This window comes from Paenibacillus sp. FSL H3-0329, from assembly GCF_037963285.1.
Taxonomy (GTDB): Bacteria; Bacillota; Bacilli; order Paenibacillales; family Paenibacillaceae; genus Paenibacillus_AQ; species Paenibacillus_AQ odorifer.
The window spans coordinates 4,902,078-5,132,763 of record NZ_CP150150.1 but is presented as its reverse complement, the minus strand read 5'-3'; the positions used below and the strand labels follow the sequence as shown (position 1 = coordinate 5,132,763).

Below are 230,686 nucleotides of genomic sequence, written 5' to 3'. Positions count from 1 at the left end.
GGATTATTAACGAAGCGTTATCCAAATCCCGTAAGGTTGCTATTGAGACTGAAGAATTGCGTAAGCAAGCTTCGATCTATCGCACTCGTTTCCGGACATTAGTGGAAGCTCAGCTGGAGCTGTTATCACAGGATGACTGGAATGCCTTAGAGAGTCGTGAGGCGAGCGAGAACGTAGCCTTCAAGGATGATGTTCTTCATCGCATCTAAAGGTTTCAGACGATAATTGGCTAAATAGAGGGAGCTATTCCCTCTATTTTTATTTTCCGATAAAATAGACCATAATAAAGTGAACTCCATGCGCAAGTACGTCCTTAATAGCTAGATTGGGCGAATGGCTGTTGACATTTAGATTCAAAAAGTCTATAAATAGAACATATCTGTATAATGTTTATATGTATTCGATGACGGGACAAGTACGACAAGGTAACGTTCTCCAGAGAGTCGGCGATTGCTGAGAGCCGATTGTTCGAGCCCTGCCGGAAGATCTTCCCCTAGAAGTTAAGCTGAAGCGTTGATCGTGCGTAAGCTTAACCGTCTGCCGGACGTTACACCGGACCTGTGCACAAGATTTACGCGCAGGACTGAGATTGTGCTGAATACACTCCCCTTAAGGATGTGCTCATGCGCAGAATTAGGGTGGTATCGCGAGCGTCGTCTCGCCCCTTTGGGGGTGGGATGACGCTTATTTTGTTGTTCCGGGGCGGCCATCCCCCTAAATCCCCCTTTCTAAGGGGGACCCCAAGGGCTGCCGCCCTCTGGACACCCGCAAAGTAAAGCCTCGTGCAAATAGGTACGGTGGTGGAAACAAACGGACTCATGTGGCTGAACGAGCGGCCCTTCTTAGGCTCCCCTGGCGGGTTCGCCTGCGGGGCCTTAACGGCAAGAGCGGTGCGCGACCAGCTGCGCAAGGTCGCGAAATGGCGCCCCGAGCGATTGCTGCCCTGCGGGATCGCGGCTCGGGAGCCAGGGCAAGAGCGGTGCGACCAGCTGCGCAAGGTCGCTCATTGGCACCCCGAGCGATTGCTGCCCTAACGGGATCACGGTTCGGGTGCCCGGAAAGAAGGGGCGGTTGCTGCGCAATGCCGCCGAAGCCCCCGAGCGATTGCTGCCCTACGGGATCGCGGCTCGGGAGCCAGGGCAAGAGCGGTGCGCGACCAGCTGCGCAAGGTCGCTCATTGGCGCCCCGAGCGATTGCTGCCCTAACGGGATCGCGGCTCGGGAGCCAGGGCAAGAGCGGTGCGCGACCAGCTGCGCAAGGTCGCGAAATGGCGCCCCGAGCGATTGCTGCCCTACGGGATCGCAGCTCGGGTGCCAGGGCAAAGAAGTGGCAGCTGCTGCCAGGATCGCCCAAGGATCGAAAAGAGCTTTATAGACTAATCCATGAAAGGATTGACCATCACATGCAAAAAGTAGATGTCAGAGAAAAGGCGCGGGCAAGAGATGTCCGCATATTGAAGAAATGGAACGAAGAGAATACGTTCCGCAAGTCCATGGAGAACCGTGAGGGACGTCCAAACTATGTATTCTATGAAGGTCCGCCAACAGCAAACGGTGCGCCGCATATCGGACACGTGCTGGGACGGGTAATCAAGGATTTCATCGGTCGTTACCAGACAATGAAAGGTTACCGCGTAGTACGTAAAGCAGGCTGGGATACACACGGTCTGCCAGTAGAACTAGGCGTACAAAAGAAGCTTGGCATCTCCGGTAAACAAGAGATTGAGGAATATGGCGTAGAAAAATTCATCCAGGAATGTAAAGACAGCGTCTTCGGTTATGAGAAGCAATGGCGTGAATTTACAGAAGCAATCGGATACTGGACGGATTTAGATAATCCTTACGTAACCTTGGATAACACCTATATCGAAAGTGTATGGAACATCTTGGCTACAGTGCATGAGAACGGGTTGCTTTACCGCGGACACCGTGTTAGCCCGTATTGCCCGAGCTGCCAGACTACATTAAGCTCGCATGAAGTTGCCCAAGGCTACAAAACCGTTAAGGATCTCAGTGCAACTGCGAAGTTCAAGCTGGATGACAGCGGAGACTACGTATTGGCTTGGACGACAACACCTTGGACCTTGCCAGCCCATATGGCGCTAGCTATGAACCCGGACATGGATTATGTACGTGTGCAACAAGAAGATGGTGTGTACATCGTTGCTAAAAACTTGGTCGAAGAAGTAATGAAAGGCGAGCACACAGTCCTTTCTACACATAAAGGTTCCGAGTTTATCGGTAAAACTTACGCACCTCCATTCGGATATATTAAGGCAGAGAAAAGTAATGTTATCGTAGGTGCTTCTTTCGTTACAGATTCCAGTGGTACAGGGATCGTACACATGGCACCAGCACATGGTGAAGATGACTACAAGACTTGCCGTGAGAATGGCATCAGCTTCGTAAATGTGGTTGATAATTCCGGTAAGTATACGGATGTAGTTTCTGATTTTGCGGGACGTTTTGTTAAGGATTGCGATCTGGATATCATTAAGGTTTTGTCTGAAAAAGGATTGCTTTACGGTAAAGAGAAATACGAGCATAGCTATCCGTTCTGCTGGCGTTGTGATACACCACTTTTGTATTACGCAACAGACAGCTGGTTCATCAACACTACAGCGATCAAAGATCAGCTGATTGCTAACAACAACAGTGTGGCTTGGTACCCTGAGCATGTACGTGAAGGTCGTTTCGGGAAGTTCTTGGATGAACTGGTTGACTGGAATATCAGCCGTAACCGTTATTGGGGTACACCCCTCAACGTCTGGGTATGTCAAGAAACGGGCAAAGAGTTTGCACCACACAGCATTGAAGAGCTAAGAGCGATGGCGATTGGTGATGTTCCGGAAGATATCGAGCTGCATAAACCTTTCGTGGATAAGATCAAGCTGCGCAGTCCGTTTAGCGAAGGTGCAGAGATGGTTCGCACATCGGAAGTGATCGACGTATGGTTCGACAGTGGCTCAATGCCTTTTGCACAAAGCCATTATCCATTTGAGAACGAGGATAAGCTGAATGATCAGTACCCGGCAGATATGATCTGTGAAGGGATCGACCAGACCCGCGGATGGTTCTACAGCTTGCTTGCAGTATCCACCTTGTTTAAGGGTAAAGCTCCATATAAAGCAGTTATTGCTCACGGTCATATCCTCGATGAGAATGGTCAAAAAATGTCCAAATCCAAAGGCAATGTTATTGATCCTTGGGAAATCATGAACGATTACGGCACGGATGCATTCCGTTGGGCTATTTTGTCCGACAGTGCACCGTGGAATAATAAACGTTTCTCGCGTGGTCTTGTAGGTGAGACAAAATCTAAAGTAGTGGATACGCTGGTGAACACACATGCCTTCTTAACGCTTTATGCGGGCATCGATGGATACGACCCAGCCGATCATCCTTTTAAGGTATCAAAACATAAGCTGGACCGCTGGATCCTGTCCCATCTGAACAGCTTGATTCTTTTGGTGGATAAAGGACTTGCGGTAAATGACTTCGTGAATACGTCTAGAGCGATTGAGAACTTTGTGGATGAGCTGAGCAACTGGTATATCCGTCGTTCCCGTGACCGCTTCTGGGGTAGTGGTCTAGGTGAAGATAAATTGGATGCTTACCGTACGTTGACTCATGTGCTTTTGGCGACAGCGACTTTGATGGCTCCATTTACACCGATGTTGTCCGAAGATATCTTCACGAACCTTGGCGGCGGAGAAAGTGTGCATTTGGCAGACTACCCGGTTGCTGACGAGAACTTGATCGATAAAGAGCTGGAAGAGGATATGGAAAGTGCAAGACAGATCGTTGAGCTGGCGCGTAACGTACGTAACGAAACAGGCATTAAGAATCGTCAACCGCTGTCCGAGCTGATCGTTTCGATGAACCGTGACTTCCATTTGTCTGAGTATGAAGAGATCATCAAAGACGAGATCAACATCAAGAACATCGTGCTGGAGAACAGTGACAGCGGATTTGTTGATTTCACACTCAAGCTGAATCTTAAGGTTGCCGGTAAAAAATACGGTAAAAACGTAGGCTTCCTGCAAGGCTTTCTGAAAGCTATGGATAGTGACTCTACCCGTAAAGCGGTGCAAGACGGCTCAATCGCGATTGCGACACCTGAAGGTGAAGAGCTTGTAATCACTTCTGAAGAGCTGCTTGTTGAAAAACAAGCCAAAGCAGGTTTCGCCGCAGCTTCCGGATATGGAGTTACGGTTGCGCTCAATACCGAAATCACGCCTGAGCTTGAACAAGAAGGCTGGGTTCGTGAGATCATTCGTGCGGTTCAAGATTACCGTAAACGTCTGGATCTGCCGATCGAGAAACGGATCGCACTCACTTTGAAGTTAGACGATGAGCTAAAAGCAGCTGTTACAGCATTTGACAATGTACTGCGAGACAATGTACTTGTGACTACGGTTGATTTTGATGGAGAACATGCTTTTGAGACGGTAGAAGTCGGTGATAAATCCATCGGTATCCATATCGAAGCATAATTCTGCATTACCTGTCCCAAAACAGCATATACTAGCGGCATAAGTGTAAACGGAGATCTTCCGTTTATGCGGGAAATATAGTCTTTATATTTCGGCGCAAAACTAACGAGTCCCGAGCTTAAGGAGATGAATTCTCTTTGGCCGGGCTCGTTTACTTTGTAGCGAAGGAAAGACATAGGAGAGGAGCCGTAGCTGTGGAGGGAAACAAGAGGAGAATCTCCATTAAGACATCCGGCAATAAGAATAACCCAGACAAGGAAAAGGAGAATAAGGCTTTTCCTGAAGTTAATCCTGAGTATCTAACAGCAGATCCGCGTAATCCCGAGGATATTCCGCTGGAAGAAAAAATGAATACGATGTACCGATTGACCTTTGAGTGGGCTCATATTTTGGAAAAATCCCGAATTTATCAATATACGGATCTGCTATATTCACCTTGGCGGTTGATTTGGAGAAATATTTTATTTGGAGCAGCTCGGGGAGTTGGGATCGCACTGGGTTTTACTTTTTTTGCGGCAACGATTATTTACATCCTTCAGGGACTAGGCGCGCTCAATCTACCGATCATTGGGGATTATATTGCGGATATTGTGCGGATCGTACAGCGTCAGCTAGAATTCAAATAGCCATCGAAACGTTAAGATTAAAAACAGCGAACCATTCCTTAAAACTGGAACAGTACGCCGTTTAAATGATTTTGTGTATGGGACATCTGTGTTTAGTCTTCCTCGAGAGGATCAAGACTATGGGTTGCCTCGTCACTGTCCAAATAACGCTGGTAGCTCCGTCCCGGCACTACAATCAGATTGTTGCCCGTGATATCAGTGGCGATAAAGTTCTCCCAAGGCTCTACGCAGCCTTCCAGCTCATCGGCTTCAATCTCCATATCATTATAAGAATCAATATTGTTGCCCTCCGCCATGGCGGGAGAATTCGAGGTACCCCAGCTTTCAACAATCTGCCAGGCATCCTCGCCGTCAAAACCGTTTTGATCGTCGCGCTCATCCAGACTGGTGCGTCCGAAAGGTGGAGATAACAGCTCCTCTTCCACTGGACGAGTGAAAGGTGCGTTTTGCCGCGGGTTGTGCTCTTTACAATAAAGTGTGGAAGGGATGGCAGATAAACGTTCAAAAGGGATCGGCTCACCACTAGCCTTGCATATCCCATAAGTGCCATTATCCATAGCGGATAAAGCAGCTTCAATATCGTCCAGCTCATGCTCGTCCCGTTCTAACAGTGAAATGTCCATGGAGCGATTATACAAATCGGTGGCTGCATCTCCTGGATGGTTGTCATTCTCGGAAAGTTCTCCGGAACCATCCCGCATGGATTCATCTAAGCCGTAATGCTCATTATTCTGAAGCCTGCGCTGAATCGTATCCCGATCTTTTTCCAATCGTGCACGTAGCTCTGAGAGCTGCTGTACTGTCAGGTGCGTCATAATGAGAAAGCTCCTTTCTGTACCTTTTATAAGAATCATTCCGACTTGCCGGATAACACCGGATGGTTCTTCTGTTAGGTTGACCGGAGAGCAGGGATTTTACCGCTGGAAAATAGTCCCCAAGATTGAACTTAGCGGATGTCCCGCAATAGACGATTCTTTAAGGGCTGTGCTACAATATACAAGTCTTTAAACAGTATTCGTACCGCATTTAGCGGGAAAAATAAGAACGGAGTGACAACTTCTGTGGTGTACTATTTGATTGCTCTTATTGTATTTTTGGTGGATCAAGGGACAAAGTATCTCATTGCTACACGTCTGGAGATCGGAGAACAGATTTCTGTGATCGGAGATTTTTTCCTGATTACCTCTCATCGCAATCGCGGGGCTGCTTTTGGGATTCTCGAAGGTCAGCAATGGTTCTTCTTTCTAGTTACGGTTGTAGTGGTTAGTGGTATCGTTTGGTATTTGAACAAGACTAGACACTCGCGGAAGCTGTTATCTGTTGCCCTAGGGCTTGTACTGGGTGGAGCTATCGGTAACTTCCTGGACCGGATAATCAATGGTGAGGTTGTTGATTTCCTTCTGTTCAATTTTGGGAGCTATAGCTTCCCGATTTTTAATGTGGCGGATTCTTGTATCGTCATTGGGGTTGGATTGATTCTTCTGGATTCTTTTCGTGACCTTAAAAACGGCGAAGAAATTACAGAAATAAAAGAAGTAAAAGAAGCAAAGGAAGTAAGAGAAGGGAATGAATGATTTGAATAAAGACGTCAATCACCAAGCGGCATCTACGAGCGAAGAAGAGAGGGACGTCACGGAATGGACCGTTTCGGCAGAGAACGCGCGGGAGCGAATCGATAAATATATTACGGAATCATGGGAAGATGAAATTTCCCGTTCTCAGGTGCAGCTGTGGATCAGCGGCGGTAACGTTACGGTTAATGGCAAGCCAGTGAAAGCCAATTATAAGCTATCGGAAGGCGACGTGGTTAGCGTTGTTGTCCCTGAAGCAGAAGTAACGGATTTGATCGCGGAGAACATTCCTCTTGAAGTTGTATATGAAGACAGCGATGTCATTGTGATTAATAAACCTCGGGGCATGGTTGTGCACCCAGCTGCGGGACATCCGGCAGGCACCTTGGTAAATGCGCTGATGTATCACTGTAAGGATCTGTCCGGCATTAACGGTGAGATTCGTCCAGGCATTGTACATCGGATCGATAAGGATACCTCTGGTCTTATCATGGTGGCTAAGAATGATGCCAGTCATGCCTCACTTGCCGCACAGCTTAAAGAGCATAGTGTTACGCGCCGATATATTGCAGTCGTACACGGCAACTTGTCGCATGATAAGGGCACTGTTGACGCACCGATTGGCAGAGATCCACATGATCGCAAGCTATACACAGTAACCGAAAAGAACAGCAAAAAATCCGTGACCCATTTTACAGTAATGGAACGCTTCGGAGATTGTACACTGCTGGAGCTGCAGCTGGAGACTGGCCGCACGCATCAGATCAGGGTACATATGAAGTTCATTGGCCATCCACTTGTAGGCGATCCGATATATGGACGCAGCAAGGGCACTACGATGAATGGACAAGCGTTGCATGCGGCGGTGCTCGGATTTATTCATCCTACCACAGGTGAATATAAAGAATTCAGCAGACCTATTCCGGAGGACATGGAAGAAGTCCTGTTCACACTACGCAGCAGATAAGTACAAATGAAGTGATAATTAGTCTATGGTATTGAACACTACTTTACGGCATATTTAAAAACATAAGGATAAAGAAAGGGTAATGCCTTATTCTTTATCCTTATTTTTATAATGAAACGGATATCCGGAAACATACGCCATCCAAGGGACGGCGAAGCCGTTTCTTTTAAAAGTAGAATAGATATTCAGGAGATGAGATGACAGTATGAGTATTGAACAATACCAAGATAGCTTCATTCAGACTAATTTTGCAGACCGCATCGGCGGTGCCGATTATGGCAAAGACACTTCGATTTATAAATTCGAGAAAATCAAACGTGCTAAAGCATCCGCAAAACAGGATTTTCCAAACATTGAACTAATTGATATGGGCGTAGGCGAGCCGGATGAGATGGCTGATGCGGGTATCGTAGCTAAGCTTGCTGAAGAAGCAGCGAAGGAAGAAAACCGCGGATATGCGGACAACGGAATTGCCGAATTCAAGACTGCTGCTGCTGAATATTTGCGGGAAGTTTTCCGGGTGGAAGGTATTGATCCAGATACGGAGGTAGTTCACTCCATCGGATCGAAGCCTGCGCTGGCTATGTTGCCATCTTGTTTCATCAATCCAGGTGATATCACGATTATGACCGTGCCGGGTTATCCAGTCTTGGGTACACATACTAAATATTTGGGTGGACAAGTATTTACGGTGGAGCTGAAGAAGGAGAACAAATTTCTTCCAGATCTGAATGAAATTCCGGAAGACATTGCTCGTAAAGCTAAGCTTCTTTATCTAAACTATCCAAACAATCCAACGGGTGCTAGTGCCACTCCTGAGTTTTTTGCTGAGGTCGTTGCATGGGCGAAAAAATACGATGTAGTGGTTATTCATGATGCTCCTTATGCTGCCTTGACCTATGACGGTTTGAAGCCACTTAGCTTCCTCTCCGTACCAGGTGCAAAGGATGTGGGTGTAGAGCTGCATTCTCTTTCTAAGTCTTACAATATGACGGGCTGGAGAATTGGTTTTGTGGCTGGCAATCCGCTAGTGGTTAAAGCTTTCAGCGATGTGAAGGATAATAACGATTCCGGCCAATTTATCGCGATTCAAAAAGCAGCGGCTTATGGTCTTGCTCATCCGGAGATTACTGAAGCGATTGCGGATAAATACTCCCGTCGTCACAACCTGCTGGTTGATGCACTGAACAGCCTCGGCTTTAAAGCTGAGAAGCCAAAAGGTTCCTTCTTCCTGTATGTCGCTGCACCTAAGGGAATCAAAGACGGCCGTCGCTTTGAATCCGGTGAAGATTTCTCCCAATTCCTGATTCGTGAGAAGCTGATCTCCACTGTGCCTTGGGATGATGCAGGTCCGTTTGTTCGTTTCTCCGTTACCTTTATTGCTAAAGGTGAAGAGGAAGAGAGACGTGTCATCTCTGAAATTCAAAGACGTCTTAGCGATGTGGAATTTGAGTTTTAAGCATTGTTATTGAAATTAATGAGGCTGTCCGAAAAGTAGTGAATTCTACTTTGGGGCAGCTTCTTTTTTATGGAATAGGAAATGTGGATGTTGCTGTGCCTTATGACTATAAGCCGCGTGTCGTGTTCTGTACTATTGGGGTGGGTGGTGGATGAATGGCTGTGTGTGATTTTCGTACAGCTTGCAGTAGATGATTTGTGGTAGCTGTGACGGTGGAATTTGTGCAGTGGACTTGTGTGGCGGACTTGTGTGGTGGACTTGTGTGGTGAGCTATATGCGTTCTGTGTTTGTGCGAAGTAAAGAGTGGGTTATAAACTAATTAGGGAAAAACTCCCTGAAATTAGCCGATATTCGCTCTGAATTTACGAAACCAGGGAAAAACTCCCTAATAATCAGGGGGTTTTCTATATTAATCACTGAATCGGCCAACAATTAGGGAAGTTTTCCCTAATTACAAGTCTGATGAACAGAAATCACTGACTTTCAGGGAGAAATTCCCTAATTACTATATAAGAACCTCACCAATTGCATCATTTTCAGCATTACTAGGTGCGCCTCTTGAACCATTTGGACATCAAGTAGTGTTAAGAACATAAACGAGGCTGTCCAAAAAGCGATGAAACGGCTATTTGGGTTCAGCCTCGTTTTTTATGCAGATATACTGAGTACCGCTTTCCCCTTGTTGTTAATAGAAGTAAGGAAGAGAAGTGCAAAAGTTTAGGCAGAGAAAGTTGACATGAGGGGGTTGTTCTGTCATAATTCTTGTTAAATGAATAGCGCCTTTAATTCAGTCCTGTGAGGCTGGCAAGGTAACGTGAATCGAGGTTCGCGACTCTTAGAAAGGTATCCGTGTGTAAATACGGAACTGTCTTTTTATGCGCGCGGCCGTCATCTTCCTCATCTGCGGATTTCACTCCTTGCCTGTTATAGGCAAGGAGTTTTTTGATTTCCGGGAACTTGAATAGGCGAACAAGCTGGAGGGTGACAAGATTATGGTTACTGAGAAAAATGTCATTATGGATGAAACGGCGATCCGCCGGGCCTTATCGCGTATTGCTCATGAGATTTTGGAGAAGAACAAAGGTATCGAAAATTGTCTGCTGGTCGGCATTCGGACACGAGGTGTGTATCTGGCACAGCGTATCGCTGAGCGCATCAAGGAGATTGAAGGCGTCGAGATTCCATACGGTGAGCTGGATATCACACATTACCGGGATGATCGTGAAGTGGAAGGCAGTGAAGCAGTAGTGAAGAGTAACGTCGTTATTACTTCAGGAAGTGCTGGCATCCATGATCAGAAAGTCATTTTGTTCGATGATGTACTTTACACCGGACGCACCATCCGCGCGGCGATGGACGCTTTGATGGATTGCGGACGCCCACGAATGATTCAACTGGCAGTACTGGCTGACCGCGGACACCGCGAGCTGCCGATCCGGCCGGACTACATCGGTAAGAATGTACCTACCTCAAAGCACGAGCAGATTGAAGTGGCGCTGAAGGAATACGACGGCAAAGATGAGGTCTACATTATTTCAAACCGGGAGGAACGATAACATCATGACACTTACCAAGGTAAAGGAACGTAGTCTGCTGGGAATCAAAGAGCTTGACCGGTCGGAAATTATCCAACTGCTTGACAGAACAGCATTTTGGGACAATCAAAGTGAAAAGCTGACGCCCATCTTGAACTCCCATTTTATTTCTAACATGTTTTTTGAGAACAGCACACGCACACGCTTCTCTTTCGAGATGGCAGAGAAACGACTAGGTGCGCAAGTACTTAATTTTACGGCTGCAGCTTCTAGTGTAGAAAAAGGGGAGTCGATCTACGATACAGTGCGCACACTGGAATCGATGGGGATCGATGCCGGAGTTGTGCGTTTGAAGCCTGCAGGTGTGCTGCAGCAGTTAGCTGAGAAGGTGTCCATACCGCTTATCAATGCGGGCGACGGTAACAATGAACATCCTACGCAGGCGCTGCTTGATTTATACACCATGACCAAAACCTTTGGGGAACTAAAAGGCCTGACAGTCTCCATCATTGGGGACATTATGCATAGCCGCGTAGCGCGTTCTAATCTCTGGGGGCTTACGAAAATGGGAGCCAAGGTGCAGTTCTGCGCACCGGATAATATGAAGGCTCCTGAGCTTATGGAGTATGCGCCTTACGTAACTATGGAAGAAGCTCTTAAAGCGGATGTAGTAATGATGCTTCGAGTACAGCTTGAGCGCCATACTTCCGGCATTAAGCTGTCTGCTGAAGATTACCGTAGCCACTATGGTCTAACAGAAGAGCGGGCAGCTAAGCTCGCCAAAGACACAATCATTATGCATCCAGCTCCGGTTAACCGGAATCTAGAGATTGATGATGCAGTAGTAGAGTGCAGTCAATCGCGGATTTTCCCGCAAATGTCTAATGGCGTACCGGTCCGGATGGCGGTTCTCGAAAGAGCTTTACTATAAGCTTACAGAATGCTAACGTATAGAGACTAATAAATATACACAAAGATGAATTTTTATTATATAATAACGAGAGGGCCCGCAGCTGTGATCTGAGGGTAAAGGTAGAATCATGACAGTGATTATTAGAAACGCCAGCGTATTGAATAAGGAAGGCTTGCTTGAGCGCAAACACATCGAACTACAGGATGGTGTGATCTCGGCTATAATCGACGGAAATGAAGCTATCGGAGAAGCCACGGAGATCATTGATGCTGAAGGTAAGCTGCTTATTCCGGGACTCATTGATATGCATGTGCACTTGCGTGAACCGGGATTTGAACACAAGGAAACAGTGGAAACCGGAAGTCGCTCAGCTGCTAAAGGCGGATTTACAACCATTGCATGTATGCCAAATACTCGTCCGGTGACAGATAGCCCGGAGATCGTGCAATTTGTGAAAGACAAGGCGCGTGAAGCAGGACTAGTTAAAGTGCTTCCTTATGCAGCCATTACGAAAAATGAGCTCGGACGTGAGTTGACGGATTTTGCGGCGCTCAAAGAAGCTGGAGCTATTGGTTATACAGACGACGGTGTGGGCGTACAAAGTGCTCAAATGATGAAAGATGCAATGAACATCGCAGCATCGCTCGATATGCCAGTCATTGCTCACTGCGAAGATAACTCGCTGGTTGAGGGCTGCTGTGTAGCTGAAGGTGAGTTCGCTAAGAAGCATGGCCTCAAAGGAATTCCGAATGAGTCAGAAGCGATCCATGTTGGACGCGATATTTTGCTGGCAGAAGCGACAGGCGTTCATTACCATGTATGCCATGTCAGTACTGAACAGTCGGTGCGGCTGATTCGCCAAGCAAAAGAGATCGGTATTAAAGTAACTGCTGAGGTATGTCCGCATCACTTGCTTCTTGCTGAAGACGATATTCCAGGCCTGGATGCCAATTGGAAAATGAACCCGCCGCTGCGCTCCCGCCGCGATGTTGAGGCGTGTATCGAAGGGTTGCTTGATGGCACACTAGATATGATTGTTACAGATCATGCGCCACATAGTGAGGAAGAGAAAGCAAAAGGAATGCAGCTGGCACCTTTTGGTATCGTTGGATTCGAGACAGCTTTCCCACTCTTATACACAGCGTTTGTAGAAACCGGAAAATGGGATTTATCCTTACTAGTACAAAGAATGACTGCCGATCCTGCACGGGTATTCAGATTGAACACCGGGGTTATGGAGATCGGAGCTCCTGCAGATTTGACACTGATCGATCTGGAGCAGGAAAAAGAAGTAGACCCAAGTTCCTTCGCAAGCAAAGGACGTAACACTCCTTTTGGCGGCTGGAAGCTTAAGGGTTGGCCGGTAAAAACTTGGGTGGACGGCAAAGCCGTATGGACTGAGAAAAACTAGCGGACTGGTGAGGCGAAATTGCTGATCTTTGCGGATCAGCAATTTGAGCGCGTACACTCCGGAAGGCATGCAAGGCATACGTATTAGACTACAGAACATGAAGGAGTGGAAGGGAATGCAGGCGAGATTGCTGCTTCAAGACGGAACTTTATTTACAGGTACCGCATTTGGCGCTGAAGGTGAAAAGACAGGCGAGGTTGTTTTTAACACAGGAATTACAGGATATCAAGAGGTGCTGTCTGACCCTTCATATTGCGGGCAAATCGTTACCATGACGTACCCATTGATCGGGAACTACGGGATTACGCGGGATGATTTCGAATCTGTTCGACCTTTCGTACACGGTTTTGTAGTGCGTCGTCATGAAGAAGTTCCAAGTAACTGGCGCGCAGAATACAGTGTGGACGACCTGCTGAAAGAATATGATATTCCTGGAATCAGCGAGATTGATACCCGGATGTTGACGCGGATTATTCGCCACTACGGAACAATGAAGGCGATTCTGACTACCTCTAATAAACGTGTAGAGGAATTGATGGAAATGATGGGCGACACTTCAATTGAAGAACTGCGCAATCAGGTAGCACGCACATCTACTCCAAGCATGTACAATAGCCCAGGAACTAAAGAACGCATCGTGCTGGTAGATTACGGAGCGAAGGCTGGTATCTTACGCGAGTTGAACAATCGCGGTTGTGATGTTGTAGTTGTACCTCATGACGTAACTGCTGATGAGATTCGTCGCCTCAATCCAGATGGTATCCAGCTGTCCAACGGCCCTGGGGACCCGAAAGACGTTCCACACGCAGTGAAGGCGATCTCAGAATTGCTTGGTGAATACCCAATCTTCGGTATCTGCTTAGGTCACCAGCTGTTTGCACTGGCTTGTGGCGCGGATACAGAGAAGCTGAAATTCGGACACCGTGGCGGTAACCATCCGGTTAAAGAATTGGAGAGCGGACGTTGCTTCATTACTTCTCAGAACCATGGCTACACAGTGAATGAAGACTCTGTGAAGAGCACGGATCTAGAGGTTACTCACATTAATAATAATGATAAGACCGTTGAAGGACTTAAACATACCCGTTATCCTGCGTTTTCAGTACAGTACCATCCAGAAGCAGCACCGGGACCTCATGACAGCAGCTACTTATTCGATCGTTTCTTACAGATGATCGCTGATCATAAAGCTAACACACCTGTAAGCTCGCGCCAGGCGCAGCTTGCGGCAAACGCCAGAATCACGGCGCCAAAACCTACAGTAAAACAGCTTGAAGCCGTGAAAGGAGCTCTATAACATGCCTAAGAATGAAAAGCTTAAAAAAATATTAGTAATCGGTTCTGGACCGATTGTTATCGGGCAAGCCGCAGAATTTGACTATGCCGGAACGCAGGCCTGTCAGGCCCTGAAAGAAGAAGGCGTCGAAGTTGTGCTGATCAACAGTAACCCAGCGACTATCATGACTGACACCAATATGGCTGATAAAGTTTATATCGAGCCGATTACCCTTGAATTCGTAACTGGCATCATCCGTCAGGAGCGCCCAGATGGCTTGTTGCCAACTTTGGGAGGACAGACAGGTCTTAATATGGCTGTAGAATTGGCTCGTGCAGGAGTACTAGAGCAAGAGAATGTTAAGCTTCTAGGTACCCAGCTTGAGTCCATCGAAAAAGCAGAGGATCGCGATTTGTTCCGTGATCTGATGCGCGAACTGGAACAGCCTGTACCAGAGAGCACTATTATTACCACAGTAGATGAAGCGATGAAATTCGCTGAGGAAATTGGTTTCCCTCTAATTGTACGCCCGGCCTATACGCTTGGCGGCACCGGCGGCGGGATCTGCGACAACGAAGAAGAGCTGCTTGAGACTGTCAAAGCAGGTATTCGTTATAGCCCGATCGGACAATGTTTGGTGGAGAAAAGTATTGCCGGCATGAAGGAAGTTGAATACGAGGTTATGCGTGATGCGAACGACAACTGTATCGTTGTCTGCAACATGGAGAACTTCGACCCGGTAGGTGTGCATACAGGTGACAGTATCGTTGTGGCACCTAGCCAAACGTTATCCGATCGTGAATATCAAATGCTGCGCAGCGCTTCACTCAAAATCATTCGTGCGCTGAATATCGAGGGTGGCTGCAACGTGCAGTTCGCACTGGATCCGCAAAGCTATCAATATTATGTAATCGAAGTAAATCCACGTGTCAGCCGCTCTTCGGCTTTGGCTTCGAAAGCAACCGGTTATCCGATTGCCAAAATGGCTGCCAAAATCGCGCTTGGTTACACACTTGATGAAATCGTCAATCCAGTTACTGGACAGACCTATGCTTGCTTCGAGCCTACACTTGACTATATCGTAAGCAAAATCCCACGCTGGCCGTTCGACAAGTTCATTCATGCGAACCGTAAGCTGGGCACACAAATGAAAGCAACTGGAGAAGTTATGGCCATCGGTCGTACCTTCGAAGAGTCCATTCATAAAGCAATTCGTTCCCTGGAAATCGGTGTACACCGTTTCCGCCTGCCGGGCGCTGAAGATTTGGAAGAAAGCGTCCTGCGTGAACGTCTGGCAAAACCTGATGATGAGCGGTTGTTCTTGATCGCGGAAGCCTTCCGCCGCGGATTTGGCTTGCAAGAGATTCAAGATATCACTAACGTGGACTGGTGGTTCCTGTCCAAGATCGAGGGATTGATCAACTTTGAAGAGGTTATCCGTGGGGATGAAAGCTTATCAGCAGAAACCCTGTATCAAGCTAAACGCAGAGGTTTTACAGACCGTGCGATTGCTGAGATTCGTGCAGAAGGACAAGCGAACGTTAAATTCATCAAAGAAGCTGATGTACGCGCGCTTCGTTTAGAGCGAGGATTAACGCCTGTATTCAAAATGGTAGATACCTGTGCGGCTGAGTTCGAAGCTTCTACACCTTACTACTACTCTACTTATGAGACTGAAAATGAAGTCATTCATTCCGATAAACAAAAGGTTATCGTACTTGGATCGGGTCCAATCCGGATCGGTCAAGGGATTGAGTTCGATTACTCCACTGTGCATGCAGTGTGGGCGATTCAGAAGGCAGGTTATGAAGCGGTTATTATCAATAATAACCCTGAGACTGTATCTACGGACTTTAATACTTCGGACCGGTTGTATTTTGAACCCTTATTCTTTGAAGATGTAATGAACGTAATTGCGCAAGAGAATCCGATTGGAGTTATCGTACAATTCGGAGGCCAAACAGCCATTAACCTTGCTGCACCATTAAGTGCGGCTGGCGTTAAGATTCTCGGAACTAGCCTAGACAGTATTGACGAAGCTGAAGACCGGAAGAAATTCGAAGCTTTGCTGGCTCGTCTGGATATTGCCCAACCAAAAGGTAAGACGGTTATCAACGTAGATCAAGCAGTAGAAACTGCACAATCGCTTGGATATCCGGTGCTGGTACGTCCTTCCTATGTACTTGGTGGACGCGCAATGGAAATTGTATATAATGATGCGGAATTGCTTAGCTACATGGTAGAAGCGGTTAAGGTGAATCCGGAGCATCCGGTATTGATTGACCGTTACATGTTAGGTAAAGAGGTTGAGGTAGACGCAATTTGTGACGGTGAGACGGTAGTTATTCCAGGGATCATGGAGCATGTTGAGCGTGCAGGCGTTCACTCCGGTGACTCCATCGCTGTATATCCTCCGCAGTATCTGGATGAAGGTCTGAAAGCAAAAATTGCTGAGATCACAATCAAGATTGCTAAGGAACTGAAAACGATTGGTCTGGTCAACATCCAGTTCGTCATCTATCAGAATGAAGTGTACGTAATTGAAGTAAATCCGCGTTCATCGCGTACGGTTCCATTCTTGAGTAAAGTAACTGGAATTCCAATGGCGCATCTGGCAACCAAAATCATTCTCGGCGGCAAGCTGAAAGATGATGGTTATACAGAAGGTCTATGGCCGGAAAGTGATTATGTATCGGTTAAAGTGCCGGTGTTCTCTTTTGCCAAGCTGCGTAGAGTGGAACCAACACTCGGACCTGAAATGAAATCGACGGGTGAGGTTATGGGCCGCGATAAATTATATGCAAAAGCTTTGTATAAAGGTCTAATCGGAGCAGGAATGAAAATTCCAGCAACTGGCGCTATCATCGTTACAGTGGCAGATAAAGATAAAGCAGAAGCTGTGGAGCTTATGAAAGGCTTCCACTCGCTGGGTTACAAGATCATTGCTACCGGAGGCACCGCTCAAGCGCTTGAAGAAGCAGGTCTCAACGTAATGAACGTGAACAAGCTGGATGAAGGTGCACCGAACATTCTCGACTTGATTCGTGGTGGGCAAGCCAACTTCGTCTTTAATACACTGACTAAAGGGAAAACACCAGAGCGTGATGGATTCCGTATCCGTCGTGAAGCGGTTGAGAATGGCGTCGTATGTATGACATCACTCGATACAGTAACGGCACTGCTCAGAATGCTGCAGACGATCAACTTCTCGTCACAGTCCATGCCTGCTTTTGTCGGACAATTAAACTAATCTCATAAAGATGCATAGGGCGGTTTGCGTTTACGCAGACCGTTCCGCTATGCCTAGGGGCTAATAAATGAAGAGTGTGGATTTAAGTCTGCACTGGATGGGAGAACGGTTATGGGACAGGGAGATGCAAAGTGGAATGAAATGGCGAATCGCTTGATGATCGCCTTGGATTACCCTGATGTTGCTGGGGCAAGAACCTTGATTGACAAGCTGGAAGGGATTCCTTGTTATATGAAAGTGGGAATGCAGCTCTTCTATGCAGCAGGACCGGAATTCATTAATGAACTGAAATCTCGGGGGTATTCTGTATTTGCAGATGTCAAAATGCATGATATTCCTAACACGGTAAAAGGCGGGGCAGAAAGCCTTACGAACCTCGGTGTAGATATGTTTAACGTACATGCCGCAGGAGGCTCGGCAATGATGGCTGCAGCCCGTGAAGGCGCTGCTTCAGTAGTTAATGGGAATGCTACGCTTAAAATGCCTTTGATTATCGCAGTTACACAGCTAACCAGCACGAGCCAAGAAGTGATGAATAACGAAATTGGAATCGCAGGAGACGTAGCAGATACTGTAGTCAGATACGCTAAGCTGGCAGCCGCTGCAGGTCTGGATGGGGTAGTGGCTTCACCGCAAGAGTCTTCAGCGATCGCAGAGGCTTGTGGGCCCGCATTCTGCACAGTTACACCTGGTATCCGCCCAGCAGGTGCATCCCTAGGTGACCAGTCCCGGGTGATGACGCCGGGCAAAGCCATTCAGCAAGGCAGCCACTTCCTGGTGGTGGGCCGTCCTGTTACAACTGCAGCTGATCCACGTCAAGCAGCACTAAATATTATTGAGGAGATGACCCTAGCATGAGTACATTAAATAGAAGTGAACAAGTAGCAAGTTATCTGCTTACGATAGGAGCGGTGGCACTGCGACCGCAGGAGCCTTTTACCTGGACCTCTGGTATTAAGTCCCCGATCTATTGCGATAACCGTCTGACTATGGCTTACCCAGAGGTACGTAACTATATTGCTGATGCCTTCGCTGAGCTTATTAAAAGCCAGTATCCAGATGCAGAGGTGATCGCAGGTACAGCAACCGCAGGCATTCCTCACGCAGCTTGGGTAGCTGATAAACTCAATCTGCCAATGGCTTATATCCGCGATAAAGCTAAAGGTCACGGCAAGCAGAATCAGATCGAAGGCCTAATTAAGCCAGGGCAAAAGGTAGTCGTTATCGAGGACTTGATCTCCACTGGTGGAAGCTCCATCAAAGCAGCACAAGCTGTGCAAGAAGCAGGCGCAGAAGCGTTGGCTGTATTGGCAATCTTCAGCTACGAGCTGGATCGTGCGGTCGATGCTTTTGCTGCCGCTGAAATGCCATTACAAAGCTTGTCCAACTACAGCACATTGATTGATGTGGCTCTTACACAAGGCGAGATCGCAGCTACGGATGTGGAACTGCTGAAATCTTGGAGAAAAGATCCTTCCGCATTTGGCGTTTAAACTAAATATTTGAGTATAGATTGGACGGGCCTCTCACATTTTGGTGGGAGGCTTTTCTTTTTAACTGCACCGAGTGCAATTAAAAGGAAAAGGTGCTCTGACACTCTGGAATACTATACTTTGCCCCGGTGATTCCATTGCGCTGTCGTCTCAAACGCAGAATAGTTGCAGTTCGTGCACTTAAACTAACCTTCCTTAGAAGATCTGGCGATATAGTTGCACTTTGTGCAATTATATCCGCCAGAAATCCGCCGAAAGCACCTAATAACGTTTTTTAACTGTACATAGTGCAATAAAAGGAAGAAGCATAATACATTCGGCTTTAATAGTTGCACAAAGTGCAATTATCCTGCGTAGAAGGGGCGATTTGTGCCGGTCATAGGAAAGGCAGCAGGTTAGTTAGTAGGTTAGTTAGTAGGGAAGGCAAATGCTGTATTGGTAAAAGGAAAAGTAGAGTGGAGTGGAGTGGAGAGTAGGGTTTTGGTGTTTGCATTCACATTCACATTCTGACATTTGGCTGACCTGCGCACTGTCGCTCTGGTATATTGTGCTCTGTCACTCTGGTTTATTGCGCTCTGTCACTCTGGTATATTACGCTCTGTCGCTCTGGTATATTGCGCTCTGTCACACTAGCACTGACACCCGGTGATTTCATCGCACTGTCGTCTCAAACGCAGAATAGTTGCAGTTCGTGCACTTAAACTAACCTTCCTTAGAAGATCTGGCGATATAGTTGCACTTTGTGCAATTATATCCGCCAGAAATCCGCCGAAAGCACCTAGTAACATTTTTTAACTGCACATAGTGCAATTAAAAGGAGAAGCGCAACACACACAGCTGTAATAGTTGCACAAAGTGCAATTATCTTACCGTAGAAAGGCATATCAGGATCCTCAGAAAACTCCCGGAATGTTTTTTATAGAAATAATATGAAGAAATCGTAGCATAACTTTAAACAGCCTGTAACTTCCCCTCCTGAATAAAGCTATATACTGTTACTAGAATTATGGGTAATTATTCATAAGGTGGATGGATTGAGTATTTTATGGGAGGGTTCAAGAATGAATCATATAAATAATAATAGAAGGCTATGGCGGCGCTGGTTAAGCTTTGGAGTATGTGCTGCACTGCTATTGCCTTTAATTTCTGAAAGCAGGCACACAGCTTGGGCGGAGGCTTCTAAGCCATCTACAGAACAGCGTGTACTACGTATTGGCAGCCTCTGGTCTGGAGAGGACGATTCTTCTTTTCGTCAGCAGTTTACAGATATGTATGAATTGCAGCATCCTGAAATCAAACTTGAGATTATTCCAGCCATCAATATGAATGAGCTTCGTTTTGACAGCACCTATCCAGAGGTTAACCCAGATAATCTGGAGAATATCCGAGCAATTATGGGCGGTGCACAGCCAGTTGATGTAATCGTCGGTGATAGTACATTGGTGAAGAGTTTGGTGAAGCATAATCTGGTGCAATCGCTGGAGCCGCTTATCGCACGAGATCAATATGATTTAAGCAATATGGCACCTACAATGTTAAATGGAGTACGTGAGCTGGGTGGAGGAAGTCTTTACGCGTTAGCGCCGACCTTTATGTCGAGTGCGTTATATTTTAACAAAGGTATTTTTGATGCTGCTGGTGTAGGTTATCCGACGGACGGAATGACTTGGGATGAAGTGTTCGCGCTGGCCGAAAAGGTGACCAAGAAATCGACAAATAAAGATAAGCGTATATATGGATTTTCGATGAACCGTTATATGAGCGATCCTTTCTGGGATATGCAGACCTATGTCTCACCGCTTGAGCTTGCTATGTATGACAACAAGGGACATAAGATGGAGGTAAACCAAACACAGTGGAGTCAAGCTTGGACGACCTACAGCCAATTGGTGAAAAAGCAAATTACACCTGGGTTAAACGGTATGGATTTTATAGAAACAGAACGGAGCACCTATAGTCCTGTCCAAGGGGATCTATTCCTTACCGGAAAAGCTGCAATGGTAATTGGAGAATACGATTATCTTAATGAGCTTGCAGGTGTGAGCCGCAATGCAGCAAAAATTAAAAATTACAGTCCCGTCGATTGGGGTTTCGTTACCGTACCTACTTTTAAGGAGAAACCAGGAGTGGCTGTAGGTACTTGGGTAGGTAATATGATGGCTATCAACACTATGGCTGCTAATAAGGAAGATGCTTGGGATTTGATCAAGTTCGTCAACAGTAATGAGGTAGCCAAAATTAAAGCTCATACCCGCGGGGAACTAACTTCCCGTAAGGATTACATTACCACGAAGGTACCTTCAGTAAATCTGGAATCCTTCTATACGCTCAAACCATTACCAGCCAATGATCCTTTGATGAACGTCCTACAAACACAGAAGCCTGGAATTAGCCGTATTAACGATGTTGGGCGCCAACTATTCACAGAAGTTTATCAGGGCAAAAGAACGGTGGAGAGTGCCCTCAAAGCTTGGGAGAAGCAAGGGAATACCATGCTGGGTACGCTCGAAAAAGATCCCACATATTATTTCGACTCTATAGGGGATTAAGTTTTGGAATATGTAGCGGCCACCGGATTTCCGGTGGCTTATTTTGTGGAACTTGGGCATGATAAGTTCAGAGCAGCGTGAGATTAATTTGCAAAAAGGAGAAGAGGGCATCATGAATTGGATATACTTCGCGAAACTGTTCAGAACGAGATTTCAAGCAGGTTGTTTAGCAAAAAGGTTGGAGCAAGATGGCTGGATTTATGGCTACCATGACCCAAGTTTTGTGGAAATTTATCGATCCCGCAAAGGAAGATATGGGGTTAGATTTTTGCCTTGAGAACTTTTACAAATTCATCCTTGACGTAGACCCATTTTGTACTGTATATTATTTATTGTCGCTGTTTGAATATTATTTCTGACGCGGGGTGGAGCAGCCCGGTAGCTCGTCGGGCTCATAACCCGAAGGTCGCAGGTTCAAATCCTGCCCCCGCAACCAATTTTATTACAACAGCAATTGTACATTCGGATATTTTTAGATCCGGGCCCTTAGCTCAGTTGGTTAGAGCGGTCGGCTCATAACCGATTGGTCGGGGGTTCGAGTCCCTCAGGGCCCACTTATCAAAAACCCTTACTTTGTAAGGGTTTTTTGCTGTCTATAAGCTTAGCAATATAAGAAAGTAGAATGGATAAAGAACAGAATTTTGAGTTTGCTAACGGATTTGCTAACGGGAATTATTTTTCTGCAGTTTCGAGCTGTTTTTCAGCGTATTTATTCAGTTCTGCTTCAATTTTATCAACGGCCTCTTCTTGCATGATTGGGAGTAGGTGTGAGTATTATTCGTTGAACATCGCTGGAGTCATACCCAGTCGTTCAGCAGCTACCTTTAGCTTTATATAGTTCCGACCAGAGTAGCAACATACTAAGTCAATTTCCTTGTATGAGTCCTCGTATTCTTTTTTTTAGCCCCGATTTGCGTATAGCGTTCCTTAAGACCATCAATAATATTCTGAAAAACCTTGCAAAGTACCACTGGTTATCATTGTAGCCAATCTAGAATATTTCTAGTGTCATTTGTAGAGTACGGCAGTTTACTTCTCTGCCACTGCCGCTCTTGTTAAGGCGCATGCAGGTAGCTGTTCTTTGTTAGTAGGGGGATTTAATAAATTTTAGTAGAAGTTCTGACATTCATTTTAAATAAATGTTATAATTATTAAATCAGTGTGTAGAGATATTGGTCTTTTTTGTTGGGCCAAAAATATATGTCTCATGATACGTCTGCCATCTGAAATATTATTCACGGAGATGACAAACATGCATGGAGACAAAAGACTGCCCAGAAACGGAAAAGAAGGTATACTATTTTTACTCATTATTTCAATCATTTCAGTAAACACTATTGCCCCTATTATTGTGGGGTTGGAACGTGGCTTCAGTAAGGAAGTGTATATAGATACACTAAAGGTTATTCCGTTTATGTGGATGATCGTAGTTTTATCTGTAAGATTAGTTGCAGGACCGATTGTCGGGAAAGTGATGCCGAAATTCATGGGACAAACAGATGGATTTAATGCAAGGATTCTGTTGAATACTTTATTGAATGTCACGGTGTTATCTATTTTACTATCAATTATTGGCACATGGGTTGGGACGAAACAAATAAGCCTGGATCCACTTAAAAACTTCCTTCACATCTGGCCAAGAAACTTTGGTATAGCATTTTGGATTGAACTGTTGGTTGCGCAGCCGATAGCAAGATTTGCGATGAAAACATTACACGCAAGACAGGATCGAAAAACGGAAAGTGTAAATGCGTAACTAGCTAGAATTTTGTAGACGAATAAGAAAAAAAGGAGCGTCCATGGTGGGCGTTCCTTTTTTATGTCGTAGTAGTCGGATTATAATGCTCAACAGGAGATGCTCGCGAATGACTGAACGCACAATGTAGAAGCATGCTCTAAATACTGCGTACTTTTGATTTGCCTTTGGGGCGAATTGCTTCCTAAAGAATTAATCCAGCAATAACTCTAGCCCCCGGTCACCGCGGTTGAGTTTACAAGTACCCACTAAGGAGAAGTAACCGATGAAAACGAAAATACTCTTTTACTATCTGTGATAATTGCATTTACATGCACCGCAGTCACACTGGAGCCAACCACAAGAATAATGAATAGGGTGTGTCTCAGTGCCTAAAGGAGCATGACATCTCCAGCATTTAGTGTGACGTATTCCATATTTCATAATTTGTTTTTCTTTGATATGCGTTTGGAAGTATTCTTTTTGTGATTTTTTTCGTTTTTCTTCCTCTTCTTTCCTAAGTTGTTCATTTTGTTGAATTATGAATTTTCTTTCAGCTTCATTCTTTTTAATAGCGAGCGCTTCTTGAACGTACCCTTGAATTAAGGAAATATCATTTTTCAAGCAACATACTATCTCTGTTACATTCTGTCGTTCATCGGAAATCATTCCATATAGGTTAACGCCATTGTTAAAGTCATCTTGCGATAAATTAAGCATATCAAGATTTCCTGACACTAATGAACGACTTATCATAACGTTTCCAATGGATAAAAATCCTGAACTCAATTTCATGCTCAATATGCTATCTTTATGCAGATAATTATTACCTTTAATTTCAATGATGGCGAATTGTCTGTTTACTGTTGGAGTATAAGTTAATTTATTATCGATTTTTATAGTATTTGATTCCGAAAGTTTCTGATATTCTCTATCTTCTATTATTGTAAGAAGACCCTGTAATACTCCTTTGAAAAATCCCATATTATGTACTCTCCTTTTATTTAAATCAGGTTTATTTTACCATGTGAAATAGTTTAATAGTGAGGAAATTTGAATTGTATTTGACTGAGGATTAGTAACATAAGGACTCTGGAGTATGAAAGATTTGTTATGGACAGAAAAAAAGAAAGAGTTATCCAGTATCCGATAAAATAGCTGTTGGGGCACTTTTTCTTGCTGCAAACTTACTTATACTAAACACCAAACTTCGTTTGATTAGGGAGCATTTTTGGTATGAGGCTCCTATCGGACCCAGCTGACCCTTAAAGAGGTTTTTCTCCACATTTGCAATTCTAACGGACTCCATAGTCGCTATTGGCATAAAAAGTACCGCATTTGAGTCTCTTTCTAGGCATTAGCGACCATGGGGTCCGAAACCATGCTCCAAAGGCTGAAAATCAGCAAATAGCGGCATCTGGGTCCGATAGCTCGAGGTGGAGGATGTTAGTTCGTTAGTTCGTTAGCTCGTTAGTGCCATGCTCCTCGCAGATGTAGTTGCAGAAATTACAATGAGAAGTAGCCTATAAAGGAACAGTCAGTAGTTTCACCTCTACAACCAGCATATCTAGTATGCGGGCTCATAAACCATACAGTAAAGCACAAAACGGCACTGCTCCAAACCATGAAATGGTTTGGAAGCAGCGCCGTTTTTGTTAGCAGTCAGCTAAATTCCTCCAATGGAGAGCAAGGCGATCGAAACGATGTACCCAATTGCTTCCGACCGCAGTCCCAATCTCAATCTCGATCGCAGTCCCGATCGCAGTCCCGATCGCAATCGCGATCCCAACCGCAGTTGCAGCCCCGATCGCAATCGCGATCCCAACCGCAGCCCTAGTCGCAATCCCGATCGCAGTCCCGATCACAGTCCTAATCTCAGTCGCAATCCCGATCCCAACCGCAGTCCCAACCACAGGCCCTGGGTATCCACCAACATCCCTAAAGTTTCATGCTGTCCCACAGCTGCTGGAATGCCCCGGATTCGACATCGAAGAATACCGGTGCTAGACCGTAGCGTACAAGGCCTTGACCGAACAGCGTCAACTCTACTCGGGCATTGTCTTCCAGCTGCAAATAGATGATCTTGCGGTCCTCGCTGTCGTAGATGCCTTGTTCGATCAGCGGCTCTGCTGCCAGTGGTTTAGCCGCTTGAAGTGTTGTAAGAAAACCTTCAAGCGCCTCGCCATTGGCGATTGGCGCCTGCTGCTGGAGGCCGTTGTTCCAGCTGTTGAAGCTTTCCCACTGAGCTGAAGTAACTCGGCCTTCAAGATTCAGCTTGCCGAATAGGTCGGCGCCGCTGTTTATGGTGATGCCGTTCGTGTGCTCATACAGTTCAGCGAATACCTCGCCGTTGATTTCCGAATAGGACATAATCAGGAAGCTGGAATCATAGCCCTTCACGGAATAGAGATCCGTTTCGCCGATGTTCGAGGCTAACTCAATATATTCGTCGTTACCGCTCCATTCGTTGATGCCGCCTGTAGTGCGTCCTAACTTGTCACCGCGCAGAGCGGCAGCATCGGCAGCGTCGATGCGAGTCGCTGACTGTGTGTAAATATTATTTTTATACACGACCAAGGCGATCATATCTGCCTTCACGCCAGATTCCTTATCTGGCAGTTTCAGCTTGGGAATGACAATGCTGCCCGATGTAGCTGTGCCCGAATTGCCAGCATTGCTTACACCCGGAGTTACCTGGGCAACCTGCCCCGGGGAGCTCTGACTGTTCAACTGCTGCCATATACTAGGCCCAGCCAGACCGATTCCTGCGGCGAGCACGACACTTGCCGCGATATAAACCGTCTTGCGCGGACGTTTCCGCTCCTGCCGCTGCTCCATTTTGTCGAACAATTCTTTTTTCATTTCTTCACCTGGTTTCATCGAATCCACCGCTTTCTTATATGTTGTTCGAAACTGATCTTCCTTCACTGTGGTTCCGCTCCTTCCAGCTCCAGTTTTAACAGTTGCCGTCCCCGCTGAAGTCTCATCTTCACGGCAGACTGGCTAATCTGCAGAATCTTGCTGATCTCCTGGATGGGATAGTCCTCGTAATAATAAAGATGGATTACGGTTTTATACTTCATGGGCATCGCCATAACTAACTGCAGCAGAGCCCAATCCTCGGGGCTGTCTGCCGCAATTGGCTCAGCGCTCTCCAGCTTAACCTCGCGCTTGCGCCAGCCTCTGCCCAGTAGTGTTTTACAATGATTGGTGATTACCCGGATCAGCCATGCCTTCTGATGTTCGGCATCTTTGAACTTTGGCGCTTTTTCTATTAGCTTGATGAAGGTATCCTGAGTGGCTTCTTCGGCATCTTGCCGGCTGCCTAGATGGACCAAAGCGATCCGGAACAGCATATCTGCGTAGATTTCGTAACTCTTCATCACATGATTTCCCGGCCGGGTCATGGATCGCTGCATGATACTGTGCCCCCCTTTACCTATAACACCATTTAGGACGGCATTAGGTCACATTTTGTTCCTGAGAAAATTTCTTTGTGTTTGAGAGTAGAGGATGCCTATTCATAAATTATCGCCAGAGGGTTATGGACTCAGAAGTCGTTATTTGCATATAAATAGACTTTTGAGCAAGTTCGCGGACCCCAGTGACGCTATTCCTTAAAAAGTGGGCCTTGTAAGGTGTTGCTCATGCCAATAAAGGCGATGGGGTCCGTTACACTTCGAAATGGAGGGTTATGCTACGCATAAGATCAACTGTGTCCGATAGCTGCTAAGCAGCACGCCAATATTGTCTACGCAAACGATGGTTACTTATTTAGAACAGAGGAGATCAAAAAAAACGCATTTGCCCAAGCACCAAGTGCTGACTGCTGGACAAACGCGTCTTTTTAATAGAGTGACTCCTTCACTGGAGATCCTCTTCGATATGTTTATATGTATAGCTAGGATCATTACCTTTAACAGGAGCCCTGCTGTATTGATAGATCCTTCCATTTTCTTTTCGATAAAAGTATCTTGCGTAGGGTTCGTCTGCAAAAATCACCGTGGTACTTACGAGGGGAGCTTTGGCAATCTGGGTGTATACTTTATAAAAATCTTCCTTCTTATAATTTCTTGTCTCTATTAGATAATGAATGACTTCTCTGTTCATATGATTTCGGAAGGAGTGGAGGGCTAAGGATGTTATTCCACAGATTAACAGGATTAGAACGATGAAGATTAATTTTGTATTTTTCTTCATTAATTCCCTCCATATAGATAATTTGTATATAGTATAAGATAATATACAGAGACTATTATGTCATTCATAGATATCTTGTAAATGTACAAATAAGAAAGGAGGTAAGAATATGACGCAGGAAGAAGAGAAAATACTGGAGCTGGAGCAGCGAATTAAGGTGCTGGAAAACCAGGCAAGTCCGAGGCTGCCGGGGATGAAAATCTTATGGTTTTTAATTTGGGGTTGTGTAATACAAAAAGGCAGCAAATACCGATAGTAATCCAGGCGTAGGCGAACGAAGAATTGCCGGGACATACTATATTTGCTGCCTTTTAACTTATGAAGAATAATGATTCTCTTTTAGTCTTCTTTGGGTTCTTGCAATAAAATGGAGAAGGTCCCCGTTTCGTGATCCACCTCAATCGTCTCAATGCCCACAAAATCCGGGATTTCGGGGTGTACTGCATCTACATTATAATCCGGATGAGTCAGTAATAATTCAATTACTTTAATGGCTTCCATGTCGTTCCCCCTCACGAGAAATTCCACCATAAATGAATATGCAGAGAACTACTGCAACTAAGCTTATTATCTCCGTGATCCGTTGCGAATATGTGTCTGTCGTTCTTCGTTTCTTCCCATCACGGCCAATAATTGCCCTTGGAACACACGTCTTTGGATCTGATCAATCCGCTGTAAGGCCAGCTCGGCAGGTACTTGGAATTCTGCTGCAAGATAGGAGATGGCATCTTCCCGTTGCTCAGGCAATGTCATGCGGGAGATCATGGAGTAAGGCATCGCCGCATACAAGATAAAACGCTCGGATTCGTCCTCCTGTGCCCGCGTGAAATGCTCTGGCATCAAGGTCTGATTATCGCTGCCATGGCGAAGTAGATGACACAGTTCATGAAGAAACTCTAGCCGTTGAAGATTGGCTGGAAGGCGGTTGTCGATAAACAGGCTGTACATCCCTGCAGACGCTTCAATGCTCTTGCTTCTCACATCCAAATAATGAACCCAGATATTAAGCCGCTCTGCAATATACGATATTGAAATTTGCGAAGGCTGATGAAGATTTAATCGCTTGTATAAATCCTCCGTCCATTTCTCAAGCACAGTCATTTGATAATATGATTTCATGTTCTCCAACTTATTCACCTCGTTTAAAATCACTAATAAATCACTAATGGGATCGTATGTTCGCATAAATGTGCAAAAGAAAAGCCCGAAGGGCTATGTAGAGTAAAAAAAAGTCTAAGGATACATAGGAACGTTCGTTCTCATGTATCCTTAGCATAAAGCAATTACACACTAATATCAAGTGTTTTTCCCAAATTCGGAGCAACGCTTTTGCCCAGCATTTCCACCATAGTTTGGCTCTGGGTTTCAGCCTGATTCTTGGCAATATTCATGACCTGTATCCCAACATTTTGAGCTAAGGATGCTTGGCTCATTGCCATTGATAATGCAGCTATATCCATATTGCACCTCCTTTGTGTATATCCTGTTTATCGACTGTCCGCCTTCAATTCATTAGGTGATTGGCATTTGTTTGCCAATTCGCCCAAACGGCTTATCTCCTTTTTACATATCTTGTGCTGTAGTCATTAATCATTAGGAGGAATTGAAAATGGGTATGGAACATGGTTGTGGTTGTAACGTAGGTCCGGTAGTAAGTCCAGCATCAGTAGGTCCGGTGTGTAGTCCTTGGACTTCTACAGGAGCAATCCTGGTACTTTTCATCTTGCTGGTTATCATCACTAAAGCTTGCTTATTCTAAGTTAGCTGATGTGAAGTATAGCCCCGTCTGGCGAATGCCAGGTGGGGCTATTCTGTTGCCTGGGGATGGTCAGACAGATCGTTATTTAAACATAAATTCTACCCGGGTTCCGTCTGCATAATCCTCCAGCTGATTGCCAACCCAGCTTCCTGCCCCGCGGTTATCGCTTGGCGTTATGTATTCAATGTCGGCACCAACGCCGCCTTCCTCACACATAGCCATTGGCCATTCATCCCGGTCATATCCCTTTTTAGTAGGGATCCCTTTTAAGGACTCTTTGCGGTTCTCTTCAGCCTGCTCTCGGTTAATCGTACATGTGGCGGATTCACCTTTCGCAATGGCATCCTGAATATGCTTGGCGGTCTCAGGATAGCGGTCTGATGGGAAGGTTAGCTGAACAACACTCGAATTGGATGGAGACGAGGGGTCTGTAGGCTCTCCGTTTTGTTCAAACCAGTAACTAGCCAAAGCAAGTAATGCAACAATGATGAGACTGGAGATCCATTTTTTCACTTTCAATTCTGCTCCTCCTTTTTTGGCACTTAAAATAGTATATCTTATATCATAATTCAGTGCGATTTAATATAATTAGGGAAAATAAAGGAGGACGGAACTGGATATGGAGTACATAATTACCATTGAGGATCAGACGCTTATTACGGCTGCCGAAGATATAATTACCAGACGTTATGAATGGGGGCGTCATCATGTGGGTGCAGCGCTTCGTACTAAAACAGGAGAGATTTTTACAGCGGTACATGTGGAAGCCAGCATGGGGAGGATTACAGTCTGTGCAGAAGCGATGGTGATTGGCAAAGCGATATCCGAAGGTTATAAGGAATTTGATACGATTGTTGCGGTAAGGCATTCTGATCCAGACAGCGAGGAAAAAGAGATTAAAGTAGTCTCTCCCTGCGGCATGTGCCGAGAGTTAATTGCGGATTACGGAATAGACTGCAAGATAATTGTATCGGAGGATGACCGATTAGCTAAATATGAAATCACTGAGCTATTGCCTTTAAGGTACACGAGATAAGAAAAAAAGTAATGAGGAGCCGCTGAGCTCCTTTTTTTGTTGAGCCGTGAAATTATTCAGCAGTTCCTTATATCGTCCCAACTTATTTTACAACTTCATGTCCATTCGCTGAGTTCATGTCACTATTGTCCCCATACTATAACTTAAAAAGATTTAAAAGGATGGTGAGAATAGATGGAGCAGCGGATTATTCGTCAGATGGTTGATTCAGCATCAAGGTTCGTGGGCGATGTGCAGTGGCAGATGGCTTTTCGCAGATTACAAATGGCTCCGGCGGATTCGGGACTGTCGTCCTCGGCTCAGCTATTGCTGAATACCCTCTATTACTTGCAGGGAAAGGGTGTGATAAGCGGCCAACATGATTATTTGGAAAGTGCAGACGAGCTTATGGAGAAGCTTAAAAATACCAGTGGGCAATATGCTGCGCTTCATGGCTACGAGCTGGGCGCAATCAATAATCAGTCCCAGGCTCTAATTGACAATCAGCGGAATTGGGTCGTCAACAGTGCGATACGCTGGTCTAGGTCCGGCGGGATCGTAACGATGTGTTATCACGCTGCATTACCGGGGACAGCGCCAACTTGGGGGAATGTAAATACGAGCCTAAGCAATGCTGATTTTGATAAATATATAACCCCAGGTACCACCCAGTATAATGCGCTGTTAGCTGATCTGGATAAGATAGCCTTGTCGCTGAAAAAGCTTAATGACGCAGGGATTCCTGTACTTTGGCGGCCGTATCATGAAATGAATGGTGGATGGTTTTGGTGGGGGCAAAAGAGCAATTACGTTGCATTGTGGAACCTTATGTTCGATCGTTTTACCAATTATCATAAGCTGCATAATTTATTGTGGGTTTGGAGTCCAAATGCAAAAAATCAGTGGTGTGATGAGCCGGCAGAATACTATCCGGGCAGTGATAAGGTAGATGTGCTGGCGCTCGACATTTATGACGCGGATTTCAAGATTAGCCATTATGATAATTTATGGGATCTGGGTCGTGGCAAGCTGATTGCGATTGGTGAGAATGGAGAGCTTCCGTCTGCTGAACTGTTGTCCAAAACGCAGCCCAAATGGTCTTATCAGCTGACCTGGGGGAAACTCCTCTATGAGAAGAATACCGATGCTGTGATAAAAGCTTTTATGAACGACAAAATGGTATTCACACGAGAGGAGTATGCTGCTGAGGCCGCCGCTTTCGCTGCTATCGGGGATAGTGTGCTGGAGAGTGGACTCTGTGGGCAATACTACAATAACATGACGCTTAGCGGCACACCTGCACTTTTGCGTACGGATGCCAATATTAACTTTTCATGGAGACAAGGTTCGCCTGATCCTGCCATTCGTGTAGATGCGTTTTCTGTGCGGTGGAGTGGGAAGCTGACGGCTGCTTTTAGCGAGATTTATACCATTTATTCCTACTCTGATGATGGGATACGGGTATGGATTGATGGCGGGCTAGTCATTGATAGTTGGGTAAATCAGAGCGGCCAGGAACGAAAAGGAAGCATAAGTCTGATAGCAGGTAAGCCGTATGAAATAAAGGTGGAGTATTATGAGAATGCGGGCGACGCCCGGGTTGTTTTGCAGTGGGAGAGTCCTAGCCAGATCAAGGGGGTTATCCCAGCGGGGGCATTTTATCTTCCTTAAAAAAGAGTACTTCAAGTGTACAAGCGCAAGCAAAAAGCCCCGGTTTTCCGGGGCCTTTTTACGTATGAGCGTCTTAAATTTGTTCGCGGTAGCTAATGTTGTTGGCGATCTTCTCGTCACGAACGGCTTTGCGCAGAACATCTTTGACGGTTTGGGCATCATGGATTTTTCGAAAAAGAAGCTGAGGCGCTGAGGCATCATCAGAAAATACAGTTAATGACCCGATGCCAAGCATCCGGTCCATTATTGACTGTTTCACGGATAAATCGCGTACGCGCAGCAATTCGATTTCTTCAACATTTTTACCGATAAGTCCGGTCTTTAACATAATGCGCTGACTTGTAATGGTATATGAAGTTGTGTTAAGAGCTATAATTCCTTTAAGTCGATCTGAGATGCCGGCAGGTTTGCCTTTCCAGAGCACAACTTCTTGATTGACATGATTATCTTCTGCTGGTCGATGGGCGGTCACTGGAGCGGTACCGTTAAGGCTGGTTCCACATTCTCCACAAAATTTAGCGCCCTGCTTGTATTCCGCTCCGCAGGTGGTGCAATAAGGCATAAATACCCTCCTTTTCTGATCACAATTAAAATAATTATAACATAACAGTCATTTTACATATATTTCATTTGCGCTTTACACAAACCGACATTATCCTGTTAAGTGGAGGGATAAATAATGAAAAAAGCTTTACTAATAGGAATGCTGATGATGACTGTCATCCTTAGCGCCTGCAGCAATAATTCAACTTCATCGGCACCTGCCACGGAAGAAGAAGTGCAGGAGACTGTGCAAAACTTCTACAATGAAATGTCTAAACTTGAAGAGTCGGGAAAATCTTCTTTAGCGGAGTTCAATGAAGCCATTGCGGGTTATTCAGCAGGAGAACTCACGGACAAGCAGTTGGAGAAGAAAATTAAGCAATTCCAGAGTACCGCAACTGATTTATCGAATCAAGCCGAGAAAGTAAAAATTTCCTCCAGCTTGCCTGAAGACATTCGTAAGTTGCTTGAAGAGTCTAAAATTTCCTTTGAAAGTGCTTATTCTTTAAAAAAAGAGGCTTCTCAGGGCGCAGATTCCGCAAATGTTACGGCTGAGCAATTTAATGAATTGAATCAAAAAGCTGATATAGCGATGTTGTTCGGTATCTCCAAGCTTAATGAGGCAAGAGAAGCAACTGGACTTATAGATTCCGAAGGTGAAGCTACCTCAGTATCTGGAGATGTTGTTCAAGAATAAATCAAATCAGGCGCTGCACAGTTTATCTGTCAGCGTCTTTTTGCTGCGAATTTTAGCTTGAATAGATATACATTAATATACATCTTTTGAATAAAGAGTGACCCTTAAAAAGGTATCTTTTTCCTGATTATTGATTAATATGCGAAGATGCGGATATAATACAAACATACGTTCGTGTTGAGAGGAATAGATATATAATTAAGGAGGGGTTACCATGGGCAAAAAGCTGGAGAAAAACGGGCTGTGGGAAAGCAGCCGCATGATGCTGCCGGAGCATAAGATACGAATTATAAGAGATGAACGGGAAACGCTGCGCCGCATCAAGCCTATTCTGGATGAGCAGAAGCTGGAGGAGATTGAATGTACACTGGCTTTGTCGTTGCGGAGTCATATACGAGTGACAGTTGTTCTTTTTGACCCTTTTGAAAATACGATGTTAAGTGGTTTTGTGACTTCCATTCACACCCACTCGCGTGAGTTTAAGCTGCAGTGGGCGGAGGAATGGAAGTGGATCGATGTGGATGATATTGTCGAGGTCTACATCGTTTAATGCTGAGAACCGTTGCCTTCGCTTTTCTCATAAGCGATTAAGGTAACGGTAGGATTACCGGTCAGATGTGCAATGGAAGCTTCAGCATTCCGAATAATTTCCAGTGCTTCTTCCTGTTCACTAAGGGCTGCAACTTTATAGCTATCGCTATGAATATCCATATGTCTCCCACCTTTCGTTAAATATTTTGTCCTTTTTTGTGGAAATCATCCTAAAGGGGACAGGGGTACAGGCAAATAGGGCAGCGGCATCATTGAATATACCAAAGGGGTGATTCTATGCTGACTTTGGAGCAATTGAGGGAAAAATCCGCGGCGCGTCTGGTCGGGCTTCATCCTGTCTTGGCGGCAGGTGCGAATGTTTTGATTCAGCAAAGCCATGCGAGAGGAGTCCCTATCGTTATTACTCAGGGTCTACGGACCATTGCTGAGCAAAATGCTTTGTATGCGCAGGGGAGAAGCAAACCAGGACCGATAGTTACCAACGCTAAAGGCGGTACCAGCTATCATAATTATGGTCTTGCGTTTGATTTTGCGCTTTTGCTGCCGAATGGCACTAGCCTTTCTTGGGATATCAATCGTGATGGTGATAAGGATAAGACAGCGGATTGGCAAGAGGTTGTACAGGAGGCTAAGCGGCTTGGTTTAGAATGGGGCGGGGACTGGACCTCTTTTAAAGATTATTCACATCTGCAAATGACTTTCGGTTTAACTATAGATCAACTTCGGGCAGGTAAACGTCCAACGACGGACCAAGCCAAAGAGGCTTTAAAAAAGATTACCGGAGGGGATGATCAGGTGAACAAAGACGTTACAGTGACCATTAACCTAAACGGCCGCAAGCTTACCGATGGCGTTCTTGATACCGGAATAACCTATGTGCCCATACGTGCGCTGGCTGAGGCGCTTGGAGCAAAGGTTACTTATGATGCTGTGACTAAGACAGTTAATGTAGTAAAAGAGTAAAACCACCATGCATAGACAGTGCCGTCCAAGGGGAAATTATCAGTGATAACTAACCTTAAAGGGAGGCATAACACTGTGAACAAGCTGATAACAAGCCTTGCATGCGGTACTGTATTATCAATGAGTCTAATGGGAGCTAGCTATGCATCAAATGCCGTGGGATCAGCAGCATTGGGCGGTATCCCAGCCGCGAATACCGGGATGGATGGGACTGCGGAACACACTCGGATGATGAATACGGAAGGCAATTTAATGAACGGCACCACGGGAACAATGAATCAGCATGAGAGCATTATGAAAGATAAGATCCGCATCGATGATAATTACAGACCTAACAACTACAGAACCAACAGCACTGTCAACCCGGCAACCAACACCACACAGACCGGCAAATACCGTGCAACTAGTACAACAACGAATGCTGCAACTAACAAAGGATCTAACTGGGGCTGGCTCGGTCTGCTTGGACTTTTGGGTCTTGCCGGAATGAGAAGCAGAAGTGACGAGCGTAGATAATCCGCGTCTATAATAACCCGTGTCGGTTCTGGCTGAACGGGTTATTTTTATTGTGAATAATTTTTTTTCGAAAAAGGATTGCGCGTTATCGATATTCATGATATTATATTTCTTGTCGCGTTATATGTGAACAACGTATGAAGCTTCAACACATAATATGCCGGGGTGGCGGAACAGGCAGACGCACAGGACTTAAAATCCTGCGGTACGTGAGTACCGTACGGGTTCGACCCCCGTCCTCGGCACTAGAAGAACAAGGGTTTCAGCTCATTAGAGCTGGAACCCTTGTTTGTTTTTAAAGTGATTTGCTAACATTTTGCTAACGGCGTCTCTTTTTTTGTGTAGATTCGAGGTTTCCGCTACGCTCAGAGTGGTGTTCGTACTGACTCCACGACGAGTCGTTTTTGTTCAAACTCTGCGTTCGAGAATTCGGTCACGCTCCATTCTCAGCCGCAGGATTTCTGCTCTAATAACTTCTTTACGACAAGGTAAAGTATTCTTGTTGCTATGCTCCAATGCAAGCTTTACGTGGAGTATGGCAATGCCCAGCAGCGCAGATTGGAGTGCCGCATCATCTAATACTCCCCAAGCGGTGTGCTTCATTGAGCGGCCCCCTTTGTTTTCTTAGAGAATATATCGTTGATCTTTTGCGCGGTATCCTTTTTCGTTTCCATATCAATGTGAGTATAAGTATTGGCTGTTATGCTGATAGTTGAATGTCCCAGCCATACTTGGATTTCTTTCAGGCTTACACCATTTTTAATCAAGTAGCTGGCTGTTGAGTGTCTGAGATCATGAAACCGGATATGCGGCAATTCGTTCTTTGCGAGAATGTCCTTGAATTTATGATTCAAGTATTCTGTCTTTATGGGATTGCCATCAGGCAAGCAGCACACAAGACCGCTATCGACGTATTCTTTCCTATACAGCAGCTTGTTTTTCTTTTGCTGTCTCTTTAGATGTAATAAGTAATCCGCGATATCATCCATTAAAGGCAGAATGCGCTGGCTGCTTTCACTCTTAGGTTTCTTTATGACTACTTCTTTACCGTACTTCACGCGAACTTCTCTAATTGATATAGTCTTTTCTTTGAAATTGATGCAATCCCACTTTAGCCCAAGTACCTCGGAACGCCGAAGCCCATAATGAGCCGCGAGATATACAGCCGATTCGATCAGTGTACCCAAACATACCTCAAATAGCTTTTCGAGCTGTTCGACAGTGTAGTAGTTGGCATAGAACTTCTCCTGCTTTGGAAGTACGATTCGATCAGCAGGATTAAATGGAATCAAGTTCATTCGTAATCCGAATTTCAATGCACTCCTGATATTGGCATGGTGTCTTCGTAGAGTTTGAGCGGATAAGCCTTTTACGCCTGTTGTTGGATCGTCTTGATGCTTTGTCTCGTAATATTTTTGCAGATGCATAGGCTGTAATTCTTGTAGCAGTATATCATTCCTACTCTTGAAGTAGGGGATGATATGCTTTGTTACAATCATCTCATAACCTTCCCAAGTAGTTCCCTCAACCTCACTTTTAATAACGTTGTTAAGCCAATCCAGCATAAAGTCAGTGAATTTGAGTTTTCGCTGTGGCTGAACGAAACTGTTGTTGTCCATCTTCGTAAGTGTTTCTCGCAGAATTTTTTCCGCATCTGATTTCTTCTCGCATTTGGTATTTATCCATTTCTGCTTCCGCTTCCCCGACTCGTCCTTTGTTTCGACAATGATATACCAGTATTTATTGCGTTTTTGTAAGCTGCCTTTCATGTGCTTCGACCCCCAGTGATTTTTTTTGGATATGAAAAAGACAGGAGCGTAATTGCCCCTGCCAGAAAACCATGTATAAATTTAGTGAACTGATATTTCCTAGATGATTAGAATTAAATAGTTGTTAGTAGAGGAATTAAAATATATAGGAAATAATATGAAAATGTGATACATTTCAAATTAATAATCACATTTTCGTATTATTTTGGAGGAGACTATGAATAATCCGTACCAAGAAACGGTTGAATCTCTTTTATCTTTCTTTAATGAAAGATATGCTGATGACTTATTCTGTGTTGATAATAACGGAGATTTTAAAGTAACCATGAAAGGTAAAGCGAAGCAAACCATCCAATTTGTTTTGATTCCGGTGGAAAGAATTAAAACGTTCGGTAAACAGGGAGATATGTACTACAAGTTTTATGCTTTAAGGGAAGGTGCGACAGTTTTTCTAGAAACTGTAACTGTTTCTAAAAAGGTCCTTCATAATATGACGTGGATAAAACATTGGAATCAATATGCTGGAATAGACTCTATAACTACTAAATCTTATCCGTTGATACTACGATTTTTAAGTCACATTGATCAGAAAATTCCAATAATCAACGAACTTGATCAAATTGGCTGGTATAAAGATGAGCAGGGGTGGTTTTTCTTACACTCTGAGGGGAAGATTGGTGTCTCAAAGCAGGATTATAGAACAACGTTTACAGAATTTAAGTTCCTGAAAGAAGACACTCTGAGCGAGGGACAGGCATTCAAAGAGACTATAGAAATGTTAAATATTTGTGATCACAGAGTTACGTATTCATTGTTAAGTCACGTACTTCTCTCACTAATTGTCACCCCTCTTGTAGAAACGAAAGATTTGTCACCTAATTTCGCCATGTGGATTTATGGAAAGTCAGGGCTAGGAAAAACAAGATTGTCAAGTTTGTTTACAAAAATCTACGATGCAGAAAACATAGTACGTGTTGACGCATATAAGAAAGATTTGAAATCAGCATACATCAAATATAAAGACAGCGTTGTTGTGGTTGATGACTACGGAACGTCAAAGACTTCGGAGAATGAATATCGTACAGACGACAAAGTTGAGAATATCATTCGGTGGTTGGGAGATAGACAGCTTTCGTCCGTCGATGATGCTTTACCAACAGGAATGGCGTTATTCACTGGAGAGAGGTTTCTTAATAATAATGAGAAAAACAGTTCAACAATTGCTCGTACAATTAGAGTTGCAATGGATAATATTTTTAATCGTGATGAGCCTGATTTTGATTTAGAGAAGATGAGGGAATTTGAGAAGTACGAACATTCAAATCCGTTGCCAACAAGTATTTTTTATTATCTGAATTGGTTATCTGACAAGTTAAACTCACAAATGATTGACCACTATAGAAGAGATTTCCAAAAACTAAGGATTAAATTTGGTTCCAAACTTCATTCCAGAATAATAGATAGTGTCAGTCACTTATTCAACGCCTTTAATTTTTATATCTTATACGCAACAGAAAAAGAGTTTTTGACACCACTGGAATCTAAAGTAATAAGCCAAAAAGCACTGCAAATATTTGAGAGTTTACTTGAAGATCAATCAAAACCAATCATAGATTCCCAAGTTGTTCTCTTTTTGAAGTTGCTCACTGAGGCAATAAATGAAGGGGATATCAGAATTGCGATGCATGATGAACTTACTCACTCAAAAGGACGTATCAATCCATCTACTGGTACGAGAGGAATCTATAATTTTGAGACAGAAGAATTAAAACTAATATGGGAAAGTTCTCATGAAGTTCTTTTTAGAAAATCTCGGCAACAGAATAAGCCTCTGCTAGGAGTTAAAAAACTGGGGAAATTATTAGAAGAAGCTGACTTGATAATTAAATCTTCAAACTCAATAACATCACCTATGCCGATTTGGGGAGAAGATTATAGGCCAGCAGCTTCTAGAGCCATCACGTTTGATGCTCGTAAAATAGGAAGTATAACTGAGTTAATAAAAGATATAAATGGAAAGTTTAAACAAAATGCATCACTGTCACTACCCCCTGAAGAGTATGGACCAGACAATGATGACTACGACAATGACTACGATGATGAAGAAAATGAGGGTAACGATCCTGATATTGATTTTATTGGGATGGATGATGACGATGAATAAATAGAAAGAAAGGATACTGTGTAGATACTGCACTGTATCCTTTTATTTCGTTCATTAATAGTGTCTTTATTGGAACGGTGTGAATTAAACTTTCAAAAAATAAATTTAGCTCATAGCATATACGTATATATTATCTTTTCTTTTACGACTACTATTATTCATGCATACATTAACGAATTTGTATTATATGAGTGCTTAAGTAAAAAACAAAAATGCGCATAACAAAGTTCTAACCAACATATATTGGAGGGCTTTGTTATGCATCATACAGTTCATATGTTCTATAAATTTGACTTTCACTATTTTTCGGCAATCTATGAAGTATTACGTGAACTCTCTAAAACGAATAAGTGCAGGTATTTTGAGAAACCAAAGGGCTATTACCAATTTCAGCTTCTTCAAAATCAAGGAATAAAAATAATTCTTAGACACTCTAAGCTTGATGGTGAAATTACTTACAGTGCAATTGAAATCATTTTGAACCCTATGCGATTATTGGATGGAAACGATTATTATCAATTAGCTGACGAAGCACATTTGAATCAAATTAAAGCTTCGTTTAAAAAAGCATTTAAAGAGATTGGAAAGAAATTTCAGAGCAATAAACGTAATAAAGGTCTGATTTTTAGATTTGATCAGTTAGATATTTACAGTTTCAAAAGAGTAGATTTTGCAATAAATATAAGCACTGAGCACGTGGACTTATATATGAAACTTATCAAACGTGCCAATATACCAAAAGGGTTCAGACTCTACACGATATACAATAGTATTAGCAAACGTTACGAACCGCCTAAGGATAGTTTTTATATTTATAAAAAACGACATTTGAATGGCAAAGCTTCTTTTGTGGATTTAACTGTTAATTGCTATATTAAAGGAATTCAGTTGCTGGAGAATGAGCTGCCTTACGATGAAAGAGCAATGACTACAATTAGATTTGAAATCCAATGCGGTTATAATAAGATATACCGCATTATCAGAAGTAAAAACCTTAATAAGCAAGGATATTCACAATTTTTACGTGAAGATATATCTGCTGAAGTGCTAGATACTTACTTTAAAAAGACTATTGGATACGGTGATTACTATACATTTTCGAAAGCAAAAGAACTTATCATGGATTCAAGAATGAAAAGTGACACCAAGTATGAACTGGTGAATACTTTAAAAATTGTAAATGATAAGAGGGGGATATGGAAAGCAAGGGAAACTGTAGATAACAAGAAAAGATTTGATAACCATATCAAAAAGCTTCATGAAATTGGGATCAACCCCGTTACGATTCCAATATCCGGAAAAATAGATTATCTACCTTGTCTTTTTGGCATTACCAATCAAATTTGAAGTATAGGGAAGACTCTTAAGGAGCCTTCCCTATTTTCTATTCTTCTTTATATTTATCGTACAAATCCTTAGTGGTTTCCACCACATCAAATTTGTTTTCAATTGTTTGGCTTATTGCATCTACAGCAGACTCTACTATACGTTCCCAAAAATCACTCATCGTTGTATTCCTCCAATAATTTATTTTGATTAATGTTTCCAAGCTTTAAGACCGCTGAGTGTTCCGTATCCAACACCAAATAAATAACCAACGGCTGTTCCAGCACCGGGGAATATTGCAGTGCCAAGTGCTGCTCCTGCTCCTCCTCCGATTAGTGCGCCCGCTGCGGTCAGCGCTGTCTTCCCGGCGGTTTCAATTACTTTATCCATGTTTCTCACCTCCCTTCAAAATAGAAAAGAGAAGCGAATCGACGCTCCTCTTTTCTATATTCATATTAAGTTTTAGCTTCAAGACTTAAGATTCTACAGTCAATGTACTGGCATTCACCCAACTACTTGACAGATATCTAACTCCAGAAAGCATTGCCCAGTAGTCGGTATCAGCATCGCTAATATAAAGATCGTTCTTGCTGTCCCAATAAACAAGAATTCTCCCTCCATCTACTTTTTGAACCTCACCGTAGAAGAAACCGTTTGATATACGGTCACCTACGCTAATTTGGACTCCATGTTGATCAATTGGCTTAGTGTTAGGAGTGCTGTCAGGCGTACTGTTGTTGTTATTGCTACTAGAGTCAGACATTGAAATGAAGTAATTACTGTAGTCATTTGGATAAGCGTCAAATGCACCACGATATAACGCAATGACTTGATTCTTGCTATCCCATATAAGTGTAATTCCGAGATTGTCACTTACAAATTTCAATGGAACCAATGTGCGTCCCTCACTAGAAGTAATAGGAGCTGAATCCAATGTCTTCAAAACTCCGTTCACATAGGCTTTGGTATTATTTAAGTAAAGAGCGACATTGTTATTACCTAGTGTCAGCGAGACTTTTTTCTCTTTTGCTGACCAGCTTGATGATCCACCAAATTCTTGAATAACACTAGCGATAGGAATCATAACTCGGTTATTTTTGATTTCAGGGGTTGCGTACAATTGTGGATCAAGAAGTGTAGAGGTGGTGGCTTCATCTACAAACATTCCGGTGTTATTGACTTTTAAGATAACCTTCTTGGGAGTTATGGCTGATTCCGCTGAAGCAACGTTTCCATAAGTCATAATTATAGAAGCGGCGGTTATTGCTAAGACCCATTTTCGCATTCATTTATCATCCTTTGTTCTGGAGTATACGGCTTTTATAAGCTATGTAACTGCTGGGTACTCTTGAAATCAATCTTCGAAGTGTCGATAGGACTTCAGAACGTTCATTGTCACCAAATCTGTGTGCTCAATTAGAACTTCCAGCAGGCATTGCTTGATTCTGGCGGGGGTAAGAATTTGTATGGATTGGTTACTTACTCCTTTCTTCGGATTTGAGTGTAAAAGTAAATCAAGTAAGGTTACTTCGAGAGCTACCGCTATTTTCTCCAAAGTTTTTATCGTTGGATTTTTCTCTCCACGTTCAATCTGGCCGATGTAGGAAGTATTTACTCCTGCATTCAGTGCTAGCTGTTCCTGGCTCAGCCCCTTACCCGTTCGCAGAATTCGGATGCTTTCTCCGATAAATTCAATGTTGTTCAATTCCCCTCACCCCTAACAAAACGATAGAATTTTTTGGAAGGATGCTCAACAGGATATAGTGAGGATTTAAGTGGTTATAACCACGAATTAATACAGGGTGTGGCAATTCAGATGCCAGAGGTATTTATGGAGAGGTTTTTAGTAAGAGGAACATACATTAACAAGGTTAAAGTAAGCTTATATCAAGCCGCGCTCCTTCAAACTGTAAAAGCGATTACCACCAATGATTACATGATCAAGGACTTCTATTCCTATGATTTCCCCAGCGGCTAAGAGTCGTTTTGTTAAATTGACGTCCTCAATGGATGGCTCCGGGTCTCCGCTCGGATGGTTGTGAGCGCAAATGAGCGAGGCGCTACAGCGTCTGATTGCTGCATGGAATACTTCCCTTGGATGGACGATAGCAGCGTTTAGAGAGCCGATAGAAATGACTTCCTTAAAGATTAGACGGTTCTTAGTATTCAGAAAAAGGCAGATGAAGTGTTCTTTCTGTTCAAAACGGAGTTCGGGTTCTAGTAGATTATAAACGTCTTTGGGACTTCGGATAGCATTGTTAGACTGCTCCGGGTATGTGAGTGCCTTAGCAAGCTTTAGCATAGCTGTAATTTGCCGGGCTTTTCCTTTGCCGATTCCTTTTATAGATACTAACTGTTGCTCGGATACATCCATTAGTTCTGAAGCCGTAGGGAAGCGCTCGAAAAGCTCTTGAATTGTGTAGCTGTCATTACTTTCCCTTAATGATTCTGATACTAATCTTCTTACTTCATCTGCCTGAGTTTGCTCCATAAATTATTCCCCTCTCTAATTTTACCTTTCATCAATTAAGCTAATTGAACTGATCATCTTTTTTATAATATAGATTTCAAACCTTCTAAATTACGACACAAAGATATGAATTTCTTGTAGTAGAACGCACGTTTGGAAGGGGATGTAAACATTATGGCGAAATATGTATTTTAGTTATTGAAGCACTTTAATAATTTGGTACTTAGTCAATCCACGAATGGTTCAACTAATTTTTATCGGACAGAAATTTCTGGAAATATATATTTGGACTCTGGGGGATTATATGATTAGAGATTGGCTTATACATACCACTAGGAATACTCATGGTTATCAATATAATGTTATTGACGTTTCAGAAACCGATATACGAGCAGAAGTTGCATTTCCGTCATGGCTAGCTGGGGAACTGCTTGTTGCATATAAAAACCCAGAACATTTAAAAAGACGTTATTCCAAAAGGGATAAAAAGGAGTTGCAAGATTATTTAGTCAATGAAGTATTTCCACCAGTTACTGAGACATTAGATAAAAATGTGCGCCGTGGCGATTGGGGTGAAATAGTAACCAGTTTGATTCTGAGAGATGTCAAACAATTAGAAACAGCACTAATTAAGCTGCGGTATAAACTTAATAGAAAGAAATCCACTTTTGGAATAGATGTGTTTGGTGTTCAACTTGATGCATTTGGAAAAGTAAGCAGCCTTTGTGTTTGTGAGACAAAAACGAAAATAACCTATGATAAAAAAATAGGCATAGAAGCATATAACTCACTATTTTCAAATGATACGTCAGCAATTGTCACTATAGCAGACTTTATGTCGACATTATATTATAGTGAAAAAAGATATGATCTTTCTGATCAGTTTGATGAAATTGTTTTAAAAAAAGCGAATTTCCCAACTAATCATCATATTTTTTTGGTGCATGAAAAGAAGCTTTGGAAAGAAGATATACTAATGGAATTAAACAACACTAAGGATCTTATGAAGGGTTTTAGCGTTAATATTTTACTTATAAATAATTTAGATGATTTGGCTAAGCAATCCTTTTCCCAAATCCCAAAAATTGGGGAGGGAATTGTTTATGGAACTTCATGAATACATTTTGAAAAAAGAGCAAGCAATAAACCAATTAATTAATTCTTCTTTATTTAAAAATCAATTTGGTCAGATATTTGCTCAAAAGATGGGAGCCGAATTCAACGCTACTTATGACGAAACAACTATTTGGGGACAAGCTCTTTTTCTAAGTTCGACTAGTGTTAGAGTTCTTAAGAATAAGACAAGTCAAGTGTGTGTTCAAGCTCTTAAAGTTGCAGCTGAGTTATTTGAAACAATGTCGATAATGTCTAAAGAATATGACAAAGACTATGCTAAGGTTTTGTCAGCTCTATGTTACGATTTATCAGGTTATCAGGCTAATTCCGTATGTATGTTAAGATCATTAAATTACGAAATTGAACAGATCGGATTACTAGATGGTAGTTTAAATCAATTATTTACATTTGTCACATTATTAATGAAAAGACAGCTTCAGGCTGTTGAGAAAATGATATCTCAAGATGTAGGGATTTCTGATAAAGAAGAAATTGAATTTCATTGGAAGGCTGCTATTGACGGATTCATTCAGTACCAGTTAACTGGAGAGAAAAATGATTTTGAGTATGAGATATCTGAAGCAAAGGATCAAGCAATACATCTAAGAGATGCCACTTTGACGACTATTTTATCACTACTAGATTTAAAATTCGCACTTTCTTATCAGCGCACAACTTGGACTATCCTATCAGATGAATTAAAATATAATCCAGATACATGGATCCCTTATCTAAGATTGTTAGCATCAAATCCATACTCTGATGAAAAGTTACTACCACAAGAAATAAGAGTTTCTAACTCCGAATTATGGCAATCACAAATTGAAGCAATTGATAAAGGTCTCCTTAAAGACAATAAAGGATTTATTATTCAAATGCCCACTAGCGCTGGGAAAACACTAATCGCTGAGATGGCAATATTACAACAGATTAGCCTAAATAAGAAATGCCTTTATATCGCTCCTTTTCGTTCTTTAGTCACCGAAGTTGAAAATACTCTGAGTAGTCACCTATCCAGACTCGGGTATTCAGTTTCAAGTTTAACTGGTGGTTTTGAGTTTGATGATCTCGATCAATTTTGGATAACAGAATCAGACGTATTAATCGCTACTCCGGAAAAGGTGGATTTCTTACTTAGAGTTAAGCCTGAGATGTTCAATGATTTTTCATTAATAGTTGTTGATGAAGGACATGTATTGGGTAATTTAGATAGTCGTTCAGCGCAATTCGAGCTGCTTTTAACAAGATTAAAAAGGTGGTTCATACCTAAAGGGTGCAGGTTTTTATTTATATCTGCAGTAATGCCAGATAAAGACAGTAATGATTTTGCAAAGTGGCTAATATCAGATGAAAGAGCAAAAATACAATCTCCATTACTATTTGACGGTAGTAATTGGCAACCTACTAGAAGATTATTAGGGTATTTTTCATGGGTTGGAGAAAATGGTCGAGTTGATTTTAAAAATTATGTACAAAATACAGAACGATCATTTGATAAATTCTTTATTCCTAATATCATTGGCAAGATTAATTGGAATACAATTCAAGGGAAAAAAGTAAAAAAGATAAAACAGAATTCATATCCTAACAATAAATCTGAAACAACTGCTCTACTGGCTCTTAAATATCTTGATGAAGGATCTGTTCTCATTTTTTGTGCTACAGTTGGGCGTAAAAGTGGGGGTGCCGGTGTTTTTAGTGTTTTAAAAGCATTCTTCAAACTAATTAAAATTCTTGATGAAAATTTCGATGATACTCATCAATTTCCCAGAATAGATGAAAGTGAAGCTTTAGAAGCTGCGATTCGTTGGTACGGTGAAGACCATATTATTACAGAATGTATAAAAAGAGGCGTAGCCCCCCATTTCGGTGATTTAGCGGATGAAGTACGTAAAGCAGTTGAGAGAGAATATGTACAAAAAAAAATAAGGGTTTTAATTGCAACTAGTACCCTTGGCCAAGGGGTTAACTTACCCGTAAAAACTCTACTTGTTTACTCCTTGGACATCAACCCAAATCCTCAAGAAAGAATATCGGTAAAAATTAGGGATTTTTGGAATATAGTAGGGCGAGCAGGGCGAGCTGGACGTGAAACAGAAGGCCAAATTATATTTATAATCAATTCTGCTAGAGATCGACAGTTATTTGACTTATATTCTGATCCAAACAATTCAGAACGTGTCCGTAGTATTTTTACTGTTGCAATGGAACTATTTAGGAATGGTAGATTATCTTATGAAACATTAGATGAAATCATTTCTGATGTAACTGAACCTTCACTAATGAATTTCTTAGTTGAAGAAGTTGTCAATACACCTGATCAGAGATTAATGGAATCATTTATTGGAGATACTTTATTTAAAATACAGTCTATTGAAGGCGACTCTGAATATGTAAATGATATTCTTTTGAAAAACGCTACACGTTTTTGGGATATTGAATCAAGAGAAAGAAAAGTGTTGTTTTCGAGAACAGGTCTGTCTATTGATTCTTGTCTAGAGATTGAAAAGACTTTAACTGAATCTCTTCTCGATCTTCAAGAAGCATTTATAAATAATAATCAAGAAGTATTTTTAAGACTTGCGCTAAAGTGTATATTGAAACTTGAGGAAATGCATCCAAAAGATACGTTTAAAAATGTTAATATATCAGGAAACCCTGAACTTGAACCATTTCTCTTATCATGGATTCAAGGTGCTAGTATTGATGATCTTAGACCTCTTTGGATTAATGCAGTAGGTGATGATTTTTCTGACCTAATCAATGTTTATATTGAAGATTGTCTTTCTTTTAAATATCCGTGGGGAATTACTGCAGTTATTTTTATCGCTTCTTTAGTTTTAAATAGGGACTGGAAAGATTTCGATTCAACAATAACTAGCTTCCCTTCAAAAATAAAATATGGATTAAATAATAAGTACTCGTTATGGTTACGTAGTATCGGCATAACATCAAGAGAATCGTGCTTAACTTTGTCAAGTGTATACAAAGGACCATCGGAAATACTAGCTTTTGCAAAGTGGTTATTAAACCTGAATATAGATGAGTTAACTAGTTTTGGAATAGTATCTAAGTATAGCTTAAGGAATATTTTTAGTGTTACAACAAAACTCACTTTGAAAACAGACGTTAAAAAGGCACAAGTACTTCAAACGTTTGTTGTTAAAGGTATTCCCTATGAGTCAGAAAGAGTAGAAACAGCAAAGCTGGTAAAGGTCGGTGACTTATTAACTTTAAAAAGACAACCTGATAATGAATTTGATCAATTCGCTATACAAGTTTGGTCTGGTGATAATCAATTAGGGTTCGTTCCAAGAGAACTAGCTAAATCTCTATCATTCCAAATGGATATTATGACAGTTAATATCGAGTGCAAAGTAGAAAGCAAAGTTGGAACTAGAATACTTGCAACTGCGCGAATATAAAATCGAGTCAATTCGAACTTTGGTCAAGATTCCCTCTGTTTCTGCTGCTTGAATTTCCGAACGATTAGCACATTTTATCGCTAAAACTCTTGCCCTACTTGACTTATAACAGTAGTTTCCTAAACCAACAAAGCCCCCCTTTCATCTTGACAGGTTAGGGGTCTAAGTGTATGCAAATGGACAAATCTCGAAAAGTAAAAGTGATAATTGGACGTAAAAAAGCAGAGGCGTAAGGCACCTGTTCAAATCCTATTGCTAACATTGCTGCATATATAAATTCCAGAACATAGAAAGTATAGTACACAAAAAAGTATCTTTAGCCCGCATGGTTAAAGGCTTTATGCTCGATCTTCCCGTAGTGTAGAAAAGGGTATACGAAGACTATTTCAAGACTTTAAATCCTACGGTACGTGAATACCGTACGGATTCGACCCCCGTCCTCGGTAGTATGCAGTGAACCACGGTTGCATCAACGCTAAATGAACGTCAGGTACACGCTAATCCTGTGTACTTGCGCGAACATGTTTAGTTGACGCACAGAATCGAACGCTTTCCGTTCATTACGAATGGGAGGCGTTTTTGTTTGGTGAGAATTAAGGCGGTTAGGACGGATCATTCGTGGGAGTCAGTGCTAGGACGGTTCCTCGAATATAAGCGCGCGGAGGGCTTAAGGAGCAGACACAGCGCGACTATACGCAGCATGTTACCCGGTTTATGCGGCGGTATCCTGGCGCGGGGGCTAAATCGGACAGGTTAGCGGAGGCGGCTTTTGAGTGCTTAGCGGAGGACGTTGCACCGTCTACGTATAACAACCGTTTGATCTATCTGAGGACGTTCTTTAGCTGGTGTGTGGAGCGCGGGATTATTGGATCAAATCCGATCACGAATATTAAGAAACGAAAGGCTGAGCCGCGCGTTGTAAGCATTGACTAAAAGATATTACGCGAGCTTTTGAAGCTGCCGGATCAAGACAAGTACACAGGACTGCGTGACTATTATCTCATCCTTATAATGCTAGGTAGCGGCATTAGACCGTCGGAAGCTTTCCGCTTATTGCCCGTTGATTTTATGGAGAAAGCAGCGGAAATATACATACCCGCGAAGATTGCGAAGGCCCGCAAGAGCCGGACGCTGCATCTTTCGGATATGACCGTGCGCGCTATACATAAGCTGCTGCTCGCAAGGACTGACGATTGGAGTCCGGATACGCCGATCTTTTGTTCGTATGAAGGACGACAGATGAATCGCCATACCGTGGGGCGACCGGATGGAATTGTACAGCGATCAGCTCGGCGTGCACATACGGCCGTATGATCTGAGGCACGCGTTCAGCCTCGAATACATCCTGAACGGTGCAAATGCCTTTGCGCTGCAGAAGACGCTAGGCCACGGAGGTATGGAGATGACGCGGCGGTATGTCGCGCTAGCTAACGAAGATTTGAAGTCTGAGGACGCAAAGTCGAGTCCGTTTAATAAGCTGACAGCAACGACGAAGAGAAATACGGTAATAAATAAACGCAAATAAACAGCGCTAGTCTTAGCGGAATCAATCCGTTAGGGCTGGCGTTTTTTTGCTTAATCCGAACGTTTTTCCTTGAATGAATGTTGACACATACGAGGAGGAGACCATGGATAAACGTATTGGAAGGCATTACAAATCGAGACGGACTAATGGAGATGATAAAAAATCAGAAGACTTATTTGAGAAATCTCACCTTGCTAAAAAGGCGGAAGGACGCTCAGAAAATACATTACTAAGTTATGAGAGCAGTTTGCGATTACATGGACAGCCAGGGATTTGAACGTGTTTTTAGTGCTGTTACGCCGGAGTTAGTGCGTTCTTACATGAGTTGGATGTTACATGAGAAAAAAGTGGGAGGGACATAGCCATAAAGGAGAGCATAACAAAACAATTGGGCTTTCGCCTGTAACTGTTAATACAATAATTAAAGGAATCAAAACCATGTTTAAATTCATGAACGAAGAGGGATATATTCCCACAAATCCTTTAGCCGATATAAAAAAAGTAGCCGAGCCAGTAAAAGAAATACAAATCCTTTCTGTGCAAGAAATGCATAAGCTTCTTTCCGTAATCGATAAAAGTACATACGCGGGGTTCCGAGATTATGTTCTTATAACAGTACTAATTGACAGTTCGGCAAGAATAGGAGAGGTTGTTTTTCTGATTGAACCGGATGTGGATTTTAAGAGAGGACTGCTGTTCTTTAATGATAATACGGTTAAGACACGCAGGGCACGGAGAGTTCCAATAACAAAAAGAACAGTTCGGTTACTAAAAGAGTTGATTTCCGAAAATGAGGAATTTGAAACCGATCATATTTTTCTTGCTAACTACGGGTTACCTCTTACTATCAATCGGTTTCGTCATCGTCTTAAAATACGCTAAAAATGCCGGCATAAAATTAAATGTTCATCCATACCTTTTTTGCCATACGTCTGCTACGCTATTCTTAAAGAACGGAGGAAACGTACACCATCTGGCGCATACATTGGGTTATGTCGATATTCGAATGACTTCTCGCTACTTACACCTCTCGGAAAAGTCCGTTAAAGAACAGCACGATAAATATTCGCCTATTAACGATGTTGTCGGAAAGCTCGGGAAAGATCGTAAAATTAAGCGTACGACATAGTGGAATCAAGCTGGGAAGCCTAAACAGGCCGACCGGCTTTTCTTCATTTATAAGCCCGTTCACCGGCGTTTGCACACGACCGGACGGCCGTTTGATGACGTGGTAATGACACGTTCATAGCGGAGTGCTTGCGGGTGGGCGCGCCGTTATCGATGGGCCGATGTGACGGCTTACCGGCTGTACCCGCACAGAAATGGATTATACGAGGTGGCAGCGTAATTGAACTGGTATTTATACGCGCAGGTGATTACGTGGGCCGTCGCGGTGATCTCTAGAATTACGGTACATTCTCGAAGCTGATAACACTAGGAGCGCGTTGGCCGTATTCGCTTTAAGCTTAATGACAGGCATATTGTCTGTGCCGACACGGGTATGTACTCGTGATCGAGCGGCCGTACTCTGACACGATTGGTGTGCGGAGTGTCGTCTGGAGATGAAATGAAAACGTAAGAACGGCGGAGTATGCGGGAGGAAATAGAGGATCGTTAGAAATTACGCCGTTTTACAGCGGTTAACACAGTTTATCATACTGTATCGTATACAATACTTTTTTACTGAAAAAGATAAAATGAGCTTTAATAGCTTATCATAACTTATCATTTTGTAACTTGAGCTTTTCACGACTGAAAAAGGTTAATCGCCGAATTTGACGTTTTACGAATCTACAGCGTTATTAATATAATCGGAGGTGACAGTCGGAGTGGAGATGACAAACGAAGAAATCCACGAGTTTAATCTGTAGCTGTACTATAACCCACGCTATCAGACGCTGAGCTGGCGCGAGCAGGTCGCGATGTTCTATATGGAGAAGTTCCGGAATAAGGCGGGTTAAAATGAAAACGTAAGAATGGAGGGGTATGAGAGAGATATGGGGAGTTCGCGTGTTCAACCTGCTGGAAAAAGCTCTGTACTACCGTGTACTATGGTTATCTACGATTACTTAGGATTACTTAGAATTCCTTATGTTACAACAGATAATTACCAATTTTTGCACATGAACAATCAAGCGAAATCGCTGAATTTGGCGGGTGCACTGCGCGATCATCAAATATATAATCGGAGGTGTCAAAGGATGACGACGAGTGAGACGGCGAAAACACAACGTGATTTCCGCGCAAGCTTAGCTATTTGGAGTAATCGTGTGTTTAATTGAGGTTTTAAGAGTTTGTCTATTTCAGATAGTTATTATCACATCTTATTCGACGTATACGTTAGTTAACAGAATTATGGAAAAATATGCTTATGACTGTGCTCAATATGAATTAGTGATGAAAATACAAAAAAGAGAGGAATCGTAATAGGCGTTTCTTATCCCTGAAAGTTTGAATTGTTAACAGGCATTCTTTAATGTATACAATTCATAGTCTAATCTTACTTGCTGTTAACAAGCTGTATACGGATGAGAAGGGATAGTTTTCGGTTGATAAATTTCGAAATCCGAATATTTAACGTTTTAGGAGATTTTACTAGTTGGATGCGGAGTAGCTATAATAAAAGAGCTAAGGATAAATTACTGCCATAAGGAGGTGCTCTTAATGATGACAGTGTACGAATCGTTAACGCTGATGCTGGCGTTTGGATCGTTAGTAATCGCGATTCTAGACAGAAAAAAGCGGATCTAAAATAACCGGCCATCCTCCAAGATAACGGTTATCACTCCGCTGAACTTATTCAACGCTATTGTACGCCTATTCCACGTAAGACACAACAGAGGCGCCAAGAAACGGATTAAAGCCGTGGACTGGCGCTTTTTCTTGATCTCCGCTAGTCTTGCGAGATTTCGGACACAACAGCGGAAGCACGTGGGATAGACGCTGTAACCCTCGACTAAAAGCAGGCAGTCTAAAATTTTATCCGGTTTCAGAGATTAATATAAGTTCGTATAGTAAAAGGCGAGAAAATGCATTATGGTAATTTTATCAAATGGTATATACAATAAAAGTATGAAGATTTTTACGGGGGTTGTATGTTGAATACATTTAACGATCTATTGACTACTCAAAAAATAATTAAAGCCTTAATTATTATGTTTATTTCACCAATTGTTGTAGCAGCAATCATTACTGGACTTATGAATTACTTCACTAAGCGGAAGACTGAAAAGAAAATTGAACAAGAAAAAGCAGAATTAGCAACTAAAATGCTGTCTCAAATAGAAAAGGAAAAAGCGAGCCTTCAAGAAGTGTTATTAAAGGAAGTTGAGAATACTAAGGGTGAAATACAAATGAAACTTGAACAAACGAAAGCTAATTATCAAAAAGAATTCGATATACATAGAGCAGAAATAGAGAAGCAAAAAGCCCATGCTTTTAGATATTCTGAACATCAATTTAAACTTTACAATACTTTATGGGGAACCTTGATCGATCTGAAAGTTAAAGCGGATGATCTCTGGAATAGTGCAGATGCAAGAAGGTTTAATCAATTTGTAAAACAACTTATTGTTACGAAAAAAGAAATCGAAAAAAGCAGGCTTATTATCGAAGAAGATCATTATATTCAATTACAAATATTGATCGAAGAGTTTGCTGAATTCAGGAATGGAAAGGAAAGTTTACTAACAGTTAGAAATAGCGAAGTTACTGATATTCAACTAAATGAAATATATGAAATTATAAACAGAAATGAGAGAATAAGATTCAAATACCTTGAATTTTTAGAACACATAGGACTTTATTTTAGAGGTCAAATCAAAGGGGAATAAAGATTCTCTTGCAATTCATTTAAGTGGTAAGGAGTCTCTATTTTACGCCCTAATTCAGTTGCGATCAATCAATTCAAGAGATCTTCTAAGATATCTGCAATTTGGTAGCTTCTGTCCACAAACGTAGACGAACAGCTAGATATCTTTCATATATACTAGTACTTTCCGCTTCTTCAGTTCATATATCATCTTGATCTGCGTCCCTTATGATTATTATCATTTCTCAACTGATTGTAATTTTTTTGATTCCAGTTCCGAATAGGAGTAATGGTTATGCATGCAAATACTGATATTAAAAGGCTTATTATAGATATAATCGCATGTTTAGTATACAAAAAGACTCAAATGTACGAACTTATACTTAGACCAGCTGGAATAAGTGAAAAGTTCTTTGCGGGTCTTATGAAAAAACGTAGTGTAGATGGGAAACCACTCACTAAACGAGATATGGGGAGCATAATAGTTCAGGAACTGGAAAAGAAACTAGAATATAAGAACAATATTAATTCGATTATAGAAATTGCAGCTAACTGGAATCAATTTCATTTAACTGATAATGAAATGCTTGCAAGAGCTACTGTTCAGAAAGCGAGAGAAGTTCTGAATATAATAGAGATAATGGAAGAAAAAGAGAAGCAAATTCTAAGAGAAGAGAAGGAAAAGGAACGAAAGAGATTGGAGGAAGAAAGACGGGGAGCAACTTTGGAAATGGAACATGAAATCAATAATCAATCAAAACTTCTGTTAATGATGTATGACGAACTTGTTATGATGAAAGATAATCCTCAAAAGCGAGGTTTAATGTTAGAACAATTAATGAATATGCTCTTTAATGTATATGACATTGCGCTAATGCAAAGCTTTCGACGTAATGAAGGGGGAGAACAAATCGACGGAGCATTTAAACTGGATGGATGGCATTACCTCGTGGAAATGAAATGGACAAGTCAGCTAACAGATATGAAACAATTAGATTCATTATACGGAAAGGTTGCTCGCTCAGGCAAACAAACTATGGGATTGTTTCTTTCAATTGGTGGATGGTCTCCACATGTAGTTCCTTTAATGAAGCAACACCCGGACAAATCAATTTTTCTTATGGATGGTTATGATTTGAGAATGGTTTTAACTCGGAATATTTCTCTAATTGACTTATTACAAAAGAAAATTGCTAAATTTAATATTGAGTCAGAGCCGTTTGTAAGCGTAAGTATGCTGTTAAATGGATAAATGGGTTGAGCTTTTTCAAAACTTGAATTGCTAATAACCAAATACATTTATTAAGGGGTGAATAAGATTCCTATAAATAAAGATGTTGATATAATTGCACAGTTTGCAGATCAAGCTTTTGATCAACATGATACTCAAACTTTAAAAAGCATAGCGGAAGATATTCTTGAGAAATTCAACTCCTCTGAATATTCTGAATTAGATAAAGCAATTTTTGGGTATCATGGTGCAACTTCTTATGCTAATTATATTTCATTAGTTCATAATGGTGTAATGCAATATTCTGAAGAAAGTAATAATGAATCTGACTTTGAGTTCTGTATATATTTATACAGAAAAAGCCTAGAGTTTTTTAGAACTTTTAGAGAAAATAATGATTCATGGAATAAGGCTGATGCTGTAGAAAAACAATATTATTCGAACTATTTGCAAATGCTATATGTTAATTATGCAAATGATCTAAATCAGTGTGGTAGATTATTACAATCTATTTCGCAATTACAGCATGGAGTTTCTAGTCACTTTTCGATGGCAGTAGGAAATATGGCAGCTAAATTGATTACTTATGGACAATATGACTATGACATTGGGCATAGTCATATCTTTTTTAACGAGGCGTACCAATTATTATTAGAGGCGTTAGAAGGGGATTTACATGAAGATGCGAGGCACAGTTTTTTAAGACAAAAAGAATGGCTAGAGAGGTACTTTTCTGAAGATTTATTAGAGGAACCATATAGTTTTGAAGACATGCCTATGGGGGAGACAAGTGAAGAGAAGAATTATAGAATGTGGTGTTTAGAGAACACATTGTTTCTAAACACGCTTAATGATGCTTTTTACTACCCATTGGTTGCGCATGATTGTATTCATCTTCCCGACATTGTTACAGATATTCATGTAGGCTTCAAATTTCATGGATTGGTCAATCAGTTGAAGCAAGAATATGTTTCCGCTAGGTTTATGATTTATGATGGGTTACATAACCGGGGTGAACATTACTCAGACAAAGAGGTTCTTATGTACAATACGCTTGACTATCCTATATACGGATTAAGTATTGAGATGGTTAAGTGTGCATTCAGGAGTTTATATTCCTTATTCGACCGTATAGCATTTTTCATTAACGACTATTTTGAACTTGGAATTAAGGAGCGAGATGTATCTTATAAAAGTATATGGGAAGGAAGAAAAGGTGGAAAAGGCGGATATGAGTATAATTTTGATTTGAAGAAAGCAATGACAGGGGCAGATACGTATAACCTTCCGCTCATAGGATTATATTGGCTGTTTAAAGATATAGGAAAGAAAGAGATTAAACACGATTACCTAGAACCTGCTATCAAGCAGATTGCAGATATAAGGCATTCACTCGAACATCGTTATTTTAAATTACATGATTCTCTATTTGTTCTTCATGAAGAACCAGCATTAAGTGATACATTGGCTAAATCTATAAAAATTGATGTTTTCAAAAGTACTTGTATGCAATTGTTACGGTACTCAAGGGAAGCAATTATACTTTTAGTCTTGGCAGTTCATCGAGAGGAACAGCTAAGAAATGAGCAAAGAGATGTAAACGGATTGGTAGCACCTATGTATTTAGATAAGTTTGAAGATACATGGAAGCAGATATTTTAGCAATAAAAAATAGCGGACATTAATGCTGCTGGGGCGCTTCTTTTAAAGGTGATCACATAATACCGTAATTGTATTTCTAAGGACTAGGGTGATAGCTATGAGCTTTTTAGTAATGGATGATGAAGAGTACAGTTTCATTTGGGAAACGTTATGCGAATTACAACTAATATTTCATCCGAAGTATTCTCGTGAAGGGAAAATAGATCACAAGGAGTTATTAGGTTTAAAAAATACAAAAAAAGTCTCTGTTATGCTTGACAGAAACCTCTTAAGTAGTTTACTAAAGCTTACTCGTGATGGTTATCTAAAAGATAAACAAGAGATGCGAAGAATTGCATTGTTAATGACATGGATGATTATGAATAATTACCCTGCAAGCGCAGGGCTAGCATTGAAGGAGTATGCTACTAAAATAAATGACATAATGGAACCCAAAAGGGAACTTCGAGAATTTAACAATATTTTTGATTATTACCCTAGTATGATGTGGCTGCGTTTGGCCGAAGCGGCTATAGATAGTATTCCTGTGTGTCCACTGTCAACGGAACCTTTTATTACAGAAATTGAATATAATGAAGATGATGATCACCTACTAATGCACATTGCAGAAATGCTTCATGTAGTATATTTATGTAGAAGACGAGAACTATCGCCAGTTGAAAAGATGTTGGATTTTTTGATATGGAACTATAAATATTTGTTAATTTGTGAGAGCACTTTGGTTTATACAGCAATGCTATTTACAAGTCAATCTGGAATCAAAGCACCTAAAAATTCAGGGAGTAATGACATAGAAAAAATACTGGTCGGTTGCAGAAATCAAGCGTGGGATCTGAATTATTTATCGAATTGGAGCAGCCTTCATTATTACGAAAAAACTATGGATGAGATTTTTATGTTCGCAACTAATGATATTCTACTGAAGAGAATATTTATAAATACGTATACTAGTGGTGGCGTAGGTGCGCTGATTGAAGCCGTATTTTCCAAGAGTGATTCCCAGAAAATATTCGAAGTAGTAAATTTCAATCAAAGAAACAGGATAATACCGGACTTCGGCGCAGACCCAAAAATATACTTGCGCCAACTAATTGAACAAGAAAAACATAGGTTATTGGAAATTATAGCTGATAAAGGGCATTTAAATTATCAAGATAACCAATAATAAGGTTCTGCATAGAGTTCATTGTCTTTTTCCTTGATTATGTCAAACCTAAGGATTTGTAGGAGGAATACATGGGATTACTATATTCCATTAGCTTTTTAATAGGTAATTTTTCGGGAATCGGTCGTCTAGTTCATTTTTTAATTGGAATTAATAATAGGAAAAAACAAGATAAGATAATTGATTGGTTAGGAATTGTTCCATTAGTTTGGCTTCAGTTATCACCTGCTGTCATACTATTCTTTATTTTTCAGTCTCAATATGGCTGGGTTCAGCATGCACTGATAATAATCGCTTCCTTCGCCGTGGGCTTTAAATGGTCTGATTCTTGGGTCCAGACAACAGATGAGTTTGAAAAAGTGGCTTTAAGGGAACAGGAGATAAAAACAATTGAAAAAACAAGTGTAGAACAGTTTTGGAGAAAATCTTTAGTAAGCTTCTTAAAGTATCTTCAACAAGTTTATGAAAAAATGTTTCTTTATAAAGCGTGGTTAAAGAATTTTAAGCGTTTTCTTCCGAGCGAACAAGATGATAGAGCTGTGCAGATATTAAATGAACTAAGGCAAGAAATTGGTGTTTCAAATGTAATTCTTTGCGTATATCCCAGTGATAATACAGGAGGATACGCTATACTAAAACCACGATTTAGAAAAGGGTTGTCCTTTGTACTCATCTCATCATATTCGTCTGAAAAATTATCATTTGATGAGCTTCGTGCATTGATAGCTCATGAACTAATGCATATTCGTAATAAGGACTATCGTTCTAACAATTCTCTATTTTCTTTAGGAACAATCTATGGATTCTTATTTGGAACTATGCTTTATGCTTATTTAATTGATCTTTTCCGCAAGCTTATTCCGTTATTTGCATTAGTTTTAATAATTGCTCTCCCTCTTTTACTAATCACGATTATCATTATTTTTTTGTATTTTCTTTGCAGCAAACATGGATATTGGTTTCAGATCAGAGAATTACGTGCAGATAGAAAAAGTTGTAAGCTATCAGGCAACATGAGAGAGGGTATGCTTAAGTTGTTAGAGAGGTTAAAGGTTGAAGAAGCGGCTGAAAACTCAAATATGTTGTGGTTTCAAAAATATTATTCAAGATATAATAGTTGGCACTCCCACCCAAGTATTGAATACCGAATAAAAATGATACAAGATTATACAGAATGGTCTTACAGAGATTATTTTAAACATTTCTTTCAAACAATTAAGTGGGCTATAATAGGTAAGGGATGGAGCGGTTCTTAATTGAGTTAGTTAAGTATGCTGCTCACCTTCATTTTGCTAACAGATTTGCTAACATGGCTCCATATCCAAATCTCTGAACGCAGAGAGTATAGAACATAAAAAAGTGCCTTTAACCCGCATGGCTAAAGGCTTTATGCTCGATCTTCCCGTAGTGTAGAAAAGGTACTAAGAAGACCATTTCAGGACTTAAAATCCTGCGGTACGTGAGTACCGTACGGGTTCGACCCCCGTCCTCGGCATCACAGTGAAAACCTTGAGAAATCAAGGTTTTTTTTTGTTTTTCTTGAGTAAAACTTCCGTCAAAAACTAAAGGTTCTGTGTGTCTTGGAATCACATCCGAGCTCACAGAATCAGGTTGATAACACTCCTTTTCAGTGCTTGTTTAATCACAAGCTCTGGAGGGAGTTTTTTAATATGTAAGATTTCATGAACCGCCGTATATCAAACGGTAAGCAGAGTGGTATGAGAGATCCGAGCCTTTTGATTACTGTCGAATAACATCTTAATTTGTTGTATTATTAATTAATCTAGTTTTCAAGAACCAAGGAGGGTTAAGGTTTGCTTACACTGAGAAGAGCTGAGCCGTGTCAAAGTAAAAAGCTCAGTCTCACATCGCTGCTTACGGGCTTGGTTACGCTGGTGGTTCTACTAACCTCAAGCATTCTTCTGATTGGCTCTTACGAGTCCAAAAAACAGTCCTTGATGGAGACTACACTCCATCTGAATTACTACAACGCTGACCGAATGACCAAAACAATGGATTCCTTATTTCAGTCCATGCGCAGCAGTTTGGAATACAGTGCTGACACACTCTCCGATGACGAAACCTCAACGCCGAAGCAAGTGGATGATAATTTGGAACTGATGCGCAATAGTAGCAATTACTTCAATTCTATCGCCGTGCTCGATGCCGACGGGCTGATCCGCAATGTAGTACCGGCTAGTTTGGGGTCAGTAGGAAACCATATTACTTCTAAGGTCGGTTTGGAAGCTCTGGCGTTAAAAAAACCTTACATATCCTCCCCCTACATGACCCAAACCACCAATAGACTAATCGTTTTTATGAGTCAGCCGATTTTTAGCAAGAATGGTACATATCGCGGTATTTTGAGCGGCACATTTTATCTGCAGGAGAACAATATTTTGTCTATGATTTTTGGCGACAATAACGTGGACGATTCTGGCTCCTATTATTATATTGTGGATTCCAGCGGGCATCTGTTGTACCACCCGGATAAGCAGCTCATTGGGGAGGATGTCAGCAATAACAAGGTTGTGCAGAAACTCATGAATGGGGAGAGTGGGGAACAGCAAGTGCGTAACACCCGTGACGTTGAAATGCTTGCCGGATACTCCAGCGTTCCAGCCAACGGATGGGGAATTGTGGTCGTTTCGCCGATTAGTGTCATCCATCATCAACTGATGGGGCACCTTCGGACCATTCTCTGGTATTCGTTGTTTCCGTTCATTATCCTCCTGATGGGCGTCATTCTCGTAGCACGCAAGCTGGCCCGGCCTTTTGTGTACCTGGCAAATCTGGTGAGCAGGATGGGCAAGGAGAAGATTGAATTGCCAGAAGCGAAGCCGCAATGGAGCCGAGAGGCAGATCTGCTGACCAAGGCTGTGTTGCTTGCCGTGACGGATATTCAGAAGCAGACGGATCAACTGACCCAAGAGGCTACGACGGATGCTCTGACCGGTTTAATGAACCGGAGATCGTTAGAGTATACGATGAGTCAGTGGATTGACTCAGGACAACCGTTTTCGCTCATTGTACTGGATGTAGACAAATTCAAACTCGTGAACGACACTTACGGTCATCTCATCGGCGACGAAGTGCTGAAACATGTAGCCAAAGTTATAGTTACCTCGGTTCGTCCAGACGATGTTTGCTACCGCTACGGCGGTGAAGAGTTCATCATCTTGCTAGCCCACACAAGACCTGAGGAAGCTTTCATCATAGCTGAAAGAGTCCGGCGGGCAATGGAACAAAGCAGGGGGCCAATCGAGACACAGGTTACAATCTCTCTAGGAATCGCCCATTATCCTTTTCATACATTGGAGCGGGAGGGGCTGCTGGAGAAGGCGGATCAGGCGTTATACTTGGCCAAGAGCAGGGGAAGAAACCAGACTATGGTCGCTGATGTTTGAAACAATGGCTCGAAATATAGAAGCATATAAACCTCCTTTGCTATATCTGACTAAATCAGATGAAGTAGAAGGAGGTTTTGTCAATGGCTATACGTTTAACAAAAGTTAAAAAGGCAGCAATAGCAATAATGGAAGAAGCATTAAACAGTCTATCAATTAGAAGAAAGCGAATAACCTCAATGAACAAGCAGTCCTTGATTACCCATACATATCAATCTACGTTTCAAACATCTACCCGACACTACAGAATCAGATGATGAGTTTAGCCGTCAACTACGCTCATTTGCGCATATCCTGTTGTGCTGTACGTGCTAGCCCGAGCCCCATATGCAGTGTTTGAATTCAGTTTAGTGAGATATAGTTTTCCACCTTGCGGTAAGTTATTTGCATAACCTACATCCGAACCAGTGTTAAGATTTGTGAAACCGGCATTATAGCTTGTCCCTGGTAAAGAATCACCTATCATTGTGACTCTATTAGCGCTGGAATAAAAGGTGTAAAACGGTAGTGACGCTCCAGAATTTGAGGGTTCAAATAAGTAGACAAACCCAACATAATTCGCGGCTAGGGTATGAAAATCATAAGTTTGAGGCTTAGTTAACTGTTCTTTTCGTACATCTTCTTTCAATTTAGGAACATCCCAACCTGGAAAAAGGTCCGAAAATTCTGGAAGTTCTACTAACATTCCATCGGGCAACTCATAGCCAACCTGACCATCAACAGTCCAAGAAGTACTGTATATTATAGAATTCCTTGCATTCAAGATGTCGTCTTTCCATTCCGTAGGAGCTGCGTCAACATCCTGATAAGCGAGCTTCTCTTCCGACAGGGAAGCGAAGTAGTTCTGCTGATTACTTGCAAGCGCAAAGCTTGGAGTGAGGAGGAGGAGGAGAGCCAGGGCCGAGAAAACAAAGAGAGATTTCTTTTTCATTAATTAGTAGCCTCCATTCTAAAATTGGGAATTTGGTTTTTCGTTCAACGTGAAAGTATTCGTTAATTGTTCATCGGAATTGCCTCCGTTTCATTAGTGTTAAACTATGAAAATGCTTCTTCATAATATATATGTCTTAATGTATCGAATTGGGGACAAAGATTTTCAAAAATATCCCAATATTGTTTTTGTGTGTGATAAATAGGATAAAATATTTCTATTTTATAGATTTGACATGAATTCAAGACAAATGTAGAATATCATTGTAGACAGTTGTCTTAAAGGAGTTGATTAATAGAAATAATGAGAAAATTGCCAGATGCAGAGTTTGATATCATGAAAGTTGTGTGGGCCAATGATTCATCTATAACGACTAATGTTATTATGCAACAGCTTGGAAATGATAGGAAATGGAAAGCGCAAACGGTCATTTCTCTTATGTTACGGTTGGTTGAGCGTGGCTTTATTCGAACTGAAAAAAAGGGAAAAGAGCGCACTTATTTCCCTTTAATTAACAAAGAGGAGTACCTGAAATTTGAAACAGGCGACTTTATGGAGCGTTTTCATGCGAATTCATTCGTTAGCTTGGTTGCTACGCTATATGCTAGTAACAAAGTAAAGGACAGTGACCTCGATCAATTGGAAAATTGGCTGAAAGATAAGAGGGAGTGATATGCAGGGATTTTTAGTTACCGTGCTCCAATGCTCTGTATCTATGTCATTGCTGACGCTTGTGTACGCGGCAATACAGCCCTTTATATCCAAACGATATGTCGCAAAGTGGAATTATAGGGTTTGGCTGCTGCTTGCGGTAGGCTGGATATTCCCCTTTCGTCCACAGATTGACCTATTAGTTCTCCCTGTGACCATGCCGGATCTTCCTGCAACGCTTGTTCCATCCATAATCCGTACTGTCCCCTTAATGGACTTTGGGGATAGGGGGGATGCTTGGGCAACAATCTCTTTATGGTGGGTGCTTACAGCGATTTGGGGGTGCGGTATTGTAATCATAATACTGTATCATGCTCTACGGCATAGTCGTTTTATGAAGACGGTACGTCGTTGGAGTGATCCTGTAACCGATGCGAAGGTTCAAGGGATTTTAGACAGTGTAAGGTCGGAACTCGGGATTAAAAAGCATATAGGTTTATGCGTATGTGAAAGCGTTACAAGTCCTATGTTCATTGGCTTTATACAGCCTGTCATTTTACTGCCGCGAGTGAAACTATCAGATGATGAAGTGTATCTAATTCTAAAGCATGAGTTGATTCATCTTAAACGGCATGACCTCTGGTGCAAGGCCATGATCTTGATTGCAACCTCGTTTCATTGGTTCAATCCAGTTGTCTATCTTATGGCAAAAGCGGCAGCGGAACAATGTGAAATCTCTTGTGACGCATTGGTTTTACAAAACGCAGATCATCAACGGCGAATACAATATGGGGAAATCATTATTACTGTTGCGAGGAATGGGGCGAAGCTCCAAACAGCATTATCAAGTAATTTTTATGGAGGGAAAAAAGGTTTGAAAAATCGCATTTCTTCAATCATGGACCTAAAAGAGAAGAAAAATGGTGTTCTATTCCTTTGTGTGGCGCTGATAGGAATTATATGGATAGGGTCCGCGTTAACCGTTTCAGCTAACGCAGATGAACCTCAAGCATCTACTACTACCGAAGTTGTTACTTCGTCGTATGACAGAAATGACAATATTGATAGCGATAGTGAAATTGTTAATGAGGTAACACGCCTCAAAGAGCTATTGCGCCGCTATGCAAATAACCTAGGATATAAATGATGAATAGGAAGAAGGCAACCTTTTAGAGGGTTGCTTTTTTATTTTTAATTTTTTTTGAAAAAGTGTTCCTATTATCTGTTTATAGGGTAGTATTGAAATACCAATATTTATATGTTTATATAAAATTATAACTAAAGTAGATTGTATTTCATAAAAAGGAAATGGTGGTGAGAAGGCGGTGCTAAATGATAATCAACGTCGCACCATAAAAGTATTATATACGGAAATGTATAGTTCATTGTTGGCATATGCACAAAGCAAGTTGAATGACCGCACACTGGCCGAAGAAGCCGTTCAGGACACATTTAGAATCGCATGTGCTAAAGCCGACAAATTTCTATTTTGTTCCAATCCGAAAGGCTGGCTATTTAATACATTAAAGAATGTTATTAAAAACAAAGTTCGCAGTCGGGCATACCTTAAAAATATAGTAGTAACTTCATTCGAAATAGATGAAAACGTTATCTTTGAGGATAGTGACGTACTTGATGTTGACTTTATATTTTCTGACTTAACCAATATTGAAGACTATAAATTACTTAAAAAAATTACTCTGGAGAAGTATTCAATGATGGAGGCGGCTAATGAAATTGGGATTTCTGTAGAGGCCTGTAAAAAACGGGTTCAGCGAGTAAAGAAGAAGTTAAAAAAAGTTTTGAAAAACATAGTTTAACCAGCCAGCAATCATGAAAATAATATAAGTGTTCTGGCGCAAAAAAACAGTGGCGCAGCAAGTATTGTATTCAACCTTGTTATGCAGGAGAGGTTACGGCTATCGTGGAGCTGCTTAATAAGCAGAGAAATGGATAGGACCGGCAACATTTGTTCATCATCTGAAGGATGCGTTCATTATGCCTGGTGTACATGATAACCATGTATTTTTTACCGGTTACATGTCCATGCACCGTGGAGTGGATCTGACGAATGTCGCTACAATCCAAGAGGCTTTAGAGTTGCTAAAACAAGAGGCAAAAAAAACCTTATAGCAAAATGTATACGCTTACGGGTGGAGTGAAGAGTGTTGGGGCGAGCTTCCGGGGCAAAGCTTATTAGACGAAGCTTTTACTGACAGGGCTGTAATCGCCATTAATTTGACGAAAAGCTATTGTTGGATGAACAAGCTTGCCCAGGATAAGTATCAGTTTCTCCCTAACCAATGCAGCGCGGAATCACGCGCCCGTCTCCTTCATGACATGATGCAGGATCAGGAATTAGTCAGACAAGAGTTTTTGGACTTTGCCCGAATGCTTGCTAAGCGGGGTGTAACTTCGATAAAAGATATAGGCTTTGACAGGCATAGCGGTTTGCTGCCGGTCCTTGAAGAGCTGGAAGCAGCGGGAGAGCTGCCGTTGCAGGTCCATTTCGCGCTTGGATGCTTATATGGCTGCTGTGGCCGGAAAAGAAAATGAAAGCCGGTTTTATAATTACAAGTCCATGCTTGAGGCCAATGTTCCGATTACGATGGGTAGAAATGGAAACGGTTAAACTTAAAATAAAATGGTCCCTTCCTCATAGTTATACATTGATTTTTCTGATTATCGTGGCTATTGCCGGATTAACCTGGATTGTCCCGAGCGGCCAATTTGACCGCCAGGAAGTGCTGGTGGATGGTTCCTCCAGAACAGCCATCATCCCGGGAACCTATCATACCGTTCCTAAAATCAGTGAGCAAGGGGATTTGAGACAAGGATTTGCCCAAATTGCCAGTGCGCCGTTGGAGGGAATCATCAATGGTGCTGATGTCGTCGCCTTCGTCCTGATTGTAGGGGGAGCTTTTAGAATTATTCTGCAGACGGGGGCGATTGACCGGGCACTGATAGCTTTAGCCGGAAGACTCAAAAGTAAAGGGATATTACTGATTCCGATAGCCATGGTGATTTTCAGCGGTATTCCAAAATGATATTCTAAACCGCCAACGCTTCATCAAGGAGAACGATGGGATAGAAGTAAGTTTCTCGAATCGGGATAAATTAATTATTGGCGGCTTCATCTTTACCTTGGGACTTATTGTCTGGGGAATACTGAGCAAAGGCTGGTATATGACTGAGATCGGAGCGCTTTTCTTTGCACTTGGTATTTTTTCAGGGATTGTCACCCGGATGAGTCAAAAGGAAATTGCCGAGAATTTTGTTAAAGGTTGCGGAGAATTTATCTACGTGTGAGTTGTAATTTATCTTGTTGCGTTTGTAACGATTTTTGGTACAAGTATCTTAGTCCTGATGGTCAAGAAACCCTTGATTTATCAGGGCTTTTTTAATGGTTTTCCTTGAGTATTATTAAAGATACTCTAAATGGCTAAAACTGATTTTAGGTTCAAAAGCTCGTGGATCAATTGTTGGCACAAATCGTAGTGTGGAGGCGGTTAAATGAACACTATTGGGGCAAATATTAAACAACTACGAAAAATACATAATCTTAATCAAACGGATTTAGCTAATAAAATCGGTGTTTCTCAAGGCAGCCTTAGTGATTTGGAATCTGGAAAAGGTAAGCCGGCAATAGAGACGGTTTTCTCAATTTGCTCTGAGTTCGGTTGTTCTTATGAATGGCTTTTAACCGGGAAGGAGCATTCAACTATTGGTGAATTAAGTGGTACAGTAGTGGAGTTATTGCAGACTGTTAAGGGGCTTAACAATAGAGAACAGCTAGAACTGTGACAGATCGCAAAAATTAAGCGTGATTTACTGTAAAGATGATCAAGCGGAAATAAAAACGTAAAATTGAAATTTTGACGTAGTTTTACATCTTCACATCCAGATGTCGAAGCAGCAAATGGAAGCAGTACATTGTTACCAGACCTATACATGGAATACCACATGAAGCAGACCAGATTGCCCGCCGCCATAATAAGTGAACACTGCGTTGCCGCCAGTATTCAGTTGGGGCAGGACTTCGCTCAACGTTCCCCCCATCTCTGTTTCATGCTTCATAGAATCGCCCTTGAAACCGTCAGTTTGGCTAATTGTATTATTTTTTACGTATGAGGCAACAAAATCAGTGAGCTCTGCTACTGTTGGATCGTTCAACATTTGCCGCAGAAAGGCATCAAACGGAATGGACTGACCGTCACAAGCATAATTACTCAATCGCGCAGCTTCCCGTCAACTTGAGCCATGATTAGTGAATCCGCACCATGTTATGCGGAGGGCCCCCTGCCTATTGATAATAAGGGACGGAATCCGCTAAATAATCATGCCCTGTCTTGACACCGGACTGGAGCAGCCATATGGTACAAGTGACAAGAACATACAAACATAGGGAGATACATGCTCAAGAAGGGGGAACTATGAATACATTCACAGCCTATGGCCGTAAGATCCGGCAGCAGATCGCCGGCAGGTATTACCGGATATCCATCAAACAGAGGATTCTGTTCTCGTTCATCGTGCTGATTACGCTGTCCATCGGTGCAATGGGCAGCTTCTCGTATTGGATTGCCGCGCAGGAGATCGAGGATAATGCCTACGCCGGCAGCCGGGAGACCGTAAGCAAGACGGCACAGCTGCTGGATTCCCGCCTGAATGATGTGGCGCTGTCTGTGCAGTCCCTGATGCTGAGCGATGCGTACCGCAAGATGATGCTCGATGTGTTCAGCCATGATGTGTCGAATTACTATGTCCATCTGTCGGATCTGCAATATGTGCTCTCCCAGGTAACGTTCAATCAGCCGATCATCGAAAACGTGCTGATCGTTACCCCGATTGGCGATTTCTATTCCACTACGCAGATCCGGGCGCAGGACAACTCGTTCTACGGCTCGGAATTATATGATCTGAGCAAGGAGCGGCCAGGCGGCTACTGGGCCAAAGGACATTATGACCGGTTGTTCACGGGCAGCCAGCGGGTGGTCTCCTTCGTAGTCCGGGGGATTTATGAATACCCTTACACGCCGATCAGCAATGTATTTATTGTGGTCAATATCAGGGAGAGCCGGATAGATGAGCTGCTGAATACAGGCGGAGAACAAGCAGGGAGAAATTATTATCTGGTGAGCGGGGAAGGAGAGGCGGTGGTGGAGTCCCGCTGGCCGTTCCGGGGCAGGTTCCCCTGGAAGCCGGTGCTTGCCGAAGCCGGGAAAGCGGCCGATCCGCAGGACCACTACTACAGCTATGGCGGCAAGAAGTATCTGGTTAATTATACAAGCTCAGCGGTATCACCCGACTGGATCATCTCCGGCATGCAGTCGCGGGACCAGCTGCTGGGCAAGCTGCAGCGGGTGCAGCGCATTACCCTCTATGTCATCGTTGTTTTCCTGCTGGCCACCTGGCTGATCTCCAACCAGCTGACATCTGTGCTGCTGAAGCCCCTGTTCAAGCTGCGGCGGCTGATGCGCAGAGTCGAAGAGAACCAGCTCAGCGTGGTGTATGAGAGCCGTTATGAGGACGAGGTTGCCCAGGTCGGCTTTCAGTTCAACCGGATGATGTCAGAGATTAAGACGCTGATCGCGGATGTGAAGACCAAGGAGGAGGACAAGCGGCATGCAGAGATCCGCGCGCTTACGGCCCAGATGGAGCCGCACTTTCTGTACAATACACTCAATACCATCTATTGCAAATCGGTCATGGGGGAGAATGACGATGTAAATGAGATGATCCTGTCGTTGTCGCAGATGTTCCAGATCGGGCTCAGCGGCGGCAAGGATCTGATTACCCTTGCGGATGAGCTGTCCCACGTGCGGCAGTATTTCGCTATTCAGCAGAAATGCTATGAAGGTCTGTTCGAATACACGGTGACGGTAGAGGATGAGGCACTGCTTACCTGTCTGATGCCCAAGATTATCCTGCAGCCGGTGGTGGAGAACAGCATCCAGCATGGATTCAGCGACCGGACTTTAGGAGGCAGGATAGACATCACGGTCAGCCGGGAGCAGGGGCTGCTGCATATTTGCATTACCGACAATGGACGGGGACTTGATGCTGTACGGGTCAAGCAGGGGATGCTCAGTGCTCCGCAGTCGAGGAAAGGTTATGCCCTGTTCAACATCAGGCACCGGCTGGCGCTGTATTACGGGGACGAAGCCCGTATGGATGTGGGCGGCGAACCAAGTAAGGGATCACGGACGGATCTGTGGATTCCCTCAGAAGAGGAGAGATGAAGGATGGACCGGAAGCTGGAGCTGGAAAGGTTCAAATTATGTGTAATCGACGATATTAAAAGTGTGGTGGAGATGGTCTCGAGCAAGCCGCCATGGCAGGAGCACGGTATTGAGGTAGTCGGTACAGCGCTGGACGGTGAAGCGGGGCTGCAGATTATCCGCGAGACCCGGCCGGACATTGTGCTGACTGATATCCGGATGCCAAGAATGGACGGCCTGCAGATGACCCGGGCGATTCTGGAGGAACTGCCGGACTGCAAGATTATTATCCTCAGCGCCTACTCGGAGTTCTCTTATGCCCAGGAAGCCATCCGACTAGGGGCGCTTGATTTCGTCAAGAAGCCCTTTTCCCTGAACGAGATTGTGCAGGCTGTGCTGAAGGCCAGGGAGTTGTGCCGGGAGGAGCGTCAGGAGACCACCAGACTTGCTGTGATGGAGGCCAAAATTAGAGAAAGTCTGCCTATTCTCCGCCAAGAATATCTCATCTTCCTGCTGCACCACCAGACGACAGAATCGGATGCACGTTCCCGCTGGGCCTATCTCGATATCCCTCTGGACCAGCATGATTTCTTCGTGTTTGTCGCCGAAATCGATCATTTCACGGAGAAGCTGAGCGGCCAGCCTGTGCAGGAGGTCGAGCTGCTGCGGTTCAGCCTGCATAATATTCTCGAAGAGACGATTTCCGCCTGGACCCGCGGCGTTATCATCCGGGAGGCGACAGACCGGTACGTCTGCATCATGAACGGCTCGGACCCGGATACGGCCGCGCTGGTTACGGAGGCCTGCTGCACGAATGTAAGCCGATTCTCCCGGCATACACTTTCCATTGGCGTGGGGCTGGGCGCAGCGGCGATTCAGGAGCTGGGCACAGCGTACAGGCAGGCGATTAGCGCGCTGGGTTATCATTTCTACACCGGAGGAAACGGGGTCTACATTTACAGCAATGTCGAGAATAAACCGCTCGCACTTCACAGCTACTCCGCCGCCGTCGAGCAGGAGCTGCTGTTCGCCCTGCGTTCCGGCAATTCTGCCAAAAGCCTGCAGATGCTCGATCAGCTATTCGCGGAGCTGCTGGACAGCGGGCTTTTGCCTGAGCCGCGTTATGTGGAAAGCGTCGGCTATGAGCTGGGCTACAGGATCTGCCGGGTCCTGCTGGAGCAGTTCCCCTACGGGCAGGTGGAGCCGCTGGAGCGCAGGATTGCCGTCATGAAGAACCGGGTGCATCCTTCCCTGCAGGATATCCGGGACCTGCTGTCCGGGCTGTGCCGGGAGGCCTGTGCGCTGGTTACGGAGGTCCGTTCCCTGGAGTCCACACGGATTATCCGCCAGGCCGCCGCTTATATCGATAGCCATCTGGATACGGGGCTGTCGCTGGAGCAGGTGGCGAAGCAGATTAACCTCAGCCAGGGGTATTTCTCCAACCTGTTCAAGAAGGTGCAGGGGATTTCGTTTCAGCAGTATGTGATGCACGAGAAGATGGAGAAGGCTAAGGCGATGCTGATCAGCGGCCGGCAGGTTCAGGAGATCGCCCAGGATCTCGGGTATGAGCACAGGCGCTATTTCAGCGAGGTGTTCAAGAAATATACCGGAATGACCCCGTCCGAGTTCAAACTGCATTATCTTGGAAAAGAATAAAAATGCGCAGGGGAGGCATGTCCGCAGGGCGGAGGTGGCCTCCCTTCACTGTATAAAGCTCCTGCAGAAATCTGCCCTTAAAGTGGGCTTACCCGCCTTATCCGGATGCGCCAATCCGTCTATAATCAGGTTGTAAGCGAATACAACAGGGATATATAAGGGGGAACTACCAATGATGAAGCGTATGCTAATAACATCTCTGAGCCTGGTCCTGGCACTTGGCCTGACAGCCTGCGGCAACGGTAACGGTGGCAATGCTGCAGAAGGTAAGGGAGACGGGAAGACAGGCGGCTCGGGGGACAAGACCAAAATCAGCTACTGGACCGGCGACCGTCATGATGCGGATTTCGTGAAGGACAAGGTAGCCGAGTTCAACGCAACCAATACTGACGGGATTGAGGTGGAGCTGGTCGTCAAGGGCGACGACTTCGATACCGCACTCGATCTGTCCTTCCAGACCTCCGATGCGCCGGATGTAATCCGGGTGAAGGAGAATACCATCCAGACCTTCTACAAAAAAGGCTTTCTCGCTCCCATTGACGAGTTCCTCACCGATGAGCTGAAGACGAAATTCCCGGTCATGCCGGATCTGAATGAATTTGACGGCAAGCGTTACAGTCTGCCGAATTATGGAACAACCATGCGTCTAGTATACAACAAGGATCTGTTCGCCAAAGCAGGCGTTGAGCATCCGCCAGCTACCCTGCAGGAGCTGGTGGATACCGCCAAAAAATTGACGGAAGCCGGTAAAGCGGACGGCGCTTACGGCTTCGCCCAGAACTTCAAAAGCCCCGGAAGCGCGTTTGCGCGTTCGGCGCGGGTGATTGCGGAGATGAGCGGCTACGGCGGTTTCGGGTATGATTTCAAGACGGCCCGCTACGATTTCAGCGGCTTCGAATCGATCATCAATGCCTTTAAGCAGATCCGGGACAACGGCAGCATGCTGCCGGGTGTGGAATCGCTGGATATTGATCCGCTGCGGGCGCAGTTTGCAGAGGGCAAAATCGGAATGTATATGTCCTACTCCTCGGAGCCGGGCGTCTACAAGAATCAGTTCCCGGCCAAGATTGACTGGGCAGCCGCTCCGGTTCCGACCATCGACGGCACCGTGAAGGGGGCTTCGGGCTTCCTCGGGGGCCAGTGGCTGGCGCTGAGCTCGAAGTCGGAGCACAAAGGAGCAGCCTGGAAGTTCATGGAGTTCATGTACGGCGATCAGGTGCTGACGGATTATCAGGAAAAAGGCTTTGGCATCTCCATGGTACCATCCGTCAGCGCAGTAGCCAAGACACCGGATGTGAACGGCATTGAAGGCTTCCTGCCGAACAAGCACGATGGAGTGTGGCCGGTCTATCCGTCTGTAGCACCGGAAGGGATGAAATCGGATGACGCCTTCTTCAAGTATATGCTGAACGGCGGCGATCTGAAGGCAATTATCGCCGATCTGAACAAACGCTATAACACTGCACTGGACAGCGTGATTGCGAATGATGGCGTGAAGGCCGAGCCGGATGCCGGCTTTGACCCCGCCGCATTGGGCGGCAAGTTCGCCAAGTAGATGGAAGGTCAGGGATAGAGATATAGGCCAAAGCAGAGGGATGAGGAAGCAGCTTTCCCATCCCTCTGCTCTGGCCGCAAGGGAGAGGAGCCGGAAGAAACCAGATGAACAAAACAAAACAAGCCTTATTTTCATACAGCTTTATCTTTCCAAGTGCCTTGCTCACGTTGGTCCTCGGGATTTATCCGATTGCCTGGGCGTTCCGCTATATGTTCTATGATTACAAAGGGTTCGGAACGGCCCGGTTTACCGGGCTGGCCAATTTCAGCCGCATCCTGAAGGATACCCAGTTCTGGGATTCGGTGGTGAACACGTTTGTCTATGCAGGCGGCAAGCTGCTGATCACTATTCCGCTGGCTCTGCTGCTGGCCTCCATATTGAATCGGGGGCTGCGGGGCAGACAGCTGCTGCGGGGGATTTTCTTCATGCCGACCGTCATCAGTACCGCCGTAATGGCCGTAGTCTTCTTCACGATCTTTAACTCGTATAACGGGATTCTCAACCAGTTCCTGATCCGTTCGGGCCTTTCCGATTCCGGTGTGGACTGGCTGGGGCCGAAATATGCCATGCTCACCGTCATTTTGGTTGCGGCTTGGGGGGCGGTCGGCAATTACATGCTGCTCTTCCTCGCCGGTCTGCAGAATATCCCGGAGGATGTTTATGAAGCCTCTTCCCTGGACGGAGCAGGCAGACTCCAGCAGTTCCGCTATGTCACCCTGCCGATGCTCGGGCCTGTCATGCAGATGGTCATTATGCTGGCGATCATTACAGCTTTGAAGGGATACGAGAGCATTATGGTGCTGACCGAAGGCGGTCCTGTAGGCAAGACAGAGGTGATGTTCCTGTATTTGTACAAATTATTTTTCCCTGTCGGCGGAGGCAGCGCGGCGGTCCAGGTCCAAGAGTTCGGATACGGCAGTGCGGTCGCCTTCGTGTCTGCGGTCATCGTCGGGATCATATCGCTCATTTATTTCTACGCATCCAGACGTATGAATCAGACCGATTGAGGAGAGAGGCTATTATGAGAATAAGAACCATACTGGGCAATATCATCCTGTGGATTTTTTTGCTGGCATTTGCTTTTATCACCCTGATTCCGGTTGTTATCACCATTCTCGGCTCCTTCAAGACAAATGCCGAACTGACTGCGGGAGCCACCTTCCTGCCGGATAGCTGGCATTTCTCGAACTATGCCGAAGCCTGGGCACAGGCGAATTTCTCCAGATATACGCTGAACAGCCTGATTGTCTCTCTGGCGGCGGTGGTTGGCACGCTGCTGGTATCATCCATGGCGGCTTATGTGGTGGACCGGATGGATTTTGCAGGCAAGAAACTGTATATCGGCCTGCAATCCTTTACTATGTTCGTGGCAGTAGGGGCGGTCGTGCTGCGTCCGCAGTTTGATCTGATGGTCAAGCTTCATCTGCACAGCAGCCTGTGGGGGGTCATATTGATTCTGATCTCCGCCCATGCTTCGATCTTCTTCATTCTGTCCAGCTTCATGAAGGGGATTCCCCGTGAGCTGGATGAGGCGGCGCTGATGGACGGCAGCTCCCCCGGCCGCACCTTCTGGCGGATTATTCTGCCGCTGCTCGGACCTGGACTCGGCGTAGGTGCGCTGTTCACCTTCCGCGGCGCGTGGAATGAATATCTGCTGCCACTCGTGTTCACGATGACGAAGCCGGAGCTGCAGACGCTGACTGTCGGGCTGGCGAACCTGAAATACGGGATTTCGGCCGCTTCCCAGACCCACTATATGATGGCAGGCGCCTGCTTGTCCATTCTGCCGATTCTCGTAGCCTATCTGTTCGCCAACAAATCCTTCATGCAGATGACAGCCGGTTCCCTCAAAGGGTAGCGGTCCGGCCCTGCGCAACCCATATTCCATATTTAAAATTCAAGGAGGTACATCCCATGACTCAACACGCTCCGGCAATTCTGCAATCTGCCCCGTTCATCCGGCGGTATCCGGGCAATCCTGTGCTGGATGCAACGAAGGTTCCTTACCCCACCGCACTGGTATTCAATGCCGGTGTAACGAAATTTAACGGCAAGTATGTGATGATCTTCCGTAATGATTACGGCTCACTGGTAGATCAGACGCTTGAGCCGCACCACACCACGGATCTCGGCATTGCTTACAGTGACGACGGGCTGAGCTGGACCGCCGGCCCGAAGCCAGTGTTCAAAATTCATGACGAGGAAATTATCCGCGCCTACGACCCGCGCCTGACCGTGATCGGCGGCCGTTGTTATATGTGTTTTGCCGTGGATACGCACCATGGCATCCGCGGCGGAATTGCCGTTACCGATGATCTGGAACACTTCGAGGTGCTCAGCCTGTCTACACCGGACCTGCGCAATATGGTACTGTTTCCCGAGTTGATCGGCGGCAAGTATGTCCGGCTGGAGCGTCCCTTCACGGTATACAGCCGCGGCGGCCGGGACCGCTTCGATGCCTGGATCTCCGAGTCGCCGGACCTGAAGCATTGGGGCAACTCCAGCCTACTGCTCGCCGTCGAGCAGGTGCCGTTTGCCAATGACAAGGTTGGCCCGGCCGCACCTCCGGTCCGGACGGATAAGGGCTGGCTGACCACCTTCCATGCGGTGGATGTGGACCCGGCCAGAGGCAAGCAAGGTTGGGAGGACACCTGGAAGAAGCGCTATACCGCCGGAATTATGCTGCTGGATCTGGAGGACCCCCGCAAGGTGATCGGCATGAGCAGGCAGCCCCTGCTGGTACCGGAGACAGACTATGAGATTGGCGGGGGATTCCGCAATCATGTGATTTTTCCGGGAGGGATGATTCTGGAGGAAGACGGCGAGGTCAAGATCTATTACGGCTCTGCGGATACGGTGGAATGTCTGGCAACGGCCCATGTGGACGATCTGCTCCGGCTCTGTCTGGAGCCGGAGCATAGATAAGATTGGAAGCAGGCTGAGGGCGGAAATGCGGAGTAACAGTAGGGCCATGTGCCATGATTGGAGCGGCTTGCGCGGAGATTGTGCATAAAATGCAACAATACAGCTCAGTAGTAGCGACCAACGCAGAAATCCTGCACAAGGTGAACAAAACCGGGGCCGTATTTTAAAAGGAAACTTTGCTGATGCAGAAAAGGTTAGTATTACTCTGCCACTTCCGAAGCTGAACAGGAATATGTCGACTTTATGAAAAGAGTAATAGAGCATCACTGGTGAAATCATTATTCACTGATGACAGAGTATTTTCTGAAGATATGAAAGAGGTGTTTATTTATGCTAAAAAGGTTAAAACTATTAAGTTTAATTGTTTGTATGCTCGCCAGTCTTTTAGCTGTCGTTCCTTTGACAGCAAGAGCGGCGGGCACAATTGTAAGCTATCCATTACCGTCGATCTATACCACGACCAGTCAATACACGGTAACAGCAGACTCTACAAATATACCGGTAATCGACACTTCGGCGGTATTTGTAAACTATAATTATTGTAATTTCTCTTTTTCAGGAACTACTACAATCACAATAACAGCAAGCGAGACAATCAATACCTATAATATTTCTCCCAAAGCTTTGGGAATCACTGCAACAAAGAGCGGAAATACACTTACATTTACACTTTCATCACCAACATATCTTATAGTTAAAATCAACAACCTGAAAGATCTGGTTATTGCGGCAGATGCTCTTGAAACCAATGTTCCGGCTTCATCCGGTACAGGTATATACAATGTTAAAACTCAATACGGTGCCGACAGTACCGGTGCCGCTATGGCTACAACTGCAATACAAAACGCCATAAATGCGGCTAACGCAGCAGGTGGCGGTATAGTATACGTTCCAGCCGGTGTTTATAAGTGCGGAAACCTTGTTTTAAAAAGCAATGTTTCGGTTTATCTGGAGGGTGGTTCTGTTATAAGGGGTTCAGGAAATCCAAGCGATTACACTACCCATTTTCATAAGAATTCTCTGGGTAAGGATGGAACATGGTTTATTTATACTGAAACAAATGCAAACAATATTAAGATATACGGCAGGGGGACTATTGACGGCAATGGCCATTATATGAGAAATACAAACAATTATTTGAACAATATTCTTGTACCCTTGCAGTGCAGCAACTTCACGGTTGACGGCATAACAATAAGAGACAGCGGTGGCTGGGCTACAATAGTTACAAGATCTAATAACGTAACATTCCAGAATACAAAGCACTTCAACAACAATGAACTTGATTATGAAAATGATGCAATCGACATTCAAGAGAGCCAGAATGTACTCATAAAGCACACTGTAGCAGTATCGGAGGATGACACATACTCATTTAAGACATGGGATGTAGAAACTACGGATATAGCTGCAAACTGGCCTGGAAGTCCTGAAAGCCAGTCAAATGTAGTTGTGGATGATGCTTTGGCTTGGAGCAGATGTGGAGCATTTAAGGTTGGAGATGGAGTGAAACAGCTTCAGGATGGCATAGTTGTTAAAAACTCTTATGTATACCGGTGCTGGCGTGCTTTAGCAGTAGGTCATCTTTATGGAACTCCAGCAGCACAAAACATCATATTTGACAATATAGATGTAGAAGGCTTCTGGCCAAGATCCGGTGTTCACTCCAGATGGTTTGATCTTTCTGCGAAAACCGGTCCGATAAAAAATGTGGTCTATAATAATATAAATTTACGCGCTTTAGGTGAAGTTTCAATAATGAAGGGTTGGAGTGACACATCTACTGTCTCCGGAGTTACATTAAACAATGTTCGCGTCGGTGGAGTTGCGGCAACTACATTGGCAGAATTGAAAATAACAGATACTAACAGCTATGCTGCAGCTCCAAAATTCAACACATTGAAATTTGAAGCGGAAGGCTATAACCTTAGTTCAGGTGTTATTTCCTATGAGGCAAGCACTGATGGTGGGCTGGATGTTGGTGGAGGGAGTAATGGCGACTATATAGCATTTAAAAATGTAGATTTTGGTAGTACAGCTAAAACAAGTATTGATTTGAAGGTTGCATCCGCTAATTCCGGCGGAAGAATAGAATTCCACTTGGACAGTCCTACGGGCACTATGCTGGGTTATTGGACAGCAGAAAGCACAGGCGGATGGCAGACATGGTCAGTCAAGAATATCCCGCTTAATGCCGGGACCGCCGTAGGGACCCATACCGTATATGTAACTTTTGTTAAGTCAGATTCAACCACAGTTGCAAATTTAACCTGGTTCCAGTTCAAATAGAATGGAAACGGTTTGATTTAATTGCAATAAGATGGATCTAGCTATTGTTGTGGCAGAATCGCCGAATTGAGGCCTTTTTAATGCCAAGATGAAATATAACTCACACTACGCTGCTGTGATCATCGGTTTGGCCCGGGGGATCCTCGTCGTTGCAGAGAACGGGATGATTATCGATACCATTTTGAATGGCCTGGCTACTATGCTTAAGGGTTTGCCGAATTACTTGTTCACCACCATCATGCTGGTCGTGCATAATATTATTACGTTCTTGGTTCCTTCTTCATCCGGAGAGGCGGCCTTGACGATGCCTGTGCTTGCACCATTAGGCGATCTTGTGGATGTTAACCGCGAAGCGGTAGTAACCGCATACCAATTTGGAAATGGATTAACGAATCTCATTTCGCCAACAGGCGGTGTGCTGCTGGCAGGTTTGGCCATCGCCCGGATCAATTTTGGACAATGGTTAAAGGTAATACTCAAGCTGTTTCCGATTCTTTGGCTGGTGGCGGCAATCTTTGCTGCAGTTTCCTCAGCTGTGGGCATGTAGTGGATAACATATTGCAAAGCCATGCGGGATTCCCCGCAGAAGATAATCAAAATCCCAAGGTCATACTGACCTTGGGATTTTTGACTCTATATATTAATCCTATTCCCCTCACATCCCATCTGTAGAAAATGAATCGTCCTCCTAACTAATTTATTTTTGTTTATTTTAACAATTAATCGGCACTCTCCCCTTTGTTGTATATTTCCTCCTGATTTGTGGCCACAAATAATGTATGCTAAGAATTTAATCCGTTATTTACCTATCCGTCAGTTTCTGCCGTTCCAAACAGCAGAATACAAACTGTTCAGAAGATAACGCTTCCACGTATGATGTATTCATAACCAGCTGAGTGCTTCATCCGATACTAGTATCACAAATGAGGGAATTTAAGGTGAGAGAATATACGATTGTTAATATTTTATATACCCGCAAGAGTCCTGTGCGCATGAGTGAGCTGATTGCCGAAGTGGGGTTGTCCGAACGGACTCTCCGTGACGTGATCCGTGGACTCGACAAAACAGGAGAGGCGAATGGTTTCGGTATCCGTATGATCCGCGGCCAGGGTTATCTGCTGGAGATTGGTGATGAAGCCAAATTCAGTAGCTACCAAGAAAAAGGCATGCTGCAGCTGGATCAGGTGGATCTCGATAATAAGCAGTCACGCCAGCAGTATTTGCTATTTTATCTCTTGCAGAACGATGGCTATCAGTCTATGGATAACATGGCGGAAGAAATCGGCGTCAGCCGTTCTACCATTATTTCCGATCTGAAGGAAGTAGAGCAGCGACTGGCCGCTTTCCGGCTTAGCTTGAAACGTCGGGCTCATTATGGCATGAAAATCGAGGGGGAAGAGCAAGACTTCCGCAAAGCCTTTTCTTACTTTATCTTGCAATCGGGTCATACACTGCAGCATACGGAGGATTTTCATGCCTTCAGTCAGGACTTTGATGCTGAGCAGCTTAAGGGATTTCTACTGCAAATCCTCAAGGAAAAAGAACTGAAGATCTCAGATGTGTTTCTGGATAATATCTTGACCCATCTGTTCATTCTTCTATACCGGGTTTCCAAGCACAATTTCATTGTGGCTGGTCAAGCCTTGCAGGGAACACCTGAGCCGCTGTATCAGGATATTGCTAGGAGCATCGCAGATTTTATCTCCTCTCACTACCGGATTAAGCTTCCGGCGGATGAGATTGATTATTTGGCGCTGCACATTTCTGGTAAGACCATTATGGAGCGGATGTCGGAAGAGACCAAATCGCATCTGCGGGAGGGAATTACGGCTATTCTGGAGCGCTTGGACCGCGAGTTCCTCACTGGATTCACTCAAGATCACGAGCTGCGCGAAGCGCTTCTATTGCATATGTTCCCGCTGCTGAACCGGTTGTATTACAATCTTCAGCTCGGCAACCCATTGGTGGAGGATGTTTACAGCCAGTATGCCAATGTGTTCGTCATTTCCTTCCGCTTCGCTGAGATTGTAGAGGAGCAGTACGGGTTTCGGATGTCGCGCGATGAGGCAGGGTATGTCGCGTTGCATTTTGCCACCCATCTGGAACGGATGCAGCAGCGCAATCTGGAGAAGTTCAAGCGGATTGCCGTGATCTGCTCGACGGGAGGGGGGAGTGCCCAGTTAATCCGGCTGAAGCTGGAAGCGGTATTCCCCAAAGCATCGGTGATCACAGCCTCCATTACGGAGGTGGAGGAGATCAGCAGCAAGCCTGTGGATCTGATTCTCTCTACTGTACCGCTGGCAACAGAGATTAAGGAAAAACCGGTGATCCATATCAAACAGCTGCTGGATGATCAAGAGATTCAGCGGATCAAAGAAATATTGTCTTTGCAGATTAATCGTACAGAACCGTCCTACAAGCTGATGGATTTCAAGGATTTGTTCCGCAGGGAGCTGTTCCATCTGTCTGGTTCGGACGAAGATTACATGGAGCTGTTAAAGCAGCGCTGCCGGGAGATCGTGGGCAATCATTATGCAGCTGACGATTTCCCTGAACAAGTGCTGCTCAGAGAGCAGAAATTCACCACCATTTACAAAAATGGGGTGGCCGGCCCGCATCCGATGCGGATGAGCGCGATCCGCGACTGTATCAGTGTAACCGTGTTGAAGAAACCGCTGATCTATGAGGGTAAGCCGGTCCAGTTGATTTTTCTGATCAATCTGGGTCCGGGGCAGTTGTTCCTGCACAAAGAGATCAGCAAGCTGCTACTGGTTCTAATGGAGAAGGAAGACAGCCGTAACCGGCTGCTAAACACGAATAGTTATGAGCAATTTATGAATGAGATAGAGAACCTACTATAAATAAAATGACGATACGGAGTGGAGAACCCATGGATTATGAACAAACGATTATGCAGATTATTGCCAGCAGCGGAGAGGCTAGAAGCCTTAGCCTAAAAGCGGTAAGAACCGCGCGCGCCGGAAACCTGGAAGAAGCGGGCGAGATGATTAAGAACGCCAAGACCAGCCTGACCAAAGCACACAAAGTGCAAACGGGGCTGATCCAGGCTGAAGGCCGGGGCGAAAAGACAGAAATTACGCTGCTGATGATTCACGCGCAGGATCATTTGATGAATGCCCTGACGGTTAGAGAACTGGCTGTGGAATTGATCGAAGAAATCAAAGAACGCAAAGCACTCGAACTAGAATTGAAAGGATCGGTGAACTAAGATGAAAAAAATATTGCTCGCCTGTGCAGGCGGATTCTCGACAAGTATGCTGGTGGAACGGATGAAAGAATCGGCACGGACACAAGGGGTTGAAGTGGTTATTGATGCAGTGGCGGAGAGTGATATCGCCGATCAAAAGCCTTTTGACATCATTATGCTTGGACCACAAATGGGACACGCCGAAGGCGATCTGGCCGCAGAATATCCGAACATTCCAGTAACTACGATCGATATGATGGACTATGGCATGATGGATGGGGACAAGGTGCTGGCTACAGCACTTGAACTGATGGAGAAGGGGGCTTAAGTCATGGCAGGCGGCGCAGAATGGAGAGCCAAGATCCAGAAAGTCAGCACGAAAATCCAAAAAAACACCTATATCAGCGCTATTTCCAACGGTCTGATGGCCTTGATGCCAATATTGATTCTGGGCGCTATTTTTTCCCTGATTAATGCACTCAAGCTTGATCCTTATCAGAATTTCCTGGAAAGCACTGGACTCAAAACTTATACTTCGATTCCGGCAACAGTAACCACTGATTTGATCGCACTCTACGCGGTGTTCTCCATCGCTTACAATTTTGCTACCCAACATAAGCAGCAAGGCTTCTCGGCAGGGATTTTGGCGCTGATGAGTTTCTTGCTAGTTACACCAAAAGGACTGCTGGATGACGGTGTGACCAAAGCATTTGGTTACTCCTGGTTGGGCGCCAAGGGATTGTTTGTGGCAATCATCCTGGCACTGCTGGTAGGTAAGATCTATACCTTTGTATTGGAAAAGAAATTCTATATCAAAATGCCGAAGGGTGTTCCGCCCACGGTCGAGAAATCTTTTGCCGCGCTTACGCCTGGTTTTATCGTAGCGGTTCTGATGCTAGTGCTGACGGCGATTTTCGCCGCAACGAAATATGGCAATATGCACGAGTTTGTCTTCTCGATCATCCAGCTGCCATTGACTAGTCTGGGTGGTACCTGGTGGGCGATGCTGATCTGCATCTTCGTAATTCACCTGCTGTGGTTCTTTGGAGTTCACGGCACCTTGGTAGTCTATTCCGTTGTCGGCCCGATTTGGGTGGCTTTGGGACTTGAGAATCTGGACGCTTACCAAAGAGGTGTGGAAGGTACGCATATCATTGGTTCACCGTTCTTCCCGGTTTATGTACTGATCGGTGGTGCGGGGGCAACGTTAGGTCTCATTATTGCGATGTTGTTTGCCAAATCCACACGTTATAAGACACTTGGCAAGCTGGCAATTATCCCAAGTCTGATCGGTGTCAATGAGCCGGTGATTTTCGGGATGCCATTGGTGCTGAATGTTCGGTTTATGATTCCGTTTATCCTGACTCCGCTGGTGAGTAGTGGTCTGGCGATTCTTCTGACGACGCTGGGTATCCTTCCTGTGCTGCACGGGATTCAGGTACCGCTGGGCATTCCGGTGCTGGTTAATGGCTGGATGAACGGGGGCTGGCGCGTAAGTGCGTTCCAGCTGGTTATGATTGGTGCAAGCTTCATGATCTACTATCCATTCTTCAAAAAAGCCGATGCCGAAGCGCTGGAGCAAGAGCAGCAGGCTGAAGCTAAAGCGGCAGCAACCGCTGCCGCCAATTAATAAAAGGAGGCTCAACCGATGACTTATCCATTTCCGGAAAACTTCCTGTGGGGCGGTGCGGTAGCCGCCAATCAGGTCGAAGGCGCGTATAATGAGGGCGGCAAGGGTTTGTCCACTGCTGATGTAGTCAAATATTGTCCTCCTAAGGAACGGCAGAGCCTGGAACAGCTATTGTCCATGTCCGGCCCACAGCTAGAAGAGGCCATACAGGATGATAATCAGGGGAATTACCCCAAACGCAGAGGGATTGATTTCTACCACCGCTACAAAGAAGATATCGCCTTGTTCGCTGAGATGGGTTTTAAGGTATTCCGTATGTCCATCTCCTGGCCACGTATTTATCCGAATGGCGATGAGCAGGTACCTAACGAGGCAGGACTGCGTTTCTACGACGATGTTTTTGATGAGTTGCGCAAATATAATATCGAGCCGCTGGTCACCATTTCCCATTATGAAATGCCTGTGCATTTGGTCACCAAATACAACGGCTGGGAATCCAGAGAACTGGTTGAACTGTTCGTCCGTTATGCGGAAACTGTGTTCACCCGTTACCGGGATAAGGTGAAGTATTGGCTGACTTTCAACGAAATCAACTGTACGCTCAAAGCGCCGTTTCTGGGCGCAGGGATTATTCTGGATGGCAAGTCAAATGAGAAGCAGGTTGCTTTTCAGGCTTTGCATCACCAGTTCGTAGCCAGTGCGCTTGCGATTAAGCGGGGCCGGGAGATCAATCCGCAGTTCCAGATCGGCTGCATGCTGGCCCGCAAGCTGCTCTACCCATATTCCTGTCATCCCGGTGATGTACTGAAAGCGCAAGCGGAGAACCAAATGGCAATGTTCTGCTCCGATGTTCAGGTTAGAGGTTATTATCCTTCTTATATCCGCCGGCATTTGGAGCAGCATGGAGTGACAATAACCATGTTGCCGGGGGACGAAGCTTTGCTGCGGGACAATCTTGTGGATTTTCTTTCCTTTAGTTACTACATGTCCTCAGTAGTCAGTGTGGATGAGAGCATCACGGCCACCACGGAAGGTAACCTGTCCTCAGGGCTGAAGAATCCCTTCCTGAAAACTTCCGACTGGGGCTGGCAGATCGATCCAAAGGGGCTGCGGTTTGTGCTCAAGGAGATGCATGACCGCTACCAGCTTCCTTTGTTTGTAGTAGAGAATGGTCTGGGTGCTGCAGATGTACTCGAACTGGATGGCACTATCCGTGATCCATACCGGATAGAGTATCTGGCACAGCATATTGAGCAGATGGCGGAAGCCATTGCCGATGGCGTGGAGCTGATGGGCTACACCAGCTGGGGCTGTATTGATCTGATCTCGGCTTCCACCTCGGAGATGCGCAAGCGGTACGGCTTCATTTATGTTGATCAGGATGATGCAGGCAATGGAACGCTGCTGCGTCTGCGTAAGGACAGCTTTTTCTGGTACAAAAAGGTCATAACCTCTAACGGAGCAAATTTAAGCTATTAGTGCGGCGTTATAGTCCTTGTTCATTTTTTACGAAAACCTTGAGAAATCAAGGTTTTTTTGTTTTTTTAATAGGGAATAGAAATTTTATGTGTTTCTTCTTATCACGAAGTTTTATCCGGGAAGGCACTTAACTTATGGGCAAGCCGCTTTTTGGCACTATTTTTTTAGGTATTCCGAGAAGTTCTCCTGAAAGTCCAGTGAATGAATATCTTCCCGAAGATGGTGGTGGATTAGCGGACCGATATTGGTGGTTTCCTTTTGCACCATAAGCTCAAGAATGGATTGGTGTTCGCTCCAGATTTCTTCCAGCTTGTCGGTCTTGAGCATGTGCAGTCTGCGGTACCTGAGATAATGTACATTCGACTGCTGGATCAGAGTCCACAGATACTCACGTCCAGCAAGCCTGTACAAGGCCCGGTGAAACTCGTCGTCTAAATTAAGGAAAGAATCTACAGCATTCTCCTGCCCGATGACCTCTTTTTGTTTCTTAAGAATCTCCTTCAGTTCGTGCACCCCGGGTAGTAAAAGCTGTGCAGAAAGATCCTTGAGGATCTCCTTTTCCAGTGTGCAACGCAAGTATGTGATTTGTTCAACAGATTCAAGATCAATAAAGGACACAATATTACCTTTTTTCGGGTAGATATCGGTATAAGATTCCAGTGCAAGCTGTTTGAGAACATCACGCAACGGCGTACGTGAAATCTGAAACCGCTCAGACAAGGCTGTTTCACTTAGAATGGTACCTGGCTTTAACGCCAGCGTGAGGATTTCTTGCTTCAGTGTGTTTAGAATTTCAGCTTTGATTGACATTTCTGTTCCTGCTTTCAATTGTTGATGACAGATACAGTACTAGTATACATGATAAGTTCGTTCATTAAAATCATCGAGATGAAAATAGGGTGGAAATTCCTTGTTTTTATGATAAAATTCCTGATGAATTTGTGATTGACAAAGAATTGTTCTTATTCTATGATCAAGTAAATCTTGTATACAAGATAGATGAAAACGAATTCACAGGAGGGTTTATCAATGAACATGACGTGGAGATGGTACGGCGAGGGCAATGACAATATCACGCTGGATCATATTCGGCAGATTCCGGGTGTAATGGGGATTGTCTGGTCTTTGCACGAGAAAGTAGCCGGAGAAGTGTGGGAAATGGAACGGATCCAAGAAGTGGCGGATCAAATCACCAGCAAGGGTTTCAGCACGGCTGTAGTAGAAAGCGTCAACGTTCATGATGATATCAAAATCGGCTTGCCGACCCGTGATAAATATATCGATATTTATATCGACACCATTCGTAAACTCGCCAAGGTTGGCGTTAAGGTGATCTGCTATAATTTTATGCCTGTTTTCGATTGGACCCGCACAGAGCTGTATAAAGAGTTGCCTGATGGCTCGAATGCCCTCTTTTATGAAAAGGCTGCCATTACCGATAATCCGCGTGAGATGGTGGACCGGATTCTGAAGGGAGCTGGACAGTTCACGATGCCGGGCTGGGAGCCGGAGCGGCTGGCGAAGCTAGATGAGCTGTTTGCGGCTTATGCGGATGTGACAGAAGATAAACTGTTCGACAACCTCCAGTATTTCCTGGAACGCATTATTCCAGTATGCGAGGAAGTGGACATCAAGATGGCTATTCATCCGGATGATCCGGCTTGGCCGATCTTTGGACTGCCGCGTATTATCCGCAATCGGGATATGATCCGCCGCTTTCTGGATTTGGTGGACAGCCCGTACAACGGTTTGACGTTCTGCACAGGGTCACTCGGCACGAATCCGGATAACGATCTGCCAGCGATGATCCGCGAGTTCCATGACCGTATTCATTTTGCACATATCCGCAATGTGAAGGTATTTGAGAACGGTGATTTCATTGAGGTGTCGCACCGTGGGCGTGACGGAAGCGTTGATGTGGCCGAGGTGGTCAACGCCTATCATGAGAACGGATACATTGGTTATGTACGTCCGGATCACGGGCGTCATCTGTGGGGGGAAGAGAAGAACTGCCGACCGGGTTATGGCTTGTATGATAGAGCTATGGGCATCATGTATTTGCTTGGTGTCTGGGATAGCTTGGACAACGTCAAGGAGGCAAAATAAATGCTGCATCTGACCAGAAGCAGTATCCAAGGGGAAAAAGCAGCTTGGAAAGCTGCTGGAGTGGAGCTTCCACAGTTCGACTATGAGCAGGTAGCAAACAATACACAGCTTAAACCGGAATGGATTCATTTCGGTGCAGGTAATATTTTCAGGGGATTCGTGGCAAATGCTCATCAGAAGCTGCTGGATAGCAGGAAGTCGGATACAGGTATTATTGCGGTGGAGACCTTTGATTTCGAAATGATTGATAAAGTCTACAAGCCCTACGACAATCTGACCCTTTTAGTGCTGATGAATGCTCACGGTGATTTTCAGAAAAGAGTAGTCAGCAGTATTGTGGAGGGAATCGCAGCGGACAAAAACCGTGAAGCGGAGTACCGCCGATTGATCGAGGTGTTCGAGAATCCGAGCCTGCAAATGGCCAGCTTCACCATCACGGAGAAGGGATACTCGTTGACGGATCCGCACGATAAATATCTTGGCATTGTGAAAAAGGATATCGAGAGCGGACCGGAGCATCCTGTTCATGTCATGAGCATTGTAGCTTCGCTTGCTTATCGAAGATATCTGAAAGGCCAATATCCGATGACCTTTGTCAGCATGGATAACTGCTCACACAATGGCGACAAGCTGAAAAACGGTGTCGTGTCCATCGCTAAGGAATGGGCCCAAAGAGGACTTGTTGTGGAAGACTTTGTGCGCTATCTGGAAGATGAACGATTAATAACCTTTCCATTGTCCATGATCGATAAAATCACACCACGTCCTTCGGAGAGTGTACAGGCCGCGCTTCTGGAACAGGGAATTGGTGATATGGATGTAATCATTACCTCCAAAAACACATATACCGCTCCTTTCGTAAATGCCGAGATTAGCGAATACCTTGTAGTGGAGGACAACTTTACGAACGGACGTCCACCACTAGAGGAAGCCGGAATTATTTTTACGGACCGGGAGACAGTCAACCAGGTGGAGACGATGAAAGTAACGACCTGCCTTAATCCGCTGCATACGGCGCTTGCTGTTTCCGGTTGTCTGCTTGGCTACACCTTGATCGCGGATGAGATGAAGGATGATACTTTGCGGAGGTTTGTGGAGATAATCGGTTACAAAGAAGGTCTGCCCGTCGTAGTGGACCCGGGGATTCTCAGTCCAAAGCAGTTCCTGGACGAAGTCCTTACGGAGCGTTTTGCCAATCCATTTATCCCCGATACTCCACAGCGGATTGCTACAGACACTTCGCAGAAGGTGGGTATACGGTTCGGTGAAACTATTAAATCCTATATTCGACGGGAGGAGCTCGATCCAGCGCAGCTAACAGCGATTCCACTGGCTATCGCGGTGTGGTGTCGTTACTTACTTGGAGTGAATGATGCTGGAGAGGTCTTCACATTGAGTTCAGATCCGTTACTAGAAACACTGCAAGGTTACCTGCAAGGAGTTTCGCTTGGAGACCAAACCGCAAGTGTGCGCCCCATTCTTGATGATGAGCGACTTTTTGGGGTTCCGTTGTACGCAATTGGTCTAGGCGATAAGATTGAGGTTATGTTCCAGGAAATGATGGCAGGCCCAGGAGCGGTACGGAGAACATTAGAGAACTATTTGAAGTGAAAGCTAGGCAGTTAAGTAGATTTGATTTAATATAGGAGAAAATAAAGCAAAAAAAGTCCCGAGGCAATCAATCGGGGCTTTTTTTGTATGATTTTAAAAAATCCAAACAAAGGGTGAAAAGAATCTTATGTAAAATGAGAAGAACGAAAGTTAAACTAAAAACATGGCGAATAACCGGTGTTCGTCAACTGAGCGACGAATTTTGAGGGGGTTCAACACCATGTTGTGGAGCGGGCAGAAAGGCCGGCTGGAGTAGAAGCGGCGAAAAGGAAGCGGGATTTATACCGTAGAATGAGGCGGATGGAGTGGTTGCGGAGACAATAGAGGCATTAATGCCCTAAAATGTTGCGGATCGAGCGGATGTGGCGAAAGGAACGGGATAAATCCCGTAGAATGCAGCTGATCGGGCGAATACGGAGAAATCTACGGGATAATTGCTTTAGAATGCAGCGGATCGAGCATATACGGAGAATTCTACGGGATAAATCCCGCAGAATGTACCGGATCGGGCGAATACGGTGAAATGAGCGGTATAAATCCCGCAGAATGTACCGGATCGAGCATATACGGAGAATTCTACGGGATAAATCCCGCAGAATGTACCGGATCGGGCGAATACGGGGAAATGAACGGGATAAATCCCGCAGAATATATCGGATCGAGCGAATACGGTGAAATCTACGGTATAAATCCCGCAGAATGTACCGGATCGGGCGAATACGGGGAAATGAACGGGATAAATCCCGCAGAATATATCGGATCGAGCGAATACGGTGAAATCTACGGTATAAATCCCGCAGAATGTACCGGATCGAGCGAATACGGGGAAATGAACGGGATAAATCCCGCAGAATGCGGCTGATCGAGCGAATGTGGCGAAATGAGCGGTATAAATCCCGTAGAATGCAACGGATCGGGCGAATACGGGGAAATGAGCGGTATAAATCCCGCAGAATGTACCGGATCGAGCGAATGTGGCGAAATGAACGGGATAAATAACGCAGAATGTACCGGATCGAGCGAATACGGAGAAATCTACGGTATAAATCCCGCAGAATGTACCGGATCGAGCGAATGTAGCGAAATGAACGGTATAAATCCCGCAGAAAGCAGCGTATGGAGCGGATGCGGAGAAATGAGTGGTATAAATCCCGTAGAATGCAACGGATCGAGCGAATATGGTGAAATGAACGGGATAAATCCCGCAGAAAGCAGCTGATCGGGCGAATACGGTGAAATGAGCGGTATAAATCCCGCAGAATGTACCGGATCGAGCGAATGTGGCGAAATAAACGGCATAAATCCCGCAGAAAGCAAAGGATCGAGCGGACCGGTCCGGATCAATACACCTTAAAGGAGTGATTCCGCCCATTAACCGGAGAACCACTCCTTTTTTATAGCCAACTTTATAATCCAATCAACGACGACCTCCGTGATCGTTAACTGTGTAAATTGCTGAACTCGATTCGCGAGCTGAAGAACCTAGTAAACTCTTTTTCGATTATTGTTTTCATGATGTTGTGATGCACTTTGAGTTGTGATTGATCGGCGTGGTCTCTAAGGAGTTCAAAGAGCGCTGCTGATTTTTTGAAGCCGGTATCATCGTCTAGCTTGATGCTTAATAATAAGATTTCGAGAATAGTGTTGATTGTATCGTACATATTCTCTTGTTTATAGTAATACATCGCCAGCAGATAAATGTAATCCTCATGGTATCTGATATTCACAATAGTCTCATGTTCTCCTATGTCATCAACATTGATTTTGAATTCCTTCAGAATCCAATCAACGGAATAATCATGTATTATCGAAGATTCTAAGATTGTAATGAGTCCCGGCAATAACTCTTCATCATCACTTTTTCTAATAAACTCAACGTATTTATGTAGGACTCCCATTTTGCCTTCCAACAGATCGATAACGTATGAATTGGCTTTTGCTATATTGCGGTAATATTCGACTTCATTAATACCCTCTTCATCTAAACCTACTATCCAGCCCAGGTCAGCATACTTCTGAATACATATTTTTGCCTCGTCAAACTTACCGGATTTTTGTAGTGCTATACCTTTTGCGCATGAGCTATATCCAAAATAATAGGGGATACTCCGTTTCAGTTTAGGACCTCTTATGAGGTTACTATTGTTTTCATATATGACGGAAATTTGTTCGTGTAGCTTGTCTGCAATTTCAATCATGGCATCCCAATTCTCAAATGAAAATGATGCCTTAAGCATCTGAATCAAGGAATCCACATTCAACCCTTCCAAATCCAACTTCAATCCTATCTCCCTTTCTAGAGCATATCATGCATCGATTAAGATAATTGTATTTCATTTCTAAATTATTCATTTATTTTACATTAAATCATGTGATTTCCATCACGTTACATAAGGTCAAAAGGGTCTTTATTAATAATTTTCAAAATAGATCCAGTCCATATTATCTTCCTTAAGTTTCTATTGTTGGAGGAATAATGTTTGTTCTGTTGTTCATTTGTCCCCTTGTTTTTGGGTTATTTGTACGTAAAATGCGGAAATGTACCTATCGTGGAACTCGTTCTTCCTTTATGATCATCCCGTAAAGAAAGCGCTATCAAAGAAATTTTAACCACATTTTATGAGGGGGTAAGGATGATTTGAAGCGAATGGGAAAAAAACTGGGAATGAGTCTGTTGGTATTTATAATTGCAGCAGCGCAGTTCGGTTTCACAGGAACACAGGGCAATGTGGCACTAGCAGCTGAGAAGAGTATGGCGCAAAAGCCCTATATGGGCTGGAGCAGTTACAGCATGCAGGTGTACGACGGTGCAGGTAACTGGACCTCGGCCGAAAGCATCAAAAAACAATCGGATGTTATGCATGAGAAGTTGCAAGCCCATGGCTATGAATACATCAATATTGATGCGGGCTGGAATGGCAGCATGGATGAATACGGCAGACCGATTCCAAGTGAGACCTTATATCCTAACGGATTTCAAGAGGTCATCGACTATGTTCATAATAATGGACAGAAAATTGGAATCTATATGATTCCGGGGGTATCCATCGATGCCTATAATCAGAATCTAGAGATTTACGGAACGGGTGGCCAATGCCGTATACAGGACATTACAGCCAAACCGCTTACCATTATGGATTATTGGAATTCCTACACTTATAAAATTGATTTCACGAATCCATGTGCCCAGAAGTATGTGGATTCTATTGCGGATATGATTGGCGAGTGGGGCATTGATTTCGTCAAATTTGACAGCGTGACTCCTGGCTCGGGGATTGATAACTTGAGCCGTGATGCGCGCGGCGATGTTGAGGCATGGTCTAAGGCTTTTGACAGAAATAACATCTGGTTTGAGCTGTCCTGGGCGCTCGATCACAATTACGTGGATTTCTGGAAAAAGTATGCCAACGGTTGGCGAATTGACTGGGATGTGGAAGCTTACGATGGCAGTGGGCTGACAGCCTGGCCGAGTATTTCCCGCTTGTTCCCCAAAGCAGCACTTTGGTGGAGGGATGCAGGTCCTGGGGGTTGGAATGATTTTGATTCGCTGAACGTTGGTAACGGATCTATGGATGGTCTAACCAAAGACGAGCGGAAATCCGCGATGACATTCTGGTCAATCTCTTCCGTGCCACTGTATACAGGGAATGACATGACTAGGCTAGACAGCTATGGTTTAGAACTGCTTACCAATGATGAGGTAATTGCCGTAAATCAGGCAGGACGTCCAGGCCATCCGGTATCTATGGATACCCAGCAGCAGGTTTGGTATGCCAATAATGGAGATGGCACTTACAGCGTAGCTCTGTTCAATCTGGGCAGTCGGAGTGCGGAGGTGAAAGTCAAATGGAGTGATCTCGGCCTTGAAGGCCCGGCATCTGTTCGCGATTTATGGAGTCACACTGAGCTGGGAGACTTTGAGAAGGAATTTAGCGGAGGCATACTTGAACCTCATGCGTCACGGATGCTTAAAGTTACAGCATTAGGTGGCACCTCTACAGTCAATGATGATGATACAGGTATGCGCTACAGCGGGGATTGGAAGCGTAATGGCGGCAAAGAGCTGCTAGAAGGAAAGCAGGATTTGAGCATTACGATCAAGGATTCCTCGTCTGCTCCGTCGATGGCTTCACAATCGGATATTACGAACTATGGGACTGACCCGTCTGAGAATTCGTCTGCTGCGAACAAGGCAACGGTCACTAATGTAGTTTACATTAATGATAATGACAGCGGCATTAAATATAATGGCGCATGGCAGGTAAGCTCATCTCGAGGATTGGGTGATTATAAAGACGATGTGCATTATTCCGAGAAGAACGGGGATTCCTTTGAGTACACCTTTACGGGCACTGGCATTGACCTGCTGACCGAAAAGCATGAATCTCAGGGAGATGTGATTATTACACTGGACAATGAGGCTGCACAGACCGTTAGTGCTTATAAAACAGGATCAAGAGAGGTACAGCAAAATCTGTACAGTGTCTCAGGACTGGCTAACGGCTCTCACAGGCTTAAAGTGGTCAAAAGCTCAGGTGATTTTATGCTGCTTGACGCATTTAAGGTGACTACAGAAACTCCAGCAGGAGAACAGAATAGTACCATTACTCCGACATCTGCTCGATTCGACCAAGCAATAGAACAACAAGAGGATGTTACTGTCACTCTGAATTTGAATGGTAATACACTGAGCGGTATTGAAAATAATGGCGAGGCACTATCGGAAGACGATTTTACGGTGACGAATGATAAATTGACCATTCATAAGCAATACCTTGCGCAGCAGCCGGCAGGCACAACCGACTTGATTTTCATTTTTAACACTGGTGATCCACAGACCCTGTCGATACAAATTAGTGATTCTACAGGCATTCGTTATGTGATGATTAATAACGATGATTCAACAGTTAAGTACAATGGCACTTGGAACCGCAGCAGTGGCAGAGGATTGGGTGACTATAAAGACGATGTGCAATATACGGAGCAGAATGGTGATTCTTTTGAATATACCTTCAGAGGAACGGGGATTCAGCTGTTCACAGAGGTAGATGAGTCACAGGGTGATATGGATATATATGTTGACGATCAATTTAAGGAAACCGTCAGTGCCTATCATCATGGACAAATGTCACTTCAGAACCTTTACAGCATTTCTGGCTTACCGGATGGAATGCACACGCTCAAGGTTGTGAAGAAATCAGGCAGATTTATGCTCCTTGATATGCTTAAGGTAGAAATTCCGAATATGATTAATCCGATCGCTGCCAGCTTTGATAAAGCTGCTTCCGCTCAGGAAGATATTGAGGTGACATTGCTGCAGCAAGCGGAAAGCTTTGCCGGTATTACTAACGGATTATATGATCTGGTTCTCGGGACTGATTATTCAGTAGCAGGTAACCGTGTTACACTGAATAAATCTTATCTTGCTGCACAGCCAGTGGGGACGCTGAACCTTAAGTTTACTGTGGAGGGAGATTATCTTAACGATGTTCACTCCACATCAGTGGACGGTGATTTCTTTGAATATACCTTCAAGGGTACCGGAATCAGCCTGATCACACCTATGGGTCCAGAGCAAGGTGATATGGATATTTATGTGGATGGACAACGGGTCCAAACCGTAAATGCGTATAGTCAGAGCCGCCTGACCCGTCAGGGAATTTATAGTATTTCGGGATTGGAAGGCGGGATACACACGCTTAAAGCTGTGAAGAAATCTGGTGATTTCATGCTGACGGATCAAATGAAATTCACAGTTTCAACGAGTCCTGCTGTATCTCCGACACCAACGCCAAGTCCAACACCAACGCCAAGTCCGACACCGACACCAACACCAACATCAACGGACTCAGGTGGCTCGTACATTCCAGCTCAGCCATCTTCTACACCACCTGCCCTGACACCGACGCCAACTCCGGCAACTGGAAACGAGGATGGATCTGCAGGGAATGGCGAGTCTAATCCGATCCGTCATACCGCATATATCAAAGGTTATCCGGGTGGGTTCTTCCAGCCGGAGCACGAAATTACGCGTGCTGAGATGGCAACGATTCTTGCCAATGTTGCTGAGAAGGGAGCTACTGGAGCAGGGGTTGTGTTCAGTGATGTGCCTTCTGGTTACTGGGGTGCTGATGCCATAACTAAAGCAGCGAAGATGGGACTAATGAAGGGTTACAGCGATGGCACCTTTAAACCTAATCAACCATTGACGCGTGCAGAAATGGCCAGTCTGGTGACCCTGCTTAGAACGGATTCGACGCAGAAGGGCTCCGGTTTCTCTGACATCATTGGACATTGGGCACAGGTGGCGATTTTGCAAGCCCAAGGTACTGGCATTTTCACTGGTTATAATGACGGGACTTTCCGTCCTAATGCCAAGCTTACTCGTGCCGAAGCTGTTGTGGCTATGAATAGGGCTTTGGGCAGAGGTCCTCTAACCAATGTAACAAATCCACAGTGGGCAGATGTTCCGGCAACGCATTGGGCCTTCGGCGACATTGAAGAAGCTTCGACGGATCATGTCTTTACATCTGGATCAGAGGCCAGAGATCAGAAGAAGAACTGATTGTCTAGCCAAAGTAATGATGAAGGGGGCCGTTACTGGCCCCTTTTTTCTAAACAGGAGGGCCATGTAAGGGTCACACATCGAAACAGCTGACACACTATAGATAAAATATCGGAATTGCCGATAAAAGGCAGTGATAACGGCGTAGATCGCTGTTTTTTTCCATTTCTGAAGAGGTGCAGGAGGGTGAAGTGAGTTCGAACCCTTGACTATGAAGCAAAATGTTTTAATCTATGGTAATGATAGCGCTATCGAAATGTCATATTGAGGGAGGCTAACTACGCTGAAATATTCCAATATCTTTCGTAAATTTCTAATCTCTTATGTGGTCATTTTGGCCATACCCAGCATTGGCGGGTACATGTCCTATCTAACCTCAATCTCCGTGACACAGTCCATCTCGATTGAGAATGGAGTCACTCAGCTTCAGAAAAGTCAGGAGATATTGGAGCGCCGTATGGCGGAGGTTGAAGGCTTTACCAGGCAATTGGCGGTCAACCAGGAGCTAAATGTTCTTATGAATGAAAGTGAAAATGAGACGAATGTGTATGGGATTTGGAAAACGATGCGGAATGTTTTGACTTTCGGCCAGACTAATGATTTTTTGCAAAACTATTATATTTACCTCGCCAACTATAATCTTATCCTAACCCCAGGTTCGACCTATCGTCCGGAGCATTACTACTCTAATTTCAACTATAAGGATCTTTCGTTACAGGATTGGAGAAAAGAAGTGCTTGAGACAACCCACCGCAGCGAGATCAAGCCACTTAGTGATTTTGTCAGCAGGGGGATGCAAACCTCGGTCATTACCTATATGCAGTCACTCCCCTTGGATAGCTTTAATGATTCCTCGCCGGCTGTTGCAGTCGTGATTATTGATGAAAAAAATATTTCCAGCTTGCTCTCAGGCCTGACCGAGCGATACGGGGGCTGGGTGCATATTAGTGACGCTAAAGGGAATACGATTGTTCTGCAAGGAAGCGATGAGCAGAAAATGGCCAAAATGCTCGACGATCCAGCTTTTGATAAGAATAAGGTCAGTCAGTTCTACAAGGATGATCTGGTGGTTACTACCCGTTCCGATTCCAATGGCTGGGTGTATCAGACCGGGATTCCTCAAGATATTTTGATGGAGAATGCTAACAAGATCAAAAGAATCTCCATACAAATTACGGGAGGCACTCTAATTATCGGTTTGATTGCCGGACTGGTATTAGCTTACCGTAACAGCGCGCCAATCAATCGTATGCTCAGCGTCATGAAGGAGCAATTCGGTAAAGAAGAAGCCTCGGAGAGGAATGAATTTGACTTTTTGAGCGGAAATATTGCCGATATGATTACCAAAAATAAGCTGCTCGAGTCCGAGCTTAACCGCCAGCTTCCTCTGGTCCGAGATGCCTTCCTGAAACGGCTGATTGCCGGTGAATTCAAGACGCGGGATGAAATTATCTCTGCAGCCAAGCAGGCGGATATCAGCATGAATCAGGATACTGGCTACGTAGGAATTGTTCAAATTAACGGATATGCGGGTATGGACAGTGTTGAAATTCTGAACGAGCTGAGCGCTTCCCGGCTGCTGCTGAAACAGACCTTGGCTGATCTTGGCGTGGATGTCTTGATGACGGATATGGGCTCTGATAAAGTTGTAACGCTGTTCTTTTCTAGGGAAAAAGGAGCTGACAAGGAACAGGAAGCAGCGAATATCACCCAGACGATGGAGGAGCTCGCTCAAAATGTCTTTAATGAGTACCGCATTACCATTCTGGCGGGCTTCGGGGATCTATTCACAGAGGTAACGGAGGTTAGCCTTTCGTATGATCAAGCGAAGCAGGCGCTGGAATATGCAGTTTACATGAATAAGAAAGGAATTATCTGGAGTAGCGAAGCTCAGATCGAGAATACAACTTATTATTATCCGCTGGATTCGGAGCAACGGTTAATCAGCACGATTCGAGCCGGAGAGCTAGAAGAAGCCGAACGGATTGTGCGTGCGATTATCGCCCAGAATATGGAGCAGCGAGAATTATCCATCGAAATGAAGCACCAGCTTGTCGGGGAAATGAAGGGGACTTTTCTCAAGCTATTGGATCAAAAGGCATTTACCGAATATTCAGATATCGAGAGTGTCAAACGGCGGGTCATAGACATTGGCTCATCAGAGTCGCTTGAGACGATCCAGAACGAATTTTTTGACATTATGGAAGAGCTGTGCGGACTCATTGCGAATAAAAAGAAAGATATTCATATTCAAATCATCAAGCAGATTAAGGACTACACAGCAAAAAACTATTCGGATACGGAACTGACCCTCTACCGGGTGGCGGAACAGGTGGAGCGGCCGGAAAAATACATTTCCCAGCTGTTTAAAGAGGTAACGGGTGTCAACTTCTCCGACCATTTGATAAAAGTCAGAATGGATCAAGCCATTATCCTGCTCAAAGAGAATGGATTAACGGTGGATGAGATTGCCGTGCGGGTGGGCTACAACAGTTCACATTCCTTCAGACGCGCATTTAAAAGGTTGATGGGTGTCTCCCCGAGTACCTATAGACAATCTGTGGATGAATAAAAAAATATGCCATAACATACGGCTGCACTGTCCACTTTGGACGATGCAGTCTTTTTTCTGATTTCAACCCTGCAATTCGGAAAAATGGCTGTTCTACTGCTATTTTGTGCTCCTCAGATAAGGCGATTTGTACGCTGAAGTCCCCAAGTGTACCTTTCTTTTGGAGATAAAAGTCATCTATGATCAATCCGTAGAAAGCGCTATCAAAAATCACAGACATCTGCTTAGGGGGAATTGTTCTGGAGAAAGAAATAGTATTACATCGCAAGTCGTTGCCGAAAAGCAAAGGCCCCGCATTCTTACAAAATGCTCGCAAAAGCATAAAAAAGCACTGGCAGTTACATCTGCTTGTGATTCCGCCTTTGCTGTTTTTTATCATCTTCAAGTATTATCCGATGCTGAACACTGTCCTAGCCTTTAAGGACTATAACGTCATAAAAGGGATATGGGGAAGTCCATGGGTCGGATTTAAAAACTTCCAGCTCTTCTTTGAGAATCCGCAGTTTTGGACGCTGCTCAAGAATACTATTATGCTTAGTGGCTATCAGTTGCTGGCGGGTTTTCCAATCCCGATTATTCTTGCGCTCATGATTAATGAGGTACGGGGAGGAAGGTTTAAGAAATTCGTTCAGCTTGTATCGTTTGCTCCTTATTTCATCTCGACGGTTGTCATGGTGTCAATCGTTATGCTATTTCTGGCCCCACGGCTCGGTTTTGCCAACATTGCACTCAACTTCTTCGGACTGGATTCTATTAACTTCCTAGGTGAACCCGGCATGTTCCGTTCGATTTATGTGTGGTCTGATATTTGGCAGACAGCGGGCTACAGTGCAGTCGTATATTTGGCAGCGCTTGCAGGGATAGATCCAACACTTTATGAAGCTGCCAAAGTTGATGGAGCCTCGCGGTTTCAAAAAATCCGTCACGTCGATTTGCCAGGGATTGTGCCAACTATTGTTATCATTTTGATTCTGAATGTAGGGAATGTAATGGCGATCGGCTTTGAAAAAGTCTACCTGCTACAGAACCCGCTTAACCTCGTTAATTCTGAGATCATTGCCACTTATGTCTACCGGGTCGGTCTGTTGAATGCCAATTACAGCTTTGCAACTGCGGTGGGCCTGTTCAACTCCATCATCAACCTGGTTCTCTTATTTACAGTAAACGGTCTGGCGAAAAGAATCACGAAGAACAGCATCTGGTAGGAAAGGAGCTCATCTATGGCAGCAGCAGTTCAAAAAAAGATTAAAGAATCCGTCGGCGACAAAGCGTTCCTGATCACAATCTATATTGTGCTCACTCTTGTGGTAATCGCTGTACTTTATCCGCTTATTTTTATCATCAGCAGCTCAATCAGTAGTCCGGCAGCCGTAACCTCTGGTCGTGTCTGGCTCTGGCCTGTAGATATATCCTTCAAAGGTTTTAAAGTGTTGCTGAATACGCCTGAGATTATCACCGGTTATGGAAACTCAATTTTCTACACCGCAGCGGGAACGCTGATTAGTATAACTTTAACGGTTATGATTGCTTATCCACTGTCTCGAAAAGGTTTTTTCGGACGAAATACACTGATGATGATCATTACCTTCACCATGATCTTCAGTGGGGGGCTAATTCCCACCTATTTGGTAGTGAAGGAGATGCATCTGATCGACACTCGGTGGGCGCTGCTGATTCCGAACGCCATTTGGGTCTGGCAGGTCATTATTGCCCGCTCCTTCTTTCAATCCTCGATTCCGGAGGAGCTTTTGGAAGCTAGTGAAATCGACGGCTGTAGTGATATGAGATTCATCTGGAGCGTGGTGCTCCCGTTATCCAAGCCGATTCTCGCAGTGTTGGTGCTTATGTACGCGGTAGGTCAATGGAATGCCTATTTCGATGCGTTGATTTATCTGAAATCAGCAGATTTGTTCCCCTTACAGCTTGTCTTGCGAAGCATCATCATTCAGAACAACAGCGCTGGTGGGGCTATGGACGTGGGGAAACTGGTCGAGAAACAACAGCTTTCCGAGCTGCTGAAGTATTCCTTAATTGTGATTGCCACCTTGCCGGTACTTGTTATCTATCCTTTCGTACAGCGTTATTTTGTACAGGGGATGCTTGTTGGTTCCGTCAAGGGTTGATCTTAGGAATCTCTTTTTTTGGAAAGGAGGTATGCCCGGAGTACACACTTAAGGTATCATCGTATCACCTGCTAAATTACAAAAGGGAGTGATAATATTTGAAGAAGCAAAGCTTGATAACTTTACTAATTCTGGTCATGGCATTTACGGTTGTAATTAGCGGATGTGCAAATAAAAATACAGGTAACGCATCCAGCACGCAGCAGGGCTCTGGTTCGGGGTCGTCTGGCAAGCCGGTTGAGATCAGCGTGTTCTCAGTTCAGGAATCCGGCATCGACCTTTCGACCAATAAATTCACAAAACATGTAGAAGAGAAATTTAATTTCAAATTCAACTGGCAGATCAATCCATCGGATGGTGCTCAGGAAAAACGCCAGATCTCACTGGCGAGTGGCGACTATCCAGATGCCTACCTGCTTACTCACTATATTGATCAATTCTCACAGGCCGATCTACTGAAATACGGCAAGCAAGGTGTACTCATTCCGCTAAATGATCTGATTGATAAATATGCTCCTAATATTAAAGCAGCCATGGAAAAGAACTCTGACCTAAGAACGTTTAATACTGCACCTGATGGCAACATTTACGGACTTGTAGCTTATACAGAATGTTTCCACTGTTCCTATCCTAGCAAAATGTGGCTGAATACTGAGTGGATGAAAAAGCTTAACTTGGAGATGCCGAAGACCACTGAGGAATTCAAAAATGTATTGAAAGCCTTTAAAACGCAAGACCCGAACGGCAATGGCAAAGCGGATGAAGTGCCGCTAAGCGGTTCCATCGAGGAGTTCGGCGTACGCATCGTTCCTTTCTTGATGAACGCATTTGTTTATGATGATGATCGCAATTACCTGAACATGAAGGATGGAAAGGTCCAATCTGCTGCCATTACCCCGGAGTGGAAAGAAGGATTGACCTATATTAAATCTCTGTTTGACGAAGGTTTGATTGATCCGGGTGCCTTTACACAAAACGCGGAAGCTTTTAAGAAAATCGGTGAAAATGCTGATGTAGAAATTCTAGGCGCAGGTGCAGGTATGCACCCAGCGATCTTCGTAAACATCGACCCGGGGAATACCCGCTCAGCACATTACAACCCGCTTCCTCCGATTTCGGGACCTTCAGGAATTTCTTATGCGACTCATGATGGAGGCGGCGTAGTCCCGGGTGCAAAATTCGTGATCACAAACAAAGCAAGTGAAGAAGCGCAAATTACACTGATCAAGATGGTGGATTATATGTTCACACCAGAAGGCCAAACGAATGGCGCAGCTGGCCTGAAGGGAACCGATTGGACCGATCCGGTTGAAGGCGATGTGGCGTTGGGTAAAGATGTTAAACCGATGATCAAATTAATTCCAGGTGAAGAAGGCGCAGCACCACGTAATGCGGGCTGGAGTGGTATGGCTCACTTCTATGAGCCTAAAGAATACCGTGATACTTACGTTCAAGGTACCGACATCTTTGCTTCTGATGGTTACGAACGTAGATTGTATGATGCGACTCTGCTATACGAAGGTCATGAGCCTAAAGAGTTGTTCCCTATCTGGTCGATCTGGATTGATCCAAGTGAGATTGATGAAGCCAGCTTGCTGCAGACAAATTTGAAAAATTACATCGAACAAAATGAGCTGCAATTCATCACAGGCAACAAGGATCTGAACAAGGACTGGGACGCTTATGTAAAGGGATTGCAGAACTTGAAGCTTGACCGTTATCTCGAAATTTTACAAAAGGCTTATGATACTTCAAAAAAATAAATATTGAAATCAGAATCAGGTGCTGTATGATAGACCCCGCACCTGATTTCTTGATTTCAAGGAGAAATATGGTTTTTTATGGATGGAGGTTGAGTTATGACAGACGAGAAACATTGCAATCATTCATTTGTAGTTCCGCGCCGTGGACTACCTCAAATTAAAGGCAGGCTTACGGAAAAAGGGACTGTGACCGTTGCCTTTTTAGGCGGCTCAATTACGGAGGGGGCAGGTGCTTCCGAAGCAGACACATATAGCTGGAGAGCGCTCACCGGTAAGTATCTTCAGGAACGGTTTGCGGATCAGGAGTTCCGCTTCATCAACGCAGGAGTGGGAGGAACGAACTCAACTTTAGGTGCTCATCGATTACAGGAGCATGTCCTGCAGCAGGGCACAATTGATTTGTTATTCGTTGAATTTAGCGTCAATGACGGCAGTGACCGGGAAGAATCCATTAGAGGGATGGAGGGCATTGTCCGCCAATGCAGACGGTTGTCACCGGGCACTGATATTTGCTTTTTGTATACGGCAGCAGAGAAGAATCTCTCCGGGAGCAATCCCTTTAATATCGCTGTCCATGAAGAAGTAGCTGAGCATTATAAGCTTCCCTCTGTTAATTTTGCAGCTAGAGTCTATGCGCAGCTAGAGGCGGGACAAATGGAGTGGACTAAGCTGGCACCGGATGGATATCATCCCAATGATGACGGTCATGCGCTGTATGCTTCTTTTTTGCGAGAGTATCTGGAGACAGCGCTTGTTCCTGGCAAGACGAATTTGAGCAGCGAAAGCTCTTTAGATATTCCACCCTTGGCGGTGCAAAATTATGAATATGGCAGTTTGCTTGATTTCCGCGCGGCTGATCATGTGAACGGTTACGAACTTCGCGAACTGTCTGCAGGAGATCCGCTGATGAACTGGCGTTTTGGAACAGAGCATCTGTATACCCATAGCAAGGAGGCTATGTTTTCTTTTACCGTAACCGGGCAAAGCGCAGGCTTGATGCTGCTCTACGGACCGGACAGCGGGATTTTTGAATATTCGCTTAATGGCAGTTCTTATAAAGCTGTGAACTTATTCGATGAATGGTGTCCGCTTGCCTTTCGGCCTATTATCGCCATGTTTCCGATCCAGGAACAACGTCAAGAACTGCGGGTTACAGTACGCATTACGGGGCTGAAGGACGAACAGAGTAAAGGTACCAGCCTGCGTATTCTGAAACTGCTGCACAATTGATTATTTTAAGCGGAGATATTATACTGCCAAATATTAAGCGTTTACAAAAAAGAAAGGCGGTGCCGATGATCACTTCTGCCGAGAATAATGCCTTAATTACTCCTAGTGTAATCCGCCTGACGGATTATGGAGTACTGCCGGATTCTGGTTTAGACGCGCAGCCAGCCATGGTTCGGGCTATTCAGATTGTCGCTGAAATTCCCGGCCCGGGACTACTGGATTGCCGAAGGGCTGCTATCATTTCTATCCGGACGAGGCCATCCGGAAACCTTATTTTATCTCGAATACTGCCAGCGAGGAAGAGAACCGGGATGTCACTAATCCAAGTTTGAGAGTATTGATGCGTTGGCCCTTAGTACCAAGAGCACCTGCGGACTGGTCTTTAAGTGCAATGGAATTCCGGCAGGCAGTGGTGAGGCGAGTCTTTCGAATCTTGATGATGCGATTGAATTAAATGCCTGCAATGAGGTTGAAATTGCTGATAATTTATTAAATGACAGATGGTGAGGAGAGCGCGTATGAAACTTCAATATGACAAGCCAGCATATGTATGGACGGAAGGTCTTCCAATTGGGAATGGACGTCTGGGCGGTATGATCTTCGGTGGTGTGGAACAGGAGAAAATTAGTCTGAACGAGGATACGCTTTGGTCAGGATACCCAAAAGAGGGTAACAATCCCGGTGCTAAAAACGTTCTGCCAAAGGTGCGACAGCTGATTCAAGAAGGCCGCTATGTTGAGGCGGACACGCTGACCAGAGAAATGATGGGGCCGTATACTCAATCTTATTTACCTTTTGGTGATCTATTGCTTCGTTTTGAGCATGGCAACGTCTATCATTCTTATCAGCGTACACTGGATGTGGAAAATGCGCTGCATCGCATTGAATATCAGATTGGCAATGTTACTTATACCCGTGAGATGTTCGCTTCTTATCCTGATCAGTTGCTTGTACTTCGTTTGACCGCGAGTGTGCCAGGCGCATTGAATGTGCATGCCACGCTGGAAAGTCCACTTCGTCACAACCTTTATTCGCAAGGTGAGAGCTATGTTCTATCGGGAACGGCACCGGAGCATGTAGATCCAAGCTATTTCGGGAGCGACAATCCCATCCGATACGGTGAATCAGGCAGCAGCAAGGGAATGGCTTTCGAAGGACAACTCTCCGTGACGGCGGATGACGGCCAAGTAACGGTTGATGGCAGTGGGATTCATTTGCTGGGTGCGACAGCGGCAACCTTTTATTTCAGTGCGGCTACAGGTTTTAAAGGGTATGACCTAATCCCGGGAATTGAAGGAAAAGATGCCTCCACCATTGCAGCTTCTTTCTTGGCAAGTGCTCAAGGCAAGTCTTACACCAGCCTGCTTCAAGCCCATATCACTGATTACCGGGCACTTTTCGATCGGGTGAAGCTTCGGCTGGGCAAGCCGCTGGCGCCGGAAGGAATGTCAACCGAGCAGCGGATTACGACTTACTCCGCGCAAGATCCGGGTCTAGTTGAGCTGCTGTTCCATTTCGGACGTTATTTGCTGATCGCAAGCTCGCGCCCCGGAACGCAGGCTGCCAATCTTCAGGGAATATGGAATGCCTCTACTCGTCCGCCTTGGAGCAGTAACTATACACTGAATATCAATACAGAAATGAACTATTGGCCCGCTGAGATTTGCAATCTGGCAGAATGTCATGAGCCACTTTTGGATTTCGTCGGCAATCTGGCGAAGAGAGGGGCGGATACCGCTCGGACCAACTATGGCACCCGGGGCTGGGTAGCTCATCATAACTCGGATCTTTGGGCACACACTGCACCGGTAGGTGATTATGGCGATGGAGATCCAAGCTGGGCTTATTGGCCAATGGGGGGTATCTGGCTGACTCAGCATCTTTGGGAACATTATGCTTTTGGCGGAGACACTGAATACTTGCGGGCTTCGGCTTATCCTGTCATGAAAGAGGCGGCTCTGTTCGCATTGGATTGGCTAATTGACGATGGCAAAGGCAATCTTGTGACCTCCCCGTCCACTTCACCAGAGCATAAATTCCGGACAGCGGAAGGTGTGGCTGCGGTCAGCCCGGGTGCCACAATGGATATATCGCTGATCTGGGAGTTGTTCACGAACTGTATCGAGGCATCTGTGATTCTTGGAACGGATGAAGCTTTGCGTGAAGAGCTGAAAAGTACCCGTGAGCGTCTATTGCCACTGCAGGTTGGCAAGTACGGGCAACTGCAGGAATGGTCCTCTGATTTTGAGGATGAGGACATGTATCACAGACATACCTCGCATCTGGTTGGTATTTATCCGGGCCGCCAGTTGTCAGAAGAAGAGACCCCTGAGCTATTTGCTGCGGCAAGAACCTCGCTGGAGCGGCGCGGGGATGAAAGCACAGGCTGGAGTCTGGGCTGGAGAGTAGCTTTATGGAGCCGCTTCCGGGATGGAAACCGTTCCCTGCGTCTGCTCTCCAACATGCTGCGGCTGGTGAAGGACGGGGAGTCGGAGCAGTATAATCACGGCGGAGTTTATGCCAATCTGCTCGGCGCACATCCGCCGTTCCAGATTGATGGCAACTTTGCAGCCTCCGCCGGGATTGCCGAAATGCTGCTGCAATCTCACCGCGGCTATCTCGAACTACTGCCTGCATTGCCGAATGAATGGCAGGAGGGAAGCGTTGCAGGCTTACGTGCCCGCGGTGGCTTTGAAGTCAGCATTCAGTGGGACAACGGCAAGCTAGTGGAAGCGCAGATCACTTCCCTGCTGGGCACAGAATGTGTGATCCGCATGGATACTTCACTTAAGGTAACCTGTGGCAGCCACGATATACAATGTGAACGTTCCGCCGAAGGAAGGGTAAGCTTCGCTACAACCGCGGGGCAATCCTACAAGCTTATCATTGATGACCAGCAATAATCCGTTTAATAAGCGTATGAACAGCAGTAGGACCTGAACGTCTGGTCCTGCTGCTGTTTTTTGTATTGCTGCATGAATCTTCAGGACCAGCAGTGTTTAGGTAAGATGTGTTAGATCGCGGTATGGATCGGAAGATCGTTGTATAGAAAACGCTTTATCCGCTCTTTATAATGAGGTCATACTTGGGGGATACAGCTACTGAGACTACCGCCTTCAAGGTCCAAAATGCAGCAACAAGGAGGCAAATTATGCTAACTGACAGTAATACAACCGTAAACGTGAATACAGACACAACGTCTCTTATCCGTGTAACCAATGGCCTGGTGAATCTGGAGATTGATCTCGGAACAGGTGAGTCATCCGTTGTCGGCGGGACTTTTGCACATGTAAAGGGGATTCGCAGCGCCTTTCGCTGGCAGGGCCGGGAATATAATACTGAGCACTATCAGAGCCACGTGCTGAAGTTGCAGGAAGAGGTTGTTCGTGAAGGTTTTGGCAAAGGTGTTCATCTAGTGATTGTGCATGAAACATCCCTGCTGCCACAGCTGGAGCAGCATTTTTATATTTATGAGTCGTCCTCATATGTGCTGATGCAAAGTGCGATCGCAAGCGATGAGGATATCAAAGCGAACCGCATGGCGGTCATTCAGAGCAAATCGGTATCACTCGGCGGCGAGTCAGGTCAACCGGATGAACCAAGCATCCTGCGTGTGCCTTACGACAACGATAAATGGGTCAGATATACAGTGGTGAAGCCACCTATGGATACAGAGAGCTACGAGGTAACAGCAGTGTTCGCGCCGGATAGCCGGCGAGGGATTATCATGGGTTCCATAACTCATAAGGTGTGGAAAACGGGTATCCGTATCAAAAGCGAGCGAAGCGGCCAGATCGAGGAGCTGGATCTTTACGGTGGGGCTGTGAGTGAATTAACCCGCGACTTTCAGCCGCACGGTTATGTAAAAGGCAAAAGAGTGGAGTCACCGCTCGTATTCGTAGGTTTTTATGACGATTACAGAGAAGGTCTTGAAGCTTACGGCCGGGCCAATACATGGATTGAAGCTCCGCTGGCTTGGGAGGGTGGCGTTCCTGTTGGCTGGAATAGCTGGTCTGCCGCAATGGCTGAACTCGATTATGATTTGTATACGTCGACCAGTGAGTTTTTGAAAAAAGAAGTGCAGCCGTTAGGATTCCAGAATGAGGATACGCTGTACATCAACTTTGACGCTTTTTGGGATAATTTAACAGCAGAAGAGATGAAAAATGCACTTGAGCTAGTGCGGAAGAATGGTCATAGACCGGGAACCTACTGGACCCCTTTCGCTTTCTGGGGAAGTCCTTCTCAGTTCGGAGATGTCGTGGAGGGTACGAACGGTAAATACACCTATGGCGATATCCTGCTTCGGGACAGCGAAGGAGAGATTCTGCCGGATGTTGATGGAGGGCTAGCCATTGACCCCACACATCCGGGGAACCTGCAAAGAATGGATTGGTATACAAATAAATTCATCTCGGAAGGATTCGAGTATATCAAGCTGGATTTCTTAGCACATGGCGCACTGGAAGGGCAGCATCACAATCCGGAGATTACGACGGGCATTGCGGCGTATCACTACGGTATGTCCTACTTGCAGAACAAGCTATCTCCAGAGGAAATTGGTCGACCGTTCTTTATTAATCTGTCCATCGCACCGTTGTTCCCTTATGCATTTGCACATAGCCGGCGTGTCTCTTGTGATGTTTTTGGCACGCTGCAGGATACAGAATACATGCTCAACTCTTTAACCCATGGCTGGTGGATGAGCGATTCATTGTACCGTTACAATGATCCTGACCATTCCGTACTGTACAAGAGCCATAACCAGGAAGCCACGGGCTGGCATGAAGGTCGGAGCCGGCTAACCGCTTCGGTGATCGCGGGAACGGTGCTGCTGCTAGGGGATGACTTCCGAAAAGAGGAAGCCGCCGCCCGGGCCAAAGCTTGGCTGAGCAATAAGGACATTATGGATGTTGCTCGTCTTGGCAAAACCTTCAGACCGATAGAAGGGGACCTCGGCAAGCAATCCTGTGATACTTTTGTGCTCGAATCTGCAGAAGAAAATGCTTTTTATATAGCCGTCTTCAATTACGATGCCATGAAATCCGCTCCTAAATCTATCTCATTAGAACGTGCAGGGCTGAATGCTCAAGGTGCTTACCAGCTGCTGGATCTATGGGAAGGTGTAGAAGGGGAAACCTCAGGAGAGCTGGAAGTTACGCTTGAACCCGCAGAATCTAAAATCTTCAAATTGACAGCAAAATAAAAAAGAATACGCGCCCTCTGCTTCTTGCGGATAGCGCGTATTTTTTTTATAACCTATATTTGTATTCGGCTTAGCGGATTAAGGCGGTATTGTGTGGGATTTATGCCGTAACAGGCACTGAAATGTCTGGAAAAGGGATGGATCGAAGGATAGCCTAATTTCTCAGCAATGGCAGTAACACTTAGCTCGCTCTCCAGAAGCAGACCTGCCGCCCGCCGCATAACGAGATTATGATGATAAGCGCGCGGCGTCATCCCGGTTTCTCGCAGAAACAGCTCATGAAAATAGGTTCGCTTGAGTCCGCAGAGATGTGCCCAGTCTTCGATAGATTTACCACGTTCGGGATGAGTGTTCGAATACTCCAACAGGCGGACAATCCGATAATCGCTTGGCTGATGCTGATGGAGGGCATTATACCAGCTTAATATCCAACCGTATAACAAGCTATGGACCGCTTCATTCCGGTAGAATATCGCTTCATTGTATATTTTGGCAATCATCACAAGACTATCGTATAGCTGTGGATATTTAGCTAGCGGGAAAACGCAAGGCAATTCGTTCAGCTCGGCACAGGGGGCTTCGGTGGCCTTTTTCTCAAGCCTAAAGGGTTCAGGCGCATGGATAAAAGAAAGATTAGTAGACATAGGCGACTGCTTGTCCCACAAATCAAAATAGACATTGTAGGACGAGAGTGGATGAGAAGGGGAAATATGAAAGGCATGTGGCTGGCCGGGACGGAGAAACACCAGTGTTCTACGCTCAATCGGATAACGAATTCCGTCGATTTCCATCTCACCGGGGCCATCGGTAAACAGATGAAAAGCGTAGGCATTGCCGACGCGCAGATGCTCATTGCTGCTGCCGTCGTACAGATAAGGCATGATTGCTCCAACATACGGTGTGATTTCAGATAGTTTGTTCATACTATACCCCTTTTCTAGCAGCATTTCTTAATTCTGGCCTGTAGTTAAATGTTTGGGATAACGGATAAATTGTCAAATGAATGAACGAGTCAACAAAGACTATTAATACCGACAATGTTACGATAAATGCGATAAATAGACAATGCTAATAAAGAAATAAGCGAATTAATTAACAACACTTTGAGGTCTATTACAGACAGGAGACGATCTAATGAGCGATTTTAAATTGTGGTATTCAACCCCTGCAACAAGCTGGTCGCAAGGTTTGCCATTGGGCAACGGAAGAATAGGTGCTGTTATAATGGCGGCGCCGCATCGTGAGGTTTGGAGCATGAGCGACGTGACCTATTGGTCTGGGCAAAAGGATCCCGACCCTGCTCCTGCCGGAGGTAGAACTGCGCTTGAAGAGGCGCGAAGTCACTTTTTTGCCGGCGATTATGACAGCGGTGATCGTTTAGCCAAACAGTATTTACAGCCTAAAAAACAAAATTTCGGTACGAACCTGGGATTATGCGAGGTTGTTATTGATTTTGCCCAGGATGCGGATGTTAAATCAGGCGGTGTGTTTCGGCGGGAGCTGGAATTGACAAGTGCAGTGGCTGGGGCGGTCTATGAGAGCGGCGAAACAACCATCCATCGAGAGATCTTCGCTTCACATGCCGATGATTTGGTAGTTTCAAGAATTTGGAGCGATAAGCCTGGAGGGGTATCCTTTACGCTTGCCATCGAAGGTGGGACAGAATCGTTTACGACTGAGGTTGTGGATGGCGACACTATTGAATTCAAGGGGCAAGCTACAGAAAAGGTGCATAGTAATGGTAAATGCGGGGTATGGGCAAAAGGGCAGCTTAAAGTAAGTCTATCCGGCGGTACGATCTACAGGGGGGATGGCCGATTAAGAGTTTCCGGAGCAAATGAGGCCCGGATTTATTTTGGGGTCAGTACCGATTATCGCCGGAGCAATCAGGATTGGGAGACGGAGAGCTACAGCAACCTACGGCAGGCTTTAACCAAAGGTTATGCACAGTTAAAAGAAGATCATATTCAAGATTACCGCCAGGAATATGCAAAGGTGGATATTCAATTGGGTAGCTCCGAGAAAGAAAGTCTGCCTACCGATCAGCGGATTAGGTTGCTGGCACAGGATCAGGTGGAGGACCCTCAGTTGTTCGCATTGTTCCTCCAGTATGGCCGCTACCTAACCATTGCCGGATCACGGGAAGATTCACCTCTTCCACTGCACTTGCAGGGAATCTGGAATGACGGTGAGGCTTGCCGTATGGGCTGGAGCTGCGACTATCATCTCGATATTAATACACAGATGAATTATTATCCGACAGAAGTTGTGAACCTTGCAGACAGCCACCTTCCATTGATGCGATATATTGAAGATTTATCTCAGGCGGGAAAATCAACTGCACGCGATTTATATGGCAGCAAAGGATGGGTAGCGCATGTATTCTCTAACGTCTGGGGGTTTACAGCTCCGGGCTGGGAAACCTCATGGGGGCTCAATGTCACAGGCGGATTATGGATTGCAATCCATCTGATGGAGCATTATGAATATAGTCAGGATCGTGTATTTCTAGAGCGCCAGGCATATCCTGTGCTAAAAGAAGCCGCAGAATTCTTCCTCGACTATATGACGATTCATCCGAAATATGGCTGGCTGGTGACGGGTCCTTCTAACTCGCCAGAGAACAGCTTCTATCCCGCAGATAGCAGCGAGGGTGCACAGCAGCTGTCTATGGGCTCGACCATGGATCAAGTGCTCGTGCAAGATCTTTTCGAGTTCTGCCTGAAGTCTGCGGTGTTGCTCGATACAGATGTGGAGCTTCAGCTGAAGCTAAAGGAAGCTATGGCTAAGTTACCCCCGCTACAGATTGGTAAAAGAGGTCAGCTGCAGGAGTGGCTTGAAGATTATGAAGAAGCGCAACCTGAGCATCGACACTTGGCTCATTTGTTCGCTTTGTATCCAAGCAACCAGATTACACCGGACAGAACACCGGAGTTAAGCGCGGCAGCAAGGGTAACGCTGGAGAACCGGATGGCTCAGGAAGAACTGGAGGATGTAGAGTTCACCGCCGCCTTATTCGGTCTTAGTTTTGCCAGACTATATGACGGGGAGAAGGCGTATAAGCATATCTCTCATTTAATTAGCGGTCTGTGCTTCGATAATCTGTTCAGTTTCTCCAAATCAGGGATTGGTGGGGCAGAGTGCAATATCTTTGTCGTGGATGGCAACTTTGGCGGGACGGCTACCATTGCAGAGATGCTGCTGCAAAGCCACGCGGATGAAATTCATCTGTTGCCAGCGCTTCCGCAAGCCTGGAATACAGGATCGGTGTCTGGATTACGAGCCAAAGGAAAGGTAGAGGTAGACGTAGTTTGGGAGAAGGGGCAGTTGACGGAAGCTACGCTTCGCACCTACGCACCGGGAACGGTGACCCTTCGATGGGGAGATCAGAGAACTACCTTCCAAGCAGAAACAGGAGGAAGCTACTATTTCAACAGCCAATTGGAGCTGTTATAATGATTCGGCGGGGGCGATGAGCCTCCGTTTTCATTATGCGTCCGAATAATGATGAGTAGGTATCGAAGGGCTATCTGGTCTGCTTAGGACCCGATAGCCTTTTTACGAGCACGTTGGGATTAGATCTTACAAAGTAACGATTCATGCCTGAAAATGACTTACATTTATTTGGTCGATGATCGACTAAGGGGAAAAGAATATAATAGGAGCAAATACAGACAACAAGAAGGAGGGAACCTCAGGTGTATAGTATTTTTTTGGTAGATGATGAAGAAATGGGTCTTGAGATGATGAGAGATTATATCCGCTGGGAAGAGATGGGCATCTATGTAGTCGGAACAGCGAGCAATGGTAGAGAAGCTTTGGAGAAAATAGAGGCTTTTCAACCGGATATTATTCTTACAGATGTTCAGATGCCGATAATGAATGGAATTGAGTTGGCTAAAAAAATACATGAATGTTATGACCAGATGCAAATTATGTTCCTCACCGGACATGATGAATTCCACTATGTTAAATCGGCCCTTAATGTAGGAGCTGTTGGATATTTACTGAAGCCGCTAGATTTGACTGAAATTGAAAGCGTTATCGAAAAGGTTAAAGCACGCTGCGAAGAGGTTCAGATGAAACAACGTTCTATGGAGGCTGCTAAAACTAAGATTCTTAAGGAGCTTTCTTTTGAAAAAAATGCGGAGCAAGCCGCAGAGCTGGCAAATAACTTCAATAGGCTGACACGTCTCCCAGAGAGTAATCATTATACCATGGCACTGTTCAGCATCGATCCCAAAGAGGCGGAGGGTGAGCAGCAGAGTCTGGAAGAGTGTATGAGCCGGTTGATTTCTTATCTGGATCACTTTTTTAAGGCGAAAAATATAGAGGTTGTTTTTGTTCCTTACAAGGATGGCGAGACAGGTGTATTCATGGAAGCGACTCAACAGCCTGGCTATTATGCTTGGGAGGATTTAGCTGTGGCTATTCGTAGTGCGCTGGATTTTACGGTGACGGCAGCAGTCGGAGCGCAGGCCGCAGAATTAGCGTTGGTCCATAATCTGTATAAGCAGACGCGTGTGATTTTAAATGAACGTTTTTATAAAGGCACGGGCTTAATTATTCATGCCGCGGCTATTTCGAATCAGTTCGACAGTGAACATATGCCACCTTTTGAGAGAAAAGAGTGGTTTGAAGCTATCCATCAGCTGGACTTCGAGCAGGCCGCACAAAAGCTGCATCAATATTTCGTGGGATTGGCCACACTGAGAATCAAGAAAAAAATCATCTGTGATTGGGCGATTGATCTTGTTGATGAACTGCTAGAGCAGCTGCATCAGTCTGTTCCCGAGGGTTTTAAGCGGGCGGAGCTCTATCATTCCATCTATAATGCGCTGACTTTACATGAGATCGAGGATTTAATCCTGGGCACTGCGGGTGATGCCGTGAGCATGCTAGGTGAGCGACTTATGGATAAAAATACAAAGCTCGTCCACAAGGTTCGCACCGTGATTGAACAAAATTACGATCAGCCGATTACGATTAATAGTCTGTCTGATCAGGTTTATCTGTCACCGAACTACTTAAGATCTATTTTTAAGGATAAAACAGGCATCACGATCCACGATTATTTAACCCGTATTCGGCTTGATAAGGCCAAGGAGCTGCTCGCAGACGGGTCACTGAAGATTCAAGATATTGCCCAGAGAGTGGGGTACGAAAGCACGTCTTATTTTATTTCTCTATTTCTGAAGAACCTTGGGGTCACACCTAACGAGTACAGGAAAAATATTTAACCTTCCGCACTTCTGCTTACTGAATAGAAAGAAAAGTCGCTTTCCTTTATGAATTGTAAACTTGCGATATGGAAAGATGCCCCTTTGCTTTTTACAATAAGCATGTATTACAACTCAGCACATGTGAGGGGCTTGATTCATTATTGCGATTAAAGGAAGCTTTTTTACACATCTAATTGCGATAGCGCTTTCAAGAAATCCAGACGGCAATAGTTGGATACAGCATTCTTGAGAGAGTAATCGGTACGGGCCGTACATTCCTTACATGACGTTACTTACAACAAGGAGAGGAGTTCTGAAGACGTTATTTGGAAAGAGGAACAACTGATGAATTGCAACCGGAAGGCTTTTCTTATATCAGAAAGTTAAATGGAGGGATTAAATGTTTGGACGTGTAATGAAAAGAGGGTTCTTGTTCTTTCTTATGATCAGCTTAGTGTTAGGCAGCGGTGGTCAGTTTGCCGGCAAGGTCTACGCCGAGGATACAAATAGCTATGAAGCTGAAGCGGATGGGAATATTCTGACGGGTAATGCGTCAATTTCTGACCACCCAGCGGCTTCCGGAGGGAAAAAAGTTGGCGGCATGTATCAAGGCAGCTCCTTGTTGTTCAATAATGTGACCGTGAGCGAGCCGGGGAATTATAAAATTACAGTGTATTATATTTCTGGCGATTCACGCCCGTTTAATATCAGTGCCAATGGCGGTGACAAGCAATTTGAAGAACCGTCCAAGACTGTGGACTGGGATACGGTAGGCACTTATGATGTGACGCTTCCGCTGAACGCGGGTGCTAATACCATCTTGATCGATGACAACAACTGGTATTCTCCGGACATCGATAAGATCGTAATCCGTGGACTGGACGACAGCGATCCAGGTGAAGGACCCGGGGGTGACTGGAAGGAGAAGCTGCATGGTGTGATCATGGAAGCCGAGGCTACTGAGAATATGCTTACAGGCAACGCCAAAGTGGCGGACAGCAGTGTGGGCTCTGGCGGTAAAATCGTAACGGATCTGAACAAAAACAGTTCCTTACAGTTCACAAATGTTGCAGTACCAGCAGCGGGAACGTATTTAATCCGCATCTCCTATATTTCCGGCGATCAACGTCCTGTCTATATGCAGGTTAACGATGGACTGGATGAAATGATTGACCTGCCAAAGACGGCAAGCTGGAGCACCGTGGGATTCTATGATGTGGAGGCCTCTTTGGTAGAGGGTTTGAATACTATCACCTTCTCAGATCATGATTGGTATTCTCCAGATTTCGACCGGATAGAAATTATTCCTTATACCCTCAGCTATGAAGCAGAATCTCCACTCAATGATTTGACAGGCGAGGCCCAAGTTTCCGCTAGCCCGAATGCTTCGGGTGGTCAGAAGGTAGGGTACTTGAATAACGGCAGTTCCATAACCTTCAACAAGATTACAGCCCCTATGACTGGTGATTACCGAATCACAGTCGCCTATATTTCAGGTGACCCACGCAGCTTCTACGTTAGTGCGAATGGTGGAGCAGTGCAGTATTATGAGCTGCCCAAGACACCGGACTGGGATACGGTTGGAATGTATGAACTTACACTGCCACTGAACGAAGGCGAGAATACAATCAAATTTACAGATGGCAACGGGTATGCGCCAGATCTGGACCGGATTATAGTTGAGCCAGCTATGGGTGTGGATCCTAATCCCCCAGTAGAGGAGGACGGTGATTTAGGAACACCGGGCGCTTCGAAGAACTACGGAGCTATCACAGTTACCGAATATACTTACGGACTGCTTGTATCAAATGGCCAATATGAAGTGTCCTATAATACCAAGTCAGGATATGTAAGCTATAACTGGGCTGACGGACAGAAGCTGCATGGGATCTATAGCAGTATCAAAATCGGCGATACGCTCGTTGAGACTACAAGCTATGAGAGTCATACAAGTGTTGGTGCTCCGGTAGACATTCAGGATGGTTTCGGCAAAGGCGTGGAGCTAACTTTTGTCCACACTTCCACAGGAAAACCGACGTTAAAGCAGGTCTACAAGTTTTATGACGATCAAAAGTATTTTCTGACCCGTCTGGATGCGGCCAGCGATACAGCGGTCAAGACCAACTATATGTCACCTATTACCGTAAAACGTACAGGTGGTGTGGATATCGGAGCTAGTGCGGATAATCGTGTGCTTACGGTTCCTTTTGACAACGATGCTTGGATTCGTTATAAATCTCAATCTATGAATCGTGCAGATACCAGCTATGAGATGACGACTGTGTTTAACAACTCGACACGCAGCGGCCTTGTGCTTGGCTCTGTAACTCATGATACCTGGAAGACAGGCATCGACTGGAAAGGTTCCTCCAATCGGCTGAATGAGCTGGTCGTATATGGCGGTGCAGCTAGTGATGTTACCCGGGATACCCAGCCTCATGGCAGCTTAAGTGGAACAAACTTGTCCTCACCTATGATCATGGTAGGGGCCTTCAGTGATTACCGTACAGGGCTTGAGGAGTATGGCAAAGCTAATGCGATCATTACACCTGCACTTGCGCTAAACCCCGAGCTGCCACAAGGCGTACCGGTTGGTTTTAATAGCTGGGGAGCTTACGAGGGTACGCTTTCATATCAGGATGTAGTGGATGTCTCCAATTACTATAAAGAGAATCTGCAAAATTTCAATAATAACGGCAATGTATTTATTAACATGGATTCTTATTGGGATAATCTGAATGATAAGCAGCTGACTGACGCCGTATCGGTTATTAAAGGGAATGGCCAGCATGCGGGTATTTATTGGGCACCGTTTGTATACTGGGGCAACAATATGGACCAGATTGTAGAAGGAACTGACAATAAATATACTTACGGCGATATTGTCCTTAAGGATGCCGCGGGTCAACCGCTGCCGACTCTGGACGGGGCTTTTCCTTTGGATGTAACACATCCTGGTGCCCAATTACGCATGAACTATTTTTTGGACAAATTTAAAGCGCTGGGCTTCACCTTCATCAAATTGGATTTCTTAACGCATGGTTCGCTTGAGGGGCAACATTTCGATTCAACTATAACGACAGGAATCCAAGCTTATAATGAAGGAATGCGTTATGTGAAAGAACGTCTGGATGGAAAAATGTTCATTAGCGCATCAATTGCGCCAATTTTCCCGAGTCAATATGCGCATAGCCGGCGAATTTCCTGCGACACCTACGGCAAGATCAATGAAACCGAATATATGCTGAATTCATTAACCTATGGCTTTTGGCAAAATGGCACGATCTATACCTACACCGATCCTGATCATTTGGCATTGGCCCGTGCTACCAGCTTGACTGAAGCGCGTAGCCGTATGAACTCTGGCGTTATCGCTGGAACAGTACTGCTTGGCTCTGACAATGTTAACGATCCAAAAGCACAGGAGTACATGACCGCTTTGTTCAACAACAAAGATGTTCTCGATTTAGCTTTAAAAGGAAAAGTGTTCAAGCCACTTGAAGGAAATACAAACGCCAATGCCGCCGATACTTTTGTTATGAAGGATGGCAATGATTATTATCTGGCTGTATTCAATTACAGTGCATCTGCTTCGGCAGATAAGCAAGTTGATCTTGGCCGCGCTGGACTGGATGCTGCAGAGATTTATACTACGCAAGATCTCTGGACAGGAGAGGTTTCCTCTGCCACAGGAACTATGAAATTGTCCTTGCAGCCGACAGAGTCGAAATTGGTAAAATTGACGGCTGCACCTAAGACAGTAACCGGTATAACACTGGATAAGACAGAGCTTGCGTTGACCGCTGGTGAAACCGGCAAGTTGACGGCTACAGTATCCCCGGAAGATGCGACGGATAAAGCAGTACTTTGGACTTCGAGCGATACCTCTGTAGCTACCGTAGTGTACGGAACAGTAACCGCTGTAGAAGCTGGAAAGGCCACCATTACTGTGGAGACGGTAGATGGTGGGTTCAAAGCATCGGCAGAAATCACAGTCAAAGAGGCCTCTACAGGAGAGCCGAGCAATCCAGGAAATCCGGGAGAGCCAGGAAATCCAGGAGAGCCTAGTAATCCAGGAGAACCGAGCAGTCCGGGAGAACCGAGTAATCCAGGAGAGCCTAGTAATCCTGGGAATCCAGGAAATTCGGGAGAACCGAGCAATCCTGGGAATCCAGGAAACAATGGCGGTACCTCTGGTAGTACCTCTGGCAGTACTTCGGGTCAAGAGAATGTTGCGGGCACTTTGATTCTCATGCCAGATATGCTGGAATTGGACAGTTCTACTGGCCAGGTAGTGGTTGAGATTAAAGGGGACATCCAACAATTTCAGTTATCCTCTGCTGTAGTCCGACAGTTGGCGAACCACACCCTAGTTTTGAATGCGGGTAAGCTCTCCTTGCAGGTACCAGCGGAGCTAATTCACCAGCTACAAAACAAGCTGCCAGAGGGACAGCGGGAAGATAGCACGATTGCCCTGAAGATGGTGAACCTCAGCAGCAAGGCCGATGAGTTAGTTGCTACAGTGGCTAGTTCTACTAATGCGGCTGTTGTACTCAAGGGAGACATCTATGAATTTAGTCTTTCTATTACCACCAAGTCAGGCATTACAGACACACTCGCTACATTTGATAAGCCAATAACACTCATCATGCCAGTGGCAGAAGGCTTCAATGCTAAACGAGGCGGTGTTTATTATATCGCGGACAATGGCAGGCTGGAATATATCCAAGCTGATTATGCTAACGGTGTATTAAAAGCTGAGGTCAGCCACTTCAGCAAATATGCTGTGCTGGAGTTGAACCGCATCTTTGTCGATGTGCCGGCCAATCACTGGGCTAACCCAGTAATCCAAGAGCTGGCGTCCAAGCTATATGTGCAGGGCACAAGCAAAGAAAAGTTTGAACCAAGCCGGGCAGTTACACGTGCCGAGTTCACCTCGATGCTTGTTCATGCCCTTGGACTGACCGCGACAGGAAAAGAAAGCTTTGCTGATGTTGCTCCATCCGCCTGGTATGCGGAGCCTATCTCAATCGCTTACAAGGCGGGAATCGTGAGTGGCAGAAGTGCGTCCAAGTTTGAGCCGGGCGCACAGATCACCCGTGAAGAAATCACGGTGATGCTAATGAAGGCTTACGAGCTGAACAACGGCGTAACAGCCAATGGTGCAACAACCAACGGCGCAACAACCAATGGTGAAACAACCAATGGTGAAACAACCAACGGTGCAACAACTAACGGCGCAACAACAAACGGCGCAACTGCCGCAGCGTTCACCGACATGAATCAGGTGTCTGCTTGGGCCACTGCTTCTGTTAATGAAGCGGCCAATCTAGGACTGATTCAAGGTCAAAGTCATGAACGGTTTGCACCAAAAGGAATCACTTCGCGCGCAGAAGCAGCTCAAGTGATCTATAATTTGATTTTGAAGTAAGCTGAAATCACTACAAAAAAGCGACTCTCCATTAACCGGAGAGTCGCTTTTTTTGATAGATCACTTGATGAAATTAGCTACTTTATCGAACTTTACTAATAGGTACTACATTATTATTAGGTACATTACTGTTCGGCAGTTATTAGTACCGCACTTTACTATCTATCGGACCTTACTCCAGCGAAGTAGAATCCCGTGCAAAAGTCGAACACACCCCAGCAAAGTAGAATCCCGTGCAAAAGTCGAACACACTCCGGCAATGTAGAATTCCGCGCAAAAGTCGAACATTCCCCAGCAAAGTAGAACCCCGCGCAAAAGTCGAACACACCCCAGCAATGTAGAATCCCGCGCAAAAGTAGAACACATCGGACCGTATCGCAGCTATTTCGGAAATTTGAGTCATTTTACAAAGATTTCGGACTGTATAGCTCTTATTGTTATTAAATTGTCCAGAATTACTACGTAAATGAGTCAATAGCTGCATCTGAGTCCGATAGTCGAGCAAAATGCCCTGAATCATCGAAATAAGGTCTCCTCGGTCCGATGCGTATGAGGAAGGAATATAAGTTGGAACACACTAAGACACTCTGGCAAAGTAGAATCCCGCACAAAAGTCTAGCACACCCCAGCAAAGTAGAATCCCGCGCGAAGTAAAACACATCGGACTGTATTGCAGCTATTTTGGATATTTGAGTCTTTTTACAAAGATTTCGGACTGTATAGCTCTTATTGCTATAAAAATGTCCAGAATTACTGTGCAAATGAGTCAATAGCTGCATCTGAGTCCGATAGCCGAGCAAAATGCCCCGACTCATCGAAATAAGGTCTCCTCGGTCCGATGCGTAAGAGGAAGGAGTATAAGTAGAACACACCCCAGCAAAGTAGAATTCCGCGCAAAAGTCGAACACACCCCAGCAATGTAGAATCCCGCGCAAAAGTAGAACACATCGGACCGTATCGCAGCTATTTCGGAAATTTGAGTCATTTTACAAAGATTTCGGACTGTATAGCTCTTATTGCTATAAAATTGTCCGGAATTACTGTGTAAATGAGTCAATAGCTGCATCTGAGACCGATAGCTGAGCAAAATGCCCCGACTCATCGAAATAAGGTCTCCTCGGTCCGATGCGTAAGAGGAAGGAGTATAAGTAGAACAAACCCCAGCAAAGTAGAATTCCGCGCAAAAGTCGAACATTCCCCAGCAAAGTAGAATCCCGTGCAAAAGTCGAACACACCTCAGCAAATTAGAATCCCGCGCAAAAGTCGAACACATCGGACCGTATTGCAGCTATTTCGGGTATTTGAGGCATTTTACAAAGATTTCGGACTGTATAGCTCTTATTGCTATAAAATTGTCCAGAATTAGTGTACAAACGGTCAATTGCTGCATCTGAGTCCGATAGTCGAGCAAAATGCCCCGAATCATCGAAATAAGGTCTCCTCGGTCCGATACGAATGAGGAGGGAGCAAATAGTGCCGAACGATCCAAACGATCCCTTCGATCCAAACGATCCCTTCGATCTAAACGATCCCATCGATCCCATCAAATCCAAGGAGAAGCAAGCCAAAGGATTCTCGCAATGGAGAATCCCCTCGTCACCGCTCCTACACCTCTTTTTGCGGTAAACGAATCTGCACGGTGGTGCCTATTCCTAGTCTGCTAAACACTTTAACGCCGTAGTGCTCACCATATTTTAGTTTGATGCGGCGATCAACGTTAGTGATTCCGTACCCTCGTCCAGGCTTATCCTCAAGCAAAGAGCTGAGGGTCTCGCGGCTCATCCCCATGCCATCATCGATTACCGACAAGATAATATCGTTTGCTTCCATGACACCTTTGATATGAATGTTCAGCGGACTTTCTTGGCTCCACACGGCATGCAGCACTGCATTCTCCACAAAAGGCTGTAAGGCAAGCTTGACAGTAGAGTAGGGCAGGATCGCTTCATCTACTGTGTAGGTAATGTTCAGTTGGCCTTTAAAGCGGATTAGCTGAATGGCGTTGTAGCTCTGGGTCAGCTTTAATTCCTCGTGGATGGTCAATATACTTTTCCCTTTATTCAAGGAGATTCGATAAAACTTGGCTAGATGAAGCACCAAATCTTGTATACGCGTATCTTGATGTTTTAGGGCAAGCGACGAGATGGAGCCCAGTGTGTTGTACAGAAAATGAGGGTTGATTTGCGCTTGCAGCAGGTCAAGCTCGGCCTCCTTACTCTGCAGCTCCTTCTGATACACCTCGGTAATGAGACTTTTGAGCCGGGTGGTCATTTGCTTGAAGGCAAAATGCAGCTGGCCAATCTCATCATTTCCCAAGTGTTCTTCTGTACTATGATTGAAATCGCCCCGTTCCAGGCGGCGGATCATCCGGATTAAAGTACGGATACGCTTGCTGAACAGCGACGCCGTAATGTAAATCAGCAGGAGGGCCACGCCAATAAAGCCCAGTGAGATTTTGATAATCAGATCTGAGAGTGATTTAGCATCCTGAATAATGCTGTCATAAGGGAAGATAGATACGGTTTTCCATCCATTTTTGAGCGTGTTATAGACGGCGAAAGCCTTTACCCCTTTGTAAGTTGTGTCAAATCTGCCCGAAGGCGATTCATCGAATTTCTGATCAAGCAATTCCGGCAGGCTCGTATTTAATAAGTGCTTGTCTGCTGCTGAGAGAATAAGCCCTTTATCATTAATAATAAAAATATCTTTCCCGCCCGCTTCTTCCTCCATTAAAGAATAGATTACCGATTCGGAGATTCTGAAGACCAGAATACCGTAGGGATATTGATTGCGGTTATTGTTTAAAAATCTTGCTAAGGTAAACATGGCCGGACTATCTTCGGTCTGCGGTGAGGACAGATGAATGATATTCCCGTGTGACTGCTGAAGCTGCTTGAACAGTTCGGTCTCTTTAACCTCAGCTGTCACCGGCTTGATATAGTAATCATCTTTGGGAAGTGATTCATTGTCCGAATAAATGAAAACGCTATCAAAATCGGGATAGGCAGTCATTATCGTGTCCATGCGGTTGCCTATATATTGATAGACATCCAGATAAGAAGGATCATCCTGGTATTCACTCGTGAGGTAGCTGGCAAGTCTGTTATCCAGGTAGATGGAAGCTGAAATATGTTCATAGCTGTCCAGCTTGTTTTCCAAATTTTTATTAATCTGAGCTGTTGAATTCATCATATTGCTGTAAATCTGATCCGTTAATTTTGATTTTGTTAATTCGTAGGAAAGGTAGGCGAAAAGCATCATCGGAACAATGGTCACTAGCACAAATACGCTGAATAGCTTGGAACGAAAGCTCAAATCAATAAAAGGCCTATAAATATATTTCCTATATATATGGCGCATAGAAGAAGTCCCTTCTTTACTGTGAATTCGCTGTTTGCCATGTTCATCATAGCAGACTGAATATCGAAATCCAATGCTCGAATCTGCCGAAACTCCTTTAAAAAGCGCTATCATTCGGAGGATTGAAGTATAGAAAGCCACCTGTTGCGGACTTAAGATGAATAGGAGAGAAGTTTGAATCGAGATGTGGCTCGACATGCTGCACTAAATAAAAAGGGAGGGTATTTGATGCATAAAGCAAGCGCTATCAAAACAGTCAGAGGCAATAATCTGTGGTACAGATTAAAAGAGCAGAAATGGTTATTTTTGCTGATGCTGCCTGCCTTAATTGCGACATTGCTATTTTCTTATGGTCCTATGTTTGGGATGTATATGGCGTTTACGAATTATCAGCCGGGCGGAGGAACATTTTTTCAACAATTTTTCCATGCAGAGTTTGTAGGATTCAAGTGGTTTGAGTATTTCTTTACTACCGGAGACTTCTACCGTGTAATGCGTAATACGCTCGCTACAAGCTTGCTGACCTTGTTATTCGGATTTCCAGCACCGATCATCCTCGCACTTGTACTGAATGAAGCTAGACAGGGATTTTTCAAAAGATTTGTACAGACGGTTTCTTATCTGCCGCATTTTATCTCATGGGTTATCGCTGCAAACATCGTGATTACACTGCTGGCTTCCGATGGGATGTTTAACAATTTACTGGTGACGTTGGGCATTGTTCAGGAACCGGTTGCTTTTCTACAAAATGGACCGCTATTCTGGTGGATCATCGCTTTGTCCAACATGTGGAAGGAAATGGGCTTCAGCGCCATTATGTATCTTGCTGCAATTTCCGCTATTAATCCAGAGCTCTACGAAGCAGCTAGAGTGGATGGAGCCAGTCGCTTCCGGCAAATGTGGCATATTACGTTGCCAGCCTTGCGTCCAACCATTGTTATTTTAGGGATTCTTGCCGTCGGAGGCATTTTGAATGCGGGCTTTGAACAACAATACCTGCTGCAAAATAATACCGTGCTTGAGTATTCAGAGGTTATCGATATTTATGCATATAAATACGGGCTACAAAACAGCATGTTCTCCTACGGGGCGGCCGTTGGGGTATTTAAATCCGTGATTGCCTTCATACTTGTTGTAATTGTGAATCGAATTTCTAGAAAAGTGAACGACCAAGCGTTGTTCTAAACCCGAAAAAGAGAGGAGCGCTTGTGATGATTTCGAATAGATACGGGGATCATATTTTTAAATTTGTAGTTTATTTCATTCTTATACTTGTGTTGCTAGTTACCTTTCTCCCTTTTTGGAATATTCTCGTTCTTTCATTAAATGCTGCTGAGGATACCGTACGTGGTGGCGTCTATTTATGGCCCAGAGTCCTCACCTTTGATAGCTACAGTCAAATCTTAAAAGATAGCGAGATTTTGAATGGCTTATGGGTTACTGTCAAACGTACCGTAATTGGCGCGCCGCTATCTGTCCTTGTCATTACGATGCTTGCTTATCCGCTAAGCCGCCGGAATTTGATGGGACGTAAAGGATGGAATCTATATTTTGTCTTCACAATGTATTTTGGAGGCGGACTGATTCCTTATTACATGGTGCTTAAAGCGCTGAATATGATTGACACGTTTTCCGTATTTATTTTGCCAGGGCTGATGAATGTCTTCTATATGATTATTGTCCGTACCTTTATGGAGGGGCTGCCTGGTGAGATCGAGGAGTCGGCGAAGGTAGACGGGGCGAATGACCTGATGATTTTCTTCCGGATTGTTCTACCGTTGACCACACCCGTGCTTGCGACTGTAGGACTTTTTCAGGCAATCTCACATTGGAATTCGTGGTTTGACTCCTATGCGTTTACCTATAGTTCTGACTTAAAGACCTTGCAAGCCGTACTCGTGAAAATATTAAGCCAATTCCAGACCGGAGGCATGGTATCGCAATCGCAAATGCTAGCTAACTCGGCTAAGCGGAATGCGGTTTCAAGTGATACTATCCGGATGGCAGCGACGATGGTGGCAACATTGCCTATCGTACTGGTATACCCATTCCTGCAAAAGTACTTTGTTAAGGGTATGACTTTGGGAGCGGTTAAGAGTTAATATGATTAAATAAATAGCGGCCCTGAAGGGGGGTGAACGGGCAGACTTGCTTGGTTGCTTGATAGACTTATGAAGTAACTTACTTAATGGGAGGAATTAGGGTGTCTATGATAAAGAAAAACAAATGGTTGAACGTGAGTATTACTGCCGCATTAGCCGTTGGTGTATTAGCGGGTTGTGCTTCAAATGATGGAAAAAACAATACAAACCAAACGGCCGGAGACGATAAAAAACAAGAGCCGATTACATTGACCTGGTTTGATTCAAATACCAAGGGAGAACCTTTCACTGATGCTATTGCGCAGGAAATCACCAAAAAAACAGGCATTTCGATCTCAATCCAGCAGCCAACGGGTAATCCTACGGAAAAGCTGAGCTTGATGCTTGCCAGTGGTGACTATCCAGATGTGGTTGTAATGAGCCGGGGCGATGCTTCCCTCGATAAATACATTACAAGTGGTGCATTTATAGCGCTCGATGAGTTAATTGAGAAAAGTGGACCAGACATTAAAGAAATGTACGGCGACACATTGATCAAAACACGTTATAAAGATGGAAAAAACTATTACCTAGCTAACTGGTATGGCTTGGATAGTGATCCTGTTTTCGGTATGTTGATGAGAAAAAATCTGGTTGCGGACCTAGCTCCAGATAAGGCAGATGGCTCCACCCCACTCACAACGGATGAGTTTGAAGCACTTTTAAAGAATTTTAAAGAGAAAAACAAGACAATTGATGGAAAAGAAACTGTTCCAATGACGATGAACGGTGAGAATATGGGCGCCAACCTCGGTACATTTAAAGGGATGTGGGGTCTGAGAACCTACTATGATAATAATGGAACATTACAATATGATGTTAAGGATCCAAAGTATCGCGAGATGCTGCTTTATGTGAACAGTCTGTATAGAGAAGGTCTAATCGAAAAAGAGTTTGCCATCAGCAAAACACAAACCTGGATTCAAAAGCTGGCTACCGGCGCAGTGTTCTCCACACCAGGCGCATACTGGGACCCAGGTAATGCAAATGGTACTCTGAAGAAGGATGGCGGAGATGATAATCAGTTCTTCCCCTACAAGGTTGTAGCTCCAGGCACTGAGACCTCCCAAACAACATTCGGACCAAGAAGCTCACTTGGATGGGATGCTATTGCCATTACGAAAAATAACAAACACCCTGAAGAAACTATCAAGCTGTTCAACTACCTAGCGAGTGACGAAGGACAACATTTGCTGCTATGGGGTAAGGAAGGCGAGCAGTACACCATGGTGGATGGAAAGAGACAACCAGACCCTGCATTCCTGCAAAGCTTCAAGGATAACTGGGACGATGCTGTGAAGAAGAGCGGTGTTCGTAAATGGTTGTGGTTTGTTAAAAATGGTCTGGATGCCAATGAACAGCCATACGATATGGCCGTTAAATACCAACGTAGTGAAATTGACGAAATGGCCATTAAGAGCCTTGGAGATTCCGTATGGGATACAGCAGAATTTGATAACTTAGGCCCTGACGGCGGAACGCCTGAAGCGCTGACAGCGCAAAAAGTAAAAGATATTATGGACCAAAGCATTACGAGAGTAATCATCGCTCCTTCTGAAGCCGAAGCCAATTCTACATTCGACAAGATGCTTGCGGATATGAAAAAAGCTGGGGATGAAAAAGTAGAAGAAATCTTCAATCAGAAGTATAGCGAACGTATGGAATTGTGGAACTCAAAATAATATATTTATCTATGTAAAAGCTTCCTCTCTGCATTTCAGCAGAGGGAAGCTTTTTGTTGTATAAAAAAGCTAAACCAGCCGATTAACATGTGCATTCCTGCGGAAATCAAGCGGGGCTTGATGATAGAATTTTTTGAATTGATGATAGAAATGACTGACATTCTCGAAGCCGGATTCCAAAGCGATATCGACCACACGCAGCTCGGTAGTGAGCAGTAGGTTGCGGGCTACATTGAGCTTTAGCTGGTTGATATATTCCGTAGGCGTCTGGTTCAAGTATTGCCGGAAGGCGCGGTTCACATGGCCGGCGCTTCTCCCTGACAGCTCGTACAAGGCATGAAGTCCACGGTGCAAATTATCCTTTAAATGCATTTTGGTTATGGCATGCTCTAGCCAGAGCGGGAATTCTGGTTGAGCGACTGTCTCTGCGGAGAAAAAATGCTGGGTGAGTGTATCGACGAGCAGGCCTTTTAGAAAAATCCGGGACTTAACCTTGTCTAGGGTTGATAGGATGCGAATGCGTTCCATAGAACGGACGAAACTAGCCATTTCCAGCTGAGATAACATGGCGATTCGGGGGAGAGGCGTGTTCAGCAATCCGTGCAAAAACTCCTCTTCATTCAGATAAGTTAAAGCAGCTTCAATGAGGCTTTTGCGGCAGGGAATGTTCAGGAAACGGCAATCGCTATCACCATCTGCTTCATATCTGTGGGTATCACTGGGCCGAATAAAGACAAGGCAGCCAGTCTGAAGCAGCTGCGCTGTCCCGTTAACAATATGCTGACATCTGCCTTCTGTGAGAATGAAAAATTCATAGAAATCATGCGTATGTTCTGGAGATACCTGACTTAAGGACTCCACCCAGAAAGGGTCTGCTAGTAGTTCAGGATTCATATGGCTTGCCTCGGTGTATTTGAACATGTTCGTCCTCCAGTGTATTAATGATGTTAAAATAGCACATGATTCTCGAGAACACAACACAAGAAATATAAAGATATTATTGATAGACTTGATCTATAAGAAGGCAAAATAGCACATTTTGGAGGCGGGAGAAAATGCATCTTGTAGATCTAAATGGCAAATGGAGAATGAGACGTCTGCATGAGCCGAACTGGCTGGAGGCTAGTGTGCCAGGTTCTGTCTATCACGATTTATTGAATGCCGGAGAAATGCCGGATCCGTTCTATCGTGAGCAGGAATATGAGGTTCTGGAATTATCCAATTACGATTACGAATATCAGCGTTGCTTTCAAGTGGAAGCTGAAGTGTTACAGCATGACCGCGTATTTCTGCTGTGTGAGGGGCTGGATACGTTATGCGAGCTTTTTGTGAATGGAACTAACATTCTGAACAGTGATAATATGCACCGGACGTATGAAGTGGACATTAAGTCAGTGTTGAAGCAAGGCGATAACACCATTCACGCGATTTTTCGTTCCCCAGTGGAATTTGCTCTGCGGAAGCAAGCGGAGCTGCCGCTTAGCAGTTGTGCTGATGCAGTGGAGGGAATATCCCATCTGCGCAAAGCACATTCCATGTTCGGCTGGGACTGGGGTCCGAAGCTGCCCGATCTTGGAATCTGGAGAAGTCTCTCCATTCAGGGGTATGACAGTGCCCGTGTTGACGATGTTTATATTACACAATTTCACGAGCCGGATAAGGTTACTCTGGATGTTCGGGTAAGAACAGAGAGTTGGCAGGAGGTTGAACGGGAAATCGTAGTCAGCGTTCACACTCCAGCAGGTGTGGCCGTTGAACGTCGTGTGTCCGAAACTGCGGGAGAAGATCATCATATTACACTGGAAATTATGGAGCCAGAGCTGTGGTGGCCGAATAATCTGGGTGCACAACCCCTGTATAACGTCGAGGTTGTACTGTTGCAGAAGGGACAGGAGCTGGATCGTCGAGAACTGCGGATTGGATTAAGAACGATTTCTGTGAAGCAGGAAGAAGACCAGTGGGGACAATCATTCGCTTTTGAAATCAACGGTGTACTTATCTTTTCTACAGGTGCCGATTATATTCTGGAAGATAATCTTCTGCCTCGCGTGACTAAGGAGCGCACGGATCGCCTGCTCCAAAGCTGCGTGGCTGCTAACTTTAATACCATTCGTGTATGGGGTGGCGGTTATTATCCTGACGATTATTTTTATGATCTATGCGATGAATATGGGCTTATCGTCTGGCAGGATCATCTGTATGCCTGCGGGATCTATGCACTGACAGAATCTTTTGAGGACAATATCACACATGAGACGATGGACAACATGAAGCGCTTACGCCATCACGCATCGTTAGGCTTGTGGTGCGGTAACAACGAACAGGAGATGGCTTGGGTCGATTGGGATTGGGAGAATCATTATTCGCTCCAGCTAAAGGCCGACTATATCAAGCAATATGAAGTGCTTCTGCCGGCTATCGCTAAGGAAGTTGATCCCAATACCTTCTACTGGCGTGCCTCTCCTTCCTCTAAAGGAAGCTTTGATAAACCGAATGACGAGAACTATGGAGACATGCATTACTGGGGCGTTTGGCATGGCAAGGAGCCTTTTACCGATTACCGGAAGCTCTATCCGCGTTATATGTCTGAGTTTGGCCTGCAATCCTTCCCAAGCTTGAAGACGATTGAATCCTTTACGTTGCCGGAGGATCGCAATATTTTCTCCTATGTCATGGAGTCCCACCAGAAGAACAATACCGGAAATGAGAAAATTCTCTATTATATCGGCGAGACCTACAAATATCCGAAGGATTTTGAATCTATTCTCTATGCGTCCCAGCTTATCCAAGCCGAAGGCATGCGCTGTGGCGTAGAGCATTGGCGTAGACATAGAGGGCGCTGCATGGGCGCATTGTATTGGCAGTTGAACGATTGTTGGCCGGTTGCTTCCTGGTCTAGCATCGATTATTATGGCCGGTGGAAAGCAATGCATTATACAGCTAGACGTTTTTTTGCTCCAGTTCTTGCTTCTGCACATGACGAAGGAACCGTAGTTTCCCTGCATGTCTCTAATGAGAGCAGAGAGAAGGTGAGTGGTGAATTAAGATGGAGACTGCTTACTCCGACATCAGAGGTTCTAATGGAAGGTGCGAAGTCGGTGAAGATTGAGGCTTTAAGCAGTGCCGAGTTCGATCGGCTTGATTTTGGTCATGTCTTGGATACAAAAGAGAAGAAACGTAAAGCTTATCTGGAATATGTATTTGAGGTAGAGGGGGAGACGATAAGCGGGGGAACCGTCTTGTTCGTTAAGCCGAAACATTTCAGCTTTGTTGATCCTGAGCTTGAAGCCGTACTCACTGAGGAAGCAGAACAATTCGTTATTACTGTGAAGTCAAAAGCATATGCCCGTTTCGTCGGGCTTGATTTCAAGGAAAGAGATGCGATCTTCAGTGATAACTATTTCGACCTATCAGCTGGCGTTTCAAGAACCGTTACGATTGCCAAAAAAGATCTCGACAAACCAGCTACGGTTGAGGAATTGCGTTCCCAGCTTACTGTGCGCTCCGTCTTTGATATTTGAGCAAAAGGTTATTTTCCTACTATATCCTAGGCTGTCAATCTCCAAATGACAGTTTGATGATATATATTCTAGTGGTTTAGATCCTGCGTATAGCTAGATCAATATTTTACTATAATAGGTATAGATATTAAGATTGTATACCCTTCCATTTCACTCTAAAATAGACTTCGAAGAAGCATTAATTACAAACTATAAACGTTCTATTGAGCTACCTTAAGGAGAGTGCAAACATATTATGGGTATTTATTATGATGACAACCGCAAGGTGTTTCATTTACAGTCTGAGAAATCCAGCTATATTATTGAATTGATCAAAGGTGTTATTCCAGCGCATGTCTACTGGGGCCCAAAATTGGCAGGGAGAAAATTTCAACACACGTTGAATTTGGTGGAACGTTGCTCTTTTAGTCCAACTTATTTGCAGGAGGATAAAAATATCTCCCTCGACACCTTGCCAAGCGAATTCCCTTCTTATGGAAACGGTGATTTCCGCGAGCCGGCACTTGAGGTTCACCTAGTAGATGGCACGACCGTAACGGATTTCCGTTATAAGAGCCACACCATTAATAAAGGAAAACCTGCACTCAAGGGTCTGCCTGCTACTTATGTTGAAAGTGAAGAAGAAGCAGAGACCCTGAAAATTATACTGCAAGATGATAAAACAGGATTGATCGCTGCCTTGAGCTATACCGTATTTAACGACCAGGATGTTATAACACGTTCCGTGCGGATTGAGAATCTGGGTAAGGACAATCTAGTTTTGAAAAGAGTATTAAGCGCGAATGTTGACTTTCATGATTCTGACTATGACATGCTGCAATTATCCGGTACTTGGACTAGAGAACGCCATATTCACAAAAGACCACTCGTTCCTGGCATCCAGCGGATTGACAGCAAACGCGGCTCCAGCAGCCATCAGCAGAATCCTTTTATGGCCTTGCTTGCAAAAGATGCGACAGAGGACCATGGCGAAGTTTATGGATTCAGCCTTGTGTATAGCGGGAGTTTCCTCGCCCAAGCAGAAGTGGATCAATACGGAATATCCAGAGTTGGGATCGGTATTCAACCTTTCAACTTTCAGTGGCTGCTTGAACCGGGCGAATCCTTTCAGGCTCCAGAAGCCGTATTGGTAAGATCCAGTGAAGGGCTTGGTGGATTATCGAGAACCTATCACCGTCTTTATCGGACCCGGTTATGCAGAGGTGAATTCCGCGATAGCAAGCGTCCTATTCTGATCAACAACTGGGAAGCGACTTATTTTAATTTTAACGCGGATAAAATCAAAGAGATTGCTAAAGCAGGTAAAGAGCTAGGTCTGGAGCTGTTCGTGCTGGATGACGGCTGGTTCGGCAAACGTGATAACGACGACAGCTCCCTGGGAGATTGGGTAGAGGATCGTCGCAAGCTGCCTGAAGGTCTTGGAAAGCTAGGCGAAGATATCACGGCAATGGGCATGGAATTCGGATTATGGTTCGAGCCAGAAATGGTATCGCCTGAAAGTGATCTTTACCGTGAACATCCAGACTGGTGTCTCCATGTACCTGGGCATAAAAGTTCATTAGCCCGCCAGCAGTTAGTACTGGATTTATCCCGCAAGGATGTATGTGATTATATCGTCGAGTCAGTTAGCTCGGTATTATCATCCGCTCCGATTACTTATGTGAAATGGGATATGAACCGGAATATGACGGAGATTGGATCAGCGCTTCTTCCAGCCGAACGTCAACGCGAAACGGCACACCGTTATATCCTTGGACTTTATGATGTGCTGGAACGTATCGTTTCCCGTTTCCCTCATATTTTGTTCGAAAGCTGCTCCGGTGGTGGAGGACGATTTGACCCGGGAATGCTGTATTATATGCCACAGACCTGGACTAGCGATGATACGGATGCCGTGGAAAGATTGAAGATCCAATACGGAACAAGTATGGTGTATCCTGCGAGTTCAATGGGTGCCCATGTGTCGGCTGTTCCTAACCATCAGGTACATCGTATTACACCTTTGGAGACACGTGGTCATGTCGCGATGTCGGGTAATTTCGGCTACGAGCTGGATTTGACCAAGCTTACTGAAGCTGAACGCGAGGATATCCGCAAGCAGGTTTCGGAGTACAAGGAACTGAGAATGCTGATTCAGTACGGTGATTTCTATCGACTGCTTAGTCCTTTTGAAGGAAACGAGACGGCATGGATGTTTGTTTCCGCTGATAAAAAAGAAGCCTTCGCCACCTACTTCCAAGTTCTGGCCGGGCCTAATCCACCGTTGCGCAGATTGCGTCTGAAAGGACTCGACCCTGCGAAATCGTATAAGCTTGAGCTTAACGGTGGAGTATACAGAGGGGATGAGCTGATGCACTTCGGACTCACGCTTCCACAGCTCGAGGGCGATTTCAGAAGCCTACTTTTCGTGCTTAGAGAAGTTTAATCAAAAAAGGAGGGTGCCCCAAAATGATATGCTCCCCATATAGTAGACAGGTGAAATAATAAAAACCTGTCGCTGTATGGGGAGCATTTTTATGGAACAAAAGAAGTATACAGCACTGGAAAAGTTAACGATTCTCCAAGAAATTGAACGGGGCGACATTGGTTTGAAAGCTGCGGCCCGGAAGTATGGAATATCCAAAAACTCTATAGTGAAGTGGCGGCAACGTTATCAATTGTATGGATACGAAGGGCTGGAAGTCCGGAGCTACAATCGTACGTATTCTGCAGAACTTAAACTCTATGCCGTTAAGGATTATCTCGAGGGAGGATTGTCGCAAAACCAAATCATCTGCAAGTATAAGATTGCAAGTGCAACCCAACTCGCCAACTGGATTAGGAAGTATAATGGTCATAGCAACAGCTTAACAGCTCATTCAGGAGGAACTAAAGCTATGACCAAAGGACGCGTAACCACTTGGCAGGAACGGATAAATATCGTGCTGTACTGCCTTTCGAACGGAGAAGACTATGCGAAGGCGGCAAGCCATTTTCACGTGTCTTACCAACAAGTATATAGCTGGGTAAAGAAGTACGAAGCAGGTGGTGAAGAGGCATTACGAGACGGTAGAGGACGCACCAAAGCGCCTGAAGAACTTACGGAAGCAGATCGCCACAAACTCGCGATGCAAAAGCTGGAATACGAGAATGCACGCCTGCGTGCGGAGAATGCTTTTCTAAAAAAGTTAGAGGAACTCGAAAAGAGGAGGCGTTAAGAACCATTCGCCAGGTGAATATCTACCTGGCCATTCAGGCTGTTCAGCAGGAACAGTCTTGCTCCATTCGGCTTTTGTGTGACATCGCAGGGATTTCACGGTCAAGTTATTACAAATGGTTGAATCGCAAACCCAGTTTTCGAGAGGCTGACAACGAGAAACTGACAGAGGCCATGCTCCTCTTGTATGAGAAGGTGGAACGAACCTTTGGGTATCGCCAATTGACCCTGCATTTGCGCAGACAAATGGATAAATCTATTAACGCAAAGCGAGTGTACCGGCTGATGAGATGCCAAGGTATCCAGTCAGTCATCCGCAGAAAGAGAAAGAAGTATGTAGGCTCCACGCCTCAGCAGGTTGCAGAGAATGTGCTGAACCGTAATTTTGAGGCTGAAGCTCCAAACCAAAAATGGGTAACGGATGTAACGGAATTCAAATACGGCAACGGCAAGAAGGCGTATTTAAGTGCAATAAAAGATCTGTATGACAAGTCCATTGTTGCTTACGTTCTGGGTCATTCCAATAATAATTCGCTAGTTTTTAACACACTGGAATTAGCTTTGCAGGCAGCACCGGAGAGCCGAACCTTACTCCATAGCGACCGTGGTTTCCAGTATACCTCTCTGCATTTTAAGAAGATGCTGGACGATGCAGAACTGAAGCAAAGCATGTCCCGAGTAGGCTGCTGCATTGACAATTCGCCGATGGAATCCTTCTGGGGAACATTGAAATGTGAGAAGTACTACTTACATACCTACCAGACCTTTGAAGAACTCCAAACAGATATTGATACCTACATTCACTTTTATAATAACGAACGGTTACAGGCAAAACTAAACGGCCTCAGTCCCATTGAATTTAGGACTAAGGCCGCTTAAACTACTTTTATTTTTTGTGCTGTCTACTTGACGGGGTGCAGTTCAAAAGCCATTGGATGCTGGGCACCTTCCTTTTTTTTCTCCTTTTTTGAGTTCTTTTGTGACTAGCTGCGCGCCCGAAGCTGTTATTGGATGGGGCGCTTTGCGAGATATGCTTACTTGGCCGGGGACTACCAGACGTGAATTAGTGCTACTTGCAAGTAGCTTGGCGCCACTGGAGCTGATTGTTTATACTGAAGCCGGCGGGCTCAAATTGGTGGACCATGTAAGTTGCTTACCCAGCCAACACAGTGCTATCGGACTCAAATGCCGCTAACCGCTCTCTTTCCACACATTTGGAGTTTTATCGGACCGCATAGTCGCTATTGGCTCGAAAAGTACCTAACATGCACAACTTTCGAAGGAATAGCTGCACTGGAGTCCGAAACTATGCTCAAAAGGCGGGAAATTGGCAAATAGCGTCATTGGGGTCCGAAAGTGGCGGTGGAGGGGGGACTCGGTGCTTTCGGACGCGAATTAGGGTGTTTAACAAGATGCTTACCTAGCCGGGGACTGCTGCACGCGAACTAGTACGACATGCAAGTTGCTTACCCGTCCAACACAGTGCTATCGGACTCATATGCCGCTAACCGCAGCCTTTTCACACATTTGGTGTTTTATCGGACCGCATAGTCGCTATTGGCCCGAAAAGTACCTAATATGCACCTCTTTCGAAGGAATAGCTGCACTGGAGTCCGAAACTGTGCTCAAAAGACGAAAAATTGGCAAATAGCGTCATTGAGGTCCGAAAGCGTCGGGGGATGGTTGTGACTCGGTGCTGCCGTACGCGAATTAGGGTGTTTAACAAGATGCTTCCCTAGCCGTGGGCTAGCGTACGCGAATTGGTGCAACATGCAAGTTGCTTACCCAACCAACACAGTGCTATAGGACTCAAATGCCGCTAACCGCAGCCTTTTCACACATTTGGAGTTTAATCGGACCGCATAGTCGCTATTGACTCGAAAAGTACCTAATATGTACCTCTTTCGAAGGAATAGCTGCACTGGAGTCCGAAACTGTGCTTAAAAGGCGAAAAATTGGCAAATAGCGTCATCTGGGTCCGAAAGCGGCGGGGGATGGTTTTGAGTTGGCGCCACCAAATCTGAATGGTTACTACTTGCATCCACCGGCCCCGAATTAGCACGCCACGCATGCCACTCAGCTCTATCAAAGCCGAATGGTTATGCCGAGCAACATCAATTTTCAAAAAACACATGTTTGGACAGGAACTCCAGATCCTGCTCGCGGTAAGTGGAGGGGCTGACTCCAAAATAGGAACGAAAGACTTTGCCGAAATAGCTGGCATTGTCAAACCCGGTGTCCACAGCGATCTGGTAGATCGTCTGATCTGTTGTTTTCAGCATAGATGCTGCCAGCTCGATCCGTCTCCTTCTTAAATACTCAAAAGGCGAGAGATTGATGTTTTTTTGAAATAGCCTGCAAAGATGATGTTTGGAAATTCCAACATGTGCGGCGACATCGTCTAAGCTAAGGTTATTATTGTGCAGATCATTTTTCATAAATTGTATAGCAGCATGAAGTTTGTCATTTTTTATATAGGTGGTTAACAAATTCGGTTTCTTGAGGTATTTCTCCATGGACAATATCCACTGAAAGGTTTTCCCCGTTAGAAAATGCAAATCTCTTTCCTCATCAACCTGTATGTCCTTGAACATACTCCACAATAAATCCATCGGAACCGATTCCTGAGGGAGTTCTATAATGGGACCGCCATGTGCGATCAGCTGGTTCCAGAGTGAAATAGCTAGAGGTCCTCGTACATTCAGCCAAATGAATTCCCAGGGCTCTGTACCTTCCTCCGGATAATAATATCTGTGTATACTGGGGACAGTCACTAGGAAAGCTTTGCCCTTTGTTAATGGGTGAACAACCCCGTCTATTTCAATTCTACCCTCTCCAGATAAGGTGTACTGAAAAATAACACAACTTCTCTCCGTCCGGTTCTGGCCGTTGAATGAATATGCCGGAGTCTCTGCTTGTTCCCAGCCAATGGAATCAAACAGAAGCATAGAAGCTTGTTCTTCCGAGCGAATGGTGTAGGAGGAGCGCAACATTAGCAGGTTTCCTTTCCATGGTTCGTTACTTCATTCAAAGTGTAAACTTTTTTGTGGATCTGTTCAATTTTTGTTTCATTTAATCTGCTGTCTTCGATATTGATAAGGCGTAATGCCATACTGATCTTTGAACAGCTTAATGAAATATTGTGGCTTTTTGTAGCCGACTAGATGTGAAATATCGAGCACATGTAAGTTGGAATCGATCAATAACTTGGAGGCCTTTTCCAAGCGTTTAGAAGAAATGTAGCTCGATAAATTTTCGCCCGTCTCCTGCTTATAAAATTTGGACAGGTAAACAGGATGGAGGTGAACAATTTTCCCTAAGTCCTCCAGGCTCAAGCATTCACTAATATGATTGGCGATATAGGCTTGAATGGTATGAACAATATTTTGATTGGAAAATTTAGCGCTTCTATCTAATTGGGTGAGGCTCTGCAAGATGGATTGAAGAGCCGTATTTGGCTCTGATAATTGATTGAAAATCCAGTCTGCGGCCTCAGCTGATTGGATTTTATCGGTTGTGGAATACAGCAAATTAATGAATTCGAGCAGGTAGAGACGCTTTTGTTTTTTGACAGTGAGCTTGGCAAAGTTTTTTAAAATATCTTTTCTGGTTTGTTCCCATTCTCCGAGCTCTAATTTAGGGAGAGCACTAGAGGCACTCAGCATAGTAAAGTCATTGGTCCCAATATTTTCATTAAAAAAGAAATGATAAAAAATATGCCGAACAGCATGCTTTTGAGAAAATTCAAACGGCTCGGAAAAAGAAATGGAATCGACGCTGTTTGCCACAGTTTCGGTATTGGGTTCTGGAATAATTCCAGTAATGGCTGATGGAGTGATCCAAATAAAGTCTCGTCCACCAGTATGATCTTTTAACAACATTTCATCTTTCCCACTAGCCCCTGAGACGTGAAAAAAGCAAAAGTGCTCATTCCGTAAAGCAGTATCGAGTGTGCTGTGATCATAACGTAGTGGGGAAGGTTCGCTAATAACAGAAAGCAAGTAACCTAGCCCATCTATCTTTTTCTCTGCCACTGGTTTTTTTGGGGGGGTCTCAGCGATACTCTTAATAACTTGACTCATGGCTTTTTCCATATCCTCTTTATCTACCGGCTTGAGTAAATAATCGAGTGCACCCAGACGAATGGCTTGTTGTGCATAATCAAATTGAGAATAACCGGAGAGGAAAATTACCTTGGTATTGAGCTTTTTCTCATGAACATGATGCAGTAAATCAATGCCGGATACCTCGGGCATACGAATATCTGTAATAAGAATATCTATATGATTCTGATTCAATAGCTCCTTGGCTTCAATCGAATTTGTTGTCGTCTCAATATGCTCAATTCCAAATTTGTTCCAATCCAGCAGGTGTTTTAAATATTCAACGATGTAATGCCCGTCATCAACTATCAGTAATCGCATATTGTCCTCCTTCATCCAGCGAGAAATCTATGAATGCCAGCACGGATAAACCGCCCCATTCATTAATGAAGAACCGCAGTCCGCTTAATTCACCATACGCATTTTTGAGGCGATGATGAATGTTCCAAAGACCAATTCCTCTTGATCCTTCAGGGGGGGATTCATTCTCAAGTCTGGCCATTAGCTGGTGTATTTCCTCAGCAGTAAGCCCCTTACCGTCATCGGCTACAATAATTATCGCTCCAGTATCAAGTTCTTTTACATCTATAGTAACGCGGTAAGCCCCTTGCTGTTCTTCAATCCCATGCTGAATTGCGTTCTCGACCATAGGCTGGATAATGAGTGGCATAATCAGATGCTCTCCCAGTTCAGGAGGCAGGTTGATTTCATAATTTATTTTTTTAGAAAGTGACATGATGGATAAAAAATGATCGGCAAGCTGCAATTCAGAAGCCAACGTAACATTATCTGAATTCATTTTTGTTAAATAACGATAGTACTCTGCTAAATGTTTGCTCATCTGCATTACGGCTTCCGGTGAAGTTTTTGCCACTGCCATAATAAAAAACAGATTATTGTAAAGAAAATGTGGATTGATCTGAGCCTGTAGCTGTTTCACTTCGGCGTTTCTGCGCAGCTCAGTTTCTATTTTTAATGAAGCGAATAAAGCCTGTATTTTGGCGACCATGTGGTTAAAGCTTTTAAATAGACTATAAAATTGATTGTCCGGGTTCTCACTAATTCTGGTGCTGTAATTCCCTTGTTCCACTTGGTAGAATTTCTTGTCGAGCAGATATACATTGCGATAATAGTTTCGATAGAACATAAAAATCACGATAAGGCCAATGATCAAGATTATTAAGATGCTGACAAAAAACACCTGTTTATTCCGGTTAAGCGGATTCAAAAAATCACTCATTCGCGTATAGGTAACAAGATACGTATCAATCGGCTCAATATACTTCGATAAAACATAATAATCGTCATCGTTGATATGATAGTCAAACTTTAGAATTTCATGTGCATTGGGTGTTATCGTCTCCTTGGCTTTTTCCTCGATTCGAATATCCACCGCTTTATTGCTAATCATCAAACTCTTGTTCACAAGCAAAAAGGCATTGGAGCTCTCACCGCCACTCACTGCTTTTTCTAAAAGACTTGTTAAATACTCCTTTTTCAGCTTAACGCCCACAATGTATTGAATATTGGCAGGATTCTTAGGCTCATGAATATAAGGGTAGATTGAAAAATAATACAAATTATTATTAACAATCTGCCAGCCTCGCTGCGTGACCTTCTGAAAGGGCTGTTTGGCAAGCGAATCATGACCCGTGAAAATAAAAGTGCCGTCCGTTTTCCAGTAGATACCGATAGATTCAATGGCCTGACTGGAGAGGAGTGGTGCTGATATGCGGTCATAGATATCGTTTTTTTTCATCTGGGCATCGTAATTGTTCATCTCTTGTATTTTGCTTTGATAGAAACGTACGGAGGTGTCGGCTGTATATTGGATGCCATACAAACTTGCCTCAGAGATGATGCCATCCAGTATGCTTTCCGTATAAGCTAGCTGATTTTTGGAGGAGTTAACCAAGCTCTCTTGAATGGTTTTGGAACCTAGGGAGTTCATTATGAAAAACAAACTTAAGGTAAGTAAAAGGAAAAAAACGAAAAAATATATGAATCGTTTCATATTTACTTTTTTAATCATAAGCATTACTCCTGTCGCTAGGACTCGTGTGAATTCATCATAAGCCATATATTCCAAAAGAAAAAGGGAAGAGCTCTCGCAAAATGAAAGCGTTTATAAAGATGTTTAGCGAGTGGTTATGATATTTAATTTGAGACATTTTCGAATGAAAGCGCTTTTGTTAACATTAAATCAGAAAGAAATTAGCAGCCAAGAATGTAAAAGGGGGTAAGCACAATAGCACAGATAATGAATACCCAGCTCAAATGGAGTGAGAAAGCCAACGTTAAAAAAAACAGGAAAAATCCTTGGAAAAAGGAAATTAAAAAAAATTGGCCATTGTATGTTTTATGTATCCCAGCTTTGGTATTCGTTCTAATTTTTGCCTACGGTCCTATGGTCGGATTAGTGATGGCCTTTCAGGATTACAAGCCCTGGCTTGGAATTACAGGTTCAACTTGGATTGGTTGGGATAACTTCGCAAGAATCTTTCAATATAAAGAGGCGACACAATCTATTATCAACACCCTCATTATTGCTGTAATCAAAATTATAGTCGGAATTATCGTTCCTATCTTTATGGCGATTCTGCTAAGCGAGATTAGAAACATGGGGATTAAAAAGAGTATTCAAACCTTGGTCTATTTACCGCATTTCCTCTCTTGGGTAACCGTTGCCGGAATCATGATTGATATCCTGGGTCTTGACGGGGGCATAAATCATTTTCTTACGAATTTCCTCGGACTAAAACCAATTTTCTTTTTGGGTGATCCTACGCTGTTCAGACCGACGATCATCATCAGTGATTTATGGAAAAACTTCGGATTTGGCATGATTGTTTACTTAGCGGTGATCACAGGGATCGACCCTTCTTATTATGAGGCCGCCGAGATCGACGGCGCGTCACGCCGCCAACAAATACGCCATGTTACCTTACCGAGTATGATGCCGATGATCATCGTAATTGCGACGTTAAGCCTTGGAAATATTTTGGATGCAGGATTTGACCAAATCTTTAACTTATACAATCCACTCGTATATAGTACGGGAGATATCATCGATACTTATGTTTACCGGTCATCCTTATTGAATGGCCAATACGGTTTTGGTACCGCTGTTGGGTTGTTTAAATCTGGCATCAGCTTCATTTTAATCGTAATTTCCTATCGAATTGCTTACAAGGTAGCTAACTACAAAATATTTTAAGTCGAAGTTGTTAAGCTTTCAAAACAGTTAGGAGGAATGGGAGTGTATTATAAATCCAAGGGATATAGGATATTTTCGATTTTCAATCATATCCTCCTGATTCTAGTAGCCTTATCGTGTTTATTGCCTATGCTTCATTTGCTAGCACAATCATTTAGCAGTAAGACAGCGGTAAATGGGAATTTGGTATCCTTTTGGCCGGTGGACTTTAATATCGAAGCCTATGTGAAAACTTTTAAAAACACGAATTTTACAGGCTCCATGAGAATCTCAGTGGTCCGGACGGTGCTGGGGACGTTAATCAGTATGTTTATTATTACAACGTCAGGGTATGCCTTGTCCAAAGATTTCCGGGGGCGTAATGCTTTAATGTGGATTTTTATTTTCACGATGTTGTTTTCCGGTGGATTGATTCCTTCTTATATATTGGTTACGAAACTTGGGCTCAAGGATACAATCTGGTCGCTCGTGCTTCCCGGTGCCTTCGGAGCTTACAATTTGATTCTGATTATGAATTTCTTTAAAACAATCCCTAAGGCGCTTGAAGAGGCGGCATTTATCGATGGGGCTTCGTTCTTCGTCATTTTCCGGAAAATCTATCTTCCGCTTTCCCTTCCCGGTCTGGCAACCGTCGGATTGTTTATCATGGTGGGGAGCTGGAACGCATGGTTTGATGGGATTTTGTATATGTCGAATACAACGGACTATCCGTTAGCTTCATTCTTACAGACTGTAGTTGTACAAGGTTCAGCGCAGAGTATGGCACTTAGTCAATCAGAAGCAGCCGCGTTGTCAGAACAGAGTATCAAAGCTGCGCAAATTTTTATTAGCACACTGCCCATTATCCTTGTGTACCCATTTCTACAGAAGTACTTTGTCAAAGGCATCGTTCTGGGTGCTGTAAAAGAATAACGTGACCAACATATAAAACTTAAATTCAAAGGAGCTTATTGATGAAAAAAACAGGGGCCTTAATAACGACTACTGTATTGATGGCAGGATTGCTAGCGGGCTGCGGCTCAAACGGTAAAGAATCTAATGCGGCAGAAGCGGTTCTCAAAGACGGCAAATACGATCCTCCTATTACTATCAACATCGCCAAGCAACAAGATGAGAATGCCGGTAAATATATCAACGGGGAGAGCTTAAATGATAATGTGTTGACCCGCTGGGGTGTCGAGAATCTAGGGATTAACATCCAAACTACTCTTTTGGGCGGTGATGCCTCCCAATATAATACGAAACTTCGTTTAGCGCTCACTGGTTCCGAGAAGCTTCCGGATGTTTTGCCAGTGTATGACACCTCCTTAGAAAATGATCTGATTCAATCTGGACTTGTAAAAGATATTGCGGAAGACATTAACAAATATATGCCTGAGCGTCTGAAAGAAATATATAAACAATATCCAACAACGTTCAACCCGGTTATCCAGGACGGCAAGGTTTATGGGATGGCGATCTCGCCCAATCTCACTGAAGGTGAAGTCATGCTTATCCGTCAAGATTGGTTAGATAAATTAAATTTAAAAGCGCCAACAAATATAGATGAATTTGAACAGGTTATCGCTGCCTTTACGAATGATGATCCGGACGGTAACGGAAAAAATGATACTTATGGATTTGATTTCTCGGGAAAAGATTCTTACAACACGGGCTGGGTGAGTGACTCTGTAATGATTTTTAGTGCTTATACAGGCAAGAGTCTCCCCGGCCAATGGTATAACGACAATGGTAAACTCACTTACGGTTCTGTCGCTGATGGGACAAAAGATGCGTTAGCTAAACTTCGCGATTGGTACTCCAAAGGGTATTTAAATAAGGAATTGGCTACACAGGGTGCATGGGATGCACTTGCGGATTTCACTGAAGGTAAAGCAGGGATTATTATTGGCCGTCCTTGGCTGTACGGCAGTGTTAAAGATGTGGAAACTAACGTAAAAGGGGCTAAAATCAAAGCTTACCCAACAATCAACGGTGTAAGTGGGGATCGAACCTACCAATCCGGTCAACAGAACGATGGTGTCTTTATGTTTAATAAAGACTTCAACAATATGGAAGCTTTCTTCTTGTATTATGACAAGCTTTACGATGCAGCATTTGGTACCGGAGATTTCAAATATGGTTATGCTCAGGGATATGATTATGACATTGTTGGCGATGAAGTGGTATTCGATTCCAAAAAATTCAATACTCCTTTGGATGCCGCTCAAGGTGTAGGCAAAATGGCTTTTACCAAAAATACACCAAGTGTTGATGGCCCAGGTAAATCTTTTTATGATCTTTCCAAAGGTGCAAAAGCAGAGAATGGGGTCTTGATCAGATCGGCATCAAATGATGAAACAGCCAAAGAGGGATATGTGATTTCCTATGAGAATAGAGAGTCGCTGCTTCCAAATGCATTTAACGGTCCTCCTACCAAGACTATGCAGACAACCTGGGAACAACTGAATACGATGGAAAAGGAAACCTTCACCAAAATTATTTACAGTAAAGAGCCGCTAACTGCGTACGATGACTTCGTGAAGCAATGGCATGACAAAGGCGGTACGAAAATTTCCGAAGAAATCAACGAATGGTATAACAATGCTAGCAAGGTGGATGTGATGTCTCAGATGGGATTGAAATAAGTTCGCAAGAACAGCAGGTTCAGTTAAGGTCATCCTTGGCCGGACCTGCTTTTTTGTATAAAAATCTGATCCTCTGGAGGATAATCATGGACGAAAACGCGAATACAGTCACCCTACTAAATAGCGCTCCACTTCTGGATATGAGCGGAAATCCTGTACATGCACATGGTGGACATATGCTCTATACGGATGGATATTATTACTGGTTTGGTGAGAAGCGGATGGATCGGCGGAGAGTGAGCTGCTACCGATCCGTGGATCTAGTGAGTTCGGAATGGCGCAATGATGTGCTCACACTCGATTCACCGGTACAGCCGATTTATCACCGCACCACATTAGAGCTTGAACCCTTGGACAGGGAGGGGCGCCCAACGGGTGCGGTAATTGAGCGCCCAAAAGTACTCTACAACGAACCTACAGGGAGATTTGTTATGTGGATGCATTGGGAAAATGGACGCGACTACTCTGATGCGCGCTGCGCGATCGCTGATTGCGGGACGGTAGATGGGGATTATGTTTACCGGGGCAGCTTTAATCCGATAGGTAACATGTCTCGTGACTGCACCTTGTTCCAGGATGACGATGGGACGGCTTATTTTATCTCCGCGGCAAGGGAAAATGCTGATCTTATTATGTATCGTCTGTCACCTGATTACCTCAGCATAGAAGAACAGGTCAAGACCTTGTGGCCCGGACAAGCGCGTGAAGCACCTGCATTAATGAAACGTCAGGGTGTATACTTCCTCATCTCGTCCGCCTGTACGGGCTGGTTGCCTAACCAAGGAACCTATGCCTGGTCCGAGGAATTATTTGGTCGTTGGTCACCCTTGCTGCCTTTGGGCGACATCACTACATACGACAGCCAGCCTGCTTTTATAGTTCCTATTGTAGGAACAGACAATGACCAGTGCTCTTACCTGTATGTTGGGGATCGCTGGGACCCTGCGGATTATTATGCCTCTTCCTATGTATTTCTGCCGCTCAGCTTTCCTTCTGACCGGGAAATGAAGCTTGACTGGGCAGAGCGAACCGTGATTGACCTTAGGAAGGGAATCGTAGCTGTGGAATGCGGCTCTGGTAGTGGTCTGTTCAGATTGAAAAGCTTAGGAATGGGGCTTTATCTGGCGGCGGGAAATCAATCTATTGAACATGAGGAGACCCTGAACGTCGAAGTCCGTACGCTTTCGTATGAAGATCAGCAGCAGAGATGGACGGTTGAATACGGAGAGAAGGGTAGGGCGAGAATTCGAAACAGTGAAAAGGCCTTATCTATTGGCCCGTTGAATTCCTTGCTGCTGGAGCCTATTCGTGACAACGAAGATCAGTTTATATGGTTGCTTACAGAGACAGAAGCAGGTTCACTGACTATTGGGAGCAATGACGGAAGAGTTCTTACCGTAGCAGGAGAACAGCGTGGGGGCTGGGGTTGTGTGTTTCTTGAATCCAAACGCTGCCATGATCCCCGTCTAGGTGCAGACCCGCAGCTTTTTCAACTGATTTCAGTAAGGTAAACAGTTTAGAGAAAAGAGGTATACCGATGAGTTTATCTGTCTCCTTCCCTATGGAATGGTTTAAAAGTGACCCCCATACACAACTTACTGCGACTTCCTCTGAGGCTTTTCAGTTAATCACTACACCAGAAGGTGGTGGAATTGAGCTTCAGCCAGGGCAGCTGGAATCCGCCGCTTGGTGCGATTATGGTTTCGTTAATGCTGAGGTTTACCATGAAAGCCATGACGTTCTGGTGCTGTTATTCAGTTTTTATGATCGGGATCATCGCGTCATTACTTATCATGTAGGAATTTTACCTGGTGTGCGCACGAAAATTTGTTTACCTTTGATTCATTTAAATGGAGAAAAGTTGTTCCTCCCCCGTTATCCGGGTGTGATGCAGACAGTACTGAGGGGAGATGCAGGCATCGATCGCAAGCATATCACCCGATTCTCTATCGCTACTCTCCCTTCAACAACAAGTAGAGCCGTGCAAATTAGTGGCTTGGCTCTAAGTCTAACTGAGCCCGTCTTTGAGTATGAACAGCAACCATATATAGATGATCTGGGCCAATTAAAGGGAAGGGGTTGGCCAGGGAAAACGGTTGATGCAGAAGCATTGACGGATCGGCTGCGCGAAGAGCGGCAACTTGCGGCACAAGTTGATCACAGTGGAGGTGACCTCAGCAGGTACGGGGGTTGGAAGGCGCTGAGATTCGCGCCAACTGGATATTTCCGCACGGAATTTGACGGCAGCCGCTGGTGGTTCGTTGATCCAGAGGGTTATGCTCTGTTCAGTACGGGGATGGACTGTGTGGGTCCGGCTTGTTCTATGCATGTAACTGGTATGGAACACTTGATACCCTCGTTGCCGGAGCGGGAAGGAATCTATCAAGAAGCTTGGTCACAGGATGGCGAGGAATTCAGCTTCGAGATTGCTAATCTGATCACTGCTTTTGGGGCGGAGTGGCGCTCTAACTGGGTGGCTATGACGGATTTCCGCTTACAACAATGGGGATTCAACACCATCGGTAACTGGTCCAATGATCTTTTTATTAAGGAATCTCAGCTTCCGTATGTTTATCCTCTAGTGGACTTTCCTATGACGGAGCAATCTATTTTCCGGGATTTCCCGGATGTGTTTAGCCCGGAGTATGAGCGGAATGCCGGGAGCTTTGCGGAGCAGCTTCTTCCATTAAGGGAAGATCAGAGAATGGTTGGCTATTTCATGCGTAATGAGCCGCATTGGGCATTCGTGGATGGGTTGAATTTGACCGGGCAGATGCTGAAATCTCCGGTCCGTTATGCCAGCAAGAAGGAATTCATTCGCTGGCTTGCAGAAAAGTACAAAACAGTGGAGCAATTAAACATGGCGTGGGATAGTGTTTTTGAAGAATTCGAGGATTTATACGATGTATCGAATGTGAATGTAACCGGGGATAATCTCACTTCTGCCCGAGAAGTGGATTATAACCAGTTCAACCGGATCATGATCCGGCGGTATGTAGAAGTGCCAGCCTGTCTTTGCAAGCAGACGGATCCGAATCATCTGAATTTGGGAATGCGTTATGCCTGGGTTGGCAGTGATGAGGTGCTGGAGGGCTGCGAATGGTTTGATGTATTCTCTATGAACTGCTATCAGTTCAGTCCTGACAAGGAACAGATCGCCCAGATCAGCGGACGACTGAACAAACCAGTCATGATTGGGGAATATCATTTTGGTGCGGCTGAAGGCGGCATGTTGGCTTATGGGATCCGTGCGGTGGCAACTCAGAAGGAGCGCGGTGAAGCTTACCGTTATTATGTAGAGCAGGGGGCAGCCATCCCGCAGCTGATCGGAGTTCATTATTTTCAATGGAATGATCAGCCTGTGCTTGGACGTTATGACGGAGAAAACTATCAAATCGGCGTAGTGGATGTCTGCAACCGTCCATATGAACCTTTCGTGCAAGCAGCGAAAAAGGCCCATGACCAGATGTATCAGGTGCGGACGGGGAGGACAGCACCCTATAATATTGTGCCAATAGAGATTCCGAAAACGGGATTCTGATTGCAAATCTTTACAACAAAAAGGCCCCCAGCCAATGGTGGCCTTTTTTGTCCTCTCCTCTGCAATGTAGCCCCTTTATAAGCCAAGGCCGGAGGAGGGGAGTGAATCATCACGGGAATAGCGCTTGCGGTATTCCCCCGGAGTTATTCCGGCACAACGTTTGAACATACGGATGAAGGAATTTACGTTCTGATAACCGACCTGAAGCGCGATATCCTGAATCCGCAGTTCCAGATTCATTAGCAGCTCTTTGGCCCGCTCAATTCGCAGATTGTTCAGATATTCACTGAAGTTGATGTTTGTTTTCTCTTTAAAAATGCTGGACAGGTAACCTGGAGTTAAATTCAACTTGTCTGCTACTAGGTTGAGGTTGATGTCCTCGCCGTAATGTTTGTCTAAGTAATCCAGCACAAAGCTGATAATAGGGTCGCGCGGCTCCGAGCGGTTACTGATGACCACGAGCACACGACGAACCAGATCACGCAGCCATTCCTTGTATTGATCCATTGAGTGGAAAGCGTTAAATGGCTCTAGACGGGGTGGTAAGAGACGCTCCGCTTCCGCTTGGGGCAGATTCAGCTTCGTCACCGTTTTGCTCGTCTGTTCCGCTGCTCCCAAGGCAAATGCCCGAAAATCCGCCGCCGCCGCGTCCTTGTGCTGCAGTTGCTCCAGCTGACGATCCAGCCAAGCGAATACAGCCTCCTCATTGCCAGACTGCAGCAGATTGTGCAGCTCCTCTCCGTGTGTCACCTTTAAATGAAAGGATTTGGCGGACGAGGCTCTAGGTTCTACGATAATTTGTGTTTCCCCGTTCAATCTACGCTCATTTAACAACATCGATAGATTATTGTAGGCATCGGTAAATGAGGTTTCGCCTGAATATACCGGACTTACAGCAATAGTCAGGTATAAGGATATCTCCGAATCCAGCAGTTCTTTCAGTGTATCAAGAGCCTGCAGAAAACTGCTCTGCGGTCCGGGGTTGAACAGGAGCAGCAAGAGCTGATCCTGCTCCGGCTGGAGTGCGACGCTGTCGCTTTCACCTCCGGTGATCAAGGTTTGGATTAGCTTCCATAACATCAGTGTGTGTTTCTCAAATTCGTCCGGCAAGGTTTTGAAGCTGACCTTGAACAGAATGGAGGCATAGGGTAGTTCGGATTGCCGGACATCTTCAAGCTCCGCAAGACTTTTACTCAGCGGGATATTTTTCACTTTATGAGTGTAGGCATATTGGCGTACCAGTGAGTTCTTATGATCAAGATCGGTCTGGATGAATCGGTTATTCTCCAAAATGGAGCTCAGGCGGTCGCCGATAATGGCGAATTCCTTCACACTGCTCAATTTTTCTGGCCGGCTGCCCGCTTTACGGTCCAAGGCAGCAATCAGGCGCTGGAGCGGCTGGTTAAGCCGATGGCTGAAGATCAGGGATGAGAGAACACTGATCAGTACTGCCGCAGAGAGTAACACAGCCAGCAATAGCTGCATACCACGCATTTCTGCGGCAATAGCCGCTACCTCGGTCACTCGGATATAGGTGAATCCGGTTTGTTTACCTTTTTCATAGAAGTAATATTGATCTCCGACCCGCTCATGGGCATTGCTACTTTCCGGAAGCTGGCTTGTTTGCAGTTTAACATCTGATGTAGAGAACAATAAATTTTCTTGTGCATCCAGAATATAGAATGGGGTATTGCCGGCATCACCGTAGGTATCCTGCATCAGCTGCGGATTCAGCATGACAATCCCATACACTTCCTCATAAGGAATCGCTTTGACCAGCACTGGCATTAACCTTCCGAGCGTACGGGTGGAATGTATAGTTTTCTCGGTAAAGGTTACGGCGGGCATGACTTTTAAAAATTGATTGCCCATCGTTTGCCGGCTCCAGTACTCCGGAGGGTATTCTGCACTGAAGTAGTATTTACCGAACATATCTGCGGCGCTGCTTAGGCCCTCCCTCTCCAGTACATAATCTTCCTTTTTAAAATAAAGAATGAAATTTTCGATATGCAGAAAAGGATTAGCATACAAAGTTGAGAGATCCGATGTCACTTCTGCCGGGATATCATATCGACGGTTCTCTTTGAGGTGGCTTAAAATGCCCAGATTGGCAGTCCATGAATCGGATTGGGTGAGGGCAAGAATCATGTTCTGGGTCAACCGGAAATGATTTTCGTAGCCTTCGACCGTTTGTGCGAGTCCAAGCTCATTTTGACGGATCATCTCCTTATAGATTTTGCCGCTTAAATACAGATGGGAGAACAGATTAAATGATGCCAAAATCAAGATGACACTGAGGAAGCTTAGCATCAGCTTAACGAACAGGGCATTCAGCGCAAATTTGCCTGTAACGGATCCCTTCATATGTATCCCCCTTTGGATGCACCCGTAAATGAATTGGATTAATTCTATCATAGCGGCAAAAAGCTAACACCAACAATATGCAATTTTGCTGATTTGTACGCTATTCTATGGAAATCCGCAGTTAAGGCGAAATGTTATATAACATGTAGATAGCGCTTTCCAAAGAAATGCAGCTATAATTCGGAGACAAATCCCAGAAAAAAGGGGGAAGTAATCTGACATCTATATGATTTATGATCATTTTAACAAGAGGAGACATGCATATGGCTCAAGCTAGCGTAGTGCAGGACAAAATGCGAAAGAAAGTGCACCGGCGACCCCAACGCCACAAAACGGGAATCCTTAGAACTTGGAATAAAAACAAGGCGCTCTGGCTGCTGTTCCTGCCGTGCCTGTTGTATTATTTGATCTTCCGCTATGCGCCGATGTTTGGATTAGTTATCACTTTCAAGGATTACAATCTCTTTAAAGGAATTTGGGCCAGCGATTGGGTGGGACTCAAATATTACAGGATGTTTATTGAGAATCCCGATTTTTGGCCGCTGATGAAAAATACTTTTCTGCTTGGTTTATATAAGCTGTTTTTCGGCTTCCCGGCACCAATTCTACTGGCGATTTTGCTTAATGAGGTGCGCAAGGCTGCTTTCAAACGTGTTGTGCAGACCGTCAGCTATCTTCCACATTTTATCTCAAATGTCATTGTTGCCAGTATGGTGATCATGTTTTTATCCCCAACCGGAGGGCTGATTAATAATCTGCTTGGTGCCATAGGGATTGGACCGATCAATTTCATGAACGAACCTGGATTGTTCCGCGGTATTTATGTCCTGTCGGAGATCTGGCAGCATATCGGCTGGGAGACCATTATCTACTTGGCCGCGTTGACCGCTATCGACCCGCAGTTGTATGAAGCTGCTGATATGGACGGAGCCAGCCGCATGCGTAAAATATGGCATGTCACCTTGCCCGGCATTTCACCCGCCATCGTGATCACCTTGATTCTTAATATCGGTAAAGTGCTCGAGATTGGCTTCGAGAAGGTGTTCCTGATGCAGAACCCGGCGATCTACGACACAGCGGATATTATCAGTACTTATGTCTATAGGGTGGGTATGGTGCAGGGGAACTTCAGCTATGGCGCTTCTATTGATCTCTTCATGGGCGTGATTAGCTTGATCTTCATCTATACAGCAAATTACATCAGCCGTCGTGTAAGCGAGACAAGTTTATGGTAGAAAAGAGGTGTGGTGATGAGATCACCCCGTTTATCCTGGTTTAATGTCGTGAGCACTTTTATCCTTCTCGTGGTTGTGGTGGTCACGCTTTATCCGTTCCTGCATATGCTCGCTGTCTCTCTCAGTAGTGATGTGCATGTCATGAAGAATACAGTTTCTTTCTGGCCTAAGGGTTTTAACCTGAATATGTATAAGCTTGTACTCGGAGATTCGCAAATCTGGGTGGCTTACAAAAATACACTCATTTACACCGTGCTTGGCACCTTTATCTCGTTGGTGGTCACCTCCACGGGTGCCTATGCACTCTCACGCAGTGATATGGCGCTGCGCAAGAGCTTCACCCTGTTGATTGTGGTGACGATGTTTTTCAGCGGAGGGATGATTCCTACGTTCCTCGTGGTTCGCTCCCTGGATCTGGTCGATACCGTATGGGGCATGGTGCTGCCGGGGGCGGTTAGCACTTGGAATCTGATTCTGATGCGGACCTTTTTCTCCGGCATTCCTAAAGAGCTGGAGGAGTCAGGCCGCATCGACGGACTGAATGATATCGGCATATTTATCCGTATTATTGTTCCGCTTTCCAAGGCTTCCTTCGCCACCATAGCACTCTTTTACGCGGTTGGCATGTGGAATAACTTTATTTACCCGCTGCTCTACCTGCGCTCACCGGATTTGTTCCCGCTGCAAGTGCTGCTGCGCAATTTGGTGCTGGCTGGCAGTGCTAGCTCGGGAGATGTTACTAGCATTGGAGGTGACAACATGGTGATAGAAGAATCGCTGAAGTACGCGACGATTATGGTCTCGACGCTTCCGATTCTGATTGTGTATCCATTTGTGCAGAAGTATTTCGTTAAGGGGGCCATGATTGGCGCGGTTAAAGGCTGAGGTGGGTGGAACCGTCACAAATTCAGAATAAGGGAGAGATCGTAATGAACAAATGGAAATCTGTACTGCTGCCACTGGTAATTGCAGCAACCGTAGTAACTGGCTGCAGCGGAGGGGGCAATGACACCTCGCCGCAGAGTAATACTCAGGGCAGTAGTACCGCTTCACCTACTGATTCGTCCAAAACCGAAAAAACCTTCACTGCGCTCTTAGACAACAATGCTACGTTCCCTTATTCGAAAAGCTGGCCCATTTGGAGCTGGCTGAAGGAGAAAACCGGTGTCACACTCGAGGTGCAGACCCCTTCAGGGAAGCTTGAAGAGAGCTTGAACCTGGCGATTGCCTCGAAGGCAATGCCGGATCTGATGTATATGCCTAACCGCAAAGAATCGAATAAATTCGGGCAACAGGGTGCGTTGGTGGATTTGATGGAGTATATGGACAAAATGCCGAATCTGACCGCCTGGGTAAAGCAGTATCCAGAGGAAGCGAAGGCTGCACTGTCTGCTGATGGCAAAATGTATATGTTCCCGAATCAGGGCTTTGGCGAGACGAATCGCATGATCTGGTTATACCGTAAAGACATTTTTGACAAAGAAGGAATCCAGGCACCAGCCACATATGAGGAGCTGCATACAGCTCTAAAAACCTTGAAGGCGAAATATCCGGACAGCTATCCGCTCTCGATCCGTTACGGTCAAATTCCTGATGAAATGAATGCCAATATGACTGTGAATTACGGGACAGGTGAAGGGGCTTATTATGATTTTGATAAAAAAGAGTGGCTTTTTGGGCCTACGGAAGATAGTTACAAGGAAATGGTTGGCATGTGGAAAATATTTTATGACGAAGGGCTGATTCCGCCTGACTTTCTATCTCTGCAAACTAAGCAATGGCAGGACATGGTGTCCACGGGCAAATCGTTTGTGACCATTGATTACATCAGCCGGATCGATTTTTTTAACAATGCGATGCAGCAGGAAAATCCGGAGTTCAACATGCAGTTCATGGCTCCTCCAGCGGGCATTGCCGGCGGCAAGCAACTGAACCCGTATTTTCATTATATGGAAGGTGGCCTAACCGTGGCATCAACCTCAAAGAACATCGATGATGTGATGAGCTATATGGACTTTTTCTATTCCGAAGAGGGACGTACGCTCAGCAGCTGGGGCGTGGAGGGCGAGACGTATGTGAAGGAAGGCGACACGATTAAGTTCAAACCAGAGTACAACGATGTGATCGAAATGCGGAAGCAGACAGGACTTCAGACTAGCGGAACGTACACGTGGATCGACTTTGGCTCACATCTGTCGTTGTTCTCAGACAATTTAAAGTATGCCTTTGAAGAAGCGACGAAATATGATCCGTCCATGATGCAGCCGCGTCCTGCATTTACGGAGAAAGAGAATGAAATTATCGCGATTACCGGCCAGGCGATCCAAAAACACCGCGATGAAAGCTTTGCCAAGTTTGTTACCGGCTCCCGAAAGCTGGCCGACTGGGACAAATATGTGGAGGAGATGAACAATCTCGGCGTGGATAAGTTGTTGAGCACTTATAAGGAAGCTTACGAGCGTGTTCAGAACATTCAGTTAAACGGGAATTAATCTGTCTGGTGCCAAGGACAATAGTTGCCCGGAAAGGATGAACGGGATGAATGACATCATTAAACCGTTAGAGACACACAAAGTAGAGCAGATGTCCGTTCAGGTTTATGAAGATCGTAGCCTAATGGGCACTGCGGCGGCATCGCAGGTTGCGCAGAAAATTAGAGCTTTGCTTCAAGATTCCGCGCGTCAGGTCCGAATCGTGTTTGCAGCCGCACCTTCGCAAAATGAACTGTACGAGGGGCTGGTGCGGGAGCAGGGGATTGATTGGTCCCGGGTCAATGCTTTTCATATGGATGAATACATTGGCCTTGCGGCTTCGGCTCCCCAGCGTTTCGGCCGTTTTTTGACAGATCGGCTATATAGTCGGGTTAACCCTGGCCGGGTAGAACTGCTGGATGGTCTCGCTGATGTGGTGCAGGAATGCCAGAGATATTCGGCCCTGTTGAGCGAGGCTCCTATTGATATCGTTTGCCTCGGGATCGGGGAAAACGGGCATATCGCGTTTAATGATCCGCCAGTTGCTAATTTTACCGACCCGCAGTTGGTCAAAGCAGTCGAACTGGAGGAAGCCTGCCGCCGCCAGCAGGTGAATGACGGTTGTTTTACCAGGCTGGACGAGGTGCCAACCCATGCGCTGACGCTTACGGTACCAGCCTTGCTGGCTGGCCGTCACCTGTACGGAATTGTACCTGGGGTGTCCAAACGCAATGCTTTACAGGCGGCGCTCCATGATTCGATCGGCACGGCATGTCCAGCTACTATTCTGCGAACCCATCCGGAGATCACGATGTTCACGGATCGGGCTGCCTTCGGCCTATGAACGTGTCAATTAAAGGAAAGCACTACAAGACTGGGCTGCCGGTTGAGGTAAGTGTCGAGCAGGGGCGAATCACTTCGGTCACCGAACTTGCGGAGAGTCCAGCCATGGCCGATTGGCCCTGGCTGGCACCCGGGTTGGTGGATCTGCAAGTGAACGGGGGCTGGGGGCTGGATCTCAACACGCTGCCTTTGCAGCCTGCCACGGTATTGGAACTGTCCCGACTTCTGCTAGGAAACGGGGTTACCAGCTATTGTCCAACTCTGATTACCAATGGCAAAGAAGCGCTGGCTCAAGCGATCTCAGCCATTGCGGAAGCCGCTTCGCTGTATCCGGAAGATGCTGGGGGGATTGTAGGTATTCATCTGGAAGGACCTTTTCTGTCACCAGAAGAGGGTCCACGCGGCGCTCATCCAAGGGAACATATTGGCCCGCCGGATTGGGATATGTTGTGCCGCTGGCAGGAAGCGGCTGAAGGGCTTATCCGTATCCTCACCGTCTCCCCGGAATGGCCAAACGCCGCTGCATTTATCGCCCGGTGCAGTGAATCAGGCATCCTTGTTTCCATAGGGCATACAGCAGCTTCCCCCGAGCAGATTAGGGAGGCGGTTGCCGCAGGAGCGGTGATGTCTACGCATCTCGGCAATGGCACACATCTGACGCTGCCCCGTCATCCCAACTATTTGTGGGAGCAGCTGGTGGCGGATGAACTATACGGCTGTATGATTGCAGATGGCCAACATTTGCCGCCTGCTCTGTTGAAAGTAATTCTGCGGATGAAGCGCAGCCGCACCATCTTGGTCAGCGATGCTGTATCACTGAGCGGAATGCTGCCGGGAACTTACCACCTGCACATCGGTGGAGAGGTTGTATTAACAGCAGAAGGACGGCTGCATCTGGCCGGTAATCCGCAGCTGCTGGCAGGCTCCGCCATGATGCTTCCAGATCAGGTAGCCTATCTTGCGGAGGCTGGATTAGCCCGGCTGGATGAAGCCTGGGATTGTGCTTCTGTTCATCCGGCTACTTTGCTGGGGCTGGAGCAGGCGGCAGGGCTTAGGGCTGGAGCACCTGCCGATCTCGTGAGCTTCTGCTATGAAGACAGGACACTTACCGTGCTGGAATGCTGGAAGAATGGTCACAGCAGGGCTTGCAGTAAATAATTACAGCAAAGATTAGGAGGAGAACGATGCAGAGCTTGATACCGCAACCGAAGCAGATCCAAGCGAAAGAGGGAGAAGCTTTTCTGTTCAGCGAGGGTGTAAGTCTGAGCCTCTACATGGAGCGGCATGATCAGAGGCTGGTGGTTCATTGCCGCCGGGCGTTTCCGGAGCTGGAATGTACACATGTTATCTCGGGAAAAGGATATTCACTTATTCTTCAGAGTCTCTCGCAGCCAGAAACGAAAGGAGCACAGCCAGATGAAGTGGATCTGAAATTGCTTAACGGCCGGGCGGAAGGGTACAGGCTGGAGGTGTCGGAGCGCCGGATGGTAATCCAAGCACTGGACGCGCCGGGGCTGTTTTACGGGTTACAAACGTTACTACAGCTGCGTAAGTCAGCAGGGGAAGTTCCTGCCGTGACCATCACAGACTGGCCGGACACTTCTGTGCGGGCGATGAACTTTGATCTTCGCCAGACATTTTCCAAGCCAGAGCTGCTGCTATCGTATTTGGCGGATTTTGCCCGGTATAAAACGAATGCGGTTCTGATTGAATACGAAGATAAATTCCCATTTCAAAAATACCCGGAATTCGTGCATCCACAGCATTCGTTAAGCCTCACACAGCTAGAGGAGCTGAAACGCACAGCCCATGAATATTTTATTGAGATCATTCCGCTGCAGCAGAGTTTTGGACATCTGGAGTATGTGCTCCGCCACGACACCTGGCGGCACTTGCGCGAAACGGAGTTATCCCTCGGGGAGATCTGCCCGTCGCATCCGGAATCCTTCGAGCTGATTACCGATCTGTTACAGGGGATGATGGATGCCCATCCTGATTCCCGTTATATTCACCTCGGCTGCGACGAGGTGTACAGCTTATGTGAATGCGAACGCTGTAAAACGTTGTTCGGAGGGGTACGGGAGCGGGCGTTTATCGCTTTTTTGAACACTTTGATTGAATTTACAGCCAGCCGTGGTAAAAAAGCGATTTTCTGGCATGACATGCTGGACAAATGCCCGCCGGAAGAACTGGCAAAGCTGGATAAGCGGAGTGTGGCGATGATCTGGATATACAACGGACGTAATATCGAAGCTGAGGTTTCCTCTCTTGCGGATAAATTCAGGTCACTAGGTATCGAGGTTATGGGAGCACCGGCGGTTCGCAGCTTTGACTGGGCTGAACATCAGAATTATCCGGTACTATTGAACCGGACGGATAATCTGCTCCAATGGGCGGAGACGGCGGAGAAGCTGGACCTCGGTTGCATCGTCGCCACGAACTGGACGGGACCGTTCAGCCTTGGCGTTCCTTATGGTATCTTCGAGACAACGTGGTATCCGATGCTGCTGCACGCCGATTTGGCCTGGAACCGCAAAGCGGACGCCTCAACATTTATCGATCGATTCATGGAGCGGTTTCATGGCATTGATCCTAGAACAGGTCATGCTCAGCTCGGGAATTATCAGCTGGAAGATTATTATGATGTTATCTGGAAGCTGCTGGACAAGGTGAAGGATCATAAGGATGAAGCAGAGCTGATTGCCATTATGCATGATTTTGAAGCGGCGACGGACCGTTCGCGGGCGATCCACAAATATGTCTACCGCTGGGAGCTCTATCCGGGAGACGATGCGGAATGGCATTCGCTGCTGAACAATTACATGAGAAATCGCCGTGGACGTGAGAACGTTTTGCCTCGCATGAAAGCGGTTTTGGAGCGTTACCAGCCATCCGATATGGCGGAGCATTTTGTGAAATCCCGGTTCTATCTTCACGATTATCTGGAACAGACATTATACCGTGAGCTGGGGTTTGGTCAGGCTGAATAAAGGTTTTGAAAAGATCGTACGGCTACCGTGTAAGCGGGTAGCTGTGCGGTCTTTTGTTATTCTTATCTGGATAAAAATGTATATTGAAACATAGTCAGGAACAAAATCCCATTTCGCTGCGTCTAACCTTATAAAGTTCTAGCAAACTACATTGGAGGAGAATGAATATGAGAGCAACACCCATAAACAGGACGATAAGGAAGGTTACACTTACCGCATTATGTATTTTGCTTGTATTGCTGAGTGGCACGGTAATGGCGGAGCCGTCTCCGGCACAAAAGACAACCGCGGTATTCACAGCGGAGATGCAGAGTACCTTGGAAGGGGCGCAGAATGTGCTGCTTACGATACAGCCATTCCCGGACGAAGCAGCCGTAGGTTTCTTCAAGAATGGGCGCAGTCTGCCCAAGGGATATCTGGAGCAGACTGCCGATAAGATTCTGGAACAGCGGGGCAAGTTCACCAAGGTGGCAGAGCTAACTCGAACAACGTTGGCTTACAGTGCTGCGGGGGGCAACATCAACAACATCGCGGGTATTGATCTTTATCCATTCCTGATGAATCATGACGGAATTGATTCGGAAGGGGCAGCAGCGGTAGCAGCCGCCTATATTACCTCGAAGAACTCCATTTCAAATTCATTGGAGCGGACAAACCGTTACCCCGATTTGCTGTTTTATCAGCTGCTTGATATGCAGCTAGCGGATGGCAGCTGGCCGCTGGCCGGGCAGAAGCAAGGAGATCTGGTAGCTACTGCCTGGGTACTGACGGCACTTGCTTCGGAAGTGAGTTCAGAACAAACTGCGCAGCCGATTGAGAAGGCTTTGCAGTGGCTTAAGAGCAAGCAGCAGCTAGACGGAGGATTCGATGGTAAAACTACGACGACAGCGCAGGTGATTGTTGCTTTATCCTCGCAGGGAGTTGATGCAGCAGATTTCACCAAGGAAGGCGGAGCCTCGTTGCTGGACCATTTGCTGGCGCAGAAGCTTCCGGGTGGCGGCTTTGCGCAGACAGCAGACGGCGGAAACGATAGTCCCGCTACTGTGCAAGCCTACCTTGCCCTGACTTCCTATAAGCTGCTGTCCAAGCAGGCTGGCATGCTGTATAGCGGACTACATCATGCTGGACTTGACCGGGCAACGATTCAGGTCGAAGGACCCGGTGGCACCCTTGCCGGGGGGCATATTGTTGGCGGAGATGCTGTGAAGGCAGCGGCAGCTTTTTTACAGGCGAAGGGTCTGGCGTATAAGCTGAATGCGGATGCAGCTAAACCGGCCTTCACAGCTATAGAAGGGATTCAGAACGGGCGATACAATGGACGCGGAGAATGGAAGATTGCTGTATTCAGCGGGGGTAGTGCATGGATGTATCCTGAGAATAGCCCGTACAGACTGACAATAGGCAATGGGGATCAGCTGCTTGTTTACTACGCGGATGATACAGAACTGCTTGACCGGATGGAAGTGAAATGGAAAGATAAAAACGGCCAGGAAATGGGTGGATACGCAAGCGCCAATATGCCGTTTTCCCTCCATATCACCAAGTCAAACGGTCAGCTGGGCGGTCTTCCGGCTTTCGGTGCTACTGTGACACTTCAAGGAAAAAGCGTAGTGGCAGACAGCACGGGAAAGGTGTCTTTTGCCGGCATGAAGCCCGGTGTCTATCCTGTGCAAGTCACCAAATACCGTAAAGATGCCGCTCCAGCACTTTCCAAACGGACGTTTGCGCTGCATGTCTCTTCACCGGAATTGGCGAGCTTTACGGATGCCAATAAAGTCGCAGCTTGGGCACGTTTGGATATCGCAACAGCGCTCAGCAGCGGATATATTCAGGGCGTGAGTGCCAGCGGAAATGTGCTGGCTCCTAAGCAGAAGCTGACCCGGGCTGAATTTCTGACCCTGCTGCTGCGGCTATTGCATGAGTTCCCCGATGCCAAGGCCACTTCTAGCTTTAAGGATGTTCCGGCGGACAAATGGTACAGCGGTACCATCGCCAAGGCTGAGGAGCTGGGCATTATCAGCTCTTCAGCCGGCAAGTTCGAACCGGACCGCGGTATTACGCGGGAAGAAGCGGCGGATATGGTAACCAAAGCTGCCCGGTTGTCTACGTACGGCAGCCCGGACCGTGTGAAGTTTGCCGATACTTCCAGTTTGTCAGAGGCGAGCCGCCAGGCGATTCAGGCCGTGAATGAACATGAAGTAATGACCGGCAGCGGGAGCCGTTTCGATCCTAAGCAGATTCTGGTGCGTGAGCAGGCAGCGGCAATTTTAGTCAGACTGCAGAAATTAATCCCGGAAGCCTTCTATTAATGGAATAAACGTCCAGGGATATGATAAGCTTCAGATAGAGTTATCACATCCAGTGCAGAGGAGGCAAATCTATGAGCCGCTTGATCACAGGCAACATATATTATGGATTTCAGGTCGTTAATGAGGAATTTATCCGGGAGATCGATTCCGCCGTATTCACGATGGAACATCTGAAGAGCGGCGCCAGGCTGCTTTTCGTGCAGAATCAGGATGACAACAAGGTATTCAGCGTGAGCTTCAGGACCCCTCCTGAAGATAGTACAGGGGTCTTTCATATTTTGGAGCATTCTGTATTATGTGGTTCGGAGAAATATCCGGTGAAGGAACCTTTTGTAGAATTGCTAAAGGGCTCGATGCAGACATTCCTGAACGCATTTACGTTTGGGGATAAGACGATGTATCCGGTGGCGAGCCGGAATGAGCAGGATTTCTCCAATCTGATGGAGGTCTACCTGGATAGTGTCTTTCAGCCGAATATTTATAAGCAAAAGGAGATTTTTGAGCAAGAGGGCTGGCATTACGAGCTTCAGCAAACAGAAGACGAGTTGATCTATAAAGGCGTGGTTTACAACGAGATGAAGGGTTCCTATTCCTCGCCGTTTACGGTACTGATGGACAGGATCAAAAAGTCGTTGTATCCAGACACGATTTACCGCCATTCTTCAGGTGGAGATCCGCAGGAGATTCCTGCGCTTACGTATGAGCAATTCCTTAAGGCGCACAGCAACTATTATCATCCGTCCAACAGTTATTTTTATCTGTACGGAGACGTCTCTATTGAAGAGAAGCTGCAATTTATAGACCAGGAATACCTTAGCCGTTATGAAAAGAACAGCTTTGATACCACCATTCCCCTACAACAGCCTACCGGAATGACGGAGCTGGTAGCGGATTATCCGATTCTGGAAGCAGAAACGGCCGACGACAAAACTTATTTGAGTCTGAACTATGTAATTGGAACCTCTACGGATCGGGAACTGAATCTGGCTTTTGATATTTTGAAAAGCATGCTAATGGACAGCAATGCAGCTCCGCTTAAGCAAGCCCTGCTGGAAAGCGGTCTGGGTAAAGATGCCTTTGCTTTTTATTCCGACAGTATGGTTCAGCCGCTGCTTGGTATTACCCTGACACATTCGAACGCCTCCGCCAAAGATGCCTTCGTGGAGCTGGTGAAGACCACATTAAGCAGCTTGGTTAAGAACGGGCTGGATGAGAAGCTGGTGCTGGCGGCGGTCAACAGCAAGGAATTTGAGCTGCGGGAAGCGGACTTTAGCCGATATCCAAAGGGACTTACTTACAATATCGAAGTGATGAAGTCCTGGCTCTATGACGGTCAGCCGTCTACTCATATGCTTTATGAAGAGGTATTCACTACCATTCGGGAAAAAATAACGGATCGTTATTTTGAGAAGCTGATTGAGGTCTACTTACTGAATAGTGATCATTGCAGTCTGGTGGTGCTGAACCCGTCCAAGACGATTGCAGCCGACAAGGAAGCGAGCACCCAGCGTCAATTAAGTGAATACAAATCATCACAGCAACCAGACCAGCTGGAGCAGCTTGTGCAGAGTACACAACATCTTCTGGCGCGGCAAGGTCGTGCAGATGCAGCCGAGGATTTGCAGAAGCTGCCGAGTTTATCTCTACAGGACATTAACCGCAGTGCTGAACCTCAGGTGCCATCCCATGAATATAACCTTGAGGGTCTAAAGCTGATCCACCATGACGTATCTACTCAAAAGATTGCGTACTGCAAGTTTTATTGGGATACGAGTGTTGTGGCTCCTGAGCAAATTCCTTATCTTGTACTGCTGGCAGAGGTATTGGGCCAAATGGAGACAGCTTCTTACAGCATTGAAGAGCTCACTAGTGAAATTGGGATCAAAACCGGAGGCATTCATTTCAAAAATGAGATCTTTGGCGCTGCAAAAGATACTGGAGCCAGTTATCAGCCTAAATTCACTGCGCAGGTTAAGGTGATGGCGGGGCATATTGGCGAATCGCTGGATCTGCTGCGCGAGCTGCTCTATACCAGCGCGCTCGATAACCTGACGAAGCTACAGGAAATCGTGCGCCGGGAAGCTTCGCAGATGGAATCGGTTCTGAACCAAAAAGGCAATGAAATCGCGGCCAGCCGCCTGATGTCTTATTTTTCGGACATGGGAGCGTATCAGGAACAACAGGGTGGCGTGGCCTATTACCGCTTTATCCGTGAGCTTGCCGAGAAGATCGATCAGCAGGGAGCTGAGGTGGCAGACACGCTGAAGGATATCTGTACGGTTTTATTCAATAAACAGAATTTGGTCATCAGCGTGACGGGTACCCCTGATTTGTATGAAGAATTCGCCGCTAATGTAGCGAAGCTGGAAATTCAGGATCGGCCAGGGGTGAATAAACCTAAGATTACAGCGCAGGGCCATGCGGATAATGAAGGTTTTATGTCTTCCAGCCAGGTGCAATATGTGGTTAAAGGCTACGACTTCAACAAGCTAGGATTTACGTATTCCGGCAAAATGCAGGTGCTCAAAAAAATCATGAGCCTCACCTATCTGTGGAATGCCGTGCGCGTGAAGGGCGGAGCTTATGGCGGAAGCCTGATGCTGCGCAGAGATGGGATATTGATGTTCACTTCCTACCGTGATCCCAATTTGCAGGAGACGCTGGAGGTTTATGATCAGGCGTACCGATTCACCGAAGGATATGAAGCGGATGCCGACGAGATGACCAAAGCAATTATCGGCACCCTGTCCATGCTGGACCAGCCGCTGAGCCCAAGCGCTCAGGGACGGCGGGCGGACCGGCATTATTTTGAGCAGGTAACCGGGGCCGAGCTGCAGCAGGAACGGGATGAAATCTTGTCGACCACACCGGAAGACATCAGACAGTACACCGATTTGCTTAAGGCTGTGACGGAACAAAATTATTTCACTGTTGTCGGCAATGAATCCAAGCTGAAATCAACAAAAGGCTTATTCGGAAACCTAGAAGAACTAGTAATGTAATTTTCTCTATAAACGCCTCTTCAGTACCTGTCTGCCGACAAGTGCTGGAGAGGAGTTTTTTTTGTATTTAGTTAGAACCTTGACAGTTAGAGCTCTAACTATTATGATAATGATGTTACTTAGAGTTCTAACTAATTCAAAAGAGGAGGGAATAACAATGAACAAACCCGTTGTAGACACACCATTTTCTAATTTAATACGAGAGATTGGGATGAAAATAAAAGGTACAGCTGACACCAGGTTAAATGAGTTAGGTCTGAATTCACAACAAGGCCGCATGATCGGCTATATTTTTGAGAATCAAGCAGAAGGGGTTATTCAGAAGGATTTAGCGGAGGTCTTTAACAGGAAGGGGGCGAGCATCACCAGTATGCTTCAGGGGTTGGAGAAGAAAGGGTATATCCAGCGTGTCACTCCTGAAAATGATGAACGTCAAAAGAGTATTTTTGTATTGGAAAAAGGTGCTCTTTTAGTGGAAGAGTTCAATGAGATTTTCTCTGAGGTAGAAGCAAGCATTACTAAGGCGCTTAGTCCGGAAGAAACTGCAACCCTAAAGTCTTTACTTCAAAAAGTTAGTTCAAGTTTATAAACGTTCGGAGGTTCACTTATGACAAATGAGTTCTCAAATCAATATTATTTAGAGTCGGCGCCCATGAAAAAAGCGATCGCTCATTTATCGATTCCCATGATGATTGGGATGTCTGTGGGTACTATTTATAATGTGATCAATGCTTACTTCATCGGCTTATTGCACAATACAAGTATGCTGACCGCAATCACGCTGGGCCTGCCTATTTTTACCGTTTTAATGGCTTTTGGAAATGTATTGGGGGTAGGCGGAGGAACATTTGTAACCCGCTTGGCGGGGCAAAAAGAGACGGAAAAAGGGAAAAAGGTTGCCGGATATACTTTTTACGGGAGTATTGTAGTGGGGCTTCTTATCGCGCTCATCGCTTGGTTAGCTATTAATCCGATCACGCGCATGCTTGGTGCAGATGCTGCTACCTTAGACTTTACGAAGTCTTACGCGCTCACTCTTTTTGCAGGCGGATTTGCTGTTGTGCTTAATTTTGCATTGGAACAACTGGTCCGTTCGGAAGGGGCCTCGAAGGAATCAATGTATGGTATTTTTATCAGTACGGCTTTAAGTTTGATTTTTGATCCTATATTTATTCTCGTGCTGAATTGGCATGTTGCCGGGGCTGCTTTGGCTATGGTTTTAGCAAATTTGGGCTCTGCTATTTATTATATTTACTTTTTGGAAACGAAAAGTGAGCATTTAAGAGGATTTTTGAAGCATTTTAAGATATCTGTACGAGATCAGCTTGAGGTTTATAAAATAGGTACAGCCGAGCTATTGCAAGCCAGTTTTTTAATTGTCAGCACGCTTTTGTTAAATAACTATTCCATTCAATATGGGGAGAGTGTGGTCGCCGGATTTGGTGTGGCTTTAAGAATTGTGCAGATTCCAGAATTTTTATCGATGGGTTTATTTTTGGGATTGATTCCGCTATTTGCTTTTAACTTTGCTAGTAAAAATACGGAGAGACTTAAATCCAGCATCAAATACGCTTTTGCATATATAGGCGGCATTGCAGTTGTTTTTGTGAGTCTAGTATATGTGTTTAGAGGAACGATTCTTCATTGGTTCTCAGGCGATCCTTCTGTGTTAAGCATGGGAACTTATATTTTGGCAGCTATGCTGATTTCGGCTTTATTTAATGGATTTACCGGATTATTTATGAGCATTTTTCAAGCAACGGGGCAAGGCACACCCACTACTATTATGGCAATAAGCCAAGGTGTATTATTTATACCGATGATTATCGTATTGCATTCTATTTTTGGCCTGCATGGTGTGATTTGGTCGATGACTGTGACTGAGGTAATAACGAGTGTGATGGGTGTGGTTTTGTTTATGATTTTTCGGAAAAAGCTGAATAGTGCGGGCGTTGATGGAAAAGGGGCTGTAGAGGTTACGTCGGTATAACGCGATTGTTTTATGTAAAACTCAATATGGATTTTGTTTACTGCGGGAGCTTGGCTCGCGCTTTTTTTGCGTTGTGCAAAAGGAATATAAAACTGCTGGATCGGTAAAATTCGTTCCAAAATGAACAATTCTAGTTCTTATGAAGACTGCTTACTTTTTCTACAATTATGGATAAGTAAAGGAGGAGAACTATGATACGCAAAAAAAGGTTTCATCTTAACATGGACACACGCGAAGCGATGGCGGGATATCTATTCGTTGCTCCGCTTATGCTTGGGCTGATCATCTTGACGTTGATCCCGGTGCTGGGCTCACTGCTGTTAAGCTTCACGGACTGGAACTTTGTGGCTGGGTTAGGGGGGATTAAGTTCGCGGGCGTAGATAATTTCATCAGACTGTTTCATGATGATGCTTTTATGAAAAGCTTGCTGAACAATTTGCTCTTTATTATCACAGTACCGGTTACGATCATCGTTGCCCTGCTGCTGGCTATCCTGATTGATAAACAGGTTTTTCTGAAGGATTTGTTTAAAGTGATTTATTTCCTTCCTTATATCTCCAGTGTAGTAGCCATCGCTATGGTTTGGCAGGTTATGTTTCACCCTTCTCTGGGACCCGTCAATCAATTCCTGATGTCACTGGGGTGGAACAACCCACCCAAATGGTTAGCTGATATCCATTATGCTCTGCCGTCGCTGATGTTGATTCAAGTCTGGATTCAGCTCGGTTACAACATTATTATTTTTATCGCAGGTTTACAGAGTATTCCAAAGGATCTTTATGAAGCGGCTGATATTGATGGTGCCAACGTCTGGCGCAAATTCCGCAACATCACGGTTCCCTGCATTTCGCCAACTACCTTTTTCCTGCTGGTAACAGGGGTTATCGGCTCATTTAAAATCTTTGATCTGATACAAGTATTGACCCAGGGTGGACCGGCTAACTCCACGACCGTTATCGTCTACGAGTTATATGATACAGCCTTCAATCAGCTGAAGACAGGTTACGCCTCTAGCATGGCACTCGTTCTGTTCCTTATTTGCCTGATCATTACAGCCTTGCAGATGTTGACGCAAAAAAAATGGGTCAACTATTAAAGGCGGAAAGGAGAAATTACAGTGAAAAAAGAGCTTCTATCCAGAACCTTCTGGACCATCGCCATGGGACTGCTAGGTATCGCATTTCTTTTACCGTTCCTATGGATGTTATCCACTTCCTTTAAGCTGGAGAAAGATGTGTTTAACTTTCCGATTCAATGGTTGCCACAGCAGTGGAACCTCATTGAAAATTATAAACAGGTATGGTCGGGTGACTTCGCTCGCTATTATGGAAATTCCATTTATATTACGCTGGCTACGACTATAATTAATGTGCTGATATGCGCACTTGCTGCTTATGGGTTCTCCAAGCTGCGTTTTCCGGGCAGGGATGCTATGTTTATAGTTGTATTGGCACTTTATATGGTTCCTCCGCAGGCTTCGTTGGTTCCACAGTTTCTACTGTTTAACTGGCTGAATTTAATTGACACACATTTGGGATTGATCCTGATTAACAGCTTTAGTATTATTGGAGCGTTTATGCTCAAGCAATTTTTTATGGGGGTAAACAACGAGTATCTTGAATCGGCGCGGATGGATGGAGCAGGGCATTTTCGCTCTTTTCTACAGATTGCCTTTCCGCTGATCCGTCCCGCTGTAGCTACTTATGCTATTTTGCGCTTTATTTGGACCTGGAACGACTATCAATATCCACTCATTTTTTTGAAATCTAAAGAGTTGTTTACGATTCAGCTGGGGATCCGGTTGTTCGGGGATCAATACGGGGATGTCTATTCACTCATGATGGCTGGTGCGGTATCTGCAATTCTGCCGTTGCTCATCATTTTTGCACTCGGACAGAAGCAGGTTATTGAGGGAATTGCCCTCGGAGGTGTGAAAGGATAATAAAAGTCAAAATAGTTTCTCTTCGGTAGAATATGAGAACTTTCCTCGTCAATCCTGCATGTTAGGATGTTCTTGTAAGCAGTTACATAGTCACTGGTTATTAAGCGAGTGATGCCCAACACATTTATAGGAGGGTCTAAATGAAAAAGAAATTATTATCTGCATTCATCATCACATCGATGGCGTTATCATTGGCCGCTTGCGGCGGAAATTCGAAAACAAATAATGCAGGAGCGACTAATGCACCCGATGCTGGTGGAAATTCAAAGCCTGCAGCAGAGAAGGTTACCCTGAAGCTGAGCACCTGGCAGACAGAAGCCAAAGCGAAATGGAGCACGATTATCGCGGAGTTTGAGAAGACGCATCCCGATATTCATGTGGAAGTAGATTTGCTGAATGAAAAAGGTGATTCGGTAGCCTCTATGCAGAAGCTGGATTTGATGGCGGCTGCAAGCGATCCGCTGGATATTGTCGAACTGCCTTATACCAACTATTCACAGCGTGCAGATATCGGGTTATTGGAACCGATGGATGACTATATTCAGAAGGAAGGTTATAAGCTCGCAGATGAATATCTGGTGGACACTACGGTCAATGGCAAAATCTATGCGTTACCGTCTTCCATGCAGCGCTGGTTCGTGCTCCTTAACAAAGAAATGTTAGATGAAGCAGGCCTTCCGGTTCCGACAGATTGGACATGGGCGGATTTCGAAGAGTATGCGAAGAAATTGACCAAGGGCGAGGGCGCAACGAAACGTTTTGGCGCGTATCTGCATAATTGGCCGGATTATTTCCAGCTCCAGCTGATGAGCAAGTCTACGGATAATACTTTTCTAAAAGCTGATGGAACCTCCAATGCACTTGACCCGCAATTTAAGGCTAATCTGCAGATGATGAAGAAAATGATGTACGAAGATAAGAGTGCCACTCCTTATGAGGATATTATTTCGCAAAAACTAGCTTACCGGAATCAGTATTTTAACGGTTTAGCAGCGATGCTTCCGATGGGCGACTGGATGGTTGCGGAATCGGGTGGAACGGATGCCATTCCGGCAACCTTTGTTACCGCGTTTGCGCCGATTCCCCGACTTGAGAGTGAGAGCAAACACTACTCACCCGTACAGCCGACCTACATGGGAATAGCCGCTAAATCCAAGCATAAGGAGGCTGCCTATACCTTTGTGCGCTGGTATACCTCAGAAGGACTTGAAATCGGTGGACGCGTTTTCTCTGGCTGGGCCAAATCGGATACGAACAAATTAGTGGATACAATTGTGAGTGGTTCTAAGGATGCCTCTAAGATTGATGTCGATTCTCTGAAATATACGATGGAGAACTCGACACCTGGTGCAACGCAAGTTCCGGCTAAATATGCGGATGAAGCTAAGAACAACGTTATTCCAGAAGCGGAGATGTATCTCCTTGGCCAACAGGATCTGGATGTCACGGTTGCCAATATCGATAAAAAAATAACGGAAGTTGTTCAGAACAATAGCGGAAAGTAAGCGGAGGCTGATTGTACGCTTTTCAAAGGGGGCTTATAATGTGGGGGCAGGAAAGCATTTCTGCCTCCTGCTCCAAATTCAAACAGATGTGGGGCCTGTAATCCGTGTTTAGAAAGCATCAATCCCTCCGTAAGAAACTTGTCTGGTCATCGCTGATCTGCGTCCTGATCCCGCTTATCTGCATTTACATGGTTACTGATTATTTGACCCGGGATCTCATTCTGGAGAAAGCGGTTGGTAGCGCAAGAGAATCTTTAAATGCAGCCAGCGCCAATATGAATGCCATATTTGAACAGACACTGGAACAGTCCAATTTTGTGCTCCAGAACAGCGAGATCAGGCAGATGATGTCTGCCGATTCTGAGTCGCTCCGTGCACCAAAGCAGATCATTCAGTATAACCGTATGTCGCGGATGCTGGATGATATGTTTGTTTTAACAGAATATTTGAAAGTGACGTTAATCGGAAAGAATGGTTTTATTTATACCAGCTATCCTTACAGTGACTTTAATCCGAGTAATTTCTACAACAAGAATTGGACATCGTTGCTGAAACAAATTCAACCCATCTCGACTTATTGGAGAGCGGAGCACGATACGTACTACAATTATTCTGATAAAGGCTCAGCTGATTGGGTAACCATTGCAAGGCCGATTCAATCGACCTCTAGCAGTACCATCGGATATTTAATTATTAATATCAATGAGCGCAAGCTCCGTCCTTATCTAAATAACGATAATGATAAAGAGATGATGCTTTTGGATGACAAGGGAACTGTAGTTTCCCATGCTGATAAGGCCCGAATCGGAGAGACGATGACGTGGTTGAAAAAGGATGGCGAGCTCGACACTGTGGAAATCGACGGAGAGAAGTTTTTATATGTTGATCAGGAGCTGAGCAGCAACAAATGGCGGATGGTCAGCATTATCCCGCTGAAGGCAGCCTTGTCAAAAAATAAGCAGATTTTATTTATCAGCCTGGCGGTGCAGATTCTTTTCTTTACCTTGTTTTCCGTTCTCTTAACCGTTCTAATCTCAAAGCTGACTCAGCCTATCGTAAAATTAAGCGCTTTTGTAAAGCGAATAGGTCGTGGTCAGTTAGATGAACGTTCGTTCATTCGAGGGAATAATGAGGCAGCACAGCTCGCCCGCACCATTGATCAGATGCTGGATCGGATCGAGTCTATGATTGAACAAATCACTTATGAACAGACGGGAAAAAGAAAAGCCGAACTAGAGATGCTACAAGCGCAGATCAATCCACATTTTATGTTTAATCTGCTGAATTCGATTCGCTTAAATATTCTGATGCAAGGCGATCGGGAGAATGCTGAGTTGATTGGTTCGCTGTCGTCTTTGCTCCGTATGACCTTTAACAGGGACAATGAGTTTATCCCGCTTCGTGAGGAGACAGATACGATATCGCATTATGTCACTTTAATGAATTTTCGCCATGCCAATCAGGTCAGGTTGGAAATGAATTTAGCGGACGGGAGCGCTGAAGCACTGGTGCCTCGATTTATGATTCAGCCCATGATCGAGAATGCCATCATCCATGGCTTCGAGCAGTTTGGTGGCGAAATTTTTATTGAAGCTCGTATTGTTGCAACTACGGGAAGCTTGGTTATCACCATTAAGGATAATGGGATCGGGATGTCACCGGAAACTTTAACAAGACTTCGTGAAACCGCATACAGCAGCGAACAAATTACAGAGGAGGACAGAAAAGGGTTCTCCGGCATAGGTTTACGCAATGTGGCCCAACGCCTCAGTATGATTTATGGCGCTTCTTTTAAGCTGAATATTCAAAGTGAACCTGATGTGGGCACGGAGATTTGTCTGGAGTTTCCTCTGAATTACGGAAAGGTGGGTGTGGAGAATGCTGACGGCAATATTGGTGGATGATGACTATCCGGTTATCCGTTATTTGTCGCAGGCCGTACCTTGGAGCGAGCTCGGTATTGAACTCACCGGATGTTATTATAGCGGTCTCGAGGCTTGGGAAAAAGCACAGCAGAGTCCACCAGATCTCATTATTACCGATATTGGCATGCCCAAGATGAACGGGCTGGAGATGCTGGAGCTATTCAGAGCTGTGCAGCCCGGAATCCGTGCGATTATTCTCTCCTGCCACAACGAATTCAAATACGCCCAGCAAGCGCTGAAATTAAACGTAGGAGAATATATTTTAAAGGAATCACTGGATATTGAGCAGTTACAGCAAGCGATTAGAACCCTTGTGGCGGAAGTGGGACTGAATAGGCAGCAGCATACGGAGATGCTGGTTTATAAGCAAAAGCAGTCTCAAAATCGCGCCGCGCTGAAGGAAAAGTTTCTAAAAGATACCTTGTATCAATCCTGGGACAAGGGGGCTTGGATCGAGCAGGCCCGATCAAACGGAATTATGATCCATGCCAAAAACTATATCCCGCTGGTTATTGTAATTGACCGTCCAGAGGAAGCTTCAAGGGTGCGCCGGATGAGTGAATATACGATTTCTTTTGCGGTTGAGAATATTATGCAGGAAGTGCTTGAGGCTGATCACAGTCTGTTTATTTCGAGATACAGCCATAAGGAGATAGTCATTCTCTTTTGTAGCGACCAGCCTTCCAAAGATCACCAGGCAATCTATCACTCCATTCAAAATGCAGCCTCTGCGGTTCAGAAATATCTTAAACTTTCTGTCTCTTGCTTATTTGGCGCTGAGGCGCGCAGTCCTGAGGAAATTCGCGGAACATTGCAGCGGATGCTGAAGGAGAAAATACAGCGCTTTTATCTCCCTGCGGCGGGAATTCACCGTTTTGAAGAAGTCTGCTTTTCCGGAGAAGATATTTATGCTGAATATGGAACCTTGTACGCTGTTATCAATGATGATATTGCCTTGAACAGGAACACGGAGCTTCGCGTTCATGTAAAGGAATGGAGGGAATGGGTGGCCTCGCAAAAATTCCATCCGAATGAAGTCAAGGAATGTGTGCTTCGCTTGCTGATGGACTTGCAGATGAAGACGAAACAGCTTCTGCAATCTCCATTGCCTATAACCGAAGAAAAGCTATTTAGCGTGGTTGGTGACATTGAAACTCTGGAGCATTTGGAACAATGGCTGGTGCAGTACTTGGAGGAATTAGCGCGGAAAATAAGTATGTTCTCCATCAAGTCTAAACGGAGTGAAGTCATCAAAGCCCAGCAGTTCGTGATTAGTCATGTGACGGAGAAAATAACGCTGGAGGACATGGCAGGCCGCCTTAACTTAAATGCCAGTTATTTCAGCCGCTTATTCAAACGGGAAACAAACCAGAACTTCATTGAATATGTAAATATGCTAAAGCTTCAGAAGGCAAAGGAGCTGCTTAACCAATCTGAAAAGACAGTGGAAGAGATCTCCGAGTATTTGGGATATGCCAACAAAAGTTATTTCATCAAGCTGTTTAAACGGGAAATGGGCATGAGACCTAGCGAATATGCGGCTTGGCATTAAGTGTGGACAGGAGGAAACATTGCTGTGGAAATAAAGGCCACTAAAAATGAATTACAGATGTTCCTAAATGAACTATATACTCCACTGGAGAGCAGATTTACTTCTGGTTGTGCAGGAATTAATATGGGCGCTACAGGATCGATTTACAATGAAGCTACAGCGCTTATGGAAGCTTTCGCCCGTCCTTTATGGGGCCTTGTTCCTCATGCCAGCGGTGGAGGGGAAAGTGCACTCTGGCCGATGTTTCTGGAAGGGATCATCAACGGAACAGACCCGGAGCATGAAGAATATTGGGGGCAATTTACTACCAAAGATCAGCGTATGGTAGAGCAGGCCGTGTTGGGATTGGGGCTTGCTCTTGCACCACATAAAATGTGGGAGCCACTGAGCGACACGCAGAAAATGAATGTATATAACTGGCTAAATCAGATTAATCATGTGGATCGTTCCAATCCGAATAACTGGCTGATGTTCACGGTTCTTGTGAATGTGGGCTTCAAGAAAGTCGGATTGCCTTATGATCAGAGCATAATGGATGATTATCTAGCGAAGATCGATACTTACTATCTTGGTGATGGTTGGTATTCCGATGGATTGACCGATCAGAGGGACTATTATATTGCTTTTGCTATGCATTATTATACGCTGATATACGCTAAGCTGATGGCGGATGATGATCCTCAGAGAGCTGCTGTTTATCGGGAAAGATCCGCACGATTTGCCGAGGATTTCATTTATTGGTTCGCTGAGGACGGAAGCGCACTTCCTTTTGGTCGTAGCCTGACCTATCGTTTTGCACAGGTTTCTTTCTGGAGCGCGCTGGTGTATGCAGAAGTGGTTCCTTTTTCATATGGCGTTCTTAAGGGAATCATTATGCGCCATTTTCGTTGGTGGTTTGAACAACCTATTATGGGATTAGACGGACTGCTTAGCATCGGATATGCTTATCCGAATCTAGTTATGACAGAGAGCTACAACGCCCCCGGATCTCCGTATTGGGCCTTTAAAGCTATGCTTATTCTTGCCTTGCCAGATGATCATCCTTTTTGGCAGGCGGAGGAAGAGCCGCTGCCTATTTTGAAAGAGGTACGGGCTCTCCAAGAGGCGCGAATGCTTGTGAGTCGTCCGGAAGGAAACAGGCATGTTATTGCCTATACCTCTGGCCAGATGGCTAATTTTGATATGGCCCATAGTGCAGCCAAATATTCTAAATTTGCATACTCCACTCTGTTTGGCTTTAGTGTCCCGAAAGCGGGTTACGGGTTGGTTCAAGGCGCTTACGATTCTACACTCGCACTATGCGAATGTGATGAACACTATCGGGTACGCAGATTCTGCGAGACCTGGGAAATCGGAGACAGCTATGTATATTCCCGCTGGCATCCCTGGAGTGATGTACATGTGGAGACATGGATTATTCCGGCAGGTCTATGGCATGTTCGTGTTCACAGCATTCATACTGCCCGGCGGCTGGATGTAGCGGAGGGTGGATTTGCCATTGGCCAGTCAGCTGGCTTCTCGCACAGTGAACGGGAAACCATTAAGGTATCAAACACTGCTGTTTCGGTGCAGCTGCCCTGGGGAATCAGTGCCATACATAGGCTAAGCGGCTTTGATCGGGGAGAGTGCGTACATCCCGAGCCGAATACCAATCTGCTGAAGCCGCGGACACTTCTTCCGAGCTTGTGCTCCAGACTGGAACCGGGAGATCAAGTATTGATATCTGCTGTCTTCGGAGCGACGAATACTCCGGAGAACCAGGCAAGTCTTGCTTCACCACCGCTTATTCAATGGCACTCGGACGGAAGGGTTGCTGTATACGAACCTAGTAACGATACACTTTTGCATACTGTTGATTTAAGGGAAGGGAGAAACAAAGATGTGGAATAAGGCTATTGAGGATGCGATTCACAAAGTTGGGAGCAATATTGCTAACCATCCGGGCAAACTGCCTCATATCGCTGAGGGGCAACAGTACGAATGGGGAGACAACGACGACTGGATAGAGGGTTTCTATGTTGGGATGATGTGGCTTGCTTATGAATATAGTAAGGATTCATGCTATAAGGAGGCGGCAGCCTCTTGGTTAGGGGACTTCAAGCATCGTCTGGATCAGCACATTGCCCTGGACCATCATGATATTGGTTTCTTGTATACACTGACTGCAGTAGCGGAGTGGAAAATAACGGGCAGCGAAGCGGCGCGAGCTGTCGGCCTGCAAGCTGCGGACACGCTGTGCAAGCGCTGGCGTGAACCAGCAGGGATTCTTCAGGCCTGGGGACTGGAGAGTGACCCGGAGAATGCGGGACGTATCATTATTGACTGCTTGATGAATTTACCTCTATTGTTCTGGGCAGCGGAGGAAACAGGAGATAGGCGCTATTATGAAATAGCGCTCGAACATGCGTTTAAGAGCCGGAAATTTCTTGTGCGTGGGGATGCCTCCTCTTACCATACTTTTTATTTTGATCCGGCTACCGGAAATGCAATTCGTGGGGGAACACATCAAGGTTATGAGGACGGATCGACCTGGACACGGGGTCAAGCTTGGGGAATATACGGTTTTGCTCTGGCGTATCGCTATACGCAGAATGAGGATTTTCTTAAGACCTCTAAGAGCCTAGCGGATTATTTTATCAGCCATCTACCGGAGGACAGTGTGGCTTATTGGGATTTCGATGTGCCAGTGGGAGCGGATACCCCTCGCGACAGCTCGGCTTCGGCGATTGCTGCAGCCGGTCTTTTGGAACTGCTCGATCACCTAGGCGTAGATGATCCGGACCGGGCCATTTATGAAGTTGCTTTACACCGTAGCATGAAATCCCTAGTGGAACATTATGCGACATCTGGAAATCCGGAAGCAGAGGGACTTCTAAAGCATGGTTCTTATCATGTGAGAGGTGGACGTGTGCCTGATGGTCATATGATTTGGGGAGATTATTATTATTTGGAAGCGTTGATCCGCTTGCAGACTGGCATCCGAGGCTATTGGTAGTGAGATGTTAGAATGTGGAAAGGTTTAGCCTATAGAAAAAGGAAACTGCTAAGACTAATCTCTTAGCGGTTTTCTTTTTTTTGTGGACTACTATACAAGAATTTTAAAACGTAGTTATTTACTTGGAATAGTATGAATAAAATCATATCACCACACGTAAGGTTTAATGTAAGATTTTGATAATTATTAGAAATTAAGAAAAGGGGATCGGGTTACTCAGATATGAATTTAGACTGGGAGTTTATCTATGAGAGTTTGCCGCTTTATGGTGGGGCGATGTGGCTGACAGTGAAGCTAGCGTTGTTAGCTATTGTCTTCTCACTCCTTATTGGCTTACTGTTTAGTATCGTCTTGTACTATAAGGTCAAAATCGTAAGTGATGTTATTAAGATCTACATTGAGCTTTCACGGAACACCCCTTTACTTGTGCAGCTCTTTTTTCTTTACTATGGCTTTGGTAAAGAACAATTTATCCATCAAGCCTATAAAGAAACCTTAAATGAAATTTACGGTGAAGGATATACCGATGAGCTTGTTGTTGAAGGTGGGAAAATCCAGTAACAGATTAGGAATAACATTGCGGGGGCATCTGAGAAGATGCCTTTTCTGCTGATAGACTATTGCAATTTCTATAATGCCGAGTATAATACTGGGTATACACAGAATAAGGAGTCGGTGAAAATGTCTGTCGATGATTATCTGGATCTTCTAAACTACGCCAAAGCAATTAACGATGGACAGTGGCAAGCTGACATCATAGACCGTTTGAATAAGCTGAGTAAGGCTTCTCATGCTGAGACAACAGAACAAAGTGTGAACGAGCTGTGGATTCAATTCGACGATATAAATGCAATATTAATGGATTTATTTAATAAGCTGAGGGAAAGTGCGGATCCAGTAGAGCAGTACCGGTGGAAAGAGAAAGTCTGGGAGTTAAAGCAGGAACGGATTAATCTATCGAAGAAGATTCAGAGTAGATATATCAGGATATAATTTAAGCTCACATTGTAATAATAAATAGAAAATAAAAAAAGGCATGCAGTTAGTCTGCTCTGCCAAACTTACGATGGTCTATAGGCTACTTAGACATTTGCATTCCTTCGCGCATCATTGTCATACACATAGTCATCATTTCATCGCAGTCCTGCATTTTTTTCATCATCATATCCATGTTCATATCCATCATGCCCATTTCAGACATTTTTTCCATGCCCATCTTCATACAGTTCATCTTAGACATCATATCATCCATACACATGTTCATCATCATTTCCATACACATCTTGTCCATTTTTAATTCCTCCCTTCTTTTAAATTACCTTTCTTCCATAAAATACTATACAATTTAGGAACAATCAACGCTAGACTTGATATTTTACTAACTTATTTTTCTTATTTGTCTTAATTATGTATATCCTTACCATGCGGATGTTATTAATCAGAATACTTATTTGCGGATCGGTGACTATAGGCTAGATTGCCTCAGGTCAGCGTTTTTTTTTGCGTTCTACAGAGTGAGGAATTAATGAGCCGGATCATCACTCTGGGATAAACGAGAAGACACTGCCATAGGTCCCTGTAAATACGGGCTGACCAAATTTTTGTGTCCATTCCTTGAGTAGTTTATATGAGACCTTTTTGCTCGTAATTACATAATCGGGCTGATCGTAATTAACGATCTCGGGAAGGTATTCAGAGAATCCGTGCATCGAGCGTTCAAAAGCAGTCCAACCCAATACGCCAAGAGAATCTTTTGTCACGAAGGGATCTTGTCTGCCATCACATAACACATCTCCCCCTCGAAACATGACATAGCCGGATGAACCGTAGTGGGCGAGAACTTTGGGACGTGTACCTTCAGATGTATGCTGCAGAATATAGTCCATTTCATCTATAGGATATTTTTTGGCGTCAATAACTGGTGGTACAAGGAATAGATAAGCAATGTTTAGCAGCAGGCCAACTGCCAGTAACCCGCGTAATGTACTTTGTCGGACTAGAATACCTGTTTTGGTGAACTCAGGAAGCGCATCAAAAAATACAGCCGCAAAATAGGGGATGAACAGCCACATAAACAGGTTTTGCTTGAAGTTTGATACACCGAGGTATAGAATCCCAAGCATAAGAAAAAAACGGAACGGTTTACGCTGGAGTGCAAAAGGAAGTGTGCAGGCAAAGAACAAAAGCAATAGTAAGATGGGCAAGTTCTCCAAGCTATTGAACCGAATCGGCTGCCATTCATTGATCAGCAGGTTAAAGTTCTTTTTCGTTACTGTCAAAATAAACAAGAGACTTTTTACGCCGCCTGGATTTAGAATGCCAACGAACCAGACGAGACTGAAGACTATGATTTTACGCCCATTCAGCGTTTTTTGGATCAAGGATTCAAGCAGAGCCATCCCTGTAAATACAGCAATTACAAGCCATACTCCTGCATGGAAATTGGCAATGGCAATAGAAAGAGCAATCATCGCAGCGGCATATTTCTTTTGAGAACTCATTTGATATTCACGTAAATATACGAAAAACCAGACAATCATAAACGAAGAGATCATCTGTGGACGGCCTTTGAAATAATTATAATAAATCCAGCAAGAAATTAGCAGCACAAAAGGGAGCAGGAGAACATGGTCTTCTTGAAGTCCCAGTTCTTTGCGTGAAACCTTACCTAGCCGAAGCAATCCGAGCACTAAAAAGAACAAGCATACAGCGGTCAAAATATACACACCCGGCCATCCAAAAGCTGCATAAAGCGGGGCAACGAGCAGTTGGAATCCGAATTCATGAGGGACGTAGGGCAGCTTATCTCCGTAAAAAGTATGTATGGCATGATGTAGAACTTGTCCGTGCCCGATCATATATTGTCCTAGCTCTATATGCCAGAAGGTATCGGGATCATTGTAAGAAAATTTAGGGAACATCAGCAAGATAGCGGCTATAACGAATATGCCGTACAAAAATTTGTGTATATTGAATTTCACCATTATTTTGTTTCCTTTCTTATATAATAGAAAATTTATGAAGCGGAGTGAACACTCATGCATCAACTATTTACGTGGATATCTGAATCCGCGCTTCACCTTGTTAATTCTATGGGCATTTGGGGCATATGGTTAGGGATGATTCTAGAGAGTGCCTGTATTCCCATTCCCAGCGAAGTGATTATGCTCAGCGGTGGCTGGCTGATTGCGCAAGACTCGCTTACTTTTATGGAAGTTGCTGTTGCTGGGATATTCGGAAACCTACTGGGTTCCATCATTGCCTATTATATTGGTAAGGCTGGTGGACGCCGGTTATTAGAGAAATACGGAAAATATATTCTCCTGAATGAGCATCATTTGGAGCAATCGGAGCGTTGGTTCGAGCGTTATGGCGAGAGTACCGTATTTTTTACTCGTATGTTGCCCTTTATTCGTACTTTTATCTCACTGCCCGCAGGGATTGCTGGAATGAAAGCTTGGAGATTCATAACATTTACAGCACTCGGCTGTATCCCGTGGAACTTAGCTTTGATCTATCTGGGATACCGCTTAGGTGACAACTGGGGTATCGTGGAGCAATTTATTCGCCCAATCAGTTATACCATTTGCGGAATCGTGGTGCTTCTTGTGTTGAGATGGTTAGTACGGAGATTTCGTAACCAGACTTAATGCCAACTCTTCGGGTGTTTTCTGCTCGGTGAGCCTCGCAGCTTATTATGGATAAATTAAGGTTAGGAACGTCGATGCTAGAATTAACTGTTATATGTTGAATGTATTCTATATTCAAGATTAATCTACTTATGTCTGGGAGGTTTGAAATGAAGGTCAAACGAATCGTCGCCAATATAAACACGAAGGATATCACGGCAGCTAAATGCTTCTATGAGGATGTGCTCGGTCTTGATTTAATGATGGATCATGGTTGGATTAGAACTTATGGTTTAGACGAGGAGATGAGCATTCAGATTAGTTTTGCCTCACAGGGTGGCTCAGAAACGCCTACGCCTGATCTATCAATTGAAGTCGATGATGTCGATGCTACATTTGAAAGCATGAAGAAAGCTGGATTTCCGATAGAATATGGGCCTGTTGATGAGCCTTGGGGCGTTCGGCGATTCTATGTCCGCGACCCGTTTGGCAAACTTATTAATATCCTTGCACATAGACATTAGAAGAGTGGTCACGGCGTGCAGAAATCTTGATTGTTAAACTGTCGAATAGCGATAGCTAAATGATGACATAGGGGCAGCCGGTCAGGGGATCGGCTGCCTTTGTTCAACTAACGGGCAGTAGAGCGTAATGTCGCTGATACAAAAAACTAACATTACATAGAGTGTTGCTACGAATTGTATGTCTTGGGTAGAGATAGGGCAACCTAATTAATGGAAAATAAGATAACGGAGGAAAAGAGCGCGTGGATTTTTTTAAGAGCCAAGAGTCATTGTCGGCAATAGGGTGGATTTTACGCTCGATTGTCGGATTTGTATTCCTTATAATTGCTGCCAAAATGATGGGTCAGCGTTCAATATCGCAGCTTAGGTTTCTTGATTTCATCATCGCGCTGACGCTGGGAAATATTATTGCGCATCCACTGTCGGACGAGCAACTTGGCCTGAAGGGTTCCATGATTACGACTCTTTCGCTCGTGATCCTATACATAGTCGCGATCTGGCTCAGTTTAAAGATCCCACTGTTAAAACAATTTTTCGATCCTCCAGCGATTACTCTTATTCAGGAAGGGAAGCTTAATTACCGGAACCTATCGAAGGCAAAGTTACCTATTGATTTTTTGTATGCAGAGCTGAGAAAGTCGAGCGTAGAGGATATCTCGAAGGTTGCCTTTGCTTCATGGGAGCCAGGCGGTACTCTTTCTGTCTTCGTAAATACGGCTTATCAGCCTGTAACTCCGGCTGATCTGAAGTTGGCCACACAACCATTTAACCTGACCAAACCGATTATTGTGGATGGCCACATTGAACATGCACTTTTACGCGAAATCGGCAAAAACCGCGAATGGCTGGAAACGGTAATACAGCCCCACTTATTGAACAATGTCATCTTGGCAACCGTAGATAGTAAGCTTACAGTGCAGGTACATGTGGTTGAGGGTCCATAAACGTATGTTTCCTCCGAAAGTGTAATCGCGTAGCCATGAAATTTGAATATATAATACGGTTCACCGTAATGCTTCCAAATACAAAGTACAGTTTGACCACAAAATGTATATCAGTATATAAAGCAAAAAACACTCCTGACAATGGAGTGTTTTTTGTTATTCAAATTTATTTGAGGTCCATGTAGCAATTCCATTCATTGGACATGCAACAACCAGCCAATTATCAAATTCTACTCCCACCTGCCAACATTCATACTTCTCATGAAAACCATTAACAAATAATAGGCTTCCTGATTCCAAGTTTATAATTAAATGTGGAGTAACGTCTCCCAATTTTATATCTGTAATTTTTTCACGTCTCAGCTTTATTATTTGACTGTACTTTTCTTCCTCTGAGACATCTGCAATTTGACTTTCATTACTAGGGTATTGAGAGGGAACTGAATCAAATATAGTCCACTTTGATTCAATGTTCAGGTACAGTTGACCAGCTAAATCATCGAACTCGTTCAGCGAAGTCCCTATTTTCTTTATTCATTCCGTTCCCAGCTCTTTTCATCAACGTATAAGCAAAATTTTTACACCATATCTTGGATTTGTCGGTGTTGGCTTTTCGCTTCAAATTTCACTCCTAAAAAACTCAATTACGACACAAAGGCAGCCAGTCAATGGAGCGGCTGCCTTTGTTTAGCTAACGGAAGGTTAGTTCAAATATGCAGGTGACCTGCGTTTTTATATTAGCGTTTTGGCATTTTGCTCTCATCCATATACAGCAGATTCCAGCGGTGACCGTCCAGGTCGGCAAATCCTGCGCCGTACATCCAGCCGTCAGTTTCACTTGGCTTGCCAAAGATGTTTCCTCCGGCAGACTCTGCTTTTTGGATAAAGGCATCTACTTCTTCTCTGCTTTCAGCACCAATGGAGAATATTACTTCAGCGCTATGGGAAGTATCTGCGGTCTTTGAACCTGTGAATTTCTCAAACGCCGCATCCGGAAACAGCAGAATTGTTGTTTGGCCTATAACAAGCTTGGCTCTCTCGTTACCAACACTCACCGCTTGGAATCCAATCTCATTGAAAAAGGCAGTTGACCTCTCAACATCTTTGACTGGCAGGTTAATCCAAATCTCCTGTGACATGGCTGTAGCCTCCTAATATATTTTCAACTATTCCTACTATACTCTACTTCTGGCAGCAGAAGCGATCTCTTTCGCAACTCACCTTTAATTGAAATACTCGATAGTTTTCTCAATAAATGCCTTGGCCGATTTTGTCAGAAAACGGTCGGAACGATGAATGATCTCAAAGTGACGATATGGCGGATCGTCTGTAATTCGGATGCAGTGTAGTGTTGGTTCATTCATCGCTTGGATCAGAGGATAAGGCAGCAATGTTCCTCCGACGTTGGCTTTAACCAAGCTAATAATGGAAGTTGCCGAACTGGTCTCCATGATCGTATTCAAGCTGAAGCCATATTTACGGCAATAGCCATCAACCAATTCTCTGCCTGTAAATCCTTCGGGGAACATTACAGTTTGGATATTACGCAGTTCCTGGATTCCAATTGTGCTTCGTTCAGCCCAATCATGTTTCTCGGAAACGACAAGTACATATTCTTCACTGCACAAAGGAATGCGTACAAGCCGGTCATCAGGAGCGGAAATGATCTCGATCCCGATGTCTACTTCATTATCCAGTACTTGATTCAAGACGTAGATCGAAGAGATAACCTTCAGCTGCACCTTAGGGAATCGCGTATGAAAATTCACGAGTAATGGGGTGAGCCGATAGTCCAGATCGGAAGGGAGAACACCAATTACCAACCGCCCTCGTTGATCATTGCGTAATTCAGCTAACGCATCCTGGGTATTCTGTAAATGCCGAATCATCTGTACACAGTGCTCCAGAAAGAGATTTCCGGCCTGAGTCATCACAATCTTTTTGCCGACTCGGTCAAATAAGGGAACTCCGAGTTCATCCTCGAGCGCGCGTATTTGTTGACTCAACGTAGGCTGAGATATGCCAAGCTTCTCAGCTGCTCGTGTAAAATGAAGCTCCTCACACACAGCAATGAAGTTTTCCATCTGACGAATCTCCATATGAATGACCTCTAATCATTGGTTTTTGTAATCATTTTAATAGAAACTATAGTATTGTTCAATCATTCTAATGATTCTATACTTAATCGTGCACCATCCAAAGATCTGTTATTAACAAATAGGATCATGGGTGAATGCATCGATACTACTACCATGAGGTGATTCATAATGAAACTTTTTTATATCGTCTTGGCGCTTATTCTGGCTTCACTGAATTTACGGCCACCCATTACATCCATTTCTCCTCTAATGAGCACCATTCAGAATGATCTGGGTATAAGCGGGATTACCGCCAGTCTGTTAACCACACTTCCGGTATTATGTATGGGTATATTTGCTCCGTTCTCCGTACGATTAAGCAGAAGGTGGGGAAATGAGGGTGCAATTGTTCTGGCTTTAATCCTCATTGGGTTAGGTACGGGATTAAGATGGTTTGTTGGTACAACTCCTTTGATGATGTTCACTTCTTTTCTGTCCGGTGTAGGGATTGCATTGGCAGGGCCGCTGTTGTCCAGCTTCATTAAGCAGTACTTCCCTGACCGAGTGGCATCCATGGTGGGTATTTACTCTACAGCGATGGTGATGGGGGCCAGCATTAGTGTGGGACTATCGGTTCCGCTACAGCATACGCTGGGTGGTTCGTGGAGAGGCTCGTTGGCTGTATGGGCATTACTCGCAGCCATTGCATTGCCGATATGGTTGAGATTAGCCTGGTCTGCGCACGCAGATCGACAATCCGGTAAAATCTCCAGTGTACTTAATGCACCACTTCCGGTGAACAACAAACGTGCCTGGGTGCTGACATTATTCTTCGGGCTGATGGCAGCGATCTTCTATTCATTGACCGCTTGGCTTGCACCAGCAATCCAAAGCCAGGGGTATAGTCAAGAGACGGCCGGCAAAATCCAAACTTTATTTACATTGATATCACTGCCCTCTACGTTGTTCATTCCCATGCTTGTACATCGTTACCAAAGACGTGTATTCTGGCTTGTCGGGTGTGCATTATTGGAGTTGATGGGTGTCCTGATGCTGAACCTAACCGTTAGCCCCTGGCTCGCGGCGATTCCGCTCGGTATTGGAGCGGGTGGGCTGTTCCCGATTGCACTGATGTTGCCCATTGATGAAACAAGCAGTGCTCAAGAAGCCAGTAGCTGGTCCGCAATGACCCAATCTGGTGGCTACATTCTCGGAGCGCTTGGGCCGCTAGCCATTGGCTGGCTGCACGATGCAACAGGCAGCTTCGTTCAAGCATTTTATGGATTGGCTGTAATCATCGTGCTTCAGATTATCGTTCAAATGGCTATAGGAAATAAAAAAAAGTTCTCCAGCGAGTTATGATAAACCGCAACCTGGTGTATAAAGAAATCTATCAATATGATGAAATCTCCTATTTCTGTTCCGTCTCTTTTTCTAGAGCGTGAGCAATGCTAAGCTCCACAAAGTTCAGCGCTTCGTCGGAAACGGGATATAGTCCTGACTCTGATGTAGGGAGCTTCCTCACTTCCCAAAACTTCTCCATCAATTCCTCGTCTCCATTAAAGGTTTCGTGTGATAGCTTTATTAACTCACAGGCAATGGAATAACCTTCATCAGATTCAGGTGGAACAGATTGTTGTATGCACCACTCAATCCGGCGCAGCAAAGAGGCATATTGCTGAGTGGTCTGGTCATTACTGCTGAGATTGGGTAGTGCATTTTGTAGAAAGGTACTTTCGTCATCGTTGAAGTAATCGATCCATTGTTTAGAAATGGGTTGTACGTTCTGGACCAGATGAGAAACCCGATCCCAGGAGAGTGTACCTTCTAGATCAATCATGTTGATCAAAGAAGTAGTATTTGCAATACTGCCCTGAAGAGAAGCAAGCTGCTCCTGAAGATGATTATGATGTGCGATTAGAATATGACGAAAGGATAGCTTGTCCATTACATTTATAATGTCTTCAAGCGGTAGTGATAGTGATTTAAGCAACGTTATCTTTTCGAGAGTGAATAAATCTTCTTCTGAATAATAACGGCGGCCGTTATCTTCCTTATAACTCGGTGTAAGTAGACCGATCTGATCGTAATAACGTAGGGTTCGAACCGAAATGTTCCGCTTTTTGGATATTTGTCCTGTTGTCCATCTATTCATGGTTCTTTTTCCTCCCAAAAATAATGCTTGCAGGTAACGTAACGTCACCTATTATCATTAAATTATATCACAGAGGATTGAGGGATTAAGGATGACCAGCACGGAAATGTGGAAGAAGATGGATCAGTGGACATGGCGTGAGTTTACTGCTTTACTTGCGCTTGAATTTGTATTCGTTATATTCGTTATCAAATATGCGGTACAGTCAATGTATGAGCAATGGTTGGGGAATACTCTTTATTCAGGGACTCTTACAGGGCTTACCATAGCAATTGTACTTTTGTTAGGTTTATATTTTATTGCTTTACGACCGAAGAAAATGCCTTGGACTGAGGTAGGAGTAAAGAGATTTTCTGCGAAAGATTGGTGGAGGATTGCGCTGTGGACACTTATTCTTATCGTATTCAGTGTGGTGACTCTCTATCTCACTAGTTTTCTTGGGAATACGGTGGACAATAGCAAAACAGAGAGTCTGAAGCAAAATGTCACTCTATTTACTATAATTATTGGTATTGTGTCGGCAGGGATCGTGTCACCATTTTATGAGGAGATATTTTACCGTGGATTTGTATATCGTTGGTTACGGACTCGTGTTAGTATGAGCTGGGCGATTGTGATTAGTTCGCTAATCTTTACGCTTGCACATTTTCCCACTATGAATGCCATGCCCGTGAATTTTATTAGTGGAGTTGTCCTTGCATGGACCTATGAACGTACGGGATCGGTCGTGCCTGGTATGATCGTTCACGGTGTGTTTAATACGATTGCCGTGTTGTTAACAGCGATGAGTTAGAGTGATGATTATATTATGTATAAACGATGAGCGCTGATGAGCCTCAGGGTTTCTGCATTAATTGGACGAGAGAGCAACGTATTTAAGACTTCGGTACTGACCAAAGGCCTGGGTGTAATTCAACTAGCGGGTAGGATAATGGAAATGATTTGTAGAAAAAAACCTATAAATGAAAGTGACAAAAGTGGACAATTCTACCGGCAGTTGAATAAAGCGCCTGTGAAAATTCAACCACCGCTTGATAGGATTGCGTTTGAGGAAATGCTATGCTGTTTTCGACAGTGCGCACTGTACATTTTGTTTTATTGGAGGTATACAATGCTCGACTTGCGTAAAATTGGAGCTTATATTTCAAAGCTTCGCAAAGACCAGGATTTGACCCAATTAGAACTTGCCGACCAACTGAATGTAAGTCATCAAGCGGTATCGAAATGGGAACGGGGCGACTCGCTACCGGATATCGGAACGCTTCCGCAGTTTGCGAGGTTATTCGGCAAAACGGTAGACGACATTTTAAATGCAGGAGACAACGCAGAAAATCGGGAGCACCCGCACCTAGGAACGATCGTTGAGGAGATCGCAGAGAACAGGCCGGACCAAGTTGCAGAGATGGTCAATACCGGTGAGGTGGAGGTGGAAGAACTTGTAGAAGTAGCGCCGTTTGTAAAAGCGAGTGCTCTGCATAAGGTTACAGAACGATTAGACAGCAGCGTCCTTAAGTTAGACGTGATCATGCGGCTGGCTCCGTTCCTTGGAACAGATACATTGGATGAACTGGTTCGTCAGGCAGAAGAGGGCGAAATTGTGTGGAATACCATTACTGGACTCGCTCCGTTCGTCAGCAGCGACACATTAAGCCGACTGGTAGATAAATCAATTGACGGTTCCTTAGAAGTGCACAATCTTGTTGGAATTGCCCCATTTCTTGAAAAAGAACATGTAGATCGGTTGGTACAACAAGCAGAAGAGGGTAGCTTGAGCTGGAATTCCGTTCAAGGGTTGGCACCCTTTATTAGCAGAGAAACGTTAAGCCGCTTGGTAGACCGGGTTGCAGATGGCACTATTGATGCGAACCGGATCATTAGCCTCGTACCTTTTCTGGACAGGGAAAATCTCGAGAAGTTAATTAGTGGAGTTGAAGCTGAACATCTTAGCCCAGATCTGCTGGCAAGCCTTGCTCCTTTCGTCGATCAAGGGACATTGAGCAGAATGGTGACAAACTTATTAAATAAAGTAAAGTAGACACGTATATCGGAGATTGGTGATGCATAGGCAATGGCGTTAAGCTCCCTCGAAATGATTCAGTTTCCTCACTCAGACTCATGAATTCGCAGGATTTCATCCTGTAGTTAAAGTGATGAAGAGGATGATGAAGGAGCCGGTGGCTGGGAGATGGGGAATTGGGCATGCGTAAATAAGGGTGAATAAGGATCACCCATATTGTTCCATTATATGCACGTCTCCACTTCGCCCTAGCGATTCTCACTCCCATGTCTCAACGGGTCATAGCCCTTTCATTCCTTCGTCACATCTAACTAAGGGGTGGAGGTCGGTCTTTCTAACGGAACGGGTCCGAGCCCTTTTGCGTAACGTCTCCCGATACTCCGTGCTTCTTGTTATCCTGCGAATGCATGAGTCGATGAGGATTAATTGGTTTTATGCTGCTTGTGGGAATACCTTGATCGGTTCGTAAGCGGTACTGCTTTTAGCCAATGCGACTAGCATTCTCGCTACTTTACCGATTAATTTCATAATGGATTTCATCTTCTTCAGTTTCTTTTCCTCTACATTATAACGATGTGCCGCTCGTATCTCCGGATTTGTCATAACCATACTCATTGTCATGAGATAAAGAAAATGACGTAAACGTGGCCGGCCTCGTTTGCTGAGCACCATCTTTCCTCGCCATTTCCCGGAGCTAGCTTCAGCTAGATTTAACCCAGCATGACGCAGTAAAGCATTTCCGTGCGTATATCCGCTTAGATCACCAGCCTCACCGAGTACACCAGCTAGATTCGTAACATAGATGCCTCGTATTTCAAGGAGCTTCTGTGCATAAGGAATACGCTTAAGAATGAGGCGGAGCTCATGCTCAATTTGTTCAAGCTGGCGCTGGGCCAGGTCATATTCTTCGAGCAATTGCCCAAGATGGAGCTTGTATGCGTGGAGTGCCTGAGTGGCACCCACACTGGATTTCGCAAGTGAAATGAGTAGCTCAGCACGTTTAACTCCAGCATGACGCTTTACATATTGCTTCCAACCGGCAAGGACCTGTTCCGTATTTAACAGACGGATCTCTTTTGGCAAGGGGAAGAGTCGGAGTGTTGCGATTGCACTGGTGCAAGTGAGGATTTTAAAAACCTGACGAAGTTCAGGGAAAACAATGTCTACCCAGCGATGAATCTGATTAACCGCAGCGTTGAGGCGCTTGGTAACCGTCTCTCGGTTCGCCATTAGAATACGTAGTTCCTCGTAATCTTCGGGATGAAAACGAACAGGGGAGTAGTACCCGTTTTTGACCATGTCTGCTATGACAAGCGCATCTTTATGGTCACTTTTAGACGGTGTATTATCTCGGTTTTCCTTGTTCTTTTTGACGAGATGAGGATTAACCAGAACGGGCTCCATGCCTTGATCGAGGAGCCAACGTGCCAGGCTAAACCAGTAGTGGCCAGTGGGTTCCATACCAACTATGACGCTGCTAAGTTTGTAGGATTTGAGTAGATCTTGGATCCAGCGTTCGAACAGATCGAACCCTTCACGATGGTTACCGAATTCGAGCGGAGTTCCCAAAGCAATCCCACGAAAGCTGACCGCGCGGGCCACATGGACTTCTTGGGCGATGTCTACGCCAATGACCAAATGATGAACGGTAATGTTTTCAATGAGTTGATTTTGCTTGTCTTGAGCTTTAAACTTCATAGTAGAGCGACCTCCTAAATGGTGAGATTAAAAGGGCTGTAGACCCGTATCCAACTCCCATGTTACCGAGGCGCTCGTTTTTGTTCAAACTCCAAATTATTCAGTTTACAGGAATTCTAACGGGAAACGTTAATTTAATAAAAACATGTAAGCAGCCGACTCGATTCCAAAAGGAACTGCTAAACCTTTTAAGTCAGATGCAGACTTTACTATTGTATGTGTAAATCCCAAAGATATTGATTACGAAAGATTGTCAAAAATTAAAGACAGGCTTTTGGAAGAATATCCAATAGTAACTAAGATTGATACGATAATTTGCTCGATTGACGATGTATTAAGTAAACCAAATGAGTGGGGTTTTTGGGTAAAGATAATTTGTGTTTGCATATATGGTCATGACGTTGGTGAAAAAGTACCACCGATAATTATTTCTCCAGAGTTCATTTTAGACTTAAATACAGAGACCAAGGAGGAAATAGATCGTATACATAGTTTACTTTCTAATGCTAGTGATAACACAATGAAAACTAGATATATTAAAGGTTACTCTAAGAGATTAATTCGTGCATTATACTCTTTGGTTTTAGAAGATACAGGTGTATGGCAAGATGACATTATTAAGATGAAGAATGCCCTATTAAACTATTGTGAGATTGACTCCGCTTTAGTTGATTATCTGTATGCTTGTTACTTGGATAGTAATGTACTTGTTGAAGAGTTTCTGGGAATTGCAGATGAAGTATGTAGCTATTTTGAGAACGTCTTAAATGCAATGGCTGCTTCCAGAACTTCCTTCGGCTAACACCATATTGACGCTCCGGGTCACTCTGAGAAGCGAGTGACCACATCCAGCCCCCTAAGCCCGTCGGGACGTCACTGCGTTAGGTGTTTGGCAAGCCTCACAACTATAAGCAGCGACTCTAATTAAAACATATGACTATCGAGCTAACGGGAACTTTAGTTGAATACTACACATTAATGAGCAGGCGCTACGGTAGCCTGCTGTTTTTATTGAAGTAACGGGCAGATTTGCACAATAGTCACCGCAGTTTAATGCGACTTCAAAATAAAAAGGAGAGAAAAGACCCATGAATACTACACTTGGCAGATTAACAGGTCGAATCGCAATAGTAACAGGTGCAAGTCGCAGCACAGGAATCGGTGCTGCAGTGTGCAAAGAGTTGGCCTATCTAGGCGCTGATGTATTTTTTACACACTGGGTTAGTTACGATCAACAGATGCCCTGGGGTAGCAATAACGAGGAGCAAAAGCAACTTTGTGAGGAAATACGTTCCATGGGCGTTCGTTGCGAACACCTAATGATGGATCTTTCTGTACCTGAAAGCTTTGTGGATTTATTAAATAACGTTGAGCAGAAGCTGGGAGAACCTTCCATTCTTGTTAACAATGCTTGTTATTCGGTTAACGATGACTTAACCACGATTACCCCAGAGTCTTTGGATGCACACTACGCAATTAATGTTAGGGCGGTAACTATGCTTAGTGTGGAATTCGTTAGACGGTTTACGCAATCGGCAGGTGGTCGAGTTATTAATATGACATCGGGCCAATCACTAGGTCCCATGGCTGGTGAAATCTCTTATGCCACAACGAAAGGGGCAATAGATGCTTTCACACGAACTTTTGCAGCAGAGGTGGGACCGAAAGGCATCACCGTAAATGCGATAAATCCTGGACCCACAGACACCGGCTGGATGACTCCTGACCTACGACAGCAGTTATCTAAGCAATTTGTAACAGGTAGAGTAGGATTGCCTAAGGATGCAGCTCGTCTGGTTGCATTCTTAGCCAGCGATGATGGGGAGTGGATTACCGGCCAAGTTTTACATTCCACGGGTGGATTCAACTAACGGAGAACGATAGTTGAATAATACATTACTTTGATAAGCAGGTGCTTCGGTATCCTGCTCTTTTTATTAAGCTAACAGGCAGGATTGTTTAGAAAGTCCCTGATTGTATTTACCTATGCTTACTGTTAATCTAAACAATAGAGATGCAAACAAAGGAGCATTCATGTGGAATACTCTGTAAAGATTAACAATTTGAAAGGATGCCTGAAATAGTGACTACACTATTTATTAGGTATGCTTTTCTTTAATCTTATAGGGTATGCAGGAAAAGGTGTATCATATACCCATCCTGCGGATACCTGATGGTATCCGCTTTTATTCGTGGGAAACAGCATAACAGCATCTCTATTGATTCCTACCTGTTTATCCTTCTACTAGCGAGTGGAGGAACTTTGTTATGCGATCGAAGTTAGTCTTGATTGAGGGAATGCCAGGATCTGGTAAAACAACAACTGCTCAGCAAGTTCATGAAATTCTTACGGAAGTGAACATTACATCCCAGCTTTTTTTAGAAGGAAATCTGGAACATCCTGCTGATTATGATGGAGTCGCTTTCTTTAAGAAAACCGAATGCGATGAATTATTGAATACCCGTAAAAAGTTTAAAGATTTGTTGAGTAATCTAATGATTAAACAAGGTAACGATTACTTCCTGGAATATCGGAAAATAAAAAATGAAGTCTGGTCAAGTTTTCCAGATGAATTGCATCACGCAGTTTTTAAACATGATATTTATGAATTGCCGCTAGATCAAAATAGGAAACTGATAACAGAAAGATGGAAGAAGTTTGCGGATCGTGTTTTGTATGGCACAGACACCTTTGTTTTTGATTGTTGTTTTATACAAAACCCTGTAACTATAGGCATGATTAAACATGGTGCGAAGAAGGAAGACGTTATAAGTTATGTTATTGAACTGGCAACAATTGTAGAGCGATTGAATCCATTGTTGATATATGTACAGCAGAATGATCTTGATCATTCTTTCAGAAAGGCTGTAAAGGAAAGACCTCAGGAATGGTCAGAGGGATTTATTGAATATTACACGAACCAAGGGTATGGAAAAGAACAAAATTATAAAGGGTTAGATGGAACACTGCAGGTTCTTAAAGCAAGAAGGGAACTGGAAGAAGAAATTTTTAACAGATTAAACATTACAAAGATAAAAGTTGATAACTCTTCTTATAATAAAAATGATTATAAGCAAGTTTTAGAGGGCATTTTATCAGAATATTATAAAACAACAAACTAATGAGAGATTGGATTCTAATGATTGCAGGCTGAAAAAGAGGCAATCTATAAAGCTTACGGGAAACGATAGCTGAGGAGCATTGCCATGACAATGCTCCTCTTTTATTTGTTAAAGTTACGGGCAGGATTGCTTCATCAATTGTCGAATCCTTTGCTTGAATATTTCTATAAAGGGGGGGATGGAAATTAAAATACGAGAAGTTGTAGCAAATGATTATACTGAAGTTGTTTTTTTATGGAATGATGTACTTGGCGTTCGCAATGTTAATATTGAAAACTTTCGAGTTACAATGGAAAACATGAATAAGGCTGGAAATTACAAAACATTCGTTGCATTATTTGAAAATGATGTGGTTGGTTTTGTCACTATAGTTCAGGCGTTATCCGTAGGGTCTTCGAATGGTTATCTACATATTCAAGGGCTTGCTGTTAAAAAGGAATTACAGCATAGTGGGATAGGTACAGAACTACTAAGATACACTGAAAATTACGCTAAAGAAATGGAAATATCAAGTATTATTTTATGTAGCGGATTTAAGCGAACCGACGCCCATGCTTTCTATGTGCATAATGGCTATGACAAAGATTCATACTGCTTTGATAAGATTATTAAACTTGACTAATTTTGAATATGTAATAGCCGAGCAGCCATTTTGTATTAAGTTAACGGATAACGATAACTCAATAACGACACACGGGCAGGTCAGCTTGGGATTTATGTTTTTATTCAGGAGGATTTTTAATTGTGGGTTTTGAACAGGATTTTAAAAAAAGGGTACATGAAGTTATTACACAGAAACAATTATGTTCAGTTATGAATGACACTAAGTGGGGAAACTTACAAAGTGATGTACTAAATAAACTACCTTTTACCCCTCCATATCAAGCTAAGTATGTATTAGACGATATACTTTATCCAGAGAACTTCGAAAACGACGTCTGGTATTTAGGGGATTGGATAGAAGGACTTTCACCTTTTTTTTCTGTAGAATGGATACGGGTTAGACCAAGGTATCAGAAGCACAAGGGGAATCTGCTTCCTCCTGAATTAATTGATATAAGTAAAGAATTTCTTTCGATTTTACATGAATTAAGAATTCCGTATAGAGAAGAAAATAATACATTTTTCATTTATGGATATATATCAAATACAGACTCACTTTTCAAAGGTAATCAATTGAGCTAACGGGACACGTTAGTTCAATAAACCAGCGGCAGTCTAAAACTTTATTTACTCAGACACCAACTTTCATTTAATTTGATCATATTACACGTTCGAAGATGCTTTCGGACACAGTTGGCCTTTAACTAAACACAGAACATTAATCCTATCGTTACTGGAGGTTGATGCACTGTGTTTTTTTCTGCGGATTTCTTCGTTTGCTTCGCTCTATAGAAAATCATGAAGTTAATATTCAGTTGAGGATCTCATCACTATCTGTTTACGATTCAGAGTTAGAGTTAGAGAAGGCCAAGCGAAAAAGGAGCTTTCTCATGAACACAGATCCTAAAGTACTTATTGTAACTTCGGCATTTGGAGACGGGCATATCAAAGTAGCAGAAGCAATTGATCATTCTTTTAGACGTAGAGGGATCAGCCGGATTGTTACCTTGGATCTTTTCGCTGCAGTCTACCCTAGTCTGAATGAGCTGTCCCGCAGATTCTATCTGAACAGCACAGGTTATACTCAAGAATTTTATGGATTAGTGTACAAGTTGACGAGCAAGATTAAACCAGACCAGTTCATGGGTAAATGGATTCATTCTATGGGCAAGCGGAAAGTGCAAAGGATCATCGACGAGATTGGACCGGATATTATCATTCATACCTTTCCCTATTTGGCCGCTGCTGAGCTTGCATCAACAAAGGGAAGACGAATCCCCCTTTTCACTGTCATGACGGATTATGTGGTTCATGGCAGGTGGCTTCATCCACAAACCTCGAAGTATTTTATTGCTACGGAAAGTATGAAAGCAGAACTGATGTCATTAGGTATTGCTGAAGAAAAGCTTGTGGTTAGCGGGATTCCGATTCGTGAAGCTTTTGAACAGACTCAGGAACGTGAAGGCCTTTTACGTAAGCATGGACTAGATGGAAATCGACATTATCTATTACTTGCGGCAGGGGCTTACGGCGTGTTGAGTGATATTAACCATTTAATAATAAGGGCGCTGCAGCAATCAAACTTCGATGTAATGGTATTGTGCGGGAATAATCATAAGCTCCAGATGGCTACGGAAGAGCTTTTTCAAGAGAATCCTCGGGTTCACATACGGGGTTATACAGAAGAAATGCAGGAGCTAATGTGCATATCCTCCTGTCTGTTGACCAAAGCAGGGGGGATTACCTTGACTGAGGCGATGGCTCTAGCACTTCCTGTAATTGTCTATCGTCCGCTCCCAGGTCAGGAGGCAGGCAATGCAGAATGGTTGTCTGAACACAATTTAATAGAGATTGCCCGAAACGAGGAGCAGTTAGTAGAGCAGCTTCAGAGATTGGAGCATCTGGGGTACAGGGATGAAAAGGTGCAGGATATGAAGAACTTTTCCCGGAAATCAGCTGCGGATGCTATCGTTACTGAGGCTTTAGAGGTTATCAAGCTGCGGCAGCCGTCTGTTTCAGCCGTAAAATCTATGGTTGTTGAAGGGCAGGTGAAGACGATTCATGGATATTATTAGCAAGGTAGAAAGACCACGCGTTGTGGGTCCTCTAATTGGAGGCTGGCTCGGAAGCTCGGGAAATGAATTGCTGCCTTTTCAAGTAAGCGACTGTTTATTTGATTATAATTATTTATTACCAGATAAAGGGTCGATAAGATGTTATTATTTGTATGGGTGAATTTATTGAAAATGGTGCTTTATTGTCATTGGGGAGGACAAAATGTACACGAATCAGAAGATAGAGGATATTTTGCATGAAATGCTAATCAAGTTTGTGGAAAATGAAAAGTTTCCGGGATTAGCGGCCGGAATCGTAAAGGACAACCAAGTTCTGTTTACTGGTGAATATGGGACGGCAAATTTATCGACGGGTGATCCTGTAGTTCGTGGCACTTTGTTTCACCAAGCCTCTGTCTCCAAAACCTTCGTAGCAACCGCCATTATGCAATTAGTTGAGCGTGGTAAGGTAGAATTGGATGCCCCCATCACTAAATACCTGTCATATTTTAAGTTAGAGGATGAGCGGTATCAAAATATAACAATAAGACAGCTTATGAATCATACCTCCGGTATGCCTGATGAGGAAGATTACGCGTGGGATCGCCCTGAATACGACGAACAAAGTCTTGAACGATATGTAAAAGGGATAGGTCACCACAAGCTGTTAAGCCAACCGGGAGAGAAATTTGCCTATAGTAATATAGGATATGAGATCTTGGGAGATATGATAGCAAAAGTCAGCGATATGAGCTTCGAGCAGTATATGGAAAAAAATATTCTTGAACCAACAGGAATGCAGTCCAGTTCTTTTCTTAAACAGGAGGTTGAAGCTTATATTGCTGCACCTCATGTGCTTGGAGCTACCCATGAATGTGGTGGCTGCGTTAGTAGTGTTTTTCCATATAACAGGGCCCATGCACCTAGCTCCACTTTATATACCCATGCCGAAGATATGTGCCAATATCTGCTGATTCATCTAAACGGTGGAACAGCCGGGAACGGCAATGAAATCCTCCAGCCAGGTAGCTATGATGAAATGTGGAAACCTCATGCACAAACGGGCTATGATCCGGAAAATGCACAGATAGGATTGGGCTGGTTTCTAGGAGAATATAAAGGTTCTCGTATTCTCTCACATTCCGGCTGGGATACTGGATTCTTAAGCAATCTGTTCCTGCTTCCCGATGAAAAAATCGCTATTTCTGTTATGAGTAATTGTGACTATGTCAACATGGGCAGTGCATGCTTCCCAATCCTTGATCTGTTGCTTGGCTCCAATATTTAGAACGAGTCTGTAACTGATTTTACAACTTCATAACAAGGGGCTTCGTACTTTATAACATTCGTAACTTAAAGTACATGTAAGTCAAGCCCACTTACACTATGGAGGTTATGAGAAATGAAGAGTAAAAATGTGAAATCAGCCCTTGGGGTGATCGCGATATCCGGTGGTCTGCTGGCCCTGACTGCTTTGGCAGTGCCCAAAATCGTCGCTTACACTACAGTGAACCAGAATGTGTCTCAAGCGAACGTTTCCTACACGCAAGAACTCAACCAGAAGCCTGCTGTTCAACTGGCGAGCAGCCAGATCCCGGTACTTAAGGTTGCAACCAAAACACCAGTCTCGACGATCAAGTCGTATTTTGAGCGCACAGTCACCGCTGAAGAAATTAAGCAGATTAATGAGTATGCAGAGAAGGCCAGGCTCACCGGCAAGGATGAACAGCTTACGCGGCAATTTACGGATCAGGAGAATAAGCGGCGGATGTTATTGGATGATCAATACAAGTACGATGGTTTACGGCCCAAGCAGAAGCTACCTTTGAAATCAGGGAGCTCCGAATTTTATCTGGATCAAAGCAAATTTACCTATGTATTTCCTAAGCGCGAACTGACCGATGAAGAAATGCTGCAATTGATCGACTGGAATTACCGTTTTAATTATGTGGTAAGCCTCAATCTTGTCGTGGCACAGCCAGATAAGAAGGACATCAGTCAGGATGAAGCCCTACGCAGAGCAAAAGAGAGCGTAAGCCGTCTATTCGGTGTCGATCTCTCAAAGTTGCAGGCTCAGACCTCATATCATAAGCCTTTTCCTGATTCGAAAGGGCAATGGTTCGTTAATTTTCTACCTTACCGGGCAGAGACACTGCGGGCTCAGGATAAGTCTTATTTCATGTATAATACTTTCGTGGATGCAAAGAGCGGGACCGTACTTGATACCACGATAGTGGATCTGTCCTACAAGAGAACTCCGATTACAGCAGCTATAAATAAAAAGATTAGCCAGGATTCCAGCTGGCTTCAAGCCGCTAAATCCATTGTGGTGGACAAGCAGGGCGAGACCCGTGCGATAACCAGCTCCTCTATCATTAAAGACAGTGCATATGACAAAAGCGGAGTGGTAGCGGTCTTGGTCAAACTGAAAGACGGTAGCACCTACACGGCAGAGCTGCGCTATCCCGAGAAGACGCTGCGCTGCCTGATCTATACACCGGTTTCCAAGTAATGAAGTGAACCAGCGTTATAACCTACTTTAGTATTTACAACCTACAGCAAGCCCCACTCGGGGCTTGCTGCTATGCATTTTGAGAGCTGGTGGATGACTATTGTGAGAGCAGACATGGGTATAGGAATTTCTTTTTACAAGAAGGGATGGTTAGATGCTAGATATTAAATCCTTACAAGAATGTCCTCTTCGTCAAAATGAGCTTATTGAGTATGTCAAAGAACGGTGGCCAAAAGTACAACAAGTTGTGCTCCCCAATATACAAGAAAGTTTAATCTCAAAAGATGAGGAGTTTCCTTTTACATTTTTGCTGTTGAAACATGATGTAATCATCGGGTTTTATCAATTAATTGAGCAGGAATTTATAACTCGAAAAGATTTATCACCTTGGATTGCGCCATTGTTTATTGACGAAAGTGAGAGAGGCAAAGCACTAGGATCCGTTTTGTTGGAGCATGCCAGAAAAATAGCTGGACAACTAGGTTATGCAAAAGTCTACTTGGCGACGGATCATATTCTTTATTATGAGAAATATGGATTTAAGGAGATAGGTCTGGATAACTTCGAGTGGGGACGGCCCACCAAAATATATGAACATGACACTATTACATAAATGACCCAAATGGAAAGCAGGAGTTATCATGGAGCATATCTTCGAATTAGCAAAAATAAAGAGTGAAGAAATAACGATACTCGAACTGCAGGATGCAATGGATAGAGGGGATGTTAGTTCTAGGGAACTTGTTATGTATTACATGTATCGGATAGCAACGTTTGACCAGAGTGGTCCCATGATAAACTCTATTATGGAAATGAATCCAGATGCGATTTTTATTGCCGAGGCATTAGATCAGGAGAGAAAATTAAGCGGAGCACGAAGTCTTTTACATGGTGTGCCTGTATTATTGAAAGGAAATATTGAAACGAATGATAAAATGCATACAACCGCTGGCGCATTAGCTTTGGAAAACCATGTTAGCTCAAACGATGCTTTTCTTGTCCAAAAACTAAGGGATGCTGGGGCAATTATACTTGCAAAAACAAATATGACGGAATGGGCAAATGGGATGTCATCATCCATGTGGGCTGGGTATAGCTCAATAGGAGGACAAACCAAAAATCCATACGGGGATCATTTTCCGGGGGGTTCCAGTACGGGTTCTGCCGCTTCTGTTGCAGCCAATTTTTCAACAGTAGCCGTGGGGACAGAGACGTCTGGCTCTATTTTAAGTCCAGCTGTGCAAAACGCAATTGTTGGTTTAAAGCCAACTGTAGGTCTAATAAGTAGATCAGGCATAATTCCATGGTCATATTCTCAGGATACAGCTGGACCTATGGCAAGGAATGTGACAGATGTTGCGATCTTATTAAATGCACTTACGGGAAAAGATGAAAGTGATCCTGCTACTTGTAAAAATGAATATTCTACTATGGACTACACAGCATTTTTGGATAAAGACGGATTAAATAAAGCGACCATAGGCGTTTTTAGAAATGCTCTACCTAAGAATTATTGTGACATGGGTGAATATGATGAACATTTATTTAATGATGCTGTGGCTAAATTAAAAGATTCTGGAGCCAACATAATAGAAGATATAGATATTCCATCGTTCCATAGAGAGTGGAAATATAACAAAATGAATCTTGAATTTAAGCATTCCGTTGAAAATTACTTATATAACCTTCCGGCTCAACTTCCTGTCCATAACCTAAATGAATTGATTGAATGGAACGAGCGGAATTCGGAAAAGGCTTTGAAATATGGACAAGATATGCTGAACTATCGATCACAGCTAGATAAACCGTTGAATCATTCGGAATATATTGTAGAGTCTATCTCTGACTTATATTATTCGCAAAATATAGGGATCGATCATGCTTTAGAAAAGTATGGATTGGATGCAATCCTGTTTCCTGCTTATGTCGGAGCTGATTTAAGTGCTAGAGCAGGTTATCCAACTATAGCAGTGCCCGCAGGCTTTCAAGAGAATGGAAGAGCCTTTGGGATCACATTTGCAGGAACGGCATTTAGTGAACCGACACTCATTCGGATTGCATTTGCATTCGAACAACAAACGAAACACAGAAAAATGCCGGCTCTAAAGAAATGAAAGATGATTTGAAAATTAGAAAAAGGTGCATTTACAAACGAACGTATGTTTGCTAAAATGTTGATGTGGATAAAAATACCAAAGTGAAGAAAAGAGCGTTTGAGATTAGCAATCCATAAGAAACAACCCAAGTTGAATTCTGCTAAAATGTAGTTAATGTCTAATGTAGATATCCCTCATGAACAAAGGAGAACTGAAAATGAGAAAACTCGTTCTATTTCTTCACGCATCGCTTGACGGTTTTGTAGAAGGGCCGAATGGTGAAATGGACATTGGCTGGGTTTCCTACGATGCTGATTTGGAGAACCATGCGAAAGAAATTCTGAGTACTGCCGACACTGTCATTTGGGGACGTGGGACTTATCAGATGATGCACAGTTACTGGCCATCTGTCCCTTCGAACCCATCAGCTTCGCAGCATGAACGGAATCATGCCGAGTGGATCGAAAAGACAGCTAAGATCGTTTTTTCCACGACGCTGGAGAAAGTCGAATGGAATAATTCCAGACTCGTGAAAGAAGCTGTCGAGGAAGAGATCAATAACCTCAAACAGCAGCCCGGCAAGGATATGGTCATCCTCGGCAGTCCTAGATTCGCACACCACCTTATGCAGCTTGATTTAATTGATGAGTATAAAATTACGGTTTCTCCCGTCCTGATCGGTAAGGGATTGCCATTATTCCAAGGTCTCAAGGAGAAGAGAAATCTTAAGCTAATCGAAAACAAGACCTTTGATTCTGGAGCCATAGGTCTCGTTTACCAGACGGTAAGATGACCTTGTCACTTAAGGTGATTACGCTCACGAGGAACGTTATTGGAACGACAACAGCGGCAGTCTAAGACTTTATTTATCAAGTCTTGGTCCGCCGCTGCTTGTTTTAATGGATCCAGTCTAATACTTTATTTTTACCAAACACTAATCAGATGTTGGTTCTTTCATAAACCATGAAATATGGGTGCATCGCTTACAAATAAGGATGGCAGCGTTTTTGTTCGCCCAGTCAAAGCCTAAAAATGATGCGCCGCTTGTGTTAAGCAGTTTATAATCCAGATCAAAGGTATCGTTTTGACAGCAAGGACAGGTTATTGGTGCGCCTGCAGCACTGTATCTCATTATAAAAACCTCCTGTAGATTTGTATATTACTTTAACGTATTTAAGGTTATTCAGGTTTCGTGCACTTGAAAGGATTACTCACGAGTTCATTTTGCCAAGGGCAAGAGTGTTAGGTTTATTTCAGTTATAATATTTGATATAAGGTATACAGGATTCGTTTTAATGAAGAAGGTGAGGGACTGATTTTGACCCATAATATTATCGAATACTGTTTACAAAAGAATGGAGCAACAAAGGATTTTCCTTTCGGCTTCGATCCAATGGTGATCAAAATTGCCGGTAAAATGTTCGCGCTTATATTTGAGAATAAGGGGAATTATGCTTACATAAATCTAAAATGTGATCCGGTGATTGCAGGGAACTTGCGAGAGCAGCATGAGAGCGTTCGGCCAGGATACCACATGAACAAAAAACACTGGAATACGATTGTTTTGGATGGCTCCTTACCAGAGTCGGATATCTATTTAATGATTGATCATTCTTACGATATGGTTGTCAAAAATCTCCCTAAGAGCCTCCGACAAACGATATATTGAAGGTGGCATTAAGTTGTCGTTAAAATGGCAATGAACTGGTATAATATGGTTTATATTCATGGGAAGGAGTTGTATTTATGTCTGACTTTTTTAATTCAGGACCTAATCCCAATTTGTCGGACCCTGCAGGCCATAAAGCAAACCATGATGTAAATGCGCAAAAATATCATACTGAAGGCGTTCCAGGATTCTGGAGTGAGGTAACCAATCTGTTGATCGTTGTGGCTATAATTGCTATCATTTTTTTAGTTATAAGGTTTGTTTTATGATTACCCTGGTTTAGAGTGAAGACATTGACTTTTAGGAGGCGGTTCCATTGGTAACTATCATTAGGTGGACAGAATTTAGAAGGATAACGCCTACTCGTCCATAAACTGCGTATTTCCTTCTTAATGAGGGTACTAGATGCAAGAATATAAAATTAGTACAATGAAAGACTATTCAAAGCAATCGATTGATCAAATCCGCATATTAGAACATCTTTGCAAGACGTCCGACAGATCAAGTTTGAGGGTGGGTATAGAAAGCCTTAAGGAGATAGACGGAGATGAGGCATTCTTGTGCCAGATCGATAACCAATTAGTCGGATTTCTCAGTTGGTATACTTCGGATGGCATCGAAGCTAATATTAACGGAATGGTTCACCCGGACTTTCGTCGCCAAGGTGTATTCCACGACTTACTGAAAAGTGCCGCATCAGATATGCAAATGCAAGGCATACAAACTTGCCGTTTTAGGATACCTTCTAATTCTGAATCAGGGATGGATTATATACGGTATTTAGGGGCAAGTGCTGCACCGTCTGAATTCCTCATGGTTTTTAATCGGGCACAAATCGCTGGATCAAGCCACTCCGGTTTAGCTGTGCGATTAGAAGAAGATCAGGATTTAGAGTTCATGGTTAAATGTTCATCACAAGCTTTTGGTGATTCAGAGTCCTGGACTAGGAATTATTTAACTCGTACAAGAGAACCGGCACGGATTACTTACATTGCTGTGGACAACATGATTCCGGTTGGGATGATCAGAGTCAATTATTTAGATACAAATACAGCGGTTATACATGATTTTTGTGTGCTTCCTTCGTGTCAAGGCAGAGGATACGGACGTGAAATTCTTTCAGAGGTAGTTAAAATCTTGCGAGATCAGAGGGATTTCCAGATTCGTCTTGGCGTGGTCACTCAAAATAGAAAGGCATTATCCCTCTATCAGTCGATTGGGTTTGAGGTGACTGCGGAGTCTAATTACTATGTAATATCCGTCGATATGATTTATTAAGAAAGAGGCGCTACTCATGCGCCTCTTCTTTTTTTATCATGCCCTTCTAATTATCACGCTGAATCTAGCTATAGTTAATACTTATAACCTGTCATAGCTCATTGGTAGATCGGTTTAGTCAGTCGGTTATGCTATATTTATTCTAATAATTTGTTTACGAGGAGATTAATATATGAGCATTCAAACCGTACCCCAAAAACGAACCGTTACTCCATTTCGATATGATATCGTGGGCAGCTTCCTGCGCCCCCAAGCGTTGAAAGATGCTAGATTAAAATTCAAGAATGGTGAAATTACTGCCGAGCAGTTGAAGGAAGTAGAGAACGACGAAATCGTTAAGCTCGTGCAGAAACAAAAAGAGGTGGGTCTTCAAGCAGTAACCGATGGCGAATTCCGCCGCTCTTGGTGGCACCTCGACTTCTTCTGGGGACTTGACGGTGTAGATCGGACAATTATTGACCAAGGTTACCAATTTAACGGTGCAGAGTCCAGACCAGAAACAGCCCGACTGACCGGGAAAATAAGCTACAGCAGCCATCCTTTTGTTTCGCATTATGAATTTTTAAAAGGTGCTGCTGGTGAGGACGTTGTTGCGCGTCAATCGATTCCTGCGGCTGCACAATTCCTGTTCGAGCTAGATCGGGCGGAAAACAAGGAAAGCACAAATGAATTATACCCGAATCGCGAAGAGCTTATCTCGGATATTGCCAAAGCATACAAAGCATCGATTCTGGCCTTCTATGCAGCGGGCTGCCGCAGTATTCAGATCGACGATTGTACGTGGGGAGCGCTTTGCGACGAACAGTTTATAGCATTTATGAATCAGATTGGCGTGAACGTAGCTGAATATGCAAGCGAACTTGCAAAATTGAATGAGGAAGTTGTAACTGGTCTGCCGGAAGACCTTGTTGTAACGACCCATGTATGCCGGGGCAATTATGTTTCGACTTATGCTGGAGTAGGTGGAGGCTACGAGCCTATCGCGCAAACGCTTCTTAATATCAATAACTACTCGGGTTATTATCTGGAGTTTGATACCGAACGTGCAGGTGACTTCAAGCCATTGCGTTTCTTGAAAGACAATCAGCAGGTTGTGTTAGGTCTGTTCTCATCCAAATTTGGTGAGCTTGAAAGCAAGGAAGATATTCTGAAGCGTATTGAGGAAGCGAAGCAATACGTTGATCTAAACCGGATTTGCCTTAGCCCGCAATGTGGCTTTGCTTCTACGGAAGAAGGCAACCACCTGACAGAAGAGCAGCAATGGCGTAAGCTTGCTTATATTAAAGAAATTGCTGAAGAGATCTGGAACTAACTCTAATTAAAAAGTAGACAGAGACAATACACCTTTAGCCATTCGGATGTTCATCCGTTCGGTTAAAGGTGTATTTTGTTCTACAGTGAGCATACCGATATACTTGGCCAGTTCTATCTATACCGTGACGGAGGATTAGGGAAAACCTCCCTAATAAAAGCCGATAATTGCTCTAAATGAATGAAATTAGGGAATAACTCCCTAAAAAACAGAGCAATATCAAGAATTACCGCCAAATCAGTTAAATTTCAGGGAAGAATTCCCTGATTATTAGTCTGATGACCAGAATCCTCTGGTAATAAGGGAGGAATCCCCTAATTATCTCCAGGGCGAGCATATGATTGAGCTTTACGGAGTTTTTTTGCCACGCTCAGTATAAAAGAAATCACCCCCGTTTAATAAACGAGGGTGATTTAGCCTAAGAAGTAAGAGTGTCAGCTTTTAATTGTCTTTAGAGTGTCTTTCGCCAACCTGGAATTCATCGGCATGTTCAAACATATATTTCACGGTCAGAGGGTCATGACCAGTAAGTTGTTTGAAGTCGTCTGTATAAACATCCATTTTTCCTTCACGAATAGCTTGTCCGAAAGTAACCATACCTTCTGAAGAAAAGGGTGCTTCGGAGCCTTCTTTAAATGCACCGTCGGTGGTTCTAGGCACGCCCATTGCTTCGAATACGGCATAATTTTCTTCATCCGTGTTTTCTTTGTAGGTGATATGATTGCCCGTTACTTCATTACCAATCTTAATGAAATCGGTAATTGTCATCAATTCAAGTCCGTTGATATTTAGAATCGCTTCCTGATAATTATTGGAGGCTAGGGCATACGCAACGGCTTTTGCGCAATCCTTCCGCGAGATATAAGCCATTTTACCGTCACCTTGATTGTTTGTTAATACCCCGTCACCCTTCACATACGTGAAGTAATTGGTAATCATGGCTTCCGCGTATTGGGAATTCCGAAGGAAGATATAATCTAGCCCAACGCTTTGAATATAACGTTCGGTATACACATGGTCGATTTTTTCTACGCTTGGATTGCTTTCATCGGCTGCGTTTACTAGAGAAGTATAAATGATCTGTTTGACTCCAGCTTCTTTGGCAGCATCGATCACATTTTTTTGTGCATTTTGGCGTTTTTCTCCAACAAAAGGCATGGAGATTAGAGCGAGTTTATCGGCATGAGCAAAAGCTTCGGCAAGGCCGTCCTTGTTATTAAAGTTGGTCACATGTGTTTCAATCCCTTGTTCCGCATATTCTTTCAAACATGCTGGATCGTAAGCGCAAAAAATGATTTGGTCTTTATCTACCAGCTCCAACAAATATTCCGCAGCTTGCTTCCCTAGATTTCCATCGACACCAGTCAACAATAATTTACCCATGATCGTTGTCACTCCTTGTTGAAATGAATTATACCCTTATAGTATGTGAAAAAAGTAACATAGTCTAACACATAAAACTTATGGTCGATTGCTAAATCCAATTTGGATTTGTTGCAGGAAGGAAGGCAAGGCCGGGTTTGTATTATTTTTGAGATAACCTGCTTCGATTGCAAAGGTATGGTGTGAATCATCTAAGGGAATTAGCCGGACTTCATCTTGAAGATAAGCGAGCTGATAGTTATCCGGGAAAAAGCCAATCAAATTCTCCGTGATGATATAAAACAATTCTGTCTCCACATCGTCTGCGGTTCGAAGAATGTTCGGCTGATAGCCGTCTTCAATTGCATGCTGGATCATTAGATGATAAGAGTTTCCAATAGCTGTTGGATTCAGCATGACTAGTGGATGTTCATATAACTCCTCTTTGGCGATCGATTCATGATGAAACAGGGGATGGTGGTGACTCACAGCCGCACAATAACGTCCCTTATACAAGGGATAGGTTACAATGTCCTCTTTTCCTTGAAACTCGGAATCAAAGGCAATAGCCACGTCGTAAATCCCTTTTTGCAAGTATTCTGCAATATCTTTTAGCAATACTTTATTCAGTTCCAGCTTAATATTCGGATGATGATCCTGAAACGAGGGAATCAATTTCAACAAACTTTGGATATCCGTCATCGCCGCATATTCGATACTCAAGGATTGCGTATTATACTTTTGAAAGTTTTCCATGCTCATCTTCATATGGTTATATTGCTTCCAGAGGATGAGGGCTTCGCCATAGAAAAGCCATCCGGCTTTGGTTGGCTCAATAGGGATCTGCTTTCTGTCAATCAATTGAATGTTGAATTCCTCTTCAAGCGCGGCGATTTGTTGGCTAATGGTGGTCTGCGATACATAGTTCTTTTTAGCTGTTTCCGTAAAATTTCTGCATTCCACGAGATCTATAAAATATTTAATCCTTCTTATGTTCATAGTATCCTCCGCATGCCGCTGTTTGCTTTTATTATAACCCAGAAAGTAAAAAAGAGAGCCTCGTTTAGAGACTCCCTTTGTTGTACTACTCTTATTTTGTGTAGTTATCGAAATAACCTTGGATATAAATCATTGGTGTTCCTTTATCGCCACTACCAGAAGTCAAATCAGATAATGATCCAATCAGGTCAGTTAATCTACGAGGTGTAGTCCCTTGGGCTTCCATCGCACCAACTAGATCATCATTTTTATTCTGGATGTATTTAGAAATAGCTTGTTTTAACTCTTCACCACGAAGATGAGAGAAGTTGTTATCGGCCAAGTATTTCAATTTTACTTCATTTGGTGTTCCATCAAGTCCGGCGGTGTAAGCAGGGGAGACAACTGGATCTGCCAGCTCCCAGATTTTTCCGACTGGATCTTTGAATGCTCCATCGCCATAAACCATAACTTCTACAGTTTTACCTGTCATTTCTTTGATTTTTGCTTGGATACCATCCACGATAGGCTGGCAGTTATTTGGAAATAGCTTTACACTTTCTTCTGTTGCTTTATTTGATCCTAGCAGACCATAGGCTTCGTTAAAGCCGCTGCCATCGATTGATTGTGTAAGAATATCATCCAAGCCAAATACTTTTTCAGCACCGTTGTTTGTGAGAATACGTTTGGTTCTGAAGCGAGTGTGAATATCGCAAGTTAATACATTTTTTGTATAGTTTAAAATGGTTTTTGGGTTGTTGGAGAAGATGACTTCACAAGCCACACCTTCAGCTTCAATTAAACCTTTATAATATTCAATATAGTCAACCCCTGTGAATGGGTGCTTAATATAGCCGAAAAACTCACGGAACTGAGCTTCTGTTAATACATCCGTCCATGGATTGATACCTTTAGCATCTAGTTCGTCGATGTCTACAAGGTGGTTGCCTACTTCATCAGCTGGATAGCTTAACATTAGGACTACTTTTTGTGCCCCTTTGGCAATACCGCGTAAGCAGTTAGCAAACCGGTTACGGCTAAGGATTGGAAAAATAACACCTACGGTTTCTTCGCCGAATTTCCCCTTTATATCAGCAGCAATATTGTCAATCGTCGCATAGTTTCCTTGTGCCCGAGCAACAATGGATTCAGTTACGGTCACAATGTCACGATCTTCGATCGAAAAACCCTCGACTGTTGCTGCATTCAATACCGTCTGAACTACGATTTCTTCAATGTTATCCCCATTGTTAATGATAGGTCCGCGAAGTCCACGTACAACTGTTCCAACTACTCTTTCCAATATGATCTCTCCTCTAATAAGGGTATACTCTATATTATTAAAATGGTTTTAAAGCCTATATTACTATACCCTTTTAGAGCGATATAAGTAAAATTAATGTTTATAATATCTAATATAAAAATGATTTATAGTTAAGGAGGATTACAATTGGCGCGTGTGTTATTTATTAATGGTGGATCAGAGGGACATATCAATCCCACGATTGGCGTTGTGGAAGAGCTTATTTCGCGTGGCGAAGAGGTAGTGTACTTTTGTATAGAAGCTTACAGAGAGCGTATGGAAATGACGGGGGCTACAGTACGAACATTTGACGATCAGAAATTTATACAAGCTTTTATCTCAGGTGGAAGAAATTATGTACTGGAAAGAATCAACGGCCTTTTACTTACGGCAGATATAGTTATTCCAAGCGTTCTTGAACAGATCAAAGGGGAGCATTTTGATTACATCATCCATGATTCTATGTTTGGTTGTGGACGTTTGCTAGCTCAAATTCTTAAGCTTCCGGCCATTAGCTCCTGTACTTCTTTTGCGCAGACAAAAGCAGCATTCGATGACATGTTAGAACGATTTTATACTACAGTCCCTGCAGAAGTAACTAATCCTATAAAGGATAAATTCCAAAGCTTGACGCAAATGGTGAAGGGCAAATATGATGTGGACATCCAATCCCCTTATGAAGTGTTTTGTAATCCTGCCCCACTTACTATCGTTTATACAACTAGGGAGTTTCAACCTGAGGGAGAAGCTTTTGACCCGTCTTATATCTTTGTAGGACCCTCCATCTCTTCACGATTAGCTCCAGAAAAATTCGATCTCATGGCAATTAAGGGGAAAAGTCTAATTTACATTTCACTCGGCACAGTTTTTAACCAAGCCATTGAATACTATAAACTTTGTTTTGAAGCATTGGGGAACACGGAGCACACTATTGTGATGTCAATTGGAGATAAAGTCCAAATCACTGATTTAGGGGAAATTCCGCAAAACTTTTTCGTGAAAAATTATGTTCCACAAACGGATATACTGCAATACACAAAGTTATTTATTACACATGGTGGAATGAACAGTATCAATGAAGGGCTTTATTACAGGGTTCCGCTAATTGTAATTCCACAAAGTGCGGATCAGCCAATAATTGCGAAGCAAGTCGTCCATGTCGGAGCAGGCATTAAGTTACAAATGCAAAGTTTAACTGCAAATCACCTACGAGAAGCCGTAGATCATGTATTAAGCGATTTATCTTATAAAAAAGCTGTCTCCAATATCAGTGAATCGTTTCGGAACTCGGGTGGGTATCGACGAGCTGTTGATGAGATTGTTCGGGGAGGGGGAGTCGTATGAACAAAATGGACCGGTTGTTAGCTATAGTGCTTGAACTGCAGCGTAACAAAATGTTGCGGGCGGAGGATTTGGCTGCTAGGTTTGAAACGAGCGTAAGAACGATCTATCGGGATATTCAGGCACTGAGTGAAGCGGGCGTATCCATTATAGGAGCGCCAGGGCAGGGTTACTCCTTAATCGAGGGGTATTTCCTGCCACCCGTTAGTTTCACGCTGGATGAAGCAGTGACATTGCTTATCGGAACTGATTTTATCGAGCAGCGGTTTGATGCACACTATGGTAATAAGGCTAGAAGTTCTAAAGCAAAGATAGAAGCTATCCTGCCGGAAGCCATCCGCAGTGAAGCATCACAGATTCGCAAAAGTTTTCGTTTATTTGCATCCGTAGAAGATATAGCACCCATACAAGAGAAGGCATGTTTGGAAGCCATTCGTGGAGCGATATTGGAGGGAAGGAAAATAAGATTTCGTTATTCCAAAAGAATCGCCGAAGCCGATGGGAACCGTCAAAGTGTTCGTACGGTTGCTCCTTATGGACTTGTGCTTCATCACGGGTCATGGGTACTCATCGCCTGGTGTGAATTGCGTCAAGACATCCGTCATTTCCGGTTATCCCGAATGAGGGAGCTTATTAATCTGGAAGATGAATTTATACTGCCAGCAGATTTTCATCTGGAGGTATACCAACCTCCTGATGATCGCAACGTTCATGTGCTTATCTTAGTCCAAGCTGACATAGCCGATAAGGTAAGGGAATCAAATAATTTCTATATGGAAACTATTGAGGAGCATGCGGAGGGGTTACTTGTTACTTTTCGCGTTCGCGAGCCAGGGGAATTGCTGCAATGGGTGCTTGGCTGGGGAGGCGGTATGGTTGTGCTGGAGCCCGAATCTTTCCGTGATCAGGTTAGAAATGAAATAGAAATAATGTTAAAACGCTACTGACATAACGCTGTCAGTAGCGTTTTTGTATACTTGGACCATCAATGACTACAGGAGCTGATATATGATGATTACAACAAAAGAAGCCTTACAACGATTTGAAGAAACTGCGACATACTATATTCAAGAATTGGAGCGATTCAATCTGGAGCAGCTGAAGCAAAAGCCGAGTGAAAACGAGTGGTCCATCGGACAGATGTTTCAGCATCTCATTAACTCGGCGCTGTATATGCAGCTTCGTAATATTGATCAATGCCTTGTGCTCGACCAAGATCCCTTAGTAGCTCATGTGGGGAAAACTGAGGATGGTGCGGCTATATTTGCGCAAGGAAGCTTTCCGCCCATTCGTATTCAGGTTCCGCCTTCCGCCCAATATACGCCGGAGCAGCCGGAGAGCAAAGAACAATTAATTCAAGGGTTACGTACAGTCATCCAAAGAATGAGAGAGATCGAACCCTCTCTTGAGAAAGCATCCAAACAAAATACCGTTTCTCACCCGCGATTCGGTGGATTATGCGCGGAGGAATGGTTCCTACTTATTGAAATGCACTATCGTCATCATCTTCTGCAGCTGGAGCGGTTAAACAAAAGAATTGTTGTTTAATTCCATATTTGCACCTAAAGAAGGGTTCATTCAGGTTGTGAAAGGATCATAAAATCAGGAACCGCATTCCAATAAAAAGAGTTGGAATGGTCTTAATTTCCTGAACCAAGCGTGGCCTGAACGTGATTCTTATATTCACTAGGATTAACACCAAAGTGTTTTTTGAATAACCGGGTGAAATAAAATTGATCGTGTATACCGATTTGCGTGGAAATTTCTTTAATGTATGGATTCCCTTTAAGTATTAAATCTGCGGCTTTTTCCATTTTCACAGTATTAATGTAGTGAATGATGCTTTGCCCCACTTCTTCTTTGAAGATTCTGGACAGATAGTTCTCACTTAAGTTGACATGCTTGGCAATCAGAGATAAGGTCAGCTTCTTCTGATAATGTGTGTTGATATAGTCAATCGCTTGTTTAACATCTCTATTGTGTGTAGTTACGATCTGTTGCTTTTGATGGGAGAATAATTGGAACACAAGCTCCATTATAGATAGAACGTCAGTGGTACGTTTACTGCTGGCGATATTTTCTATATAGTTCTTCAAAAGCTTTGGATCCTCGACAATGAGATGGGCATCGCATAAGGGAAGATAATGCAGACAATTTACAATGAACTTTTTGGTTTCAGCAGGATTAATTTGCTTGGATTTACAGATGTCAAGAAATTGCTGAGTTGCTTGAGTAACGGCTTCAACCCCTGAAAGCTTCCAGTTCTGAATTAATTGCGTTGAGAAATCATGTACATCCTCGAAGTCCAGCGTATCCTTTAAATGGACATCCTTTGGATCTATAATCGTTATTTCGTTGTAAAATTGAATTAGCAAGGATTCTTTACATCGTTCTAGGGTTCGTTTTGCTTCAGCATATCCCCGTACAGGATCAGAAAAAACAATGGTAGGGGTGATAGAAATATACATTTTGATTAACCGAATGACCCTCTGGATAAAGTCTGTGCGGATAATTTGATGATCGTCTAAGGTATCACAGGAGATTAGAAGCAGCAGCCCATTAGATTCAAGCTGAATAATTTCCAACTGATCTACGGTCTCCAAGATATCTAAGATGATGTTTTCAATAAAGGATACGGAGATGTGATTTTGTCTTTCGTTATGGGTGGCGTTATTCTGCTCAAAAGTAATGTAGAATAAATAACAGCTGCTTTCGCTGAAAGCGAACGTTATAGCATCATGCTGCTCAAGCTGCCGCACATCGTAATAAGGATCGGTGAAATAATCTTTTAGAAGCGCATTTTTCACACTTTTTAAATTGTGCTGCAATAACTGAGTTTGGGTCTCCTGCTGCTGCCTAGATTGAAGCTGCTCTTGAATTAGCTTCGTAGATTTCTCCAGCAAATAGATCAGATCCCCCGTTTTCATACTAATCTTCAGCATATAATCTACAGCACCAAGCACTAGGGCTTCACGAACTAACTCATACTCCCCGTGGTTGCTCGCCACCAGAATTTTTCCTGCAAACCCTCTGTTATTCAGTTCTTTTATCAGCTGTAAACCATCCATATTAGGCATTTTGAGATCTGTAATGATGATATGGGGATTAAACTTGTCTACAAGTGTTAAGGCTTCAACTCCGTCAGAGGCAGTAGCACAGATCATGTATCCAAGCTCTTCCCATGGAATCATGGTTCTGAGCGCAACTTTAACAATAGGTTCGTCATCCACTAGCATTACATTATACATAGGATACATAGTATCACCCCTTAAGTTCGTATGTTTGTATAGGGATAATCAGGCGGCAGCAGGTTCCATGACCCATAGAGCTTGTGATGAACAGCCCGTAACTCTCACCGTATTGAAGTTTAATGCGATCGGCCACATTTGAAATTCCGATACCCGACAGATTGTCAGCCTTTTCTGATTTGGTGGTGTCAAACCCTTTTCCGTTATCGATGATTTCAATAATAAGGGTATATTCATTTTTTGCGTATACCTTAATTTGGATTAGAACTTTTCCTCCTATATCTGTAACCCCATGAAGAATCGCGTTCTCTGCGATCGGCTGCAGGATGAGCTTGGGGATCATGCTCTGTAATAAAGACTCATCCAAGTCATATTCAATGTCAAACCTGTCGGCATAACGTATTTTTTGAATGGCAAAATAATGATCCAGATTGTTCAGCTCCTGCTTGATGGTGATTTGCTCATCTTGATCGATAATGGTACTACGCAGCAATTCAGCTAGTGAGGAGATGCCGTCGCTAAGGACGGGAACCTGGTTAATCATCGCCAGCCATCGTAAGGAGTTAAGTGTATTAAAAAGAAAGTGAGGATTAATTTGCGATTGCAGCATTTGCAATTCGAGCGAACGTCTTCTTTTCAGATCTTTCTTTTGATCCTTCATCAGCTGTTCCATTCTACTGACCATGCTGTTAATTCTATTGGCCAACACGCCCATTTCATCGTTGCTGTGATCTTCGATCCGACTCGATAGATCACCATAAAAAATTTGGTTGCAGAAGACGATGATTTGTTTGATTGGTTTCAGGATGCTTTTATACAATACGATAATAATTAGAATACACACGACTACAATGATGCTGACAACAATAAGTAGTCCAGTGGTGATTTTACTTGTCTCTGAATTGATATAAGAGAAGGGGACGGTAGAAATCATGTACCAGCCTAATTGATTATTGTTAATATAAGAGATTTGCTGCATTTTTCCATTGACCATGCCTTGGAAGGAATGGTTTTTCTTTGCCTCTTGTGTCTTGATTTGCTTAAAAAGCTCATCTTTATAATAGGGTTCTCCTAGCGGAGTATCCTTTTGATTCGAGGACATTACTTTTCCCTCCCTATTCATAATAAGGAGACTGGAACCTGTACCTAAATCCACACTGGAAAGAATGACTTTTGAAAATAACTCCCCACCAATAAAAACAAACACATGACCTAAGGGAACGCCAATGTCATCTTGATCAAAAATTTTCCGGCCCAGGACAATGGTATTGTAAGCGCGATAGCTTTTTACGTAGTTAAGACTGTCATAAGGGGCATTCAGCTCTACTTGTTTCATAATTTCTTCATACTTAGGATTGGGGATGCCGTCGTAGCCTAATTCATAGATAGGTTGGTTCTTGGCGTCGATGACCCGAACGTTCTGGACATATCCGGGGTAGATGGTTCTATATAAATTGTCCATGGCATGATTAATGGCAGCATTGCTAGGAGCGGGTTCATTTGGTGCTGCCGATAAACGCTCCTGAATAATACTATTGGTAGAAACAGAGCCTGCAAGATATTGATAGTTGTTAAGTTCACTTAACATCGTTCGATTAAGCAGCGTTAAAGCCTGAAATGTGGATTTACTTAATTTATTGTTAATGGATTTGGAGTAAATGGTGTAGGAGTAGAAACCTATAAAGATGATTGGGATCACAGAAACGATTAAGAAAATGACGGTTAAGCGATTTTGAATTTTAACCTTGCGCATGATTTGCGGAGGATTAGGAAAATGCAGCTTCCCTTTACGTCGACTCAGGTGGATGACCTCCCATTCACTATCTTTTACTTACAAGTTAACATAAAAAGAACAATGGAATATATATGCAGCGGCGAAAAGTGAGAATAATCTATGGAATGGATAATATTATCCATTCCGTTAACGGCTAAGTTTACAGGTTATGTGACCCTGATGAATAAGCTTATACGAGCTCGCATTGGAAGATGGATAAGATAATACATAGGTAGGTTTGTATTGTAAATGTAAATATAGCGTAAATCCTTCTATACTTAGATTATTAAAAAAGCGTTTACAAGAATATCTTAAGGAGGGCGTTTATGAAAAAGACTATGAGTACATTATTAGCAGTAATGCTGCTAGGTGTGGGGTTGCTCGGCTGCGGGAACAGCAATAATAAACCTGCTGCCTCTAATGAATCGGATTCAACGAAAGCTGCGAGCACAGCGCAAGCTACAAGTACAACGAACGCCGAGAATACTAAAGAAGAACCTGCTAAAGATTTTGATAACAAGGAACTTAGTATTGCTGTATTCCAAGGGGGATATGGTGCGGATTATTGGAATGAAATTGTCAGCAAATTCGAAAGTACTTATCCAGGTGTGAAAGTGAACATGACGATTAATCCAAAAGTTGGTGAAGTAATCCGGCCGCAGATTGTTGCGGGTAATCCTCCCGACTTCCTGTCTGTTACAGATACAGAGCAAAGTGGCATCGTGCTTTCATTAATTAAAGAAAAAGGACTGCTAGATATCAGCGATGTATTTGAAAGCAAAGCGCTTGATAAAGAGGAGACACTTAAGGACATGATTCTTCCGGGGATGCTGGACAGTACAAGATTTCAGCCTTATCAAGATGGAAAGACGTATCTCGCACCTTTTAATGCTGGACCGATGGGCTTGATTTACAATAAAACACTGTTCGCAGAAAAAGGCTGGAGTGTTCCTGAGACTTGGGAGGAGTTCTTTGCTTTAGGTGATGAGCTGAACAAAGAGGAGAACTACCTGGTTAATGCAGATGGAACTAAAACGAAGCGGGCTTTATTCACTTATCAAGGCATCTATCCGGATTATTTGGAGGAAATTCTCTACCCGGCCATTGCCAGTGCGGGGGGGAAAGAAACGCTGGATAAAGTCTTTGCATATGAAGAAGGTTCATTTAAGAACGACACGATCAAAAAAGTACTGGATATTTTCTATAAAATCTCTAAAGACGGTTATCTGATGGACGGCACGGTTGCCTTGAACCATACACAGTCGCAGACCGATATGATGATGGGTAAAGCTTTGTTTATCGTAAACGGCAACTGGATGGAAAATGAAATGAAGGATTCACCTAGAGAAAATGGGTTTGAATTTGGGATGACAACAGTACCTGTGTTCAATAAAGGTGATCAGAAGTATGTGCTTTCCAGCTACGAGCAATTCTCCATCCCTGCTAAGGCTAAAAATCCTGAGCTCGCTAAGGAATTCTTGAAGTTCCTATATACCGATGAGTCTGTGAAACTATTCGCGGAAAAAGCGAATGGGGCGTATGCGCTTAACGATGCGAAGGAGCTGTCTAAGCCATTTTTAACTAAAGGTGTCTATGACATGTTTGAGGCTTATAATGGTTCCATTTCTATTCTACAGGGCTGGCAATCGTTACCGAAGGGTTCCAAGGTTAGTGTAGTCACTGAAATGTTCAAGAATACGGTCACACCAGTGATGACAGGCCAGATGACCACGGATCAATGGATGGATAATGTGGAAAAAGCTTTTGCACAGATTCGTAAAGAGAAAGCGGCTAGTAAATAATCTATAGTATCTCATGCAAATGCATCCTGTTAGGAATGGATAAGGTTATCTATGAACGGGATGCATTTTGTATGAAGAGGAGTGAGAAAGATGTCTGAAATGCAGCTGGCAGAAGTAGCTCCTAGACAGAGAAAATCAAAGATTAGGACAGCGAAAACCAGAAATCCTAAGCTATTCATAGCGGTATGCACGATTCCTACGCTCTTGTTAACCCTCGTATTTATGATTATTCCAACCTTTCGGGCATTTTTTATGTCTTTTACGGATGCCACCGGGATGAGTGATGAGAACAAGTTTATCTTTTTGGATAACTATAAATATATGTTTCAAGATGAGATGTTCCTCAAAGCTCTGAGCAATACATTTAAACTGATGCTGGTTGTGCCAGTAATTACATTGATTTTTGGGCTGGTGCTTGCTTTTCTATTAACGCAGACGAAGCTGAAGGAAAGAGGATTTTACCGAACCGTATTCTTTTTCCCTAGTATCATCTCTTTGACGGTAGTCGGAATTATCTGGTCCTTTGTGTTTCATCCCAACATGGGCATTTTGAATAATATTCTGGGGAGCATCGGATTAGATCAACTGAGCAGACCTTGGCTTGGAGATAGCCGAACAGCATTGTGGTGTGTAGCCGTTACACTGATCTGGCAAGCGGTTGGTTATTATATGGTCATGTATATCGCTGCGATTGACGGGATTTCTGCGGATGTGTTTGAATCGGCGACTATTGATGGTGCGGGATATTTCCGGAAGCTTACCAGCATTACGATCCCTCTGCTAAAAGATATTATTGGCATTACGTTTGTGTTGTCCCTGGCAGGTACGATTAATTTAAGTTTTATAGTTGTAACTGTAATGACTGGCGGTGGTCCGGCAGGTGGAACTACTGTTTTACTCCACTACATGTACACGCAAGCTTTCCAAAATGCGAACTTTGGTTATGCCATGGCTATTGCTATTTTTACGCTGGTGTTCGCCTTTGTGCTTTCTTTTCTGTCCAGACTACTTACAAATCGAGCAGAAGGGTAGGGGAGAAGGATGACGAGCAATCAACAGAGTCTTATAAAAATGAATATTGCCAACTGGATCACGCGGCTGTTTCTGATTGTAGCCACCATTGTTTTGTTATATCCGTTTGTATGGAATCTCTTAGCTTCATTTAAAAGCAATACGGAATTTCTAACCGACCCCTTCTCCTTACCACAAGCCTTACACTTTGATAACTATGTACGCGCTTTTCAGAAATCCAAGATGGGGAGTTATTTCCTGAACTCTATCTTTCTTGTAATGTTATCCACGGCGATTCTAGTTATTTTTGTAGTTCCTATGGCTTATGTCTTAACGAGATTTAAGTTTTGGGGCTCCAAACTAATCCTTAACCTTTATATGGCCTGTATCTTTCTGCAAGCCTCCTACATTATGGTTCCTTTATTTCTGCAGGTGAATTCATTCGGGATGTTGGACAATCGCGGGATGCTCAGTTTAATCTATGCTGTTCTGCAGTTTCCCTTTGCCATCTTTGTATTAAGTGGATTTCTGCGGTCCGTCCCTAGAGATTATGAAGAAGCCGCTAAGATTGACGGTTGTGGCAACACAGGAGTGCTCGTCAGAATTGTTGCGCCGCTTGCTAAACCGGGCATTGTGACGGTCTGTATGCTGGCAGCGATGGGCTTTTGGAATGAGTATCCGCTGGCGTTGGTCTTAATTCAAAGTGATAGCAAAAAAACATTGCCAGTAGGTTTAGCCAATCTTTTTGAGGTTCAACGTTATGCTACAGATTGGAGTGCACTTTTTGCCGCGCTGATCCTAGTGCTGATTCCAACAATTCTTTTATATGTGATAGGACAAAAGCAATTGCTCCAAGGAATAAGCGCAGGCGGAATTAAGGGCTGAACAACAAAGACATGGAGGGAAGTTACGTGGACAAAGGAAGATTTACACTGCCTGGTGAAACAGGGATGGAAGAGGTCATAGGTGATCTCGTCGAAAGATGGGGTGTAGATGCCGTACGTGACAGTGATGGCACGAATCTATCGCAGGACATTCTCGACATGGGTCTGCAAATTTATTCAACGCTTTGTCTCGTCCGTGAGGACAACGAGTGGGCGAAGCAGCATCCGCAATATAGACAGCAGATTTATCTGATGTCTGCTCCAGTAATAGTAACTTCAAAGGTGAAGACCATCGATATTATGGCTGATTATTTTGTCGATCAATTTAGTCCTAACACAGATGTGAATATAAAAAAATATTGGCAGGTTGTAAACCGGACTACAGGAGAAGTATTACCTTCTGAATGTTGGAGTTATGCAGAGGGGATTGTCACACTTGAGCAGGCGGTACAATTTCACAAATATACGGTCAGTTTCTTGGCCTACCAGAAATGGGAGCCAGTCTCCATGTACAACCACATCACGAATGATTGGGATGAGGAGCATCGTTTACCGTTGGATGTTCGTTATCCCGAGGCTCAAGAGCATGTTTTGAAGGTGCTGGAGGATTGGCTGAAGAAACATCCCAAGACAGATATCGTACGTTTTACGACCTTCTTTTATAATTTTGATTTGATTTTTAACAAGGAAGGTAATGAGAAACAAGTGAATTGGTTTGGCTATCTCAGTTGTGTAAGTCCACTTGCGTTAGAGCAATTCGAACAAGCTTATGGGTACCGATTGACTGCAGAAGATTTTGTGGATCAGGGGCGATATAACACACCATTTAAGAACCCGACCCAAAGATATCTGGACTGGATGGACTTCAATCAGAAATTCATCGCAGGTTATGCGAAACAATGTGTAGATATGGTGCATGATTTCGGGAAGAAAGCGATTATGTTTTTTGGGGATCACTGGGCGGGCACAGAGCCTTATGGCAAATATTTTCCGGAGATCGGGCTCGACGCAGTGGTTGGGGCAGCAGGAGATGGCGTTACAACCCGTATGATTGCGGATATACCTATTAAGGATACCGAGGCACGTTTCTATCCTTATTTCTTTCCAGATGTCTTTTTTGAAGGGGGAGACCCTGTCGGAGAGTCCATGCCGATCTGGATCAAATGCCGGCGTGCGCTCATGCGCAAACCAGTTGGCAGGATGGGGTATGGCGGATATTTAAGTCTAGCGCATCAATTCCCGGATTTTATAGATCATGTGACAGAGATTGCGACGCAGTTCAAAGGGATTCATGCTAATGCAGAAGGGACACAGCCTTTTAAAGCTCCTTTTAAAGTAGCGGTTCTGAATACCTGGGGTTCCCTTCGAAGCTGGCAGACACATCAAGTGGCTCATTCTTTATGGAATCAAAGATGTTATTCCTACATAGGGGCATTAGAGTCATTGGCGGGCTTGCCGTTCGACATTGAGTTTATAAGCTTTGATGACATCAGGTTAAGTGGGATTGATCCTAGTATCGGTGTGATTATAAACGCGGGTGATGTCCATACCTCTTGGAGCGGTGGAGATCAATGGAGCGATCCGCAAGTTGTGGCAACACTTCGTGAGTGGGTGGATCAAGGGGGCGGTTTTATTGGGATTGGTGATCCATCAGCTTATGAACATCAAGGGGTTCTTTTTCAACTAGCGGATATTCTAGGGGTTCAGAAGGAGATTGGATTTACAGCAAGCATCAATAAGCCCAAGGTAACGCCTGTGCAGGATCATTTCATAACGGAAGATCTGGAAGGTGAGATCGATTATGGTGAAGGGATGACCATGGTTTATCAAGCGGAGGCCGGAGCAGAAATATTGGATGTGCACCAAGGCAGCTGCAATCTTGCCGTGAATTCATTTGGTCAGGGTCGGGGCGTTTATATCGCTGGACTTCCGTACAGTATTCAGAATACCAGACTACTCAGCCGAGCGATCTTTTGGGCTGCACATCAAGAGGAGCAGTTGTATTCATGGTTCTCAGTGAATCCGAATGTTGAATGTCATGCGTATCCTGAGACGGGTCGATATTGTGCCGTAAATAACACTTCCGAGATCCAAAAGACGACGATCCTGATGGACAATGCCGTGATCCAAGAAATAGAGTTGGGTGGGATGGAAAGTGTGTGGTTTCAATTTGAGATCACACATTAGGAGTCAGCCGTAACTACGGCGAATAATTAGACTTCCGGCCGCTGTTATCTCCAACTTTCCTGAATTGTACCGCTTCGATGGAGTGATTGGGGAATTTCTCCCTGAAATTCCGGGATTTTTGGTCATCAGACTAATAATCAGGGAAAATCTCCCTAAAGTTTAGCTGATTTGATAGCAATTATAGAAATTCCTCTTATTATTAGGGAGGAATTCCCTGATTTCGTTCATTTAGAGCGAATATTGATTATTTTCAGGGAGTTTTTCCCTGCTATGAACGAATTAGTCAATTCCCCTGTTTTCCCCTTTAAACTAGAGGGTTTTCAATCCCTTGGGCACAGAGACAAAATGCGAGTCGTCGGCTGGCAATCTGCTATCCGTGGGTTGGTTACCACATATTATGCCTACGTCGAAGGAGCTTCCGTAAACTAATTTCGCACGTTAGATCAGGGATCCTGTGCACAGGGAATTCACGGATTCTCCTCGAACCTTTCTCTTTGTCTCCATGCCCCAAGGATTCAAATCTTTTGGGTATGTTTTTATTTTTTTTCGTTTCACCTACGCCATTTTTCGTTCTGCCTCTACCGCAATCGACCAGATAAATCCAATTAACTCACGACCCACTGCTGCCATGGTTAAATTTCGGTGTTTCCCGCGTCTGACTAATTTTAAATACTTGCTGTGTAACCGTTCTTGGGCTTTCCACGACGTTTCATGGACATGAATACTCTGGCCCTCAAGACGCACTGCTAAATCTCCCTTGACGGCAGGGCGGTGACGGTAACTCCATGCGGACTCCACCAGTGCGCGCCGCACTCCGGAATTTCCGACTTTTGTAAGACTCCCTCTTTTGGTACTTGCTCCCGAGGAATATTCCCGTGGCACGAGTCCCAGGTAACTCATGAGCTGAGCCGGTGAACGAAAACGTTCGAAATTTCCAATCTCGACAACTAAAGTCATAGCTGTCAGCAGGGCGATTCCCCTCAGGCCTTGCAACGCTTGAATGACAGGTGCGTAAGGGCAGATCTGTGCTTCTTCTCGCATTGCGGCTTCAAGTCGCTTGATTCGCTCCTCCACTTCCCGGAGCTGTTGCAGGGATTCGGTAAATACCCGTTCTTGAGCTACATTATTAAACTTCAGCATAGAGAGCCATTCCCGGTACCTTTTGGTCCAGCGTTTTTTCATACCCTCTGGCTTGTGAATTTGGTGGCGCAATAGAAAATGAATGAGCCGTTGCCGAGCCCGATGTAGGTCTTGCCTAGCATCTTCTCGTGCACGAATGAGATCTCGTAAAGCTTCGAGTTCTGGCGTTGGCACATAGATCGCAGTCAATTCTCCAGCCCGGTGTAACTGAGCCAGTTTTTCTGCATCCCGTCGGTCGGTTTTTATGGCATCTCCGGGACGCTGTGGCATACGCGAAGGTGCAATTACCACACAGGAAATTCCCATCTTCGTCAACCAGCGGTATAAGTCGTACCCCGTAGGCCCGGCTTCATAGCAGACCTCCAGTGTAATCCCTGAACCTTTGAGTTTCCGAATCATTCGAGCCACTGCATCTGGGGTATGGGGGATGGCTCCATAATATCGTGCGGGTTCCCGACCCTCATCTGCAATCGCCACCGCAATTTTTTCTTTAGACACATCCAAACCGACGTATTTTATGGTATTCTTCATAGTAACAGCTCCTTTCGCATGTAGCTCTGTAATGGTTGTCCTTTTAACTTCCATTTTAACCTACGGTGTGCGAAACAGGGGCTGCCTTTCGTTCATCATAACTAATTAGTTTTAGAGCCGTCCCCGCATACTGCATTAACGCAGAAAACACGAACGTTCGCCGCCCCGCATATTGCACATCTCACCTTACAATGTATATTGTTTATCGGCCCCCACAGGTATCATACAAAGCAGATGATCCATCCCCCTCAATGTTTTTGGCAGGTTCTTCTAACTTGGATTGAGATATTCTGGGGTTTCCGTATCTAGAGTATCCGGGATAACTTGCGATAAGCCCGCGGAGAAATCCCCTCATTCGCGGTAAATACCCTGCTGAAATAATGGATATCAGGATAACCAACGTTATCACCGACCTGTTCAATCGGCCAATCCGTTTCGCGCAGCAGCTTGCGTGCTTCCCGATGCCGGATGGAACGGAGATATTCACCAGGAGGCATGCCAGCCACCTCACGAAACAGCTTGGAGAAATGGTCTTCATGCATATTCATGGCACCAGCCATGAATTTATTACTCCAGCGGTCTGCTAGCTTTGAATCCATCTCGTCGATTAAAGCTCTGATCCGCCCGGTATGAACGGAAGATTTGGCTGCATTTCGGGAGCTTTGTGTTCGGAGCAGCGAGGTTAGAATGCCGAGCAGTAACCCCCGACAGACCCATTCATAACCGGCAGGCCGCATCGTAAATTCATGCACGAGCTGTTCCATCGCATGAATACATTCGGGTGGCGGGGTATAAATGGGCTCCTGTGACAATGGCATAAAAGGAGCGGTCACAGCTTCCAAGGCAAACTTCTCGGCCATAACCTCCTCCTCATTGACCAGCATGTCTTCATCGCTTGTAATAATCGATTCCCCAAAAAAATCAAAATGGATCCCAATGAGTTTGGTTTCCGAATCTGACACAATCGCATTCTGATGATATACCCCGGAAGAAAGGAATATCAGTTGTCCTGAATTCAGGATATATTCCTCCGTATCCATTTTTGTTGATAATTTCCCCTGGCGAACGTATAGCAGCTCGAAATCATACAATCTTCTTCTTGGAAAGAGGCAAGGTGAGAGGATTTGGAATTGTGCGTAGTGAATGCCAGGTGACCACTCCCGGGAAGGGACCTGTTTTCTCAGGGGATAACGGGGTTCTTTTTCAGCCACGAATAAACCTCCCATACAGTATAAAATGATTTTTTCAAATAGACCGGAATCGTGCAAAAAATCTCTTGTTCACCTAAATAAATCTAACTTACAATCTATTATAATATAAATAAATCAAGGATATAAGGGTATTTAGGGCAGGATCTTAAAAGACGGAAAATAACAAATTTGAGGAGGATTCAGATGAAAAAGGGAATAAACATTTGGTCGTTTCGCGAAGGTACTGAGATCGAAGAATGTGCACGTCTGGCTAAAGCGGCGGGGTTCGATGGAATTGAATTGTCTTTGAATGAATCGGGTGAACTTGGCCTGCAAACCACTGAGAAAGAAGCTATTAAGATCAGAAATTCCATTCAGGAGATGGGGTTAGAAATTGCAGGACTGGCGACAGGACTATATTGGTCATATGCCATGACAAGTGAATCCGCGGCGAACCGGACGAAGGCTATCGATGTATGTAAAAAACAATTGGAGCTGGCCGCAACACTTGGCGTAGATACGATTCTTGTCATTCCTGGTGCGGTTGGTGTCGATTTTATTGAGGGCTGTGAAGTAATCGATTATGAAAAAGCTTATGATCGAGCCTTGAAGGCGATCAGTGATCTAGCTCAGGATGCAAAAATGGCGGGTGTTTCTATTGGGATTGAAAATGTGTGGAATAAATTCCTGCTGTCTCCGCTCGAATTACGTTCTTTTATAGATGCTGTAGGCTCCAATTATGTAGGTTCCTATCTGGATGTAGGGAATATCGTTCATTCTGGTTATCCAGAGCAGTGGATACGGATTCTAGGCCATAGAATCAAGAAGGTGCATTTCAAAGATTACCGCCGGGCAGCCGGAGGACTTCATGGATTTGTTGATCTACTTGCTGGGGATGTGGATTATCCTGCTGTTATGGAAGCACTGCAAGAGATCGGCTACAGCAATTATGTTACTGGTGAAATGATACCGCCATATACGCATTATTCGGAGCAAATTATTTTTAATACATCTGCAGCGATGGATGCTATTTTAGGACGCACTAGTTACTAACTTTAAGAGAGGTGAAGGCTGTGCTCAGAGTGGGGCTGGTGGGCTTTGGATTTATGGGCCGAATGAACTTTGATCAGTATGTTCAATTACAGGAAGACGGCCATCCGATTTCTCTGGTTGCCATTTGTGACCCCCAGATTGAAGTCCTTAAACATACTAAATCCGCGGGGAATATGAACACGGCCCACGAGGTATATGATTTATCCCCTTACAATTTTTATGAGAATTTGGAGCATATGCTCGAAAAAGAAGAACTAGATGCTATTAGCCTTGCGGTACCTACGTACTTGCATGCTGAAATGGCTTGTTCGCTGCTGGAACGAGGGTATCATGTGTTCTGTGAAAAGCCGATGGCGAGACATTCCGCAGAAGCTTGGAAGATGGTAGCGGCGGCGCAAAGCAGCGGAAAAAAATTGCTGATTGGCCATTGTCTTCGCTTCTGGCCGGGATATGAATATTTGAAGGGGATCATAGCTAGCGGTGAGTTCGGTGAAGTGACAGAGGCTTATTTTTACCGGGGTTCCGGTGCTCCTAAAGGGTGGCTGGTCAATGATGAGCTAAGTGGTGGCTGTATGCTGGATATGCATGTACACGATACGGACATCATCCATCACTTATTCGGAAAACCGGATAAAGTGTCAACGCTTGGGCGGAAGGTTTTACCGGGAAGTGGCTATGATATCGTCTCCACTCATTATTTTTATCAGGATGGAAAAGTGGTCAATGCCCAAGCGGACTGGACACTGGAAGGCGACTTTGGTTTTTACATGGGCTATCGGATTAATTTTGAACGGGGGAATGTAGTCTTCGATGGCGCGGAAGTTAAGGTGAATCCTAATTGTCAACCGGGGTTCATTGCGAAGCTTTCTTCGCATACCGGATATTACAGAGAGTTGGTATATTTCTTAAAAGTCATTCAGAACGATGAGCCAGTGACTCTATGTATGCCCGAAAGTGCGGCCCAATCCATAGAAATCATTGAGGCTGAAATCCAATCGGCTGATCAGGAAGGTACCTGGATACGGATACGTTAAGTGCCATATTTTTAGTAAAGGAGACTTCACGATGTTGAAAATAGGTTTGATCGGTTTTGGATTTATGGGCCGGATGCATTTTGATAATTATGTGCGCTTAACGGAAGAGGGGCAGCCCATTGCCCTTAAAGCCATCTGTGATTTGCGAATTGAGGAATTAAAGGATGGAAAAGCAGCCGGGAATATGAGCACTGCCCAGGAAGTCTATGATTTGTCAGCTTACAATCTATACGATGATCTGGAGAAAATGATAGCCAGTGAGGAACTGGATATGATCGACATTGCGGTTCCTACTTATCTGCATGCGGAAATGACTTGTTCGCTGCTGGAACGTGGATATCATGTATTTTGTGAGAAACCGATGGCCAGAACTTCCGCACAAGCGCTGAAAATGGTGGAGACGGCAGTCCGCTGTGGGAAAAAACTGATGATCGGACATTGTCTCCGTTTTTGGCCGGGGTATGAGTATTTAAAAGAAGTGATAGAGAGCGGGCAGTTCGGTCAGGTCACGGAAGGGTATTTTTACAGGGGATCTGGTGCTCCTAAGGATTGGTTTCTTGATGAGACACTAAGCGGTGGAGGCATTATGGATATGCATATTCACGATACGGATATGATTAACTATCTGTTCGGCAGACCGGATAAAGTATCATCCTTAGGACGTAATGTCCTTCCGGGAAGCGGATATGATATCGCATCGACTCACTATTTTTATAAGGATGCAAAAGTAATTAATGCTCAGGTGGATTGGACGCTGGAAGGTGATTTTGGGTTTTACATGGGGTATCGGGTAAATTTTGAACGAGGAAATATAGTGTTTGACGGCAGCGAGGTCAAGGTCAATCCGAACGACGGGGCGGGCTATTTAGCGGAACTTTCGCCGGATGTTGGCTACTATAGGGAGCTTGTATATTTTCTGAATGTCATTATCCAGGATAAGCCTATCATTATTTGTACGCCAGAGAGTACAGCGGAGTCTCTAAGAATCGTGGAAGCAGAAATGAAGTCAGCGGATGCTGAAGGCGAATGGATCGTGCTAGATTAGTTGTGTGCAGAGTGAGTAAGGACGTGAGCTGGAAGAGGATCATTCACAATGACCTTTTTCCAGTTCACGTCCTTTTGTCATCGCTGAAATTTGGTGTTGTCTCTTGCATAATGGGATACTGATCCGTCATATCTTCTCAGCCGTACTTGTTCATCAGAGAACAGTTCAACAATTCCTGAAGCAACCTCTGAATACATTCCATCAGGATCAAGCTGTAGCGCAGAAATATAGGTTTGGGATAAGGCAGCTATAAAAAAATCAATATTTTTCACTAGTGTTTGTGGCATGTTATTCCCTCCGGTGACATCTTGTACATGATGATATATTAAACCATAGGAGTTATTTTACCATGATTTATCGTTGAGTTTTAGGAAGAATTCTTTGGTAAAAGTCGAAAATATGAGAAATTTGGTTGAAATTGTATTTAAGATCATCTTTAATGAAACAAAGAGGGGAATTTTACCACTCTAAATAAATTAAGGGGATTACATAATGAAAGACTATGAAGTGCTGGAAATTAACAAAAAGAGTTTTTTTAAAACGACTATCTATTTTATGATCATTCCTACACTGCTATTGTTTATAGTAGGTTTAGGGATGGTGGTGATCGGGCTTATCATTAAAGAGACGTTTATGGTTGTTATGGGTATCCCTTATTTGATTATGCCGGTTATTTTGATACTCATTTATGGATTGGTGGGTATGCTGGTAGCGCTGGTATATAACAAGCTGGCGAAGAGATTCGGAGGTCTAGAATTGAAAATAGTGGAGAAAAACCCTCCGGTTGAAGCAAACTATTTACCATAACCCGAAGTTATTAAAGGGCAGGTATTGCGATGATTTCGCTACCTGTCCTTTTTTATCTTTTTAATTTGAAAAGAAACCGGGGAATGGATATGATTTGGATAATGAAAGGATGATTGCCAGATGACGGAACAGACACAAAGAGCCAAGGAGCTGTACATTCAGTTTTTGGGTCATTTTTTAAATATGCATAAAGCAGGAGTGCTTAAGGAGTACAAGAGTTTTGAAATTCCAAGAGAAGTGGAGCTGGAATGGCTGCAGGAATGGGCTACGGAGCACGTCAAGCAGTTGTCGATACGGGACTGGGATGCGATTACGATACTAGAATCCATCTCGCGGAATTATCAGGATAGCTGGATTGTGGAAAAAGTGGCTTCTTTTGCTTCGCGGAATATAATGAGCGCCGATAGTTTGGTTAGACTGATTTATGCGGAAAAAATGCTTGAAATCATTCGTTCTCATAATCAAGTGATCACAAAAGAACTGTTATTTCAAGGATGTAAGGTTGCTGTTCAAATCCTCGAGGATGTAATCTCACAGCCGCTGGTCATTGATCCTGGACACGAACTTAAAGAACATAACCTTAAAGATAAACGTGCGTTAAACAGTCGAGCCCAACAAGGGATTGAAGAGGTAAAGGTACTAATTAATTCTTAGTTGCCAAAGTTGACATACTGTTGTCAAATTGGATGTGCTACGATTTCCTGACAGAATCAAGTTTGCTGATCTAAAGAAGAAAATGAGGGATTATCGAATGGCTGAACCTTTAAAAGCAATGTACAATGAACAATTTCTGCGTGAGTTCGGCGAAAAGATTCGTGGCGTACATAATGTCTTCGAGACAGAGGCATTTGTAAGCTCAGCCATGACTGAACCGTGGGAAACGCTTGAGCTGAAGGCAAGAATGCGGCGGATCACCGAGACGTTGGGCAGCCACTTACAGCTTCCTTATGAGGAAGCGCTGGCTATCCTATTCGCCATTGCTGAGGAATGTGTAGGATTTCCGTATTTAATTTTTCCGGATTTCGTTGAGGTATATGGCCAAGGAGACGAACATTGGGCGTTGTCTATGCAGGCGCTGGAAAGATTCACAGCGAAATCATCGGCTGAATTTGCAGTTAGGCCGTTTCTCTTACGGGAACCAGAACGGATGATGGCTCAAATGCTGGTATGGGCGAAGCACCCTGATGAGCATGTACGTAGGCTGGCTAGTGAAGGCTGTCGGCCTCGTCTGCCTTGGGGACAGGCGCTCCCCATGTTCAAGCTTGACCCAGCTCCGGTATTACCTGTACTTGAGCAGCTTAAGGCGGATACATCCCTGTATGTGCGTAAAAGTGTCGCTAATAATTTGAATGATATTGCGAAGGATCATCCGGAAGTGGTGCTCGATACCGCTCGGCGCTGGAAGGGAACACATCCCGATACAGACTGGATTGTGCGGCACGGCTGCCGTTCTTTGATTCGTAAAGCTGAGCCAGAGATTATGGCTTTATTCGGATACGCAGAGCAGACAGACGAAGCTACTCCACTTATAACGAGTGCTTCAATTCTATTGGAACCTTCTATCCTGACCATTGGCGAAAGCTCTGAATTACAGTATAAGCTTCAAGTTCGTGAGGGAGCTCCGGCACGGATTCGGATTGAATACGGAATCTATTTCGTGAAAGCGGCAGGTCGAACCTCTCGTAAATCTTTTTTGTTATCGGATAAGACCGTACCTGGAGGTACAATTCTGTCAGGTAAACGGACACATCGTTGGGCTGATTTAACAACTCGGCGTCATTATCCAGGAGAGCACCGGATTGTGCTGCTGGTAAATGGGCGAGAAGTGGCGGAAGTGGCGTTAGAACTTAAAGGGAGTGCTAATATATGAAAAAAGAAGTTTTGATGTTTCTATCCAATGGCTACGCTGATTGGGAAAGCGGATATATTAGTGCCGAACTAAATAAGCCGGAGAGTGAATTTAAAGTAAGCACAGTTGCTTTAACTAGCGACAATGTCAAATCTATGGGTGGATTTACTGTTGTACCTGACTATACTTTAGACAGTTTACCTGTTCAGTATGAAATGTTAATTTTAATCGGGGGCACAGGCTGGAAAGATAATTCAGCTATTACTCCAGTGATTGAAAAATGTTTGCAGGAGAGTGTACCTATTGCCGCTATATGTGACGCTACAACTTTTTTGGCTGAACATGGCTATTTAGACAACATACCGCATACCGGAAATTCATTGGATTATTTAAAACAAAACGCTCCTAATTATAAAGGAGATGCAAATTATATAGAAAAACAGGCAGTTTCGAGTGAACATATCATTACTGCTAATGGTACGGCTGCTTTAGAATTTGCAAGGGAAGTTATGAAGAAGTTAGAGGGTTTCCCAATCGAAACCGTCGAGGGATGGTACAATTTTTTCAAAGATGGTTTTTATCAAGAATAAAAATGTATATAAAAAAGGTGGTCTCAAGTCTTAACGACTTCAGATCACCTTTCTGGGGTTGAAGCTTATTTTTTCACTTCTGTAACACCAGTTACTTTTCCTTGATCGGATGAATTAAAGGTGGATTTATATTGATCGTTTGCGAAGTAGACATTGCCTTCAACGGTTGCGTTCACCAGGGTAAAACCATCCGCTTCTACGTATACATCTCCAATAAAAGTGCCGCCTTGAATACGGGCGTTTTTACTCTTGATGGTCAATTTTGGAGCAGTCAGTTTGAAGGAGTTGGTGATGTTGTGATCCGCATCTTGTGTGTATAGAGCAATTTTTCTGGCGGGTTCCTCTTTATTCATGAATTCTCCATCCACGACGAGATCTTCGGTGAAGGTTAAGTCTTTAAGTGTGGCAGCAATCCAGGTTCCCTCTGGACTGATGGCGCGTTTGAAGGCTTCTTCATTATCTACTACGGAAGCTGAGGTTACAGCATCTGTGGTGTTATTTTGATTATTAGCGGTGCCTGCATTATTAGTGGTACCCGCGTTATTTGTGTTCTCAGGAGTGCTTGTTGCAGTAGCATTATTAGCATTATCTGTTGCATTTCCACATCCGACCATTAACACAAAAGCAAATACCGCAGCAACACTTGCTATCTTTCTCATCTGTATAACCTCCCTAAGTAATTGTACCGATATCCTTCGAGCTTACTATAGAGTGATTAGTTAGTAATTTACCAATCAATCTACAAATGGTAATATAGGCCTGGACATCTCTGGCGTATAGTATGACCTGAAAAATGTGATTTATCCGATGAATTCACGAGCAATATGGATTACAATAAGTACAGGCAGTAGAAAAGGAGCATTATCCATGGCCAAGCAGAAATATTATGTAGTCTGGGAAGGTAAACAACCGGGAGTCTATAGCACTTGGGCAGAATGCCAGGCACAGACAGATCATTATACCGGTGCAAAATATAAATCCTATGAATCCAAAGCAGCAGCTGATGCGGCATATAAAGCGGGCTGGAAGGGGAATTGGGGAACAGGGGCAGCTGGTGCAGCAAAGTCTAAGGGGACAAGTTCTTTTAAACGCAGTGCTACAGTAGAGACCTCTGAGGAGATTGATTACAACAGTATTTCAGTAGATGTGGGGACTCGGGGTAATCCGGGGCCTGTTGAATATAAGGGTGTAGATACACAAACGGGAGATATCATTTTCTCCTGTGGTCCGATCAAAAAGGGCACTAATAATTTAGGTGAATTTTTAGCGATTGTCCATGCCTTGGCGTTGTTGAAGAAAGAGGGAAGCGATAAAACGGTTTACAGTGATTCTGTAAATGCAATGAAGTGGGTGAAGCAGAAGAAGGTGGCAACAACCTTGCCGCGCGATTCTTCAACAGAGGAAATTTGGGTGCTTATTGATCGGGCAGAGCGTTGGTTGCAAACCAATACATATGACAATAAGGTGCTCAAGTGGCACACAAAAGAGTGGGGCGAGATCAAAGCGGATTATGGTCGGAAATAAAAAACTATATCGCTATGGTTTCGGTTGAAGGAGGAGTTTGGGGATGTTTGGCAACGATTGGGATGAGGTATTGCAGGATGAAATGCAAAAGCCTTATTTTTTAAAATTAATGGATGTACTAACAGAAGAATATAAGGAACATACCGTTTATCCGCCAAAAGAATTATTGTTCACAGCATTAAAACTAACGCCTTATAAGGAGACTCGTGTAGTTATTTTAGGTCAAGATCCTTATCATGGTCCCGGACAAGCTCACGGACTAAGCTTCTCTGTCAATCCGGGGGTACGTATCCCTCCGTCACTGCGCAATATTTATGCAGAGCTGAAGGAGGACGTCGGTGTGCCTGTTCCGAACCACGGCTCTTTATTGCACTTAGCAGAGCAGGGAGTGTTGTTGCTGAACACCGTACTGACGGTACGTGAGGGTGAGGCGGGTTCACATAAAGGTCTGGGCTGGGAGACATTCACAGACACCATAATGCAAAAGCTGAATGAAAGAACTACGCCCATGGTATTTATATTATGGGGGAGTCATGCGCAGAAAAAAGGTGCTTTCATCGACCAAAGCCGGCATAAGGTGCTGCAATCACCTCATCCAAGCCCTCTCTCGTCGCATCGTGGATTCTTTGGCAGTCGTCCGTTCTCGAAGGCCAATCAATTTCTAGAGTCGCAGGGTATGGAAGGAATAGATTGGTTCATTCCGGACTTATAATTTATGGAGTGATGCGAAGGGGAGGTAGCTATGAAGCATTGGGTAGGTAAACCCGTTATAATGTACTGCGGAGAGAAACCTTATACCATTATGAAGGGAATCCTGCGCAAATGGGACCTTTCCGCATCGGTGGCGGTCATTGGCCATCAGGAAATTGCTGTGCCGTTTCGGGATATTGTTGTTATTAAGGCTCTGGCTCCAAAAGAAAGAGCGCTGCCTCCAGTTCTCCATTCCGTGGGTTATGTGATGAGGGATCGGCAGCAATTTGACAATGCAGTGTATTTTAAATCGGCGGTCAGCGTCTGGAAAGAGGATCAGCTTATTGCCTTTAATACGATTATTACCTCACATACGAAAGGTTCAGTTACACTTCAGAACGGCCAAAACCTGATGAAGGGCAATCACATCTTTGTAGTTCGTTCTTTACGAGGGTGATTTCAGGAACCTGTAAAGAATAAAAAAGGGTACGACTCCGAGTGATTGGAGACGTACCCTTTTTTATTTTATAGTTAAGCTCCGCCCGTTCACGAAGTAGATCACAACCGTTATAGCTCCTCTTTTTTGATAGGCTCAGCTTCATCTTTACGGTCTGCAATAATAATCTCATACACGCGCAGGAAAACAATTTTTATAATCATATAAACAGGGAGCGCAATAAGAACTCCGATAATACCGTAGAAGTCTCCACCTATAAGGACAAGGATGACCGTAGTCAGTGGATGAACATCCAATGATTTTCCGTAAATAATCGGTGAGAGTACATTATCCTGGATCTGCTGGGCAATGAAAATTATGACTAGAGACCATATGGCCATCGTCGGTGATTCAATGAAACCTACTATTATTACCGGAATCGCTGCTAAGAATGAACCCACATATGGAATGAAGTTAAGAGGCACTGAAATTACGGCGAGTAACAGGGAGTAAGGCAGTCCGATGATAAGGAATCCTATATATAACATAATACCGAGTACGACATTTAGCACCACACGTGTGACGATGAAGCTGCTTAATGCGCTGTCGATATCTCCAAGCATCTCTTGGCCTTCCTTCCGATATTTTCTCGGAATTAAGCCTTGAAGTTTAGGCGATAGCTTATAGTCATCTTTTAGCATGTAGTACAGAATGATGGGCAAAGTGGCGATTAACACTACAATGCTGGAAACAACGCCAATCAAATTGGACATGGAATTGGTAACCCAGGTAATAGTATCGCTAAGAAATTCTGATAAACGGGCCGCGACGTCAGAATCCCCTTTGAAAAAACGTGACAGTGTCGGATTCTCCCTCAATGCATTGAACTGATCCTGCAAACCTTGCACGAGGTAGGGAGTGTTATCAATAAAGTTCTGAATTTGTTCTTGCAGTGTCGGCCAGACTAGAATCCAGAAGAGAACGAACAAGCCCGCAATCAGAAAATAAATGAGCAGGATGGAGAACGCCCGGTTTAATTTTCTTTTCTCTAGGATTCTTACTAACGGACGCAGCAGGTAGTACATAAACCCTGATAACATCATGGGAACAAGTAATAATTTGAAAATGGCACCTAGTGGCGCGAAGAGAAACATTACTTTGGAGCCTAAGTACAAAATCAGTAAAAAGGCGATAATAGCAAGGCTTGTCCGAAAATACTTCTGTTGTGGCAATAAAAACATCCCCCAAAATTCAAATTTATATCTATGTAGTTTAATAACCCTAATTTACAAGTATTGATTCAAAAGCGGGTAATTCCTTATAGGTAGTTCTTGGCATACCCATATAGAGGTTCTAGTTACAAAGGTTACGCCAAGTAAAAAGATCGCAATATAACAAGGGTATATCACTACTTCGCTGCTTTTTTCGTGGATTATCTTGATTTTCGTTTATGAGATTTTCTAGTGGATAAAGTGAAGATTTCAGGAACTACCTCCTCGCCTCCAGTTTCTTTGGTAACTTGTCTTGCTTTAACAAGAGATAAAAAGGAAAAAATCTCACCTAATGCTACAAGTCCAGCTGCGATGATCTCATAATCCTCAGCGCTAAGTTCTGCGGATTCCACTGGATTAGTGTTATTGGTGGTCCCATTCTTATTAGCATTGCTGTTACCGTTATTTCTCCCACGGTTTCTTCCATTGGCCATTTCTGATCACCCGCTTTTCCCGGTATGTATTATTAATATGTTATAAATGCCGTATATGAGATAGGCAATTGGGATGTAATTTTGCACTGTCTCTTTTTAGCACTTTACATAGGATGAAAACGCTGTTAAAATCATAAACGAGCACAAACGATCAATAACGGTCACATATAATCAATTAACGGTCAAGAAAATTCATAGATGAGCGCAAGGAATTGTACAGGTCGCGCTCTCACATAAAGGAGCGAGCCACGATGATGTTTGAGGAAGAGAGAAAACAAAAAATCGTGCTTTTTGTGGAAAAAAACTCAAGAGCTTCTGTACAGGAGCTAAGTCAGGAAATGGGCGTATCCGAGTCTACTGTGCGCCGTGATCTGAAGGAGCTGGAAGAAGCCAAGCTATTAAAGCGTACTCATGGCGGAGCAGTTTCCTTGCAGAGTGTCAATTTTGAGGCGGCTTATCCTGATAAGGAAGATCATTTATTGGATGAGAAGCAACGGATTGCCCGCAAAGCAGTGGAGATGATTCAGGAGGGTGACGCTATACTGCTTGATGCAGGAACAACAACACTGCAGATTGCCAGAGAGCTGAAGAACTTTTCGAATATCAAAGTCATTACGAACTCGATTATGGCGCTGAATGAGCTGCGGGATTGCCGCAATATCGAAGTCTCAATTACAGGTGGTATGCTTCGCCCGGATACGATGGCTTTTGTTGGACCGATGACAGAACGTTCCTTAGATATGGTGAGAGTGGATAAAACTTTTCTTGCTACTAATGGACTGGATTTGCGGGAAGGCATCACAACCCCGAACATGTTAGAGGCAGCTACAAAACGCAAAATGATCGCAGTCGCCAAGCAAGTTATTCTACTGGCAGATCACAGTAAGCTGGGGCAGGTATCCTTTAGCAAGGTTGCTGATGTGACGGAAATGGATCATTGCATTATAGATTCAGGAGCGTCTGACAAATTCATCCGTGAGATCACGCAATTGGGTGTGGATTTCACGCTGGTATAAATTCTATATAGGATAAGCAATTATGAATTACCGTGTGATCGTTTGGAGAAATTACAGATGCCGTATTTTTGATCGGTAATCTATGGCTTAGAAAACCAACATAATTGAGGGATAATCATGATCTATACTGTAACGCTTAATCCTTCCATTGATTATATCGTGGAAGTGGAAGATTTGAGACTGGGTGACTTGAACCGGATGAAACGTGATTTGAAGCTTCCCGGAGGGAAGGGGATTAACGTATCCCGAGTGCTTAAACAGCTTGGGGTTCAGAATAAGGCTATGGGATTCCTTGGCGGCTTCACCGGCCGATATATTGAGGATTGGTTACACGAAGAATCAATTTCAAGCGATTTCGTGTTTGTTTCTGATGATACGCGGATTAACATCAAGCTCAAGCATGGAGAAGAAACGGAGATTAACGGTGTTGGACCCGCCATTCTTGATCCGGAAGCCGATGCACTATTGCAAAAGCTGGCTGCTCTGAACGCGGAGGATGTAGTGATTTTGTCGGGAAGCGTTCCCCCATCACTGGGTGCAGATTTCTATGACAAGCTTATATCTGTGTGCAAACAGAGTGGAGCGGAATTCGTCATTGACACTACTGGTGCTGCACTTCAAAAAGCGCTGGCTAATCAGCCATTGCTGGTTAAACCGAACCATCATGAGCTTGCAGAGCTATTCGGCGTAACAATAGACACGAGGGAAGAGATTATTACTTATGGACGCAAGCTGCTGGATGCAGGAGCGAAACATGTACTGGTTTCCATGGCGGGTGAAGGGGCTTTGTTCATTACGGAGCAAGGGGTATACCACGCCAACGCACCAAAAGGTAAAGTGAAAAATTCTGTAGGTGCAGGGGATTCCATGATCGCTGGTTTTGTAGGGACACTGTCTTTGACAGGAGACTTGTTGGAGGCGTTCCGTGCAGGCGTTGCCTCGGGCAGTGCAACCGCATTCTCTGATGATTTAGCGGACAGAGAATTCATTGAACAGCTGAGACCGCTGATCCAAATCTCAGAAGTGTAAGCCGACAGCATTCAAAGTACTTAAGGGAGTTGAACATGATGAAAATAACGGATTTAATGATAAAAGAAACTATGATCATGGATCTAAAAGCTACAACTAAGGAAGCTGCAATTGATGAATTGATTGCTAGTCTTGCTGCTAGTGGCCGAATTAATGATCCGATCCTTTTTAAAGAGATGATTCTGAAGCGCGAAGAGCAATCCAGTACTGGGATTGGTGGCGGTATCGCGATGCCGCACGCTAAGACTAAAGCGGTAAATGAAGCGACGGTTGTATTTGCTAAGAGCGCAAAGGGAGTGGAGTTTGAATCCC

At 44.3% G+C, this 230,686-nt stretch carries 193 protein-coding genes, 3 tRNA genes, 1 pseudogene and 1 other annotated feature (2 of these 198 only partly in view); of the genes and pseudogenes, 148 read left to right on the top strand and 49 right to left on the bottom strand.

Annotation, left to right across the window (positions count from 1 at the left end; translation table 11 throughout):
• The 3 genes from NSQ66_RS22740 to NSQ66_RS22730 form a co-directional block, all read left to right on the top strand.
• Positions 1-209 carry the end of a DivIVA domain-containing protein gene (locus NSQ66_RS22740; protein ID WP_051491297.1) on the top strand. It extends 304 nt beyond the left edge of the window, so 209 of the gene's 513 nt are visible here — the last part of the coding sequence; its start codon lies off the left edge, out of view; it ends in the stop codon at positions 207-209.
• Between the two features lie 185 nt (positions 210-394).
• Positions 395-669 (top strand) — a binding site (T-box leader).
• Between the two features lie 733 nt (positions 670-1,402).
• Positions 1,403-4,495, top strand: coding sequence for an isoleucine--tRNA ligase (gene ileS, locus NSQ66_RS22735; RefSeq protein ID WP_076141844.1), 3,093 nt, complete (start codon positions 1,403-1,405; stop codon positions 4,493-4,495).
• Positions 4,496-4,824: 329 nt separating this feature from the next.
• Positions 4,825-5,121 carry a DUF5665 domain-containing protein gene (locus NSQ66_RS22730; RefSeq protein ID WP_051491300.1) on the top strand — a complete coding sequence of 99 codons (297 nt, stop codon included), beginning with the start codon at positions 4,825-4,827 and terminating at the stop codon, positions 5,119-5,121.
• Positions 5,122-5,213: 92 nt separating this feature from the next.
• Here the strand turns inward: NSQ66_RS22730 and NSQ66_RS22725 are convergent, their stop codons facing one another.
• The gene (locus NSQ66_RS22725) at positions 5,214-5,936 is read right to left on the bottom strand and encodes a TraR/DksA C4-type zinc finger protein (RefSeq protein ID WP_036683605.1); all 723 of its coding nucleotides are present in this window, start codon (positions 5,934-5,936) and stop codon (positions 5,214-5,216) included.
• A 246-nt stretch (positions 5,937-6,182) separates the two neighbouring features.
• On the opposite strand from NSQ66_RS22725, the gene lspA reads away from it, so the two are divergent.
• From lspA to NSQ66_RS22655, 14 genes are all read left to right on the top strand, one after another.
• A complete protein-coding gene (gene lspA / locus NSQ66_RS22720) occupies positions 6,183-6,695 on the top strand; it encodes a signal peptidase II (RefSeq protein ID WP_036683603.1) in 513 nt (170 codons plus the stop codon).
• Positions 6,688-7,659, top strand: coding sequence for an RluA family pseudouridine synthase (locus tag NSQ66_RS22715; protein WP_076141841.1), 972 nt, complete (start codon positions 6,688-6,690; stop codon positions 7,657-7,659). The genes lspA and NSQ66_RS22715 overlap by 8 nt, the downstream gene beginning before the upstream one ends.
• A gap of 205 nt (positions 7,660-7,864) precedes the next feature.
• On the top strand, positions 7,865-9,118 hold the full coding sequence (locus tag NSQ66_RS22710; RefSeq protein WP_038572841.1) for an LL-diaminopimelate aminotransferase: 1,254 nt from the start codon (positions 7,865-7,867) through the stop codon (positions 9,116-9,118).
• A 992-nt stretch (positions 9,119-10,110) separates the two neighbouring features.
• Entirely contained in the window at positions 10,111-10,674 is a 564-nt protein-coding gene (gene pyrR / locus NSQ66_RS22705) for a bifunctional pyr operon transcriptional regulator/uracil phosphoribosyltransferase PyrR (protein WP_036683379.1), read from the top strand.
• 4 nt (positions 10,675-10,678) lie between these two features.
• Positions 10,679-11,584, top strand: coding sequence for an aspartate carbamoyltransferase catalytic subunit (locus NSQ66_RS22700; protein WP_036683376.1), 906 nt, complete (start codon positions 10,679-10,681; stop codon positions 11,582-11,584).
• Between the two features lie 109 nt (positions 11,585-11,693).
• Complete coding sequence (locus NSQ66_RS22695; protein ID WP_076275667.1) at positions 11,694-12,977, top strand: dihydroorotase; 1,284 nt, start codon at positions 11,694-11,696, stop codon at positions 12,975-12,977.
• A 115-nt stretch (positions 12,978-13,092) separates the two neighbouring features.
• Positions 13,093-14,274: a glutamine-hydrolyzing carbamoyl-phosphate synthase small subunit gene (locus NSQ66_RS22690; RefSeq protein ID WP_076275666.1), complete on the top strand. Its 1,182-nt coding sequence runs from the start codon at positions 13,093-13,095 to the stop codon at positions 14,272-14,274.
• A gap of 1 nt (position 14,275) precedes the next feature.
• Positions 14,276-17,503, top strand: a complete 3,228-nt coding sequence (gene carB, locus NSQ66_RS22685) for a carbamoyl-phosphate synthase large subunit (RefSeq protein WP_036683372.1) — start codon at positions 14,276-14,278, stop codon at positions 17,501-17,503.
• Positions 17,504-17,614: 111 nt separating this feature from the next.
• Positions 17,615-18,361 (top strand): orotidine-5'-phosphate decarboxylase, encoded by a 747-nt coding sequence (gene pyrF, locus NSQ66_RS22680; protein WP_036683371.1) that lies wholly within the window; start codon positions 17,615-17,617, stop codon positions 18,359-18,361.
• The gene (pyrE, locus tag NSQ66_RS22675) at positions 18,358-18,996 is read left to right on the top strand and encodes an orotate phosphoribosyltransferase (RefSeq protein WP_036683370.1); all 639 of its coding nucleotides are present in this window, start codon (positions 18,358-18,360) and stop codon (positions 18,994-18,996) included. Before pyrF ends, pyrE begins: the two co-directional genes overlap by 4 nt.
• 1,061 nt (positions 18,997-20,057) lie before the next feature.
• On the top strand, positions 20,058-21,545 hold the full coding sequence (locus tag NSQ66_RS22670) for an extracellular solute-binding protein (RefSeq protein WP_076275665.1): 1,488 nt from the start codon (positions 20,058-20,060) through the stop codon (positions 21,543-21,545).
• A 359-nt stretch (positions 21,546-21,904) separates the two neighbouring features.
• Positions 21,905-21,981, top strand: a tRNA-Met gene (locus NSQ66_RS22665).
• Between the two features lie 44 nt (positions 21,982-22,025).
• Positions 22,026-22,099: transfer RNA gene (locus NSQ66_RS22660), tRNA-Ile, on the top strand.
• 698 nt (positions 22,100-22,797) lie between these two features.
• Positions 22,798-23,301, top strand: a complete 504-nt coding sequence (locus NSQ66_RS22655) for a hypothetical protein (RefSeq protein WP_076098561.1) — start codon at positions 22,798-22,800, stop codon at positions 23,299-23,301.
• 288 nt (positions 23,302-23,589) lie between these two features.
• On the opposite strand, the gene NSQ66_RS22650 is transcribed toward NSQ66_RS22655, so the two are convergent.
• The 5 genes from NSQ66_RS22650 to NSQ66_RS22630 all read right to left on the bottom strand — a co-directional run bounded on the left by NSQ66_RS22650 (position 23,590) and on the right by NSQ66_RS22630 (position 27,480).
• Positions 23,590-24,264: a hypothetical protein gene (locus NSQ66_RS22650; RefSeq protein WP_036683363.1), complete on the bottom strand. Its 675-nt coding sequence runs from the start codon at positions 24,262-24,264 to the stop codon at positions 23,590-23,592.
• A gap of 671 nt (positions 24,265-24,935) precedes the next feature.
• Positions 24,936-25,193 carry a hypothetical protein gene (locus NSQ66_RS22645; RefSeq protein WP_076275664.1) on the bottom strand — a complete coding sequence of 86 codons (258 nt, stop codon included), beginning with the start codon at positions 25,191-25,193 and terminating at the stop codon, positions 24,936-24,938.
• A 25-nt stretch (positions 25,194-25,218) separates the two neighbouring features.
• Entirely contained in the window at positions 25,219-26,208 is a 990-nt protein-coding gene (locus NSQ66_RS22640) for a hypothetical protein (RefSeq protein WP_081389421.1), read from the bottom strand.
• Entirely contained in the window at positions 26,205-26,699 is a 495-nt protein-coding gene (locus NSQ66_RS22635; RefSeq protein ID WP_076275663.1) for a sigma-70 family RNA polymerase sigma factor, read from the bottom strand. The genes NSQ66_RS22640 and NSQ66_RS22635 overlap by 4 nt, the downstream gene beginning before the upstream one ends.
• A gap of 445 nt (positions 26,700-27,144) precedes the next feature.
• Positions 27,145-27,480 (bottom strand): hypothetical protein, encoded by a 336-nt coding sequence (locus NSQ66_RS22630; protein WP_036683354.1) that lies wholly within the window; start codon positions 27,478-27,480, stop codon positions 27,145-27,147.
• A 109-nt stretch (positions 27,481-27,589) separates the two neighbouring features.
• Between NSQ66_RS22630 and NSQ66_RS22625 the strand changes: the two genes are divergently transcribed.
• Positions 27,590-27,736 carry a hypothetical protein gene (locus NSQ66_RS22625; protein WP_155288177.1) on the top strand — a complete coding sequence of 49 codons (147 nt, stop codon included), beginning with the start codon at positions 27,590-27,592 and terminating at the stop codon, positions 27,734-27,736.
• Between the two features lie 83 nt (positions 27,737-27,819).
• Here the strand turns inward: NSQ66_RS22625 and NSQ66_RS22620 are convergent, their stop codons facing one another.
• From NSQ66_RS22620 to NSQ66_RS22610, 3 genes are all read right to left on the bottom strand, one after another.
• Positions 27,820-27,981 carry a hypothetical protein gene (locus NSQ66_RS22620; RefSeq protein WP_155288176.1) on the bottom strand — a complete coding sequence of 54 codons (162 nt, stop codon included), beginning with the start codon at positions 27,979-27,981 and terminating at the stop codon, positions 27,820-27,822.
• Between the two features lie 66 nt (positions 27,982-28,047).
• A complete protein-coding gene (locus NSQ66_RS22615) occupies positions 28,048-28,599 on the bottom strand; it encodes an ImmA/IrrE family metallo-endopeptidase (protein ID WP_076275677.1) in 552 nt (183 codons plus the stop codon).
• 164 nt (positions 28,600-28,763) lie between these two features.
• Entirely contained in the window at positions 28,764-28,940 is a 177-nt protein-coding gene (locus NSQ66_RS22610; protein WP_076098563.1) for a YjfB family protein, read from the bottom strand.
• Between the two features lie 149 nt (positions 28,941-29,089).
• Here NSQ66_RS22610 and NSQ66_RS22605 point away from each other — a divergent pair, with 149 nt between their 5' ends.
• Positions 29,090-29,239, top strand: a complete 150-nt coding sequence (locus NSQ66_RS22605) for a hypothetical protein (protein WP_155288175.1) — start codon at positions 29,090-29,092, stop codon at positions 29,237-29,239.
• Between the two features lie 81 nt (positions 29,240-29,320).
• Here the strand turns inward: NSQ66_RS22605 and NSQ66_RS22600 are convergent, their stop codons facing one another.
• Entirely contained in the window at positions 29,321-29,752 is a 432-nt protein-coding gene (locus NSQ66_RS22600) for a NucA/NucB deoxyribonuclease domain-containing protein (protein ID WP_036683407.1), read from the bottom strand.
• A gap of 106 nt (positions 29,753-29,858) precedes the next feature.
• Between NSQ66_RS22600 and NSQ66_RS22595 the strand changes: the two genes are divergently transcribed.
• Both NSQ66_RS22595 and NSQ66_RS22590 read left to right on the top strand, forming a co-directional pair.
• Entirely contained in the window at positions 29,859-30,275 is a 417-nt protein-coding gene (locus NSQ66_RS22595; protein WP_038572821.1) for a cytidine deaminase, read from the top strand.
• A gap of 174 nt (positions 30,276-30,449) precedes the next feature.
• Positions 30,450-31,925 carry a glycosyl hydrolase gene (locus NSQ66_RS22590; protein ID WP_076275662.1) on the top strand — a complete coding sequence of 492 codons (1,476 nt, stop codon included), beginning with the start codon at positions 30,450-30,452 and terminating at the stop codon, positions 31,923-31,925.
• A 73-nt stretch (positions 31,926-31,998) separates the two neighbouring features.
• On the opposite strand, the gene NSQ66_RS22585 is transcribed toward NSQ66_RS22590, so the two are convergent.
• Positions 31,999-32,487, bottom strand: coding sequence for a PH domain-containing protein (locus tag NSQ66_RS22585; protein WP_036683346.1), 489 nt, complete (start codon positions 32,485-32,487; stop codon positions 31,999-32,001).
• Positions 32,488-32,604: 117 nt separating this feature from the next.
• Between NSQ66_RS22585 and NSQ66_RS22580 the strand changes: the two genes are divergently transcribed.
• Positions 32,605-33,165 carry a hypothetical protein gene (locus NSQ66_RS22580; protein WP_076098564.1) on the top strand — a complete coding sequence of 187 codons (561 nt, stop codon included), beginning with the start codon at positions 32,605-32,607 and terminating at the stop codon, positions 33,163-33,165.
• 214 nt (positions 33,166-33,379) lie between these two features.
• Complete coding sequence (locus NSQ66_RS22575) at positions 33,380-33,715, top strand: YolD-like family protein (protein WP_076142249.1); 336 nt, start codon at positions 33,380-33,382, stop codon at positions 33,713-33,715.
• Here NSQ66_RS22575 and NSQ66_RS22570 read toward each other — a convergent pair.
• Complete coding sequence (locus tag NSQ66_RS22570; RefSeq protein WP_169744799.1) at positions 33,712-33,876, bottom strand: hypothetical protein; 165 nt, start codon at positions 33,874-33,876, stop codon at positions 33,712-33,714. The genes NSQ66_RS22575 and NSQ66_RS22570 overlap by 4 nt on opposite strands.
• Positions 33,877-33,993: 117 nt before the next feature.
• On the opposite strand from NSQ66_RS22570, the gene NSQ66_RS22565 reads away from it, so the two are divergent.
• The 3 genes from NSQ66_RS22565 to NSQ66_RS22555 all read left to right on the top strand — a co-directional run bounded on the left by NSQ66_RS22565 (position 33,994) and on the right by NSQ66_RS22555 (position 35,441).
• Positions 33,994-34,680: a M15 family metallopeptidase gene (locus NSQ66_RS22565; protein WP_036683338.1), complete on the top strand. Its 687-nt coding sequence runs from the start codon at positions 33,994-33,996 to the stop codon at positions 34,678-34,680.
• Positions 34,681-34,755: 75 nt separating this feature from the next.
• Positions 34,756-35,196, top strand: a complete 441-nt coding sequence (locus tag NSQ66_RS22560) for a WGxxGxxG family protein (RefSeq protein WP_036683335.1) — start codon at positions 34,756-34,758, stop codon at positions 35,194-35,196.
• A gap of 159 nt (positions 35,197-35,355) precedes the next feature.
• Positions 35,356-35,441 (top strand) — tRNA-Leu (locus NSQ66_RS22555).
• Positions 35,442-35,604: 163 nt separating this feature from the next.
• On the opposite strand, the gene NSQ66_RS22550 is transcribed toward NSQ66_RS22555, so the two are convergent.
• Positions 35,605-35,799, bottom strand: a complete 195-nt coding sequence (locus NSQ66_RS22550) for a hypothetical protein (RefSeq protein WP_339192141.1) — start codon at positions 35,797-35,799, stop codon at positions 35,605-35,607.
• A complete protein-coding gene (locus NSQ66_RS22545) occupies positions 35,796-36,965 on the bottom strand; it encodes a tyrosine-type recombinase/integrase (protein ID WP_339192139.1) in 1,170 nt (389 codons plus the stop codon). Before NSQ66_RS22545 ends, NSQ66_RS22550 begins: the two co-directional genes overlap by 4 nt.
• A gap of 217 nt (positions 36,966-37,182) precedes the next feature.
• Between NSQ66_RS22545 and NSQ66_RS22540 the strand changes: the two genes are divergently transcribed.
• Positions 37,183-39,129: a hypothetical protein gene (locus NSQ66_RS22540; RefSeq protein ID WP_339192137.1), complete on the top strand. Its 1,947-nt coding sequence runs from the start codon at positions 37,183-37,185 to the stop codon at positions 39,127-39,129.
• 258 nt (positions 39,130-39,387) lie between these two features.
• Entirely contained in the window at positions 39,388-40,476 is a 1,089-nt protein-coding gene (locus NSQ66_RS22535) for a hypothetical protein (protein WP_339192135.1), read from the top strand.
• A 37-nt stretch (positions 40,477-40,513) separates the two neighbouring features.
• On the opposite strand, the gene NSQ66_RS22530 is transcribed toward NSQ66_RS22535, so the two are convergent.
• The 5 genes from NSQ66_RS22530 to radC all read right to left on the bottom strand — a co-directional run bounded on the left by NSQ66_RS22530 (position 40,514) and on the right by radC (position 42,946).
• Positions 40,514-40,636 carry a hypothetical protein gene (locus tag NSQ66_RS22530; RefSeq protein ID WP_339192133.1) on the bottom strand — a complete coding sequence of 41 codons (123 nt, stop codon included), beginning with the start codon at positions 40,634-40,636 and terminating at the stop codon, positions 40,514-40,516.
• Positions 40,637-40,665: 29 nt separating this feature from the next.
• The gene (locus NSQ66_RS22525; protein ID WP_339192131.1) at positions 40,666-40,845 is read right to left on the bottom strand and encodes a hypothetical protein; all 180 of its coding nucleotides are present in this window, start codon (positions 40,843-40,845) and stop codon (positions 40,666-40,668) included.
• An 85-nt stretch (positions 40,846-40,930) separates the two neighbouring features.
• Positions 40,931-41,740, bottom strand: coding sequence for a stalk domain-containing protein (locus NSQ66_RS22520; protein WP_339192129.1), 810 nt, complete (start codon positions 41,738-41,740; stop codon positions 40,931-40,933).
• 69 nt (positions 41,741-41,809) lie between these two features.
• Positions 41,810-42,160, bottom strand: a complete 351-nt coding sequence (locus NSQ66_RS22515; protein WP_339192127.1) for a helix-turn-helix transcriptional regulator — start codon at positions 42,158-42,160, stop codon at positions 41,810-41,812.
• Positions 42,161-42,337: 177 nt separating this feature from the next.
• Positions 42,338-42,946: a DNA repair protein RadC gene (gene radC / locus NSQ66_RS22510; protein ID WP_339192125.1), complete on the bottom strand. Its 609-nt coding sequence runs from the start codon at positions 42,944-42,946 to the stop codon at positions 42,338-42,340.
• Positions 42,947-43,229: 283 nt separating this feature from the next.
• Between radC and NSQ66_RS22505 the strand changes: the two genes are divergently transcribed.
• The 13 genes from NSQ66_RS22505 to NSQ66_RS22445 all read left to right on the top strand — a co-directional run bounded on the left by NSQ66_RS22505 (position 43,230) and on the right by NSQ66_RS22445 (position 60,267).
• On the top strand, positions 43,230-44,042 hold the full coding sequence (locus NSQ66_RS22505; RefSeq protein ID WP_339192123.1) for a Hachiman antiphage defense system protein HamA: 813 nt from the start codon (positions 43,230-43,232) through the stop codon (positions 44,040-44,042).
• A complete protein-coding gene (locus tag NSQ66_RS22500; protein WP_339192121.1) occupies positions 44,029-47,466 on the top strand; it encodes a DEAD/DEAH box helicase in 3,438 nt (1,145 codons plus the stop codon). Before NSQ66_RS22505 ends, NSQ66_RS22500 begins: the two co-directional genes overlap by 14 nt.
• A 951-nt stretch (positions 47,467-48,417) precedes the next feature.
• The gene (locus tag NSQ66_RS22495; protein WP_339192118.1) at positions 48,418-48,780 is read left to right on the top strand and encodes a site-specific integrase; all 363 of its coding nucleotides are present in this window, start codon (positions 48,418-48,420) and stop codon (positions 48,778-48,780) included.
• Positions 48,761-48,991 carry a tyrosine-type recombinase/integrase gene (locus NSQ66_RS22490; protein ID WP_339192116.1) on the top strand — a complete coding sequence of 77 codons (231 nt, stop codon included), beginning with the start codon at positions 48,761-48,763 and terminating at the stop codon, positions 48,989-48,991. The genes NSQ66_RS22495 and NSQ66_RS22490 overlap by 20 nt, the downstream gene beginning before the upstream one ends.
• A 103-nt stretch (positions 48,992-49,094) precedes the next feature.
• Positions 49,095-49,268, top strand: a complete 174-nt coding sequence (locus tag NSQ66_RS22485; protein WP_339192114.1) for a hypothetical protein — start codon at positions 49,095-49,097, stop codon at positions 49,266-49,268.
• Between the two features lie 59 nt (positions 49,269-49,327).
• The gene (locus NSQ66_RS22480) at positions 49,328-49,873 is read left to right on the top strand and encodes a tyrosine-type recombinase/integrase (protein WP_339192112.1); all 546 of its coding nucleotides are present in this window, start codon (positions 49,328-49,330) and stop codon (positions 49,871-49,873) included.
• 381 nt (positions 49,874-50,254) lie between these two features.
• The gene (locus NSQ66_RS22475; protein WP_339192111.1) at positions 50,255-50,395 is read left to right on the top strand and encodes a hypothetical protein; all 141 of its coding nucleotides are present in this window, start codon (positions 50,255-50,257) and stop codon (positions 50,393-50,395) included.
• Positions 50,396-52,086: 1,691 nt separating this feature from the next.
• On the top strand, positions 52,087-52,824 hold the full coding sequence (locus NSQ66_RS22470; RefSeq protein WP_339279419.1) for a hypothetical protein: 738 nt from the start codon (positions 52,087-52,089) through the stop codon (positions 52,822-52,824).
• A 273-nt stretch (positions 52,825-53,097) separates the two neighbouring features.
• A complete protein-coding gene (locus NSQ66_RS22465) occupies positions 53,098-54,054 on the top strand; it encodes a hypothetical protein (protein WP_339192107.1) in 957 nt (318 codons plus the stop codon).
• 57 nt (positions 54,055-54,111) lie between these two features.
• Positions 54,112-55,695 (top strand): LA2681 family HEPN domain-containing protein, encoded by a 1,584-nt coding sequence (locus NSQ66_RS22460; protein ID WP_339192105.1) that lies wholly within the window; start codon positions 54,112-54,114, stop codon positions 55,693-55,695.
• 97 nt (positions 55,696-55,792) lie between these two features.
• Positions 55,793-56,860: a hypothetical protein gene (locus NSQ66_RS22455; RefSeq protein ID WP_339192103.1), complete on the top strand. Its 1,068-nt coding sequence runs from the start codon at positions 55,793-55,795 to the stop codon at positions 56,858-56,860.
• Positions 56,861-56,931: 71 nt separating this feature from the next.
• Positions 56,932-58,116 carry a M48 family metalloprotease gene (locus tag NSQ66_RS22450; RefSeq protein WP_339192102.1) on the top strand — a complete coding sequence of 395 codons (1,185 nt, stop codon included), beginning with the start codon at positions 56,932-56,934 and terminating at the stop codon, positions 58,114-58,116.
• A 558-nt stretch (positions 58,117-58,674) separates the two neighbouring features.
• Positions 58,675-60,267, top strand: a complete 1,593-nt coding sequence (locus NSQ66_RS22445; protein WP_036683330.1) for a sensor domain-containing diguanylate cyclase — start codon at positions 58,675-58,677, stop codon at positions 60,265-60,267.
• A 262-nt stretch (positions 60,268-60,529) separates the two neighbouring features.
• On the opposite strand, the gene NSQ66_RS22440 is transcribed toward NSQ66_RS22445, so the two are convergent.
• Entirely contained in the window at positions 60,530-61,198 is a 669-nt protein-coding gene (locus NSQ66_RS22440; protein ID WP_036683328.1) for a hypothetical protein, read from the bottom strand.
• Positions 61,199-61,501: 303 nt separating this feature from the next.
• On the opposite strand from NSQ66_RS22440, the gene NSQ66_RS22435 reads away from it, so the two are divergent.
• The 8 genes from NSQ66_RS22435 (at position 61,502) to NSQ66_RS22400 (ending at position 65,653) form a co-directional block, all read left to right on the top strand.
• Positions 61,502-61,870 (top strand): BlaI/MecI/CopY family transcriptional regulator, encoded by a 369-nt coding sequence (locus NSQ66_RS22435; RefSeq protein ID WP_076142248.1) that lies wholly within the window; start codon positions 61,502-61,504, stop codon positions 61,868-61,870.
• Position 61,871: 1 nt separating this feature from the next.
• Positions 61,872-62,996 carry a M56 family metallopeptidase gene (locus tag NSQ66_RS22430; RefSeq protein ID WP_051491285.1) on the top strand — a complete coding sequence of 375 codons (1,125 nt, stop codon included), beginning with the start codon at positions 61,872-61,874 and terminating at the stop codon, positions 62,994-62,996.
• Between the two features lie 178 nt (positions 62,997-63,174).
• Complete coding sequence (locus tag NSQ66_RS22425; RefSeq protein WP_036683321.1) at positions 63,175-63,669, top strand: sigma factor; 495 nt, start codon at positions 63,175-63,177, stop codon at positions 63,667-63,669.
• Positions 63,670-63,847: 178 nt separating this feature from the next.
• Positions 63,848-63,982 (top strand): hypothetical protein, encoded by a 135-nt coding sequence (locus tag NSQ66_RS22420; RefSeq protein ID WP_256715948.1) that lies wholly within the window; start codon positions 63,848-63,850, stop codon positions 63,980-63,982.
• Positions 63,983-64,108: 126 nt separating this feature from the next.
• Positions 64,109-64,405, top strand: a complete 297-nt coding sequence (locus NSQ66_RS22415; RefSeq protein WP_051491284.1) for a hypothetical protein — start codon at positions 64,109-64,111, stop codon at positions 64,403-64,405.
• Between the two features lie 62 nt (positions 64,406-64,467).
• Positions 64,468-64,896 (top strand): hypothetical protein, encoded by a 429-nt coding sequence (locus NSQ66_RS22410; protein ID WP_051491283.1) that lies wholly within the window; start codon positions 64,468-64,470, stop codon positions 64,894-64,896.
• 1 nt (position 64,897) lies between these two features.
• Positions 64,898-65,158, top strand: a complete 261-nt coding sequence (locus tag NSQ66_RS22405) for a hypothetical protein (protein ID WP_305953628.1) — start codon at positions 64,898-64,900, stop codon at positions 65,156-65,158.
• A gap of 204 nt (positions 65,159-65,362) precedes the next feature.
• Positions 65,363-65,653, top strand: coding sequence for a helix-turn-helix transcriptional regulator (locus NSQ66_RS22400; protein WP_051491282.1), 291 nt, complete (start codon positions 65,363-65,365; stop codon positions 65,651-65,653).
• 141 nt (positions 65,654-65,794) lie between these two features.
• Here NSQ66_RS22400 and NSQ66_RS22395 read toward each other — a convergent pair whose 3' ends face one another.
• Positions 65,795-66,082, bottom strand: a complete 288-nt coding sequence (locus tag NSQ66_RS22395) for a hypothetical protein (RefSeq protein WP_036683320.1) — start codon at positions 66,080-66,082, stop codon at positions 65,795-65,797.
• 200 nt (positions 66,083-66,282) lie between these two features.
• Here NSQ66_RS22395 and NSQ66_RS22390 point away from each other — a divergent pair, with 200 nt between their 5' ends.
• The 13 genes from NSQ66_RS22390 (at position 66,283) to ascB (ending at position 82,812) form a co-directional block, all read left to right on the top strand.
• On the top strand, positions 66,283-68,091 hold the full coding sequence (locus NSQ66_RS22390; RefSeq protein ID WP_036683317.1) for a sensor histidine kinase: 1,809 nt from the start codon (positions 66,283-66,285) through the stop codon (positions 68,089-68,091).
• A gap of 3 nt (positions 68,092-68,094) precedes the next feature.
• Positions 68,095-69,726: a response regulator gene (locus NSQ66_RS22385; RefSeq protein WP_036683314.1), complete on the top strand. Its 1,632-nt coding sequence runs from the start codon at positions 68,095-68,097 to the stop codon at positions 69,724-69,726.
• Positions 69,727-69,898: 172 nt separating this feature from the next.
• A complete protein-coding gene (locus tag NSQ66_RS22380; RefSeq protein ID WP_036683312.1) occupies positions 69,899-71,281 on the top strand; it encodes an extracellular solute-binding protein in 1,383 nt (460 codons plus the stop codon).
• Between the two features lie 104 nt (positions 71,282-71,385).
• Positions 71,386-72,288, top strand: coding sequence for a sugar ABC transporter permease (locus NSQ66_RS22375; RefSeq protein ID WP_036683309.1), 903 nt, complete (start codon positions 71,386-71,388; stop codon positions 72,286-72,288).
• 14 nt (positions 72,289-72,302) lie between these two features.
• Complete coding sequence (locus tag NSQ66_RS22370) at positions 72,303-73,139, top strand: carbohydrate ABC transporter permease (RefSeq protein ID WP_036683306.1); 837 nt, start codon at positions 72,303-72,305, stop codon at positions 73,137-73,139.
• A gap of 56 nt (positions 73,140-73,195) precedes the next feature.
• Positions 73,196-74,206 carry a glycoside hydrolase family 130 protein gene (locus NSQ66_RS22365; RefSeq protein WP_036683303.1) on the top strand — a complete coding sequence of 337 codons (1,011 nt, stop codon included), beginning with the start codon at positions 73,196-73,198 and terminating at the stop codon, positions 74,204-74,206.
• Positions 74,207-74,536: 330 nt separating this feature from the next.
• Complete coding sequence (locus tag NSQ66_RS22360; RefSeq protein ID WP_076142247.1) at positions 74,537-76,495, top strand: carbohydrate-binding protein; 1,959 nt, start codon at positions 74,537-74,539, stop codon at positions 76,493-76,495.
• 88 nt (positions 76,496-76,583) lie between these two features.
• Positions 76,584-77,042: a TIGR00366 family protein gene (locus tag NSQ66_RS22355; RefSeq protein ID WP_235219491.1), complete on the top strand. Its 459-nt coding sequence runs from the start codon at positions 76,584-76,586 to the stop codon at positions 77,040-77,042.
• Positions 77,043-77,418: 376 nt separating this feature from the next.
• Positions 77,419-79,356 (top strand): BglG family transcription antiterminator, encoded by a 1,938-nt coding sequence (locus NSQ66_RS22350; RefSeq protein ID WP_339279418.1) that lies wholly within the window; start codon positions 77,419-77,421, stop codon positions 79,354-79,356.
• Positions 79,357-79,385: 29 nt separating this feature from the next.
• Positions 79,386-79,724 (top strand): PTS lactose/cellobiose transporter subunit IIA, encoded by a 339-nt coding sequence (locus tag NSQ66_RS22345; protein WP_038572728.1) that lies wholly within the window; start codon positions 79,386-79,388, stop codon positions 79,722-79,724.
• Position 79,725: 1 nt separating this feature from the next.
• Positions 79,726-80,031, top strand: coding sequence for a PTS sugar transporter subunit IIB (locus NSQ66_RS22340; RefSeq protein WP_036683292.1), 306 nt, complete (start codon positions 79,726-79,728; stop codon positions 80,029-80,031).
• 3 nt (positions 80,032-80,034) lie between these two features.
• Positions 80,035-81,333, top strand: a complete 1,299-nt coding sequence (locus tag NSQ66_RS22335) for a PTS transporter subunit EIIC (RefSeq protein ID WP_076148309.1) — start codon at positions 80,035-80,037, stop codon at positions 81,331-81,333.
• A gap of 18 nt (positions 81,334-81,351) precedes the next feature.
• The gene (gene ascB, locus NSQ66_RS22330; protein ID WP_339279417.1) at positions 81,352-82,812 is read left to right on the top strand and encodes a 6-phospho-beta-glucosidase; all 1,461 of its coding nucleotides are present in this window, start codon (positions 81,352-81,354) and stop codon (positions 82,810-82,812) included.
• Between the two features lie 156 nt (positions 82,813-82,968).
• On the opposite strand, the gene NSQ66_RS22325 is transcribed toward ascB, so the two are convergent.
• Positions 82,969-83,622, bottom strand: coding sequence for a GntR family transcriptional regulator (locus NSQ66_RS22325; RefSeq protein ID WP_036683283.1), 654 nt, complete (start codon positions 83,620-83,622; stop codon positions 82,969-82,971).
• Positions 83,623-83,841: 219 nt separating this feature from the next.
• Between NSQ66_RS22325 and uxuA the strand changes: the two genes are divergently transcribed.
• Both uxuA and NSQ66_RS22315 read left to right on the top strand, forming a co-directional pair.
• Positions 83,842-84,918, top strand: coding sequence for a mannonate dehydratase (gene uxuA / locus NSQ66_RS22320; protein ID WP_036683280.1), 1,077 nt, complete (start codon positions 83,842-83,844; stop codon positions 84,916-84,918).
• A complete protein-coding gene (locus NSQ66_RS22315) occupies positions 84,919-86,529 on the top strand; it encodes a mannitol dehydrogenase family protein (protein WP_036683277.1) in 1,611 nt (536 codons plus the stop codon).
• A gap of 439 nt (positions 86,530-86,968) precedes the next feature.
• Here the strand turns inward: NSQ66_RS22315 and NSQ66_RS22310 are convergent, their stop codons facing one another.
• Complete coding sequence (locus NSQ66_RS22310) at positions 86,969-87,946, bottom strand: hypothetical protein (protein WP_155986565.1); 978 nt, start codon at positions 87,944-87,946, stop codon at positions 86,969-86,971.
• 22 nt (positions 87,947-87,968) lie between these two features.
• Entirely contained in the window at positions 87,969-88,811 is an 843-nt protein-coding gene (locus NSQ66_RS22305) for a hypothetical protein (protein ID WP_051491281.1), read from the bottom strand.
• A gap of 365 nt (positions 88,812-89,176) precedes the next feature.
• On the opposite strand from NSQ66_RS22305, the gene NSQ66_RS22300 reads away from it, so the two are divergent.
• From NSQ66_RS22300 to NSQ66_RS22255, 10 genes are all read left to right on the top strand, one after another.
• Positions 89,177-93,094: a X2-like carbohydrate binding domain-containing protein gene (locus NSQ66_RS22300; protein WP_339279414.1), complete on the top strand. Its 3,918-nt coding sequence runs from the start codon at positions 89,177-89,179 to the stop codon at positions 93,092-93,094.
• A gap of 385 nt (positions 93,095-93,479) precedes the next feature.
• Entirely contained in the window at positions 93,480-95,666 is a 2,187-nt protein-coding gene (locus NSQ66_RS22295) for a helix-turn-helix domain-containing protein (RefSeq protein ID WP_339279412.1), read from the top strand.
• A gap of 272 nt (positions 95,667-95,938) precedes the next feature.
• On the top strand, positions 95,939-96,871 hold the full coding sequence (locus tag NSQ66_RS22290; RefSeq protein ID WP_244886372.1) for an ABC transporter permease subunit: 933 nt from the start codon (positions 95,939-95,941) through the stop codon (positions 96,869-96,871).
• 15 nt (positions 96,872-96,886) lie between these two features.
• Complete coding sequence (locus NSQ66_RS22285; RefSeq protein ID WP_036683268.1) at positions 96,887-97,789, top strand: carbohydrate ABC transporter permease; 903 nt, start codon at positions 96,887-96,889, stop codon at positions 97,787-97,789.
• A gap of 137 nt (positions 97,790-97,926) precedes the next feature.
• A complete protein-coding gene (locus tag NSQ66_RS22280; RefSeq protein WP_051491287.1) occupies positions 97,927-99,552 on the top strand; it encodes an extracellular solute-binding protein in 1,626 nt (541 codons plus the stop codon).
• A gap of 96 nt (positions 99,553-99,648) precedes the next feature.
• Positions 99,649-100,782, top strand: a complete 1,134-nt coding sequence (locus NSQ66_RS22275) for an SGNH/GDSL hydrolase family protein (RefSeq protein WP_036683262.1) — start codon at positions 99,649-99,651, stop codon at positions 100,780-100,782.
• Positions 100,779-101,114: a hypothetical protein gene (locus NSQ66_RS22270; RefSeq protein ID WP_218642160.1), complete on the top strand. Its 336-nt coding sequence runs from the start codon at positions 100,779-100,781 to the stop codon at positions 101,112-101,114. Before NSQ66_RS22275 ends, NSQ66_RS22270 begins: the two co-directional genes overlap by 4 nt.
• Before the next feature lie 13 nt (positions 101,115-101,127).
• Positions 101,128-101,289, top strand: a complete 162-nt coding sequence (locus NSQ66_RS22265; RefSeq protein ID WP_178420309.1) for a hypothetical protein — start codon at positions 101,128-101,130, stop codon at positions 101,287-101,289.
• Positions 101,290-101,300: 11 nt separating this feature from the next.
• A complete protein-coding gene (locus NSQ66_RS22260) occupies positions 101,301-103,685 on the top strand; it encodes a glycoside hydrolase family 95 protein (RefSeq protein ID WP_339279410.1) in 2,385 nt (794 codons plus the stop codon).
• A gap of 248 nt (positions 103,686-103,933) precedes the next feature.
• Positions 103,934-105,988, top strand: coding sequence for an alpha-galactosidase (locus NSQ66_RS22255; protein ID WP_339279408.1), 2,055 nt, complete (start codon positions 103,934-103,936; stop codon positions 105,986-105,988).
• Positions 105,989-106,041: 53 nt separating this feature from the next.
• Here NSQ66_RS22255 and NSQ66_RS22250 read toward each other — a convergent pair whose 3' ends face one another.
• Positions 106,042-106,911, bottom strand: coding sequence for an AraC family transcriptional regulator (locus NSQ66_RS22250; protein WP_326047024.1), 870 nt, complete (start codon positions 106,909-106,911; stop codon positions 106,042-106,044).
• A gap of 211 nt (positions 106,912-107,122) precedes the next feature.
• On the opposite strand from NSQ66_RS22250, the gene NSQ66_RS22245 reads away from it, so the two are divergent.
• The 3 genes from NSQ66_RS22245 to NSQ66_RS22235 all read left to right on the top strand — a co-directional run bounded on the left by NSQ66_RS22245 (position 107,123) and on the right by NSQ66_RS22235 (position 116,641).
• A complete protein-coding gene (locus NSQ66_RS22245; protein WP_339279407.1) occupies positions 107,123-109,444 on the top strand; it encodes a glycoside hydrolase family 95 protein in 2,322 nt (773 codons plus the stop codon).
• 242 nt (positions 109,445-109,686) lie between these two features.
• On the top strand, positions 109,687-111,228 hold the full coding sequence (locus tag NSQ66_RS22240) for a response regulator (RefSeq protein ID WP_076191788.1): 1,542 nt from the start codon (positions 109,687-109,689) through the stop codon (positions 111,226-111,228).
• A 382-nt stretch (positions 111,229-111,610) separates the two neighbouring features.
• On the top strand, positions 111,611-116,641 hold the full coding sequence (locus NSQ66_RS22235) for an S-layer homology domain-containing protein (protein WP_339279406.1): 5,031 nt from the start codon (positions 111,611-111,613) through the stop codon (positions 116,639-116,641).
• A 1,605-nt stretch (positions 116,642-118,246) separates the two neighbouring features.
• Here NSQ66_RS22235 and NSQ66_RS22230 read toward each other — a convergent pair.
• Complete coding sequence (locus NSQ66_RS22230; protein WP_339279405.1) at positions 118,247-119,956, bottom strand: sensor histidine kinase; 1,710 nt, start codon at positions 119,954-119,956, stop codon at positions 118,247-118,249.
• Positions 119,957-120,229: 273 nt separating this feature from the next.
• On the opposite strand from NSQ66_RS22230, the gene NSQ66_RS22225 reads away from it, so the two are divergent.
• The 3 genes from NSQ66_RS22225 to NSQ66_RS22215 all read left to right on the top strand — a co-directional run bounded on the left by NSQ66_RS22225 (position 120,230) and on the right by NSQ66_RS22215 (position 123,824).
• Positions 120,230-121,186, top strand: coding sequence for an ABC transporter permease subunit (locus tag NSQ66_RS22225; RefSeq protein WP_051491272.1), 957 nt, complete (start codon positions 120,230-120,232; stop codon positions 121,184-121,186).
• 26 nt (positions 121,187-121,212) lie between these two features.
• Positions 121,213-122,103, top strand: a complete 891-nt coding sequence (locus NSQ66_RS22220) for a carbohydrate ABC transporter permease (protein WP_076216104.1) — start codon at positions 121,213-121,215, stop codon at positions 122,101-122,103.
• 107 nt (positions 122,104-122,210) lie between these two features.
• Positions 122,211-123,824 (top strand): extracellular solute-binding protein, encoded by a 1,614-nt coding sequence (locus NSQ66_RS22215; RefSeq protein ID WP_038574721.1) that lies wholly within the window; start codon positions 122,211-122,213, stop codon positions 123,822-123,824.
• A 69-nt stretch (positions 123,825-123,893) separates the two neighbouring features.
• On the opposite strand, the gene NSQ66_RS22210 is transcribed toward NSQ66_RS22215, so the two are convergent.
• Positions 123,894-124,745: a helix-turn-helix domain-containing protein gene (locus NSQ66_RS22210; RefSeq protein ID WP_076142568.1), complete on the bottom strand. Its 852-nt coding sequence runs from the start codon at positions 124,743-124,745 to the stop codon at positions 123,894-123,896.
• Positions 124,746-124,879: 134 nt separating this feature from the next.
• On the opposite strand from NSQ66_RS22210, the gene NSQ66_RS22205 reads away from it, so the two are divergent.
• The 3 genes from NSQ66_RS22205 (at position 124,880) to NSQ66_RS22195 (ending at position 131,420) form a co-directional block, all read left to right on the top strand.
• Entirely contained in the window at positions 124,880-127,345 is a 2,466-nt protein-coding gene (locus NSQ66_RS22205) for a glycoside hydrolase family 2 protein (protein ID WP_076142569.1), read from the top strand.
• A 235-nt stretch (positions 127,346-127,580) separates the two neighbouring features.
• Positions 127,581-129,770: an alpha-galactosidase gene (locus NSQ66_RS22200; protein WP_076142571.1), complete on the top strand. Its 2,190-nt coding sequence runs from the start codon at positions 127,581-127,583 to the stop codon at positions 129,768-129,770.
• Positions 129,771-129,861: 91 nt separating this feature from the next.
• A protein-coding gene (locus tag NSQ66_RS22195) for an IS3 family transposase (RefSeq protein WP_094903917.1) occupies positions 129,862-131,420 on the top strand; the annotation gives its coding sequence in 2 pieces (ribosomal slippage) (positions 129,862-130,495 and positions 130,495-131,420; 1,560 coding nt in all).
• Positions 131,421-132,655: 1,235 nt separating this feature from the next.
• On the opposite strand, the gene NSQ66_RS22190 is transcribed toward NSQ66_RS22195, so the two are convergent.
• The 3 genes from NSQ66_RS22190 to NSQ66_RS22180 all read right to left on the bottom strand — a co-directional run bounded on the left by NSQ66_RS22190 (position 132,656) and on the right by NSQ66_RS22180 (position 136,676).
• The gene (locus tag NSQ66_RS22190) at positions 132,656-133,534 is read right to left on the bottom strand and encodes an AraC family transcriptional regulator (protein WP_036683178.1); all 879 of its coding nucleotides are present in this window, start codon (positions 133,532-133,534) and stop codon (positions 132,656-132,658) included.
• Positions 133,535-133,609: 75 nt separating this feature from the next.
• Positions 133,610-134,965, bottom strand: a complete 1,356-nt coding sequence (locus tag NSQ66_RS22185) for a response regulator (RefSeq protein WP_076142255.1) — start codon at positions 134,963-134,965, stop codon at positions 133,610-133,612.
• Positions 134,946-136,676: a histidine kinase gene (locus NSQ66_RS22180; RefSeq protein ID WP_339279404.1), complete on the bottom strand. Its 1,731-nt coding sequence runs from the start codon at positions 136,674-136,676 to the stop codon at positions 134,946-134,948. The genes NSQ66_RS22185 and NSQ66_RS22180 overlap by 20 nt, the downstream gene beginning before the upstream one ends.
• Positions 136,677-136,976: 300 nt before the next feature.
• Here NSQ66_RS22180 and NSQ66_RS22175 point away from each other — a divergent pair, with 300 nt between their 5' ends.
• The 5 genes from NSQ66_RS22175 (at position 136,977) to NSQ66_RS22155 (ending at position 144,029) form a co-directional block, all read left to right on the top strand.
• Positions 136,977-137,861, top strand: coding sequence for an ABC transporter permease subunit (locus NSQ66_RS22175; RefSeq protein ID WP_036683235.1), 885 nt, complete (start codon positions 136,977-136,979; stop codon positions 137,859-137,861).
• Between the two features lie 36 nt (positions 137,862-137,897).
• A complete protein-coding gene (locus NSQ66_RS22170; RefSeq protein ID WP_038572682.1) occupies positions 137,898-138,773 on the top strand; it encodes a carbohydrate ABC transporter permease in 876 nt (291 codons plus the stop codon).
• A gap of 41 nt (positions 138,774-138,814) precedes the next feature.
• Entirely contained in the window at positions 138,815-140,488 is a 1,674-nt protein-coding gene (locus NSQ66_RS22165; protein WP_036683168.1) for a hypothetical protein, read from the top strand.
• An 86-nt stretch (positions 140,489-140,574) separates the two neighbouring features.
• Positions 140,575-141,999 carry a family 43 glycosylhydrolase gene (locus NSQ66_RS22160; protein WP_339279403.1) on the top strand — a complete coding sequence of 475 codons (1,425 nt, stop codon included), beginning with the start codon at positions 140,575-140,577 and terminating at the stop codon, positions 141,997-141,999.
• A gap of 26 nt (positions 142,000-142,025) precedes the next feature.
• Positions 142,026-144,029, top strand: a complete 2,004-nt coding sequence (locus NSQ66_RS22155; protein WP_036683166.1) for a beta-galactosidase — start codon at positions 142,026-142,028, stop codon at positions 144,027-144,029.
• Between the two features lie 75 nt (positions 144,030-144,104).
• Here NSQ66_RS22155 and NSQ66_RS22150 read toward each other — a convergent pair whose 3' ends face one another.
• Positions 144,105-146,393 (bottom strand): AraC family transcriptional regulator, encoded by a 2,289-nt coding sequence (locus tag NSQ66_RS22150; RefSeq protein ID WP_076142257.1) that lies wholly within the window; start codon positions 146,391-146,393, stop codon positions 144,105-144,107.
• Between the two features lie 263 nt (positions 146,394-146,656).
• Between NSQ66_RS22150 and NSQ66_RS22145 the strand changes: the two genes are divergently transcribed.
• The 19 genes from NSQ66_RS22145 to NSQ66_RS22055 all read left to right on the top strand — a co-directional run bounded on the left by NSQ66_RS22145 (position 146,657) and on the right by NSQ66_RS22055 (position 172,146).
• A complete protein-coding gene (locus NSQ66_RS22145) occupies positions 146,657-147,628 on the top strand; it encodes an ABC transporter permease subunit (RefSeq protein ID WP_081382599.1) in 972 nt (323 codons plus the stop codon).
• Positions 147,629-147,643: 15 nt separating this feature from the next.
• On the top strand, positions 147,644-148,513 hold the full coding sequence (locus tag NSQ66_RS22140) for a carbohydrate ABC transporter permease (RefSeq protein WP_036683160.1): 870 nt from the start codon (positions 147,644-147,646) through the stop codon (positions 148,511-148,513).
• A gap of 44 nt (positions 148,514-148,557) precedes the next feature.
• Entirely contained in the window at positions 148,558-150,120 is a 1,563-nt protein-coding gene (locus NSQ66_RS22135) for an extracellular solute-binding protein (protein WP_076100985.1), read from the top strand.
• Positions 150,121-150,157: 37 nt separating this feature from the next.
• On the top strand, positions 150,158-150,943 hold the full coding sequence (locus tag NSQ66_RS22130) for a glucosamine-6-phosphate deaminase (RefSeq protein WP_339279401.1): 786 nt from the start codon (positions 150,158-150,160) through the stop codon (positions 150,941-150,943).
• On the top strand, positions 150,940-152,100 hold the full coding sequence (locus tag NSQ66_RS22125; RefSeq protein WP_339279400.1) for an amidohydrolase family protein: 1,161 nt from the start codon (positions 150,940-150,942) through the stop codon (positions 152,098-152,100). The genes NSQ66_RS22130 and NSQ66_RS22125 overlap by 4 nt, the downstream gene beginning before the upstream one ends.
• Positions 152,101-152,126: 26 nt before the next feature.
• Complete coding sequence (locus NSQ66_RS22120; RefSeq protein ID WP_339279399.1) at positions 152,127-153,932, top strand: DUF4838 domain-containing protein; 1,806 nt, start codon at positions 152,127-152,129, stop codon at positions 153,930-153,932.
• A gap of 167 nt (positions 153,933-154,099) precedes the next feature.
• Positions 154,100-156,241, top strand: a complete 2,142-nt coding sequence (locus tag NSQ66_RS22115; protein WP_339279398.1) for an S-layer homology domain-containing protein — start codon at positions 154,100-154,102, stop codon at positions 156,239-156,241.
• A gap of 71 nt (positions 156,242-156,312) precedes the next feature.
• On the top strand, positions 156,313-159,243 hold the full coding sequence (locus NSQ66_RS22110; protein ID WP_339279397.1) for an insulinase family protein: 2,931 nt from the start codon (positions 156,313-156,315) through the stop codon (positions 159,241-159,243).
• A gap of 157 nt (positions 159,244-159,400) precedes the next feature.
• Complete coding sequence (locus tag NSQ66_RS22105; RefSeq protein ID WP_038572665.1) at positions 159,401-159,832, top strand: MarR family transcriptional regulator; 432 nt, start codon at positions 159,401-159,403, stop codon at positions 159,830-159,832.
• 18 nt (positions 159,833-159,850) lie between these two features.
• Positions 159,851-161,233 carry an MATE family efflux transporter gene (locus NSQ66_RS22100; RefSeq protein WP_339279395.1) on the top strand — a complete coding sequence of 461 codons (1,383 nt, stop codon included), beginning with the start codon at positions 159,851-159,853 and terminating at the stop codon, positions 161,231-161,233.
• 191 nt (positions 161,234-161,424) lie between these two features.
• Positions 161,425-162,330 carry a sugar ABC transporter permease gene (locus NSQ66_RS22095; RefSeq protein WP_339279394.1) on the top strand — a complete coding sequence of 302 codons (906 nt, stop codon included), beginning with the start codon at positions 161,425-161,427 and terminating at the stop codon, positions 162,328-162,330.
• A 63-nt stretch (positions 162,331-162,393) separates the two neighbouring features.
• A complete protein-coding gene (locus NSQ66_RS22090) occupies positions 162,394-163,176 on the top strand; it encodes a carbohydrate ABC transporter permease (protein ID WP_052097522.1) in 783 nt (260 codons plus the stop codon).
• Between the two features lie 140 nt (positions 163,177-163,316).
• Entirely contained in the window at positions 163,317-164,681 is a 1,365-nt protein-coding gene (locus NSQ66_RS22085; protein ID WP_339279393.1) for an extracellular solute-binding protein, read from the top strand.
• 188 nt (positions 164,682-164,869) lie between these two features.
• Positions 164,870-166,585, top strand: coding sequence for a sensor histidine kinase (locus tag NSQ66_RS22080; protein WP_339279392.1), 1,716 nt, complete (start codon positions 164,870-164,872; stop codon positions 166,583-166,585).
• Positions 166,560-168,158, top strand: coding sequence for a helix-turn-helix domain-containing protein (locus tag NSQ66_RS22075; RefSeq protein WP_036683135.1), 1,599 nt, complete (start codon positions 166,560-166,562; stop codon positions 168,156-168,158). The genes NSQ66_RS22080 and NSQ66_RS22075 overlap by 26 nt, the downstream gene beginning before the upstream one ends.
• Before the next feature lie 24 nt (positions 168,159-168,182).
• On the top strand, positions 168,183-170,048 hold the full coding sequence (locus tag NSQ66_RS22070) for a DUF2264 domain-containing protein (RefSeq protein WP_249267776.1): 1,866 nt from the start codon (positions 168,183-168,185) through the stop codon (positions 170,046-170,048).
• Positions 170,038-171,153, top strand: coding sequence for a glycoside hydrolase family 88 protein (locus NSQ66_RS22065; protein ID WP_076142264.1), 1,116 nt, complete (start codon positions 170,038-170,040; stop codon positions 171,151-171,153). Before NSQ66_RS22070 ends, NSQ66_RS22065 begins: the two co-directional genes overlap by 11 nt.
• Before the next feature lie 222 nt (positions 171,154-171,375).
• Positions 171,376-171,714 carry an ABC transporter permease subunit gene (locus tag NSQ66_RS22060; RefSeq protein WP_081388171.1) on the top strand — a complete coding sequence of 113 codons (339 nt, stop codon included), beginning with the start codon at positions 171,376-171,378 and terminating at the stop codon, positions 171,712-171,714.
• Between the two features lie 120 nt (positions 171,715-171,834).
• Positions 171,835-172,146: a hypothetical protein gene (locus NSQ66_RS22055; RefSeq protein WP_076142268.1), complete on the top strand. Its 312-nt coding sequence runs from the start codon at positions 171,835-171,837 to the stop codon at positions 172,144-172,146.
• 85 nt (positions 172,147-172,231) lie between these two features.
• Here NSQ66_RS22055 and NSQ66_RS22050 read toward each other — a convergent pair whose 3' ends face one another.
• Positions 172,232-172,444, bottom strand: a complete 213-nt coding sequence (locus NSQ66_RS22050; protein ID WP_038572647.1) for a hypothetical protein — start codon at positions 172,442-172,444, stop codon at positions 172,232-172,234.
• 247 nt (positions 172,445-172,691) lie between these two features.
• On the bottom strand, positions 172,692-174,137 hold the full coding sequence (locus NSQ66_RS22045) for a hypothetical protein (protein WP_076142265.1): 1,446 nt from the start codon (positions 174,135-174,137) through the stop codon (positions 172,692-172,694).
• 54 nt (positions 174,138-174,191) lie between these two features.
• Between NSQ66_RS22045 and NSQ66_RS22040 the strand changes: the two genes are divergently transcribed.
• The 3 genes from NSQ66_RS22040 (at position 174,192) to NSQ66_RS22030 (ending at position 176,250) form a co-directional block, all read left to right on the top strand.
• Entirely contained in the window at positions 174,192-174,803 is a 612-nt protein-coding gene (locus NSQ66_RS22040) for a DedA family protein (protein WP_076142266.1), read from the top strand.
• 149 nt (positions 174,804-174,952) lie between these two features.
• Positions 174,953-175,306: a VOC family protein gene (locus tag NSQ66_RS22035; RefSeq protein ID WP_036683117.1), complete on the top strand. Its 354-nt coding sequence runs from the start codon at positions 174,953-174,955 to the stop codon at positions 175,304-175,306.
• Between the two features lie 242 nt (positions 175,307-175,548).
• Entirely contained in the window at positions 175,549-176,250 is a 702-nt protein-coding gene (locus NSQ66_RS22030; protein ID WP_036683116.1) for a YetF domain-containing protein, read from the top strand.
• 737 nt (positions 176,251-176,987) lie between these two features.
• On the opposite strand, the gene NSQ66_RS22025 is transcribed toward NSQ66_RS22030, so the two are convergent.
• Both NSQ66_RS22025 and NSQ66_RS22020 read right to left on the bottom strand, forming a co-directional pair.
• A complete protein-coding gene (locus tag NSQ66_RS22025) occupies positions 176,988-177,389 on the bottom strand; it encodes a VOC family protein (RefSeq protein ID WP_036683113.1) in 402 nt (133 codons plus the stop codon).
• Between the two features lie 84 nt (positions 177,390-177,473).
• Complete coding sequence (locus tag NSQ66_RS22020) at positions 177,474-178,334, bottom strand: LysR family transcriptional regulator (RefSeq protein ID WP_235219488.1); 861 nt, start codon at positions 178,332-178,334, stop codon at positions 177,474-177,476.
• A gap of 183 nt (positions 178,335-178,517) precedes the next feature.
• Between NSQ66_RS22020 and NSQ66_RS22015 the strand changes: the two genes are divergently transcribed.
• Positions 178,518-179,690: an MFS transporter gene (locus tag NSQ66_RS22015; protein WP_036683107.1), complete on the top strand. Its 1,173-nt coding sequence runs from the start codon at positions 178,518-178,520 to the stop codon at positions 179,688-179,690.
• 49 nt (positions 179,691-179,739) lie between these two features.
• Here the strand turns inward: NSQ66_RS22015 and NSQ66_RS22010 are convergent, their stop codons facing one another.
• Complete coding sequence (locus NSQ66_RS22010; protein ID WP_036683105.1) at positions 179,740-180,483, bottom strand: MerR family transcriptional regulator; 744 nt, start codon at positions 180,481-180,483, stop codon at positions 179,740-179,742.
• A gap of 91 nt (positions 180,484-180,574) precedes the next feature.
• Between NSQ66_RS22010 and NSQ66_RS22005 the strand changes: the two genes are divergently transcribed.
• Positions 180,575-181,276, top strand: coding sequence for a type II CAAX endopeptidase family protein (locus NSQ66_RS22005; RefSeq protein WP_036683103.1), 702 nt, complete (start codon positions 180,575-180,577; stop codon positions 181,274-181,276).
• 318 nt (positions 181,277-181,594) lie between these two features.
• The gene (locus tag NSQ66_RS22000; protein WP_051491268.1) at positions 181,595-182,518 is read left to right on the top strand and encodes a helix-turn-helix transcriptional regulator; all 924 of its coding nucleotides are present in this window, start codon (positions 181,595-181,597) and stop codon (positions 182,516-182,518) included.
• Between the two features lie 414 nt (positions 182,519-182,932).
• On the opposite strand, the gene NSQ66_RS21995 is transcribed toward NSQ66_RS22000, so the two are convergent.
• A complete protein-coding gene (locus NSQ66_RS21995) occupies positions 182,933-184,198 on the bottom strand; it encodes an IS110 family transposase (RefSeq protein ID WP_036684113.1) in 1,266 nt (421 codons plus the stop codon).
• Between the two features lie 160 nt (positions 184,199-184,358).
• On the opposite strand from NSQ66_RS21995, the pseudogene NSQ66_RS21990 reads away from it, so the two are divergent.
• From NSQ66_RS21990 to NSQ66_RS21940, 11 genes and pseudogenes are all read left to right on the top strand, one after another.
• Positions 184,359-185,000: pseudogene (locus NSQ66_RS21990) on the top strand (nucleotidyltransferase); the annotation flags it as partial.
• A 286-nt stretch (positions 185,001-185,286) separates the two neighbouring features.
• Positions 185,287-186,069 (top strand): SDR family oxidoreductase, encoded by a 783-nt coding sequence (locus tag NSQ66_RS21985; RefSeq protein WP_076098600.1) that lies wholly within the window; start codon positions 185,287-185,289, stop codon positions 186,067-186,069.
• Between the two features lie 397 nt (positions 186,070-186,466).
• Positions 186,467-187,321: a hypothetical protein gene (locus NSQ66_RS21980; protein WP_036683084.1), complete on the top strand. Its 855-nt coding sequence runs from the start codon at positions 186,467-186,469 to the stop codon at positions 187,319-187,321.
• Between the two features lie 178 nt (positions 187,322-187,499).
• On the top strand, positions 187,500-187,943 hold the full coding sequence (locus NSQ66_RS21975; protein ID WP_076104336.1) for a GNAT family N-acetyltransferase: 444 nt from the start codon (positions 187,500-187,502) through the stop codon (positions 187,941-187,943).
• 122 nt (positions 187,944-188,065) lie between these two features.
• Positions 188,066-188,506 (top strand): DUF6678 family protein, encoded by a 441-nt coding sequence (locus NSQ66_RS21970; RefSeq protein ID WP_051491267.1) that lies wholly within the window; start codon positions 188,066-188,068, stop codon positions 188,504-188,506.
• A 308-nt stretch (positions 188,507-188,814) separates the two neighbouring features.
• Positions 188,815-189,999, top strand: a complete 1,185-nt coding sequence (locus NSQ66_RS21965; protein ID WP_076273042.1) for a glycosyltransferase — start codon at positions 188,815-188,817, stop codon at positions 189,997-189,999.
• Between the two features lie 202 nt (positions 190,000-190,201).
• Entirely contained in the window at positions 190,202-191,266 is a 1,065-nt protein-coding gene (locus NSQ66_RS21960; RefSeq protein WP_339279391.1) for a serine hydrolase domain-containing protein, read from the top strand.
• Between the two features lie 114 nt (positions 191,267-191,380).
• The gene (locus NSQ66_RS21955; protein WP_076215352.1) at positions 191,381-192,490 is read left to right on the top strand and encodes a hypothetical protein; all 1,110 of its coding nucleotides are present in this window, start codon (positions 191,381-191,383) and stop codon (positions 192,488-192,490) included.
• Positions 192,491-192,644: 154 nt separating this feature from the next.
• A complete protein-coding gene (locus NSQ66_RS21950; RefSeq protein WP_076215349.1) occupies positions 192,645-193,103 on the top strand; it encodes a GNAT family N-acetyltransferase in 459 nt (152 codons plus the stop codon).
• 28 nt (positions 193,104-193,131) lie between these two features.
• Positions 193,132-194,604: an amidase family protein gene (locus NSQ66_RS21945; RefSeq protein WP_038572613.1), complete on the top strand. Its 1,473-nt coding sequence runs from the start codon at positions 193,132-193,134 to the stop codon at positions 194,602-194,604.
• 199 nt (positions 194,605-194,803) lie between these two features.
• Entirely contained in the window at positions 194,804-195,379 is a 576-nt protein-coding gene (locus NSQ66_RS21940) for a dihydrofolate reductase family protein (protein WP_038572611.1), read from the top strand.
• A 141-nt stretch (positions 195,380-195,520) separates the two neighbouring features.
• Here NSQ66_RS21940 and NSQ66_RS21935 read toward each other — a convergent pair whose 3' ends face one another.
• Positions 195,521-195,718 carry a hypothetical protein gene (locus NSQ66_RS21935; RefSeq protein ID WP_036683067.1) on the bottom strand — a complete coding sequence of 66 codons (198 nt, stop codon included), beginning with the start codon at positions 195,716-195,718 and terminating at the stop codon, positions 195,521-195,523.
• A gap of 186 nt (positions 195,719-195,904) precedes the next feature.
• On the opposite strand from NSQ66_RS21935, the gene NSQ66_RS21930 reads away from it, so the two are divergent.
• The 4 genes from NSQ66_RS21930 (at position 195,905) to NSQ66_RS21915 (ending at position 198,845) form a co-directional block, all read left to right on the top strand.
• Positions 195,905-196,255, top strand: coding sequence for an MmcQ/YjbR family DNA-binding protein (locus tag NSQ66_RS21930; RefSeq protein ID WP_036683066.1), 351 nt, complete (start codon positions 195,905-195,907; stop codon positions 196,253-196,255).
• A gap of 77 nt (positions 196,256-196,332) precedes the next feature.
• Complete coding sequence (locus tag NSQ66_RS21925; RefSeq protein ID WP_036683062.1) at positions 196,333-196,524, top strand: hypothetical protein; 192 nt, start codon at positions 196,333-196,335, stop codon at positions 196,522-196,524.
• Between the two features lie 244 nt (positions 196,525-196,768).
• A complete protein-coding gene (locus tag NSQ66_RS21920) occupies positions 196,769-197,533 on the top strand; it encodes a GNAT family N-acetyltransferase (RefSeq protein ID WP_176462640.1) in 765 nt (254 codons plus the stop codon).
• Positions 197,534-197,705: 172 nt separating this feature from the next.
• Positions 197,706-198,845 carry a 5-methyltetrahydropteroyltriglutamate--homocysteine S-methyltransferase gene (locus tag NSQ66_RS21915; RefSeq protein WP_076098609.1) on the top strand — a complete coding sequence of 380 codons (1,140 nt, stop codon included), beginning with the start codon at positions 197,706-197,708 and terminating at the stop codon, positions 198,843-198,845.
• 441 nt (positions 198,846-199,286) lie between these two features.
• Here the strand turns inward: NSQ66_RS21915 and NSQ66_RS21910 are convergent, their stop codons facing one another.
• The 3 genes from NSQ66_RS21910 to NSQ66_RS21900 all read right to left on the bottom strand — a co-directional run bounded on the left by NSQ66_RS21910 (position 199,287) and on the right by NSQ66_RS21900 (position 202,488).
• Positions 199,287-200,228 carry an NAD(P)H-binding protein gene (locus NSQ66_RS21910; RefSeq protein ID WP_038572607.1) on the bottom strand — a complete coding sequence of 314 codons (942 nt, stop codon included), beginning with the start codon at positions 200,226-200,228 and terminating at the stop codon, positions 199,287-199,289.
• A gap of 78 nt (positions 200,229-200,306) precedes the next feature.
• On the bottom strand, positions 200,307-201,206 hold the full coding sequence (locus tag NSQ66_RS21905) for a LysR family transcriptional regulator (protein WP_036683054.1): 900 nt from the start codon (positions 201,204-201,206) through the stop codon (positions 200,307-200,309).
• Positions 201,207-201,297: 91 nt separating this feature from the next.
• Positions 201,298-202,488, bottom strand: coding sequence for a coenzyme F420-0:L-glutamate ligase (locus tag NSQ66_RS21900; RefSeq protein ID WP_038572605.1), 1,191 nt, complete (start codon positions 202,486-202,488; stop codon positions 201,298-201,300).
• Positions 202,489-202,635: 147 nt separating this feature from the next.
• Between NSQ66_RS21900 and NSQ66_RS21895 the strand changes: the two genes are divergently transcribed.
• The 3 genes from NSQ66_RS21895 (at position 202,636) to NSQ66_RS21885 (ending at position 205,377) form a co-directional block, all read left to right on the top strand.
• The gene (locus NSQ66_RS21895) at positions 202,636-203,832 is read left to right on the top strand and encodes a macrolide family glycosyltransferase (RefSeq protein WP_076148253.1); all 1,197 of its coding nucleotides are present in this window, start codon (positions 202,636-202,638) and stop codon (positions 203,830-203,832) included.
• Complete coding sequence (locus NSQ66_RS21890; RefSeq protein WP_038572601.1) at positions 203,829-204,776, top strand: YafY family protein; 948 nt, start codon at positions 203,829-203,831, stop codon at positions 204,774-204,776. The genes NSQ66_RS21895 and NSQ66_RS21890 overlap by 4 nt, the downstream gene beginning before the upstream one ends.
• Positions 204,777-204,843: 67 nt before the next feature.
• Positions 204,844-205,377 (top strand): DinB family protein, encoded by a 534-nt coding sequence (locus NSQ66_RS21885; RefSeq protein ID WP_038574709.1) that lies wholly within the window; start codon positions 204,844-204,846, stop codon positions 205,375-205,377.
• Between the two features lie 92 nt (positions 205,378-205,469).
• Here NSQ66_RS21885 and NSQ66_RS21880 read toward each other — a convergent pair whose 3' ends face one another.
• On the bottom strand, positions 205,470-207,086 hold the full coding sequence (locus NSQ66_RS21880) for a response regulator (RefSeq protein WP_339279389.1): 1,617 nt from the start codon (positions 207,084-207,086) through the stop codon (positions 205,470-205,472).
• Positions 207,087-207,090: 4 nt separating this feature from the next.
• Complete coding sequence (locus NSQ66_RS21875) at positions 207,091-208,830, bottom strand: sensor histidine kinase (RefSeq protein WP_036683043.1); 1,740 nt, start codon at positions 208,828-208,830, stop codon at positions 207,091-207,093.
• Positions 208,831-209,177: 347 nt separating this feature from the next.
• Between NSQ66_RS21875 and NSQ66_RS21870 the strand changes: the two genes are divergently transcribed.
• The 4 genes from NSQ66_RS21870 to gnpA all read left to right on the top strand — a co-directional run bounded on the left by NSQ66_RS21870 (position 209,178) and on the right by gnpA (position 214,735).
• Positions 209,178-210,653, top strand: a complete 1,476-nt coding sequence (locus NSQ66_RS21870) for a carbohydrate ABC transporter substrate-binding protein (RefSeq protein ID WP_036683041.1) — start codon at positions 209,178-209,180, stop codon at positions 210,651-210,653.
• Positions 210,654-210,743: 90 nt separating this feature from the next.
• Complete coding sequence (locus tag NSQ66_RS21865; RefSeq protein ID WP_244886367.1) at positions 210,744-211,685, top strand: sugar ABC transporter permease; 942 nt, start codon at positions 210,744-210,746, stop codon at positions 211,683-211,685.
• 9 nt (positions 211,686-211,694) lie between these two features.
• Entirely contained in the window at positions 211,695-212,549 is an 855-nt protein-coding gene (locus tag NSQ66_RS21860) for a carbohydrate ABC transporter permease (protein WP_081384465.1), read from the top strand.
• 26 nt (positions 212,550-212,575) lie between these two features.
• Entirely contained in the window at positions 212,576-214,735 is a 2,160-nt protein-coding gene (gene gnpA / locus NSQ66_RS21855; protein WP_212592212.1) for a 1,3-beta-galactosyl-N-acetylhexosamine phosphorylase, read from the top strand.
• A 555-nt stretch (positions 214,736-215,290) separates the two neighbouring features.
• Here gnpA and NSQ66_RS21850 read toward each other — a convergent pair.
• Positions 215,291-216,406 (bottom strand): IS110 family transposase, encoded by a 1,116-nt coding sequence (locus tag NSQ66_RS21850; RefSeq protein WP_036683961.1) that lies wholly within the window; start codon positions 216,404-216,406, stop codon positions 215,291-215,293.
• Between the two features lie 305 nt (positions 216,407-216,711).
• Positions 216,712-217,617 (bottom strand): AraC family transcriptional regulator, encoded by a 906-nt coding sequence (locus NSQ66_RS21845; RefSeq protein WP_036683035.1) that lies wholly within the window; start codon positions 217,615-217,617, stop codon positions 216,712-216,714.
• Positions 217,618-217,800: 183 nt separating this feature from the next.
• Between NSQ66_RS21845 and NSQ66_RS21840 the strand changes: the two genes are divergently transcribed.
• Genes NSQ66_RS21840 through NSQ66_RS21830 form a run of 3 tightly spaced genes read left to right on the top strand, consistent with a single transcriptional unit; the run spans position 217,801 to position 220,728 of the window.
• On the top strand, positions 217,801-218,649 hold the full coding sequence (locus tag NSQ66_RS21840; protein ID WP_036683033.1) for a sugar phosphate isomerase/epimerase family protein: 849 nt from the start codon (positions 217,801-217,803) through the stop codon (positions 218,647-218,649).
• Between the two features lie 11 nt (positions 218,650-218,660).
• On the top strand, positions 218,661-219,683 hold the full coding sequence (locus tag NSQ66_RS21835) for a Gfo/Idh/MocA family oxidoreductase (RefSeq protein WP_339279388.1): 1,023 nt from the start codon (positions 218,661-218,663) through the stop codon (positions 219,681-219,683).
• Between the two features lie 31 nt (positions 219,684-219,714).
• Positions 219,715-220,728, top strand: coding sequence for a Gfo/Idh/MocA family oxidoreductase (locus NSQ66_RS21830; protein WP_038572594.1), 1,014 nt, complete (start codon positions 219,715-219,717; stop codon positions 220,726-220,728).
• 77 nt (positions 220,729-220,805) lie between these two features.
• Here the strand turns inward: NSQ66_RS21830 and NSQ66_RS21825 are convergent, their stop codons facing one another.
• Positions 220,806-221,015 (bottom strand): hypothetical protein, encoded by a 210-nt coding sequence (locus NSQ66_RS21825; protein WP_036683023.1) that lies wholly within the window; start codon positions 221,013-221,015, stop codon positions 220,806-220,808.
• A 205-nt stretch (positions 221,016-221,220) separates the two neighbouring features.
• Between NSQ66_RS21825 and NSQ66_RS21820 the strand changes: the two genes are divergently transcribed.
• The 4 genes from NSQ66_RS21820 (at position 221,221) to NSQ66_RS21805 (ending at position 223,974) form a co-directional block, all read left to right on the top strand.
• Complete coding sequence (locus tag NSQ66_RS21820; protein ID WP_036683022.1) at positions 221,221-221,535, top strand: hypothetical protein; 315 nt, start codon at positions 221,221-221,223, stop codon at positions 221,533-221,535.
• Between the two features lie 120 nt (positions 221,536-221,655).
• A complete protein-coding gene (locus tag NSQ66_RS21815; protein ID WP_036683019.1) occupies positions 221,656-222,189 on the top strand; it encodes a hypothetical protein in 534 nt (177 codons plus the stop codon).
• Positions 222,190-222,286: 97 nt separating this feature from the next.
• Positions 222,287-223,405 carry a hypothetical protein gene (locus NSQ66_RS21810; protein ID WP_038572593.1) on the top strand — a complete coding sequence of 373 codons (1,119 nt, stop codon included), beginning with the start codon at positions 222,287-222,289 and terminating at the stop codon, positions 223,403-223,405.
• Positions 223,402-223,974, top strand: a complete 573-nt coding sequence (locus NSQ66_RS21805; RefSeq protein WP_038572592.1) for a type 1 glutamine amidotransferase family protein — start codon at positions 223,402-223,404, stop codon at positions 223,972-223,974. Before NSQ66_RS21810 ends, NSQ66_RS21805 begins: the two co-directional genes overlap by 4 nt.
• Positions 223,975-224,039: 65 nt before the next feature.
• Here the strand turns inward: NSQ66_RS21805 and NSQ66_RS21800 are convergent, their stop codons facing one another.
• Entirely contained in the window at positions 224,040-224,633 is a 594-nt protein-coding gene (locus NSQ66_RS21800; RefSeq protein WP_036683014.1) for a hypothetical protein, read from the bottom strand.
• A 208-nt stretch (positions 224,634-224,841) separates the two neighbouring features.
• Here NSQ66_RS21800 and NSQ66_RS21795 point away from each other — a divergent pair, with 208 nt between their 5' ends.
• From NSQ66_RS21795 to NSQ66_RS21785, 3 genes are read left to right on the top strand one after another with little or no spacing between them, the layout of a single operon-like run.
• Positions 224,842-225,498 (top strand): ribonuclease H family protein, encoded by a 657-nt coding sequence (locus tag NSQ66_RS21795; RefSeq protein ID WP_038572590.1) that lies wholly within the window; start codon positions 224,842-224,844, stop codon positions 225,496-225,498.
• A gap of 43 nt (positions 225,499-225,541) precedes the next feature.
• Positions 225,542-226,210 carry a uracil-DNA glycosylase gene (gene ung, locus NSQ66_RS21790; RefSeq protein WP_036683009.1) on the top strand — a complete coding sequence of 223 codons (669 nt, stop codon included), beginning with the start codon at positions 225,542-225,544 and terminating at the stop codon, positions 226,208-226,210.
• A 30-nt stretch (positions 226,211-226,240) separates the two neighbouring features.
• A complete protein-coding gene (locus NSQ66_RS21785) occupies positions 226,241-226,645 on the top strand; it encodes a hypothetical protein (protein ID WP_036683006.1) in 405 nt (134 codons plus the stop codon).
• A gap of 110 nt (positions 226,646-226,755) precedes the next feature.
• Here NSQ66_RS21785 and NSQ66_RS21780 read toward each other — a convergent pair whose 3' ends face one another.
• Together NSQ66_RS21780 and NSQ66_RS21775 are read right to left on the bottom strand one after the other, a co-directional pair.
• The gene (locus NSQ66_RS21780) at positions 226,756-227,865 is read right to left on the bottom strand and encodes an AI-2E family transporter (RefSeq protein WP_036683003.1); all 1,110 of its coding nucleotides are present in this window, start codon (positions 227,863-227,865) and stop codon (positions 226,756-226,758) included.
• Positions 227,866-228,056: 191 nt separating this feature from the next.
• Positions 228,057-228,329, bottom strand: a complete 273-nt coding sequence (locus NSQ66_RS21775) for a hypothetical protein (RefSeq protein WP_036683002.1) — start codon at positions 228,327-228,329, stop codon at positions 228,057-228,059.
• Positions 228,330-228,580: 251 nt separating this feature from the next.
• On the opposite strand from NSQ66_RS21775, the gene NSQ66_RS21770 reads away from it, so the two are divergent.
• From NSQ66_RS21770 to NSQ66_RS21760, 3 genes are all read left to right on the top strand, one after another.
• Positions 228,581-229,345 carry a DeoR/GlpR family DNA-binding transcription regulator gene (locus NSQ66_RS21770; RefSeq protein WP_305953507.1) on the top strand — a complete coding sequence of 255 codons (765 nt, stop codon included), beginning with the start codon at positions 228,581-228,583 and terminating at the stop codon, positions 229,343-229,345.
• 117 nt (positions 229,346-229,462) lie between these two features.
• The gene (gene pfkB / locus NSQ66_RS21765) at positions 229,463-230,374 is read left to right on the top strand and encodes a 1-phosphofructokinase (RefSeq protein WP_339279386.1); all 912 of its coding nucleotides are present in this window, start codon (positions 229,463-229,465) and stop codon (positions 230,372-230,374) included.
• 38 nt (positions 230,375-230,412) lie between these two features.
• Positions 230,413-230,686: the 5' portion of a fructose-specific PTS transporter subunit EIIC gene (locus NSQ66_RS21760; RefSeq protein ID WP_339279738.1), read on the top strand. The gene runs 1,655 nt beyond the window's last position; 274 of the gene's 1,929 nt are visible here — the first part of the coding sequence; its start codon is at positions 230,413-230,415; its stop codon lies beyond the right edge, outside the window.

Bases quoted from the DNA above. Each gene is read 5' to 3' on its own strand.
- ileS (WP_076141844.1), top strand. From the start codon at position 1,403: ATGCAAAAAGTAGATGTCAGAGAAAAGGCGCGGGCAAGAGATGTCCGC.
- NSQ66_RS22725 (WP_036683605.1), bottom strand. From the start codon at position 5,936: ATGACGCACCTGACAGTACAGCAGCTCTCAGAGCTACGTGCACGATTG.
- NSQ66_RS22715 (WP_076141841.1), top strand. From the start codon at position 6,688: ATGAATGATTTGAATAAAGACGTCAATCACCAAGCGGCATCTACGAGC.
- NSQ66_RS22710 (WP_038572841.1), top strand. From the start codon at position 7,865: ATGAGTATTGAACAATACCAAGATAGCTTCATTCAGACTAATTTTGCA.
- pyrR (WP_036683379.1), top strand. From the start codon at position 10,111: ATGGTTACTGAGAAAAATGTCATTATGGATGAAACGGCGATCCGCCGG.
- NSQ66_RS22700 (WP_036683376.1), top strand. From the start codon at position 10,679: ATGACACTTACCAAGGTAAAGGAACGTAGTCTGCTGGGAATCAAAGAG.
- NSQ66_RS22695 (WP_076275667.1), top strand. From the start codon at position 11,694: ATGACAGTGATTATTAGAAACGCCAGCGTATTGAATAAGGAAGGCTTG.
- NSQ66_RS22690 (WP_076275666.1), top strand. From the start codon at position 13,093: ATGCAGGCGAGATTGCTGCTTCAAGACGGAACTTTATTTACAGGTACC.
- carB (WP_036683372.1), top strand. From the start codon at position 14,276: ATGCCTAAGAATGAAAAGCTTAAAAAAATATTAGTAATCGGTTCTGGA.
- pyrF (WP_036683371.1), top strand. From the start codon at position 17,615: ATGGGACAGGGAGATGCAAAGTGGAATGAAATGGCGAATCGCTTGATG.
- pyrE (WP_036683370.1), top strand. From the start codon at position 18,358: ATGAGTACATTAAATAGAAGTGAACAAGTAGCAAGTTATCTGCTTACG.
- NSQ66_RS22670 (WP_076275665.1), top strand. From the start codon at position 20,058: ATGAATCATATAAATAATAATAGAAGGCTATGGCGGCGCTGGTTAAGC.
- NSQ66_RS22655 (WP_076098561.1), top strand. From the start codon at position 22,798: ATGCATGGAGACAAAAGACTGCCCAGAAACGGAAAAGAAGGTATACTA.
- NSQ66_RS22650 (WP_036683363.1), bottom strand. From the start codon at position 24,264: ATGGGATTTTTCAAAGGAGTATTACAGGGTCTTCTTACAATAATAGAA.
- NSQ66_RS22635 (WP_076275663.1), bottom strand. From the start codon at position 26,699: ATGCAGCGATCCATGACCCGGCCGGGAAATCATGTGATGAAGAGTTAC.
- NSQ66_RS22630 (WP_036683354.1), bottom strand. From the start codon at position 27,480: ATGAAGAAAAATACAAAATTAATCTTCATCGTTCTAATCCTGTTAATC.
- NSQ66_RS22625 (WP_155288177.1), top strand. From the start codon at position 27,590: ATGACGCAGGAAGAAGAGAAAATACTGGAGCTGGAGCAGCGAATTAAG.
- NSQ66_RS22620 (WP_155288176.1), bottom strand. From the start codon at position 27,981: ATGGAAGCCATTAAAGTAATTGAATTATTACTGACTCATCCGGATTAT.
- NSQ66_RS22615 (WP_076275677.1), bottom strand. From the start codon at position 28,599: ATGAAATCATATTATCAAATGACTGTGCTTGAGAAATGGACGGAGGAT.
- NSQ66_RS22610 (WP_076098563.1), bottom strand. From the start codon at position 28,940: ATGGATATAGCTGCATTATCAATGGCAATGAGCCAAGCATCCTTAGCT.
- NSQ66_RS22605 (WP_155288175.1), top strand. From the start codon at position 29,090: ATGGGTATGGAACATGGTTGTGGTTGTAACGTAGGTCCGGTAGTAAGT.
- NSQ66_RS22595 (WP_038572821.1), top strand. From the start codon at position 29,859: ATGGAGTACATAATTACCATTGAGGATCAGACGCTTATTACGGCTGCC.
- NSQ66_RS22590 (WP_076275662.1), top strand. From the start codon at position 30,450: ATGGAGCAGCGGATTATTCGTCAGATGGTTGATTCAGCATCAAGGTTC.
- NSQ66_RS22585 (WP_036683346.1), bottom strand. From the start codon at position 32,487: ATGCCTTATTGCACCACCTGCGGAGCGGAATACAAGCAGGGCGCTAAA.
- NSQ66_RS22580 (WP_076098564.1), top strand. From the start codon at position 32,605: ATGAAAAAAGCTTTACTAATAGGAATGCTGATGATGACTGTCATCCTT.
- NSQ66_RS22575 (WP_076142249.1), top strand. From the start codon at position 33,380: ATGGGCAAAAAGCTGGAGAAAAACGGGCTGTGGGAAAGCAGCCGCATG.
- NSQ66_RS22570 (WP_169744799.1), bottom strand. From the start codon at position 33,876: ATGGATATTCATAGCGATAGCTATAAAGTTGCAGCCCTTAGTGAACAG.
- NSQ66_RS22565 (WP_036683338.1), top strand. From the start codon at position 33,994: ATGCTGACTTTGGAGCAATTGAGGGAAAAATCCGCGGCGCGTCTGGTC.
- NSQ66_RS22550 (WP_339192141.1), bottom strand. From the start codon at position 35,799: ATGAAGCACACCGCTTGGGGAGTATTAGATGATGCGGCACTCCAATCT.
- NSQ66_RS22545 (WP_339192139.1), bottom strand. From the start codon at position 36,965: ATGAAAGGCAGCTTACAAAAACGCAATAAATACTGGTATATCATTGTC.
- NSQ66_RS22540 (WP_339192137.1), top strand. From the start codon at position 37,183: ATGAATAATCCGTACCAAGAAACGGTTGAATCTCTTTTATCTTTCTTT.
- NSQ66_RS22535 (WP_339192135.1), top strand. From the start codon at position 39,388: ATGCATCATACAGTTCATATGTTCTATAAATTTGACTTTCACTATTTT.
- NSQ66_RS22530 (WP_339192133.1), bottom strand. From the start codon at position 40,636: ATGAGTGATTTTTGGGAACGTATAGTAGAGTCTGCTGTAGATGCAATA.
- NSQ66_RS22525 (WP_339192131.1), bottom strand. From the start codon at position 40,845: ATGGATAAAGTAATTGAAACCGCCGGGAAGACAGCGCTGACCGCAGCG.
- NSQ66_RS22520 (WP_339192129.1), bottom strand. From the start codon at position 41,740: ATGCGAAAATGGGTCTTAGCAATAACCGCCGCTTCTATAATTATGACT.
- radC (WP_339192125.1), bottom strand. From the start codon at position 42,946: ATGGAGCAAACTCAGGCAGATGAAGTAAGAAGATTAGTATCAGAATCA.
- NSQ66_RS22505 (WP_339192123.1), top strand. From the start codon at position 43,230: ATGATTAGAGATTGGCTTATACATACCACTAGGAATACTCATGGTTAT.
- NSQ66_RS22500 (WP_339192121.1), top strand. From the start codon at position 44,029: ATGGAACTTCATGAATACATTTTGAAAAAAGAGCAAGCAATAAACCAA.
- NSQ66_RS22485 (WP_339192114.1), top strand. From the start codon at position 49,095: ATGGATAAACGTATTGGAAGGCATTACAAATCGAGACGGACTAATGGA.
- NSQ66_RS22480 (WP_339192112.1), top strand. From the start codon at position 49,328: ATGAGAAAAAAGTGGGAGGGACATAGCCATAAAGGAGAGCATAACAAA.
- NSQ66_RS22470 (WP_339279419.1), top strand. From the start codon at position 52,087: ATGTTGAATACATTTAACGATCTATTGACTACTCAAAAAATAATTAAA.
- NSQ66_RS22465 (WP_339192107.1), top strand. From the start codon at position 53,098: ATGCATGCAAATACTGATATTAAAAGGCTTATTATAGATATAATCGCA.
- NSQ66_RS22455 (WP_339192103.1), top strand. From the start codon at position 55,793: ATGAGCTTTTTAGTAATGGATGATGAAGAGTACAGTTTCATTTGGGAA.
- NSQ66_RS22450 (WP_339192102.1), top strand. From the start codon at position 56,932: ATGGGATTACTATATTCCATTAGCTTTTTAATAGGTAATTTTTCGGGA.
- NSQ66_RS22440 (WP_036683328.1), bottom strand. From the start codon at position 61,198: ATGAAAAAGAAATCTCTCTTTGTTTTCTCGGCCCTGGCTCTCCTCCTC.
- NSQ66_RS22435 (WP_076142248.1), top strand. From the start codon at position 61,502: ATGAGAAAATTGCCAGATGCAGAGTTTGATATCATGAAAGTTGTGTGG.
- NSQ66_RS22430 (WP_051491285.1), top strand. From the start codon at position 61,872: ATGCAGGGATTTTTAGTTACCGTGCTCCAATGCTCTGTATCTATGTCA.
- NSQ66_RS22420 (WP_256715948.1), top strand. From the start codon at position 63,848: ATGCCTGGTGTACATGATAACCATGTATTTTTTACCGGTTACATGTCC.
- NSQ66_RS22415 (WP_051491284.1), top strand. From the start codon at position 64,109: ATGAACAAGCTTGCCCAGGATAAGTATCAGTTTCTCCCTAACCAATGC.
- NSQ66_RS22410 (WP_051491283.1), top strand. From the start codon at position 64,468: ATGGAAACGGTTAAACTTAAAATAAAATGGTCCCTTCCTCATAGTTAT.
- NSQ66_RS22400 (WP_051491282.1), top strand. From the start codon at position 65,363: ATGAACACTATTGGGGCAAATATTAAACAACTACGAAAAATACATAAT.
- NSQ66_RS22390 (WP_036683317.1), top strand. From the start codon at position 66,283: ATGAATACATTCACAGCCTATGGCCGTAAGATCCGGCAGCAGATCGCC.
- NSQ66_RS22385 (WP_036683314.1), top strand. From the start codon at position 68,095: ATGGACCGGAAGCTGGAGCTGGAAAGGTTCAAATTATGTGTAATCGAC.
- NSQ66_RS22380 (WP_036683312.1), top strand. From the start codon at position 69,899: ATGATGAAGCGTATGCTAATAACATCTCTGAGCCTGGTCCTGGCACTT.
- NSQ66_RS22375 (WP_036683309.1), top strand. From the start codon at position 71,386: ATGAACAAAACAAAACAAGCCTTATTTTCATACAGCTTTATCTTTCCA.
- NSQ66_RS22370 (WP_036683306.1), top strand. From the start codon at position 72,303: ATGAGAATAAGAACCATACTGGGCAATATCATCCTGTGGATTTTTTTG.
- NSQ66_RS22365 (WP_036683303.1), top strand. From the start codon at position 73,196: ATGACTCAACACGCTCCGGCAATTCTGCAATCTGCCCCGTTCATCCGG.
- NSQ66_RS22360 (WP_076142247.1), top strand. From the start codon at position 74,537: ATGCTAAAAAGGTTAAAACTATTAAGTTTAATTGTTTGTATGCTCGCC.
- NSQ66_RS22355 (WP_235219491.1), top strand. From the start codon at position 76,584: ATGAAATATAACTCACACTACGCTGCTGTGATCATCGGTTTGGCCCGG.
- NSQ66_RS22350 (WP_339279418.1), top strand. From the start codon at position 77,419: ATGAGGGAATTTAAGGTGAGAGAATATACGATTGTTAATATTTTATAT.
- NSQ66_RS22345 (WP_038572728.1), top strand. From the start codon at position 79,386: ATGGATTATGAACAAACGATTATGCAGATTATTGCCAGCAGCGGAGAG.
- NSQ66_RS22340 (WP_036683292.1), top strand. From the start codon at position 79,726: ATGAAAAAAATATTGCTCGCCTGTGCAGGCGGATTCTCGACAAGTATG.
- NSQ66_RS22335 (WP_076148309.1), top strand. From the start codon at position 80,035: ATGGCAGGCGGCGCAGAATGGAGAGCCAAGATCCAGAAAGTCAGCACG.
- ascB (WP_339279417.1), top strand. From the start codon at position 81,352: ATGACTTATCCATTTCCGGAAAACTTCCTGTGGGGCGGTGCGGTAGCC.
- NSQ66_RS22325 (WP_036683283.1), bottom strand. From the start codon at position 83,622: ATGTCAATCAAAGCTGAAATTCTAAACACACTGAAGCAAGAAATCCTC.
- uxuA (WP_036683280.1), top strand. From the start codon at position 83,842: ATGAACATGACGTGGAGATGGTACGGCGAGGGCAATGACAATATCACG.
- NSQ66_RS22315 (WP_036683277.1), top strand. From the start codon at position 84,919: ATGCTGCATCTGACCAGAAGCAGTATCCAAGGGGAAAAAGCAGCTTGG.
- NSQ66_RS22300 (WP_339279414.1), top strand. From the start codon at position 89,177: ATGGGAAAAAAACTGGGAATGAGTCTGTTGGTATTTATAATTGCAGCA.
- NSQ66_RS22285 (WP_036683268.1), top strand. From the start codon at position 96,887: ATGGCAGCAGCAGTTCAAAAAAAGATTAAAGAATCCGTCGGCGACAAA.
- NSQ66_RS22280 (WP_051491287.1), top strand. From the start codon at position 97,927: ATGGCATTTACGGTTGTAATTAGCGGATGTGCAAATAAAAATACAGGT.
- NSQ66_RS22275 (WP_036683262.1), top strand. From the start codon at position 99,649: ATGACAGACGAGAAACATTGCAATCATTCATTTGTAGTTCCGCGCCGT.
- NSQ66_RS22260 (WP_339279410.1), top strand. From the start codon at position 101,301: ATGAAACTTCAATATGACAAGCCAGCATATGTATGGACGGAAGGTCTT.
- NSQ66_RS22255 (WP_339279408.1), top strand. From the start codon at position 103,934: ATGCTAACTGACAGTAATACAACCGTAAACGTGAATACAGACACAACG.
- NSQ66_RS22250 (WP_326047024.1), bottom strand. From the start codon at position 106,911: ATGAACAAACTATCTGAAATCACACCGTATGTTGGAGCAATCATGCCT.
- NSQ66_RS22245 (WP_339279407.1), top strand. From the start codon at position 107,123: ATGAGCGATTTTAAATTGTGGTATTCAACCCCTGCAACAAGCTGGTCG.
- NSQ66_RS22235 (WP_339279406.1), top strand. From the start codon at position 111,611: ATGTTTGGACGTGTAATGAAAAGAGGGTTCTTGTTCTTTCTTATGATC.
- NSQ66_RS22225 (WP_051491272.1), top strand. From the start codon at position 120,230: ATGCATAAAGCAAGCGCTATCAAAACAGTCAGAGGCAATAATCTGTGG.
- NSQ66_RS22220 (WP_076216104.1), top strand. From the start codon at position 121,213: ATGATTTCGAATAGATACGGGGATCATATTTTTAAATTTGTAGTTTAT.
- NSQ66_RS22215 (WP_038574721.1), top strand. From the start codon at position 122,211: ATGATAAAGAAAAACAAATGGTTGAACGTGAGTATTACTGCCGCATTA.
- NSQ66_RS22210 (WP_076142568.1), bottom strand. From the start codon at position 124,745: ATGTTCAAATACACCGAGGCAAGCCATATGAATCCTGAACTACTAGCA.
- NSQ66_RS22205 (WP_076142569.1), top strand. From the start codon at position 124,880: ATGCATCTTGTAGATCTAAATGGCAAATGGAGAATGAGACGTCTGCAT.
- NSQ66_RS22200 (WP_076142571.1), top strand. From the start codon at position 127,581: ATGGGTATTTATTATGATGACAACCGCAAGGTGTTTCATTTACAGTCT.
- NSQ66_RS22190 (WP_036683178.1), bottom strand. From the start codon at position 133,534: ATGTTGCGCTCCTCCTACACCATTCGCTCGGAAGAACAAGCTTCTATG.
- NSQ66_RS22185 (WP_076142255.1), bottom strand. From the start codon at position 134,965: ATGCGATTACTGATAGTTGATGACGGGCATTACATCGTTGAATATTTA.
- NSQ66_RS22180 (WP_339279404.1), bottom strand. From the start codon at position 136,676: ATGATTAAAAAAGTAAATATGAAACGATTCATATATTTTTTCGTTTTT.
- NSQ66_RS22170 (WP_038572682.1), top strand. From the start codon at position 137,898: ATGGGAGTGTATTATAAATCCAAGGGATATAGGATATTTTCGATTTTC.
- NSQ66_RS22165 (WP_036683168.1), top strand. From the start codon at position 138,815: ATGAAAAAAACAGGGGCCTTAATAACGACTACTGTATTGATGGCAGGA.
- NSQ66_RS22160 (WP_339279403.1), top strand. From the start codon at position 140,575: ATGGACGAAAACGCGAATACAGTCACCCTACTAAATAGCGCTCCACTT.
- NSQ66_RS22155 (WP_036683166.1), top strand. From the start codon at position 142,026: ATGAGTTTATCTGTCTCCTTCCCTATGGAATGGTTTAAAAGTGACCCC.
- NSQ66_RS22150 (WP_076142257.1), bottom strand. From the start codon at position 146,393: ATGAAGGGATCCGTTACAGGCAAATTTGCGCTGAATGCCCTGTTCGTT.
- NSQ66_RS22145 (WP_081382599.1), top strand. From the start codon at position 146,657: ATGGCTCAAGCTAGCGTAGTGCAGGACAAAATGCGAAAGAAAGTGCAC.
- NSQ66_RS22140 (WP_036683160.1), top strand. From the start codon at position 147,644: ATGAGATCACCCCGTTTATCCTGGTTTAATGTCGTGAGCACTTTTATC.
- NSQ66_RS22135 (WP_076100985.1), top strand. From the start codon at position 148,558: ATGAACAAATGGAAATCTGTACTGCTGCCACTGGTAATTGCAGCAACC.
- NSQ66_RS22130 (WP_339279401.1), top strand. From the start codon at position 150,158: ATGAACGGGATGAATGACATCATTAAACCGTTAGAGACACACAAAGTA.
- NSQ66_RS22125 (WP_339279400.1), top strand. From the start codon at position 150,940: ATGAACGTGTCAATTAAAGGAAAGCACTACAAGACTGGGCTGCCGGTT.
- NSQ66_RS22120 (WP_339279399.1), top strand. From the start codon at position 152,127: ATGCAGAGCTTGATACCGCAACCGAAGCAGATCCAAGCGAAAGAGGGA.
- NSQ66_RS22115 (WP_339279398.1), top strand. From the start codon at position 154,100: ATGAGAGCAACACCCATAAACAGGACGATAAGGAAGGTTACACTTACC.
- NSQ66_RS22110 (WP_339279397.1), top strand. From the start codon at position 156,313: ATGAGCCGCTTGATCACAGGCAACATATATTATGGATTTCAGGTCGTT.
- NSQ66_RS22105 (WP_038572665.1), top strand. From the start codon at position 159,401: ATGAACAAACCCGTTGTAGACACACCATTTTCTAATTTAATACGAGAG.
- NSQ66_RS22100 (WP_339279395.1), top strand. From the start codon at position 159,851: ATGACAAATGAGTTCTCAAATCAATATTATTTAGAGTCGGCGCCCATG.
- NSQ66_RS22095 (WP_339279394.1), top strand. From the start codon at position 161,425: ATGATACGCAAAAAAAGGTTTCATCTTAACATGGACACACGCGAAGCG.
- NSQ66_RS22090 (WP_052097522.1), top strand. From the start codon at position 162,394: ATGGGACTGCTAGGTATCGCATTTCTTTTACCGTTCCTATGGATGTTA.
- NSQ66_RS22085 (WP_339279393.1), top strand. From the start codon at position 163,317: ATGAAAAAGAAATTATTATCTGCATTCATCATCACATCGATGGCGTTA.
- NSQ66_RS22080 (WP_339279392.1), top strand. From the start codon at position 164,870: ATGGTTACTGATTATTTGACCCGGGATCTCATTCTGGAGAAAGCGGTT.
- NSQ66_RS22075 (WP_036683135.1), top strand. From the start codon at position 166,560: ATGCTGACGGCAATATTGGTGGATGATGACTATCCGGTTATCCGTTAT.
- NSQ66_RS22065 (WP_076142264.1), top strand. From the start codon at position 170,038: ATGTGGAATAAGGCTATTGAGGATGCGATTCACAAAGTTGGGAGCAAT.
- NSQ66_RS22060 (WP_081388171.1), top strand. From the start codon at position 171,376: ATGAATTTAGACTGGGAGTTTATCTATGAGAGTTTGCCGCTTTATGGT.
- NSQ66_RS22055 (WP_076142268.1), top strand. From the start codon at position 171,835: ATGTCTGTCGATGATTATCTGGATCTTCTAAACTACGCCAAAGCAATT.
- NSQ66_RS22050 (WP_038572647.1), bottom strand. From the start codon at position 172,444: ATGGACAAGATGTGTATGGAAATGATGATGAACATGTGTATGGATGAT.
- NSQ66_RS22045 (WP_076142265.1), bottom strand. From the start codon at position 174,137: ATGGTGAAATTCAATATACACAAATTTTTGTACGGCATATTCGTTATA.
- NSQ66_RS22040 (WP_076142266.1), top strand. From the start codon at position 174,192: ATGCATCAACTATTTACGTGGATATCTGAATCCGCGCTTCACCTTGTT.
- NSQ66_RS22035 (WP_036683117.1), top strand. From the start codon at position 174,953: ATGAAGGTCAAACGAATCGTCGCCAATATAAACACGAAGGATATCACG.
- NSQ66_RS22025 (WP_036683113.1), bottom strand. From the start codon at position 177,389: ATGTCACAGGAGATTTGGATTAACCTGCCAGTCAAAGATGTTGAGAGG.
- NSQ66_RS22020 (WP_235219488.1), bottom strand. From the start codon at position 178,334: ATGGAAAACTTCATTGCTGTGTGTGAGGAGCTTCATTTTACACGAGCA.
- NSQ66_RS22015 (WP_036683107.1), top strand. From the start codon at position 178,518: ATGAAACTTTTTTATATCGTCTTGGCGCTTATTCTGGCTTCACTGAAT.
- NSQ66_RS22010 (WP_036683105.1), bottom strand. From the start codon at position 180,483: ATGAATAGATGGACAACAGGACAAATATCCAAAAAGCGGAACATTTCG.
- NSQ66_RS22005 (WP_036683103.1), top strand. From the start codon at position 180,575: ATGACCAGCACGGAAATGTGGAAGAAGATGGATCAGTGGACATGGCGT.
- NSQ66_RS22000 (WP_051491268.1), top strand. From the start codon at position 181,595: ATGCTCGACTTGCGTAAAATTGGAGCTTATATTTCAAAGCTTCGCAAA.
- NSQ66_RS21995 (WP_036684113.1), bottom strand. From the start codon at position 184,198: ATGAAGTTTAAAGCTCAAGACAAGCAAAATCAACTCATTGAAAACATT.
- NSQ66_RS21985 (WP_076098600.1), top strand. From the start codon at position 185,287: ATGAATACTACACTTGGCAGATTAACAGGTCGAATCGCAATAGTAACA.
- NSQ66_RS21980 (WP_036683084.1), top strand. From the start codon at position 186,467: ATGCGATCGAAGTTAGTCTTGATTGAGGGAATGCCAGGATCTGGTAAA.
- NSQ66_RS21975 (WP_076104336.1), top strand. From the start codon at position 187,500: ATGGAAATTAAAATACGAGAAGTTGTAGCAAATGATTATACTGAAGTT.
- NSQ66_RS21965 (WP_076273042.1), top strand. From the start codon at position 188,815: ATGAACACAGATCCTAAAGTACTTATTGTAACTTCGGCATTTGGAGAC.
- NSQ66_RS21960 (WP_339279391.1), top strand. From the start codon at position 190,202: ATGTACACGAATCAGAAGATAGAGGATATTTTGCATGAAATGCTAATC.
- NSQ66_RS21955 (WP_076215352.1), top strand. From the start codon at position 191,381: ATGAAGAGTAAAAATGTGAAATCAGCCCTTGGGGTGATCGCGATATCC.
- NSQ66_RS21950 (WP_076215349.1), top strand. From the start codon at position 192,645: ATGCTAGATATTAAATCCTTACAAGAATGTCCTCTTCGTCAAAATGAG.
- NSQ66_RS21945 (WP_038572613.1), top strand. From the start codon at position 193,132: ATGGAGCATATCTTCGAATTAGCAAAAATAAAGAGTGAAGAAATAACG.
- NSQ66_RS21940 (WP_038572611.1), top strand. From the start codon at position 194,804: ATGAGAAAACTCGTTCTATTTCTTCACGCATCGCTTGACGGTTTTGTA.
- NSQ66_RS21935 (WP_036683067.1), bottom strand. From the start codon at position 195,718: ATGAGATACAGTGCTGCAGGCGCACCAATAACCTGTCCTTGCTGTCAA.
- NSQ66_RS21925 (WP_036683062.1), top strand. From the start codon at position 196,333: ATGTCTGACTTTTTTAATTCAGGACCTAATCCCAATTTGTCGGACCCT.
- NSQ66_RS21915 (WP_076098609.1), top strand. From the start codon at position 197,706: ATGAGCATTCAAACCGTACCCCAAAAACGAACCGTTACTCCATTTCGA.
- NSQ66_RS21910 (WP_038572607.1), bottom strand. From the start codon at position 200,228: ATGGGTAAATTATTGTTGACTGGTGTCGATGGAAATCTAGGGAAGCAA.
- NSQ66_RS21905 (WP_036683054.1), bottom strand. From the start codon at position 201,206: ATGAACATAAGAAGGATTAAATATTTTATAGATCTCGTGGAATGCAGA.
- NSQ66_RS21890 (WP_038572601.1), top strand. From the start codon at position 203,829: ATGAACAAAATGGACCGGTTGTTAGCTATAGTGCTTGAACTGCAGCGT.
- NSQ66_RS21880 (WP_339279389.1), bottom strand. From the start codon at position 207,086: ATGTATCCTATGTATAATGTAATGCTAGTGGATGACGAACCTATTGTT.
- NSQ66_RS21875 (WP_036683043.1), bottom strand. From the start codon at position 208,830: ATGCGCAAGGTTAAAATTCAAAATCGCTTAACCGTCATTTTCTTAATC.
- NSQ66_RS21870 (WP_036683041.1), top strand. From the start codon at position 209,178: ATGAAAAAGACTATGAGTACATTATTAGCAGTAATGCTGCTAGGTGTG.
- NSQ66_RS21865 (WP_244886367.1), top strand. From the start codon at position 210,744: ATGTCTGAAATGCAGCTGGCAGAAGTAGCTCCTAGACAGAGAAAATCA.
- NSQ66_RS21860 (WP_081384465.1), top strand. From the start codon at position 211,695: ATGACGAGCAATCAACAGAGTCTTATAAAAATGAATATTGCCAACTGG.
- NSQ66_RS21850 (WP_036683961.1), bottom strand. From the start codon at position 216,406: ATGAAGAATACCATAAAATACGTCGGTTTGGATGTGTCTAAAGAAAAA.
- NSQ66_RS21840 (WP_036683033.1), top strand. From the start codon at position 217,801: ATGAAAAAGGGAATAAACATTTGGTCGTTTCGCGAAGGTACTGAGATC.
- NSQ66_RS21830 (WP_038572594.1), top strand. From the start codon at position 219,715: ATGTTGAAAATAGGTTTGATCGGTTTTGGATTTATGGGCCGGATGCAT.
- NSQ66_RS21825 (WP_036683023.1), bottom strand. From the start codon at position 221,015: ATGCCACAAACACTAGTGAAAAATATTGATTTTTTTATAGCTGCCTTA.
- NSQ66_RS21820 (WP_036683022.1), top strand. From the start codon at position 221,221: ATGAAAGACTATGAAGTGCTGGAAATTAACAAAAAGAGTTTTTTTAAA.
- NSQ66_RS21815 (WP_036683019.1), top strand. From the start codon at position 221,656: ATGACGGAACAGACACAAAGAGCCAAGGAGCTGTACATTCAGTTTTTG.
- NSQ66_RS21810 (WP_038572593.1), top strand. From the start codon at position 222,287: ATGGCTGAACCTTTAAAAGCAATGTACAATGAACAATTTCTGCGTGAG.
- NSQ66_RS21805 (WP_038572592.1), top strand. From the start codon at position 223,402: ATGAAAAAAGAAGTTTTGATGTTTCTATCCAATGGCTACGCTGATTGG.
- NSQ66_RS21800 (WP_036683014.1), bottom strand. From the start codon at position 224,633: ATGAGAAAGATAGCAAGTGTTGCTGCGGTATTTGCTTTTGTGTTAATG.
- NSQ66_RS21795 (WP_038572590.1), top strand. From the start codon at position 224,842: ATGGCCAAGCAGAAATATTATGTAGTCTGGGAAGGTAAACAACCGGGA.
- ung (WP_036683009.1), top strand. From the start codon at position 225,542: ATGTTTGGCAACGATTGGGATGAGGTATTGCAGGATGAAATGCAAAAG.
- NSQ66_RS21785 (WP_036683006.1), top strand. From the start codon at position 226,241: ATGAAGCATTGGGTAGGTAAACCCGTTATAATGTACTGCGGAGAGAAA.
- NSQ66_RS21780 (WP_036683003.1), bottom strand. From the start codon at position 227,865: ATGTTTTTATTGCCACAACAGAAGTATTTTCGGACAAGCCTTGCTATT.
- NSQ66_RS21775 (WP_036683002.1), bottom strand. From the start codon at position 228,329: ATGGCCAATGGAAGAAACCGTGGGAGAAATAACGGTAACAGCAATGCT.
- NSQ66_RS21770 (WP_305953507.1), top strand. From the start codon at position 228,581: ATGATGTTTGAGGAAGAGAGAAAACAAAAAATCGTGCTTTTTGTGGAA.
- pfkB (WP_339279386.1), top strand. From the start codon at position 229,463: ATGATCTATACTGTAACGCTTAATCCTTCCATTGATTATATCGTGGAA.